This window comes from Heyndrickxia sp. FSL K6-6286 (genome assembly GCF_038630395.1).
GTDB classification, from domain to species: Bacteria; Bacillota; Bacilli; order Bacillales; family Bacillaceae_C; genus Heyndrickxia; species Heyndrickxia oleronia.
This window is the reverse complement of record NZ_CP152029.1, coordinates 4,211,427-4,442,112: the sequence shown is the minus strand read 5'-3', so window position 1 is coordinate 4,442,112 and position 230,686 is coordinate 4,211,427. Positions and strand designations below refer to the sequence as shown.

General features: G+C 34.0%; 239 protein-coding genes, 5 pseudogenes, 3 riboswitches and 2 other annotated features (2 of these 249 only partly in view). Of the genes and pseudogenes, 176 read left to right on the top strand and 68 right to left on the bottom strand.

Translation table 11 applies throughout. The features are described from left to right. The 7 genes from glpK to MHI39_RS22450 form a co-directional block, all read left to right on the top strand. Positions 1 to 1,361: the 3' portion of a glycerol kinase GlpK gene (glpK, locus tag MHI39_RS22480; protein WP_058003036.1), read on the top strand. It extends 133 nt beyond the left edge of the window; only the last 1,361 of its 1,494 coding nucleotides appear in the window; the start codon falls outside the window, past its left edge; the stop codon is at positions 1,359 to 1,361. Between the two features lie 301 nt (positions 1,362 to 1,662). Then, the gene (dhaK, locus tag MHI39_RS22475) at positions 1,663 to 2,658 is read left to right on the top strand and encodes a dihydroxyacetone kinase subunit DhaK (RefSeq protein ID WP_071975612.1); all 996 of its coding nucleotides are present in this window, start codon (positions 1,663 to 1,665) and stop codon (positions 2,656 to 2,658) included. A gap of 26 nt (positions 2,659 to 2,684) precedes the next feature. Then, positions 2,685 to 3,308 (top strand): dihydroxyacetone kinase subunit DhaL, encoded by a 624-nt coding sequence (gene dhaL, locus MHI39_RS22470; RefSeq protein WP_058003034.1) that lies wholly within the window; start codon positions 2,685 to 2,687, stop codon positions 3,306 to 3,308. Continuing rightward, positions 3,305 to 3,682, top strand: a complete 378-nt coding sequence (gene dhaM, locus MHI39_RS22465) for a dihydroxyacetone kinase phosphoryl donor subunit DhaM (RefSeq protein ID WP_310795827.1) — start codon at positions 3,305 to 3,307, stop codon at positions 3,680 to 3,682. The genes dhaL and dhaM overlap by 4 nt, the downstream gene beginning before the upstream one ends. A gap of 713 nt (positions 3,683 to 4,395) precedes the next feature. Then, the gene (locus MHI39_RS22460; RefSeq protein WP_259547891.1) at positions 4,396 to 4,923 is read left to right on the top strand and encodes an RNA polymerase sigma factor; all 528 of its coding nucleotides are present in this window, start codon (positions 4,396 to 4,398) and stop codon (positions 4,921 to 4,923) included. Continuing rightward, complete coding sequence (locus tag MHI39_RS22455) at positions 4,907 to 5,674, top strand: hypothetical protein (protein WP_058003032.1); 768 nt, start codon at positions 4,907 to 4,909, stop codon at positions 5,672 to 5,674. The genes MHI39_RS22460 and MHI39_RS22455 overlap by 17 nt, the downstream gene beginning before the upstream one ends. A gap of 46 nt (positions 5,675 to 5,720) precedes the next feature. Next, positions 5,721 to 5,882: a hypothetical protein gene (locus tag MHI39_RS22450; RefSeq protein WP_169792979.1), complete on the top strand. Its 162-nt coding sequence runs from the start codon at positions 5,721 to 5,723 to the stop codon at positions 5,880 to 5,882. Between the two features lie 193 nt (positions 5,883 to 6,075). Here MHI39_RS22450 and MHI39_RS22445 read toward each other — a convergent pair whose 3' ends face one another. The 3 genes from MHI39_RS22445 to MHI39_RS22435 form a co-directional block, all read right to left on the bottom strand. Further along, positions 6,076 to 6,333: an ATP-binding protein gene (locus tag MHI39_RS22445; protein ID WP_342540267.1), complete on the bottom strand. Its 258-nt coding sequence runs from the start codon at positions 6,331 to 6,333 to the stop codon at positions 6,076 to 6,078. A gap of 17 nt (positions 6,334 to 6,350) precedes the next feature. After that, positions 6,351 to 6,947, bottom strand: coding sequence for a PAS domain S-box protein (locus MHI39_RS22440; protein ID WP_342540266.1), 597 nt, complete (start codon positions 6,945 to 6,947; stop codon positions 6,351 to 6,353). 118 nt (positions 6,948 to 7,065) lie between these two features. After that, positions 7,066 to 7,263, bottom strand: a complete 198-nt coding sequence (locus MHI39_RS22435; protein ID WP_058003030.1) for a hypothetical protein — start codon at positions 7,261 to 7,263, stop codon at positions 7,066 to 7,068. Between the two features lie 419 nt (positions 7,264 to 7,682). Then, positions 7,683 to 7,770, top strand: a riboswitch (cyclic di-GMP riboswitch). A gap of 310 nt (positions 7,771 to 8,080) precedes the next feature. Between MHI39_RS22435 and MHI39_RS22430 the strand changes: the two genes are divergently transcribed. Continuing rightward, positions 8,081 to 8,377: a hypothetical protein gene (locus MHI39_RS22430; protein ID WP_139254846.1), complete on the top strand. Its 297-nt coding sequence runs from the start codon at positions 8,081 to 8,083 to the stop codon at positions 8,375 to 8,377. Between the two features lie 49 nt (positions 8,378 to 8,426). Here MHI39_RS22430 and MHI39_RS22425 read toward each other — a convergent pair whose 3' ends face one another. Next, positions 8,427 to 8,990 (bottom strand): carbonic anhydrase, encoded by a 564-nt coding sequence (locus MHI39_RS22425; protein ID WP_058003028.1) that lies wholly within the window; start codon positions 8,988 to 8,990, stop codon positions 8,427 to 8,429. Positions 8,991 to 9,168: 178 nt separating this feature from the next. Between MHI39_RS22425 and MHI39_RS22420 the strand changes: the two genes are divergently transcribed. The 8 genes from MHI39_RS22420 (at position 9,169) to MHI39_RS22385 (ending at position 16,293) form a co-directional block, all read left to right on the top strand. Continuing rightward, positions 9,169 to 9,813: a class I SAM-dependent methyltransferase gene (locus tag MHI39_RS22420; protein WP_058003027.1), complete on the top strand. Its 645-nt coding sequence runs from the start codon at positions 9,169 to 9,171 to the stop codon at positions 9,811 to 9,813. Between the two features lie 48 nt (positions 9,814 to 9,861). Further along, positions 9,862 to 10,332 (top strand): S-ribosylhomocysteine lyase, encoded by a 471-nt coding sequence (locus MHI39_RS22415; protein ID WP_078111312.1) that lies wholly within the window; start codon positions 9,862 to 9,864, stop codon positions 10,330 to 10,332. A 79-nt stretch (positions 10,333 to 10,411) separates the two neighbouring features. Next, complete coding sequence (locus MHI39_RS22410) at positions 10,412 to 11,326, top strand: cysteine synthase family protein (protein ID WP_058003025.1); 915 nt, start codon at positions 10,412 to 10,414, stop codon at positions 11,324 to 11,326. 16 nt (positions 11,327 to 11,342) lie between these two features. After that, positions 11,343 to 12,479 (top strand): bifunctional cystathionine gamma-lyase/homocysteine desulfhydrase, encoded by a 1,137-nt coding sequence (locus MHI39_RS22405; RefSeq protein ID WP_259547878.1) that lies wholly within the window; start codon positions 11,343 to 11,345, stop codon positions 12,477 to 12,479. Positions 12,480 to 12,713: 234 nt separating this feature from the next. Beyond that, positions 12,714 to 13,214 carry a preQ(1) synthase gene (gene queF, locus MHI39_RS22400; RefSeq protein ID WP_216385073.1) on the top strand — a complete coding sequence of 167 codons (501 nt, stop codon included), beginning with the start codon at positions 12,714 to 12,716 and terminating at the stop codon, positions 13,212 to 13,214. A 17-nt stretch (positions 13,215 to 13,231) separates the two neighbouring features. Next, positions 13,232 to 13,873 (top strand): queuosine precursor transporter, encoded by a 642-nt coding sequence (locus tag MHI39_RS22395; RefSeq protein ID WP_342540265.1) that lies wholly within the window; start codon positions 13,232 to 13,234, stop codon positions 13,871 to 13,873. Positions 13,874 to 14,092: 219 nt separating this feature from the next. Beyond that, entirely contained in the window at positions 14,093 to 14,662 is a 570-nt protein-coding gene (locus tag MHI39_RS22390) for a hypothetical protein (RefSeq protein ID WP_058003022.1), read from the top strand. An 83-nt stretch (positions 14,663 to 14,745) separates the two neighbouring features. Beyond that, positions 14,746 to 16,293, top strand: a complete 1,548-nt coding sequence (locus MHI39_RS22385) for a flotillin family protein (protein ID WP_212943918.1) — start codon at positions 14,746 to 14,748, stop codon at positions 16,291 to 16,293. A gap of 81 nt (positions 16,294 to 16,374) precedes the next feature. On the opposite strand, the gene mreBH is transcribed toward MHI39_RS22385, so the two are convergent. The 5 genes from mreBH to MHI39_RS22360 form a co-directional block, all read right to left on the bottom strand. After that, positions 16,375 to 17,382, bottom strand: a complete 1,008-nt coding sequence (mreBH, locus tag MHI39_RS22380) for a rod-share determining protein MreBH (protein WP_251344879.1) — start codon at positions 17,380 to 17,382, stop codon at positions 16,375 to 16,377. A gap of 272 nt (positions 17,383 to 17,654) precedes the next feature. Then, on the bottom strand, positions 17,655 to 18,182 hold the full coding sequence (gene speG, locus MHI39_RS22375) for a spermidine N1-acetyltransferase (protein ID WP_278891630.1): 528 nt from the start codon (positions 18,180 to 18,182) through the stop codon (positions 17,655 to 17,657). 150 nt (positions 18,183 to 18,332) lie between these two features. Then, on the bottom strand, positions 18,333 to 19,169 hold the full coding sequence (locus MHI39_RS22370) for a TIGR03943 family protein (RefSeq protein ID WP_058003018.1): 837 nt from the start codon (positions 19,167 to 19,169) through the stop codon (positions 18,333 to 18,335). Between the two features lie 18 nt (positions 19,170 to 19,187). Next, a complete protein-coding gene (locus MHI39_RS22365; RefSeq protein ID WP_071975626.1) occupies positions 19,188 to 20,045 on the bottom strand; it encodes a permease in 858 nt (285 codons plus the stop codon). 223 nt (positions 20,046 to 20,268) lie between these two features. Then, positions 20,269 to 20,775, bottom strand: a complete 507-nt coding sequence (locus MHI39_RS22360) for an acyl-CoA thioesterase (protein ID WP_058003017.1) — start codon at positions 20,773 to 20,775, stop codon at positions 20,269 to 20,271. Positions 20,776 to 21,123: 348 nt separating this feature from the next. Between MHI39_RS22360 and hutH the strand changes: the two genes are divergently transcribed. Next, positions 21,124 to 22,608 carry a histidine ammonia-lyase gene (gene hutH, locus MHI39_RS22355; RefSeq protein WP_071975607.1) on the top strand — a complete coding sequence of 495 codons (1,485 nt, stop codon included), beginning with the start codon at positions 21,124 to 21,126 and terminating at the stop codon, positions 22,606 to 22,608. Positions 22,609 to 22,648: 40 nt separating this feature from the next. Here the strand turns inward: hutH and MHI39_RS22350 are convergent, their stop codons facing one another. Together MHI39_RS22350 and MHI39_RS22345 are read right to left on the bottom strand one after the other, a co-directional pair. Further along, positions 22,649 to 23,407, bottom strand: a complete 759-nt coding sequence (locus tag MHI39_RS22350; protein WP_058003015.1) for a TraR/DksA C4-type zinc finger protein — start codon at positions 23,405 to 23,407, stop codon at positions 22,649 to 22,651. A 130-nt stretch (positions 23,408 to 23,537) separates the two neighbouring features. After that, a complete protein-coding gene (locus MHI39_RS22345; protein ID WP_058003014.1) occupies positions 23,538 to 24,770 on the bottom strand; it encodes an aminopeptidase in 1,233 nt (410 codons plus the stop codon). A 148-nt stretch (positions 24,771 to 24,918) separates the two neighbouring features. Here MHI39_RS22345 and MHI39_RS22340 point away from each other — a divergent pair, with 148 nt between their 5' ends. Further along, positions 24,919 to 25,272, top strand: a complete 354-nt coding sequence (locus tag MHI39_RS22340; protein WP_180211477.1) for a DUF488 domain-containing protein — start codon at positions 24,919 to 24,921, stop codon at positions 25,270 to 25,272. 98 nt (positions 25,273 to 25,370) lie between these two features. On the opposite strand, the gene MHI39_RS22335 is transcribed toward MHI39_RS22340, so the two are convergent. Beyond that, positions 25,371 to 25,826 carry an Rrf2 family transcriptional regulator gene (locus MHI39_RS22335; RefSeq protein WP_078110219.1) on the bottom strand — a complete coding sequence of 152 codons (456 nt, stop codon included), beginning with the start codon at positions 25,824 to 25,826 and terminating at the stop codon, positions 25,371 to 25,373. A gap of 169 nt (positions 25,827 to 25,995) precedes the next feature. Between MHI39_RS22335 and hmpA (MHI39_RS22330) the strand changes: the two genes are divergently transcribed. Beyond that, positions 25,996 to 27,222, top strand: a complete 1,227-nt coding sequence (gene hmpA, locus MHI39_RS22330; protein WP_180211478.1) for an NO-inducible flavohemoprotein — start codon at positions 25,996 to 25,998, stop codon at positions 27,220 to 27,222. 72 nt (positions 27,223 to 27,294) lie between these two features. On the opposite strand, the gene MHI39_RS22325 is transcribed toward hmpA (MHI39_RS22330), so the two are convergent. Next, positions 27,295 to 27,459, bottom strand: coding sequence for a hypothetical protein (locus MHI39_RS22325; protein WP_169792978.1), 165 nt, complete (start codon positions 27,457 to 27,459; stop codon positions 27,295 to 27,297). A gap of 237 nt (positions 27,460 to 27,696) precedes the next feature. On the opposite strand from MHI39_RS22325, the gene MHI39_RS22320 reads away from it, so the two are divergent. The 5 genes from MHI39_RS22320 (at position 27,697) to MHI39_RS22300 (ending at position 32,156) form a co-directional block, all read left to right on the top strand. After that, a complete protein-coding gene (locus MHI39_RS22320; RefSeq protein WP_058003011.1) occupies positions 27,697 to 28,071 on the top strand; it encodes a DUF1992 domain-containing protein in 375 nt (124 codons plus the stop codon). Positions 28,072 to 28,189: 118 nt separating this feature from the next. Beyond that, the gene (motA, locus tag MHI39_RS22315) at positions 28,190 to 28,981 is read left to right on the top strand and encodes a flagellar motor stator protein MotA (RefSeq protein ID WP_058003010.1); all 792 of its coding nucleotides are present in this window, start codon (positions 28,190 to 28,192) and stop codon (positions 28,979 to 28,981) included. After that, positions 28,974 to 29,798 carry a flagellar motor protein MotB gene (gene motB / locus MHI39_RS22310; RefSeq protein ID WP_058003009.1) on the top strand — a complete coding sequence of 275 codons (825 nt, stop codon included), beginning with the start codon at positions 28,974 to 28,976 and terminating at the stop codon, positions 29,796 to 29,798. The genes motA and motB overlap by 8 nt, the downstream gene beginning before the upstream one ends. Before the next feature lie 419 nt (positions 29,799 to 30,217). Continuing rightward, a complete protein-coding gene (gene map, locus MHI39_RS22305) occupies positions 30,218 to 30,967 on the top strand; it encodes a type I methionyl aminopeptidase (RefSeq protein ID WP_058003008.1) in 750 nt (249 codons plus the stop codon). A gap of 121 nt (positions 30,968 to 31,088) precedes the next feature. Beyond that, positions 31,089 to 32,156, top strand: a complete 1,068-nt coding sequence (locus MHI39_RS22300; RefSeq protein ID WP_342540264.1) for a PQQ-dependent sugar dehydrogenase — start codon at positions 31,089 to 31,091, stop codon at positions 32,154 to 32,156. A gap of 56 nt (positions 32,157 to 32,212) precedes the next feature. On the opposite strand, the gene MHI39_RS22295 is transcribed toward MHI39_RS22300, so the two are convergent. Continuing rightward, positions 32,213 to 32,437 (bottom strand): DUF1128 domain-containing protein, encoded by a 225-nt coding sequence (locus MHI39_RS22295; protein ID WP_058003240.1) that lies wholly within the window; start codon positions 32,435 to 32,437, stop codon positions 32,213 to 32,215. 182 nt (positions 32,438 to 32,619) lie between these two features. Between MHI39_RS22295 and MHI39_RS22290 the strand changes: the two genes are divergently transcribed. After that, on the top strand, positions 32,620 to 33,456 hold the full coding sequence (locus MHI39_RS22290; RefSeq protein WP_058003006.1) for a YihY/virulence factor BrkB family protein: 837 nt from the start codon (positions 32,620 to 32,622) through the stop codon (positions 33,454 to 33,456). 52 nt (positions 33,457 to 33,508) lie between these two features. Beyond that, positions 33,509 to 33,649 carry a hypothetical protein gene (locus tag MHI39_RS22285; RefSeq protein WP_158022189.1) on the top strand — a complete coding sequence of 47 codons (141 nt, stop codon included), beginning with the start codon at positions 33,509 to 33,511 and terminating at the stop codon, positions 33,647 to 33,649. A 71-nt stretch (positions 33,650 to 33,720) separates the two neighbouring features. On the opposite strand, the gene MHI39_RS22280 is transcribed toward MHI39_RS22285, so the two are convergent. Then, positions 33,721 to 35,658 carry a heavy metal translocating P-type ATPase gene (locus MHI39_RS22280; RefSeq protein WP_083498520.1) on the bottom strand — a complete coding sequence of 646 codons (1,938 nt, stop codon included), beginning with the start codon at positions 35,656 to 35,658 and terminating at the stop codon, positions 33,721 to 33,723. Positions 35,659 to 35,811: 153 nt separating this feature from the next. Further along, positions 35,812 to 36,993, bottom strand: a complete 1,182-nt coding sequence (locus MHI39_RS22275) for an MFS transporter (RefSeq protein WP_071975601.1) — start codon at positions 36,991 to 36,993, stop codon at positions 35,812 to 35,814. A 420-nt stretch (positions 36,994 to 37,413) separates the two neighbouring features. Between MHI39_RS22275 and cax the strand changes: the two genes are divergently transcribed. The 6 genes from cax (at position 37,414) to MHI39_RS22245 (ending at position 43,740) form a co-directional block, all read left to right on the top strand. After that, complete coding sequence (cax, locus tag MHI39_RS22270) at positions 37,414 to 38,469, top strand: calcium/proton exchanger (RefSeq protein ID WP_058006813.1); 1,056 nt, start codon at positions 37,414 to 37,416, stop codon at positions 38,467 to 38,469. 444 nt (positions 38,470 to 38,913) lie between these two features. Further along, positions 38,914 to 39,717, top strand: coding sequence for a YfkD family protein (locus MHI39_RS22265; RefSeq protein ID WP_342540263.1), 804 nt, complete (start codon positions 38,914 to 38,916; stop codon positions 39,715 to 39,717). 124 nt (positions 39,718 to 39,841) lie between these two features. Further along, a complete protein-coding gene (locus MHI39_RS22260) occupies positions 39,842 to 40,540 on the top strand; it encodes a response regulator transcription factor (protein ID WP_342540262.1) in 699 nt (232 codons plus the stop codon). After that, positions 40,537 to 41,886, top strand: coding sequence for a HAMP domain-containing sensor histidine kinase (locus MHI39_RS22255; protein ID WP_071975599.1), 1,350 nt, complete (start codon positions 40,537 to 40,539; stop codon positions 41,884 to 41,886). The genes MHI39_RS22260 and MHI39_RS22255 overlap by 4 nt, the downstream gene beginning before the upstream one ends. 142 nt (positions 41,887 to 42,028) lie before the next feature. Beyond that, the gene (locus MHI39_RS22250) at positions 42,029 to 42,727 is read left to right on the top strand and encodes a PepSY domain-containing protein (protein WP_071975598.1); all 699 of its coding nucleotides are present in this window, start codon (positions 42,029 to 42,031) and stop codon (positions 42,725 to 42,727) included. Positions 42,728 to 43,233: 506 nt separating this feature from the next. Further along, positions 43,234 to 43,740: a PepSY domain-containing protein gene (locus MHI39_RS22245; RefSeq protein WP_342540261.1), complete on the top strand. Its 507-nt coding sequence runs from the start codon at positions 43,234 to 43,236 to the stop codon at positions 43,738 to 43,740. Between the two features lie 114 nt (positions 43,741 to 43,854). Here the strand turns inward: MHI39_RS22245 and yfkAB are convergent, their stop codons facing one another. Beyond that, entirely contained in the window at positions 43,855 to 44,982 is a 1,128-nt protein-coding gene (gene yfkAB, locus MHI39_RS22240; RefSeq protein ID WP_342540260.1) for a radical SAM/CxCxxxxC motif protein YfkAB, read from the bottom strand. 138 nt (positions 44,983 to 45,120) lie between these two features. Here yfkAB and MHI39_RS22235 point away from each other — a divergent pair, with 138 nt between their 5' ends. After that, complete coding sequence (locus MHI39_RS22235) at positions 45,121 to 45,297, top strand: SE1561 family protein (RefSeq protein WP_169793010.1); 177 nt, start codon at positions 45,121 to 45,123, stop codon at positions 45,295 to 45,297. Positions 45,298 to 45,518: 221 nt separating this feature from the next. Here MHI39_RS22235 and MHI39_RS22230 read toward each other — a convergent pair whose 3' ends face one another. Then, positions 45,519 to 46,373, bottom strand: coding sequence for an IS3 family transposase (locus tag MHI39_RS22230; RefSeq protein WP_139254916.1), 855 nt, complete (start codon positions 46,371 to 46,373; stop codon positions 45,519 to 45,521). A gap of 32 nt (positions 46,374 to 46,405) precedes the next feature. Beyond that, entirely contained in the window at positions 46,406 to 47,083 is a 678-nt protein-coding gene (locus MHI39_RS22225) for a helix-turn-helix domain-containing protein (protein WP_058006963.1), read from the bottom strand. 194 nt (positions 47,084 to 47,277) lie between these two features. On the opposite strand from MHI39_RS22225, the gene MHI39_RS22220 reads away from it, so the two are divergent. The 12 genes from MHI39_RS22220 (at position 47,278) to MHI39_RS22165 (ending at position 58,267) form a co-directional block, all read left to right on the top strand. Beyond that, positions 47,278 to 48,822: a fumarate hydratase gene (locus MHI39_RS22220; RefSeq protein ID WP_342540259.1), complete on the top strand. Its 1,545-nt coding sequence runs from the start codon at positions 47,278 to 47,280 to the stop codon at positions 48,820 to 48,822. Between the two features lie 117 nt (positions 48,823 to 48,939). After that, entirely contained in the window at positions 48,940 to 49,350 is a 411-nt protein-coding gene (locus MHI39_RS22215) for a DUF1259 domain-containing protein (RefSeq protein ID WP_342540258.1), read from the top strand. A 372-nt stretch (positions 49,351 to 49,722) separates the two neighbouring features. After that, positions 49,723 to 50,307, top strand: coding sequence for an Ada metal-binding domain-containing protein (locus MHI39_RS22210; protein ID WP_058006360.1), 585 nt, complete (start codon positions 49,723 to 49,725; stop codon positions 50,305 to 50,307). Next, positions 50,288 to 51,196 (top strand): DNA-3-methyladenine glycosylase, encoded by a 909-nt coding sequence (locus MHI39_RS22205; RefSeq protein ID WP_342540257.1) that lies wholly within the window; start codon positions 50,288 to 50,290, stop codon positions 51,194 to 51,196. The genes MHI39_RS22210 and MHI39_RS22205 overlap by 20 nt, the downstream gene beginning before the upstream one ends. Next, positions 51,189 to 51,668, top strand: a complete 480-nt coding sequence (locus MHI39_RS22200) for a methylated-DNA--[protein]-cysteine S-methyltransferase (protein ID WP_180211484.1) — start codon at positions 51,189 to 51,191, stop codon at positions 51,666 to 51,668. Before MHI39_RS22205 ends, MHI39_RS22200 begins: the two co-directional genes overlap by 8 nt. A gap of 57 nt (positions 51,669 to 51,725) precedes the next feature. Then, positions 51,726 to 52,262, top strand: coding sequence for a DinB family protein (locus MHI39_RS22195; protein WP_058006363.1), 537 nt, complete (start codon positions 51,726 to 51,728; stop codon positions 52,260 to 52,262). 29 nt (positions 52,263 to 52,291) lie between these two features. Then, complete coding sequence (locus MHI39_RS22190) at positions 52,292 to 52,894, top strand: GNAT family protein (protein WP_058006364.1); 603 nt, start codon at positions 52,292 to 52,294, stop codon at positions 52,892 to 52,894. A gap of 68 nt (positions 52,895 to 52,962) precedes the next feature. After that, complete coding sequence (locus MHI39_RS22185; RefSeq protein WP_058006365.1) at positions 52,963 to 53,451, top strand: GNAT family N-acetyltransferase; 489 nt, start codon at positions 52,963 to 52,965, stop codon at positions 53,449 to 53,451. 37 nt (positions 53,452 to 53,488) lie between these two features. Then, positions 53,489 to 54,256, top strand: a complete 768-nt coding sequence (locus tag MHI39_RS22180; RefSeq protein WP_259547830.1) for a GNAT family N-acetyltransferase — start codon at positions 53,489 to 53,491, stop codon at positions 54,254 to 54,256. A gap of 365 nt (positions 54,257 to 54,621) precedes the next feature. Continuing rightward, positions 54,622 to 55,395, top strand: coding sequence for a delta-lactam-biosynthetic de-N-acetylase (gene pdaA, locus MHI39_RS22175; RefSeq protein WP_259549428.1), 774 nt, complete (start codon positions 54,622 to 54,624; stop codon positions 55,393 to 55,395). A gap of 136 nt (positions 55,396 to 55,531) precedes the next feature. Continuing rightward, entirely contained in the window at positions 55,532 to 56,914 is a 1,383-nt protein-coding gene (gene rlmD / locus MHI39_RS22170; protein ID WP_058006367.1) for a 23S rRNA (uracil(1939)-C(5))-methyltransferase RlmD, read from the top strand. Between the two features lie 330 nt (positions 56,915 to 57,244). Beyond that, positions 57,245 to 58,267, top strand: coding sequence for a serine hydrolase (locus MHI39_RS22165; RefSeq protein ID WP_342540256.1), 1,023 nt, complete (start codon positions 57,245 to 57,247; stop codon positions 58,265 to 58,267). A gap of 193 nt (positions 58,268 to 58,460) precedes the next feature. On the opposite strand, the gene MHI39_RS22160 is transcribed toward MHI39_RS22165, so the two are convergent. From MHI39_RS22160 to MHI39_RS22150, 3 genes are all read right to left on the bottom strand, one after another. Beyond that, positions 58,461 to 58,748, bottom strand: coding sequence for a hypothetical protein (locus MHI39_RS22160; RefSeq protein ID WP_058006369.1), 288 nt, complete (start codon positions 58,746 to 58,748; stop codon positions 58,461 to 58,463). Positions 58,749 to 58,895: 147 nt separating this feature from the next. Further along, positions 58,896 to 60,143 (bottom strand): ATP-binding protein, encoded by a 1,248-nt coding sequence (locus MHI39_RS22155; RefSeq protein WP_342540255.1) that lies wholly within the window; start codon positions 60,141 to 60,143, stop codon positions 58,896 to 58,898. A 314-nt stretch (positions 60,144 to 60,457) separates the two neighbouring features. Then, positions 60,458 to 60,793, bottom strand: a complete 336-nt coding sequence (locus MHI39_RS22150; RefSeq protein ID WP_342540254.1) for a DUF3899 domain-containing protein — start codon at positions 60,791 to 60,793, stop codon at positions 60,458 to 60,460. A 634-nt stretch (positions 60,794 to 61,427) separates the two neighbouring features. Between MHI39_RS22150 and MHI39_RS22145 the strand changes: the two genes are divergently transcribed. The 10 genes from MHI39_RS22145 to MHI39_RS22100 all read left to right on the top strand — a co-directional run bounded on the left by MHI39_RS22145 (position 61,428) and on the right by MHI39_RS22100 (position 71,803). Next, complete coding sequence (locus tag MHI39_RS22145; RefSeq protein ID WP_342540253.1) at positions 61,428 to 63,098, top strand: peptide ABC transporter substrate-binding protein; 1,671 nt, start codon at positions 61,428 to 61,430, stop codon at positions 63,096 to 63,098. Positions 63,099 to 63,224: 126 nt separating this feature from the next. Then, on the top strand, positions 63,225 to 64,154 hold the full coding sequence (opp3b, locus tag MHI39_RS22140) for an oligopeptide ABC transporter permease (RefSeq protein ID WP_058006373.1): 930 nt from the start codon (positions 63,225 to 63,227) through the stop codon (positions 64,152 to 64,154). Next, positions 64,154 to 65,173: an oligopeptide ABC transporter permease gene (gene opp3C / locus MHI39_RS22135; protein ID WP_216385094.1), complete on the top strand. Its 1,020-nt coding sequence runs from the start codon at positions 64,154 to 64,156 to the stop codon at positions 65,171 to 65,173. Before opp3b ends, opp3C begins: the two co-directional genes overlap by 1 nt. Positions 65,174 to 65,189: 16 nt before the next feature. Beyond that, complete coding sequence (locus MHI39_RS22130) at positions 65,190 to 66,251, top strand: ABC transporter ATP-binding protein (protein WP_058006375.1); 1,062 nt, start codon at positions 65,190 to 65,192, stop codon at positions 66,249 to 66,251. A gap of 2 nt (positions 66,252 to 66,253) precedes the next feature. Then, entirely contained in the window at positions 66,254 to 67,186 is a 933-nt protein-coding gene (locus tag MHI39_RS22125; protein ID WP_212943979.1) for an ABC transporter ATP-binding protein, read from the top strand. Positions 67,187 to 67,437: 251 nt separating this feature from the next. Further along, positions 67,438 to 67,866 (top strand): MarR family transcriptional regulator, encoded by a 429-nt coding sequence (locus tag MHI39_RS22120; protein WP_342540252.1) that lies wholly within the window; start codon positions 67,438 to 67,440, stop codon positions 67,864 to 67,866. A gap of 234 nt (positions 67,867 to 68,100) precedes the next feature. Then, the gene (locus MHI39_RS22115; protein WP_342540251.1) at positions 68,101 to 69,711 is read left to right on the top strand and encodes an MFS transporter; all 1,611 of its coding nucleotides are present in this window, start codon (positions 68,101 to 68,103) and stop codon (positions 69,709 to 69,711) included. A 14-nt stretch (positions 69,712 to 69,725) separates the two neighbouring features. Continuing rightward, positions 69,726 to 70,355, top strand: coding sequence for an efflux RND transporter periplasmic adaptor subunit (locus MHI39_RS22110; RefSeq protein ID WP_071977668.1), 630 nt, complete (start codon positions 69,726 to 69,728; stop codon positions 70,353 to 70,355). Between the two features lie 170 nt (positions 70,356 to 70,525). Then, positions 70,526 to 70,834 carry a CotD family spore coat protein gene (locus tag MHI39_RS22105; protein WP_058006380.1) on the top strand — a complete coding sequence of 103 codons (309 nt, stop codon included), beginning with the start codon at positions 70,526 to 70,528 and terminating at the stop codon, positions 70,832 to 70,834. A gap of 369 nt (positions 70,835 to 71,203) precedes the next feature. Then, positions 71,204 to 71,803, top strand: coding sequence for a YdcF family protein (locus MHI39_RS22100; protein ID WP_180211488.1), 600 nt, complete (start codon positions 71,204 to 71,206; stop codon positions 71,801 to 71,803). A gap of 150 nt (positions 71,804 to 71,953) precedes the next feature. On the opposite strand, the gene MHI39_RS22095 is transcribed toward MHI39_RS22100, so the two are convergent. Next, entirely contained in the window at positions 71,954 to 72,544 is a 591-nt protein-coding gene (locus MHI39_RS22095) for an NADPH-dependent FMN reductase (RefSeq protein WP_058006382.1), read from the bottom strand. 454 nt (positions 72,545 to 72,998) lie between these two features. Here MHI39_RS22095 and MHI39_RS22090 point away from each other — a divergent pair, with 454 nt between their 5' ends. The 3 genes from MHI39_RS22090 to MHI39_RS22080 all read left to right on the top strand — a co-directional run bounded on the left by MHI39_RS22090 (position 72,999) and on the right by MHI39_RS22080 (position 77,146). Then, on the top strand, positions 72,999 to 73,613 hold the full coding sequence (locus MHI39_RS22090) for a CPBP family intramembrane glutamic endopeptidase (protein WP_342540250.1): 615 nt from the start codon (positions 72,999 to 73,001) through the stop codon (positions 73,611 to 73,613). A 473-nt stretch (positions 73,614 to 74,086) separates the two neighbouring features. Further along, entirely contained in the window at positions 74,087 to 76,117 is a 2,031-nt protein-coding gene (locus MHI39_RS22085) for a methyl-accepting chemotaxis protein (RefSeq protein ID WP_342540249.1), read from the top strand. A 402-nt stretch (positions 76,118 to 76,519) separates the two neighbouring features. Beyond that, on the top strand, positions 76,520 to 77,146 hold the full coding sequence (locus MHI39_RS22080) for a hypothetical protein (RefSeq protein WP_342540248.1): 627 nt from the start codon (positions 76,520 to 76,522) through the stop codon (positions 77,144 to 77,146). 61 nt (positions 77,147 to 77,207) lie between these two features. Here MHI39_RS22080 and MHI39_RS22075 read toward each other — a convergent pair whose 3' ends face one another. After that, positions 77,208 to 77,912, bottom strand: coding sequence for a hypothetical protein (locus MHI39_RS22075; protein ID WP_342540247.1), 705 nt, complete (start codon positions 77,910 to 77,912; stop codon positions 77,208 to 77,210). Positions 77,913 to 78,195: 283 nt separating this feature from the next. Here MHI39_RS22075 and MHI39_RS22070 point away from each other — a divergent pair, with 283 nt between their 5' ends. From MHI39_RS22070 to MHI39_RS22045, 6 genes are all read left to right on the top strand, one after another. Beyond that, complete coding sequence (locus MHI39_RS22070; RefSeq protein WP_342540246.1) at positions 78,196 to 78,561, top strand: hypothetical protein; 366 nt, start codon at positions 78,196 to 78,198, stop codon at positions 78,559 to 78,561. Positions 78,562 to 78,606: 45 nt separating this feature from the next. After that, positions 78,607 to 79,605 carry a 3-oxoacyl-[acyl-carrier-protein] synthase III C-terminal domain-containing protein gene (locus tag MHI39_RS22065; RefSeq protein ID WP_342540245.1) on the top strand — a complete coding sequence of 333 codons (999 nt, stop codon included), beginning with the start codon at positions 78,607 to 78,609 and terminating at the stop codon, positions 79,603 to 79,605. Positions 79,606 to 79,652: 47 nt separating this feature from the next. After that, the gene (locus MHI39_RS22060) at positions 79,653 to 80,912 is read left to right on the top strand and encodes a methyl-accepting chemotaxis protein (protein ID WP_342540244.1); all 1,260 of its coding nucleotides are present in this window, start codon (positions 79,653 to 79,655) and stop codon (positions 80,910 to 80,912) included. A gap of 228 nt (positions 80,913 to 81,140) precedes the next feature. Then, positions 81,141 to 81,225, top strand: a riboswitch (cyclic di-GMP riboswitch). 87 nt (positions 81,226 to 81,312) lie between these two features. Next, positions 81,313 to 82,503, top strand: a complete 1,191-nt coding sequence (locus MHI39_RS22055) for a sensor domain-containing diguanylate cyclase (RefSeq protein WP_342540243.1) — start codon at positions 81,313 to 81,315, stop codon at positions 82,501 to 82,503. A gap of 216 nt (positions 82,504 to 82,719) precedes the next feature. Continuing rightward, on the top strand, positions 82,720 to 83,112 hold the full coding sequence (locus MHI39_RS22050; RefSeq protein WP_180211492.1) for a globin: 393 nt from the start codon (positions 82,720 to 82,722) through the stop codon (positions 83,110 to 83,112). A 107-nt stretch (positions 83,113 to 83,219) separates the two neighbouring features. Continuing rightward, positions 83,220 to 83,675, top strand: a complete 456-nt coding sequence (locus MHI39_RS22045) for a DUF2269 family protein (RefSeq protein ID WP_083498503.1) — start codon at positions 83,220 to 83,222, stop codon at positions 83,673 to 83,675. 103 nt (positions 83,676 to 83,778) lie between these two features. Here MHI39_RS22045 and MHI39_RS22040 read toward each other — a convergent pair whose 3' ends face one another. Further along, a complete protein-coding gene (locus MHI39_RS22040) occupies positions 83,779 to 84,246 on the bottom strand; it encodes a CBS domain-containing protein (protein ID WP_058006392.1) in 468 nt (155 codons plus the stop codon). A 151-nt stretch (positions 84,247 to 84,397) separates the two neighbouring features. Here MHI39_RS22040 and MHI39_RS22035 point away from each other — a divergent pair, with 151 nt between their 5' ends. Continuing rightward, positions 84,398 to 84,796: a hypothetical protein gene (locus MHI39_RS22035; RefSeq protein ID WP_342540242.1), complete on the top strand. Its 399-nt coding sequence runs from the start codon at positions 84,398 to 84,400 to the stop codon at positions 84,794 to 84,796. A 168-nt stretch (positions 84,797 to 84,964) separates the two neighbouring features. Continuing rightward, on the top strand, positions 84,965 to 86,386 hold the full coding sequence (locus tag MHI39_RS22030) for an alanine/glycine:cation symporter family protein (RefSeq protein WP_342540241.1): 1,422 nt from the start codon (positions 84,965 to 84,967) through the stop codon (positions 86,384 to 86,386). Positions 86,387 to 86,650: 264 nt separating this feature from the next. Here the strand turns inward: MHI39_RS22030 and MHI39_RS22025 are convergent, their stop codons facing one another. Next, a complete protein-coding gene (locus MHI39_RS22025) occupies positions 86,651 to 87,010 on the bottom strand; it encodes a helix-turn-helix domain-containing protein (RefSeq protein WP_342540240.1) in 360 nt (119 codons plus the stop codon). A 129-nt stretch (positions 87,011 to 87,139) separates the two neighbouring features. Here MHI39_RS22025 and MHI39_RS22020 point away from each other — a divergent pair, with 129 nt between their 5' ends. After that, positions 87,140 to 87,769, top strand: a complete 630-nt coding sequence (locus MHI39_RS22020) for a nitroreductase family protein (RefSeq protein WP_342540239.1) — start codon at positions 87,140 to 87,142, stop codon at positions 87,767 to 87,769. A gap of 82 nt (positions 87,770 to 87,851) precedes the next feature. Here the strand turns inward: MHI39_RS22020 and MHI39_RS22015 are convergent, their stop codons facing one another. Continuing rightward, positions 87,852 to 89,204, bottom strand: a complete 1,353-nt coding sequence (locus tag MHI39_RS22015; protein ID WP_342540238.1) for an amino acid permease — start codon at positions 89,202 to 89,204, stop codon at positions 87,852 to 87,854. 318 nt (positions 89,205 to 89,522) lie between these two features. On the opposite strand from MHI39_RS22015, the gene MHI39_RS22010 reads away from it, so the two are divergent. Continuing rightward, complete coding sequence (locus MHI39_RS22010; protein ID WP_342540237.1) at positions 89,523 to 90,761, top strand: helix-turn-helix domain-containing protein; 1,239 nt, start codon at positions 89,523 to 89,525, stop codon at positions 90,759 to 90,761. 117 nt (positions 90,762 to 90,878) lie between these two features. Then, the gene (gene ald / locus MHI39_RS22005) at positions 90,879 to 92,012 is read left to right on the top strand and encodes an alanine dehydrogenase (RefSeq protein ID WP_342540236.1); all 1,134 of its coding nucleotides are present in this window, start codon (positions 90,879 to 90,881) and stop codon (positions 92,010 to 92,012) included. Between the two features lie 32 nt (positions 92,013 to 92,044). Here the strand turns inward: ald and MHI39_RS22000 are convergent, their stop codons facing one another. The 7 genes from MHI39_RS22000 to MHI39_RS21970 form a co-directional block, all read right to left on the bottom strand. Beyond that, positions 92,045 to 92,431, bottom strand: a complete 387-nt coding sequence (locus tag MHI39_RS22000) for a VOC family protein (protein ID WP_342540235.1) — start codon at positions 92,429 to 92,431, stop codon at positions 92,045 to 92,047. Between the two features lie 82 nt (positions 92,432 to 92,513). Further along, positions 92,514 to 93,101: a TlpA disulfide reductase family protein gene (locus tag MHI39_RS21995; RefSeq protein ID WP_342540234.1), complete on the bottom strand. Its 588-nt coding sequence runs from the start codon at positions 93,099 to 93,101 to the stop codon at positions 92,514 to 92,516. 617 nt (positions 93,102 to 93,718) lie between these two features. Further along, positions 93,719 to 94,111: an OsmC family protein gene (locus MHI39_RS21990; protein ID WP_342540233.1), complete on the bottom strand. Its 393-nt coding sequence runs from the start codon at positions 94,109 to 94,111 to the stop codon at positions 93,719 to 93,721. A 50-nt stretch (positions 94,112 to 94,161) separates the two neighbouring features. Further along, positions 94,162 to 95,226: a HAMP domain-containing sensor histidine kinase gene (locus MHI39_RS21985; protein WP_342540232.1), complete on the bottom strand. Its 1,065-nt coding sequence runs from the start codon at positions 95,224 to 95,226 to the stop codon at positions 94,162 to 94,164. After that, positions 95,213 to 95,908 carry a response regulator transcription factor gene (locus MHI39_RS21980; RefSeq protein ID WP_342540231.1) on the bottom strand — a complete coding sequence of 232 codons (696 nt, stop codon included), beginning with the start codon at positions 95,906 to 95,908 and terminating at the stop codon, positions 95,213 to 95,215. The genes MHI39_RS21985 and MHI39_RS21980 overlap by 14 nt, the downstream gene beginning before the upstream one ends. A gap of 18 nt (positions 95,909 to 95,926) precedes the next feature. Next, a complete protein-coding gene (locus MHI39_RS21975) occupies positions 95,927 to 96,640 on the bottom strand; it encodes a cytochrome c biogenesis protein CcdA (protein WP_342540230.1) in 714 nt (237 codons plus the stop codon). A 107-nt stretch (positions 96,641 to 96,747) separates the two neighbouring features. Beyond that, positions 96,748 to 97,815, bottom strand: a complete 1,068-nt coding sequence (locus tag MHI39_RS21970) for an undecaprenyldiphospho-muramoylpentapeptide beta-N-acetylglucosaminyltransferase (protein ID WP_342540229.1) — start codon at positions 97,813 to 97,815, stop codon at positions 96,748 to 96,750. Positions 97,816 to 97,934: 119 nt separating this feature from the next. Here MHI39_RS21970 and MHI39_RS21965 point away from each other — a divergent pair, with 119 nt between their 5' ends. Beyond that, a complete protein-coding gene (locus MHI39_RS21965; RefSeq protein ID WP_342540228.1) occupies positions 97,935 to 98,513 on the top strand; it encodes a sigma-70 family RNA polymerase sigma factor in 579 nt (192 codons plus the stop codon). Next, positions 98,503 to 99,483 (top strand): hypothetical protein, encoded by a 981-nt coding sequence (locus MHI39_RS21960; protein ID WP_342540227.1) that lies wholly within the window; start codon positions 98,503 to 98,505, stop codon positions 99,481 to 99,483. Before MHI39_RS21965 ends, MHI39_RS21960 begins: the two co-directional genes overlap by 11 nt. A gap of 69 nt (positions 99,484 to 99,552) precedes the next feature. Here MHI39_RS21960 and MHI39_RS21955 read toward each other — a convergent pair whose 3' ends face one another. Together MHI39_RS21955 and MHI39_RS21950 are read right to left on the bottom strand one after the other, a co-directional pair. Next, positions 99,553 to 101,088: an MDR family MFS transporter gene (locus MHI39_RS21955; protein ID WP_342540226.1), complete on the bottom strand. Its 1,536-nt coding sequence runs from the start codon at positions 101,086 to 101,088 to the stop codon at positions 99,553 to 99,555. 206 nt (positions 101,089 to 101,294) lie between these two features. Then, the gene (locus MHI39_RS21950; RefSeq protein WP_342540225.1) at positions 101,295 to 101,516 is read right to left on the bottom strand and encodes a spore germination protein; all 222 of its coding nucleotides are present in this window, start codon (positions 101,514 to 101,516) and stop codon (positions 101,295 to 101,297) included. Positions 101,517 to 101,665: 149 nt separating this feature from the next. Here MHI39_RS21950 and MHI39_RS21945 point away from each other — a divergent pair, with 149 nt between their 5' ends. Further along, positions 101,666 to 102,403: a metallophosphoesterase family protein gene (locus MHI39_RS21945; protein WP_342540224.1), complete on the top strand. Its 738-nt coding sequence runs from the start codon at positions 101,666 to 101,668 to the stop codon at positions 102,401 to 102,403. A gap of 27 nt (positions 102,404 to 102,430) precedes the next feature. Next, positions 102,431 to 102,892, top strand: a complete 462-nt coding sequence (locus MHI39_RS21940; RefSeq protein WP_342540223.1) for a GNAT family N-acetyltransferase — start codon at positions 102,431 to 102,433, stop codon at positions 102,890 to 102,892. A gap of 84 nt (positions 102,893 to 102,976) precedes the next feature. Here MHI39_RS21940 and MHI39_RS21935 read toward each other — a convergent pair whose 3' ends face one another. The 9 genes from MHI39_RS21935 to MHI39_RS21895 all read right to left on the bottom strand — a co-directional run bounded on the left by MHI39_RS21935 (position 102,977) and on the right by MHI39_RS21895 (position 109,707). Beyond that, a complete protein-coding gene (locus tag MHI39_RS21935; RefSeq protein WP_342540222.1) occupies positions 102,977 to 104,206 on the bottom strand; it encodes a HAMP domain-containing sensor histidine kinase in 1,230 nt (409 codons plus the stop codon). Continuing rightward, on the bottom strand, positions 104,206 to 104,886 hold the full coding sequence (locus MHI39_RS21930) for a response regulator transcription factor (RefSeq protein WP_342540221.1): 681 nt from the start codon (positions 104,884 to 104,886) through the stop codon (positions 104,206 to 104,208). The genes MHI39_RS21935 and MHI39_RS21930 overlap by 1 nt, the downstream gene beginning before the upstream one ends. 406 nt (positions 104,887 to 105,292) lie before the next feature. Next, on the bottom strand, positions 105,293 to 106,342 hold the full coding sequence (locus tag MHI39_RS21925) for an alpha/beta fold hydrolase (protein WP_071977683.1): 1,050 nt from the start codon (positions 106,340 to 106,342) through the stop codon (positions 105,293 to 105,295). Further along, positions 106,335 to 106,688, bottom strand: coding sequence for a hypothetical protein (locus tag MHI39_RS21920; protein WP_342540220.1), 354 nt, complete (start codon positions 106,686 to 106,688; stop codon positions 106,335 to 106,337). The genes MHI39_RS21925 and MHI39_RS21920 overlap by 8 nt, the downstream gene beginning before the upstream one ends. Positions 106,689 to 106,710: 22 nt before the next feature. Beyond that, positions 106,711 to 107,484, bottom strand: coding sequence for an SDR family oxidoreductase (locus MHI39_RS21915; RefSeq protein ID WP_071977685.1), 774 nt, complete (start codon positions 107,482 to 107,484; stop codon positions 106,711 to 106,713). A gap of 378 nt (positions 107,485 to 107,862) precedes the next feature. Further along, positions 107,863 to 108,066: a YwbE family protein gene (locus MHI39_RS21910; protein ID WP_058006204.1), complete on the bottom strand. Its 204-nt coding sequence runs from the start codon at positions 108,064 to 108,066 to the stop codon at positions 107,863 to 107,865. Continuing rightward, positions 108,067 to 108,270 carry a hypothetical protein gene (locus MHI39_RS21905; RefSeq protein WP_058006203.1) on the bottom strand — a complete coding sequence of 68 codons (204 nt, stop codon included), beginning with the start codon at positions 108,268 to 108,270 and terminating at the stop codon, positions 108,067 to 108,069. It abuts the gene before it with no gap. A gap of 166 nt (positions 108,271 to 108,436) precedes the next feature. Then, positions 108,437 to 109,201: a hypothetical protein gene (locus MHI39_RS21900; RefSeq protein ID WP_342540219.1), complete on the bottom strand. Its 765-nt coding sequence runs from the start codon at positions 109,199 to 109,201 to the stop codon at positions 108,437 to 108,439. Between the two features lie 41 nt (positions 109,202 to 109,242). Beyond that, a complete protein-coding gene (locus MHI39_RS21895) occupies positions 109,243 to 109,707 on the bottom strand; it encodes an Hsp20/alpha crystallin family protein (RefSeq protein ID WP_058006201.1) in 465 nt (154 codons plus the stop codon). A 256-nt stretch (positions 109,708 to 109,963) separates the two neighbouring features. Between MHI39_RS21895 and MHI39_RS21890 the strand changes: the two genes are divergently transcribed. Then, positions 109,964 to 110,179 carry a hypothetical protein gene (locus MHI39_RS21890; protein ID WP_058006214.1) on the top strand — a complete coding sequence of 72 codons (216 nt, stop codon included), beginning with the start codon at positions 109,964 to 109,966 and terminating at the stop codon, positions 110,177 to 110,179. Positions 110,180 to 110,286: 107 nt separating this feature from the next. Further along, complete coding sequence (locus MHI39_RS21885) at positions 110,287 to 110,766, top strand: hypothetical protein (protein ID WP_342541479.1); 480 nt, start codon at positions 110,287 to 110,289, stop codon at positions 110,764 to 110,766. A 131-nt stretch (positions 110,767 to 110,897) separates the two neighbouring features. Here the strand turns inward: MHI39_RS21885 and MHI39_RS21880 are convergent, their stop codons facing one another. The 3 genes from MHI39_RS21880 to MHI39_RS21870 all read right to left on the bottom strand — a co-directional run bounded on the left by MHI39_RS21880 (position 110,898) and on the right by MHI39_RS21870 (position 112,906). After that, a complete protein-coding gene (locus tag MHI39_RS21880; protein ID WP_342540218.1) occupies positions 110,898 to 111,269 on the bottom strand; it encodes a hypothetical protein in 372 nt (123 codons plus the stop codon). Between the two features lie 15 nt (positions 111,270 to 111,284). After that, on the bottom strand, positions 111,285 to 111,803 hold the full coding sequence (locus MHI39_RS21875) for an acyl-CoA thioesterase (protein WP_058006198.1): 519 nt from the start codon (positions 111,801 to 111,803) through the stop codon (positions 111,285 to 111,287). Between the two features lie 224 nt (positions 111,804 to 112,027). After that, positions 112,028 to 112,906 (bottom strand): LysR family transcriptional regulator, encoded by an 879-nt coding sequence (locus MHI39_RS21870; RefSeq protein ID WP_058006197.1) that lies wholly within the window; start codon positions 112,904 to 112,906, stop codon positions 112,028 to 112,030. Positions 112,907 to 113,109: 203 nt separating this feature from the next. Between MHI39_RS21870 and MHI39_RS21865 the strand changes: the two genes are divergently transcribed. From MHI39_RS21865 to MHI39_RS21850, 4 genes are all read left to right on the top strand, one after another. Next, entirely contained in the window at positions 113,110 to 113,952 is an 843-nt protein-coding gene (locus MHI39_RS21865) for a DegV family protein (RefSeq protein WP_058006196.1), read from the top strand. A 186-nt stretch (positions 113,953 to 114,138) separates the two neighbouring features. Beyond that, the gene (locus MHI39_RS21860) at positions 114,139 to 115,419 is read left to right on the top strand and encodes a S41 family peptidase (protein ID WP_342540217.1); all 1,281 of its coding nucleotides are present in this window, start codon (positions 114,139 to 114,141) and stop codon (positions 115,417 to 115,419) included. 331 nt (positions 115,420 to 115,750) lie between these two features. Further along, positions 115,751 to 116,620, top strand: a complete 870-nt coding sequence (locus MHI39_RS21855; RefSeq protein WP_342541478.1) for a YitT family protein — start codon at positions 115,751 to 115,753, stop codon at positions 116,618 to 116,620. Positions 116,621 to 116,783: 163 nt separating this feature from the next. Beyond that, entirely contained in the window at positions 116,784 to 117,275 is a 492-nt protein-coding gene (locus MHI39_RS21850; protein WP_180211497.1) for an 8-oxo-dGTP diphosphatase, read from the top strand. Between the two features lie 589 nt (positions 117,276 to 117,864). On the opposite strand, the pseudogene MHI39_RS21845 reads toward MHI39_RS21850, so the two are convergent. Then, a pseudogene (locus tag MHI39_RS21845) lies at positions 117,865 to 119,007 on the bottom strand (ATP-binding protein). A gap of 781 nt (positions 119,008 to 119,788) precedes the next feature. Between MHI39_RS21845 and MHI39_RS21840 the strand changes: the two are divergent. The 18 genes from MHI39_RS21840 to MHI39_RS21755 all read left to right on the top strand — a co-directional run bounded on the left by MHI39_RS21840 (position 119,789) and on the right by MHI39_RS21755 (position 138,227). Beyond that, positions 119,789 to 120,922: an IS110 family transposase gene (locus MHI39_RS21840; RefSeq protein ID WP_259544588.1), complete on the top strand. Its 1,134-nt coding sequence runs from the start codon at positions 119,789 to 119,791 to the stop codon at positions 120,920 to 120,922. A gap of 466 nt (positions 120,923 to 121,388) precedes the next feature. After that, entirely contained in the window at positions 121,389 to 122,210 is an 822-nt protein-coding gene (locus tag MHI39_RS21835) for a lipoate--protein ligase family protein (protein WP_139254994.1), read from the top strand. 12 nt (positions 122,211 to 122,222) lie between these two features. Continuing rightward, on the top strand, positions 122,223 to 123,191 hold the full coding sequence (lipA, locus tag MHI39_RS21830; RefSeq protein WP_342540216.1) for a lipoyl synthase: 969 nt from the start codon (positions 122,223 to 122,225) through the stop codon (positions 123,189 to 123,191). Between the two features lie 91 nt (positions 123,192 to 123,282). Further along, positions 123,283 to 123,514: a binding site (T-box leader), on the top strand. Positions 123,515 to 123,565: 51 nt separating this feature from the next. Then, positions 123,566 to 123,801, top strand: a binding site (T-box leader). A 98-nt stretch (positions 123,802 to 123,899) separates the two neighbouring features. Continuing rightward, positions 123,900 to 124,976, top strand: a complete 1,077-nt coding sequence (locus tag MHI39_RS21825; protein WP_058006190.1) for a bifunctional 3-deoxy-7-phosphoheptulonate synthase/chorismate mutase — start codon at positions 123,900 to 123,902, stop codon at positions 124,974 to 124,976. A 95-nt stretch (positions 124,977 to 125,071) separates the two neighbouring features. Next, on the top strand, positions 125,072 to 126,421 hold the full coding sequence (locus tag MHI39_RS21820) for a sodium-dependent transporter (RefSeq protein WP_083498488.1): 1,350 nt from the start codon (positions 125,072 to 125,074) through the stop codon (positions 126,419 to 126,421). A gap of 87 nt (positions 126,422 to 126,508) precedes the next feature. After that, a riboswitch (cobalamin riboswitch) is annotated at positions 126,509 to 126,697 on the top strand. 238 nt (positions 126,698 to 126,935) lie between these two features. Further along, positions 126,936 to 127,904, top strand: coding sequence for an ABC transporter substrate-binding protein (locus tag MHI39_RS21815; protein ID WP_251346142.1), 969 nt, complete (start codon positions 126,936 to 126,938; stop codon positions 127,902 to 127,904). A 28-nt stretch (positions 127,905 to 127,932) separates the two neighbouring features. Beyond that, complete coding sequence (locus tag MHI39_RS21810; protein WP_058006187.1) at positions 127,933 to 128,529, top strand: cob(I)yrinic acid a,c-diamide adenosyltransferase; 597 nt, start codon at positions 127,933 to 127,935, stop codon at positions 128,527 to 128,529. A 103-nt stretch (positions 128,530 to 128,632) separates the two neighbouring features. After that, entirely contained in the window at positions 128,633 to 129,682 is a 1,050-nt protein-coding gene (locus tag MHI39_RS21805; RefSeq protein WP_058006186.1) for an iron ABC transporter permease, read from the top strand. 3 nt (positions 129,683 to 129,685) lie between these two features. After that, complete coding sequence (locus MHI39_RS21800; RefSeq protein WP_058006185.1) at positions 129,686 to 131,152, top strand: adenosylcobinamide amidohydrolase; 1,467 nt, start codon at positions 129,686 to 129,688, stop codon at positions 131,150 to 131,152. After that, on the top strand, positions 131,149 to 132,114 hold the full coding sequence (cbiB, locus tag MHI39_RS21795) for an adenosylcobinamide-phosphate synthase CbiB (RefSeq protein ID WP_342540215.1): 966 nt from the start codon (positions 131,149 to 131,151) through the stop codon (positions 132,112 to 132,114). The genes MHI39_RS21800 and cbiB overlap by 4 nt, the downstream gene beginning before the upstream one ends. Next, entirely contained in the window at positions 132,089 to 133,165 is a 1,077-nt protein-coding gene (cobD, locus tag MHI39_RS21790; protein WP_342540214.1) for a threonine-phosphate decarboxylase CobD, read from the top strand. The genes cbiB and cobD overlap by 26 nt, the downstream gene beginning before the upstream one ends. Next, complete coding sequence (locus MHI39_RS21785; RefSeq protein WP_058006182.1) at positions 133,147 to 133,731, top strand: bifunctional adenosylcobinamide kinase/adenosylcobinamide-phosphate guanylyltransferase; 585 nt, start codon at positions 133,147 to 133,149, stop codon at positions 133,729 to 133,731. The genes cobD and MHI39_RS21785 overlap by 19 nt, the downstream gene beginning before the upstream one ends. A gap of 8 nt (positions 133,732 to 133,739) precedes the next feature. Continuing rightward, positions 133,740 to 135,227, top strand: a complete 1,488-nt coding sequence (locus tag MHI39_RS21780) for a cobyric acid synthase (protein ID WP_342541477.1) — start codon at positions 133,740 to 133,742, stop codon at positions 135,225 to 135,227. After that, positions 135,224 to 136,048, top strand: a complete 825-nt coding sequence (cobS, locus tag MHI39_RS21775) for an adenosylcobinamide-GDP ribazoletransferase (RefSeq protein WP_235849702.1) — start codon at positions 135,224 to 135,226, stop codon at positions 136,046 to 136,048. Before MHI39_RS21780 ends, cobS begins: the two co-directional genes overlap by 4 nt. Next, positions 136,006 to 136,629, top strand: a complete 624-nt coding sequence (locus MHI39_RS21770; protein WP_058006181.1) for a histidine phosphatase family protein — start codon at positions 136,006 to 136,008, stop codon at positions 136,627 to 136,629. The genes cobS and MHI39_RS21770 overlap by 43 nt, the downstream gene beginning before the upstream one ends. Further along, positions 136,581 to 137,024 carry a bifunctional adenosylcobinamide kinase/adenosylcobinamide-phosphate guanylyltransferase gene (locus tag MHI39_RS21765; protein WP_058006180.1) on the top strand — a complete coding sequence of 148 codons (444 nt, stop codon included), beginning with the start codon at positions 136,581 to 136,583 and terminating at the stop codon, positions 137,022 to 137,024. The genes MHI39_RS21770 and MHI39_RS21765 overlap by 49 nt, the downstream gene beginning before the upstream one ends. A 14-nt stretch (positions 137,025 to 137,038) precedes the next feature. Then, positions 137,039 to 137,524, top strand: a complete 486-nt coding sequence (locus tag MHI39_RS21760) for an ECF transporter S component (RefSeq protein ID WP_058006179.1) — start codon at positions 137,039 to 137,041, stop codon at positions 137,522 to 137,524. Between the two features lies 1 nt (position 137,525). Continuing rightward, the gene (locus MHI39_RS21755) at positions 137,526 to 138,227 is read left to right on the top strand and encodes a hypothetical protein (RefSeq protein WP_058006178.1); all 702 of its coding nucleotides are present in this window, start codon (positions 137,526 to 137,528) and stop codon (positions 138,225 to 138,227) included. A gap of 13 nt (positions 138,228 to 138,240) precedes the next feature. Here the strand turns inward: MHI39_RS21755 and MHI39_RS21750 are convergent, their stop codons facing one another. Then, on the bottom strand, positions 138,241 to 139,635 hold the full coding sequence (locus MHI39_RS21750) for a protoporphyrinogen oxidase (RefSeq protein WP_342540213.1): 1,395 nt from the start codon (positions 139,633 to 139,635) through the stop codon (positions 138,241 to 138,243). A 260-nt stretch (positions 139,636 to 139,895) separates the two neighbouring features. On the opposite strand from MHI39_RS21750, the gene gdhA reads away from it, so the two are divergent. After that, a complete protein-coding gene (gene gdhA / locus MHI39_RS21745; protein WP_278891889.1) occupies positions 139,896 to 141,281 on the top strand; it encodes an NADP-specific glutamate dehydrogenase in 1,386 nt (461 codons plus the stop codon). 191 nt (positions 141,282 to 141,472) lie between these two features. On the opposite strand, the gene MHI39_RS21740 is transcribed toward gdhA, so the two are convergent. After that, positions 141,473 to 141,916: a MerR family transcriptional regulator gene (locus MHI39_RS21740; protein WP_058006176.1), complete on the bottom strand. Its 444-nt coding sequence runs from the start codon at positions 141,914 to 141,916 to the stop codon at positions 141,473 to 141,475. A 391-nt stretch (positions 141,917 to 142,307) separates the two neighbouring features. Between MHI39_RS21740 and MHI39_RS21735 the strand changes: the two genes are divergently transcribed. From MHI39_RS21735 to MHI39_RS21720, 4 genes are all read left to right on the top strand, one after another. Continuing rightward, on the top strand, positions 142,308 to 143,498 hold the full coding sequence (locus MHI39_RS21735) for an MFS transporter (RefSeq protein WP_058006175.1): 1,191 nt from the start codon (positions 142,308 to 142,310) through the stop codon (positions 143,496 to 143,498). A 37-nt stretch (positions 143,499 to 143,535) separates the two neighbouring features. Next, entirely contained in the window at positions 143,536 to 143,955 is a 420-nt protein-coding gene (locus tag MHI39_RS21730) for a universal stress protein (RefSeq protein ID WP_058006174.1), read from the top strand. 222 nt (positions 143,956 to 144,177) lie between these two features. Beyond that, positions 144,178 to 144,768: a hypothetical protein gene (locus MHI39_RS21725; RefSeq protein ID WP_058006173.1), complete on the top strand. Its 591-nt coding sequence runs from the start codon at positions 144,178 to 144,180 to the stop codon at positions 144,766 to 144,768. A gap of 305 nt (positions 144,769 to 145,073) precedes the next feature. Beyond that, entirely contained in the window at positions 145,074 to 148,577 is a 3,504-nt protein-coding gene (locus tag MHI39_RS21720; RefSeq protein WP_342540209.1) for a S8 family serine peptidase, read from the top strand. Positions 148,578 to 148,736: 159 nt separating this feature from the next. Here the strand turns inward: MHI39_RS21720 and MHI39_RS21715 are convergent, their stop codons facing one another. Together MHI39_RS21715 and MHI39_RS21710 are read right to left on the bottom strand one after the other, a co-directional pair. After that, a complete protein-coding gene (locus MHI39_RS21715; protein WP_078111279.1) occupies positions 148,737 to 149,150 on the bottom strand; it encodes a GNAT family N-acetyltransferase in 414 nt (137 codons plus the stop codon). A 26-nt stretch (positions 149,151 to 149,176) separates the two neighbouring features. Further along, a complete protein-coding gene (locus MHI39_RS21710) occupies positions 149,177 to 150,214 on the bottom strand; it encodes a serine hydrolase domain-containing protein (protein WP_216385131.1) in 1,038 nt (345 codons plus the stop codon). Between the two features lie 232 nt (positions 150,215 to 150,446). On the opposite strand from MHI39_RS21710, the gene MHI39_RS21705 reads away from it, so the two are divergent. The 6 genes from MHI39_RS21705 (at position 150,447) to MHI39_RS21680 (ending at position 155,212) form a co-directional block, all read left to right on the top strand. Further along, positions 150,447 to 150,929 carry a DUF2975 domain-containing protein gene (locus MHI39_RS21705; protein ID WP_342540206.1) on the top strand — a complete coding sequence of 161 codons (483 nt, stop codon included), beginning with the start codon at positions 150,447 to 150,449 and terminating at the stop codon, positions 150,927 to 150,929. A gap of 10 nt (positions 150,930 to 150,939) precedes the next feature. Then, positions 150,940 to 151,167 (top strand): helix-turn-helix transcriptional regulator, encoded by a 228-nt coding sequence (locus MHI39_RS21700; RefSeq protein ID WP_058006168.1) that lies wholly within the window; start codon positions 150,940 to 150,942, stop codon positions 151,165 to 151,167. A gap of 53 nt (positions 151,168 to 151,220) precedes the next feature. Then, on the top strand, positions 151,221 to 152,048 hold the full coding sequence (locus tag MHI39_RS21695) for a DUF817 domain-containing protein (protein WP_342540203.1): 828 nt from the start codon (positions 151,221 to 151,223) through the stop codon (positions 152,046 to 152,048). A gap of 338 nt (positions 152,049 to 152,386) precedes the next feature. Next, the gene (locus tag MHI39_RS21690; protein ID WP_058006166.1) at positions 152,387 to 153,580 is read left to right on the top strand and encodes an ABC transporter permease; all 1,194 of its coding nucleotides are present in this window, start codon (positions 152,387 to 152,389) and stop codon (positions 153,578 to 153,580) included. Positions 153,581 to 153,625: 45 nt separating this feature from the next. After that, positions 153,626 to 154,165, top strand: coding sequence for a helix-turn-helix transcriptional regulator (locus MHI39_RS21685; protein ID WP_342540201.1), 540 nt, complete (start codon positions 153,626 to 153,628; stop codon positions 154,163 to 154,165). A 552-nt stretch (positions 154,166 to 154,717) separates the two neighbouring features. Then, complete coding sequence (locus MHI39_RS21680; RefSeq protein WP_342540199.1) at positions 154,718 to 155,212, top strand: DinB family protein; 495 nt, start codon at positions 154,718 to 154,720, stop codon at positions 155,210 to 155,212. Between the two features lie 24 nt (positions 155,213 to 155,236). Here the strand turns inward: MHI39_RS21680 and MHI39_RS21675 are convergent, their stop codons facing one another. From MHI39_RS21675 to istA, 3 genes are all read right to left on the bottom strand, one after another. After that, on the bottom strand, positions 155,237 to 156,133 hold the full coding sequence (locus MHI39_RS21675) for a LysR family transcriptional regulator (protein ID WP_280616369.1): 897 nt from the start codon (positions 156,131 to 156,133) through the stop codon (positions 155,237 to 155,239). A gap of 249 nt (positions 156,134 to 156,382) precedes the next feature. Next, positions 156,383 to 157,135, bottom strand: a complete 753-nt coding sequence (istB, locus tag MHI39_RS21670) for an IS21-like element helper ATPase IstB (RefSeq protein WP_342541475.1) — start codon at positions 157,133 to 157,135, stop codon at positions 156,383 to 156,385. An 8-nt stretch (positions 157,136 to 157,143) separates the two neighbouring features. Continuing rightward, positions 157,144 to 158,427, bottom strand: coding sequence for an IS21 family transposase (gene istA, locus MHI39_RS21665; RefSeq protein ID WP_342540197.1), 1,284 nt, complete (start codon positions 158,425 to 158,427; stop codon positions 157,144 to 157,146). Positions 158,428 to 158,952: 525 nt separating this feature from the next. Here istA and MHI39_RS21660 point away from each other — a divergent pair. The 4 genes from MHI39_RS21660 (at position 158,953) to MHI39_RS21645 (ending at position 162,100) form a co-directional block, all read left to right on the top strand. Continuing rightward, on the top strand, positions 158,953 to 159,696 hold the full coding sequence (locus MHI39_RS21660; RefSeq protein ID WP_342540195.1) for a DUF5694 domain-containing protein: 744 nt from the start codon (positions 158,953 to 158,955) through the stop codon (positions 159,694 to 159,696). A 79-nt stretch (positions 159,697 to 159,775) separates the two neighbouring features. Further along, positions 159,776 to 160,474 (top strand): isoprenyl transferase, encoded by a 699-nt coding sequence (locus MHI39_RS21655; protein ID WP_342540193.1) that lies wholly within the window; start codon positions 159,776 to 159,778, stop codon positions 160,472 to 160,474. Between the two features lie 366 nt (positions 160,475 to 160,840). Beyond that, positions 160,841 to 161,422 (top strand): histidine phosphatase family protein, encoded by a 582-nt coding sequence (locus MHI39_RS21650; protein ID WP_342540191.1) that lies wholly within the window; start codon positions 160,841 to 160,843, stop codon positions 161,420 to 161,422. A gap of 114 nt (positions 161,423 to 161,536) precedes the next feature. Next, complete coding sequence (locus MHI39_RS21645; RefSeq protein WP_342540190.1) at positions 161,537 to 162,100, top strand: GNAT family N-acetyltransferase; 564 nt, start codon at positions 161,537 to 161,539, stop codon at positions 162,098 to 162,100. A 56-nt stretch (positions 162,101 to 162,156) separates the two neighbouring features. Here the strand turns inward: MHI39_RS21645 and MHI39_RS21640 are convergent, their stop codons facing one another. Then, entirely contained in the window at positions 162,157 to 162,681 is a 525-nt protein-coding gene (locus MHI39_RS21640) for a hypothetical protein (RefSeq protein WP_342540189.1), read from the bottom strand. A 301-nt stretch (positions 162,682 to 162,982) separates the two neighbouring features. Here MHI39_RS21640 and MHI39_RS21635 point away from each other — a divergent pair, with 301 nt between their 5' ends. The 16 genes and pseudogenes from MHI39_RS21635 (at position 162,983) to MHI39_RS21560 (ending at position 175,418) form a co-directional block, all read left to right on the top strand. Further along, complete coding sequence (locus MHI39_RS21635) at positions 162,983 to 163,384, top strand: NUDIX domain-containing protein (protein WP_342541474.1); 402 nt, start codon at positions 162,983 to 162,985, stop codon at positions 163,382 to 163,384. A gap of 1,056 nt (positions 163,385 to 164,440) precedes the next feature. Then, the gene (locus tag MHI39_RS21630) at positions 164,441 to 165,052 is read left to right on the top strand and encodes a YdcF family protein (protein ID WP_342540188.1); all 612 of its coding nucleotides are present in this window, start codon (positions 164,441 to 164,443) and stop codon (positions 165,050 to 165,052) included. A gap of 98 nt (positions 165,053 to 165,150) precedes the next feature. After that, positions 165,151 to 165,357, top strand: a complete 207-nt coding sequence (locus tag MHI39_RS21625) for a serine kinase (RefSeq protein ID WP_342540186.1) — start codon at positions 165,151 to 165,153, stop codon at positions 165,355 to 165,357. Positions 165,358 to 165,367: 10 nt separating this feature from the next. Further along, entirely contained in the window at positions 165,368 to 165,988 is a 621-nt protein-coding gene (locus tag MHI39_RS21620; protein WP_342540185.1) for a DJ-1/PfpI family protein, read from the top strand. 232 nt (positions 165,989 to 166,220) lie between these two features. Then, positions 166,221 to 166,490, top strand: a complete 270-nt coding sequence (locus MHI39_RS21615; RefSeq protein WP_342540183.1) for a CD3324 family protein — start codon at positions 166,221 to 166,223, stop codon at positions 166,488 to 166,490. A 149-nt stretch (positions 166,491 to 166,639) separates the two neighbouring features. Further along, the gene (locus tag MHI39_RS21610) at positions 166,640 to 167,149 is read left to right on the top strand and encodes a GNAT family protein (protein ID WP_342540182.1); all 510 of its coding nucleotides are present in this window, start codon (positions 166,640 to 166,642) and stop codon (positions 167,147 to 167,149) included. 56 nt (positions 167,150 to 167,205) lie between these two features. Continuing rightward, positions 167,206 to 167,748, top strand: a complete 543-nt coding sequence (locus MHI39_RS21605; protein ID WP_259547721.1) for an ATP-binding protein — start codon at positions 167,206 to 167,208, stop codon at positions 167,746 to 167,748. A gap of 115 nt (positions 167,749 to 167,863) precedes the next feature. Beyond that, positions 167,864 to 168,679 carry a type II CAAX endopeptidase family protein gene (locus MHI39_RS21600; protein ID WP_342540180.1) on the top strand — a complete coding sequence of 272 codons (816 nt, stop codon included), beginning with the start codon at positions 167,864 to 167,866 and terminating at the stop codon, positions 168,677 to 168,679. Positions 168,680 to 169,052: 373 nt separating this feature from the next. Continuing rightward, positions 169,053 to 169,946 (top strand): putative RNA methyltransferase, encoded by an 894-nt coding sequence (locus MHI39_RS21595; RefSeq protein ID WP_257233897.1) that lies wholly within the window; start codon positions 169,053 to 169,055, stop codon positions 169,944 to 169,946. A 122-nt stretch (positions 169,947 to 170,068) separates the two neighbouring features. Further along, a pseudogene (locus MHI39_RS21590) lies at positions 170,069 to 170,419 on the top strand (AraC family transcriptional regulator); the annotation flags it as partial. A gap of 263 nt (positions 170,420 to 170,682) precedes the next feature. Beyond that, positions 170,683 to 171,054 carry a hypothetical protein gene (locus MHI39_RS21585; RefSeq protein WP_342540178.1) on the top strand — a complete coding sequence of 124 codons (372 nt, stop codon included), beginning with the start codon at positions 170,683 to 170,685 and terminating at the stop codon, positions 171,052 to 171,054. 191 nt (positions 171,055 to 171,245) lie between these two features. Then, positions 171,246 to 171,602 (top strand): hypothetical protein, encoded by a 357-nt coding sequence (locus tag MHI39_RS21580; protein ID WP_342540176.1) that lies wholly within the window; start codon positions 171,246 to 171,248, stop codon positions 171,600 to 171,602. A 231-nt stretch (positions 171,603 to 171,833) separates the two neighbouring features. Then, positions 171,834 to 172,781, top strand: coding sequence for a YafY family protein (locus tag MHI39_RS21575; RefSeq protein WP_342540175.1), 948 nt, complete (start codon positions 171,834 to 171,836; stop codon positions 172,779 to 172,781). A 339-nt stretch (positions 172,782 to 173,120) separates the two neighbouring features. Beyond that, on the top strand, positions 173,121 to 173,531 hold the full coding sequence (locus MHI39_RS21570) for a VOC family protein (protein WP_058006316.1): 411 nt from the start codon (positions 173,121 to 173,123) through the stop codon (positions 173,529 to 173,531). A 443-nt stretch (positions 173,532 to 173,974) separates the two neighbouring features. Next, the gene (locus MHI39_RS21565; RefSeq protein ID WP_058006317.1) at positions 173,975 to 174,424 is read left to right on the top strand and encodes a DUF1569 domain-containing protein; all 450 of its coding nucleotides are present in this window, start codon (positions 173,975 to 173,977) and stop codon (positions 174,422 to 174,424) included. A 277-nt stretch (positions 174,425 to 174,701) separates the two neighbouring features. Beyond that, on the top strand, positions 174,702 to 175,418 hold the full coding sequence (locus tag MHI39_RS21560; RefSeq protein ID WP_058006318.1) for a hypothetical protein: 717 nt from the start codon (positions 174,702 to 174,704) through the stop codon (positions 175,416 to 175,418). A 190-nt stretch (positions 175,419 to 175,608) separates the two neighbouring features. On the opposite strand, the gene MHI39_RS21555 is transcribed toward MHI39_RS21560, so the two are convergent. The 3 genes from MHI39_RS21555 to MHI39_RS21545 form a co-directional block, all read right to left on the bottom strand. Continuing rightward, positions 175,609 to 175,929, bottom strand: coding sequence for a hypothetical protein (locus MHI39_RS21555; protein ID WP_342540174.1), 321 nt, complete (start codon positions 175,927 to 175,929; stop codon positions 175,609 to 175,611). 487 nt (positions 175,930 to 176,416) lie between these two features. Continuing rightward, positions 176,417 to 176,785: a hypothetical protein gene (locus MHI39_RS21550; protein WP_058006319.1), complete on the bottom strand. Its 369-nt coding sequence runs from the start codon at positions 176,783 to 176,785 to the stop codon at positions 176,417 to 176,419. Between the two features lie 514 nt (positions 176,786 to 177,299). Next, complete coding sequence (locus MHI39_RS21545) at positions 177,300 to 178,139, bottom strand: manganese catalase family protein (RefSeq protein WP_342540173.1); 840 nt, start codon at positions 178,137 to 178,139, stop codon at positions 177,300 to 177,302. Positions 178,140 to 179,122: 983 nt separating this feature from the next. Here MHI39_RS21545 and MHI39_RS21540 point away from each other — a divergent pair. The 7 genes from MHI39_RS21540 to MHI39_RS21510 all read left to right on the top strand — a co-directional run bounded on the left by MHI39_RS21540 (position 179,123) and on the right by MHI39_RS21510 (position 186,752). Further along, the gene (locus MHI39_RS21540; RefSeq protein ID WP_071975476.1) at positions 179,123 to 179,746 is read left to right on the top strand and encodes a class I SAM-dependent methyltransferase; all 624 of its coding nucleotides are present in this window, start codon (positions 179,123 to 179,125) and stop codon (positions 179,744 to 179,746) included. 380 nt (positions 179,747 to 180,126) lie between these two features. Continuing rightward, positions 180,127 to 182,745, top strand: a complete 2,619-nt coding sequence (ppsA, locus tag MHI39_RS21535) for a phosphoenolpyruvate synthase (protein WP_342540172.1) — start codon at positions 180,127 to 180,129, stop codon at positions 182,743 to 182,745. A 368-nt stretch (positions 182,746 to 183,113) separates the two neighbouring features. Continuing rightward, positions 183,114 to 183,431 carry a helix-turn-helix transcriptional regulator gene (locus MHI39_RS21530; RefSeq protein ID WP_139254835.1) on the top strand — a complete coding sequence of 106 codons (318 nt, stop codon included), beginning with the start codon at positions 183,114 to 183,116 and terminating at the stop codon, positions 183,429 to 183,431. Beyond that, on the top strand, positions 183,428 to 184,144 hold the full coding sequence (locus MHI39_RS21525) for a DUF2812 domain-containing protein (protein WP_342540171.1): 717 nt from the start codon (positions 183,428 to 183,430) through the stop codon (positions 184,142 to 184,144). Before MHI39_RS21530 ends, MHI39_RS21525 begins: the two co-directional genes overlap by 4 nt. Positions 184,145 to 184,539: 395 nt before the next feature. Continuing rightward, on the top strand, positions 184,540 to 184,887 hold the full coding sequence (locus MHI39_RS21520) for a PadR family transcriptional regulator (RefSeq protein WP_071975473.1): 348 nt from the start codon (positions 184,540 to 184,542) through the stop codon (positions 184,885 to 184,887). Continuing rightward, positions 184,874 to 185,872 carry a hypothetical protein gene (locus MHI39_RS21515; protein WP_180211623.1) on the top strand — a complete coding sequence of 333 codons (999 nt, stop codon included), beginning with the start codon at positions 184,874 to 184,876 and terminating at the stop codon, positions 185,870 to 185,872. The genes MHI39_RS21520 and MHI39_RS21515 overlap by 14 nt, the downstream gene beginning before the upstream one ends. Positions 185,873 to 186,215: 343 nt before the next feature. Beyond that, entirely contained in the window at positions 186,216 to 186,752 is a 537-nt protein-coding gene (locus MHI39_RS21510; RefSeq protein WP_071975472.1) for a hypothetical protein, read from the top strand. A gap of 414 nt (positions 186,753 to 187,166) precedes the next feature. Here MHI39_RS21510 and MHI39_RS21505 read toward each other — a convergent pair whose 3' ends face one another. From MHI39_RS21505 to MHI39_RS21495, 3 genes are read right to left on the bottom strand one after another with little or no spacing between them, the layout of a single operon-like run. After that, entirely contained in the window at positions 187,167 to 187,604 is a 438-nt protein-coding gene (locus tag MHI39_RS21505) for a DoxX family protein (protein WP_216385183.1), read from the bottom strand. A 23-nt stretch (positions 187,605 to 187,627) separates the two neighbouring features. Beyond that, positions 187,628 to 188,089, bottom strand: a complete 462-nt coding sequence (locus MHI39_RS21500; protein ID WP_342540168.1) for a DUF2269 domain-containing protein — start codon at positions 188,087 to 188,089, stop codon at positions 187,628 to 187,630. A 20-nt stretch (positions 188,090 to 188,109) separates the two neighbouring features. Further along, positions 188,110 to 188,709: a TetR/AcrR family transcriptional regulator gene (locus MHI39_RS21495; protein ID WP_342540167.1), complete on the bottom strand. Its 600-nt coding sequence runs from the start codon at positions 188,707 to 188,709 to the stop codon at positions 188,110 to 188,112. A gap of 622 nt (positions 188,710 to 189,331) precedes the next feature. On the opposite strand from MHI39_RS21495, the gene MHI39_RS21490 reads away from it, so the two are divergent. The 9 genes from MHI39_RS21490 to MHI39_RS21450 all read left to right on the top strand — a co-directional run bounded on the left by MHI39_RS21490 (position 189,332) and on the right by MHI39_RS21450 (position 197,348). Beyond that, on the top strand, positions 189,332 to 190,129 hold the full coding sequence (locus MHI39_RS21490; RefSeq protein WP_342540166.1) for an aminoglycoside phosphotransferase family protein: 798 nt from the start codon (positions 189,332 to 189,334) through the stop codon (positions 190,127 to 190,129). Between the two features lie 490 nt (positions 190,130 to 190,619). Further along, complete coding sequence (locus tag MHI39_RS21485) at positions 190,620 to 191,564, top strand: aldo/keto reductase family protein (protein WP_342540164.1); 945 nt, start codon at positions 190,620 to 190,622, stop codon at positions 191,562 to 191,564. Between the two features lie 271 nt (positions 191,565 to 191,835). After that, on the top strand, positions 191,836 to 192,306 hold the full coding sequence (locus MHI39_RS21480) for a DinB family protein (RefSeq protein WP_342540163.1): 471 nt from the start codon (positions 191,836 to 191,838) through the stop codon (positions 192,304 to 192,306). Positions 192,307 to 192,486: 180 nt separating this feature from the next. Then, on the top strand, positions 192,487 to 192,927 hold the full coding sequence (locus tag MHI39_RS21475) for a GNAT family N-acetyltransferase (protein ID WP_342540162.1): 441 nt from the start codon (positions 192,487 to 192,489) through the stop codon (positions 192,925 to 192,927). Positions 192,928 to 193,124: 197 nt separating this feature from the next. Next, positions 193,125 to 193,271, top strand: coding sequence for a hypothetical protein (locus MHI39_RS21470; protein WP_169846859.1), 147 nt, complete (start codon positions 193,125 to 193,127; stop codon positions 193,269 to 193,271). A 165-nt stretch (positions 193,272 to 193,436) separates the two neighbouring features. After that, on the top strand, positions 193,437 to 194,492 hold the full coding sequence (locus tag MHI39_RS21465) for a Cfr family 23S rRNA (adenine(2503)-C(8))-methyltransferase (RefSeq protein WP_216385193.1): 1,056 nt from the start codon (positions 193,437 to 193,439) through the stop codon (positions 194,490 to 194,492). Positions 194,493 to 194,964: 472 nt separating this feature from the next. Continuing rightward, positions 194,965 to 196,443: an Lsa family ABC-F type ribosomal protection protein gene (locus MHI39_RS21460; protein ID WP_342540161.1), complete on the top strand. Its 1,479-nt coding sequence runs from the start codon at positions 194,965 to 194,967 to the stop codon at positions 196,441 to 196,443. A gap of 135 nt (positions 196,444 to 196,578) precedes the next feature. Beyond that, the gene (locus MHI39_RS21455) at positions 196,579 to 196,872 is read left to right on the top strand and encodes a hypothetical protein (RefSeq protein WP_342540160.1); all 294 of its coding nucleotides are present in this window, start codon (positions 196,579 to 196,581) and stop codon (positions 196,870 to 196,872) included. Positions 196,873 to 196,925: 53 nt separating this feature from the next. Next, on the top strand, positions 196,926 to 197,348 hold the full coding sequence (locus tag MHI39_RS21450) for a hypothetical protein (RefSeq protein WP_342540159.1): 423 nt from the start codon (positions 196,926 to 196,928) through the stop codon (positions 197,346 to 197,348). Positions 197,349 to 197,431: 83 nt separating this feature from the next. On the opposite strand, the gene MHI39_RS21445 is transcribed toward MHI39_RS21450, so the two are convergent. Then, positions 197,432 to 197,845 carry a VOC family protein gene (locus tag MHI39_RS21445; RefSeq protein WP_342540158.1) on the bottom strand — a complete coding sequence of 138 codons (414 nt, stop codon included), beginning with the start codon at positions 197,843 to 197,845 and terminating at the stop codon, positions 197,432 to 197,434. An 88-nt stretch (positions 197,846 to 197,933) separates the two neighbouring features. Here MHI39_RS21445 and MHI39_RS21440 point away from each other — a divergent pair, with 88 nt between their 5' ends. The 10 genes from MHI39_RS21440 (at position 197,934) to MHI39_RS21395 (ending at position 206,324) form a co-directional block, all read left to right on the top strand. Next, the gene (locus MHI39_RS21440) at positions 197,934 to 198,602 is read left to right on the top strand and encodes an RNA polymerase sigma factor (protein ID WP_251346110.1); all 669 of its coding nucleotides are present in this window, start codon (positions 197,934 to 197,936) and stop codon (positions 198,600 to 198,602) included. A gap of 167 nt (positions 198,603 to 198,769) precedes the next feature. Next, positions 198,770 to 199,273, top strand: coding sequence for a DinB family protein (locus MHI39_RS21435; RefSeq protein WP_342540156.1), 504 nt, complete (start codon positions 198,770 to 198,772; stop codon positions 199,271 to 199,273). A 215-nt stretch (positions 199,274 to 199,488) separates the two neighbouring features. Then, positions 199,489 to 200,079, top strand: a complete 591-nt coding sequence (locus MHI39_RS21430) for a hypothetical protein (RefSeq protein ID WP_342540155.1) — start codon at positions 199,489 to 199,491, stop codon at positions 200,077 to 200,079. A 259-nt stretch (positions 200,080 to 200,338) separates the two neighbouring features. Next, positions 200,339 to 201,298 carry a phosphotransferase gene (locus tag MHI39_RS21425; protein WP_342540154.1) on the top strand — a complete coding sequence of 320 codons (960 nt, stop codon included), beginning with the start codon at positions 200,339 to 200,341 and terminating at the stop codon, positions 201,296 to 201,298. Positions 201,299 to 201,371: 73 nt separating this feature from the next. Continuing rightward, on the top strand, positions 201,372 to 202,118 hold the full coding sequence (locus MHI39_RS21420; protein ID WP_342540153.1) for a class I SAM-dependent methyltransferase: 747 nt from the start codon (positions 201,372 to 201,374) through the stop codon (positions 202,116 to 202,118). 401 nt (positions 202,119 to 202,519) lie between these two features. Further along, positions 202,520 to 202,867 carry a hypothetical protein gene (locus tag MHI39_RS21415; protein WP_342540152.1) on the top strand — a complete coding sequence of 116 codons (348 nt, stop codon included), beginning with the start codon at positions 202,520 to 202,522 and terminating at the stop codon, positions 202,865 to 202,867. An 83-nt stretch (positions 202,868 to 202,950) separates the two neighbouring features. Beyond that, positions 202,951 to 203,547, top strand: a complete 597-nt coding sequence (locus MHI39_RS21410) for a DUF2441 domain-containing protein (protein WP_071977730.1) — start codon at positions 202,951 to 202,953, stop codon at positions 203,545 to 203,547. Between the two features lie 1,052 nt (positions 203,548 to 204,599). Then, positions 204,600 to 205,088: a DinB family protein gene (locus tag MHI39_RS21405; RefSeq protein WP_180211536.1), complete on the top strand. Its 489-nt coding sequence runs from the start codon at positions 204,600 to 204,602 to the stop codon at positions 205,086 to 205,088. Between the two features lie 240 nt (positions 205,089 to 205,328). Then, positions 205,329 to 205,781: a MarR family transcriptional regulator gene (locus MHI39_RS21400; protein WP_071977772.1), complete on the top strand. Its 453-nt coding sequence runs from the start codon at positions 205,329 to 205,331 to the stop codon at positions 205,779 to 205,781. Between the two features lie 24 nt (positions 205,782 to 205,805). Continuing rightward, positions 205,806 to 206,324 carry a GNAT family N-acetyltransferase gene (locus tag MHI39_RS21395; protein ID WP_071977733.1) on the top strand — a complete coding sequence of 173 codons (519 nt, stop codon included), beginning with the start codon at positions 205,806 to 205,808 and terminating at the stop codon, positions 206,322 to 206,324. A 708-nt stretch (positions 206,325 to 207,032) separates the two neighbouring features. Here the strand turns inward: MHI39_RS21395 and MHI39_RS21390 are convergent. Next, the gene (locus MHI39_RS21390; RefSeq protein ID WP_058006349.1) at positions 207,033 to 207,233 is read right to left on the bottom strand and encodes a cold-shock protein; all 201 of its coding nucleotides are present in this window, start codon (positions 207,231 to 207,233) and stop codon (positions 207,033 to 207,035) included. A 551-nt stretch (positions 207,234 to 207,784) separates the two neighbouring features. On the opposite strand from MHI39_RS21390, the gene MHI39_RS21385 reads away from it, so the two are divergent. Continuing rightward, positions 207,785 to 207,943, top strand: a complete 159-nt coding sequence (locus MHI39_RS21385) for a DUF3934 domain-containing protein (protein ID WP_071977734.1) — start codon at positions 207,785 to 207,787, stop codon at positions 207,941 to 207,943. A 158-nt stretch (positions 207,944 to 208,101) separates the two neighbouring features. On the opposite strand, the gene MHI39_RS21380 is transcribed toward MHI39_RS21385, so the two are convergent. After that, positions 208,102 to 208,593 carry an Rrf2 family transcriptional regulator gene (locus tag MHI39_RS21380; RefSeq protein WP_071977735.1) on the bottom strand — a complete coding sequence of 164 codons (492 nt, stop codon included), beginning with the start codon at positions 208,591 to 208,593 and terminating at the stop codon, positions 208,102 to 208,104. A 257-nt stretch (positions 208,594 to 208,850) separates the two neighbouring features. Between MHI39_RS21380 and MHI39_RS21375 the strand changes: the two genes are divergently transcribed. From MHI39_RS21375 to MHI39_RS21320, 12 genes and pseudogenes are all read left to right on the top strand, one after another. Continuing rightward, entirely contained in the window at positions 208,851 to 209,306 is a 456-nt protein-coding gene (locus MHI39_RS21375) for a carboxymuconolactone decarboxylase family protein (protein WP_180211537.1), read from the top strand. A gap of 382 nt (positions 209,307 to 209,688) precedes the next feature. After that, on the top strand, positions 209,689 to 210,309 hold the full coding sequence (locus tag MHI39_RS21370; protein WP_342540151.1) for an SDR family oxidoreductase: 621 nt from the start codon (positions 209,689 to 209,691) through the stop codon (positions 210,307 to 210,309). 352 nt (positions 210,310 to 210,661) lie between these two features. Next, positions 210,662 to 210,856 carry a hypothetical protein gene (locus tag MHI39_RS21365; RefSeq protein WP_071977738.1) on the top strand — a complete coding sequence of 65 codons (195 nt, stop codon included), beginning with the start codon at positions 210,662 to 210,664 and terminating at the stop codon, positions 210,854 to 210,856. 326 nt (positions 210,857 to 211,182) lie between these two features. Then, positions 211,183 to 211,461, top strand: a pseudogene (locus MHI39_RS21360) (metalloregulator ArsR/SmtB family transcription factor). A gap of 106 nt (positions 211,462 to 211,567) precedes the next feature. Continuing rightward, complete coding sequence (locus MHI39_RS21355) at positions 211,568 to 211,951, top strand: VOC family protein (protein WP_071977740.1); 384 nt, start codon at positions 211,568 to 211,570, stop codon at positions 211,949 to 211,951. Positions 211,952 to 212,215: 264 nt separating this feature from the next. Then, a complete protein-coding gene (tnpA, locus tag MHI39_RS21350; RefSeq protein ID WP_058006971.1) occupies positions 212,216 to 212,677 on the top strand; it encodes an IS200/IS605 family transposase in 462 nt (153 codons plus the stop codon). Between the two features lie 296 nt (positions 212,678 to 212,973). Continuing rightward, positions 212,974 to 213,282, top strand: a complete 309-nt coding sequence (locus tag MHI39_RS21345) for a hypothetical protein (protein ID WP_342540150.1) — start codon at positions 212,974 to 212,976, stop codon at positions 213,280 to 213,282. 33 nt (positions 213,283 to 213,315) lie between these two features. Next, a complete protein-coding gene (locus MHI39_RS21340; protein WP_078111207.1) occupies positions 213,316 to 214,263 on the top strand; it encodes a LacI family DNA-binding transcriptional regulator in 948 nt (315 codons plus the stop codon). Positions 214,264 to 214,420: 157 nt separating this feature from the next. Continuing rightward, entirely contained in the window at positions 214,421 to 215,191 is a 771-nt protein-coding gene (locus MHI39_RS21335; protein ID WP_071977743.1) for a Cof-type HAD-IIB family hydrolase, read from the top strand. Between the two features lie 385 nt (positions 215,192 to 215,576). Continuing rightward, positions 215,577 to 216,056 (top strand): hypothetical protein, encoded by a 480-nt coding sequence (locus tag MHI39_RS21330; protein WP_218958262.1) that lies wholly within the window; start codon positions 215,577 to 215,579, stop codon positions 216,054 to 216,056. Between the two features lie 232 nt (positions 216,057 to 216,288). Beyond that, positions 216,289 to 217,339: pseudogene (locus MHI39_RS21325) on the top strand (NAD(P)/FAD-dependent oxidoreductase). A gap of 349 nt (positions 217,340 to 217,688) precedes the next feature. Beyond that, positions 217,689 to 218,234, top strand: a complete 546-nt coding sequence (locus MHI39_RS21320; protein WP_058006565.1) for a GNAT family protein — start codon at positions 217,689 to 217,691, stop codon at positions 218,232 to 218,234. A gap of 169 nt (positions 218,235 to 218,403) precedes the next feature. Here MHI39_RS21320 and MHI39_RS21315 read toward each other — a convergent pair. Both MHI39_RS21315 and MHI39_RS21310 read right to left on the bottom strand, forming a co-directional pair. Then, positions 218,404 to 218,538, bottom strand: a pseudogene (locus MHI39_RS21315) (MFS transporter); the annotation flags it as partial. Between the two features lie 77 nt (positions 218,539 to 218,615). After that, positions 218,616 to 219,524, bottom strand: a complete 909-nt coding sequence (locus MHI39_RS21310; RefSeq protein ID WP_078110558.1) for a LysR family transcriptional regulator — start codon at positions 219,522 to 219,524, stop codon at positions 218,616 to 218,618. Positions 219,525 to 219,666: 142 nt separating this feature from the next. Here MHI39_RS21310 and MHI39_RS21305 point away from each other — a divergent pair, with 142 nt between their 5' ends. From MHI39_RS21305 to hmpA (MHI39_RS21265), 9 genes are all read left to right on the top strand, one after another. After that, a complete protein-coding gene (locus MHI39_RS21305) occupies positions 219,667 to 220,686 on the top strand; it encodes an alpha/beta fold hydrolase (RefSeq protein ID WP_342540149.1) in 1,020 nt (339 codons plus the stop codon). A gap of 1,941 nt (positions 220,687 to 222,627) precedes the next feature. Then, complete coding sequence (locus MHI39_RS21300) at positions 222,628 to 223,545, top strand: hypothetical protein (protein ID WP_342540148.1); 918 nt, start codon at positions 222,628 to 222,630, stop codon at positions 223,543 to 223,545. Between the two features lie 15 nt (positions 223,546 to 223,560). Further along, entirely contained in the window at positions 223,561 to 224,844 is a 1,284-nt protein-coding gene (locus tag MHI39_RS21295; protein ID WP_342540146.1) for a YcaO-like family protein, read from the top strand. Positions 224,845 to 224,853: 9 nt separating this feature from the next. Beyond that, entirely contained in the window at positions 224,854 to 225,654 is an 801-nt protein-coding gene (locus MHI39_RS21290; protein ID WP_342540145.1) for a SagB/ThcOx family dehydrogenase, read from the top strand. Positions 225,655 to 225,720: 66 nt separating this feature from the next. Next, on the top strand, positions 225,721 to 225,855 hold the full coding sequence (locus MHI39_RS21285) for a hypothetical protein (RefSeq protein ID WP_342540144.1): 135 nt from the start codon (positions 225,721 to 225,723) through the stop codon (positions 225,853 to 225,855). A gap of 79 nt (positions 225,856 to 225,934) precedes the next feature. Beyond that, positions 225,935 to 227,536 carry an ABC transporter ATP-binding protein gene (locus tag MHI39_RS21280; protein WP_342540143.1) on the top strand — a complete coding sequence of 534 codons (1,602 nt, stop codon included), beginning with the start codon at positions 225,935 to 225,937 and terminating at the stop codon, positions 227,534 to 227,536. Between the two features lie 36 nt (positions 227,537 to 227,572). Continuing rightward, entirely contained in the window at positions 227,573 to 228,589 is a 1,017-nt protein-coding gene (locus MHI39_RS21275) for a DUF4872 domain-containing protein (RefSeq protein ID WP_342540142.1), read from the top strand. Next, complete coding sequence (locus tag MHI39_RS21270; protein WP_342540139.1) at positions 228,586 to 229,041, top strand: site-2 protease family protein; 456 nt, start codon at positions 228,586 to 228,588, stop codon at positions 229,039 to 229,041. The genes MHI39_RS21275 and MHI39_RS21270 overlap by 4 nt, the downstream gene beginning before the upstream one ends. A gap of 1,097 nt (positions 229,042 to 230,138) precedes the next feature. Beyond that, a protein-coding gene (gene hmpA / locus MHI39_RS21265) for an NO-inducible flavohemoprotein (RefSeq protein WP_342540137.1) crosses the window boundary here: on the top strand, positions 230,139 to 230,686 show its 5' portion. 673 nt of this gene lie beyond the right edge of the window; 548 of the gene's 1,221 nt are visible here — the first part of the coding sequence; it begins with the start codon at positions 230,139 to 230,141; its stop codon lies beyond the right edge, outside the window.

Genomic DNA, 230,686 nt, shown 5'->3' with positions numbered 1-230,686 from the left:
AACATGATGCAAACGAGATTTGGACATCCATTTTGGCGTGTATGGCTGAAGTCATAAGAAAAGCAGATATTGAACCAGATCAAGTGGCTGGTATTGGGATTACGAATCAACGCGAAACGGCGGTTGTATGGGATAAGAATACTGGCAAACCAATTTATAAAGCTATTGTTTGGCAATCCAGGCAAACAGATGACATTTGTAAAGATCTCCGTGAAAAGGGTTACAATGATTTGTTTAGAGAGAAAACAGGATTACTCATTGATGCTTATTTTTCAGGGACAAAGGTTAAATGGATTCTTGATCATGTTGAGGGAGCAAGAGAAAAGGCAGAAAAAGGTGAATTATTATTTGGAACGATTGACACATGGTTGGTTTACAAGCTATCGGGCGGGAAAAGGCATGTTACTGACTATTCAAATGCCTCTCGAACACTAATGTATAATATCTATGATTTAAAATGGGACGATGAATTATTAGACATTCTTAATGTGCCAAAAAGTATGCTGCCAGAGGTGAGACCATCTTCGGAAATATATGCAAATACCGTTTCTTATCATTTCTTTGGTCATGAAATACCGATAGCTGGAATTGCGGGTGATCAGCAAGCAGCATTATTCGGGCAAGCATGTTTTGAAAAAGGCATGGCAAAAAATACTTATGGAACCGGATGCTTCATGCTAATGAATACGGGAGAAAAAGGAGTAAAATCTGATCATGGGCTACTAACTACTCTTGCATGGGGTGTTGATGGGAAAGTTGAGTATGCCCTTGAAGGAAGTATCTTTGTCGCTGGCTCAGCGATTCAATGGTTAAGAGATGGATTGAAAATGTTTGAGCATGCTCCTGACAGTGAAGCGTATGCAACAAAAGTGGAATCAACAGACGGAGTTTATATGGTACCTGCTTTTGTTGGGCTCGGAACTCCTTATTGGGATAGTGATGCGCGTGGTGCAGTATTTGGTTTAACGCGAGGAACAACAAAGGAACATTTTATTCGAGCGACATTAGAATCCCTTGCATACCAAACGAAAGATGTGTTAGATGCAATGATCTCTGATTCAGGGATTGAGCTGAAAACACTACGTGTCGATGGTGGTGCGGTGAAAAATAATTTCCTCATGCAGTTCCAGAGTGATATTCTCGGTACACCTGTTGATCGCCCAATAGTCAGTGAGACAACTGCATTAGGTGCTGCCTATCTAGCAGGCTTAGCTGTTGGCTATTGGAAGGATAGAGAAGAAATTTCAAAGCAATGGAAAATAGAAACTACGTTTACTAATAAATTAGATCGAGAAATAAGTAAGAAGCTGTATGAGGGATGGCAAAGGGCAGTAGCTGCTACACGGGCATTTAAAGCGTAATTTAATAATTATTACTCGTATAAGTTAATAGAATGGCAAGGACATAGAGACCGCAAGCATCAAAAGATATTGTCTTGGATGGATTGTGGTCTTTTTTTATAGGCCTTTTTTCACGCCTTGTTGCTATTAAGTAAAGATTACTAATTAACTATCGCCTGAAGACCGCTACATCTTTCACATTTAACGGAGAAAAGCATCCTTTATTAGGTATAAAAAGTTGGTAGTTTGGGCTTTTACAAAAACAACAAACGATACGAAAACAGCCTTTTTATATTAATCATTATTTAGGAGTGGGGTTATCATGAAAAAAATTATCAATGATCCTAATCAAGTAGTCCAAGATATGTTAAAAGGAGTACTTGCTGCGTTTCCAAATGAATTGAAGGTTATTGAAGGAACGACAGTTATTGTTAGAAAGGATTCTCCAGTTCCGAATAAAGTTGGAATTATTAGTGGAGGTGGTAGTGGTCATGAACCAGCACATGCAGGATATGTTGGGAAAGGGATGCTTGATGCAGCAGTAGCTGGTGAAGTGTTTACTTCCCCAACACCTGATCAAGTCTATGAAGCAATTAAAGCTGTAGATAGTGGGGCTGGTGTCTTAATGGTGATCAAAAATTATACGGGTGATGTAATGAATTTTGAAATGGCTGCAGAACTTGCTATAGCAGATGGAATTCATGTAGAAAAAGTCATTGTAAATGATGATGTTGCTGTTGAGGATAGTTCGTTTACAACGGGGCGAAGAGGGATAGCTGGGACGGTCTTTGTCCATAAAATTGTGGGTGCTAAAGCGGAAACGGGTGCTGAATTACATGAAGTAAAAGCTATAGCTGATAAAGTAGTACAAAATGTTCGTTCCATGGGAATGGCCATTAGTCCATGTACAGTCCCTGCAGCTGGAAAGCCTAGCTTTGTTCTTGATGAAACGGAAATGGAAATAGGGATGGGGATTCATGGAGAGCCTGGAATTGAGAAGAAAGGGATAGCTACTGCAAACGAAATTGCAGAAGAGCTTACAGGAAAGATTTTAGACGATATGGTTTTACAAAAAGGTGATGAGGTTGCTGTAATGATCAATGGATTAGGATCTACTCCGGAAATGGAACTTTATATAGTAAATGGAAAGGTTCATGACATCTTATCCAATCAAGGGATAAGCGTATATAGAACCTATGTAGGTGAGTTTATGACCTCATTAGAAATGGCTGGATGTTCGGTGACATTACTAAAGCTTGATAGTGAATTGAAACAATTATTAGATGCTGAATCCTTTGCCCCTGCATTTCGAAAATAATTGATTATATGAAGGATGGGAAGGAAATGAATTTAACAGTAAATGCTACTTTAAAATGGATGGAAAAAATGAATGAAAAAGTTCAAGCAAACAAAGAGTATTTGACTGAACTTGATCAGGCAATAGGTGATGGTGATCACGGTATTAATATGTCTAGAGGCTTTCAAGAAGTAGTGAATAAAATTTCTGTAACAAGCTATGAAACGGTATCAGATTGTTTGAAGGATGTTGCCATGACGCTAATGACTAAGGTTGGCGGAGCGTCTGGCCCCTTATATGGCACTGCTTTTTTGAAAATGTCCATCTCCCTGAGAGGAAAAGATAAAGTGGACGGGATGGCTCTTATATTAGCCATTGATGAAGCGGTAAAGGGAATGATACAACGAGGAAAAGCGGCAGTTGGTAATAAAACAATGCTTGATGTTTGGATTCCCATTCTTAACCTGTTCCAAGAAAAACAAAGTATTGATTGGAATGATGTTGAAAGGACTGCAAAAAATTCTATGGAGAAAACAAGAGAAATGCTAGCCATAAAAGGAAGAGCTGCTTATTTAAAAGAACGATCAATTGGCCATATCGATGCAGGTTCAGCTTCCTCTTTTTATCTATTCCAATCACTTGCTGAAGTTGCGAGGGAGTGTGAAATATGATGGAAACTGTGGGAATTGTTCTAATTTCTCATAGTATAAAGGTTGTCGAGGGAATTAAAGAGATCATTTCCCAAGTAGTTGACAATGTGTCGATACAATTAGCAGGTGGAACAGATCATCAAATGATCGGAACAAGTGTGGAGAAAATCCTGTCAGCGATAGAACGAGCACATAGTTCAAAAGGTATCATTCTCCTTTATGATTTGGGAAGTGCATTGATGAATGCAGAGCTAGCAATTGAAATGTCACAATATGAGAATATAAAAATCGCTGCGGATATTCCTTTAGTAGAAGGAGCATATATTGCGGCGGTAGAGGCTGGAATGGGTAAAGAGATTGATCAAATTCTTGAGAGCTTGGAAAAATGTTTTTGAAAGACTCCTTTCTCAAATATAGTTACTAATTAAGGAAAGTTTTAATGAATCACTATCGGTTGAAGAGTGCTGTATTTTATTTCTGAGAAAATATCATAATGTCGCTGAATTCTTTATTGGGTGTAAAAACCCGCAGTTTGGCTTTTACAAAAGCAACAAACCATACCAAAACAGCCTCTTCTAAAAAGAGAGTCCGAAGAAATGAAAATCCCGACCAAAATTAGGTCGGGTATATATAAAATAAAAAGGAGGTTCACTAGACTGAAATTAGGGGGAGTCTAGTATTAGGAAAGCCTTGCTTGTCCTTGTGAATAAAATATTAAACTAAAAATCCTAAAAAAATATGAAAGAAAGATGATAATTAGATGAGAAACAATTTTGACACAAATTATATAAGTGCTTAAAAAATGCACTTCAATGAAATTAAAATAATTCGTCTGACAAAAACAAATGAATTTACTAACATCATAATGCGAACCACCAATGGAAAACAGATAAAGTAGACTGTGTTTTTTGCATTTTATTAATAAACCTATTGTCGGATAATACATCTATATTTTTTACTAACCATTTGGTAGGGACCCGTTTAAACGGGTCCCTTTTTACTATAATGAAGGTATAGTGGTACAAAAAAATAATTTTATTAATTTTAAAACTTTTTATAATTATTTCCGTCTAAATATAGAATTTCTAACAGAATAGGAGGGGGAAAGTTGAGGAAAGGGAGGAAACATGATATCGAGGAATGGTATTTGGAGTATGGGGATGCAATTTTTAAATACATTTTATTGATGGTAAAGGATTATCAGTTAGCAGAAGATTTAACACATGAAACCTTTATGAAAGCATATATGAATTATCATGCATTTAAAGGGGAATCTAGCCCAAAAACTTGGCTATTTAGTATTGGTCATAATGTTACAGTAGATGAATTGAGAAAGAGGAAACCTCTTATGATTTTTAAAGAAATCTTACATTTCAATAAGGATAAGAGTCCTCTGCCTGAAGAGATTGTCCAAATAAAAGAAACATCAAAAGAGATTTATCGAGCATTAGGGGAACTCAAAAGTTCATATAGGGAAGTTATTATTTTGCGCAAAATTAAAAGGTTTTCAATTGAGGAAACATCTAAGATTTTGAATTGGTCTGAGAGCAGGGTGAAATCTACACTTTTCCGAGCCATTCCTGCATTAGAGGAAAAAATGTTAAAGGAGGCTTTTCTGAATGAAAAAACAGTATGAAGAAAGTATCTATGATGGATACTTAGAAAGATTAGATTCAGAAATTATTTGGGACGAGAACAGAAGTAGACATTTGCATAAAAAAGTAATGCAGGATATGAAAAGGTTGAATGTTCGAACGAGAATGAAAAAGTTGTTTGTTTATACTTCAACTGCTATGGCCCTTCTAATACTAACAATTTTTAGCTATGACTTGGTAGATAAAAATAAGGAGTTACAAATGGCAGATCCAAAAACAAATGAGGAGTTACATATGCAACAAGTCGCTAATGAGAATAAAAAATATCGAACAGCATTCAAAAAAATACAGATTGGGGATCCTATAACATTTAATGGGAAAACATCGATGATAATTTCTAAAGAAGCAACTATTCCAATTGATTTGAAAGAAGTAATTCCTAATATCACAGATTTAAGTTCAATTTCTTATTCTACTGCATTGACCAATGTAGAAGTGTTTTATTCCTATGGTAATGATGGGAATTATCTCATGATTAAGCCAAAACCCACTATATCCTCCATTGATGAAGTAATTAAGGAAAAGCTAGCATATAAAAAGGCGAATACAAAGGAATTGAATATATCCGGAAAAAAAGCAGTACTATGGGAAAATAAGGAGGGATTAGCACCAGAATTATTTTTAGTGACAGCAAATTATATTTATAGTGTGGAATATGGATATATACACCAACCGGATTCTAAAGTGGAGCCGTTAATCCAGCTAGCCGAACAAATTCAATTTCATGAATAAATTTCTTCTATTCTAATGGATACTAATAGAAGATAGGAGGGATTGTATGGAAATAAAGGTTGGACAAATATATAAACAAAAGGAAAAGGATACGATGGCAATGGTCACTGGGATTAAAAATGAGAGAATATTTCTAGGAAATGGCGTTTCTACATCGAAGGGAACTTTGCATAATCATTATATATTAATAAAAGATGTTGAGAGTTGAAGGAAATAATTAGAAAGGAGCTGTCTATTTAGGGAATCCCCGATAATGGTTAGCTCCTCTCTTACTTTTAAATAATAAAATTGCTTCAAAACCTAGCCTTAAGGCTTAATGACCTCTTCACAATAAAAGAACGGACTTAAGTATCATCCACTTATTAATTTTCTCTATTATGCTCGCAAGAGGCTTTCGATTTTTAAGAACTTAGTGTACTGAAAAAGGGTTGAAAACTTATTGGTAATAGTATTTCGATTGTCGTCCCTATACCTTCTTCACTTTCAATTATTAATTCTCCATGATGACTTTCAATAATTTTGAAGCAGGTCATTAGACCAAGACCCGTTCCCTTTTCCTTAGTTGTATAAAAAGGTTCACCAAGTGTAGGAATCCGTTCTTTAGGGATTCCTACTCCATGGTCATTTACAGAGATGGAGATTTGGTTTGGACTTTTCATTTGAGCATTTATTTTAATTAATCCTCCATTTGACCTACGAGCGCTAGTTTTTCAGACTTCAGTAGTAGGGAATCTGTTTGTTTTTTATCATCTGTGACATCTTTTCCAATCGAAAGGATAATTTCTTTTCCTTCATATTGGGATAATTCGGAGGTTACTTCAAAAAAGATGATTTTACCATCGAGTCTTTTTAATCTCACAACAATACTTGATGTTGCTACATTTTTCTGTAGTCCTTTTCTAATTTCTTTTATATTGTTGTTAGAATCAAATATTAGAAAATCATAAATAGATCTACCGATAAGTTCATTTTTGTTATGAGCAGCGATCATTTTTTCTGCAGCTTTATTTACAAATAGAATGATACTATCTTGATGAATAATTACAGGCTTGGGGAGCCACTCTATTAATTTTTTATAATTTTGCTCGCTTTTTTTTCTTTCCTTAGCAAATAATCTTAATTTATCATATTGCCATCCCACAATCCAAGCGATGAGAGTCGCGACTAAACATTCAGTAATATCTAGAAAATGATACTCTCCGAAAAAAATCGCCTGAACCAAAGAAAATAAAATGGAGATAGAAACTAGTATTATTTGAGCATTTCTTTTCATATTCAAATCCTCTTTCGAAAAGGTAATGTTGGAATATGGGTAACGAGTTCATCAATATCAACCATTATGTACGACTATTATACCACTATTGGTTAGAATTTTATAAATTTTATAAAAATTAGTACAGCATAATATAAATAATAAAAATCAAGCCTAACATTTCAATACCTAATGTACGTAATTTTTTACTACTTGTTCTACATACTTCGGTAATGATCCAATCAAACACATATAAAATAAGGACAAATACTATTAATTTTAGATACATATGAATGGTTAATGATTGAAAGATTTGGGCGAGACTGTCTTTATTCATAGAAGAACACTCCTTTTAAATTTTTCCATAACTATTTAAGAGGATTGACTAAAATAGATGTTAATATATGTTTTTTCCACATTCATTGTTGCTACTTAGATAAAGTTTTAACGAATAAAATAGGTTGAAAACATATCTCGCTTCATTCTTACACAAACTCTGAAGTCTTTATTAGGGGGGGAAATCTGACAGTCGGGCTATTACAAAAGCAATACACTATAAGAAAGCATCCTAGTATATTGGTTGAAGATATTTTTGAATAGATTATTATTCCAAAAATGGATGATTAATACAATAAAAAAGAGAAAAGTTACAAAAAAAGGTATTTAATAAAGGTATATGTGAACATTCATTGAAATTGAACAAAAGAATGTTGATAATGATTAATGTTCATTATAAAATGTTAGGTAGCAAAAATTCTAACGAAATGGCAAACCTTGCGAAAGTGAGGGACGCAAAGCTACGGGTCTAAGGTTCATTTTGAATGATGATCGCCGGGCTGCCGAATAGTCATAATGAGCTTATTAAAATTGACTATTTCTATATGGGAATAGTTTTTTTGCTGTTTACCACTTTTCGTTAATAAGGTTTCATGCAAAAGTTTTTTGGGAAAGATTATGATTCCTTTTAAATACTTTTGAATGATGAAAAGGGGACGGAGCGTCGCTAACTTGAATAGTATAAAGATTTATACTTAAATAGCAAAAGATTTTGATCTGCTTGGCTCTGCTCACACCGCCTTATCAGAAGAAATCAAATGATTTCATGATAAATGGTGGAGACGAGAATTGCCCCATACTAGTTTTCTAGGAGGATTATGATGGGAAATGAAATTGTACTTGAATCAACTATAGAATATTCAAGTGTTCGCATTAGTTTAAATCAAATGAAGGATTTGTTATATAAATATATTCTTCCATTAAACGAATTGAATATTAGATTAAGTGATGGTGAACAGATTCAAATTAGTAGTGAGACATTAATTAATTTATTACTGACAAAACTTAGCCGTAATCAATTACTAGAATTAATTCATATGTTTCAAATTATTAATAGCCGTAAATCAAATATTAAGCACTATTTAGAATATATTTTACATGGAATTTCTATGTAATTAGACAAATAAGTTAAGCGAAAAAATCCCTGCATTTGGCAGGGAGAGCTTAATTTTCATATCCATTAACAACTAAATCCAATTTTCCTGTCTCAGGGTCGATAACTAAACCATGGACTGGAATATCTTTTGACATTAACGGATGATGTTTGACCATATCTACACTATGCTTTACACTATCTTCAACACGATCAAAGCCTTGGAACCATTCATGTAAATCGATACCGGAGTATTTAATTGTTTCTAGTGTTTGTTCCTCTATCCCTCTTTGCTTTAACTTTTCCAATACAGAATCACTGTTAATCGCACTCATTCCACAATCATGATGACCAATAACTAAAACTTCATCTGCATGTAATTCATAAACAGCGATTAATAAGCTTCTCATAATACTGCCAAATGGGTGAGAAACAATCGCACCTGCATTTTTTATTATTTTTACATCACCGTTTTTGGTATTGGTTGCTTTATGTAGCAGCTCAACAAGTCTAGTGTCCATACATGTTAGAATTACTAAACGTTTATCGGGATATTTCGTTGTTGTAAAATCCTCATATTTTTTTTGGGATACAAATTCCTCATTGTAGCTGAGAATATCATTTAATAATGTCATTCTATCACCTCAAATTAATAGCTTTTCAATTAATGAACCACTTTTAATTTTAACTCAATTTTTAACACTTGAAAAACAAATTAGGCGAATGGACTATTTTCATTTGCTCGATTGCACATTTCTTTATTTCATGCTACATTAAATTCATAGTTTTTTTATAGGAAATGAGGGGATTAAAGTGGGCAGAGAGTTTAATGAACTATTTGATCAGTGGTCCCATACTTATGATGACACAGTAACTGGAAATGATCCTGAATATGAAGAAGTTTTTACTCATTATGATGTGATTCTTTCAGAAGTTGCAAAGAATGCTTCCGGTACCGTTGTAGAATTCGGGGTAGGTACGGGGAATTTAACTAAGAAATTATTGAATAGAGGATTAAATGTATATGGATTGGAACCATCAAGTGAAATGAGAAAAATTGCAAAGGATAAATTACCAGAGGTTCCAATTTGGGATGGAGACTTTCTTGAATTTCCAAATATATCAGTGCCAATTCATACTTTTGTCAGCACATATGCCTTTCATCATTTAACAGATGAGGAAAAGGGTAAAGCGATTAAAAAATATAGCCAGCTTTTAACTGCGGATGGGAGAATTCTTTTTGCAGACACCGTTTTTGCTACGGAGGATGAAAAAAAGAAAATGATTGAATGGGCTAAACGAAAAGGATTTAACCGGTTAGCTACGGATATAGAGACAGAGTATTATACTACGATTCCAGTTCTGCAAACTATTTTCAATCAAAATGGTTTTTCCGTTGAATTCAAAAAATTAAACCGATTTGTATGGTTAATTGATGCGAAGAGACAAAATTGTTAGATTATTATATAAAGAAATATATTTAAGAGGAGAAGGGAGAAAGTAGACATGACAGTAGAAAAGAAAATGAATGTAGAAAGTTTTAATTTAGATCATACAAAAGTAAAAGCTCCTTATGTGCGTTTAGCAGGGGTGAAAGAAGGGTTTAATGGAGATATCATTCATAAATATGATATTCGCTTTTGCCAACCGAATAAAGAGCATATGGAGATGCCAGCACTCCATTCCTTAGAGCATATGATGGCAGAATTCAGTAGAAATTATTCCAACAATATTGTTGATATTAGTCCGATGGGCTGTCAAACAGGTTTTTACCTTTCTCTAATTAATCACAATGATTATGATGATGTACTTACTATTCTTGAAAAAACATTGAATGATGTCTTAACAGCTACAGAGGTGCCCGCATGTAATGAAGTCCAATGCGGTTGGGCAGCAAGTCATAGTTTAGAAGGGGCGCAAGCGATCGCTAAAACGATGTTAGAAAAGAAAAATGAATGGTCTAAGGTATTTGCTTAAGAAAGGATTGTTCATTGATTGTTAGTTATTACCGCTATCCAATTTTTAGATTGCTAGTTTCATTAGAGAGGGATATTTAATGAAATATGTAAAACATGTGAGTGAATTAATTGGCCATACACCATTGATAGAAATCACATCATATTCACTTCCAAAAGGTGTACGAATTTTTGCTAAGCTTGAATATTTTAATCCTGGTGGAAGTATCAAGGATCGCTTAGGCCAATTTTTATTAAAAAGAGCTTTTGATGAAGGGAAATTAAAAGAGGGTTGGACGATTGTTGAGCCAACTGCCGGAAATACGGGAGTTGGCTTGGCATTGGCAGCAATTCAGTTTAAGGTTAATGCTATTTTTGTGACACCTGAAAAGTTTAGTCTTGAAAAACAAACATTGATGAGGGCACTCGGAGCTACTGTAGTGAATACACCGACTGCATTTGGTATGCAAGGGGCAATTGAAAAGGCAAAGGAATTGTTGGAGGAAATTCCTCATTCTTTTTATCCAGGTCAGTTTCAAAATTTCGCCAATCCAGATACGTACTATGAGAGCTTAGGACCAGAGCTATACGAGGAACTTGATGGGAAGATTGACATTTTTGTTGCAGGGGCAGGGTCAGGGGGCACATTTATGGGGACCTCACGTTTTTTAAAAGAAAAGCTGCCTCACATAAAAACCGTAATTGTTGAACCTGAAGGCTCTATTCTTAATGGTGGTGAGGCTGGCTCTCATCGTACAGAAGGAATAGGGATGGAATTCCTTCCTCCATTTATCGATCGTGATTATTTTGATTTCATCCATACTATTTCAGATAAGGACGCTTTTTTTCGCTTAGCAGAAATAGGTAGAAATGAAGGTCTTCTCATCGGAAGTTCATCGGGGGCGGCATTAGAAGCATGTCTCCGTGAAGCGAAACAGGCAGAACCTGGAACGAATATTGTAACGATTTTTCCAGATAGCAGTGAAAGATATATTAGTAGTGGGATTTATGAATGAAAGGTGTTGATGCAAAATGAAGAAAAAAACAAAATTTATTCATGGTGGCATAAGTGTTGATCCATATACAGGTGCAGTTTCTACCCCTATATACCAGGTGAGTACGTATAAACAAGATGGTGTCGGAAATTTCACATATGAGTATTCAAGAACGGGAAATCCAACGCGTGAATCATTAGAAAAGCTAATTGCAGATATTGAAAATGGTACACGTGGGTTTGCTTTTGGTTCTGGCATGGCAGCAATAACCGCAGTGATGCAGTTATTTTCCGCTGGAGACCATATAATAGTAACGGATGATGTGTATGGTGGTACCTTTCGTGTCATGTCAAAAGTGCTAAACCGTTTCAACCTTGAAGTATCATTTGTTGATACATCTGATTTAAATGCGATCAAAAATGCTATTCAGACGAATACAAAGGCAATTTTTGTGGAGACGCCAACTAATCCATTGCTAAAAATTACTGATATAAAAGCAGTAAGTGATCTTGCAAAGGAAAACAAACTAAAATTTATTGTTGATAATACATTTAGTACTCCTTATTGGCAAAACCCATTAGATTTAGGAGCAGATATCGTTGTGCATAGCGGTACAAAATATCTAGGTGGGCATAGTGATGTAGTAGCTGGTGTAGCCGTTGTAAATGATGAACAATTAGGTGAGCAATTGCATTTTATTCAAAACTCAACTGGAGGAATTCTTGGACCACAGGATAGCTGGTTACTTATTCGTGGACTAAAAACTTTAGGCATTCGGATGGAGGAAATTGAAAAGAACACAGTAGAAGTCGTTAAATTTCTTCAAGATCATCCTAAGGTGGGAAAAGTGTTTTACCCAGGACTTACGGATCATCCTGGTCACCAAGTACATGTTTCACAAGCAACTGGCTTTGGAGGGATGATTTCGTTCACAGTTGAAAATCAAGAGAAAGCTTTATCTGTTTTAAAGAATGTTAAATATTTTACACTTGCAGAAAGTTTAGGTGCGGTAGAAAGTCTTATTTCCATCCCTTCATTAATGACTCATGCATCCATCCCACGTGAACGTCGTCTCGAACTTGGAATAGAAGATGGTTTAATTAGAATTTCTGTGGGAATCGAAGATATAGAAGATTTACTTACCGACTTGGAGCAGGCATTGGATGTTAAGTAGTTTTTTCTATTGACGATTTCAATTATTTTATATAAGCTAAGAGCTGTACAATTTTATACTCGTGCATACGGGAGAGGTTCATAGCTGATACCCTCTATAAAAAACTATGGATTTATGACAATCTGCCATGTCCATATTAGGACATGGCTTTTTATTTTGTCTATTCATCTATTTAGTGGCTGTTGAGATGTGAACCTCTATTAAATGTACGAAATCATTTAAGGAGGTTTTTTTATGTCTGGAAGAAAAGAAAATGAAGGGTTAGCAGATTTGACTCTGTTAGGGAATCAAGGAACAAAATACTCATTCGAATATACGCCTCAAGTATTAGAATCAGTAGACAATATGCATATGAATCGAGATTACTTTGTAAAGTTTAACTGTCCGGAGTTTACTAGTTTGTGTCCCATCACAAATCAACCCGACTTTGCAACGATGTATATTAGTTATATCCCTGATAAAAAAATCGTAGAAAGTAAGTCTTTGAAACTTTATTTATTTAGTTTTCGTAATCATGGGGATTTTCATGAGGATTGCGTAAATATCATTATGAATGACCTAATTAAATTATTAGATCCGCGCTATATTGAGGTGTGGGGTAAATTTACTCCAAGAGGTGGAATTTCAATTGATCCTTATTGTAACTACGGTAAACCAGGTACCAAGTATGAAGAAATGGCCAATTACCGTATGATGAATCATGATTTGTATCCTGAAAAGGTGGATAACCGTTAAGAAAGGATTAATTGATTATGTTGTTATATCTAAATGGAATATTTGTAGGTTTGTTAATTTTGGCAAATATAGTGGCAGTTAAATTATTTAGTATCGGTGAGTGGGCCGTTTTACCTGCTGCAGCAATTATATATATTTGCACGTATCCTATTGTCGATACAATTGTTGAGGTTTACGGGAAGGAAGCTGGCCAAAGAACAGTTAGAGCAGGCTTAGTTACTCAATTATTGGCTATCCTTGTTATCACCATTGCTATTTATTTGCCTCCAGCACCATTCTTTGAACACCAAGATGCATTCAAGACGATATTAGGCGGAAGCTTCCGGGTCATTTTAGCAAGTTTAATTTCATATATGATCAGTCAGAATCTTGATGTTTATGTATTTAATAAGCTAAAACAAAGGCATGGGTTAAAAAAACTATGGCTTAGAAATAATGCGTCCACAATGCTTAGCCAATTAGTGGATACATTCATTTTCATCATTATTGCATTTTATGGAACTATGCCAATCGCAGCCTTATTCACATTGGTATGTACACAATATATATTTAAATTTATTGCTTCAATCATAGCCACCCCGTTTGTTTATGTACTTGTCGGTATGATCCGAAGAAAAAAAGCAATTACCACTCAAAAGGAAATGGAATATTTGTCCTAATCTGAATTATGGTATAATTGGATTATCTGATGCAGAGAGAAAAAACTCTTTCTGCATCCCCCTACATTTCAACTCTTTTAGAACTTCACTCAGTTTTTAAAACTTTTGTCACATTTTTTGAAACTAAATCACATTTTATTCGTAAATAAGGTAGTAAGGAAAATTGAGAGGTGTGATGTACATAGTCTTTAAAAATATATAGTAAAGGAATTGGTGAAAATGACCATTTTCGGAACACCTATTGAAACAATTTATTTAGTACTATTGATTGTTGCAGGTAGTTTAACGATCCTTTATATTCTGTTTGGCGATCTATTACATGGGATCGGTGAAGCCCTTGGTTTTCTACATCCAGTTTTAGTGCTTTCATTTATTACTTTTTTCTCTGCTTCAGGGTACATCTTTGAAAAAGTCACTCCTTTATCAAGCTTACTCATCATGGCTATTTCTGCAATTATTTCGATTATTCTAGTCATATTGTTAAATGTATTTGTACTTATTCCATTATCCTCAGCAGAAGAGTCACTTAGTTATACAGAGGATTCTTTAAAAGGAAGAGTGGGAAAACTAATCATTTCTATTCCGGAAAACGGTTTTGGTGAAGTAGTAATTGATAGTAAAAGTGGGATGATTTCCAAACCATCAGCAAGCTATGACAATATTGCTATTGAAGAAGGAAAACAGGTACTTATTATTGAAGTGAAAGATGGCGTTCTATATGTTGTCCCTTATGAAAATAATCGTTTATATAATGAAGAGTTAGGATCGACAACAAATACAACTCCATAAAAAGGTTAAGTATTTGGACACCATTTTATTCAACATCAAGTGTCCATATTAAATATAAAGAAAACATGTAAGGGGGAGAAACAATGTTTGAAAATGTAGGATTATTAGTCATCATTGGGATTGTAGCATTTCTTATTATAGCTTTAATCGCTGTATTTATTTCGAAATATCGTACGGCAGGCCCTGATGAAGCATTAATTGTAACAGGAAGTTACTTAGGTGGTCGTAATGTTCATACAGATGAATCTGGTAATAAGATAAAGATCATTCGTGGTGGAGGTACATTCGTACTGCCTGTATTCCAACAAGCACAGCCACTGAGCTTGCTATCAAGTAAACTCGAGGTAACAACACCAGAAGTGTATACGGAGCAAGGAGTTCCGGTCATGGCTGATGGTACGGCGATTATTAAAATCGGTGGATCTATTGGTGAAATAGCTACAGCAGCTGAACAATTCTTGGGGAAAACAAAGGAAGATCGCGAAAATGAAGCGAAAGAAGTATTAGAAGGACATCTTCGTTCTATTCTTGGATCGATGACTGTTGAAGAAATCTATAAAAATCGTGACAAATTCTCACAAGAAGTTCAACGTGTGGCATCACAAGATTTAGCGAAAATGGGTTTAATCATTGTATCATTTACTATTAAAGAAGTACGTGACAAAAACGGCTATTTAGATTCACTGGGTAAACCGCGTATTGCCCAAGTAAAACGAGATGCAGATATTGCAACAGCTGAAGCGGATAAAGAGACAAGAATTAAACGTGCAGAAGCTGCTAAGGATGCAAAAAAAGCTGAATTAGAGCGTGCCACTGAGATCGCGGAGGCAGAAAAAGTAAACCAATTAAAAATTGCTGAGTATCGCCGTGAGCAAGATATTGCTAGAGCGAAAGCCGACCAAGCCTATGATTTGGAAACAGCTCGTGCGAAGCAGGATGTAACAGAACAAGAAATGCAAATTAAAATTATTGAACGTCAAAAGCAAATTGAATTAGAAGAAAAAGAAATTTTACGTCGTGAGCGTCAATATGACTCTGAAGTGAAGAAAAAAGCGGATGCTGATCGTTATGCAGTAGAACAGGCTGCTGTTGCGAATAAGGCGAAGGAATTTGCTGAAGCAGATGCAAATAAATACCGTATTGAAGCAATGGCAAAAGCTGAAGCTGAAAGAGTTCGTGTAGATGGTTTAGCGAAAGCAGAGGCTCAAAGGGCACAAGGGGAAACTGAAGCTGACATTATTCGCCTTAAAGGTCTGGCTGAAGCGGAAGCTAAGAGAAAAATTGCTGAAGCCTTTGAACAGTTTGGTCAGGCTGCTGTACTCGATATGGTTATGAAAATGCTTCCTGAATATGCAAAACAAGTGGCTAGCCCATTAGCAAATATTGATAAGATTACAATTGTTGATACAGGAAGTAGTGGAAGTGAAGGCGGCGCTAATAAGGTGACAGGCTATGCAACTAACTTGATGTCTACATTACAAGAATCATTAAAAGCATCGTCAGGCATCGATGTAAAGGAATTACTTGAAAATCTCTCAGGTAAAGGGAATATCCGTAGTAGTATCGATCAACTCACTTACGAAATGAAAGAATCTAATAATCAGCTTGCTGCTGGTAAGAAAGAGGAATAAAAGAAAAAGAGCAATTTCGTAAGTTACTTACGAAATTGCCCTTTTTTCATGTAAATGATAGACATGGAAATTAATACTTTATTATTTAGCTACAGTTTGTAGCTTATTAATAAATTGTAATGATCGGCCTGTTCCGATTGCAACTGATTCCAATGGACTTGGTGCAAGGTGTACAGGTACGATGATTTCTTGACTTAGCCATTCCTGCATTCCATTTAGCAAAGCACCACCACCAGATAAAATAACACCACGATCAACTATATCACCACTTAATTCAGCAGGACAGTTTTCTAAAGTAGCTCGAATACTTTCAAGTACACTTAATAAGGAATCACTGATAGCATGTTGAATTTCCTTGGAATGAAGTGTGATGGTTTTTGGTAGTCCTGACACTAAGTCACGTCCTCTGACATCCATTGTCAGTCCTTCGTGACTTACAGGTGCATACCCGATTTCCATCTTTAACTGTTCAGCGGTCCTCTCACCAATTAGGAGATTATAATTCTTACGAATATATTGGATGATATCCTCGTCCATTTTGTCTCCTCCAATACGAAGGGTATTACATGTAACCACTCCTCCGTAAGAAATGATAGCCACTTCTGTTGTACCACCACCAATATCCACTACAACATTTGCGACTGGCTCGTCCACTGGTAAATCTGCTCCCATTGCTGCTGCAACTGGTTCCTCGATTAAATGGACATTTTTTGCACCAGCATTTTTAACCGCATCCTGTATCGCACGACGTTCGACAGAAGTGGCACCTGATGGGGTGCATACGATAACATTTGGCTTGCGGACTGCGAATCCTAGTTGTTTACTGATTTTTCTCATGATTAATTTTAACATTTCAGTTGTAATATCGTAGTCTGCGATGACACCATCTCGCAAAGGACGGATGGCAACTATTTTACCTGGGGTTTTTCCTATCATGTTTTTAGCATCCATACCAAATGCAAGCACCCGTTTAGTATCAGTGTTAATGGCAACAACGGATGGTTCATTTAATATTACACCTTTATTTTTACTATAGACTAATATATTTGCAGTACCTAAATCGATCCCTATTTCTGTACCTGAAAACATATGGATTCACCTTACCTTCAAATTAAATCGTTTCTTTAATATATATACTACTTCAATAAAGTATAGGACATTTATGTCGGTAAAGATGAATACATTTTATTCCATAAATGATTGTTACATTTTAAGGTATCAGGATATTTATTAGAAACGTTGATATACAAGGGATTTATGCATGCTTTTTTAAATACGTTAATTTGTATGTTAACAAAATTTAAAAATTGTAATCTATTTCATTTTATGTAATAGTCATATAATTGTAAGAACCAGTATCATTAATGGGAGATACTGGTTCTACCTAAGTATTCATCCTGAAAAATACACATTCTTAGAGCATCATGATATTCTCCATCAACAAAAAACTCATCCTTTAGTTTCCCTTCTAATTTAAATCCAACTTTTTTATAAATATGAATAGCTTTTGCATTGTTTTTATCTACAATTAAATAGAGCTTATGCATATTTAAAACGGAAAAGGCATATTTCATTGCCAATTGAGATGCAATAGTCGCATACCCATGTCCTTGATGCTTGGGGTCAATAATGATCTGGAATTCAGCTCTTCGGTGGATATAATCAATTTCAACAATTTCAACTAAACCTAGCATTTCTTTATTGTTTTTAATTATAAATCTCCGTTCTCCCTGATCATGTATATGCTTGTCATATAAATCCTGTAATTCAACAAATGCTTCATATGGCTCTTCAAACCAATAGGACATAATGTTTGCATTTATATTTAGAGCGTGAACAAATTCTAAATCGGCTCTTTCTAAAGGACGTAACTTAATTTCATCACTCAAAGAAAACCATTCCTCCCTTAACATGTTCATTTTATTTTATCCAAGAAGGAATCAATTGATTACTAATTCAATACGAAAAAACCCATGATTAAAAGTCATGGGTTTTAATAAGGCTCTGTTTAATAACTTGAAACTCCGATAGAACCTTTTTTAATAAGTGCGATATACATAAGGATCTTCTGGTTTTGGAATAGTTTTCCATCCGGTTACTTCTAAGATCGGAATTGTTTTCTTAAACGGCTGGTAATATTCATTGCTTAGTTTACCTTCTACCTGAATCCATTCATCATTTTTAAATTTAATATCATCAGGAAACTGTACTAACATCCCAAATACTCCTGAGTCGGCAACACAATGGATAATCCCAAATCGAAATAAGAAGATTTGATTTGATTCAAGCTCTTTTTCATTATAGGTAAAGCCTTGTACTTGGATGGTTTTATCATCGAAATAACCAGGAAACTTATAAATGGTTTCCATTCCAATGAGATAATCTTTATCATTTAAAATCACGCGATTATTGTTATTTACAAACTTTTTCTTAGCCTTATCCATATATTCATCATAGCCTTCTTGCCCATAATAGATACTAGAATCCGGCTGTAAAAACTGATGGATAGCTGAGGCGTCTTTATCATTATACACGTCAAAATTAAACCCTTTTGCCTTCACTATATTTGAATCAAGTGTAGCAATGGGAATAAAAAAGACAGAGATAATCGGGAATATGAGAACTGGATAAAAGATATACTCTTTCCAGCTATTCCTTTCATGATGATGATCGCACCCATATTCACAATCTTCCTCTTTATGTTTATCTCCTTTTATATAAAAGAAAAGCTGAACAAAAGTAAGGAAAAACATAACAAAGATGGTGATATAGGAAATATATGAATACTTCATATTTATATATTTCGAGATCGATCCTGTCACATGCAAATGCATAAAAAGAAATGAAAAGCCAAGTAAAATCAAAAATCGTAGCATCTGTAGCCCCTCCTTACTTTATAGAAAGCCTATAACAATCGAACCTAAAAATACAAATATACTTACGTAAATAAATAAGTAAAAAACAAATTTTGCTTTAAACGCACTTAGCATCATTAGGGTATTTTTGATGTCGAACATCGCTCCGAAAACAAGGAAGGCAACGAGTGAGTTTAAAGAGAATGTACTTTGGAATGATGCAGCAATAAATGCATCAGCTTCGGAGCATAATGAAAGGATATAGGCTAATCCCATCATTACGATAGAAGATGAATACTCACCATGTCCGATTGCAGTTAAGGTAGATGTTTTTAAAAAGGTTTGCATAGCAGCTGCAATAAACGCACCTAATATTAAAAATTTCCCAACAGAGAAGAATTCATCAATTGAGTGCTGAATCGTTCCTTTTATTTTTGCGAAAATTCCATGTCCATGATCATGAGTATGAATATGTGCCTCTTGTCTTAATTGTGAATCCTTAAATTGATAGGATAAAATAAATCCTATGATTAATGCGACTACAAAGGATAAGCCGCCACGATAAAGTACCATTCTCCAACTATTCCCAAATGCGATATAGGTTGAAAATAGTACAATTGGATTAATAATTGGTCCTGTAAGCATGAAACCAATCGCAGCATGAAGAGGAACACCTTTTGCCATCAATCGCCTTGTAATTGGAACAATTCCACATTCACATGCAGGGAATAGAGCGCCGATTACAGTTGCTGATAAAACAGCTAAGAATCGATTTTTTGGAATCACCTTAGCAATCATTTCCTCTGTAATAAACATTTGAATGACACCAGAAATGATGACACCTAATAAAACAAATGGCAATGATTCTATTAGTATACTAATAAAAATAGTATTCATTTGTAAAAAAGACTGAGAAAACAAAAAAACACCTCCGATATAAATTGGAAGTCTAATATATTTAATGACTTTTTCAACCCACTGTCTAAAATAGACTATCCCAGTATAACATAATTCGTTTGAATGAAAATCCTTCTTTAAAGAAAAATACTCAACATCCGAAAATGTAAAAAGACTATCTCTCTATAGATAATGGTAGAGGATAGTCTATGTAGCCAAAAACTTATTCTGAAAAGAAGTGTGCGAGCTCTTCACTTTCTTTTTTGCGAATTTTACGATGCTCAGCACGTCTAGTTGCCGTTTCATTTAACCACTTTTCTTGATCGGTTTCCGGAACTACCATTGGAATTTCAGTAGGTTTTCCATCTGGCCCAAGAGCAACAAAGGTTAAAAACGATAAAGCCGCAATGGATTTTTCACCTGTTAATAGATTTTCCGCGGTGATTTTTACAAACACCTCCATTGAGCTTCGTCCTGTATAAGTAACCATTGCCTCTAATGTAACTGCATCGCCAACACGTATCGGTTTAATAAAGTCTACGGAATCCGTTGAAGCAGTTACAACCGGATTTCTTGCAAATTTAGTCGCAGCAATAGACGCAGTGTCATCTATGTAAGCCATTAATTTACCACCAAATAAAGTACCGTGATGATTCGTATCTGGTGGGAGAACATGACTTGTTTTAATTGTTAAGGTTTCTCTCATAAATTTAGTCGGTCGATTACTCATTGTATTCACCTCATTTTAATTTTACTTTGTCCAAGTTAGTTATAATTTATATCTTGTTTATAATACCATATTTTTCATTCGCAATATTATATCGGAATAGTCTTTATTTTGTTAATAATGTGCATAAATACTATGATAACTTGTTGAAATCTATTGACATCAATAGATAAAATCGAATAATCTGAATTTATAGTGTTCTTACTTGGAGGAAATTGCAATGGAATTGGTAATATATAAAAATATATATGATTCCTATTTTAAAAAAGGCTTTATCACATTTATTTAGTGATAAAGCCTTTTTCTTTAGTTCACTAATGCAGTAGTTAATCAATCAAAGGGGGACAAAAAATGATACAGTTAACCGGAAATACATTAACCATTCATGAGGCTAAAAGAGTATTGTTTGATAATGAAACAGTTGAAATTTCTGCAAAAAGTATGGAAAAGGTAATTGCAAGTCGCCAAGCAGTCGAAAGAATTGTAAAAGATGAAAGGGTTGTTTATGGAATAACAACAGGATTTGGAAAATTTAGTGATGTTTATATAAATTCAGAGAATGTTGAAGAATTGCAATTAAATTTAATCCATTCTCATGCGTGTGGAGTTGGAGATCCTTTCCCTGAAGTTGTCTCAAGAGCAATGCTTTTATTACGTGCTAATGCTTTGTCAAAAGGATATTCAGGTGTCAGACCGGTGATCATTGATACGTTAATTCAATTTCTAAATGCCCAAATCCATCCGGTCATTCCTCAACAAGGCTCATTAGGTGCTAGTGGAGATTTAGCTCCATTATCTCACCTAGCCTTAGCACTGATGGGAGAAGGAGAAGTATTTTATCAAGGAGAAAAAGTGGATGCGTCTAAGGCATTAGCTGACGCAAATATTCAGCCTGTTACATTACAGGCAAAAGAAGGCTTAGCGCTCATAAATGGTACACAAGCAATGACAGCAATGGGAGTCGTAGCCTATATTGAAGCAGAGGCGTTGGCAAAGCAAAGTGAGCTTATTGCTTCAATGACAATCGAGGCTCTTCGCGGGATTATAGATGCCTTTGACGAAGATGTTCATATTGCTAGAGGATATCAGCAACAAGTTGATGTAGCAAATAGAATACGTCAATATTTATCAGATAGTCAGCTTGTTACTAAACAAGGGGAGCTCCGTGTTCAAGATGCTTATTCCTTGCGTTGTATTCCCCAGGTTCATGGTGCATCCTGGCAAGCTCTAGATTATGTAAAAGAAAAGCTCGAAATAGAAATGAATGCAGCAACTGACAATCCACTAATTTTTAATGATGGGGAGAAAGTTATATCTGGAGGGAATTTTCATGGCCAACCCATTGCATTAGCTATGGACTTTATGAAAATTGCCATAGCCGAATTAGCAAATATTTCTGAGCGAAGAATAGAAAGACTTGTTAACCCTAGTCTAAATGACCTTCCAGGATTTTTGAGTCCGGAACCGGGGCTACAATCTGGAGCAATGATTATGCAATATGCAGCTGCATCCTTAGTCTCAGAAAACAAAACATTGGCCCATCCAGCAAGTGTGGATTCAATACCATCGTCTGCAAACCAAGAGGATCATGTAAGCATGGGGACAATCGCCTCCCGACATGCTTATCAAATCTTGCTAAATTCAAGAAGGGTTCTTGCGATTGAAATGATTTGTGCGATGCAAGGCGTAGAATTTCGTGGGGTGGAGAACATGGCATCCTTAACGAAGGAGTTTTATCATCAGGGAAGAAGAATTGTCTCAAGTATAGTAAAGGACCGAGTTTTTTCAAAGGATATTGAGGCTTTAAGTGCTTGGTTATGCGCAAAGAGAGAGTAAAAAGGTACGGGCTGTTTAAAGACAGCCCGTCACTTTATGATTATTCACGATCCTCAACATAAGGATCATGTTCATATGCGGGTAAATCCCCAAAGGTAGTCATGATTCCTTCTTCGTCTAATGACTCACTATACTCATCATATTTTGTATTTGGATAAAAACGTGTATTCTTTCCATACATATCATTTCCTACAAAGTTTTCAAAATCTTCAACATAGCCGATGTTTTCGTCAGATTCTATATACATATCATTATAATGGTCTGGCGGATTCATGAAATCAGAAGGAGATTCGGATGTTCCCCATTCTGCAACTGCTTGCCATGAATCCTCTGCATCAAATTCAACATGTTCATTCCGTTCATCATTAAAATCAAAATTTCCTAATGATGATAAGAGAACACGTTCTTCTGCTGGACGGTCATGAGAGATGGATTGATCTGGACTATGTTCCTTGCAATACAATGTCGTTGGAATTGCTTCTAAACGTTCAACGGAAATTTCCTTTCCACATTTGGTACATTTCCCATAGGTCCCATTTGACATTGCATGTAGTGCATGATTAATGTTTGTTAATTCATACTCACTATGCTCATTTAATGCTATATCTTTTTCTCGTTCATATAGCTCAGTACCCTCATCACCAGGGTGATTATCATAGCTCGATAGTTCTCCAACTGACTCATGAGCATGTCCCTTATTTAAATCATAATGGTTATTTTGCTTTAAGCGATTCTCTATTTCATTTTTATTTTGTAATAATTGTGCACGTAGTTCTGAAAGCTGCTTATTTGTAAGCATACATAAACCACTTCTTTCATTATAAAATCATTGTCTATAACTAGTATGAAACGAATAAGGTGGAATCATTACTGTAAAAAAGTACAAAAAAACAGCAACTTTTTTTAGAAGTTGCTGTTTTGAACGGTATTTAGAACGCCCAACTTCCGTTACGGAAGATAGGTTCAGTTGTACCATCTTCTTTAATTCCATCAATATTCATCTCAGCTGACCCAACCATAAAGTCAACATGAGTAATACTTTGATTTAATCCGTTTTTTAATAATTCTTCACGTGACATTTTCTTTCCGCCTTCAATACAAAATGCATAAGCACTACCGATTGCAAAGTGGTTAGAAGCATTTTCATCAAATAAGGTATTGAGGAAAAGAATATTGGATTGAGAAATTGGCGATTGATGAGGGACAAGGGCGACCTCTCCAAGATAATGTGAGCCTTCATCTGTTTCCACTAGATGTTTTAAGATTTCCTCACCTTCTTTTGCCTTGAAGTCAATTATCCGGCCATTTTTAAAATAAATGGTAAATTCATCAATAATGTTTCCTCCATAGCTTAATGGCTTTGTACTAGAAATATGACCATTTACACCATCCTTATGTGGAACAGTAAATACTTCCTCCGTTGGCATATTTGCCATAAATTCAATGTTTTGCTCATTCTTGCTGCCAGCGCCAACCCATAAATGTCCATTAGGCAATTCAACTGTTAGATCAGTTCCTGGAGCTATATAGTGTAATTTTTTATATTTTTTTTCATTTAAATAATGAACTTTCTCATGCAAGATGGCGTCATGATCCTTCCATGCTTGAATCGGGTCCTCAAGATCTGCTCTTGTTGCTTTGAAAATAGCATCCCATAATTTTTCTACTGCTAATTCAGGTGTATCATCAGGAAAGACCTTTGTTGCCCATGCTTCGGAAGGAACCCCAACCACCGTCCAGCTTACTTTATCAGATTGAATATACTGACGATATTTTTCAAGTGCTTGTCCAGCAACCTTTTGGTAGTTAGAGATACGTTCGGTTTTTACACCCTTCATTAAATCTGGACTAGAAGAGACAATGGACATAAAAGCGGCGCCATTTTCAGCTAGTTCGATCATTTCATTTGCTCGATGTATGGGGTATTCATTAAATGCTTCGTCAGGTGCTAAATCATATTTCAAACGGGATACCACATCATCTCCCCAATTGACTATGACATTTTTTGCTCCTGCTTCATACGCCTTTTTAGTAACAAGTCGAACAAATTCTACAGCATCGATGGATGCATTTACAGCAAGAGTTTGTCCTTTTTGAATATTAACTCCAACCTTAACAACTAATTCAGCATATTTTTCAAGTTTTTCCTGAAATGTACTCATAATGTAATCTCCTCTTTTTCAGAATCTTTATTTCTATTTTAACAATCAAATAACAGAAAGCAATAGTATCAATAATATAGGATGGCTTGACAATAGTGGGACAGTATTCAAAACTTTTAATAATAGCAGGAACTTTCAGGAGGAAAAGATGATTAACATAAAAAGAATATATGAGCCAACAAGCCCAGAAGATGGAAAACGAATTCTAATAGACCGATTATGGCCTCGGGGAAAGTCAAAAAAAGAGGCAGACATTGACGAATGGATGAAACAAATCGCTCCAAGCAATGAATTGCGGAAATGGTTTGCCCATGATCCTCAGAAATTTAATGAATTTTCGAAAAGGTATAGGAGAGAGTTAGAGGATTCTGCATTTCAAGAGGAATTAAGTTTATTAGTTCAAATGCATAAGGAAGGAACGATTACACTACTTTATTCAGCAAAAGACGAAGAGTTTAATCAGGCAATTGTTCTCAAGGAATATTTACTAGGAAAATCTTGAAAATAGTCGTCTGAAAAGATTTTCATTACTAGCATCTAAATAAGGTATTGAGCTTTATTTAGGTTTAAGTGAAAAAGCTTTTCAAACGACAATAATCTTTAGGTTGATGATTGATTAATCGCAGAATTTAAAATAGAACGGTATTTTAACGGATTATGAACAATATCCGCTAATGTATATTGATCTAGAACATCTAAATAGGCAGATAATGCATTTTTTAGTAAATGCTTTAAACCACACACAGGGGAAAGGATGCATGCTCCCCCTTCACCATTAAAGCATTCTACGATTTGGAAATCGTCCTCAGTTTTTCGGATTATTGCTCCGATATTAATTTCTTCAGGAGGGAGAGCAAGGCGAATGCCACCATTTCTCCCGCGCACAGTATCGATTACACCCATTTTTCCGAGTTCATGGGTCACTTTCATGAGATGATTTTTGGAAATGCCATAGGCTTCAGCAATTTCCTTTATGTTAGATAACTTCGCTGGCTCTTGCGAAGCTAAGTATATTAAAACTCTAAGTGAATAATCAGTATAATTGGTTAATCTCATTAATCTCACCCTTTACAATCGTCATTCTTATTATACGTTTTTGGACAATGCCTGTCTAAATTGTGACAGCTTTTCTAAAGATGTATTTCAAATATTGCTTTTATGTTTTGGTGGGTGTATTTTAAACATGTATTTAAAATACTTCTTTAAAAAAGAGGAGCGAATCGAAATGTTATCACAAAAAACAATTGATATTATTAAATCAACTGCACCAATATTAGAAACAGAAGGTAAAAAAATTACTACATGTTTTTATAAAATGATGTTCGAAGCACATCCTGAATTATTAAATATTTTTAATCATGTAAATCAAAAGCAAGGTAGACAGCAAACTGCACTAGCGAATACAGTTTATGCTGCAGCTAAATATATTGACCAGCTAGAAGTAATTGTACCAACAGTAACCCAAATTGCTCATAAGCATCGGGGTTTAGGAATTAAACCGGAACATTATCCTATTGTAGGTGAATTTTTATTAAAAGCAATCAAAGAAGTTCTTGGTGATGCTGCAACTGATGAAATTATTGGTGCATGGGGTGAAGCATATGGAGTGATTGCTCAAGCATTTATTGATGTTGAAAAAGGAATGTACAATGCCGCAGCAAATCAAGAAAATGGATGGATGGATTTCAAAGACTTCACAGTTGTAAAAAAAGAACAAGAAAGTAATGTAATTACATCTTTCTATTTAAAACCAGCTGATGGTTCGGGTGTGACAACATTTGTGCCTGGGCAATATTTAACAGTTAGAGTAAATATTCCAGGTGAAGAATATTTGTTAAATCGCCAATATAGTTTATCTTGTGCACCTGGTCATGATTATTATCGTATATCTGTAAAAAAAGAAAAGGATTTCGAACCAAATGGTAAAGTTTCAAACTACCTTCATGATCATGTGCAGGTTGGAGATACGATTGAAATTAGTGCTCCATCAGGTAATTTTACATTAAATATGGAAGAAACTGCACCTGTTGCACTGATTTCAGGAGGTGTTGGCTTAACTCCAATGATGAGTATGCTTGAAACATTAGCCAATAATGAATCAAAACGTGAAGTGTACTTTGTACATGCAGCAAGAAATGAAGAGTTTCATGCATTTAAGGAAACAGTAAGGGATCTTACTGATAAACTAGAAAATGGTCACGCTTATTATGGTTATGAAAAACCTTTAAATTCAGATGGAAATCATCATTTTGAGGGCTATCTTTCAAAGGTATTTCTACAAAATTTAGTTACTAAAGAAACAATTACTTATATTTGTGGACCAGTCCCATTTTTGAAAAACACGGTTCAAATATTAACTGATCTAGGTGTAAAAAAAGAGAATATTCGTTATGAATTCTTTGGACCTGCGATGGATTTAACGGCTGAAGAAAAAAGTGAAGTTACTGCATAATAGAGGCTATACAGGAAATGCCCTTATGGCTTAATACAAACGAGGATGATCATTGATCATCCTCATTTGGTTTTATTCAACTTCCTCTTCCTCAATTCTATTTTTAAAAGCCTCTTGAGTAACAATAAATTCCTCATCACCAATTGCTTCTTTTGTTTGCTTTTCCGTTATACTATTTTTAGGAAAATTCCCAGGATGCCCTTTTTTCTTATGATTGAATTGATTTCCTCTTGCCACAATCTCACTCCTTTTCAAGCAATACCTAACTTCATAATCAGTTTTTCCAAAGAAACTGGATATTATCACAGAAGATCATCCATCTTACAAATAAGGAGAAATAGTGACTTAAAGATCAAACTGAAAAAATGGGTTACCAGTAGTCGGAATATTGTCAATTTTACTCAACTATCATCATGAACTTTTTAAGAAAACTTCGATATAATCTAAGTAAGATCATAAAAATGGGGTGGTAGTATGGATTTTATGAAACTTGTTGAAGACCGAATTCGTGAAGCACAGAAGAATGGTGAATTCGAAAACCTTCCTGGCTTTGGAAAGCCCTTACCAGATGATGAATTAGCTAATATTCCTGAGGATCTGAGAATGGCTTATCGCTTGATGAGAAATGCAGGATTCTCCCCTGAAGAAGCATCAATTAAAAAAGAACTTATGACGATTGAGGATTTAATTAGAAAGGGAAAAAGTGAACTTAATCAGGATGAATTAAAAAATCAACTAAATGAAAGCATGTTAAGATATAATCAACTACTTTCAAAGAAGCGAGTAAAAACTAATTCCTCTGTTTTTAAAAACTATGAACAAAAAATTGAAAGAAAATTTTTAAAATAGGTAATTAGTCTGTATTAAGTATACTTTGTCGAAGTTTTGTTCTAATTCTCTAAAAGAATCATCTTTTTTGTCGATATAAAGGACAAGAAAACGACTTTTATTAATTAGGGTGAAGCAAATGGACAAAACATCGATTTTTGGAGTTATTTTAGGGATTATTGCCGTCGGAGTTGGGATGGTATTAAAGGGTGTTCCAATATCTGCGCTAGCAAATCCTGCAGCATTTTTAATCATTATTGTCGGTACTGTTGCAGCAGTTGCTATCGCTTTTCCGACTAGTGAAATTAAAAGAGTTCCTAAATTATTTGGCGTACTTTTTAAGGAAAAAAAGCAAATTAGTGAGAAAGAAATCATTGGTCTTTTTTCTGAATGGGCACAGGTAGCTAGAAAAGAAGGATTACTTGCTTTAGAGGCAAAATTAACAGAAGTAGACGATCCTTTTCTTAAAAATGGACTAAGTCTAGCGGTTGATGGACAAAGTGCTGATTATATTCGAGATGTGTTAAGTGAAGAAATTGAAGCTATGGAAAGTAGACATCAAGCTGGGGCTGCAATCTTTTCCCAAGCAGGTACATATGCTCCTTCACTAGGTGTTCTTGGAGCCGTTTTGGGACTCATAGCAGCATTAGGTAATATGGGTGATACTGAAAAATTGGGACATGCAATATCCGCGGCTTTCGTTGCTACAATGCTAGGGATATTTAGTGGATATGTCCTTTGGCATCCTTTTGCGAATAAACTTAAGCGAAAATCTAAACAAGAAGTAAAGATGAAAGAAATTATGCTTGAAGGAGTACTATCTATTTTAGCAGGTGAGGCTCCAAGAGTAATTGAGCAAAAGTTAGCTTCCTATCTACCTTCTGGAGAACGTAAAAAGTTTTTAGAAGAAAGTAGTGAAACAAATGAGTAAGCGTAGAAAAAAAGGTCACGAAGACGAACATGTCGATGAATCCTGGTTGCTCCCTTACGCCGATTTATTAACCTTATTATTAGCCTTATTTATTGTATTATTTGCATCTAGTACGGTTAACGCTCAAAAGTTTCAACAGCTCTCAAAAGTATTTAATGGGATTTTTGCGAGCGGTGAGGGGGTAATGGAGTATTCAAAGCCCCAGCCGGCAGATGAATACTACTCAGGTAAAATAAAAGCAGATCAAAATAAAGAAAAAGAAAATAAAAGTGAGAGCACTGAAGAAAAAGATAAAGAACAAGAATTGAAAGACCATTTACAAAAGCTAAAACTAGAGGATCACGAAGAGCTTGTGCAAGTACAGGAGAAAGTAAATGCATACATTCAGACCAATCATTTGAACGGAAAGTTTGCAACTTCTCTTACAACCGAAGGTTTATTATTAACCATTCGAGATAATGTGCTTTTTGAATCGGGTAAGGCAGATATTAGTGAAAATAATTTGAAAACTGCGCGTGAACTTTCTGATTTACTTGTAATGGATCCACCAAGAAATATTATTATTAGTGGTCATACAGATAATGTACCTATTCATAATTCGAATTTCAGCTCGAATTTCGAGTTAAGTGTTATGCGGGCGTTAAATTTTATGAAGATTATATTAGAAAATAATCAGTTGAACCCTCGTAACTTTAGTGTAAAAGGTTTTGGAGAATACAAACCAATTGCATCAAATGATACATCTGAAGGCAAAGCAAAAAATAGACGGGTTGAAGTACTTATTCAACCAAGGGTATTGCCATCAGATTCAAATTAAAAAAGTTGTCCCAAAGTATTTTGGGACAACTTTTTTAGATAACATAGGAATAATATGTAGCTCTCCAATTGCATCCTTTTACGGATTCTTAGCGATATAACGCGATTTTTGTGGAAATGAGTATAAGTGAATTCGACAATAACTAATTGAATAGATAACGATACAATCCCTTTTATTTCTTGGGAAATAGATTGTTTTTATACTTCTAAATTATATTATTTTATTTAGTAATATTATTCTAATGTCAAAAAATATTGTAGAAAAATGTATATAATGATTATTCCTATTAAAACATGTGTAATAAAGATGGAATTTTAATTTTTTTGCCATTATATCCATTTAGCGATATGATAAAGACATGTTGATTATCATACAATATTTTCATATATATAGATAGTTTTATTGAAAGGAAGAGGCAAATGATTACGTATAAATCCCAACGTGAAATAGATATGATGAAAAAGGCAGGGGAATTACTGGCAAAAGCACATAAAGAAATTGCAAAAAGGATTAAACCCGGAGTAACAACTTGGGAAATTGAAGAGTTTGTTGATCAGTTTCTTAAAAAACATGGGGCAACTCCAGAACAAAAAGGATATAAAGGATATGAATTTGCTACATGTGCTAGTATAAACGATGAAATTTGTCATGGATTTCCAAGAAAGGAACCACTTCAAGAAGGAGATATCGTTACCATCGATATGGTGGTTAATTTAAATGGTGCACTAGCAGATTCAGCTTGGAGTTATCCTGTTGGAAAAATTAATAAAAAAACAAAAGAATTATTGGATGTAACAAAAGAGGCACTTTATAAAGGGATTGAACAAGTGAAAATTGGAAACCGAATAGGTGATATTGGCCACGCAATCCAAACATATGTAGAGGCACAGGGATTTTCTGTTGTAAGAAACTTCATTGGTCATGGGATCGGACCAACCATTCACGAAAAACCTGAGGTTCCACATTTCGGTTTACCAGGTAAAGGTGTAAGAATTAAGGAAGGCATGGTATTCACTATTGAGCCTATGGTGAATATAGGTACATTTGAAACTAAAATGGATAATAACGGATGGACTGCACGTACTCGTGATGGCTCTCTATCTGCACAATATGAGCATACAGTTGCAGTGACAAAGGATGGAATTATCATAATAACTGATCAGGAATAAGCTCCAATTAGGGAGCTTTTTCTAATGGCAAAAATCTAATTAACAACTTAAGATTTTTAATAAAGGATATCTCTCTCCATATAAAGAAGTAATTATTATTAATTACTTTGGAGGGGTTGTCTTGCTACGTTTTTTTTTGTTAATCATTGTTAGTCTATTGTTAGCAGCCTGTTCAGCTCAGGATAGCAATATAAAGGAAGCAAAAAAAACAATGACTAGGGACAATGCAGTATCAATGATCAAAAACCTAGAAGTTCCTTGGTCAATAACAAAGATGAAAAACACCTTCTACATTAGTGAGCGCAAAGGAACAATTGTGTCATTTAATGAAACCAATCGTAAAATGGAACGTTTAATAGTAAAAACTAATCAACCTATCCATCAAGAGGGAGAATCGGGCTTGCTAGGGATTGAATTAACACCTAATTTTTCTGAGTCACAACAAGCCTATGCTTACCATACCTATTATGAAAATGATAAGATATTAAATCGTGTGATCGTTATTCAAAAAAATAAAGATTCGTGGAACGAAGTAAAAGTTCTGTTAGAGGAAATACCTGGTTCAGCCATTCATAATGGTGGACGAGTAAAAATAGGGTCTGATCAGAAACTATATGTAACAATAGGGGATGCTGCTGTACCAGAAAATGCACAGAAATTAAACTCCTTGTCAGGAAAGATCATCCGCATGGAGTTGGATGGTAGTATTCCAAAGGATAATCCATTTAGAGATAGTTATGTTTTCTCATTTGGTCATCGAAACGTTCAAGGATTAACATGGAATGAGAAAGGTGATATGTATGGTACCGAGCATGGGCAAAGTGCACATGATGAAGTTAACCACATCATTGCCGGACATAATTATGGATGGCCTATCATTGAAGGGGATGAAACCAGAGAAGGTCTAGAATCCCCATTTTTTCAAACTGGTAACATAACATGGGCTCCATCTGGTATTGATTATAAAAATGGGAAAATATATATTGCCACCCTCCGAGGAGAAGCAATAAGGGAATTGAACCTTGATACTAGTAGGGTAACTACCATTGCAGAGGATTATGGAAGATTAAGGGATGTGTTGATCGATGGTGAAAATGTATATTTTATTTCAAATAATTTAGATGGAAGAGGATCACCTTCGAAACATGATGACCAGTTGTGGAAAATCGATTTAAGTGCTCTGCAATAAAAAAATAATGGTTGTGAAATGAAGGGTCTTTCTCCCATATTTCACAACCATTATTTTTATTGATTTCTTAAATTACCTAATTCTTCTACTATTGCTTGCATTTCATTTGGACTAAATGTGTTTTTTTTCATAACCATTTCATAAATTTCTTTTAAATCCTCATATATCTCTTCAGTGTAATTGGAAGGCTTTATTGCATCAACATTTACCATTTTTAATTTGGAAGTTATTTCTGTAATCATAAATTGTATATTTTCATTAGACTTAATTGAAAGATCCACCACTAACATCCTCTCATAATTCAGTTTATTTCTATCTTTCCATGAAACAAATGAGGTGTCAATTATATAACAGGTTTTATTCAAAAAGCTAGGGGGAATATATAAAGAAGAGTGGTTAACCTTGAATAGGTTACCAATGGTTGATCCTAAAAGAGACCCTGCACGTTTAATGAGGTGAGAGAATGGGGAAATCAAAGATTATTAGAGATAAAAATTTTATCATCTCCTTAATCAAACATACGATGTACAACGATATTACAGGTTTAGCTGCACAATTAGCATACTTTTTTTTATTGTCATTATTTCCACTGCTTCTTTTTATAGTCACACTTCTCCCATATTTGCCAATTAATACAAACGATATTTTAAATGTAATAAGGAACTTTGCTCCAGAGCAAACATTAAACATGATTGAGTCAAACCTATACGATATTCTAAATCATAGGAGTACAAGCTTACTCTCTGTCGGGATAATAGCAACATTATGGTCAGCATCAAAAGGAATGAATGCGATTGTAAAGGCATTAAATCGTGCTTATGAAGTGAAAGAGACGCGCTCATTTATTGTGGCAAGAGCAATGTCTGTTCTTTTAACCTTGGCTATGATATTTGTTTTTTTAATCGCTCTAGTATTACCGGTCTTTGGGAAGTATGTAGGTTATTATTTATTTGCATTTTTCGGTATTTCAGAACAATTCTCTCGTGTCTGGACCGCAATTCGATGGATCATTAGTCCATTGATTTTATTCATTGTATTCGTTGGAATTTATTACTTTGCTCCGAATAAGAAAATTAAATGCTTAACTGTTTTTCCAGGAGCCATCATTGCATCGATTGGATGGGCAATTGTCTCCCTAGGCTTTTCCTATTATGTCAGTAATTTTGGACACTACTCAACGACATACGGAAGTTTAGGGGGAATTATCATTCTCATGCTTTGGTTTTACATTAGTGGAATTATCTTAATTATTGGTGGAGAAATTAATGCCCTTTTGACAGCAGTTGATAAGGATTGTTGACTACCAATTCACAAATCTATTGTAAAAACATTACATGAAAGGTTTTTGAGTAATGAAACAAACTAAGAATGAAAGTAAATCTCATCTTGCGAGAGGAGGAGTAAGAATGGGTAAAAAGACGAAGCAAAATAGTAAGCAGAAACCTAAAGGGAAAACTTCTAGTTCATCTAATGGTCAAAACGGTTACCATTAAATATAATGTATTCATTAATAAAAAAAGTGGCCCACTCATAGGCCACTTTCTTATTATCCAAAAGGTAGATATTAATCTATGGAACGGAGACATCTTAAACTGTTTAAAATCACCAATATCGTACTGCCTTCATGACCAATTACACCTAAAGGAAGGTTTAAAAATTGTAAAAAATTTGATGCGATTAATAACATAATTACAGAAAGTGAAAAGATGATATTTTGTTTTATAATCCGATTCATTTTTTTTGATAGTCGGATGGCTTCTGCAATTCTAGATAAATCATTTTTCATTAAAACAACATCAGCAGTTTCCATTGCAACATCACTACCTTCACCCATCGCAATTCCTACATGTGCTGTTGCAAGTGCAGGAGCATCATTCACACCATCTCCAACCATTGCAACAATCCCATAATGTTCTTTGATTTTCTTTATTGTTTCAACTTTTGTCTCTGGCATGCACTCAGCAATGTATTCATTAATATTGGCTTGAGCGGCAATATTTTTTGCAGTATTTTTACTATCACCAGTTATCATAACGGTATGAATTCCTTCATTTTGTAATACCATTAATGATTTCTTAGTTTCTGGACGGACGATATCTTGTAGACCAATAGCCGCAACGATTCCTTCTGAACCTTTTACATAGACAACTGTTTTACCGCAAGATTCTAAGCTTAATGAAACACCATTTTCAAATTGTTCGGCTTCTTGTTGTCCAACAAATTCCTTATTACCAATTAACCATTCTTTATTATGAAACCATGCTTTTATCCCTTTTCCTGGAATATCCTCTATTTTATCAGGATGGATGAGATTATCTTGATAATTAGATTTCCAATAATTTACGATAGCAATTGCAAGTGGATGATTTGATCGATTTTCAATGGAAGCAATTGTTCGTAGCAACTCACTTTTATTTAGATTAGGTTGAACGATCATGTCTGTAACTTCTGGTTTTCCCTTGGTTAATGTACCTGTTTTATCAAAAGCAATGGCTTTAACATGGCTTAAGCTTTCAAGATGCACACCACCTTTGAAGAGAATACCACGCCTCGCACCATTTGAAATAGCAGATAGAGTTGCAGGCATAATGGATGCTACTAATGCACAGGGGGATGCAACAACTAATAAGATCATTGCCCGATAAAAAGTGACATTCCAACTCCAATCCAATAAAAAATGAGGAAGAAACATCATAATTAATACAACGAGAAGGACTATTTTAACGTATGCACCTTCAAAACGTTCAATGAAAAGCTGGGATGGTGATTTTTCACTTTGAGCAGTTTGAACGAGTTCAATGATTTTTTGAAAGACTGTTTCATTTGAAGGCTTTGTCACTTGAGCTGTTATAGCACCATTTAAATTAATGGTACCAGCAAAAATTTCTTCTGCCTCTCCTTTAGTAATAGGTAGAGATTCACCGGATATCGTTGATTCATCAATTGTTGTACTGCCTTGGATAATGACTCCATCTGAAGGAATGCGTTCACCGGGTTTAATTAAAATTTGATCACCAACCTTCAATTCAGAGACAGGAATCGTTGTTTCCTGCCCATTTACTATACGTACAGCTGTCTCAGGTTGAATACTCAGTAAAGTAGAAATCTCCTTTTGACTTTTATTGTTCGTATAGGTTTCAAGTGCACCACTAACAGCAAATATAAATATTAGCATAGCACCTTCTGCCCAATAGCCGATTATTGCTGAACCGATTGCAGCAAAAACCATCAACATTTCGACATTTAGATCTTTGTTTTTTATTGTTTCTTCTATACCCTCTTTTGTTTTAGCAAACCCACCGATAATAAAAGCTAAAAGATAAAATGTAATGGAATATGTGTGGTTATCCCATTTTGAAAATAACCATCCTATAAGTATGAAAAGTCCACTAACTAAGGCAGCGATTAATTCAAGATGAAGAAAAAACTGTTCAAATCGATTGGATGGTTGTATGTTCACTTGTTCATTGGTTGAAGCTGTTGCTAATTGACCTTGCGACATATTTATACCCCCTTAATTGAGAAATAGAATCAAAGTCATTTGCCCTATAAAATGACGAAAGCTGTCATCAATTTGATGACAGCAGGACTTGCTTTTTGAAAAGTATTAATTTTGTATATCTTATCATATTCATGATGGTGTGAAAAGACATAACTAATGAGAAATACTTGAATAGTTATTCTTTTTAGATGTCCGAAATGAACAGAGCGATAGAAAAATAATAAAGAGCATCGTACTAATTAAGTAAAAGAAACTTGCTCCTTCTATTTTTTCGATGATCATCCCTGCAAAGAAAGGTCCCACCATACTGCCTAAACTAAAAAGTATTCCACACATTATATTCCCTGCAGGGAATAAGGTTTTTGGCAGTAAATCTGCCATATAACTAATTCCAAGTGAGAACGTTGAACCTACTGCCATTCCAGCAATCAAGAAGCATATGACTAAGCCAATCACAGATTGATAAACCAATCCTGCAGAAATAAATGATAATAGGCCAATAATTAGGACAACGATTAATGTGTTTTTTCTACCAAATTTATCACTAAGCATGCCTAAAGGAAGCTGTGTAATAATACTTCCAATGGAAAAGGCGGGAATGATAAAAGAAACCGATTCAACATTGATCCCATTTCTTAATGCGAAAACAGGAAAACTCCCATTTAATGATGCTTCCATAAATCCGTAGCCGAAGGGAGGTAACAAAGCAACCCATGCATATTTCCATACCTTACCGAAACGTTTAAACGTACCTAGAAATGAAACTGAATCCTTATCTTTTTCAGGAAAGTCGTTTCGTAAAGTAAAAACTGTGATCCATAAAATAAAACTTACTGCGGATGTGAGCATAAAGGGTAACGCTTCATTTATTTTTACTAAACTAGTTAATGAAGGTCCAAAGGCAAATCCTAGACTAAAAAACAACCCATATAATGATATATTTCTACCCAATTTTTCCTTCGAAGAAGTCGAAGTAATCCAAGTTTGAGTAGCAAAATGAAGGGTATGATCGCCGATACCTATTAATAGTCTCAAGGCAAACCAAAACCAAAAAGATTTCCAAAGAGGAAACAGAAATAATGTCAATGCAACGGTAAACCCTCCAATTAGTATTAAAGGCTTGTACCCCATTTTTCTAAGTGGTGCTTCCATTAATGGAGAAGCAATAAGAACACCAAGATAAAGTGCCGTAGCATTCAATCCGTTTAGTGAGGAGGCCATTCCATCCTTTTCAAAAATAACTGCAATAATTGGCAGTAACATTCCTTGTGAAAAGCCAGATATCGCGACAATGCTAACTAAAATCCAAAAGCGGTATTTTTCTGTCCTAATCATAGTTGACTCCTTATTGAATGGTAATTTTTGCTCTTTTCTTCTATTAAAAAATAGTACTGGTATATGAAAGAATTAGCAAGATAATTCTGGAAAAAATAATAGTGGGAATATTTGTTTTTCATTTGATGTGTTTTATAAATTGTTTTTGGTTAAAATACTGACCAATGAAAAAAATCTTTTATAAATTGGGATTTTGTGCTATAAATTTTAGGGTAATAAATGAAGTAAGCTCTTCTTTCTAACATTGTTGCTATTTTGAGTAAAGTTTTAACGAACTCAGAAAGGAGTTCCAAACTTCATAAGAATAGCTGAATCCTCTATTGGATGTAAAAACCGGCAGTTGGGCTTTCACAAAAGCGACAATCTTTACGAAAACAGCTATGAAGAAAGAAAAAAAACTCCATTTAAAGGAGGAGAAAGATGAATAAAATTTTTGCAATCATGGTTTTTATTGGGGTACCAATTTCAGTAATCGGTTCCTTAATGCATTGGCCAAGCGTTATTATGTTCATTATATATTGTGTAACTATTATTGCATTAGCAAGCTTTATGGGGCGAGCTACAGAAAGCTTAGCTATTGTTGCAGGTCCACGGATTGGTGGACTTTTAAATGCAACTTTTGGAAACGCAGTCGAACTAATTATTTCAATTTTTTCTCTACAGGCAGGATTAACAGGAGTAGTATTGGCTTCATTAACAGGCTCTGTTTTAGGAAATTTACTTCTAGTAGCAGGAATGGCATTTTTTATCGGCGGTGTAAAATACAAGAGACAAAAATTTAATGTATATGATGCACGACATAATTCTGGCTTGTTGATATTTGCAGTCTTAGTTGCTTTTGTCATCCCAGAAGTTTTCTCAGTTAATTTATCAAAAACAGAAACGATGAATCTAAGTGTAGGGATATCTATCACTTTAATTATTTTATATTTGGCTGCATTATTTTTTAAATTAGTCACCCATCGTGGAATATATCAAGACCCGGAAGTAAAACAAGTTGAAGATGAGGAAGAACCGGAATGGGGCAAGTGGAAAGCGATCATTGTTTTAGCGCTTGCTACATTAGCAGTAGCATATGTTTCTGAAAAATTAGTACATACATTCGAGGCAGTTGGCGAAAGCTTTGGATGGAGTGAATTATTTATTGGTATTGTTATCGTTGCCATTGTAGGTAATGCTGCAGAGCATGCATCAGCCATCTTAATGGCCTATAAGAACAAGATGGATATTGCAGTTGAGATTGCCTTTGGTTCAACACTTCAGGTAGCAATGTTTGTAGCACCGGTATTAGTAATTATCTCACTGCTTTTCAGTCAAAATATGCCACTGGTATTTACACTTCCAGAGTTAGTGGCAATGGCTACTGCCGTGTTATTAACCATTGTTCTTGCTAATGATGGAGAAACAAATTGGTTTGAAGGAGCTACATTATTAGCTGCTTATGTCATTATGGGGATAGGTTTCTATTTATTATAATCGCACATTCCTATTTGTTTAAAGTTAATGTTAGATCTATAGAAACGAGTAGGAATTAATAAAAAGCTTTAGTAAATGAAATTGGATGAAATAAAAAAGCCTCTAAGTATGATTCATGAGCTTAGAGGCTTTAACTTTTTATATTCATAAAAATAATTCAGCACGTTCAAAAGGCTATATTGCTTATTTAAATAGTATTAACTAGCAACAAATTTAAGAAAATAAAGACTTGAGAATAACCTCTCATCCATTCCCCCTTTATGAGTTGTGTGCTGCCCTTCAACCCTCCTCTTAAAAAAGTTAATTACAGTATAATGTATTATTTAAAATTTGTAAATATTCAGATTTAATTTTAAAAGAAATCTTCTGATTGATGGATAAATATTTTATTAAGGAAAAAAATAAAAACAAAACCCAATAGAAGTAATGAAAGGAGTCAACAATATGAAATGGCATCGAATTCTTCTAGTGTTTTTATTTGTTCTTTTATTGGCATCACCACAAGCATCAGCTAATAAGAAAAATCTTGTCAATGTAAAAGTAAAAATTCCACCTTCGGTATTAAATATTGCAAAGGAAAATACGTATCCAAATCCAACGCAAGATTTGCCTTATTTACAACCTAGTGATTTTACGAAAAAAATTATAAAAACATCGAAAGAGAAAATTGAGAATCCCAATTTGATTCGAATGCTCAATGAGTCCGCCATAAATAATTCGCCGCTTTCCATTGGTTTTCGTGCGACGATTTATCTTGGGGAATGGCCACTTAATTATGAATCCATTGAAACTGCACCTAACTGGCGATATCAAAAAATAAATACTAATTATTTTGATAATCGTGGGGGAAAAGGAAATTATCAAATTCATTATGTTCAAGAAGCACAAAAAGTAGTTAGGGGTGGCTTAACTGCAAAGGTTGATAAAGCCGAAGATGTAAAAAAAATGATGCTTCTAAAAGCAATGGAAAAATCAAATTTACCACTTTCCTTTGATACGATCATTGGTGGAGGAACAAAAAAAGATCAAGTATATAATATTCCTGCCAAACGTTTAGGGTATCTTTATGGTTATGCACCTGCAATAAATGAAAAAGGCAAGGTCACATATGGTGAGGTGTATTTGGTTATTAAAGGGACAAAAAAGAAAATTGTTGTTAAAAATGTTACTTCACAAGGAATTGGTGCATGGATTCCTATTCAGGATCATGTCTCATTTGGCTTTACTGCAACCGATCATCCTAGATAATTGTTAATGGCTGTCATTTAGACAGTCATTTTATTTTTAGAAATAATTATACCTAACGTATTGCTATAGATTTAAAAAAATATGATAAAATTTAGAAAGGATTTTTATTAGGAGGTAAGTAAGGATGGGGAATCAATCAATCTTAGTTGTTGAGGATGAACAGAAAATTCTACGTTTATTAGAGATCGAATTAGAATTTGAAGGGTATCAAGTAACAAAAGCAGCAGATGGCTTAGATGCATTTGAAAGATATCGTTCACAAAAATGGGACCTAATTTTGTTAGACGTAATGCTTCCCGGAATTAGTGGCATTGAATTATTACGAAGAATCCGTGCGCATGATCAACAAACCCCTGTCCTTTTACTTACGGCAAAAAATTCAGTCGAAGATAAGGTCTCAGGTCTAGATCTTGGGGCTAATGATTATATAACGAAACCCTTTCAAATCGAAGAATTATTAGCAAGAATTCGTGCGGCACTTAGAATACATAATAGAGACATGGGACAAGAGGAGAATAGTGAATGGATCATAGTAGATGATCTAAAATTGAATGAAAAGTCCAGAGAGATCTATCGAGGAGAAGAATCTATTGAGTTAACTCCTAGAGAGTTTGATCTTTTACTTTATTTGTTAAAAAATAAACACCAAGTATTAAATAGAGAGCAAATATTAGAAGGCGTTTGGGGCTTTGATTTTTATGGAGATACAAATGTGGTGGACGTATATATCCGCTATGTTCGTAAGAAAATTGACCTTCCTAACAAGTCTCCACTTATCCATACGATACGTGGTGTAGGATATGTATTAAGGGAATCAAAATGAGACTACAAAATAAAATTAATTTATATACAACGGTCTTATTTGTCATTTTACTTATTATGATGAATCTTTTTGTGTATTTTGTATCTAGTTATATGATTATTGATAGTGAAATGCAAAGGATTCGAGCTGAAACAGAGAAAATGGTAGAAAGCATGAATGAATCTCTTAACATCATCCCTACAGAAGAATTGTTAAGAGCCTATGTTCCTGTTGACGGAATGGTTAGGGTAGTGACACAAGATAAAAAGGCACTCTCACCAGTCACATCCTCAACAGAAAAGGAATTAAGTAAACTGAAGAAAACTTTCTATTTAGGTGAAAAAAGTGAAAAAATCACATTTCATAATAAAACGTATGCTTTTATTTCCATTCCGATCATATGGACCGATGAGCATGTAGTCAATCTACAAGTTGTTAGAAGTATTCAACCATCAATAGCTATTTTACATGTTTTGAGAATGGTGCTAATTATCATTACAATCATTGCTATGGTTCCAGTTATTCTTTCTAGCAGATTCCTTAGCCGTTTTATTACCAGACCGGTTACCTCAATGATTGAAACAATGACGGAAATTCGTAAAAGTGGACAATTTAAAAGAATTCAAGTGAATCATAAATCAAAAGATGAGTTAGTTGAGATGGGAGATACCTTTAATCACATGATTGATCTGCTTGAAGCGAATTTTGTTAAGCAGGAGCAATTTGTCTCCAATGCATCACATGAACTAAATACACCTTTAACAATTATTGAAAGTTATGCCAGTTTATTAAAAAGACGAGGTCAAGTAGAACCCGATATATTTCGTGAATCCGTGGAAGCCATTCATTCTGAAGCGGTACAGATGAAGGAATTAATCGAGCAGCTTCTATTGCTAGCTAAGCATAATGAAAAATGGAATATTAAAAAGAGTAAAGTAAATGTGGCTGAACTTGTACAGCATTCCGTACAATCTTTTAAAAAAGCCTATCATCGGGAAATCAAAGTCATTCAAGAGGGAGAATATTTAATACATACGGATGAACAAAAGCTTCGTCAGCTGTTATTTATCATTTTAGATAATGCAAGAAAATATAGTGATCAGATGATAAAAGTCTATATAGGAAGTAAGCAACAGAAATGTGTCATTCAAATCAGTGATCAAGGCGTAGGGATATCTAAAGAGGATTTAACGAAAGTATTTGATCGATTTTATCGAGTGGACAAAGCAAGAACAAGAAGTCAGGGTGGAACAGGACTAGGACTTTCAATAGCAAAGGAAATTGCGAATGTCTTAGGAGCAACGCTTGATTTGGAAAGCGAAGAGAAGAAAGGGACGACAGTGACGATTGCACTCCCAATGAACTAGAATTTGCACTCGAAATAAATAATGGCTCTGATTGTATAAATTGCTAACAGATTTTCACGGTATACGGATAGAAGAATGTATACAGTAACTACCATCTTTAGCAAAGAAATAAAATCGTAGGAATAATTAATGAGGTGCTATTATGAAATTTAAGAAATGGTACTTTATTGTGGGAGTAGTCATAGTACTTACTATTTCTGTCATTATGTTTTATGGGATTCCTTCATATCGTGCATCCCAAATTTTATCAAAGAAAGATGCGATGGCGAGGATCATGAAAAAGTATCCTGGTGAAATTACTCATATCCAACTAGAAGATCATCGATACTTCATAACTTTGGAGAAGGGTTCAAGTACATATAAGATAAAAATGGATGCATACAATGGGAATATCACATCCCTCATTCAAACTAAGCAAATAGTGAAAGAGGATGATCATACGCCTAACTGGACAGAGGAACAGGTTAGAAAGAAGATTTCTAGTATTTCTAAGGGAGACATTGAGTCTTTGACCCATTCGATGATCAATCATCAATTGATATATACAGCCATTGTTATGGAAGAGGATCAACGAAGAACAATACAAATAGATTCTAAAACTGGTGAAATACTTATAAATAAGCTTGATAAAGAAACCATCCCAAACAAAAGGCTATCTGAGCAAGAAGCGATAAAAATAGCTTTGAAGCAAGTACAAGGTGAAGTGGATGATGTAGATTTTGACACTATTGATTCCATGCCTTATTATTTTGTACAAATTGAAACCGCCGATAATTATGAAGCAGAGATACAAATCCATGCAATAACTGGAGAAGTAAAATCTGTTACTTGGGATGATTAAATAAGACTCTTTTCTCAAACATTGTTGCTATTTAAGTAAATTATAAGTAATAAATATCGACTGAGGATCACTACACGTTTCATTTTACTGAGAAAAAGAGCTGCAATCTACATTAGAACCGTTAGTATCCTTTATTGGGAGTAAAAGCCAGTAGTTAGTCTTTTATAAAAGCAACAATCTGTACGAAAACAGCCTTAAATAAATAAAGATAATAACATAAAAAGGCTGATGATCAGCCTTTTTTATGTTATGTATGGCTCGTGCTACTTAAACATTGCCGTCTCATTAGCTAATGTTCATGTTAAGTACAGGTTGCTTGAGGGGGAAGGTCATGGACAATTCTTCGCTCATTGATAAATCATCTTCTTAAATTTGTATAGAGAAGTAAAGGCGTAGGTAATTGGTTGATGAAATTCTTCTCAGTGATTTCTAATGTTTGTATATCTATCCTCTAATTTTCAATGGATACAATTAGTACATAGCATTAGAACAAGGAGGAAATAAAGATGAAAAAGAAAATTTGGATTGGCGTACTTTCAGCAGGGATTGCTTTGGGCGGTGCATTATCAGTTAGTGCGATGAGTAAAGGGACTATCAATAGTAGCGAATCTTCTGCGAATCAAGAATATATTTCAATGGATAAAGCGAAGGAAATAGCTCTTAAAAAAATAAATGGAACGGTTAAGAGTATTGAACTCGATCATAAATTCAATCATGCCTACTATGAGGTTGAAATCAAAAAGAACCATATCGATTTTGATGTCTATGTTGACGCCGTTACGGGAAACATACGCGGTGTTCATAAAGATGTGAGCAATAAAAAATATATAAACCAGGGTCAACATAAGGATCAACAAATCAGTGTAACAAAGACGGCTATTACTGCAGAACAGGCCATATCAATTGCAAAGAAAGAGATTGACGGAACCGTAACAAAGGTTGAAAAAGATGAAGATGGTGGAATCATTAAATATGAAATGAACTTCAATCAAACCAAGGAGAAGTTGATATAGATATTAATGCGAGTATAGGAAAAATAATCGAAATTGATTATGAAGATTAATAGGATACTAAAAATGAGGCAGAGATTCTTCTGCCTCATTTTTAGTAACTAGAATCGATGCATTTTATTTACTAATATTCGCTGATCTTGATTGAAAATCAATGTCTTTATAATATGCATCCTTCACTAACACATTCGGTCCCACACATTGAACTGCTGGACAATGACAATTAAGTGATTGAGCAAGAGGGGACTCCATCCATTTATCATAAAGAGCTGGAAGCGTATCGTATTGAATATTACCTAGCGAAGGTGTATCACCGAAATCAGTAACGATAACATCACCAGTGAAAATATTAACATTTAAACGAGAACGACCATCAGGATCATTACGAACCGTTACATTTTTGCTGCTATACAGTCTTTTTAATAATGTTAAATCCTCTTCTTTTGGGCTACAAGGATAAAACGGAAGCGTTCCAAAAAGCATCCATGTATTTTCGTCCCGAATGTCTAATAAATGATGAATCGCTTCACGTGTTTCCGCTAAAGATAACACCTCTAAATTTGCAGCAAAATCACTAGGATACATAGGATGAACTTCATGACGGGCGCATTTCATATCTTCAACAATTTGCTTATGAATATGTTCTAAATGTGGAAGTGTCCGTTTATTCAACATCGTTTCGGCTGAAACGGTCACGCCCTGCTCAGACAGCAGACGGCTATTTTCAATCATGCGATCAAATAATTTTTTTCGTTGTTCACGTGTAGGTTTACGTGGCATATTGGCAAAACCACCGTCAATAAAATCATCGACAGTACCCCAGTTATGTGAGATGTGAAGAACATCTAAATAAGGGGCGATTAATAGGTAGCGATCTGGATCAAGTGTTAAATTGGAATTAATTTGTGTACGTATCCCGTTATTATGTGCATACTTAAGTAATGGAAGGACATAATTTTCAACGGATTTTTTCGATAGCATTGGTTCTCCACCTGTGATACTTAATGCACGTAAATGTGGAATCTCTTCCAAACGTTGAAGTAATAGATCAAGGGGTAAGGCATTAGGATCCTTTGGTTGCAATGTGTAGCCTACCGCGCAATGCTCACAGCGCATATTACAAAGGGTAGTGGTCGTAAATTCAATATTAGATAGAACAAGACTCCCGTGATCTTTCACATCTAAATAAGCTTCCCATGGGTCATTGGTTGGCGTGATCAATGGAAGTTGTGAAACATTTTGCATAATAAAAGACTCCTCTTATAAAAAATAAAGATACCTTAGTCATTATCAAAAACGAATGACTAAATGTCAATGCTTCAGCCCCTTTTCATAATATTGGATGTTTGATATGATAATAAAACGATGAAAGGAGAGACAGCCTTGGGAAACGCAGTACATGACAAAGACTCACAAGTATTATATTTAAAGAAAAGACTAAATATGTTTTTAGAAGTATTAGAATCCATTGATCCTGAAGATGCCGATTTAGAAGATATCGATCGTCTAATCGAAATGATTGATGATCTTGAATTGAAATGCGAACAATTTAAGAAATAATAATGCTTTCACCTCAAATACTACTTAGATAAAGTTCTAATTAAATATAGGTTGAAGATCGCAACACCCTTCTTTTTATTGGGAAAGAACGGATGTGGAAGCCTGCAGTTAGGTTTTTACAAAAGTAATATACGATGCGAAACTAGCCAATTAAACAGAAATAGCCAAACTTCATTAAAATGAACTGCACCCTGTCAAGTAGACAGTATAAAAAAATAAAATTAGGCAATGGCCTTAGTTCGATATTCTATCGGGCTAAGGCCATTAAATTTGGCTTGTAAACGGTCTTGATTATAAAACTTTATATAATCTTTGATATCCTTTTGAAGCTCCTCAAAGGATTGATAATGATGAAGATAATATCTTTCTACTTTCAAAGTCCCCCAGAATGATTCCATGCATCCATTATCAATACATTTTCCTACTCTAGACATACTGTGGATAAGATGGTTTTTTTCGATTATCCTTTTAAATCCATTTGATGTATATTGAAAGCCACGGTCACTATGAATTAAACGTTGCTCATCATGTAAAGGATTCTTCGTTAAGGCACCTTTGATGGTTTTAAAGACTAAATTATTATCATTTCGATGTCCCAATACAAAGGATACGATAGAATTGTCATACAGGTCTAAAATAGCGCTTAGATAGGCCTTTTGACCATTCCCATATTTTAATTCTGTTATATCAGTTACCCATTTTACATTTGGGTGTACTGCCGTAAATTCTCGGTTCAAGATATTCTCTTCCACGTTATTATCAGATGGGCGATGATCCCATTTCTTTTTCCGTCGTATCTTTGATTGTAGGCCAACTAATCGCATTAAACGATGAATTCGTTTTGTGTTATAATGCTTATTCATTTTCCGATTGAGATTCATGGTAATACGTCGATAACCGTATATTCCATCCACCTTTTGATAAATCGCTTTAATTTCTTTAAGTAATCCGCGATTTTCGCGTTCCTGATCCGTTTCCTTTCGATTGACCCATTTATAGTATGAAGACCGATTGGTATGACTTATTGTACAAAGGAGCTGAATAGGGTAATTCATTCTTTCATTTAATTCCCGTATTGCACAATAAGCGACTTCATTCCGAACCTTGCTTAGTACCGCCTTCTTTCGATTTCCTCCAACTTTTTTAAAAAAGCATTTTCAGCTTCCAATCGATAATTTTTTGCTTCTAATTCCTTAATCTTTATCCTTAATTTCTCTTGTTCTGACATTTCTTCTTGAGGTTTCTTTCTTCCACGGTGATCCCGTAGGGACTCTGGTCCATCTGCTTCATATTTTTTTGTCCAACTGTATATTTGCTGGTAGCTAATTTGGAATTTCTTCATGACAGCTGAATAGTCATGGCCATTCTTTATACAAAAATGAACTGCCTCCACTTTCTCCTGGAAAGACAATTTTCTAGAATGAATCATAAGGGATTCCCCCTGACTTGTTTGTCTCGTTTCCTTATGATTATTATAGTTCTTTATCCAACCCCTGAGGGCGCCACGGCTCACTTTATGCCTTCTACATATTTCCAACATGGAATAATCACCAGATATATAGTCTTGAATTGCCCTTAATCTTATTTCATCCGAGTATTGTTTCCATCTGCGTGATTCCTTTAAACCATCAATACCATATAATTCATATTTATCTTTCCAGCTATGGAGTGTGGATTTAGATATTTTATATTCTTTTATCAAACTGCTGGGGCTCATTTCCCCCTCTATGTATTTCATTAAAATTTGATATTTCTCCTCGGTAGAATATTTACTTCTTTTTGACATAAAAAATCCCCCTAGAGTAACGACAGATTTTTGTTTTTTCATCTGTCCACTTTAAGGGGAGCATATCATGAAAATGTTGTTTGGCTATTTTTCATGTCAATCTCACTTTAAAACAATTATTATTAGGAGTATAATGGGAGTTGAAATTATACATATATAATATTCGGATATGAAGGGATAAAGGAGAGGGAAAAATGAATTTGGAAAAGTTTCAAGAGAGCATGTATCAATTAATTGTCGAAACATCTACGAATCTACCAAAAGATGTTCGCAGAGCTGTTAAAAAGGCCAAACAAAGTGAAAGTGCTGGTACACGCGCAGCAATGAGCTTAGGTACGATTACAAATAATATTCAAATGGCAGATGAGAATATTTCACCGATTTGTCAAGATACCGGACTTCCTACCTTTAAAATTAAAACTCCTGTTGGGGTTAACCAAATTAAAATCAAAGAAGCAATCTATAATGCAATTGCACTGGCAACTAAAGATGCGAAACTTCGTCCAAATTCAGTAGACTCATTGACTGGCAAAAACAGTGGTGATAACCTTGGCGGAGGAACACCAGTTATTAAATTTGATCAATGGGAAAACGATTACATTGATGTACGTTTAATACTAAAAGGTGGCGGATGTGAGAACAAAAATATCCAATACAGTCTACCATGTGAATTAGAAGGCCTTGGTCGTGCTGGACGTGATCTCGACGGAATTCGTAAATGTATTCTACACTCCGTATACCAAGCACAAGGTCAAGGCTGTAGTGCTGGATTTATCGGTGTTGGTATCGGTGGCGACCGTTCATCTGGTTATGATTTAGCAAAGGAACAACTATTCCGTTCTGTAGAAGATGTAAATCCTCATGAGGATTTACGCAAACTTGAAGATTATATAATGGAAAATGCAAATAAGCTTGGAATCGGTACCATGGGATTTGGTGGGGAAACAACGCTTTTAGGTTGTAAAATTGGTGTTATGAATCGAATCCCTGCTAGTTTCTTTGTATCTGTAGCATATAATTGCTGGGCATTCCGTCGTTTAGGAGTGAAAGTAAATCCTGAAACAGGTGATATCAAGGAATGGCTATATCAAGACGGTGAAAAAATTGAATTTGCAAATGAAGCAGAAAATGAAGTAGCAGCAACAAAAGAGGAAACCAATATTATCACATTAAAGGCACCTATCACAGAAGAACAAATCCGCGAACTAAAAGTGGGAGATGTTGTTCGAATTGATGGAAGAATGTATACAGGTCGCGATGCCATTCATAAATACCTAATGGACAATGATGCACCTGTAGATTTAAATGGTCAAGTGATTTACCATTGTGGGCCAGTAATGGCTAAAGATGAGGAAGGTAATTGGACAGTTAAAGCGGCTGGTCCAACAACTTCAATCCGTGAGGAGCCTTATCAAGGTGACATTATGAAGAAATTCGGAATTCGTGCAGTAATCGGAAAAGGCGGAATGGGACCAAAAACTCTTGCAGCTCTTCAAGAACATGGCGGTGTGTACTTAAATGCAATTGGTGGGGCAGCACAATACTATGCTGACTGTATTAAAAAAGTTGATGGTGTGGATCTTACTGAGTTCGGTATTCCGGAAGCAATGTGGCATTTAAATGTTGAAGGCTTCACTGCCGTTGTAACAATGGATTCACATGGAAATAGTCTACATGCAGATGTTGATAAGTCTTCATTAGAAAAATTAGCGCAATTTAAAGAGCCTGTGTTTAAATAATAGGTAAATAAAGGTTGTGTGTGAAAGGGTATCCTTTTAACACACAACCTTTTTTCATATAACGTTATTATCCTTCATACGTTTGCTATAGATAGTATTTAATAAGGAGGAGTTGGAATGAACCAAATAGATACAATTTGTCATCAGTTTGGAACAATTCTTCGCGGAAAGGGTAAAGCGAGTGAAGAAGGGTGTACTGTTGAATTACATCGTCAATTTCATGTTACTGTCCAAGGGAAATCAAGTAAATCTGTTGTTCCCGCAGGCTTTACCTTTGAATCACTTGATCAATATGGAAATGCTCTTAATTTAGGAGAAATCGCTATATTAGAAGAGGAGATACCCGCTTTTACCCATTCCATAGTCCAACAAGGAATTACAATTAGTGCTCTACATAATCACTGGATCTTCATGAAACCCAATCTCTTATATCTTCATATTCAATCTGTCGAGCCCCCATTAAACTTTGCAAGAAAGGTTGCCCATTCCTTTCAATTTTTGCGTAGATATCCCATTTCAAAAGACTAGTACTTGAAGAAGTGGTCTTCAGCTAATAGTTAATAGTCAAACTTTACTTAAATAGCAACAATGTTTGTGAAAAGAGCCTAATTCAAAATTTTGATTGCGAAGTATCTCTCCATACTCGTGCGTACAGACTATTTTTTCGGAGTATGGAGTTTTTTAATCAAATACAGAGGTAGAGACACTTATAAAAATTGGACATGCTTTCTATCATTAAGATTCATCTTTCGACCATAAGAGCAAGAATAAGGACGAAATAAGTAAACTGACTTTGATAAAATGGTACAACAATAAACTAAATGGTTAAAATTATTGCTTTTATAATAATAAATACGACACAATTAAATGAAGTATGATAAAAGGAGGAAATAGCACTCTATGGCTGATCTCAATCTTTCTTTTGATGAAATGTGGGAAAAAATAATGGCTTGTGATCAAACCTATGATGGGTTATTTTATACAGCTGTTAAAACGACAAAGATCTACTGTCGTCCTTCATGTAGATCAAGAAAACCCAAAAAAATAAATGTTGAGTTTTATCATGATATTGAAATGGTTGAAAAGGCAGGCTATCGAGCGTGTAAAAGATGCCAGCCAGAGGTTGAGCAATCCCCGAATACTGCAATCGTTAAAGCGGTAATAAGCTTTCTAATCAATCATTATAAACAAAGGCTTGTTTTAAACGATATTGCAGAGAATGTTGGGATAAGTCCGTTTTATCTAGAAAGACTTTTTAAACAAGAAACCAATGAGACTCCAAGAGCTTATTTAGAAAGAATTAGGATTGATAAAGCAGCCCATCTTCTTAAAAACACTCAACTTTCAAATCTAGACATTTGTTATGGTGTGGGATTCCATAGTCCTTCTAATTTTTATCGAGCATTTCGGCGAGTGAAAAATTGTTCTCCAAGTGAATTTAGAAATAAGGAAGGGAGTGATGAGAATGGAATGGGTGGATCATGAGACATTTCTTGAAATTTCACTTCCTGAGGAATTCAATTTTTATGAATTGCTCGTTTTTCTTGGGAGATCCGAGTATGAGCTACTGCATCGTATTGTGGAAAATGAACTTTACAAGCTGTTAAAAATAGATCAAAAAATGATTTTAATCAGGATCAGTAATCGCAATTCTACACTCAAAGTTGAATTTTTATCAGGGGAGCCAGGTTCTAATGAACGTGAACAAATTGTTGCTTATATCTATGAATGGTTTGATCTAGAAAAAGATTTAACAAGTTTTTATAGTATGGCAAATGAAGATCACATTTTATCCCCACTCGTGAAAAAATATGCTGGACTGCGGATGATCGGTATACCAGATTTATTTGAAGCATTAACTTGGGCAATTATCGGCCAGCAAATTAATCTTACTTTTGCCTATACATTAAAAAGTCGGCTTGTTACACAATTTGGAGAAAAACTAGTATGGAATGGGGAAACCTACTGGCTTCATCCTTCTGCTCAAAGAATTGCTTTATTAGAAGTTGAGGATTTAAAAAAACTCCAATTTACAACGCGGAAGTCAGAATATATTCTTGATATTGCAAAGTTAATTACAGAAGGAGTTTTAACGAAGACAAGTTTAAAAAATTTACAGGATAATCATGCGGTACATGAAACATTAATGGCTATTAGAGGGGTTGGAGCTTGGACAGCCAATTATGTGATGATGAAATGTCTTAATGACCCAAGTGCATTTCCAATTGCTGATGTGGGACTGCATAATGCATTAAAAATTCAGCTTGAATTGGAACGAAAGCCAACCATCGAAGAAATAAAAGAAATCGCAACAAACTGGAGCGGGTGGCAAGCCTATGCTACATTTTATTTATGGAGGTCTTTGTATGAATAAAGTAGAAAAAATCTATTATGAATCCCCAATTGGAATCGTGGAAATTGCAGGGGACAATAAAGCAATCCATTCGATTCTGTTTATAGACCAAGATGTATCGTTTCGCTCTATTTCAGCAAAAACTCCTAAGGTTCTAATAGATTGCTATGAGGAGCTAGATGAATATTTTAAAGGAGAACGACAAAGCTTTACTTTTCCATTAGCATATGACGGGACAGATTTTCAGAAAAGCGTCTGGAATGCGTTGACCAAAATTAACTATGCTGAAACCTGTTCGTATAGGGATATTGCAGTCTCGATAGGGAATGAAAAGGCCGTAAGAGCTGTAGGAACTGCAAATGGTAAAAATAAATTAAGCATCGTGATTCCTTGTCATCGAATTATTGGAGCAAATGGAACGTTAACTGGATATGCTGGTGGACTGTGGAGAAAAGAATGGTTGCTAAACCATGAGAAGGTTAATAAAAAATAAATAACCATCATCGTATTCAGAATCTTGTGTTAAAATAAATAATAAAGGAGTGATCGCATGCAAAATCGTCCTAATCCCGGTGAATACGATCCTTTTTATACAGGATATATTGAATTAGTACCAGAGGGCAATATTGTTCAGATACTTAGTGAACAAATACGTGAAACCATCCATATGTTAAATGGGCTTTCAGAGGATCAAAGCCAGTTTAGCTATGAGTGTGGAAAATGGACCATCAAGGAAGTGTTAGGCCATATGGCGGATACTGAGCGAATTATGGCATATCGGCTTCTTTGTATTGCTCGAGGAGAAACGATTTCACTTCCAGGATTTGAAGAAAATTTATATGTACAAAATGCCGCATTTAACGAGCAATCTCTGCAAGAGCTTCTAGAAAATTTATATGTAATTCGCCAATCGACGACTAACTTACTTAAAGGTTTAAAGGAAGTGGCATGGGTCCGGAAAGGGAATGCCAATCATTCGGAGGTAACAGTTCGTGCAATTGCATACATAATTGCTGGACATGAAAAGCATCATCGTAACATCTTAAAAGATCGATATATGGGTTCAAAAGATTATCCATTATCCTAACATCAAAATGATTCAAGGAGAGATGTTATTTGACAGATTTATTTTTCCAAACTCCACCGAGATTAGAAAATGAGAACATTAAATTAATCCCTATGGAGTTCGATCATGCCAAACCTCTATTTGCAATAAACAGCTCAAACCATTGGGCATATATGTTAACCGTAGTTGAAACGGAGAAAGAAATGCAGGAATGGGTCATGAATGCGATTAAAGAACGGGAACAAAATATCTCGTTACCCTTTGTCGTTATTCTGAAAGATAGCAATCAAGTAGCTGGAACGACAAAAATGAGCTTAATTAATTTTGCCCAAAAATCATGTGAGATTGGATCAACCTGGTATGGAGCCGATTTCCAAAGAACATTTGTCAACACAGATTGCAAACTACTTCTTCTATCCTATTGTTTTGAAGAATTGCAGATGATTCGAGTGCAATTAAAAACAGATGAACGAAACCTCCGTTCTCAGAAAGCGATTGAACGATTAGGTGCTGTTAAGGAAGGAGTCTTAAGAAATGAAAGGATTCTCGCTAACGGTTATATTCGGAACGCCGTTTTGTATTCCATCACCAATCAAGAATGGTCAAATGTAAAAAGAAAATTAATTGAAAAAAGGAATTCATATTCGAATTAATTTCTCAAAATAAATGTAGCGAAATAACCTTTTAGCATTGTAATTTGGAGATTTAAGGAGAAATCAGAATGTCAGTACAGCTCAAAGCAGTAACTAGAGATAACTGGGAAGAGGCTTTAGCTTTAAAGGTTTCGGATCATCAACAAGTATTTGTTCCATCAGTTGCCGTCTCTTTGGCAAAAGTATTCATTAAACCTGATGGAAAAAATGTAGAATATCTACCATTTGCGATCTATGACAACGAGACAATGGTAGGATTTATCATGCATGCTTATGAAGAATCGACGAGTAATATGTATTGGATTAATGGATTTTTTATTGATCATATCCATCAAAATAAGGGATATGGAAAGCAATCAATGATTGAGATGATTCGCTGGATTCTTCAACGTTTTCCCCAATGTCAGGAAATTCGCTTGACTGTTCACAAAGAGAATGAAATTGCCCGCCGATTGTATAAGGATTTAGGTTTCTTTCCTTTAGGACAGTCAGTTGGGGATGAAGAAATCATGAAATTGGAAATAAGTAAAAGTAGTTTGTTTGGTAGAAAAATCTGAGATTTAATTACAATGTTTACTCGAAAGAAGGAATGCTATGATTTATGAGGTTAAGGGAGAGCAAAGAAAAAATCTAAGTTCATTGTTTGCTAGCATGGATAGTACGATCATACTTTCTGCTCTTCAAGGTCATATGGGTACAGTATGGGTAGATGATTTAGAAAATCCAACTGCTGCACAAGTGACGGTAGGAATATTTGTTTTTTATGCAGGGAATCCTTCTTCAAAGGGAGCAGAAGAACTTCTATACAACTTGCCTGATTTTACACTTGCTATTGTAGAAACGGATGAATGGAAAAGCCTTATTGAAGAAGTACATAATGGAAGATTTGAGAAGTTTCAAAGATATCAATTCATAAAAAATCTAGAACATCTTGACATAAGATATATAGAGGAATTATCAAATGCAGTACCAAAGGGATATGAGCTAGTTAAAATCGATGCTACTATAGCAAAATACTCATCACTTCATAAGTTGTCGGAGGATTTTATTAGTCAATTTGATTCACTTGCTGATTTTATAGATCGTGGTATAGGTTTTGCTGTATTAAAAAATGGCAAAGTAGTTTGTGGGGCAACATCTTTCAGCATTTATGATGAAGGAATTGAGATTGAAATTGCTACTCATCCTGAGTATAGAAGAAAAGGTTTAGCTACGATAACAGCAGCTGCATTGATAAAGGAATGTCTGGAGCGAGGATTATATCCAAGCTGGGATGGTGCTAATATTGAATCCGTTAAATTAGCCCAGAAGTTAGGATACCGATTAAAAGGATCGTATGATACTTATTTTATAGATAAATAAAGGTATTCATATTGTATAAGACTGCACCTTCATGCTTGAAAAAATAATTGGACGTGCAGTTATAGAGTTATAATGAGCATAGTCGTATTCCAAATAAATTGACTTATCCACAAAAAAAGTCAGATAGAAAATTAGTTTCCTCAAATATATGTGTAAAAATTCTATTTATTTTCAATATTGTCCACAATATCAACAGTTTCATCCACAAAAACCATAATCATCCACAGGAAAAAGAACGTGTAATAAGAAAACGAATTATTTATCCACAATAGCAAAGGACTGGAAGATTTTATCTAGCATATCTAAGTTACCTACGAAAAAAATAAGAGTAAAAAGTAGGTGACAGAATGAAAAAATGGTTAATAATGATAAACGTAATTCTCCTAGCAGGAATACTTTCAAATCCAGTATCTGCTGCTTCCAATTTTCCTGTTCATTGGGGATTTAATAAAGGAAAAAATGAACAGCAAGCTGAGGCAGGAGCAAAATATGATGAACTTTTAAAAAAATATCATGCATTTTATAAAGGAAATCCAAATGATAAGGTTCTCTATTTAACCTTTGATAATGGATATGAAAATGGCTATACACCAAAAGTTTTAGATGTCCTAAAGAAGGAAAAAGTACCTGCTATCTTTTTTGTAACAGGGCATTACCTAAAATCAAAGCCTGATCTAGTAAAGAGAATGGTAGCTGAAGGACATATTGTTGGTAATCACTCATGGAGCCATCCGGATTTAACCCAAGTTTCAAATGAAAAATTAAAAGAAGAACTACGAAAAGTCAAAGATGAAACAGCTCGAATTACTAAACAAAAAGAAATGCTGTATTTACGCCCTCCTAGAGGAATCTTAAGTGAGCGAACCATGCAATTAGCAAATGAAGAAGGATATACCCATGTTCTTTGGTCCCTTGCCTTTAGAGATTGGAATGTCGACCAACAACAAGGGTGGAAATACTCCTATGATAATATTATGGCTCAAGTTCATCCAGGAGCGGTAATGCTTCTCCACACTGTTTCAAAAGATAATGCAGATGCATTAGAAAAAGTGATTAAAGATTTAAAAGCAAAGGGTTATCAATTTAAAAGTCTGGATGACTATATGGTAAAAGAGAGAGGAAAAAAGTCAAATAAATAAGTTAACCGATGTTAAGTTTCGGACATCATGTTCGAGACTTTTCTTTTTTACACAATGTCCCTCTGAATTCTTGCCCATCCTACTTTATGATATAATACAGAAAAAACGTAGCCATGTAATAGCGGAGTGATAATTTTTGAAAAATGATAAAGATCTTTTAATAAAAGTAAAGCAACAGTTTCCATTAACAATTAAACGTTTAGGAATAAATGGTGAGGGTGTCGGCTATTTCAAAAAGAAGGTAGTATTTGTCCCAGGTGCTTTACCTGGTGAAGAAGTAGTTGTAGAAGTAACAAAAGCCCATCCTAAATTTGCAGAAGCCATCGTAAAAAAGGTACGAAAACGTTCAGAACATCGAGTAAAAGCTCCGTGTATTGTTTATGAACAATGTGGTGGTTGCCAGCTTCAGCATTTAGAATATTCCCAGCAGTTGAAAGAAAAACGAGATATCCTCATTCAAGCATTGGAGCGTCATACTCGATTTAATATAGAAGAAATGGACATTCGACCAACCATTGGAATGGACAACCCGTGGCATTATCGGAATAAAAGCCAATTCCAATTGGGAGAGGATCATGGGAAAGTTATCGCTGGTATGTATAGTATTGACTCCCATCGATTGATTAATATACCAGAATGCATCGTTCAACAGCCAGTTACAAATAAAGTAACAAATATCGTCAAACAGATTTTAGCAGATTTTAGCGTGCCAATTTATAATGAAAAAACTCGAAAAGGCATTGTACGAACTATTGTCACTCGAGTCGGTGTTCAAACAGGTCAAGTTCAGGTCATGCTAGTAACAGCAAGAAAAGAACTGCCTCGTAAAGAAGCCATTTTATCAGAAATAAAAAAACGATTACCTGAAGTTGTATCAGTCATGCAAAATGTTAATCCAAAACGAACCTCTATTATTCTTGGGGATGAAACCATCCATTTAGCAGGTGATAAAATTGTTGAGGAACGTTTAGAGGAATTTACCTATGAGCTGTCTGCACGAGCATTTTTTCAATTAAACCCTGCACAAACCATCGGCCTTTACAATGAAGTCAAAGAGGCTGCAGCATTAACAGGAAATGAAAAAATTGTTGATGCCTACTGTGGAGTAGGAACTATTGGGCTTTGGCTTGCAGATAAAGCAGGTGAAATACGAGGAATGGATGTAATACCAGAAGGAATTGAAGATGCCAAGAAAAATGCAAGGAAGCACGAAAGAAAAAATGCATCTTATTTCACTGGAAAAGCAGAAGATCTCATGCCCAAATGGGTAAAAGAAGGCTGGAGACCAGATGTGGTAGTAGTTGATCCCCCGAGAACTGGGTGTGATGAAAAGTTTCTTGACACAATCTTGAAAGTAAAGCCGAAAAAGTTTATTTATGTATCATGTAATCCATCAACCCTTGCGAAGGATTTGCAGATGTTGGGAAAGAAGTATGAGGTTGAATATTTGCAGCCAGTAGATATGTTTCCACAAACAGCACATGTAGAAGTAGTTGGAAAACTCGTATTGAAAAACTAAGAAGCTGCCAGTTGCCGCCTGCACGAAATCGTCAGGTGGTAACTTGGCAGCTTTAAAACTTTACAATAAAAAAAACTTCTTCATCAAAATAGGTGAATATATTTACGAGTTTTACATAATGTTCTTGAAAACCTTACTCGAAAATAGATTGGTATTGATAGATAGAACAAGTAGAAGTTCTTTGATGAAATGAATTTTTTCAGGTTGGAAGCTTCTAGAAATATGTTATCCTTGATAAAAGGAGTGGGTTATATGGAAATTCGTGAAAAGAGATAGCTCTGAATTTAAAATTCGAAATATTTAGATTACAATAACTAAACATTTAGGAGGATGACTATGAATGTGAATAGTAAAGATAGAATAAATAAAATAGAGGAAGTCCAAGCAAAAGAGCAATTTTCAGGAACATTTTATGCAATTTCAAATGGGGATAAGTTAACGGGGAGTTATGGTTATGCAAATCGTGCTGAAAAAATTAAAAATCAAATAAACACGAGATTCGGGATAGCTTCAGGCTGTAAAATTTTTACCTCCATAGCCATTTGTCAACTAATTGAAAAGGGGAAAATAAATTTTGATACTAAGCTTAAAGAATGCTTGAGTTTTGAATTTCCTTATTTTGATGAAGAAATAACCATTCATCATCTATTAACCCATACATCAGGTATACCAGATTATTTCGATGAAGATGTGATGGATGACTTCGAGGAGTTATGGGAATCGATGCCTATGTATAATCTACGAAGGTTACAAGACTTTTTACCATTGTTTCAAAATGAAAAAATGACAACTGAGCTAGGTACCTTTCATTATAATAATTCTGGTTATATATTATTGGGTCTGATTGTAGAAGAAGTTAGTGGCCTTGTTTTTAGTGATTACATTCAGCAATTTATCTTTAAAAAAGCAAGTATGACGGATTCCGGATATTTTGAAATGGATGATTTGCCTGGCCGAGTGGCTCTTGGTTATATAAAAAAGCCTGATGGTGGATGGCGAACAAATATTTATTCATTGCCAGTTAAAAGTTCTTCTGATGGGGGTGCTTATGTAACAGCTGAAGATATGATCTCTTTTTGGGATGCTCTAATGAATGCTCGACTGTTAACGAAAGAAATGACTCAAACTTTGTTAACTCCACGTGTGCAGGTAAAAGATGATATTTATTATGGTTATGGGGGATATATGCAAACCAAGTCGGAACATGTCGAAAAATACATTTTAATGGGCTATGACCCTGGTGTGAATTTTCGCTCTGTTCATTACCCTAATAGAAACCTTACGATTGTCGTTTGTTCGAATAAATCTGATGGTGCTTATGAAATGATAAAAACTATTGAAGCTAGTTATTAAAAAATAATTAACTAAAAAAATCTGTATACAATTAAAAAACATGGGCTTGGTATAAACTTACCGAACCCATGTACAAAAGTTGTTTAATATCTCAGTAGGGCATAACCTAATTATAAAGATTTTAATCACAACAAATCATCTTTGTTAATAAATATAGAATGTAGAGACAAAATAAGCTTTCTTTGATTTTAGGTTAGTTAACCATCATACCAGGCATCATGTGAAGTGACATGTTTTGCGATTGAACCTGGGTATTTATTGGATACCCATGATAATGGTGAGCATGATGAGCATGATGATGAATTGGATGTTCATGGTGATGCATCATTCCACCACAACAAGGATATCCCATCATTTGATGCCCTGCTCCATAAGCAGGATGCCCCATTAACCATTCATGACCAACTCCATATGCAGGAGATCCATATCCCATCATATAGGGATTATAACCCATTCCATAACTTCCGAATACTGGATTCATTTTTTTCACCCTTTTCATTGTAGTAAACTTATAACCAATTACATGCTATGCTATTAACCTAGGAAAGGAGCTTACTTTTATTAAAATGGGTGAATACCTAAAAATAAAGGGATGGTTCCTTACTTTTTTGAAGCAGGAGAACCGTCCCTATGCTTCCAGAACAGGAATGGTTATAAGAAATGTTGTGCCTTTACCTTTTCGACTTTCAATATCAATGCTTCCTTTTAGTTTATTAATGGTGCTGTATACCATGAGCATGCCGAGGCCGGTGCCTTTTTCTTTTGTTGAGTAATAGGGTTGACCTAGGTGGGAGATTTGATCTCTTGTCATTCCGATTCCGGTATCTTGAATTTTGATCAGGATCTTTTGTTTTTTTTCTGAGATGTCGATCGTTAACGTTCCTCCGCCTGTCTCTTTCATTGCTTCAATTCCGTTTTTATATAAATTAATTAAACACTGTTGAATTTGATTCCGATCATATCGGGTAAATAAAGTATTTGTAAAATGAAATTGAACCTCTACTTGATGCATGGTAGCAAAGGGAATAATCAAATCTTTTGTATACTCAGTTTCTGTGAAGAGATTGGAATAAACCATATTTTCAGATTGAGGTTTCGCGAACGAAAGATAATCACTCACAATTTTTTCGGCTCGATGCAATTCTTGTAAAGAGAGATCTATATATCTTTTATCTTCATTTGAGATGGTGGTTGACTGTTTTAATAATTGTAAAAACCCACTAGTCACCGTAAGCGGATTTCTTATTTCATGGGAAACGCTAGCAGATAATTCACTTACAACATTTAATCGTTCCGAATGGACAAACTGCTCGCGATTTTTAATATTGGCGATAATTTGTTCAATTAAGATCATAATAATAAGAATCGCTCCCACATTTGTCATAAATGTGAGCAGGGCTACATACCAGAATTCACTATTTAAGCTGTTAAAGAAAGTACTTAATGAGGTTAAGTAAATACAAGCTATAAGTGAGCAAACAAAACCTGCAAATAATACCCGTTTTTTTGAAGATAGCTTAATAAACTTACGATTAAACAACGGGATTAAGGTAAAAATGATGGTTGAAAATAGAAAGGAATGGAATGTTCCCTCTCCTCCAACATAAAAGCGATAGAGATTTAATAATATATAAAGTGGCCAAACAGCTTTATATCCACCATATAGGGCCACGATGATAAATGGGATATACCGAAGGTCAATAATAAATCCTAGTTTTATTTTGATAGGCATTGTTATGCAAAGAATCATCGTCACTGCCGAAAGCAAAACAAGTACGAACTTATTATTAGAATGTGGCCTATGTTCAAAAAAAATAAGAAAGATTAATACTGGAATTAATAGAAATAAAAAGTTTAATAATAATGTTTCTAACAATGTTGAGCTTCCTTTCGGATATATTCATGTCCTTCTTAATTGATGAGTCTTTGTATTAATATATCTATATTATATTAGCAAATATGGATCATTACATTATATTATAAATCGTAGAAAGCAAAAAAAGCGATTGGACATTCTATCCAGTCGCTTTCTTCATTCCAAATAAGTAGGTTAAAGCAGGAATCGTCTTTTGCTAAGTCCTATTGCTGGCGTCTTTACACCTGATTAAGGTTTTAGCGTTCTTATGAAGTTTGTAGCTCATTGAAGTGAAAATGAAAAGACTTGTCTTCATTTAAACAGAAAAGAGAGCCTTATTTATAATATATAACTAAAGCACAAAGCATAATGATGAGTGTAATGCTTCCAGTGACAAACAAATAGTTATACCTGAAAGTAATTAATTTTGATAAAGGTCTTCGATCTTTATCGGTCATCCGACTAAAAACATGCTGAAAACTTGCAAAGACAACATCAAAGAAACCTTTATTAACGACGAAAACAGTTAATGATAATAATAGGTAAAGAAAGCCTACAATAAAGGAAACATTAATATATGTCAGAAGATTAATGGAATGGTATGTAATAAGAGAAAGTATAAAAATTAATAGTTGTGTTGCAATTACCCAAATGGAATATTTCCTAAACATGTCATCACCTCTTTCTAGTCCATACAAATTTATAACAAGGCAGTTTTCGTATAGTTTGTTACTTTTGTAAAAGCCCTACTGCCGGCTTTTACACTTAATAAAGGTTGAGCGTTCTTATATAGTTTGCCGCTCTTTTCACAGTGGAGTGAGGGACATGTCGCTTTTTAACCTATATTTATTGGTTAAAAGATGATCTAAATAGCAACATTGTTTAAGAAAAGAGCATTTTAACATAGATGTTTTTCAGTTAATTTGTAAAATGAACATCTACTCCTTAATTTATTCCCAAAAATTAAGTATTAAAAAATTATAATGTAGTTTTAATTTAAAATAAACTGATAAACAGAAACTTAAATATTAGGACTAAAGACATTATTCTATAAATATTAAATTATCTAAATATATTATATTGTCAGAAATGTAACTATGCTAAAATAGCATGTAAAAAGCATATATTGAGCATAAAATAGAAAAAATATGTAAATTTCCCTAAAAATATAACATAAAAAAGTTAAAAATGTTTTGTTAAAATAATGTACAAATAAAAAGAAAATTATTATAATGTTAATAGAAAAGCTTTTTAGAATCTTTTTTAAAATCTTTTTAAAAAAAATGGGGAAAAGGTGGAAAGTAAATGAAAAAGTCAAAATTTTATCTATTTACTGTACTTACTCTAGTACTTGCTCTAGTATTATCTGCTTGTGGTACAGGCGATAAAAAAGAAAGTGCAAGTAAAGGCAGCTCATCTGCTGAGCAAGTACTTAATATGATTGAACCAACAGAAATTCCAACAGGAGACCCGACATTAGCAACGGACTCTGCTAGTTTTATTGTAATTGGACAAACAATGGAAGGTCTTTATACATTAAATGATAAAGATTTACCTGTTCCTGCAATTGCTGATGGGAAACCAGAAGTAAGTAAAGATGGTACAGTTTATACATTTAAATTACGTAAAGATGCAAAATGGGCAAATGGTGAACCAGTTACAGCAAATGATTTCGTATTCTCTTGGAGAAGAGCTGTAGATCCTAATACAGGTGCACAATATGCATACATGTTTGCAGATGTTGTTAAAAATGCAAGCGCAATTATGGAAGGTAAAGCAAAACCTGAAGATTTAGGCGTAAAAGCAATTGATGATAACACATTAGAAGTAACATTAGAACAACCAGTTCCATATTTAGATTCTTTATTAGCTTTCGGCACATTCGTTCCTTTAAATGAAAAATTCGTTAAAGAAAAAGGCGACAAATTTGGTACTAACAGCGACAATATGTTAGCAAATGGTCCATTCAAATTAGCAAAATGGGATGGAACAGGATTAACTTGGAAATATGAAAAAAATGATAAATATTATGATAAAGACGCTGTGAAATTAAAAGAAATTAATGTTCAAGTTTCAAAAACTCCAAACACTGCGGTTAACTTATATAACACTGGTAAAGTAGATCGTACAGGTGCATTAAGCGCAGAATATGCAAAACAATATGCAAACAATAAAGATGCAGTAAAAATGGTTGAATCAAGCTCTTGGTACTTAAAATTCAACCAATTACGTAATGGCAAGGAAACACCTTTAGCAAATGTAAATATTCGTAAAGGTTTAGCTATGGCTTTTGATAAAAAAGCCTATACAGAAACAGTACTTTCAAATGGATCATTCCCAAGTAATGGATTAGTTCCTAAAGGTGTAGCAAAAGATCCAAGTGGTGAAAAGGACTTCCGTGATGAAAGTGGAGATCTATCAACTTATGATCCGAAACAAGCAAAAGAATATTGGGAAAAAGGCTTAAAAGAATTAGGTGTAAAAAGCTTAGAACTTGAATTATTAAGTGATGATACTGAAAATGCGAAGAAAACAAGTGAATTCTTCCAAGATCAATTACAAAAGAATTTACCAGGCTTAAAGCTTAAATTAACAAATGTACCATTCAAAATCCGCCTTCAAAAACAAGATCAGCAAGATTATGATATCCAAATGGCTGGTTGGGGTGCAGACTATTTAGATGCAATGACATATCTTGATTTATTTGTAACAAATGGTGGTAATAACAAAGCTGGTTACTCTAATAAGAAATATGATCAGTTAATCAATGATGCAAAAGTAAAATATGCAAATGATCCTGAGAAGCGTTGGGAAGTATTGTTAGAAGCTGAAAAGATTTTAATTCAGGATGACGCTGCAATTGCACCAATCTATCAAAGAGGTCACTTAACACTAACACAGCCTTATGTGAAAAACTTTGAAGAGCATTTATTTGGCCCTGACTATACAATGAAAAATACTTATATTGAAAAATAAGTCGATTTTCAATTGAATTAATGGGACCAAAGAAAAGAGAGTATTTTTAATTAAGAATACTCTCTTTCTCCTTTTAATCGTTCTGGTTGAAAATTTTAAATAATTCGTGATTAGGAGGCGAATTGAATGGCGAAATATATTTCGAAACGTATCATTTATATGATCATTACGTTGTTCATCATTTCATCATTTACGTTTTTCTTGATGAAATTATTGCCTGGTACGCCGTTTCGAGCGGAAGAGAAGCTATCGGATGAACAAAAAATCATCTTACAAGAAAAATACGGATTGAATGACCCAATTCCTGTGCAATATGGGCGTTATATGTTGAATATTGCGAAAGGTGATTTAGGGGTATCATTCCAATTTGATAATCAACCGGTTACAAAACTATTAATCAACCGAATGGGACCATCACTTCAATTAGGTTTCCAAGCCATGTTTATAGGAACATTAGTAGGGATATTATTAGGTGTTTTAGCTGCGATGTTTCAAAATACGTGGATCGATTATGGAAGTACATTTTTAGCAGTATTAGGTAAATCGATTCCTTCTTTCGTTTTTGCTGCTCTTTTACAATATATTATAGGTGTAAAATTACAATGGCTTCCAGTTGCCTCGTGGGATAGTTTTGCTTCATCAATCATGCCTACCATCGCACTGGCTATTTTCCCAATTGCAACAGCAGCTCGTTTCATGAGGACAGAGCTAATTGAAGTACTAAGCTCAGATTATATTACTCTAGCAAAAGCAAAAGGAAATTCAAGAATGGAAATTTCATTTAAACATGCTGTCCGTAATGCATTGATTCCATTAATTACTGTATTAGGACCTATGGCAGTTGGTTTAATGACAGGTTCCATGGTAGTAGAACAAATCTTTGCCATTCCAGGGATTGGGGAGCAATTTGTTAAATCGATACAAACAAATGATTACCCTATCATCATGGGAACAACAATTTTCTTTGCATTCTTATTAACGGTAATTATCTTAATTGTTGATATTCTTTATGGAATCATAGATCCAAGAATTCGTGTAGCGGGAGGGAAAAAATAATGGCTGAAATGTTAGAAAAAATACCAAAAGAATTGCTCGAACCCGCTCCAATGAACCATGGAGAAAGTGAAGTAATAGCGAAACCGCAACTTTCCTTTGCTAAGGATGCATGGCTAAGGGTTAGAAAGAATAAAGGGGCAATTATTAGTCTAGTATTATTAGTACTAATTATTCTTATGGCGATTATTGGTCCACATCTTTCTCCTTTTAATCCAAATGCACAGGATCTTTCACGGGCCAATCTTCCTCCAAGAATCCCTGTTTTAGAAAATATGGGTATTTTTGATGGAAGTCAAAAAATTGGTGGCGTTGAAACGAATGTTTATAAAGAACAGCATATAAAAGATTATTATTGGTTTGGAACAGATGGACTTGGCCGTGATCTCTTTTCTAGAGTATGGCTAGGGACGAGGGTTTCATTATATATCGCTTTTCTAGCAGCGATCATTGATATGGTCATTGGTGTAACCTATGGATTAATTTCTGGTTTTAAAGGCGGACAGGTTGACAATGTGATGCAACGTATATTAGAGGTCATCTCTGGTGTACCGAATTTAATTGTTGTTATTCTCATGCTATTAATCATGAAACCTGGGATATTATCAATTACAATTGCGATGGTTATCACCGGATGGATAGGAATGGCACGTGTTGTACGTGGACAAGTACTAAAACTAAAAGGTCAAGAATATGTCATGGCTTCAAGAACATTAGGAGCTTCTAATGGCAGGATCTTATTAAAACATTTATTACCAAATTTATCAGGTGTTATTATTATCAATACAATGTTTACAATCCCAAGTGCGATCTTTTTTGAAGCATTTTTAAGTTTTATCGGTATTGGTTTACAAGCACCAGATGCATCGTTAGGAACATTAATTGAAGATGGATATAAAACATTCCAATTCTTACCTCATTTAATGATTATTCCTTGTTTAGTTATTTGTATTATTTTAGTTGCATGTAATTTAATTGGTGACGGACTTCGTGATGCATTTGATCCGAAAATGAGAGATTAAAAGTGAGGTGAAAAAGATGAAGAAAATGCTAGAAGTGAAAGATTTGAATATTTCGTTTCATACATTCGCTGGAGAGGTAAAAGCGATCCGCGGTGTAAACTTTGAATTATTTGAGGGAGAAACACTTGCAATTGTTGGAGAATCTGGTTCCGGAAAATCAGTTACCACTAAATCAATTATGAGGTTGCTACCCCCAGGAAATTCTGAAATTAAGAACGGGCAAATTCTATTTAATGGAACAGACATAGCGAAAGCTTCTGAAAAGGAAATGCAAAAAATCCGTGGTAAAGATATTTCAATGATCTTCCAGGATCCAATGACATCCTTAAACCCAACAATGACGATTGGTAAGCAAATTATGGAACCACTTTTAAAGCACCAAAAGTTAGGGAAAGAGGAAGCGAGAAATCGTGCTATTAACTTATTAAAGCTAGTAGGGATTCCGAAGCCTGAATCTCGTATGAAACAATATCCACATCAATTCTCTGGTGGGATGAGACAGCGTGTTGTTATTGCCATTGCATTAGCTTGTAATCCGAAAGTGCTTATTGCCGATGAACCAACAACTGCTTTGGACGTAACGATCCAAGGTCAAATATTAGATTTAATGAAAGAATTACAAAAGAAAGTTGATACGTCTATTATTTTTATTACACATGATTTAGGTGTTGTTGCTAACGTAGCTGACCGTGTGGCGGTTATGTATGGCGGGAAAATTGTTGAAGTTGGAACAGTTGATGAAATTTTCTATAATCCAAAGCACCCATACACATGGGGACTGATTAGTTCTATGCCAAGCCTTGATGCCACAGAGGAAGAATTATATGCAATTCCAGGAACACCACCGGACTTGTTAAACCCGCCTAAGGGGGATGCATTTGCTCCACGTAACCCTTATGCGTTGAAAATAGATTATGAAAAAGAACCACCAATGTTCAAAATTTCCGATACACATTATGCGGCAACATGGCTGCTTCATCCAGATGCACCGAAAGTAGAACCACCAGAGGCAGTGAAGAAGAGAATGCATAAATTTAATGCTAAGAACAATGCTACTCCGAATAAGGAGGCAAACTAACCATGGCAGAAAAATTATTAGAAATTAAAAACTTAAAGCAATACTTCAATAAAGGAACATCAAATGAAGTACGTGCGATTGATGATATTTCCTTTGATATATATAAAGGTGAAACATTAGGTCTAGTTGGCGAATCAGGTTGTGGAAAGTCAACAACAGGACGTACGATCATTCGGTTATACAATGCAACTGATGGAAAAGTCCTTTTTAATGGAGAAAATGTACATGCGAAAAAGTCCAAAAAGGAATTAAAAAAATTCCACCAAAAAATGCAGATGATCTTCCAGGATCCTTATGCCTCACTGAATCCACGATCAAAAGTTGCTGATATAATCGCTGAAGGCATTGATATTCACGGTTTAGCGAAATCGCCACAAGAAAGAATGGAAATGGTAGAACAACTCCTTGAAACAGTTGGCTTAAATCGTGAGCATGCGAATCGTTATCCACATGAATTTTCAGGTGGGCAAAGACAGCGTATCGGAATAGCTCGTGCACTTGCAGTAAATCCAGAGTTTATCATTGCCGATGAACCAATTTCAGCATTGGATGTTTCAATCCAAGCACAAGTGGTAAATTTAATGAAAAAGCTTCAAAAGGAAAAAGGATTGACCTATTTATTTATTGCCCATGATTTATCTATGGTTAAATATATAAGTGATCGTATTGGGGTAATGTATTTTGGTAAATTAGTGGAATTAGCACCTGCAGATGATTTATATAATCATCCACTACATCCTTACACACAATCGCTGCTTTCAGCTATTCCACTTCCAGATCCAGATTATGAACGTACACGTGTTAGAAAAACTTACGATCCGTCTGTTCATCAATATGAACAAGGTGAAGAAGTGAAAATGCGTGAAGTAGTACCTGGACATTTTGTTTATTGCTCTGAGAAAGAATTAAAGCAATATCAAGCTGAATATAAATAATAGGAAGGGTTGTCATTTGGCAACCCTTTTTCTATGCCATTATCAACAATAACTTTGGCTCTTATCTCACTTAGGTAAAGTCAGAACCCTTCATTCCACAAACTCCGTAGAAGAATTGAATCCTATAGTAGATTTTAAATTGTATTATGACTTTTACAAAAGCAATAAACCTATACGAAAGCATTCATAGCTTTTAGTATGCTATACTAAATTTAACGGTTGTATGTACGTATGAGGAAGGGGAAAGAAGGATGAATGACAAAACTGTCCAGTTGATTGAATATGAAATTGCTTTACTTGTTCGATTGACAACAGCCCATAGTCCCCGGCTTGGTAGTCTAGACAGGGCAGAGTATCTATTATTAAGTCAACTTCAAAAATCTAGTCCCATTGCAATAAATGCATTAGCAGAACAATTATTGCTTAATCTTTCTACTGCGAGTAGACAAATTGCTGTCTTGGAGAAGAAAGGGTATATTAAGCGCTTTCCTGACCCAATCAATGGAAGAATTAGTCTTATCGAGTTAACGGAGAAGGGAACGAATATTCTTAAAAAAGTACAAGATGCACGCTCTTCTGCTTATACTGAAATGCTAAATGAATGGTCACCAGATGAATTAATCCAGTTAAAAGATAGTCTAACGCGTCTTAATCAAGATTTTAAAAAGTGGAGAAAGTAATCTGTAGAGGGATATAGTCTATCATCCCTCTTATTTGGGGTAAAGGAATGCATGTAAAAAAATTCTATTGACCTTTTTTATATAAGTTGTATAATACATATTGTATTATGAAACTTATTGAGTTTAAAGGAATTTCCCTTTGTGGAGATTCTTTTTGTGTTTTAAAGAGCAATTTAATGATGTTGTTCATTCATATGATTCATACTTTGAAGTCAAATGAAAGGAGGAAGATAGATGAATCAAGAGACCCCAAAGGGATTCATGGGAATTCCACAATATATAATTATATCCTTTTTGACTATTTTTGCTATAGGACCCCAGTATTTTATAAATTTATCTTATTCAATGAATCAGGAAATTGTTCAAAATAGTCTACATTTCGATTCAGAAGGATTAATGATTCCGTCTATTTTAGCAAATATAGCTTTTGCTCTTGGTATTCCATTTGGACCTGTTTTAACAAGAGTATTAGGATTTAAGAGAAATTACTTAATAATGGTATGTATCTTTTTACTTGGCTCGATCATTGGGGTAATATCACCTGATTTATTACTACTAATAATAGGGAGAGTCATACAAGGGGTTAGTGCAGGTATTTTGTTTTTAACCATTTTACCTGTCAGCTTAAGATCGTTTCCAAATAAAGTTCGAAATACCTTTTTGTTTATGGTAATTACCGGATTGTTTGGTGCAACTGCAATGGGAGCACTCTTCGGATCATTATCCCTAAGCGTTAATGCATGGCGTTGGCTATTTATATTAAATATACTATCTGCTTTGCTATGCTTAATTGTAGGATACTTTGGTCTTCCGAGAGATGAAGTACATGATCAACAAAAAGCAATGGATAAGACAGGGGTCTTTTTATATTGTCTTATGATGATTATATTGGCCTTTCCTTTGTGTAATTTAATGGAAAAAGGGTTTGCTTCACTATATGTGTGGCCATTCTTTGTTTTAGCCTTCATTTTGGCTGTTTTATTTATCTTTATTGATTTAAAAGCGGAAAATCCATTAATTCCCTTTCGAACTTTAAAAGCGGCAAAGCCTATTTCAGGAACGGTGATGGCGGTTGCCTCCCATGTATTGCTAGTACTCTCGATTGCAGGGATAAATGGCTTTGTCCGTCATAATATGGATCTTCCATTTCATTATTTACTGCACTTTTATTTTTGGTTTTTTATTGGAATAGTAGTTACCGCAATTCTTCATACATTGCTTTATAGTGCTTTAGGTGCAGGTAAGTTAGGAATTGTTGGGTCATTAATTGTAATATATGTAAGCTTTCAATGGAGAACGATGAGTCCTGAAATTTCTTTGACTACCCTTTATTTTCAAATTGCATGTTTAGGTGCAGGGGTAAGTATGGTATTAGTTGGGGGGGCATTAGGAACAGCATTTGCAGGTGATTTACATTTTGCGCCGATGCGTTCTGCTACCTTGCATTCTATTCGTAACTTTGTTGGGGCGATCATTACACCAATTGTAGGTTGGTTTATATCCATGCAAAATGCGATCCAATATGAAAATATCAGAGGGAATCTAGGACAATTTGGAGCGGAAGCGAAATCTGAAATGGCTCAGACCATTCATCGATTAGTAGAGACAGGAATGTCAGCAAGTGAGGCAAAAACCTTAGCATCATATGAACTAATAGCCAATTCCAAAAAGGCAGCAATTCTAGGAGCCTACCATCATTTATTTACCATCATGCTAGGAGTGGCTGTTATTATGCTCATTGGATCAATTGGTAAAATGGCAACTGGAAAGGGGATTGGTCTAGTAAAAAAGGAAAAAAAAAGTCCGATTTCAAATGTAAAAGTAAACCCAAATCATATAAAATGAGAGGAGAAAATTGAATGAGTAAACGTTTAATATTAGCTAATATTATAGGGGTATTGATTATCTTTGTTTTGATAGCAACTGGTGCCTATTTTTATTTTCAAAATGAAAACTATGTAAAGACAAATGACGCTGTAGTATCAGCTGATATGCTTCCGGTTGTGTCACCAATGACAGGTGTATTAACGAATTGGAAAGCAGATCAAGGAAAAGATGTAAAAGAAAATGAAACAATTGGTAAAGTATCCGATGGAGTAAAGGAAATTCCAGTTACATCAAAGATGAGTGGGAAAATAATCAAAAATGAAGCAAGAAAAAATCAAATGGTTCAAGCTGGTCAATCACTTGGAGAAGAGGCAGACATGGATCATTTATATATTATTGCAAATATTAAAGAAACCGATTTAAAAGATATAGAGATTGGTGAAAGTGTCGATATTGAAGTTGATGGAGATAAAGATTCGGTGTTTGCAGGAACCGTTAGTGAAATTGGCTATGCAACGAACTCAGTATTCTCTGTATTGCCACAAAGCTCTAATGGAAACTATACTAAAGTAACTCAAAAAGTAGCCGTAAAAATTGAAATAAATCAGCCATCTTCAAAAGTCCTACCCGGAATGAACGCTAGTGTGAAAATATCCATATAACATATTATGATCAGGTACTACTTAGACAAAAGAAGTTAAATCATTAGGTGGTGCCTGATATTTTTCTCAATTTTTTTGTTAAAATATAGGTATTCGTTTAGTACAACTGTCTTCCATGAACATAGTCTATACTGTATAGAAAAATATGAGGATGGAAGGAGTATTGTCCAATGAGTTACTATCATCACCAGCATCTACAGGGGTGTGGAATCAAACATTGCCCACCTTCAGTATTACCAACACAATATGATCCGGGTTTAACAGATCCACCGCAGAACGCAGTCAGAACAACAGTTATCCCACATGTAATAAGACATGTTCATCCTTCACATACAACGAATGTGAATAAACATGTTTTTACACATCAACATTATTTTCCACATACGGAATCAGTTGTAAATGTATGCTGTGAGAATCATGTATTCTGTGGATGCCCAGTTGATCCATGCTGCCCACCAAGACATTTTGGATTTTATTAATGATAATATAAAGTAGTTAGAATAAAAAACATCTACCATTTTGTGTAGATGTTTTTTTTAGGTTCTTTTCTCAAACATTTTACGAAAAACATTATAAGAATAGATGAGTCTTTTATTGGGTGTAAAAAGCCAGTTAGTTGAGCTTTTACAAAGAAATATTCTGTAATACAACAGACTTTTTGTAAATAAACTTTATTCATTTTTTATTAAAGAATACTTGTCATAAAAAGGGCACTGAGCTTATTTAAATAAGTTAAAGAAGAATATACTATACTGATGATAAATTTTGGGATTATTTTAGTTTTCCTCTACGTAAGACCACTTTCATAGAAAATCTTTAAAAGGCTTTTTATTTTGGGAGGTGGGATCATGAAGATATCGGAATTAAATCCAGATCAATTAACAGATAAGCAAATGGCAGACTTATTATACAATCATGTTCATGATGATATGGAGAAAGGGGACTGCATACTTGTATTCGGTAGCCGTCTGGCTACCAAGTCCCGATTGCCAAAGGCTATCCAATTATATCGAGAGGGTCGGGCGAAAAAGATTCTTTTTTCAGGTGGGACGATTTGGGGAGTAGGTAATGATTCTGAGGCAATTTTATTGAAGAAGAAAGCTTTGGAGCTTGGCATTCCAGAGACAGATATTTTGGTGGAGACGGAGTCACAAAATACAAAGGAAAATATTATCGCTTCATTACTAATTTTAGATCGATATTTTGAATTACACAAAATAAAAAGATTGCTTATTGTAACATCCAACTATCATATGAAAAGAGCCTATCTAACTTTAAAAACCTATATGCCTAGCTGGATTGAATATTCTCTATGTAAAGCAGAAAACCAATATACGCATGAAAACAATTGGTTTCTAACCGAAGAGGGGAGAAAAAGAGTAAAGGAGGAGTCTAAAAAAATTATAAAATATGTAAAATGGGGAGCAATCATTGACGATGAGATATAAATAATTGGAGGGAAGTAACCACATCAGGTGGCTTCATTTTTAGTGAAAATAGTATAACTATACCCACTTGTAGGAATAAAAATAACTCCCCGTAAATAATGGACAATTAGCCAAATTTACGGGGAGATTTTTATTTTTTATCCTTCTGCATTAGCGAATTGTTTTTAAGGCACGGCTCCAAGTATTAACTTGGTCAAGCATTAAATTAATATTGTCAAGATGAAGATCTTGTGGTTTAAATACAGTACCATTTTCAAAATCTGTAAATAATGACAATGTAGGATGAGTACGAACATCAGCAATCATCAATTCACCTAGGATACCACGTAAGTGTTCAGCTGCACGAGCACCACCAGTTGAACCATAGCTAACAATCCCTGCTGCTTTGTTATTCCATGCTTCACGAGCTAAATCAAGGGCATTTTTTAAAGCTCCTGTAATACTGTGATTATATTCTTGAACAATGAATACGAATCCATCTAATTCAGCAAGTTTTTCATTCCATGCTGCAATTCCTGGTGCATCTGCTTCACCTAAAAATGGTAATTTGAAATCTGCAATATCAACGATTTCATAATTAGCATCTCCACGTTGATCTGCAATTCCTTTTACCCATTCACCGACTTGAGGACTTAAACGTCCTTGGCGTGTACTACCTAAAATAATTCCAATGTTTAATTTTTCTGTCATGATTTCTTCCTCCTTCGTTGTTTTACCAAATAGTTTGTTGAGAAAACTCATTTTTACACCACCTTAGTTGTTGATAGATCTATGCTATTGTGTAAAATGTATAAGCATTGAATTAATTTCACTCATCGAGTTACTTTATGTAAGTTAGTATAGTTTAATAATTTAATTTCGTCAAGTTATTAATTAGATATCATTTTGATGTTCCAAAAAATGAAGTATGAATGATTCATTTGAAAGTTAGTTTAACTAAATTAAGACATTCATATTATTATAAGAAAAAAGTTGAAATGCTCAAACCAAGAGATATCCACTTGCCCCGCTGTTGTATGATTGAATGGAGAATAGCATGGAGGAAAATGGTGAAAATTGAATATTCTATAAATTGATGATACCTTTTAAAAAAGCTCACCTTTTTATAGGTGTAAAAGCCGGGAGTAGGGCGTTTACAAAAGCACAATAGATATGAAGACAGTTTAAGTAAATAATTACAAGGAAGGGGAAATGAATGAAAAAGATTAGAAATTACCTCATTCTGACATTCTTATTGACCTATGTGTCATGGGGAATCATGATAATGTATACTCAAGTAAATAATGTTCCTTTTGGTTCTTCAATCTTCATGTTAATTTTATATGTGATTGGAGTAGTAGGTCCTGCAATAGGGGCTATAGTGGTTAATAAACAAATGGATTCTAATGTACAATATAAAAGTTTCTTGAAAAATATATATTATCCATCAAAAAGAATAGGATGGTACTTATTTATTGTATGTATCGTTATCATTTTTCATATGGGTCCATACATTCTTATTGGTGGAAATAAAATTGCCCCGTTTTCCCTTTTATTCTTGCAATTTCCTTTGTTTATCGTTATTGGAGGGTTTGAGGAAATTGGGTGGAGGGGACTTTTGCTTCCAGAGTTAGAAAAGAAAATATCTCCGTTTCTTAGTACCCATATCTTAGGTATCATTTGGAGTGTTTGGCATTTACCATTGCTTTTTATACAAGGAACATACCAATATCAATTTTTAAACTTTTTTACATTTACGATTAGTACGATCGCTTTTTCATTCATATTAGCGATTGTTTATTTAAAACGAGAAGTATTTTCATGTGTATAATGACACATGCATTTTTAAATAGTATTGCAGGAGTGTTTGTTATTAACGAATCGCTACTAGCGGAAATGCTCCCTTTATTATTTGCGTGTATTATATTCTTCATTTTTTTAAATAAAAATAGAGCTTTAGTAATCAATAAAGATTCTAATCTATCAAAAAGAAACATGGAGTGATATTAAGAATATCGACCTTGAAAAGTAAGTAGAAAGAACTATTTATCATACAAATTTTTCAATTGACTCCCGGTATAATTCTAAAAAATGCTTCATTTATGAATTTCATTTTATTCAAGAATATTGAATAAATCAATGAAATTCGTACTTGTATGGCCAATAAAATCCATTAATGATCAAAAATTATATGAGAAGATGAAGGATCATTTATTGTAACTTACCTTAATGACTATAAATATCCTACTATGTTACAATAGCTCCGAAGTAATAGGTAGTTTTTACCGATATCGGAGGGATAAGATGAAACGTCATAGTAGCATTTCTACAAAAGTATCCCTTGTTTTATTTATAGTTATTGCAATTGTTCTTTCTGCAACTGCTGTTATTGTAAACGTTTATACAAAAGATATAATGGCTGAAAGTATAGAAAAGGAAGTAAACGTTGAAAGCAAATCGGTTGCAGATAAGGTAAATAATTTTTTTGAAGGGAAAGGGCAGCTGGTTGATCAGATTACTAGTAATCAAACTTTGCTCCACTACCTAAAGACAGCAAAAACACGTGACGATGCATTGACAAATAAATATTACAAGGATATGAATCAATCATTAGAAGATATTAAAAGTATGAACCCAGATATAGCTATGGTTTGGGTCGCAAGTGAAAAAGGAAATTTTTTAACTGGAACCGGAAATGTTCTTTCAGATACCGACTTTGATCTATCAGAAAGACCATGGTATAAACCAGTAACGAGTACTGAAGGTGTATATTACACGGAACCATATATGGATCAAGTATTCGGTAAAGTAATTATGAGTGTAATGAAGGAAGTAAAGGTAGATAATGAGCCAGCAGGAATTGTGGCGGTTGACCTTTTCCTTGATTCCATTCCATCAATAATGGAGCAATATAAAATTGGTAAAACTGGTTACAGTATTTTACTAGCTCCTGATGGCAATGTGATTTATCATCCAAATAAGGATCTTATTATGAGCAAGCCGTTGACAACTCAAAAGGGAGATATCGGAGCGATTGCGAAGAAAATGATTGCTGGGAAAACTGGCCTTGAAACAGCAAAGCTTGATGATAAAGATTATTACATTGGCTATAAACCAGTAGAATCCACTGGTTGGTCCGTTGCAACAACTGTTACGCAAGATGAGGTTTTTAAACCATTAAAAAGTATGGGTACCAAACTCATCATCTTTTTCATTATTGCTATAGTGATCCTGATTACTATTGCTTATATTCTTTTAAAGTATATGTTGAAAAATCTTTCGGGAATGTCTGATATCATTAAAAAGATTGCTGCTGGGGATATGACCCATCGTATAGATATACGGTCAAAAGATGAATTAGGTCAAGTATCTAGTGATTTAAACGGAATGCTCGATAATTTAAATGGACTTATTCGAACTGTTCAAGTTAATGCATCACAAGTAGCTGCATCATCTGAACAATTAAATGTAAGTACAGATCAAACGGCACAGGCCGCTCAAGTTGTAGCAGGAACTGTTGATTCAGTGACAGCTGGAACATTGCAGCAAATTGATAGTACAAAAAAAGCCGCAGAAACTGTTGTTAGAATGTCTAATACCTTCCAAGAAATTTCTTCTGATTCAGATGAGGTAGCGAAACGTTCCGAAGACGCTGTTCAAAAAGCAAAGCTTGGAGAAGAATCGGTTCATTCTGCGATGACTCAGATGGAAACCATTAAAGAAACGGTAAATAATGCAGCGACTATCATTGCAAAACTAGGTGAACGCTCAAATGAGATTGGCCAGATTGTAGATGCCATTTCTGAAATATCCAACCAAACCAACTTACTGGCTCTAAATGCTTCAATAGAAGCGGCGCGAGCAGGAGAGCATGGAAAAGGCTTCTCTGTTGTTGCAAATGAAGTCAAAAAGCTTGCTGAACAATCTAACCAAGCAGCAGGTCAAATTGGGGAATTAATCAAGGAAATTCAGATAGATACAGATACAGCTGTAAACTCAATTAATAAGGGAACTCATGAGGTGAATAAAGGATCAGAGGTTGTTCAAACTACAGGGGAAACCTTTAACGAAATAACTTCTATCGTATCTCGTGTCTCTCAACAAATGATAGCTATTTCTTCATCAATTCAGCAGTTATCATCAGAAACAAAACAAGTAGTCGACATTATTCAAGATGTAGATGCGGTTGCCCATTCAACTCAAGAAAGCTTTGAAAATGTAGCTGCTGCTGCGGAAGAGCAGACTGCTACTCTTGAAGAAATTGCTTCCTCAAGTCAAGAGTTATCTTCTATGGCTATGGAACTTGAAAATGCTGTGTCTAGTTTTAAAATTTAATTTTCAAGGGACAGTTCTTTCGCTTATTCAAAGCTAGAGGACTGTCCTGTCTTTATTTTTAATATACTTTTTTATATGAAAGAATGCTCCAACGATATTGATGATTCTCTTTTGATAGAAGTAATTATTGAGGATATTGCTTAGTCATCATACTTTACCACATTTAGGACTTTCCTTATTTTCGATTCAATCTCTGGATATACCTTATAATTATTTCCAATTTTTTGTTTAAACTTATTGTCTAAAGGAATAATACGAATATAAACAATGGAGAATGCAGCTATTTTCTCAATAAAATGAAACGTTAGTGATCCTCAGTCGATATTTATTCGTTATAATTTTACTTAAATAGCAACAATGTTTGAGAATAGAGCCTAAACAATTGATAAGGGAGATAAGATAATGAGAATAAAGATGATAGTGCTTATTTGTTTATTATCATTTGGTTTATTCGCCTGTTCAACTGAAAAAAGTCGAAAGGATAATAGTGATTCTAGTGATCACACTCATAAGCAAGCCCAGCAGGATTTAAAACAATACTCACAAGATCCAGATAAAGATTCTAATCAAGACTTTGATTTAGTAGGTAGATTAATTGAAGAAAGCGATGACCAAATTAACATAAATATTAACGGAAAAGAGGTCTTGATTCCAAAAAGTAAGTCCTTTGCGGTTAAAGGCTCACATAATAATTTGAAAAATCAGCTTGTAAAAGTAGAGATAGGAAATCAAAATCAACAAGCAGAAGAGATGGAGCTAACAGCGTTGGCAAAAGCAGATCGTGATGGGGTATATGAGAAAAATGTTGATGAAACAAAAATCATTGGGAATTACATTTCAGAAACAGATAAGGACTTAACAATACAAGTGAAAAATGGAGATAAGACTTATTTGAAATCCCGAGACTATAAGATAAAGGGAAAGCTTCCGTCTAAACAAATAAAAGGTAAAATCGTAAGACTAGAATTACAGAAGAACAATAAAGTAAAAAGCTTAGAATATAAACAGGAAGACCAGAATGTAAAATAAGTAAGGGGGTGTTTATTAGAATAGACACCCTTTCCTTTATTAAATATTTATTTGAAAGTATTCACTTGGTTCGTTTTCTCAGTCGATTTAGCCCAATAAGTAGAACGATAATCATACAATCAAAAGCAAGAATCAGAGTCATTTTATCTACATTTATGATGTTAATAACTTGAAAGAAGTGATTCAGGATTTTCTGTAAAAGGGCATCTTTTGCTATTGCAAGAATACTTATGTGCACTAAAAGTGCACCTGCGATAATTTGAATCCAATAAAATGTGTTAATCATTCGGGTTAGTAGTGGGAGTAATGAGAATGCGATGACTAAACTAATGAATAGACCTAGTAATGCTTGGAAAATATTATTCGTCATTTCGGCCATAATAAAAACAGTGTCAAAGGAGATAACAAAATCAGTTAATAAAATGATAAATAACATTTTATGAATAGGAATTAAAGGAGCACTAGCACCAAAAGAAAACCAGCGATTATCCTCATCTTGTCCTACATTCATCACTAAGCGAAAACCGATCCAAAGAATAATTAATCCCGTAAGTAAATGGAGTCCAGGTAGTTCACTAAGAGTTTGAATAATAGATACATAAAATGTTCTACTAAGAGTCAACATACAAACTGCTAATACTTTAACAATAAAAAGTGCTCTTGGATGTTGTTCATATAAATTTTTTCTTAATAATGCAGCAATAATTAAAATATTATCAATATCATTTATTACATTTAGCAAAGCTAATTGAAAAATTTTTTCCACATTTAACCCTCCAACACTGTAGGTGAAATGGAGCAATTTTGTCCAATCATTAAATACTATGCTAGTAAATGATGAGACATGCTTTATATATAGTAGGGGTACTAAACGTATCATGTTTTTCATGCAGAACAACCAAATGATCATGCTTTTTTGTTTAGAATAGGCTAAAAGTCTAATAAACTATAAAAAAATTGGAAATTATACCGATAATAAGGTAGATAAATATAATATTTTGTTATATGAAAATTAAAATACTTTTAATTTCAAAAAGGAGTTTAAACAGATGCCATTGTTTCAAACAGATTCAAGAAATAAAGCTTTTGTCATTACAATAGAAGGCTTTGCTGAAGTTGATAGAGCGGCGGATTTTGTTGGAAAGTTAAAAAATGAGGTATCAACCATTGATGTGAACAATTATACGCTTATCGCGGATGGGACCCATCTAAAAACATTTAAACCAGAAATATTACCTCTATTGGAAAAAAGCTATGCTCTTTACATGAGCCTTGGTTTTAAAAAAGTGTTAGTTGTAAATCCACAAAGAGTAACACCACGTTTACAAGTAAAAAGAGTGGCAAAAAATGTTCAATTTACTGGAGAATTTATTCCAAGTTTACAAGAAGCACTACATATATCAGCCAATCTATAAATCTTATAAAAAATACTAGATGTTTTTGATAATAAGGAGAAAAAAATGACAACCAGTATTACTCTAAAAGATGTAGCTATTTATCATCCAAATAATGCAATAAATAATGATTTCTATATTAATCACTTTCAGGAACAAGGAAAGGATATACATAATTTACTTCAAGCACTTGGAAGAGAAAATAGATATGTAGCGGATTATTCGAAAGAAAACACTTTAACAATGGCAATCGAGGCTTCAAAAAATGTGTTAAATAAAGCTAAGTACACTGGTCAAGATTTGGACATGATTGTTTTTGTATCTAGTACACCTGAGTATTTTGCGCCACCCAGTGCAGTTGCTATACATCGTGCATTAGAGGGAAAAGAAGAAGCAATTGTTTATGATATGAATGCAGCCTGTGTTGGAATGATTGTCGCAGTTGAACAAGTAAGTAGAAGTATGCTAGCTAATCCACATATTCATCGAGCATTGGTTGTAGCCTCTGAGCAACTCCTTCGATATGCATGGGAGGAGGAAGCGGTTACTTATTCAAGCTTTGGAGATGGGGCATCAGCTGTATTGCTTGAAAAACAAGAAGAAACCAATCAAGGATTTATCGATTCTGCATATAAAGTGAATACTGAATCAATTGACAAAATCATACTTCCAGCATGTGGAGTTTCCAATCTGAAAGATCAGAACATTTCTGATTATGAAAAAAGAGTGAAATGGGAAAACGTTAATAATGATAATGCCTTTAAGTCCACTGTTGAGCTTATAGAAAAGCTATTAAATAGAAATAACCTAACGACCAGTGATATACAAGCTTTTTGTTTTTCACAAATTTCGAGAAAGAATATCTATAAAATACAGGAAATGTTTAATGAAGATCGTAAGAAGTTTCCTGTGGTAGGGACGAAATATGGTTACACGGGTTCGGCAAGTCCCTTTATGGCTTTTGAATATGCTGTACGGACTGAACAGGTGAAAAAAGGTGATTATGTTGTGTTTTGGTCGGTAGGTGCGGGATCCTCTGCTTCAGCAATGTTATTTAAATATTGAGTCATAGATCAATCAATTAATCATCATATTACATTAGGAGAATTAGGATGAGTAAAAATAAGGAAAAAGTAAATATTATTCCAAGCTTAGTAATGACATCTATACTTCCATCTGTATTAATTGGTTTAATCATCATTGGAAGCTTTTTTACAAAAAATCAAATGCTACAAATTAGTGCAGTAATTATCGGGGTTATCCTTTTAATAGGGGTTACAATATTATCCTCTCTTCGCTTAAAGAAAAAGTGGATTGTTATGGGTGAACTGTCGCAAAGACTAGTTTTAGGAGATCTAACCTCGTTGGAGAAAAAGAAGAATAAAGAAAGCTTAGACCATATCTCCCATAATTTATACACGGCTACAAACAATATGAGAAAGCTTGTTGTAAATATGAAAAATGGCATTTCTGATGTAGACAGTCATTCAGATGAATTATTAGCAACAGCTACAGAGCTTACTTATATTATTCAAGATGTAAAAGATACGATCGATGAAATGACTCAGGGAGCATTGGAGCTAAGTGCAACCAATCAACAAGTAAGTGCATCAATTGAGGATATCGAAACTTCGACGAATAAATTGGCAGATAAAGCAAAGGACGCAGGGAAGTTAGCTGAGGAAATTCAGGTTCGTGCGGCTAAAGTGAGAGAGGATGCGACTCATTCAGTACAAACTTCAGAAAAGATATTTATCGAAAAAGAAGAAAAAATAATGAAAGCTATGGAAGAATCAAAAGTAGTAGAAGAAATTACAATACTAGCGGATACAATTGGTGGTATTGCAGAGCAAACCAATTTATTAGCATTAAATGCTTCTATAGAAGCAGCACGAGCTGGAGAGGCTGGTAAAGGATTTTCAGTTGTTGCTGAGGAAATACGAAAATTAGCTGAGCAATCTTCCAAGTCAGTAGAAAATATCCGTAATGTTACTAGTAAAGTTCAACAAGCTTTTGTTAATTTAACAGATAATTCAAAGGATGTTTTGCACTATATGGATAGCGAGGTTTTACCTGATTACGAGAAATTTATACAAATTGGTATACAATACGAAAAAGATGCTGAATTTATTAAGCAAATGTCTGTTGATATTGCTAGTTCATCAGGTGAAATGGCATCTGCAATAACAGAGGTAAATAAAGCCATTCATAATATTTCTGCCACAACTCAACAATCAGCATCTGGTGCAGAAGAAGTTCTAGAGAATGTTTCTGAAGTTTCCTTAGCCATTAAAGAGGTAGAGGAAGGTGTTCAGAAACAGCATGAATTGACAGTGAATGTAAAACTGTTATTGGATCATATTACAGTATAAATTGTTCGGGCTGGACAGGCTTAATGAAGGATTATATTTCATTCTTTATAGGCTGTATTTGTAGTTAGAAAAAAGAGTCTTATAATAGAAGGTATAGAGATTAAAATCTAATCGATACCTTCTTTTTTTTATTTTCAATTCAATTCTGAAAATATTGACCATAGTAAAAAAGAACTATATAATATGAATGAAATAGTTTTACTTTAAGTATTTTGGTGATGGTATATGAGAATTAAAAGGCAAATTCATTGAAAAATGAAGACGCAAAGCTATAGGGGCTAACATCATAGGATTATGCCAGCCAGTTATTGAAAATGTATGATTAAATGATTAATCGATAGATGATTAATTTTTTTTTACCATTAAAAAATACCTTTATGATAGTTTGGAAGTGTTCTAAGTGAAAACGGAAAAACAAAATAATGAAGATCAACAAATTTTGGACATGATTAGTAAGTTACTGAATGTATTCATTTCAAATGAAGGCAATTTATTAGAAGATATAAAAGAATTAACGGCTAAGCCTCAATATCAAACGCCAATGGTTCAAACGATCTTCAACCAGTTACAAACCATCCATGGACAAATAGAAAATATGCACTGGATGAATAAGAATTATAAAATCCTCCACGAATTTGCACAAATATGCAGTAAGACTTTGGACGTTACTGTTCTCCTTAAAAAGGCGTATGAAATGGTATCGCAAGTTATGCCGACGGATTCTTTTTATATTGCTTTATATAATGAAGGGGAAACAAATATTCAATTTACTTTTGTTGTTGATGGCGGTGAGATTGCCCCTTCATTCCAAACTGAATATGGAGAAAATTTTACTTCTAAAGTGATTCGAACGAGAGAAATTATTCACCTAAAGGGAAGTAATCAATCGTTAGAATTTGAAACCAGATATGGAGAGGTAGAAAAAGACACCAATTCTTGTCTTTTTGTTCCCCTTATCATTGATGATCACGTAAAAGGAGTCATTTCAGCACAATCCTATGCAGATTTTGCTTATCGAAAAGAGCATGAAGAACTTCTACAAATTATTGGTACACAGGTTATTAATTCAATTGAAACAGCTAATCTATATGAAAAAATTTATACCATTTCTCAAACGGATGAACTAACTGGATTAAAAAACCATCGGGCTTTTCATAATGACTTATCGAATCTAATTAGTAAGGGAACGCAAGAAATTACTTTAGTAATGCTAGATTCAGATAATTTGAAACAGGTTAATGACCAATATGGGCATGATATTGGTGATCAGTATTTGAAATCACTTGCCAATGGTATCAAAAGCATTAGTGGAGAAGGAATCGAAGGCTATCGATATGCTGGCGATGAGTTCATGGTGATAATTCATTCCAATGATCGAGATGATTTAGAAGATATGTTTGATAGACTTAAGGAGTATCTCTCTCTTCATGCGATTTATATTGGACAGGTAGAAATAACTGTGTCCATAAGTTCTGGTGTTGCTACATATCCTTTACACGGTTTAACCGTTGATTCTTTAAAAAAATCTGCTGATCAAGCATTATATACAGCTAAACAAGGCGGAAAAAACTTAATCGTTTTAGCTAATTAAATAATTTCAATAAATTATGACACCGATATTACGGTGCCTTTTTTTATGAATAGTGAATTGAATGAATTTAATCGAAACAACGTTAAAGCTACAAAGCGTAATATGCTGTTTATATAGGTTAATTGATAAATTCTACGGATTGATGTGATGAATATTACAGATTCTAATAAAATCTAAGGGTATAATAGATTAAGCAATTAATGGGAGGGAAGCAAAATGCCTGATCCACGATTACAAAATTTATATGATCAAATTGGCGGAGAAAAGATTGAAGAACTTGTTAATGCATTTTATCCAAAAGTTTATGCCGATCCTGATTTAAGTCCATTGTTTCAAGGCGATATGAATGAAATTATGCGGAAACAGCGGATGTTTTTGACGCAATTTCTTGGTGGACCTGCTCTTTACAGTCAGGAATTTGGACCTCCAGCAATGAGACAGCGCCATCACCCATTTGAAATTACGCCAAGAAGAGCGGAATGCTGGCTTCGATGTATGAAAGAGGCATTTGAAGAGGTTGGCTTAGATTCATATCCAGTTGGTGAATTTTTTTATAATCGCTTGAAACAAGTAGCTGCTATTATGATCAATTCTCCAGATCAAAAATAAGGGAAAGGGGCATACCAAATATTTTTTTGTTCAAAGTAGCATGTTTTCAATAGTACTTTTAGAATTGATATATAATAGGATTTACAGCTAAACGGAGGGGAACCAGATTGTTTACTTTTTATTCCATCCTCGTTTTTATACATATTTTTTCTGCAATACTTGGAATGGGACCTGGATTTATTTTAACTAGAATCGCAAAATTGGCGAATTCGATGACTGAAATAAGGCAAGCTTTTAGAATTAGAAGAGATTTGCATATTTTCGTCATGATCGGTGGAACACTACTTTTAATCACTGGATTATTAATGGGGTTCATTCATCCTTATTTGTTTAAAATGGGGTGGTATGTAACAAGCTTGGTATTATTTCTCACTGGACTTGCGATGGGTCCCTTTGTCTTATCACCAAAATCTAAGCCAATTAAGGAATTATTGCAATCGCATAAAGGGGAAGATGTTCCTAAGGAATACGAAACTTTATCTAGGGAACTATTTCGTTATGAAAGAATTTTAAATATCATTTTTCTTATTATCATAGTACTGATGATTTTGAAGCCGTTTTAGCAAGGTTTTTAAAAGTGAGATGGAGGATGCCTATAATAGACGTCCTCCATTTTTTTATCTAATAAATAATAAGCTATTCGAATGTATAATGTGTACAAAAGAATTATAGAGATTGGAGAATATTTTTTTGAATGGTACGAATAATATCTCCGCGACTGATGACTCCGACAACTTTTTGGTTCTGATCAACAACCGGAATTTTTTTGAAATGGTGTTTAGCTAACAGTTTCAATGCCTTATCCATATCATCGTCTTCTTTAACAGTAATAAGGCCATGCTTTTTGGCAATTTTAATTAAAGGTTGATCTTTTAACTGTGATAATACTTTTTCAAGATTTCCTTTTTGATATGTGTAAGCCATTAAATTAAAATAATCATATACCACCATATCCTTTGGTTGTATATTTCTTAACACATCACCATCACTAATCATTCCGACAAGCTTCCCATTACCGTTTACAACTGGTACTCCACCAATTTTATTTTCGACAAGAGTATTTAGTAAATGTTTAATGCTGTCGTCTTCTTTAACAGAAATTACATCTTGAATCATGAAGTCTTTTACCTTCATACCAAGTGCCTTCTTTCTCCAAAGTATTTTTTGTACCTACCATTATTTTACCATTAAAATCAGTTAATATAAATGAATACTTAAAGTTGGAATATCTCACCTGATCCTAAAATAAGTATGAATACTGACAATAGGAATGGAGGGATAGCTGTTGAATCATGATATGGATTATTTAATTACTAGGGACATGCTTGTGCACTATGACGAATTGAACCGAAAGAAAAAAGAAGTTGAGACGCAATTAGAAAAGTTGAAAAAAGCATTCAATCAGTATTTTGATACTTCCGTTGGTGAAAATGTAAAAGGAGAAATAAAAATAGGCGATTACCACTTACTAAGACAAATTAGAATATCTGAGAAGTTTGATCAGGACATAACAGTCAAAAGGCTAGAAGAGCTTAATATGCAGGGTCTTATTAAGAAAAAACCGGATGAAGTGAAAATAAGGTCAGCATTAAATTTAGGATTAATTAAGGAACAGGATTTAGAAGGCTGCATACAAAAAAATGCCTCACAGGCAATATATGTAAGGCAACTTAAAGTGAAATAAATTGATCTTTTAATGACAAAGCCAATAATTATATTGGCTTTTTTCAAATCCATGGGAGATTGTAGCACTACCATCACTTTTAGGTAATTGTAAATTGTATTGTCCTGGTAATAAATCTTTGGTAGATTAGAATTTAGTGAGCATCTTAGAAAAGAAGGTGATGGAAAGTTGAAAATTTTAGAAAGCATGGTTGGGGGAGTAAATACGATCCTGTGGTCCTATATCCTCATTATATTATTAATAGGACTTGGACTATATTTTACTTTTCGAACGAAATTTGTACAGTTTAGAATGATAGGAGAAATGTTCCGCCTACTAGGTGAGGGGGCAAAGGACGATAAAAAAGGGGTCTCATCCTTTCAAGCATTTTGTATTAGTACCGCCTCACGTGTAGGAACAGGTAACCTTGCAGGTGTTGCAATCGCCATTACAACTGGAGGTCCGGGTGCTGTTTTTTGGATGTGGCTGATTGCTTTGATCGGATCAGCATCAGCATTTGTGGAAAGTACCTTAGCTCAAATTTATAAAGTAAAAGATGGGGATACATTTCGTGGAGGTCCTGCCTATTATATGGAAAAAGCCCTAAATGCTCGATGGATGGGAATTTTCTTTGCGATATTAATTTCACTGACATTTGGACTAGCCTTTAATTCAGTTCAGGCCAATACAATAACTAGTGCATTTCACCAATCTTTTGGAATTAATAAGATTGTCATTGCGATTGTGTTAGCTCTCGTTACTGCTGTGATCATTTTTGGAGGAATTAAACGGATAGCAAGAGTTGCTGAATTAATGGTACCTGTAATGGCAGGAGCATATATTTTAATTGCACTATTTATAATGGTAACTAATATTACAGAAATACCTGGTATATTTAAATTAATTTTTGAAAGTGCTTTTGGAATAAAAGAAATTGCTGGTGGTGCTATAGGTGCTGCAATGATGGAAGGAATTAAGAGGGGATTATTTTCAAATGAAGCGGGTATGGGGAGTGCGCCGAATGCTGCTGCTACCGCTGATGTCAGTCACCCTGTTAAACAAGGGCTTATTCAGTCACTAGGTGTATTTGTGGATACATTAGTGATTTGTAGCAGTACGGCATTTATTATTTTATTATCAGGATTATATAATTCAAAGGAATCTGATGGTATTGTACTAACTCAAAAGGCGCTAGAAACTGGTCTAGGTACATGGGCTAGTATTTTCTTAGCTATTATTGTTTTATTGTTTGCGTTTAGTTCGGTTGTTGGAAATTATTATTATGGAGAATCGAACATTGAATTTATAAAGAATAGTAAACTATGGTTAAATATTTACCGAATTGCTGTTGTTGCAATGGTTGCCTTTGGTTCTTTAGCTTCGCTAGATTTTGTATGGAGTTTAGCTGATTTGTTTATGGCTCTGATGGCCATAACGAATTTAATTGCTATTGCATTATTAGGTAAAATCGCTTTCTCTGCATTAGCAGATTATAAAAAGCAGAAAGCACAAGGGAAAAATCCTGTATTCTATGCTTCAAGTATTAAAGGATTAAAAAATGTAGAATCATGGGAAGACGAACCTTCAAAAGGAAATGAAGAAATTTTATAGGAACTGACCTGAATAAATTTTGGATAAGTAGTGTAATTTTCCTGAAAGCATAATCGATACAATATGTACTGTTTTAACATGAGATATAAATGCTCTCTTTTGGGTGCTGAATCCTTTCATTTCTAGTAAGGATGAAAGGTGACAATTAGGCATTATCATGGCAATTCCTTTATGGGACATGCTTGTGGTAATGCCTTTTATTTATAATAACGATAATGAAATGGGGATGTCTAAAAAGGCATCCCCATAATTTTTGTGAGTATATTAACTTTTTAGCTTTTTATTGTCTTTTACCCATTTTAATAGTGAAAAAAGTACTGCTTCTAAGCTTTTCCCGGCTTCTGTTAACAAATATTCGACTTTTCTTGGAGAAGAGGTGAGAATTCTTTTTTCCACAAGTCCTTCATTTTCTAATTCTTTAAGACGTTCAGTAAGTAAACGATCAGAGATACCAGGAATTTCCTCAAGAAGTTCATAATAGCGCTTTGGTCCATTTAATAAGTTATAAATGATAAGTCCCATCCAACGTCTCCCAATAAATTCTATAGCCCCGTGGAAATTATCACAAATATGTTGAGATTTTAACTTATTTTGTAAGCAATTATCGTGATTTGATTCATTCATTAAGGACTCCTCCTTCCCTTCTTTTATTTTATCATAAGGAGTCATTATATTTGACTTTTGAGCTTACTAATAGTAAGCTAATTTCAACTTACTAAAAGTAAGCTGAAAAATGGATAGGAGGATGTAAGCATGTTAAAGACATCTGAGAAAAGTTTATCAACTGTTATAAAAGAACGAAAATCAGTCAGGATTTATGATCCAGAGTATAAAATTTCGAGAGAAGAAATAGAAGAGATTCTAAATGAAGCCATTCTTGCTCCTTCTTCAAGTAATCTTCAATCTTGGCGCTTCCTAGTTATTACTGATCAGAAAACAAAAAGAGAATTAAGACAAATTGCCAACAATCAGGAACAAGTAGAAACCTCTTCAGCAGTTATCGCAGTACTAGGTGATGTTGATGCATATAAAAATGTAGAAAAAATATATAAAAGCGGATTCGATGCAGGATTTATTGATGAAGAAAATATGAATCGAATTATTAATAATACCAATAATACGTATCCATATGCATCTGTTGAAGCTAGAAAAAATATTGCTTCATTCGATGCCGGGTTAGTATCTATGCAGTTAATGTTGATAGCAAAGTCAAAAGGATACGATACGGTTACAATGGGAGGATTCGATAAGGAGAAATTTATACAAAGATTTAATATTTCAGATCGCTATATTCCAATTGTTTTAATTTCCTTAGGCAAAGCAGCTGGACCTGCATTTAATACAACAAGAATGCCATTAGAAGAAGTAGCTAAATTTATATAAGCTATTATGTTGTCAGGCACCATTTACCCATTTTTAAATATTCATTTTACTATATTGTGTAATTGGTGCCTGATAATCTATATTATTGTTTGTTCATTCCTTTTCCGTAATAAACCGCGACTAATAGGAGTAACCATAATGGTCCAACAATTAGTGCTATTCGTGTATCAGGGAAGAATCCCATAAGTATGACAACCATAATAAGAAAGGCTAAGGCAATATAGGATCCGTACGGCCAAAACGGAGCTTTAAATTTTATCTTCGCTTTTTCTTCTGCAGATAAATTTTTTCTATACTTAAGCTGGGATAAGAGAATCATTGCCCATGTCCATATTGCTCCAAAGGTTGAGATACTTGTTACCCAGGTAAATACCTTTTCTGGTACTAAATAATTTAAAATAACCCCTATAAGCAATGCAGCCGCTGATAGAATAATAGCTAAGGATGGTACACCACTTTTACTTACTTTTTTCAATGAGGTAGGTGCCTGGTTTTGCTCTGCTAAATTAAATAACATACGGCCTGTACTAAAAATCCCACTATTACAGCTAGATAATGCAGCTGTTAAAACAACAAAATTAATAATTCCTGCTGCTTGGCGAATCCCAATTTTTTCAAATGTCATAACAAACGGGCTTCCGGATGTTCCAATTTCATTCCAAGGATAAATGGACATAATGACAAACAATGCCCCTACATAAAAGATTAGAATACGCCAAAATACGCTATTAACAGCTCGGGAAATTGTTTTTTCGGGGTTTTTCGCTTCCCCTGCAGTTACCCCAAGCATTTCAATGCCTAGATAGGCAAACATAACCATCTGCAAGGACATTAGAATTCCTTTAATCCCATTTGGAGCAAATCCTCCATGCCTCCAAAGATTACTAATTCCTGTCGCAATTCCACCATTCCCGAAACCAAATAAGATAATCATTAAACCAATAACGATCATCGCAATAATGGCAACAATCTTAATTAGAGCGAACCAAAATTCAAATTCTCCGTATGCTTTGACAGTAATTAAATTTACAAGAGTCATTATTACTAAGGCAGCCAATGCCCAGATCCATCTAGGGACATCTGGAAACCAAAGATCCATATATACACCAACAGCTGTAATTTCAGCCATACAAGTAACTACCCATAAAAACCAATAATTCCAACCTGTTAAAAATCCAGCTAATGGACCTAAATACTCCTGAGCGTAACGGCTGAAGGAACCTGCTACTGGATTTTGAATAGCCATTTCTCCAAGTGCTCTCATGATGATAAACATCATCGCACCTGCAATCACATATGCAATTAATATTGCAGGTCCTGCTAATTCAATAGTTTGAGCAGACCCAAGAAATAAACCTACCCCGATACATGCACCAAGTGACATTAAGGTAATATGTCTTTCTTCTAGCCCACGATGAAGTTCTTGATTGTCCATATTGTTCCACCCCTTAGTGTAGTCTTTGTTGTCAAAAAGTTTAGTCTGTTAATTCTGACATATTATCTCGATAGAGTAATATACAATTGTATATTTTTTGAAATAATATACTGGCATTCTACTATAATAATACTATTTTGAAAATACTTTTTTGTAATCGTTTACAACATTTGTATATTAAACTATTTTAAAATAGTATAAACTACTTTCGACTTTATTTGTAGTATTTATAAAAAATATATCTACATTTTTGTGTAAATGCACAAACGGGTGAAATTGTGATAAAATAAAGATTATATTTACGAAGGGGGAATCAGTATGAATCATTCTCCATTTCTTAACGATGACTTTGATTCTTTAGAGGGTTTGGCAGATAAAATTGGGGAAATGTTAAATTGCCCAATTACAATTGAAGATTCTAATCATCGAATCATTGCTTATAGTAAACATGAGGAAAATGTAGATGCTGCAAGAATAGCCACTATTATTAGAAGGAGAGTACCAGAAAATGTGATTAATACTCTTTGGAAGAATGGTGTTATGCCGAAGTTATTTGAAAGTGATGCACCGGTAGTTATACCAGCAATTGAGAAAGTAGGATTAGGTAATCGGATTGCTGTTTCTGTCCGCAAAAATAATGAAGTATTAGGGTTTATATGGGCACAAACAGATGATGAGAAATTTGGTGAAGAAAAATTACTCTTGCTTAAAGAAGCAGCGAAAATAGTGAAAAATCAATTGCTCCAACACCAGTTAAAAAGACGAAAAGTAGAGGAAGATAACCAAGACTTCTTTTGGAAGCTATTAACAGGCCATAACAATAAATTAAATGACATAAAGCGCGAGGCAGATCGATTTGGAATGAAGCTTGATGGTAGTTTGGCAGTTGTGATTATTGAATTTGATAAAGAAGTCAATCAAAAGATTGAAAAGCATTCTTATTATTTGACAGAAACTTTACAGAATGTTCAAGTTGTGTGTCGTGTTTTTGATGAGAATCAACTCATTCAATTGATCCGTCTTGATTCAAATGAAGCAACAATAAAGGATTTAAAACATTTTATCTATAACTTTATCGAGCGGATAAATGAAAGACTGCAAATTGGAAAGGTAAAAGGTTCCTGCGGACTAATTTATCAATCACCTCAGCAAATTAATAAGAGCTATCAAGAAGCGCTTAAAGTACTGGAGCTTAAGGAGCAATTTCCACAGGAATTACAGAATACTTATAGTTATCAAGAACTTGGTATTTATCAATTTTTAAATGATCTTTATCATATTAGGACGAAAGAACAATATAAAAATTCAGCAATTGAAAAGTTAAAAGAATATGACCATAAGCACCAATCAAATTTATTGAAAACGATGAAGGCCTATTTGGAATGTGATAATAATGTCCAGGAGGCAGCAAAGGTATTACATGTTCATACAAATACATTGAATTATCGCCTGAAAAGGATTACGGAAATTGCAGATATGGATTTAAAAGATCCCAACCAAAAGATTACTTTTTATTTAGATTTAAAAATTGAGGAAATGAAGAGTGGTCATTTGTGAAATTTCACAAATCATCGCTCTTATTTTTTTCATTCTAAATAAAGAAATTTTCACAAAAAAGACATATAATCGAACTGTAATTGGAAAGTGACTTATATCATTGAGGAGATGTTTTAAATGATTATCGGTGTTCCAAAGGAAATTAAAAATAATGAAAATCGTGTGGCAATGACCCCTGCAGGTGTTGTCCATTTATTAAATGCTGGACATAAAGTAATTATTGAAACCAATGCTGGATTAGGTAGCGGTTTTACAAATGAAGAATATAAACAAGCTGGTGCGGAAATAATTGAAAGCGCTTCAGATGTTTGGGCGAAATCTGATATGATCATGAAAGTAAAAGAACCACTTTCATCTGAATACAACTATTTCCGTAAAGGATTAATCTTATTCACATATCTCCATTTAGCGGCAGAGCCGGAGTTAACAAAAGCGTTAGTAGACAGTGAAGTAATTGCTATTGCATATGAAACTGTAACCGTTAATCGAACGCTTCCATTACTTTCACCAATGAGTGAGGTTGCAGGTCGTATGGCTTCTCAAATTGGTGCACAGTTCCTTGAAAAGACACAAGGTGGAAAAGGAATTCTATTAAGTGGTGTACCAGGTGTTAAACGTGGAAAAGTAACGATTATCGGTGGAGGTATGGTAGGTACAAATGCTGCAAAGATTGCAGTTGGATTAGGTGCCGATGTTACAATCATTGATTTAAATCCAGAGCGTTTACGTCAATTAGAGGATATTTTTGGTACAAGTGTTCAAACTCTAATGTCAAATCCATATAATATTGCAGAAGCTGTTAAGGAATCCGACCTAGTCATCGGTTCCGTATTAATTCCAGGTGCAAAAGCTCCAAAACTTGTAACAGAAGAAATGGTTAAATCTATGCAACCTGGTTCGGTTATCGTTGATGTAGCGATTGATCAAGGTGGAAACTTTGAAACAGTTGATCATATTACAACACATGATAATCCAACTTATGAAAAACACGGTGTTGTCCATTACGCAGTTGCAAATATGCCTGGTGCGGTTCCACGTACATCAACTATTGCGCTTACAAATGTAACCATTCCTTATGCAGTACAAATTGCAACAAAAGGTGTCTTAAAAGCAGTGAACGATAATCCTGCGATTAAATCTGGTGTCAATGTAGCGAATGGTCATGTAACGTATGAAGCTGTTGCTAAGGATCTTGGTTATGACTTTCTAACTGTAGAAGAAGCACTTTCAAAGGAATCCATTAATGCATAATATAAAAAAAGTGTCAGGCAATTGCCTGGCACTTATTTTTTTGCTGCTCCAAAACCAATGGAATAACCATCTGGGTCTTTAATAGAGAATTCCTTCCAAGCACCCCAATCAAACTCACTTACTTCAGGTTCCATGTTTACAATGGCTCCGTTTGATTTAAACTCGTCATACAAAGCATCGATGGAGGAGAAATCCTCAACATAAGCATATGTATTCCAAGTTCCCTTATTTGGCTTGACATCATGAATATCTTCTGCCTGAATTAATTTAAAACCTAATCCGAAATCATCTCGAACAGCCCAAAATTCGGTTACTTCACAACCAAGTGCATGTTGATAATAGTCCTTCGATTTTTTTAAATCTGATACGAGTAAAACCGTAAGAGAACTTTCTATTTTTGCTTTTATTTTTTCTTGCATATACCCACCCCTCAATATAAGAAATTAAATTATACTATTCGCTAGATTTAAGGAATTTCCTCCTATTTATATGATGTTTTATTTAAGTTTCATCGATTAATTTCTTTATCATTCCTTCATCCATAGGACCTACAATTTTTTTTCGTATGATTCCCTTAGAATCAACAATGTAACTTGTTGGAATACCAAAGGCTTGAAATTTAGAGCCAATTTCTCCTTTTTCATCAAGCAAGATAGGGAATGAGAGCTTATATTTATTTGAAAAATCCTTCACATCCTGAATCTTTTTCTCCATACTAGTTAAATTAACAGCCACAATCTCTATTCCGTTATCTTTGTTTTTTTCATAAAATTTTTGCATATGGGGCATTTCAGCGACACATGGGGGACACCATGATGCCCAGAAGTTCAAGATGATTTTTTTTCCTTTAAAATCGGATAGGTTGGCTTTTCTTCCTGTCAAAGTAGTTAATTCGAAATCAGGTGCAGAATCCCCTTCTTGAAGTGAAGATGAATTAGTCTTTTTAAGAGAACCTTCTAAAATGGATTCCTCTATGTTTGGCTTTGGATTTACTTTGTCACCACGGGTTTTTATTGGTTCCCATAGGTTGATGACGATTATTGAAATAGCTAAAAGGAGAATGACTATTGAAATGATATTTTTCTTCAAGGGTTTGTTACCTCCTCTTTCTTCGCTAGGATACTAATGAGAATAAATATCCAAGTGAAGGTTATTGTTTCTGTGGAAAAAAGTGGATGAAAAATGCTAATTAGACAAAACTCCAATAGAATGATAACTACATACATTTGGAATGGAATCTGCTTATTTCTGTTTACACTCATAGCATAGTAAACTATAATTCCCGCTAATAGAAATAGTTGAATTAGAAAAGCAAGTATACCGTTTATGAAATATTGAATACATGTTTCATATAGAATAAAAAACAATAAGATTTCTAAAGGTGCATTGTTACTAAAAGTTGAGGTTTCTCTTTTTGAAACAATGACTAAATATAGGCATAATACGGTAATGGCGAAGATATGTCCTAATGATCCACCTCCAAAAAATAAGAGGGACAACGGGCTTTTAAGGAAAATCTTGAAATTGAAAAGAATATAGCTAAGCTTCCAAGTGACCAAATAGATAAAAAAACCGTTCCAGTACCACGAGTGGATGCTTGTCTTCCTAACGATACGATAAATTAAAGCGGTTAGAAAACAAGCTAATAGAATAGCAATCCATATAACTGGAATGGAACGGTGTCCAATTTCAATATACATCACTGCTTAAATTTCCGTTGAGAAAGTAATTTCTAAAGTAATATCGATACTACCGAGGACTGATTGAATCATGCCACAATTTCCAATTACAAGTTCAGATAATTTATTTGATTGTTGCTCTGTTAACCCTTTATTAGAAAAAACATTTGCTTTGATCGATATTTGTTCAATTCGATTGGCTTTAGCAGGATTTCTTACAGAATCAACTTTTATCTCAATACTTTTAGTTGCAATTCGTTTTTTTTGAAGGATATTGCTAAGTAATGTCCCACTACATCCAACCAATGAAGAGATGAACAATTCATATGGTCGAAAGCCTTGCTCGTCATTTGGTGATATAGGTATATTTCCAAACTTTAATAATCCAGTTATTTTTTCGTTTTCAATCGTGAAATTCATATGATCAGCTCCTTTTAGAGATAGTATGCTTATCATTTGTTAAGATTTAATTAAGATGATTGAAAAGGTAAACGAAGATAAAATGTATGTCTGTTTCCGTTCGTTTTTAGCCAGATTTCACCATTATGTGCTTCAACAATCCTTTTAGTAATAGTGAGTCCAAGCCCAGCCCCCTCTGCTTTCCTACTTCTAGACTCTTCCATGCGATAAAATCGATCAAAGATGAATTCTTGTTTATCAGGTGCAATATATTCACCTGTATGGGTGAATGAAATGACATAATCCTTGTCTATAAGCTTACCTTCAATCCAAAGATCATTTCCGATATTGTAATCAATAATATTTTGAAGAATATTTGTGAATGCCTGTCTTAGTCCATCTTGATTTGCATTCAAAAAAATGGGATCAATATCAATCTGCCTCTTGTGAAATTGTTCTTCCAGTTTTAATTGAAAGGCAATAAGCGTTTCTTTTAAAGTGTTTGAAACATTGACTGTAGTAAAAGGCTTCTCTAAAAAATAGATACCTTTTTCCCATGAATTTAATTCTGAAATCAATTCTACGATTCTAGTAATGCGTTGGGATTCTTCAAGTAGAGAACCAAAAATTTTTGGATTTCCATCAATTACACCATTCTGTAATGCCTCTAAATAACCGTTTATATTTGTAAGCGGTGTCCGAAGCTCGTGAGCAATATCCTTTAACATATTTTCTCGTTGATATTGTATCGTCGATAATGTTTCAACCATATTATTAAAATTTGTTGTTAGCTCTTTAAGTTCCCCTGATGCAGGTATTTCAATTAACGGAGGAATATGTCCTTCTTTGATTTCCTTTGTAGCAAAGGATATATCCTTAATTGGTTTAACCATTTTTTTTACTGATAGAAAGTGGATCATCCCTGCGGTAAATAGGGATATAACGCTTGTAATGACTAAGAAAATATTCAGTGAAGAAACTAGCTCAGCACCTGTAATATTTTTTCCATTTACTAAATAACAAGCATAGTCCTTGAGTGTAAGGGCGGCCAATAGGATAACAAGGATGATTATTAAGGTATTGATAGCAATTAACTTGGATATAAGTAAAGAAGTATACTTTTTAAGATGTTGCAAATTTATACCCCATTCCTCTTACTGTTTGTATATAATCCTTTGGCGTGTTTTCTTTTATTTTGTCACGTAAATTCTTAATATGAACATCAATGGTTCTTTCAGTGACTGCCTTTTCCTGGTGCTCATATATATAATTCAGTATTTGTTCTCTTGATAAAATTTGATCTGGATGCTGCATGAACATATGGAGGAGCTTGAATTCAAAATTTGTTAGTTCTAATTTTTTACCATTGATTAATGCTTCACCTTTTACGGGCTTCACGGTCAGTCCTGTAAAGCTTAATTTGCCGCATCGACTGGCGGTTCTTCTCAACACTGCCTCAACACGAACCATTAATTCAGCGGGGCTAAAAGGTTTTACAACATAATCATCGGCACCTAATTTAAAACCAGCTATTCTTTGTTTTTCTGAAGCTTTTGCAGTGAGCATGATTATAGGCATCAAACTCTCATATTCCTCTCTAATCCAATGACAGATTGCTTCACCACTCATCTCAGGTAGCATAAGATCCAGAATAACAAGGCACGGATCATATTGTTCAATCATTTTTTTACCGACATTTCCATTGGCTGCTTCTAGTACTTCATATCCCTCCTTTTGGAGATAGATTTTAACAAGGTTACGAATTTTGTCATCATCCTCAATGATAAGGACACTTTTACCAATTAAATGGGTAATCATCTTCCTTTGCCTCCTTTACTAAACTGAAAATAGACTAAAAGATGATAGCCATGCACTAATTTTTTGCATTTGGCCTGTTAATACTAGGAGTCCTAGTACGATCATAATCATTCCATTTGCAAAAGCAAGCTTTGATACATACTTATTGATTCGTTTCATTGCTTTTAGGGAGAAGGAAATAATGAATGAAATAAGAATAAAAGGAACAGCCATTCCAATAGAATACGCGCTTAATAAATAGATTCCTTCATATAAAGTATCAGACGAACTAGCTAATAGCAAAATCGATGATAGGGCAAGTCCGATACATGGGGACCAACCACTTGCAAATGCCATCCCAAGAAAAATAGAGCTGAAGATCCCATCTATTTTGCGTTCAGAATGGACACTCTTTATTTTCATTAAATGTTTAATCTTTAATAGACCCGCCATTTGTAGCCCAAACACGATGATGAGAAGTCCACCTACTTGCATAATAATGAAGCGATAATTCATAAAGATTTTCCCCAAAAAGCTTGCTGATGCGCCCATAATAATAAAAATTAAACTAAATCCAATAATGAATCCAAGCGAACGTATGAATAGTTTTACTCGCTCAACTTCCATCTTTGCATCTTTAATCTTACCACCGGTTAGATGGGTGATATATGCTGGTAAAAGCGGAAATACACAGGGGGAGAAAAAGGAAAGAATCCCCGCAACTAATGCAAACCATATACCAATCTCCGTCATACTGATCACTCCTTTTTTTCATCATGCAAAAGGTATGTTAAGAATTGATTAAAAATAAAAAAATAATAGAGAGCAGAACTTGTCTGCTCCCAGTCTAAAAAATATCATCAACTCTGATTTTTTATTTCATTAATAATGACTTGTAACGTATCTCCATGTCCACTCACATTCATGTTCTTAATAAAGTGATCACGATTATGTTTTAGTTTATCTAATGACTGAAGAAGGGTACTACTTGTAAGATTTTCCTCCAATAGCGTGATTGAATAACCTTTTTTTTCAAATGACTTGGCATTTAATATTTGATCACCACGACTTTGCTCCTTTGTTAAAGGAATAATAATCATTGGAATCTTTAAAGCTAAAAATTCAAAGATCGCATTTGAGCCGCCTCTAGTAATAACAAAATCTGTTGCGGCTAATATATCCGGCAATTCTTCATTAATATATTCATATTGTCTATATCCGGGAATATCGAGCAACCCGTTATCGATATTTCCTTTTCCGCAAAGATGAACAATTTGATAGGCTTTGTTAAGTTTCCCTAGAGATTCCCTTATTGCATCATTGATTCTTTTTGCCCCTAGGCTTCCCCCCATTATTATTAAGATTGGGAGTTGTTTGTTGAAGTTCAGGAATGCTCTGCCTTTTTCAGCAGATCCCATGAAAATTTCTTTTCGTATCGGTGATCCGATGACCTTCGTTTTTCTTTCTGGAAAGAATTTTTTCGTCTCTGCAAAGGATGTAAATATTTTAGTTGCAAATCGTTGGGATATTTTATTGGCAAGTCCGGGTGTCATATCACTTTCATGAATAAAAATAGGAATTTTTAGTGATTTAGCTGCAATTATTACTGGTACAGAAACGAAGCCACCTTTAGAAAAAACTAAATTTGGCTTTAATTTCTTTAATACCCGCCTTGCCTGAAAGCATCCTTTAACAACTCTGAATACATCTTTTACGTTTTCAAAATCAATATATCTTCTTAATTTCCCGCTAGAAATTCCATAGTAAGGAAGATGGAAATGATGGATTATATCTTTTTCGATTCCTTGCTTAGAACCTATATAGTGTATATCCCATTGTGATGTATCCATTTCTTTTATAATGGCGATATTTGGTGTAACATGACCAGCTGATCCTCCACCTGTAAATACAATTGATTTTTTTTTCATATTTCCTCCATAATGATTTTTATCAATTATATCCTAATTATATGGCCTAGAAATAAAAATCGAACCTTTTGTTTATTCAGGACCAATATATAATGAAAACAATAAAGGGGGGATGAATAGTGAATGAACAAGAGATTCATTCTTTGATAAAGAAATTTATTCAGGGGGATAGACGAGCATTTGAAATCATTTATGACCAGATACATCAAAAAGTTTATCGGACGGTCTATTTTTTAGCTACGAATAAAGATGACGTAAATGATTTAGTAAGTGAAGTGTATATTGAGCTGTTTAAATCGATTGAACGGTATAATTTTGAATCACCATTTCATTCATGGCTTAATGGGTTAATTATAAGACAAGTAAATAATTGGAATCGCCAAATTTGGAGGAAGTTGAGGCTTTTCCATCGATATCAGGAGCTTGAAATTCAACCACCCAATCAGCATTTAGATGAAATGCTTCTTGCAAATGAAGAGAATGAGGAGTTACTTCAATGGGTTGAACATCTTTCCTTTAAACTTAAGTCTGTTATCGTATTAAGATACTATCATGATTATACATATGATGAGATTGCAGGTATTCTTTGTATTCCTATTGGTACTGTAAAATCAAGACACAACCAGGCGATACGTAAATTGAGACAGTATGTTGAACGTTTATCAAAGGTGAAGGGGGAAACTTTTCATGTTTCTTGAGGATCGACTAAAAAATGAGTTTAGAAAAAAAGCAGATACAATTAAAAGCCCAAAACAATTGGATCAACATATCGCATCATTATATCACTCTCATCACAATAAAAGTCAAAGAAAAGATCATTCTTTTTCACTGAAAGTTCCAAGATATGCTCTATTTGCCCTCGTATTTGTTGTTTTAGCAGGATTTGGTTATGCAACCTCCAAGCTTTTATTTGAAACAAAAAGCAACACATTAAATCTTGAAGTGAGACAGGATACCACTATTAAGATGAAAACCATCTCAAAGGACCAGGTTAGAAGCAATATTGCGAAGGTGAAGGAAAACCTTGTCCCTGGAGAAGCTGCCCTTATTTATTTTGCTGATTTTGAAAATGAAGCCCATCCATTCTTTAAAGAAATGCCAGGCATGATCGTTTCAAAGCCTATCAAGGTTCATGCATATGAACAAGGACTGAAAATGCTAGATTCAATGTTTCATTCATATAAGAAACCAATAATGAAAATAGGCAATTATTCTTTCACAAATGCATTTGCGGGCTATCCATTAGATGGTGGTCTTACACCTGATATGATTAATCGTTTAGATAAATTAAAGCAGGAAGCAAAAGACACTGGAAAAAATGTGATTTGGGAAAAGTTAGACGAGATTCCGCAGATTCTTCCGGCTATTACATTAACTTATAAGAATGACAAAGAAAATAAGATTTATCTTACGTTGAAAAAAATTAATGAAAACACAAAGCTTGAAACAACGATTGACGAGGACAGTAGCTTTGAAAAGCTAATGGTGCAAAATAAGAAAGCATATTTCATAAAGAATACCAATCAATTTCTAAGTTCAACAGGTGAATATGAGGAGATTCTGTGGATTGAGCAGAGTGAAAAAGAAACAATCATTTATAGCATTTCTTCGGATTCTTTAGAAGTAACGAAAGAAGATTTATTGATGATGGCAAATAATATGAATTAACGATAAAAAATTGGGTTATCTATTAAGGGATATAGCCCTTTAATAGATAACCCTACTTTCAATTAGTAATTATGAGGCTTGTGATTCCTCTTTAGATGAAAGAACTTCTTTTTTCAAAAACCAACATAAAACAAATGCAATAATGGCAATGACAAATGAATATAAATAGATATGCTGGAATGATTCAACAAATAAGGTTTTAATTTTTGTGAAAAGTTCTGGAGAAAGTCCATCTGGAATTCCGCCGGCAGCTAGGCTATTCATATGCTCAGACATATTCTTAGGCAGACTATTGCCTAGTGTACCAAGTTTTGATGTTAGAGTTGAAGACAATAGTGTACCGAAAATACTTACTCCTACTGTAGCACCGATCGATTGAAATAATGGAACGGTTGCTAAAGCAATTCCCTTATGTTCCTTGTCAACAGATTCCTGAACAATTAAATTATCCCCACCGAACATGACCCCTAGTCCAAGTCCGGTAATTAAAAAGAAGATAATGATTTGTACAATGGTTGTGTGAATATTCATATGTGAAAATAAATAGAAACCAATAATCGGCATAATAAATGCAATTCCAAATAATTCACGATAGCGAACTTTAGTAAGTAAGAATCCTGAGATCATTGCCGAAAGAATAGCTCCGACCATCATAGGAAGGGTTAAATAACCTGCCTCTGTTGGAGTAAGACCCAGTACATTTTGTGCAAAATATGGGAAGGATGCGAATGATCCCATAAGACCAATACCAACAGCAAATACAATCATAGACAGCACTAGAATATTACGGTTTTTGAATAAATGGAGTGGGACGATGGGTTCCTTTACTTTCGATTCAACCCATATGAAAAGACCGATTAATACAGTTCCTAAGCATAGTAGACTAATAATAGTCGGTGACCCCCATGTTAATCCTTCATTTTCAATTAAAACGGGTGTGATGAGCAAAGAAATTATCGCTGAAATTAACAGAACAGCCCCGGCCCAGTCAATAATGACTTTTCTCTTCTCTGTTGTTTCTTTTAACCCACTTGCCAATAGAATCGCTGCAAGAACTCCTACAGGAATATTAACAAAGAAAATCCAATGCCAACTTACTTGATCAACAAAAAATCCTCCCATTAACGGGCCTAACAGCATGGGGATGAACATTATAGGACCCATAAAACCTTGAACCTTCGCCCGTTGTTCTACTGGAAATAAGTCGCTGGAAATAGTCATTGCAAGTGGCATCAATCCTCCGGCACCAATTCCTTGAATTCCTCGTCCTATCAAAAGCATTGTCATGGATTGGGAAAGTCCACAAACAATAGATCCGCCAATAAAAAAGGCCATTGAGATTAAATAGATTTTTTTTCTGCCAAATAAATCAGCCAGCTTACCAAGTATCGGCATAAAGGCAGATAAAGCTAACATATATACGCCTGCAACCCAGCCATACATGGAGAGTCCGCCCAAATCTCGAATAATTGTTGGCATAGCCGTATTAACAACTGTTTCATCTAATTCTGAGAAGATTAATCCAATAATAAGACCTACCATTACTAAAACCTTATTACTTTTATTTGTTAAAAGTGACTTATCACTTTGAACGATGTTTTCCATCTTATCAATCCCTTTCTGAAATAATATGGGTATTATATAAAGAATTTGTGAACTGAATATGAACTTATTGAGATTGATTTAAGATGGAGAGAAGATGTAATTAAAAAGTGAACGTTGAGGCGCAACTAAATTACATAGGGCAATGAGTTTGTCAGAAATTCATCATACATATGTAGTAAAAGCAGGAGGGAAGGCTGCCTGCTTTGTTAATTGTTTCCAGTATTAGGTTGCTCAACAATACTAGTATCCAATGAATTGGTGATACTATATAAGCTTATGCTATTAAAAAGGACACCTTCTAATCCACTTCCTGCACCATGTGTTGCTTTTGATGTTGATTTTGGTGAAATAAAGGCAGTATCCCCATACTGAATAGTTGCTGATCCGCCTACATTAATAATTTGAGAGTTCCCTACAAAAGAAGGCATAGACACCATTCCTTTTCAAACATTTATTTTATTATATTTATAACATGAAAAAATGTATAGGCAGGTAAATGTAAACAGATGTGTAGAATATCCCTCGGTAAAGTTGTACTATTGAAGTAGAAGCATAAAGCATAAGAAGGGGTATTTTAATGAGACAGAACAGAATACTTGCGATTAGTGATATTCATGGATGCTATGATGAATTTATTGAATTATTAGATTTAGTAGAATATAACTCTAGTGAAGATCAATTGATTTTACTAGGTGATTATATGGATCGAGGCAAGAATAGTAGGGAGGTCATCTACTATGTAAAAGAATTAGTCGAGGTTCACCATGCAATAGCGTTAAAAGGGAATCATGATAAAATGTTTTGTGACTGGTTGGATGATCCGATTGGTCAAAAAGAGCGGTATTTTAGAAATGGTGCTCAGGAAACCATTACTTCCTTTTTAGGGCAGGTTCAGCTAGATGACATTTCCGATTCCACTTATAAAGCTTGGGCAAAGGAAATTATAGAATCAAATGAGGAACTCATATCTTTTATGAAAGAACTTCCGTTATTCTATGAAATAAACGATATTATTTTTGTTCACGCAGGTATTAATCCAGAGCATAATGATTGGAAAATGACGAATGAGCATGAAATGGTTTGGATTCGTGATCCATTTCTTCAAGCGGATCATCCATTCGATCAAACCTTTATTCATGGACATACACCAGCAATCAATTTACATGATAAAGCGGATGTTTTTTATGGAAATAAGAAAATCGGCATCGATGGTGCTTGTGTTTATGGTCATCAGCTGAATTGCTTGGAAATCAAAAATGATCAATATAGAGAGTATTTTGTAAAAAGTAAGGAAAGTGATTGGAAGGATGAATAGAAATTATTTGGAAAGTGAGATGGAATTATGGACCTCCGAATTCGAGAGGTGACAGCTGAGAATTGGCTTTCTACAGCCCTTTTATCAGTAGAAGAAGACCAGAAGGAATTTATTGAAAGTAATTCATTTTCACTGGCTCAGTCGATGTTTGAGCCTGAATGGCACTCTATAAGTCTATATGATGAAGAAACAATTATTGGCTATGCTATGTATGGAGGGAATATATCAGACGAAGGGATATGGCTTGATCGTTTCATGATAGATAAACATTATCAAGGGAAAGGCTATGCGAAACGATTCTTACCTTTAGTGATTGAACATATAAAGAGCATCTATCAATGTGATACTTTGTATTTGAGTGTATCTCCAGAGAATAAAGCGGCACAAGCATTATACGAAAAATTTGGTTTTTATCTTAATGGTGAAATAGATAATAGTGGAATAGTAGCGGGGTTGGTTATGGAATTAAAAATAAGCAACCGTAGCTAATAGAAACTGTTTAATGACAGGGCATGACTCTAGCAAAATTGCTAAAATAAGGTCAAGCCCTTTTCTATTTGAGTATCATTCTTCTTAGACATGTTTCTTTTTTGAAAATTGTAGTTCAAACCGGCTTCCTTCACCGAATGTACTATCTACTTTTATCTTTCCTCCATGTTTATCGACTATCCATTGTGCAATAGAAAGACCTAATCCTAGGCTATTCGTTTTGGTACGGGACGAATCTATTTGGTAAAAGCGATCGAAAATCTTCGTGAGCTCCTCATTTTTCATTCCAATCCCATTATCTTCAACAATTATGCCGACTACATTTTTATTTTCATAAGATGTTAACTGAATGATTCCTTTTTCATTAGTATATTTCATCGCATTATCTAAAAGGATAACGATCAATTGGTGTATCCGATCTTTATCTCCAAAGAAAGTAATCGGAGGATTGGATGTAAGAATAATCTCTTTTCCCTGGAATGAAGCTAGTTCTGAATAATGTTCTACAATATCATTTAGTAATTGATCGAGAGGAAATTCCTTTCTCTCTATTTCAATTTCATTGGAGTCTGACCTAGCTAATGTAAGTAAACTGGTTACGAGCTTTGTTAGCCTGCGACATTCTTTTAAAACAATTGATATATCTAATGCCTTTTCTTGGATAGTAGCATTGGGTTCCTGCAACAATAATTCACTTCTTGATTGGATGACTGCGAGTGGAGTTCTTATCTCATGAGATGCATCAGATACAAACTTTTGTTGTTTATCCCAGGCATGCTTAATTGGCTTTAATGCTTTTTCTGCAAGAAAAAATCCAGCTACTATAGCTAATATACTTCCGACGACACAACCAATAATCATAATTATTAAAAGACGATTCATTACTTGATGTTCGACTTGAGTACTGCGTATAAACTCAAGAACAACAGGTTTGTTATCGATATGGGCTTTGACTGAAATAACACGATAGGTCGTATTTTGTACCTTAATATCTTCCAATATATTTAATCTCTTTTGTATGAATTTTGTATAGTTCGCCTGTATGAATTCACTATTAAATAGATCATTTGCATTCAATAGCTGATTGTTTTCGTCCCAAATAAGCACAGAAATAATTTGCTGTGGCTCGCCTCTAGGACCAGGGAGAGGTCTCCCTTTTTCAAGACTTTTAATAGAAGTTTGTAAAGAATGATCAACATCTTTATAAATATAGGAATTAACAAAGGAATAAATGATCGTTCCTAATATTGCAATAAGAATAATAAAAACAAAAGAGTTTAAGAGTGTTAGTTGTAAACGGGTTTTTTTAAACATTAGCTCTCCTTAGGTGCTTTTAATATATATCCTATGCCGCGAACATTTTGGATATCTTTATGATATCCGTAGCCTTCGAGCTTCTTCCTAAGATGATGGATGTAAACCTCGACAACAGCATCCGTTGTATCAGAATCGAATCCCCATATCCGATCAAAGATTTGCTCCCTCGTAACAATTTTACCGCTATTTTGAATGAGATATTCAAGTAACTCGTATTGAGTATTGGTTAATTTTACAAGATTACTATCAATTTTTATTTCTTGCTCCTTGCCAAACAGCTCTATGCCTCTATATTTTATTGTATGATCAATGGTGAGATTTCCACTTCTTCTTAATAATGCTCGAATTCTAGCAACCAGTTCAGGCGCTTGAAAAGGCTTGACTAAATAATCATCACCACCCATATCTAGACCAGATACGCGATCTTCAAGTGCATCACGAGCAGTTACGAAAAGGATGGGGGTCATAATATGTTCATTACGTAACTTTTTAAGAATTTCAAATCCATTGATCTCAGGCAACATCACATCAAGTAAAATGACATCATATATATTTTGCATAGCTAGGAATAATCCATCTTCACCATCTGTTGCAGTTTCAACTGTAAACTCATTTTGGAGAATCATTTTCATTGAATCCAGTAAATCTACATTATCTTCTACAATTAAAATACGCATATAAATCCTCCTCGCTTTTATCATATCAAGGTATTAAAAAATTGGAAATGGAATGAGAGCTTGTCCATTGTAAAAATCGAATGAACTCATTTTATAAGTCAATTGTTAATTGAATAGGATTAAATTAGTATATATAGGTATTCTTAATATTTCCTTAACGCTAGAATAAAAAAAATGTCAGAATTAGCATCTGACAATATTTTAAAGAGGAGTTTGGATATTAATTATGTGAAATAATTTTATCAAAGGCATTCATGTTTGAGAAATGAGCCTTAACAAAAGACGTTGAAGATTAAACCAGCAAAACCTAAGTATCCAATAAGTTCACAATGATTTTTAAGTGGCTTATAATCTTCTAAGTTGTAAAACATAGAACAACCTCCTTTTTAGTAACAAATAATTCGAATTATGAAACTGAGCGAGCAGGAAGCCAATTCGCTAAATAGGAAGGAATGGCACCATTCTCTGGTAAGCTAGCATGACCAGAGTTTAGAAGATGAATTGTTTTATCTGTACTTGAAACTAAATCCATAATAGGGGTAATCTGATCTCGTGTAACTAATTGGTCAAAATTTGAACCAATTACAAGTAAATTAGCTGATATGTTTGACAAAGAAGCGGGACATCCATCTATTTCAAATTGGCCCTCAATAAGTTTATTATCAATGATTAAATCATTAACGATTTGCTTCATTGCAGCACCTGTCATTGGGATATGTCCATTTGTCCATTTGTTTAATTGACCCCATTTTTCCCTATACTGACTGTCAGCGCCACGATTAAGAAGTGATAGATAATGAGAATAATAAACTGGAGAGGTTATTAATCTCATTCCACCTTTTACAAAAGAGGCGGGAACGAGTCCCATAGCGTCTAATATCGGATCAACCTCAATTTGTTTATTCACAAGAGAATTTTGCCATTGATCGAACTTAGGAAAACTTCTGAAATCAATTGGTGTTAAGGAAAGAATGATATTTTTTATAGGCTCCTTAGCTATACTTGCATACATTGTTAGAAGTGTTCCACCTAGGCAGAAACCCATCAAGCTAATTTCCTTAGCTCCTGAGTGGGCTAATGCGCGACGAACTCCCCTTTGAATATATTTTGTCACGTAATCATCGAGGGATGAATCTTTGTCCTCATATCCTGGAACGCCGAAATCGAGAAGGTAGACTTCAAAACCCTCATCCATTAACGTCTGTATTAAACTATTTTCAGGTCCTAAATCGAGAATAGATGGTTGATTAATGAGTGAGTAAATAAGCAATAGCGGGACATTATATTTTCTTTCTTTAGGTTCGTAATACCATAAAGTTGTTTTATTTAATTTCCAAATAGCTTCACGATTCCGTTCATAATCGACTGGAGGATTCACTAATGCTTTCGTAAAGCCCGCCCATCTTTGAAGCTCCTTTGTCGTTTGGGTACTTATTTTCTTTTGTAAATTACCCATTTTCGGACATACCTTCCGATGTTAATTGTTTAAGCTCCTCTAAGGTTAGTAATATTTCATTTACTTTTTCGTTTAGAAGATCAACCTTCTCTTCCGTTTGTATATTGATTTTAGTTGCATTAGCAACATCTTTTTTTGTAGGAAAGTTTAATGGAATTGAAATGGTTTCAATAGAATTTTGCAGTTTCCGAATAACTGCAGCTGCTACTTGATTATGTGAACCGAAAGTCTGGATAAAGAATTTTTGATTCAGTTGTGACTGTATAGATTGGTTTAACATATTTTCAAACTTTAATCCATTCAATTTTAATATTCGGTAGACATCTAATGCTTGTTTATTCGACATAAATAAACTCCTTTCTAAAGTTTTACAGGTTTACTGTTAGTCCACCATCAACTATTAGGCATTGGCCAGTAAGATAATCGGATGCGTGGGATGCTAGAAATAGGGCGGTTCCTTTTAAATCTGTATCGTTTCCAAAGCGTTGTGCAGGAATTTTGCTTAGAATAATTTTGTTTATCTTATCAAGTGCCTGTGTAATTTTTGTTGGAAAAAAACCTGGAGCAATGGCATTTACTTGGATATTACTATTTGCAAGCTTTACTGCTAGCTCCTTCGTTAAGGTGATAACAGCCCCTTTACTTGTGTTATACGCGATAGAATCAAGGAATGCAGGATTGGTCCCATATAGACCTGTGACAGAGGAGATATTGATAATTTTTCCACTTTGCTGATTTTTCATTACTTTAGCTGCTGCTTGAGAGAAGAAAAACATGCCCTTAAGATTGACATCCATGACTTTGTCCCATTTCTCAGCGGGTAAATCAAGTACAGGAGCGATCCATGATGTTCCGCTATTATTAATTAAAATATCAATACTTCCAAATTGATTTACTGTTTGTTCAATTACATGGTCAATATCCTCTTGTTTCGTTACGTCGCATTGGAGCGCAATAGAGTGGTATCCTTGTTGGTTCAGAGCATTACTAGTTGCTTTACAGACTTCGAGATTACGAGAGCAAATAACAATATTGGCCCCAGCCTCTGCTAGAGCCTCAGCCATTTGCTGACCGAGTCCACTTCCACCACCAGTAACAATGGCTGTTTTGTTACTGAGGTCAAATAACTCCTTTACACCCAATTGAGTTCATCCCTTCCTATATATAATGTTCAATAAAACTCAATAATTGATTTCTATTTATTATAGGTTCGACCCTCATAAAAGGTGTTAAAATTGATATATTCGCCGCCGCCTTATTTAGCCTCATTCCTATATATTGCTGTTCCTTATAGGCTGTTTTTGGTAGTTGTTGCTTTTGTAAAAGCCCTACTACCGGATTTTACTCATAATAAAGGATTCTAGCGGTTTTTATGGAGATTGCAGCTCTTTTATCAGTAAAATGAACCATGTAGCGATCCTCAGTCGATATTTATTAGTTATAACTTTACTTAAATAGCAACAATGTTTGATAAAAAGAGGCTTCTTTAAAAAAATAAGGGTAAGACCACCATCAATTTGTTAATGGGGTCTTACCCTTATTTCTTTGACTCTTCCAACTTGACCATCAGTTAATCTTACCTTAATTCCATGAGGATGGTAGCTTGAATTGGTCAATATGTCTTTGACGACTCCACACGTTGTTTTTCCAGTCCTTTGATCCTTTTTAAGGACAATTTCTACTGTCATTCCAGCATTAATGTCGTTACGGTTTTTTCCGTTCATTTATACTCCAGTTCTTCTCCTTTGATTATTCGTTTTCTTCGTTTGTTGACTTTTCATTTTTTTAGTCGTTGGAAGTGTATTTGTATTTGTTTTACTAGAATTTGACTGATTTTTTTTATTTTCGAGTTTTTGTTTCATTGCTTCTTGTAGGCTAATTTTCTTTTTGGGAGTTTGATTTGGTTCTAATTGATTGGACTCGGTCATAAAACATTTTCCTCCTTGTCGTTTATTATAGACAGTATAATCTATTTTTTATTATAATGGAAAACAATATTAATAAAGTATAACCATTACCATCCAGTTTAGAGATTATTTTGAAAAGTAATTTTTTCAAAATAATAAAGGGAATAATGGCTACCTCCCTTTGATCTTACTTATTAGGAATATCTTCAAAGTTTCCATAATCTGTGCTTTCCTCTTCGGATGATTCATCGACACTTTCGCTGCTAGATTCATCTGATGTATGTATATTGTCCATATTTTTATTTTCATTAAGATTTTCCATTAAATTTTCCACCAATTCTGCTGGTATCACACCTTTTCCATAGGTTGCTCCAATATTTAATTGCCCACTAATATTTTTAATATCAAGTTGTCCAAAATTATTTGTTTGTTCATACTTATCTAATAAAATTTTTTCAATATTTACTTTTTGTATCACAATTTGTTGTTCATTTTCAGGCCTTTGTGGGGGATCGGGGGGACGATTTTCAAGTATGTGTATGGCTTGTGACAAGTGCTCGGTTATTGATTGCAGGGATTCGTAATTTTCTTCCATTCTATTAAATAGGTTTTCTAGATGATTGATTTGAGTTTTAAGTGGCATCAACTCTTGGTCAATATATTTTTTCATTTTCGAGAAAATTTTATTTTCTAATGTCTGTATAGAACGTTGAGTATCAACTTGATTTTGTTGGGGGACGTGGTCAGCCTTAGGTTGAGGTGTTTTCTTATCAGTTTGTTTATAAGAATATATTTGCTTTTGTAACTCAGGTTCTAATTTGATAAATCTCTTTATTTGAACCTCTAATGTGTTGATTTTTTTTATTTTCTCTTCTAAACGCTTAATTTTTTCTTTAAGTATATCGATGTCTTCATTTTTTTCACTGTGATTGAATAATCCTTTTATAGCCATATTTTTCCCCACACTTTTTTTTAGACTTATATAGAAACTTTTTAAGAAATTGGAATTTGTTCCTCGCTTGAGTATTTTCTCATATAAGTTACTATCAGGAGACCACTTTCGAACTTTGCATATAATTCTGAGGCTTTTGTTGGTTCAGGAAGTTCTATTTTCCTCTCAAAAGCACCATATTTTCTTTCATTTTGTATAACAATAGGGTTCAGTAACGGTAATCGACTTGTTCCTTTTACTACTAGAATATTTCCTGCTAGTGATAAGGAAACATCCTCTCGTTTATAGCCAGGTAGTTCAATGATCACAATGATTTGTGTATCAGTAAGATAGATATCCACTAATGGATAGGTACTAGTAGAGCGAGCATTTGGTGTAGGAGGTTTACTGTTTGCTTCATTTTGAGAAGGATCTTTAGAAATTTGGTCGAAAATCATATCCCAAAAGTTCCCGTTTTGATATTTTTGTGAAATATCCATCCATTGCTTTAATTTATCTATGTCCACAGGTATACCTCCTTGCTTATATGATATTGAACAGGAACTGATGAATGATCCTAAATCATTTCTAATCTCATCTATATATCTTATTAATCAATCATTTTCTTCATGCACCTTTAATTCTTCATTATAAATAACTAACTTCATAAATGTTGAGGAAGAGTAATATATTTGGAAGGAAATCTTTCTCTTACCAAAGTAATAATTATCATAATAAGGAGGGAACAATGTGAAAGGAGCATCTGTAAATATCAATATTTTTATGTTAAAGATTAATTCCTTTGAGAATGCTTCAGCGGTTAATATAGGGCAAAATCTATTAGCAGACTGGAATAATTCAGATAAAAAATCACAGGGATATGGCCAAAATTTTGGTGATGAAAGCACTTTTGTTAGCCCACAAAGCTTTGTAGATGATAGGGACCAAATAGACTCTCCGGCTTCCTTTAGCTCGAACCCGATACTAAAAAGAGATTAAAAAATTATCGCTTTAGAAGAGGAAAAACTCACCTCGAAAAAATGAGACTTATATGGAATCACATCAAAGCTTAGGAAGAATATGCTGGAGATAGGGGTGTGAAGATAATGATGACTGGTGAGAGTAAAGAGAAACAAGTAATTCGTACTATTCAACGAGATATTAATATTGCAACAGCGGCTTTATTACTCACCGGACAAATTACTATTAGGGGAGTGTTTGTTACACCTCAGGCCTTTCGTTTATCATTAGGTGGTCCTATTACTGGTACTCAAAGGATAGAAGGAGTAAATAAAAATAAGACAGCAACTATTTTCGTTGACGTCATCGATATTTTTATTTCCATTTTACTGATTAAATCATCTTTAGCAGTTGAGGGAGTTTTTATAGGATCTAGAGAATTCTCACTGGTTGTAGGAGGTCCAATCACGGGATTGCCATTACCAGAACCTTCACTTTCTGAAATAAAAGAGGATTATCATTTATATAAAAAAGTAATTTCCGATCGATTCCATCTGAATAAGGATTTAATAAACACCTTGAAAAGGAATGATAAGTATGGCTTTAACGGATCTACCAACGGTTAAACTTTCTAAAGGCGGGACGTTTCTAATAGCACTTCCTATTATCTTATTTATCTTTTTCTTTACTCAACCAAAGGAAAGTGATAAATAAATATAAAAAAGGCATAAAAGGGAATAACCTTTTATGCCTTAAATTATTTAATAATGGGTGCTCCAGTTAATGATTCAGGAACGATGCCGAGAGCAAGAAGGCTTAATTTTGCATAGCCATTGCCTTTGAACTCAGTAAAAAATTGTTTTAGTTTATCAAAATCTATATCATTTTTTAATAATTGAACTTCTTTTTTGTATAAACGCAGCACAGATGCTTGAACAAAATTAGGAGAAGAAGTGCCTGGATCTTCATCCATTAATAAGCATCCCATATATTGATATTTAAAATTTAGTGCTCGTGTTAAATTTGTCACATGTACTAAGCGATCAAAAAGGGCAGGAAAGGATTGTTGTAAGTTTGCAAGGCGCTCTTTTGCAGTTTGCAGTTCATCAAGACTTGACAGTGTCAACATAGCAAATTTCCCTCCTTAATTATCCCACGGTTTATTTACATTAAGATAACCAGCGAGCTCTTTACTCTTTTGTCTTCTGAGTCTACGTATTTCTGCTCTTTCTTTCCCTGTATTGTATAAAAACTTTTCTTCTTCTGTTTCTGGAATGACTTCTGGAACGGGAACAGGACGTTTATTTTCATCTAATGCAACAAAGGTTAAAAATGCCGTTGCAGCAATTCTACGTTCGCCAGTCATGATATCCTCTGCAATTACTTTACAGAATATTTCCATTGACGTACGACCTGTATAAGTGACGAAAGATTCAACACAAACAGAATCAGTTTGGTGAATCGGGTATAAAAAATCAATTGAGTCAGTGGATGCCGTTACACATTCTTTTACCCTTGAATGTCTACGGGCAGACAATGTTGCAGCATCATCTAATTTTTTCATCAAAATTCCACCGAATAATGTATTATAATTATTTAAATCGCAAGATAATACTTGCGCAGTATTTACGATACGACTTTCTTTTACTTTTTTTGCATTCATATTACTGCTTCCTTTCATAAAGAAAATCCTATGAAACTTATGGGAGTTCTCCTAGCATTAATAAGTGTACGCCCCAAATAACGAGAAGTAAAATGGTTAAATTTCATTGGAAATATAGCTTTTATCAATGAAACCGCTTCTCCCTTTGCCTACCTAAATGTCAGCGAAAGAAGGATACAATATAAAAGGAAGAAAAAAGTATATTCAGTCAAATACTTGATTATTTATGATAAGTGTTTTTTTGTAAATTGCAGCCATTCTTTCGCTGCATAGGAAAGATATTGATTTTTATTCCAAATGATTGCTAATTCCCAGCGGATGGAAGGGTTTTTTATCGAAATCGCCTTTACATTTTTACTTAAATGTCGACAAATACTTTCAGGTAAAAGTGATACTCCTAAATTCCAAGAAACCATCTCTTCAATGAAAGACCATTGTGAACTTTTTGAGATGACATGGGGATTGAATCCTACACTGTTACAAGAAGAAATGATACGGTCATGTAATGCAAAATCTTTATTAAATAAAATAAATGGTTCAGAAGCTAGTTCAACTAGGTGAACCTCCGTTTTCTGAGCTAATGGATGTGATGGATGAATAATTAATTTTAAATCCTCCTCCATTAAAGGGAAATGTAAAAATAGCTCATTATTCGTTGGAAGTACGATAACACCGACATCTAAATGATTATTGTGAACATCCTCTTCAATTTTTTTTGAACCGTCTTCTCCAAATTCAAAAGTAATTCCAGGATACTTTTCATGAAATCGTCCGATTAGTTGAAGTAGAAATTGTGCGTCAAAAATAGGTGGGATTCCAATTCGAATATGTCCTTTTTTTAACTCTAAAAGATTATCTAATTCCGTTTCTAAATTGTGAAAGGCAAGGTCAATTAACTTTGCTTGTTCCAAAATGATTTGCCCAGCATCTGTTAATGTTAGCTTCTTTTTAGAACGATCAAACAGAGAAACTCCTAGCTCTTTTTCGAGGTTTTTAATCATTTTACTAATAGTTGGTTGGGTGATATATAAATGTTCAGCAGCTAATGAAAAACTATTGTATTTTGCAACCTCTAAAAAATATTGTAAATGTTTAATATCCACGCGTAATCACCACTCAAACTTATATTGTAATTTGGATATTATATCGTATTCTACCCAAAGAAGTACAACTTATCGATTTTATTAATAAATTGTGATGAAATCTCCTTAATTGGATGCAATAATCCATTTAGTTTTCATTAATGTCTGATATATAATAAAATTAGTGAAATTTTTATTAAATTTATTTTTTAAGGAGTCATGAAATGCCCAAAATTAAAATAGTAACCGATTCAACGGTTGATATGTCTAACGAAATGATAAAAAAATATGGAATTGAAGTTGTTCCCTTATCCTTATCCATTGATGGGGAAAACTTTCTTGATCGTGTAGACATAACTCCTTCTGAATTTATTCGGAAAATGAACGCTGCACAAGAACTTCCTAAGAGTTCTCAACCTCCAGTTGGTGTATTTCTTGAGCTATATGACAAATTAGGGGAAGGCGGGTACGATATATTATCGATTCATATGTCAAATGGTTTAAGTGGCACTGTAAACTCTGCAGAAAATGCGGCTGCCTTATCAAAGGCAAATGTAACAGTGATTGATTCTCGTTTCATTTCGAAAGCGTTATCATTCCAAGTCATTGAAGCTTCTCAAATGGCGGAAGATGGAAAGACTATAGAGGAAATTCTAGACAGATTGGAGACCATTCGATCAAAAACTAAGCTATTTGTAGTAGTTGAAAAGCTTGATAATTTAGTAAAAGGTGGAAGAATAGGAAAAGGAAAAGCGCTAATTGGTTCCTTGCTTCATATTAAACCCATTGCATCATTAGAAAATGGGGTCTACCATCCTTTAGCAAATGTTAGAAGTCATGCACAGGTTGTTAAATATTTGGTGAAAAACCTCGCTGAGGATGCAATGGGAAAGACGATTAAGAAAATCGGAATAGCCCATGCTGAAGCATCCGAATTAGTTGCCAAATTGAAAACGGCAATTTTCACAACAACTGGTTACGAAAATATAGATATTGAGTTTACGACTCCAATTATTAGTACCCATACAGGTGCGGGAGCAATTGGTTTTATGTATTATGTAGAATAAATGAGACTGTCTTTTTAGGGAGGGTATGAATTTACCTTTCCTTTTTTGATTTTAAGTTTTAATACTATTGAAAATACATTTTTCCCATTCTACCTGAAATGCAAAAAGTAATTACGATCTTACTTGAATAAAAGGAATTTCCACAGTTGTAGAGAAAATCTATAATTAAGGATGGGGGGGTTAGCGATGTATAGTGAAATGTTTAAAGAAATCGTTTCGATTTGTCGCCATGATTATTCCGGATGTCAAGATAAAAAAGGTTGGGATTATCCAGAAAAATATGTTGATGAAATATGTATTTTAGAGGAAAAACAGGAATTAACTCCTGAAAAATTTGTAGAAATTGTACAAGATTATTTACTTGATTTTAAGGAACAGCATATGTTTTTTAAAACATCTAAAAAAAGTGCAGAAAACCGTTATGATGTTGGCTTTAAAGTTAGAAGATTCGAGAATCAATTATTTATTACAGATGTCGGAAAGGAAATGAGAGTAAAGAAAGGCCATGCAATTGTGTCATTAGGGAATGTTCCGGTTATCGATTTAGTCGAAAAGCACCGCAGAGAGTTGATAGAGGACCATCAGGAAAGGGAAAACTGGAATTCTATAATTGGAAAATATCAATTTTGCGAAATAATGGATGGAAATGGGCATACCTATCAGATGGAGTTAAAAAAATATGAGAAGGATGAATACACACCTCAATATACGATTGAGGAGCTGGAAAAAGGAATCCTTCTTATGACTTTAACAGACTTTGCTAATGCTGATGCAATTACACAGTTAGTGCACCAGCATCAAGAAGCATTAGAAAATTGTAGAAAATTAATTATTGATGTGAGAGTCAATTATGGGGGAAATGACTCCTCTTATTTTCAATTGCTTCCCTACATATTTGAGAATCGAGAAGTGAATATAAATACTGAAGACGATGAATATATGCTCATCAACTGTACAGAACGATCCTGTGAACTTGAAATAGCCGAAATGAAAAATGCTATCGCTTCAACGGAAGATGAGTATACAAAAAAAGTATTAAAAATCTTTTTAAGGGAGTGGAAAAAAAATAAAGGAAAGGGCTTTGTTCAATTTGATTTGTCTGATTTAGAGGATACTATTATACAAGGAAGAAAAAACCCTGAACAAATTATTGTAATGACTGATGTCACTTGCGGTAGCTCAGGAGATTCCTTTGTAGAAATTTGCAAAAGATCTTCTAAGGTAACAGTTATTGGACGATCTACAGCAGGTTTAAATGACTACGCTAATCTTGCCGTAATGAAATGGCATGATGAATTTGAATTATGGTACCCAACATCAAGGTTATCAAGAATTGATAGTGGAAAAGGAATGACTGGAGTAGGTATTAAACCACATATACATATCCCATGGACCCCTAAACATCTTTTCGACGATGTAGATATTCAGACGGCATTGAAGTTATTAGAAGAAAAAGCAAAAGCTTAATGTTTTAGTGAGCAGGTAGTCAATATATCTGCTCTATTTTTATCGATGAAAATTCTAAAATATTTGTATGGATAACTGTAGTGTACAAAGTGTGTTAGGTCAACAGTTTGAGAGCAAAAATCAGCAAGTGGTTTAGGGTAGGACCTTCGGAGAAATCCGTCATTTGAACTCTCTACTTGTAGGGGCACCTGCACATTATTACGATAAAGTAGTATAAAAAGTAAAATTGACAGACCACTTATATAAAAATTAATATATAATAGATAAGTTATATAAAAAATAGAAATTATATCTATATTATAAAATTTGGCTACATAGAAAGGACATAATGATGAAAGAAATGCATAAGTCGAAACATGTGTTAAAAGAATATTTTTTCGTTATTATCGGTGCGGTACTAGTCGGTTTAGCCTATAACATGTTCCTCTTACCTTCAAAGCTTGCTGCAGGGGGAATATCAGGTGTTAGTACAATTTTGCATGAAGTATATGGGATTGAACCAGCCTATACACAATTTTTAATCAATATCCCATTATTTATTATTGGTTGGATTACGATGGGAAAAGATTTTAGTGGGAAAACATTAGTTGGTACATTTTGTGTCCCATTTGTTATATGGCTTAGTACAGATATCCCGATCACTGTAACGAATCCTTTTTTAGGTTCACTTTATGGTGGGATAGTTCTTGGGATTGGTCTAGGAATTGTATATAAAGGAAATGGATCAACGGGTGGAACTGCGGCAATTGCACAGATCGTTAAAAAATTCACGGGATTATCAAGCGGCTATTCTCAATTAATTGTAGACGGTCTTGTTGTAGCAGCATCCTTAATTGTATTTAATCTAGAGCTGACTTTATTTGCTTTAATGTGTATATATGTTTCAAGTAAAGTAATCGATTTTGTACAACTACGAACATCAGCAACGAAATTAATCTTAATTATTACAGAAGAAGAAGAAAAAGTTCAATCAATGATTCGTGATGAAATCGATCGTGGTTTAACAAAGATTCGTTCAGTAGGTGGATATTCAAATCAAAATAAAACAATGATTCTTTGTGTTACAGAACAGGTGGAAGCGATTTACCTTAAGAAAAAACTCCAACAAGAAATTCCAACGGCCTTTGTTGTATTTATTAATGCATCTGAAATTCTTGGACGAGGCTTCACGATTGATAAATATTATGGTCAACAATTATAGGATGTTATAATAATAAGGAGCTTGTTCCTATATGGACAGGCTTCTGTTTTTTAGAGGGAAGTAATGGGTTAGACGAACAGCAATGATTAAAACAAAAAAGCATTGAATCTTATTCCTTAAATAGTAGGTCAATCATATATTCTGACGAAAGGAAGGAAAGTTTATGCAATATAAGTACACGATTTGCTTTATTAAAAGAGGTCATCAGCTCCTCATGCTTAATCGTGAAAAGCCCGAATGGATGGGAGTGTGGAATGGTGTTGGTGGTAAAATAGAGAAGGGTGAAACGCCGGAAGCAGCAATTATTCGTGAAATTAAGGAAGAGACTGGAATTGATATCGGTCATGTAGCATATAAAGGAACGGTTACCTGGTCGGTGAATGAAAGTTATATTGGTGGCATGTATGCTTTTGTCGCTGAATTGCCAGAAACCTATGAATATCACACTCCTATTAAGACTCAAGAAGGGATCTTGGACTGGAAGGATCTATCTTGGATTCTTCATCCGGAGAATGTTGGAATGGCAAATGTGAAGTTTTTCTTACATAAAATGTTGGATGATTATCGTATTTATGATCATCAGTTTATATATATTGATGGTGAAGTGGTTGACTTTCATTCAGAACGTCTAGATACGTCGACAGTTCTTCATTAAAGCTCTTTTCTCAAAAAATTGATGCTAATGAGGAAATGTTTTAACGATAAAAAAAGGTTGAAAATCGACAAGTCCATCATACCGCAGAGAAAAGAGCTACAATCTAAAAAAGACCGCGCTCTCTTTACTAGGTGTAAAAGCCGGCAGTAGGGCTTTTACAAATACACCAACAATTTTTTCTATATATTAAAGCTCTTTTCTCAAAAAATTGATGCTAATGAGGAAATGTTTTAACGATAAAAAAAGGTTGAAAATCGACAAGTCCATCATACTGCAGAGAAAAGAGCTACAATATAAAAAAGACCGCGATCTCTTTACTAGGTGTAAAAGCCGGCAGTAGGGCTTTTACAAATACACAAACAATTTTTTCTATATATTAAAGCTCTTTTCTTAAAATTGTGCATTTTAGGTAATGTTTAATTAAAAAAAGTGAAGATCGACAAGTCATCATAACACAAAGAAAAGAGCTGCAAACTATAAAAAGACCGCGATCTCATTTTTTTAGCAACAAACTATACTAAAATAGCTTTTATTAAAAATTAGTTGTCCTAATAAGGGGGAGCTCCCCTTATTGGACAATCTAATTCAACTATATTCCGAAACCAACACTTGAACGTTCTTCCCAATGGTTTCGCAGTGCTTTTCTATTATTTGTCTGTAAATCCCTCAGTATTTTTTCAATGTTTACCTGCTGCTCATAATGCCATTGAAGGGCAATAGACATATATAATTCATTTAATTGTGCAATGGATAGACCATTCGTTTCTTTAACTAAGTGATCTAGCTCATCTTCAGCTACAAATTGATGGATATTCTTTTTTATCAAATATTGTCTTCGAGTGTGCTGATCTGGAAGTGTAATTTCGTATGCACGATCAAATCGTCCGGCCCGATTAATTAATGCAGGATCAATTTTTTCTGGATAATTCGTTGTTCCAATTAGGAAAATTCCTTCTTTCGAAGAAGCACCATCAAGTGCGTTTAAAAATACAGATCGAGACTCTTCAGGCATGGAGTCTATATCCTCGATAACTAAGGTCATGGGTGCCATTTTAGTAACCGTATTAAACACCTCTTTAATGGATTAACTATTCGTATATTCTGTTATTTGCCAATAAACGACTGGTGCAGATATACTTCCAGCAATCGACTTTACTAGAGTCGTTTTTCCATTCCCTGGACTTCCATACAAAAGAATCCCACGTTTATATGGAATATCATATTTCTTGAAAAACTCACCCCCATGTATAAAGAACTCATCGATTGACCGGAAAATTTCAGTTTTTATTTCTTCATCCAATATCACATCTTCCCGCATTACTTGATGAGTAATTCGTTCCTTTACTCTTTCAATTCCATCATCAGTATCTGTGAAAATAGTAATGGCATCCTTCATATATTCTTTTTGTTTTTTATAAATATAATCAAAGAACCCTAGTAAACTTTCATCATTATTAGCAAAAATAAAATCCTCTTCATAATCTTCATGACTTTGAAAGATTGGTAGCTTTGCAAAGGCTACTTGATACATTGGAAAATAATAGACCGAATTATTTAAGGAGGGGATGATGTTGAATTGGTGCTCCTGATTAAAATTCGAGTATTTAATCGTTGCAGTTTCTAAACAGTCAAAGACATGTCCAATGATTTGAATGTCATTTGGATCTGATTGTATGACATATTCAATCGTATCCCATATTTCCTCTTCAATTCCTTCTTTTGAAGTATACATGTTAAAATCGATTCCTGTTTCATTTGCTAAAAGTTCCTTAATCCGATAAATAGCAGCAGCAAAGTCAAAATAGTGAGGCATCATTTCCTTCGTGATATCTTTAAAATTTATAATAGATGGGATATCTTTCATTATGATTTCCTTTCTTTTATTGAATTAGCTATAACTGTAAATCATTAAAAATAGGATAGCAAGAAAAACATAGATTCGTTTATTAACTTGATAGATCGGTTACATCGACATTACTTGGTCTTATTATGGATGGTTTAGAGGACCGAGAAATTATTTCAAACAATGTGAAGGGAGCTGAACAAGTCTGTCATAAGTTAGGCAATCTGTTTTTGTAAAAGGCTGTTTTCGTATAGTTTGTTGCTTTTGTAAAAGCCCAACTGCCGGCTTTTACTCTCAATAAAAGATTCTAGCGGTTCTTGAGGAATGCAGCTCTTTCTCAGTAAAATGAAACGTGTAGCAATTCTCAGACTATATTTATTCGTTATAACTTTACTTCAATAGCAACAATGTTTGAGAAAACTTTCATGATCTTTCGCTCTCAACCCAGAATGAAAATGGGTTCACTGCCCCATAATGTAGATACCACAAACAGTGAGTATATGACGTAGCTCTTATTGGTGGTTTTACCCTGTTGAGAAAACTGTTGGAATGAATTTGGTGCACAACCCATTGTTAGCTCTCTCATTTCGAGAGATGACTACGAACAGAAAAATGTTTAATTTCAAATTCATTCCACTGTTTGTGGAATATTTTCAGAAGGTGGAGTGAAATGGAAACATTGCACAAACGATGTGCAGGCCTAGATGTTCATTCGGAAACAATAGTTGCCTGTGTCATTCTTGGAGAATCAGAAACTGACTTGATTAAGGAGACCGAAACATTTCCTACTTTGACGAAGGATCTGTTTCATCTTCTTAAATGGCTTGAGGAGAAGGAAGTAACCCACATCGCAATGGAAAGTACAGGCGTCTACTGGAAACCTGTATACAATATCTTGGAGGATTTCTTTGATATTACTTTGGCAAATGCTCAAAGGATTAAAAATGTCCCTGGAAGGAAAACAGATGTTTCGGATGCTGAATGGATTGCTAAATTATTAAGACATGGCTTAATAGAGAAAAGTTTTGTCCCTTCTGAAGACTTTCGAAATTTAAGAGATTTGACTCGCCTCAGAAAAAAATGGATTGGACACATGACATCCGAAAAAAACCGAATCCAAAAGGTACTAGAGTCCTCAAATATCAAATTAAGCACAGTTATTTCAGATGTATTTGGAGTATCAGGACGAAAACTGTTGGAACAACTCATGAATGAAGGTTATATCGACCAAGAAGATGTCGAACAAAAAATACATGGAAGAATGGCCCATAAAAAGCAATTGATTACCGACTCACTATTTGGAACATTAAATGATCACCAGCTATTTCTTATTAAGCAATCTTGGATGCACATTGTTAATTTAGAAGAATTAATATCAGATATCGAGAAAAGAATCGACGTCATTTTATCCAACTATCAGGAGGAAGTACAGCTTCTGATTACAATGCCGGGAATTAAGAAAGACACGGCAGCTGTTATCATTGCGGAAATAGGAGTAGATATGGGACAATTTCCAACCTCTAAACATCTTGCATCATGGGCAGGATTGTCGCCCGGAAATCACGAAAGTGCCGGAAGGAAAAAAAACACTAAAACGGTTAAAGGAAATCCTCATATTAAATCTGCATTGTGTGAGGCTGCGTGGGCTGTTTCAAGAAGTCGGAAACAAAGATTAGGAATCAAATATTGGTCACTAGCTGCAAGAAGGGGAAAGAAAAAAGCACTCGTTGCCATCGGACATCGAATGCTAACTATTGTCTATCATATGCTTCAGAATAAGGAACCCTACCACGAGTCAACTTAAATTAGCATTATAGACAAACAACAGAAAAGTTAAACGAGAAACCGAAAAACTCGGTAGCTCTGCTTTCCTATTGCCCAAATTAAATTATTTATAGCTTGCACAATTTTAATCAAGTTTAAACTCAATAAATTATTCTTAAAGGCGGAGTTTTATTTTCACAGAAAAGAGCCTTGTAAAAAACATTACTAGACTGGATTTTTTGTCATGGATATTATCTGGAGAATTTAGATGGGCAAAAGGATAAAAACTAGTACATTAGTAAGTTGAGTGAGGGGGATCTATTTAGGTTTCTAACCCGATAATTGAAAGAAAATTAGAATTATATTCATAATAGAGTAATTAGTTAGGAAGTTGTTGACAATCTTCTTCTGAATGCTATCATAAAATTGATTGAAAACGATGAATATTATTCCAATATAGTAAATTAGGTAATTGTTTTATCTAACTATGCTGAGGCGGTGAAAGCATCATGAGTGAACAGTGGTATTTTATTGATTCAGGTGAAAATAGTCCATCCTTTAATATGGCGATGGATGAGGTCCTTCTTGATTGGCATTCCCGGGGGTTACTTCCTCCTATTCTGCGATTTTATAGTTGGAAGCCTGCAGCATTGTCTCTAGGACATTTTCAAAAAACGGTAGGTAGAATCGATGTTGATAAGGCGAAAGCAATTGGGGTTGAAATTGTGCGAAGGCCAACTGGTGGACTAGCCGTTTTACATGACAAAGAACTAACTTATAGTGTAGTGCTAAGCGAGAAGCATGATAAAATGTCGCCATCAATCATTGAGGCTTACCGAGTACTATCACAAGGTATACTTGAAGGATATCGCTATCTTGGAATTCAAGCTGATTTAGCTATTCCTAATGCACCTATTGGAAAGACCGGTACTGCCGTTTGTTTTGAAGAATCTTCGTGGTATGAATTGGAGATCGAAGGAAAAAAGGCAGCTGGAAGTGCACAAACCCGACAAAAGGGAGTTATTTTACAACACGGCTCGATTCCAATGGAAATGGATATTGAACAATTATATGATTTATTTACATTTCCGAATGAGAAGGTGAAGAATAAAGCAAAACACCTTTTTGAACAAAAAGCTGTTACGATTAACCAGATTCTTGGACGTCAAACGTCACTCGAAGAGGTAAAAGATGCCTTTAAAAAAGGCTTCGAAAAAGGATTAGATATTGAATTTACAAGCTATCAACCGAATGAGCAGATGTTAGAAGAAATAAAAGAACTTATGCGGACAAAGTATGAAAGTGAGAAATATACTTTTCAAAGATAGGGGTTAATATCAATGGCGAGAAATGAAGAGTACATAAGAAAACCTGAATGGTTGAAAATTAAACTGAATACGAATCAAAGCTATACTGGTTTGAAAAAAATGATGCGTGAAGAAAGATTGCATACTGTTTGTGAGGAAGCAAAATGTCCTAACATTCATGAATGCTGGGCCATTCGAAAAACAGCTACGTTTATGATATTAGGGGATACTTGTACACGTGGCTGTCGTTTTTGTGCGGTAAAAACAGGATTGCCAACTGAATTAGATTGGGATGAGCCGGAGAGAGTGGCGAGATCAGTAGAAGTGATGGGACTTCGTCATTGTGTCGTTACTGCAGTTGCTCGTGATGATTTGGCTGATGGAGGTGCAGCAGTTTTTGCTGAAACGATCCGTGCGATTCGACGTCGTGTTCCATCTTGTACGGTTGAGGTTTTACCTTCTGATATGAAGGGGGATTATGAAAGCTTACATACACTTATGGATGCAGGACCAGATATCTTTAATCATAATATTGAAACAGTTAGACGGTTAACAAAACGTGTTCGTTCAAAGGCGACTTATGACCGTTCTTTAGAATTGTTGAAAAGGGTTAAAGAAATAAGCCCAAACACTCCGACTAAATCAAGTCTTATGGTTGGTTTAGGAGAAACTCATGAGGAAGTACTTGAAGCGATGGATGATTTACTTGCGCATGGAGTAGATATTATGACGATCGGACAGTATCTTCAACCAACGAAAAAACATTTGCGCGTAGAACGATATGTACATCCTGATGAATTCGCTAAGTGGAAAGAAATTGCGCTTCAAAAAGGCTTTAAACACTGTGAAGCAGGTCCTATGGTTCGGTCTAGCTATCATGCAGATGAACAAGTAAACAAGGCTGCGCGTCTAAGACAATTAGAGGGAGAGAATTCTGATCCAGACCATTTAATTAGCCAATATAAAACAAAGGTAACAGGGACAGAACATCCGAAACTATAATCCTTTACAAGAAAAGAATTCTACACTGAAACTTAAAAAAGGTATTGACAGTTTTGAAAATTTCGCTATATAATACTAACCATACTTAAATATTCATGCATTGAAGGGAATATAGTATTGTTTATCTCCCTGTTTTATAGAGAGCTGATGGTCGGTGCAAGTCAGTACAAAGATAAACATGAATTTCACTCCTAGAGCACTTTTTCATAATAAAGTTGTCATGCTTTATGAAGGAAAAGGCGGTCAATTGATCGTTAACAATGAAGAGTGGTAGATAATTGGATCTACAACTAGGGTGGTACCGCGATAATATCGTCCCTACTGATTTATTCAGTAGGGACTTTTTGTATTAAAAAAATAATAATAAGCAAATAATATAAGCGAAGATAGGATGTAAAGTAGTGTTTATCTCCCTGTTTTATAGAGAGCTGATGATTGGTGGAAATCAGTACAAAGATAAACATGAATTTCAATTCTGGAGCTTTCTTTTCTAAAAAAGATGAAACATCTTCTAAAAGAAAAGACGGTCAAATAGATCGTTAACAATGAAGAGTGGTAGATAGTCATATCTACAACTAGGGTGGTACCGCGATAATTGATCGTCCCTACTGGATATCCAGTAGGGACTTTTTGTGTAGTTAGTTGGTGCTGTCTATAAAGCAAAGACAGTTCCTTTAAATACATTTTGAAAAATAGGAGGAATGAAGAATGGGAAACAATGAAATGGTTCAATTACGTCAAAAGGTGGATGAAATTAATACACAGCTACTGCACCTACTAAATGAACGTGCAAAGGTAGTCCAAGAAATAGGTCAGTTGAAAAAAATACAAGGTACAAAGCGATTTGATCCGGTACGTGAACGAGAGGTTCTTGATATGATTGCAGAACAGAATGAAGGACCGTTTGAAACAACGACTCTACAGCATATTTTTAAGACGATTTTTAAAGCGAGTCTTGAATTACAGGAGGATGATAATCGAAAAGCTTTACTTGTTTCCCGGAAAAAGAAGCAAGAAAATACGATTGTTGATATTAAAGGAGAAAAATTAGGAAGTGGCTTACAAACATTTATTATGGGGCCCTGTGCAGTAGAAAGTAAGGAACAAGTAAGACAAGTTGCAGAAGCTATGAAGGAGCAAGGCATAAAATTAATGCGTGGAGGAGCCTTTAAACCAAGAACATCTCCATATGATTTTCAAGGCTTAGGGGTTGAGGGTCTGCAAATATTACGTGAAGTTGCGGATGAATATGATTTAGCCGTTATTAGTGAAATACTCAATCCGAATGATGTGGAAATCTCTCTTGAATATGTTGATGTGATCCAAATTGGAGCGAGGAATATGCAGAATTTTGATTTATTACGTGCAGTTGGAAGAGTAAATAAGCCTGTTTTATTAAAAAGGGGATTGGCTGCAACCATTGATGAATTTGTTCATGCGGCTGAATACATTATTTCACAAGGAAATGACCAAATTATTTTATGTGAGCGGGGAATTCGTACGTACGAAAAAGCAACTCGGAATACCCTTGATATTTCAGCTGTTCCGATTTTGAAGAAGGAAACTCATTTACCAGTAGTGGTAGACGTTACCCATTCAACAGGACGAAAAGACTTGCTTCTTCCAACGGCAAAAGCAGCATTAGCAATTGGGGCAGACGCAGTCATGGCTGAGGTTCACCCTGATCCTGCTGTTGCTTTATCGGATTCCGCCCAGCAAATGGATATTCCGCAATTCCATACATTTATGGATGAATTAAAGGGGTTTAAAAACAAACTTGCTTAAAGCAAAATCGTAGCTGTCTATTAAGGGGTCTGACCCCTTAATGACAACTGCAAACGAGAATATAGGAAACATAGTTGTTTACATCTGAGAGGAGAATGAGAGTGAGTCAGCAAGAACAGTGGTCATCAAAGCTTGGCTTTATATTAGCTGCAGCAGGGTCAGCAATAGGTTTAGGAGCAATTTGGAAATTCCCTTATATCGCAGGTCAAAATGGGGGAGGAGCTTTCTTTCTAATTTTTATTCTATTTACATTATTACTAGGACTTCCATTGCTTTTAGCGGAATTCTCCATTGGTCGATTAACACAAGAAAATGCAGTGGATTCGTATCGAAAAATAGCACCAAAAGCGAAATGGCACTGGATAGGAATTTTAGGTATGATTGCGTGTTTTATTTTACTTTCTTTCTATAGTGTCATTGGTGGTTGGATCATTATTTATTTATACAAGGCGATTACCGGTCAGTTAAACGGTCTTTCATCTGATCAATATACACAAGTATTTGGGGACACAATTTCTGATCCAATTATTAGTTTAATCGTGCAATTATTATTTATTCTAATGACGATTGTTGTTGTTGCAAGAGGGGTTCAAAAAGGGATTGAACAAGCAAGTAAGATTATGATGCCTGCATTATTTATACTATTTATATTATTAGTTATTCGTTCAATTACCTTAGATGGAGCAATGGCTGGTATATCCTTTTTACTGCAACCGGACTTTTCAAAATTAACTTCAAAAACGATCTTGGAAGCCATGGGGCAATCATTCTTTACGTTAAGTGTAGGTGTTTCAGTAATGGTGACGTATAGTTCGTATTTACCGAAAAATCAAAGCTTACCCCGTTCAGCTTTTTCTATTGTAGTAATGAATTTAGTCATTGTACTTTTAGCTGGTTTAGCAATCTTTCCAGCAGTATTTGCTTTAGGATTGGAGCCGGGTGCAGGACCTGTACTGTTATTTAATGTACTTCCAACAGTCTTCAGTCAGTTACCGCTTGGAATGCTTTTCTTTATAGCATTTTTAATTTTATTCCTTTTTGCGGCATTAACATCAGCTTTTTCTATGCTTGAAATTATTGTGTCTGTGATCACTAAAAAGGATATAAAAGGACGTAAAAAATGGTCATGGATCATCGGAATTGCCATCTTTATTTTTGGTATTCCATCTGCCCTTTCATACGGAGCGTTAGGTGATGTTACTCTTTTAGGTAAAACATTTTTCGATTTAATGGATTATACCGTTAGTAATATTTTAATGCCGCTTGGTGCCCTTCTTATCGCTATTTTTGTACCACTTAAAGTGAAGAAATCCGTTCTTTACGAGGAATTAAAACAAGGGAGCGGTCTTAAAAGAGGACTGTTCGAAGCTTGGTATTTCCTCATACGTTTTGTTGCACCAATTTTAATTTTTGTTGTCATGTTAGATGTGCTGGGAGTTTGGTAGTGCTGTAAATCATTTATTAGCATAAAATTTTTCAGGATAGTCATCCATATATCTTTCCTGTATAATTGTTAATGGTTGAAAATTTAATATATTGCAACGAAAACAGGTACTTTCTTTGTGAAGGTTTAAAAGGGAAGTTTGGTGTAATTCCAACGCGGTCCCGCCACTGTAAATGGGAGCAAACTGTAATATCCACTTTATCCATTAAAGGATAAGGGAAGGTACAGGGAGCAATGATCATGAGCCAGGAGACCTGCCTGTTTTTTGAGTGCACCAGTTTGCCTACGAGGATAGGGGGGTGTTGACGAAAACGTTTTTTAGCGTGCATGATTTGCTATTATACCGTTTTACATATGACATCTCTTTTATTAGAGATGTTTTTTTTAGGTCTTTTTCATAAAAGATATGAACAAATGTATTGTTTTTTTCCTTCTACATTAATTATGGAGGATAAAGGATCTTTGTGAAAACGGCCATCTTTATGACTATTTTAAATGTAAAAAGGAGTTTACAAATGAAAAAGCTATTAAGATTTATACCTATTTTTTTACTAATTTTTATATTGGCTGCATGTGGTACACAGCAGGATAGTGAAAAGAAAGTAAGTGATAATAAGCAGGAGACTAAGCAACAAGACCAAGCTTTTCCCGTAACAATTACGGATGGAACCGATAAAGAAATTACTATTGATAAGAAGCCAGAGAAAATTGTTTCCCTTCTTCCAAGTAATACAGAAACAGCCTTTGCCCTTGGGTTAGATAAAGAAATTGTTGGTGTCTCGGATTTTGACAATTATCCCGAACAGGCGCAGTCAAAGGAAAAAGTTGGTGGACAAGAATTCAATGTTGAAAAAATAATTTCTTTAAAACCTGATATTGTTTTAGCTGATGCTTCACAGGCTCATAATTCTAAGGATGGATTAAAGCAATTAGAGGATTCAGGAATTAAGGTTATTGCCGTCAATAATGCAAGCTCATTTGCAGATACGTATAAAACGATTGAAATGATTGGTGCAGCAACTGGGACAAAGGAAAAAGCGGATGAAATTGTCGATGGAATGAAAGCAAAAGTTGAAGAAATTAAAGAAAAGGCGGCAGGAATTTCCAAGGAGGAGCAACCAAATGTATGGATGGAAATCTCTGCTCCACCAGATATTTATACAGCAGGTTCAGGTACCTTCATGAATGAAATGCTAGAAATGCTTGGCGCCAAAAATATTGCAGCTGCTGAAGAAGGATGGCCGAAATATTCGGAAGAAGCAGCAGTTAAAGCAAATCCGGATGTAATGATCATAACATATGGTTATTATGTAAAGGACGCAGTAGAACAAGCTTATAGCCGTAAAGGGTGGGAAGAAGTATCCGCCATTAAAAATAAACGAGTATATAGTGTCGATTCTGACAAAGTGTCAAGACCAGGTCCACGTCTTGTGGAAGGTTTAGAGGAAATGGCAAAGGCAATATATCCCGATACATTTAAATAAGTGGAGATAAGAGTGAGGAGGAAATGTTATGAGAATCTATACTAGAACAGGTGACAAGGGGCAAACAAGTATCATCGGTGGTAGAGTAGATAAAGATGATTTAAGGGTACAAGCTTATGGAACAGTGGATGAAGTGAATTGTTTTGTTGGACAAGCGATGGCTGAATTGGATCCCGATCTTTTTTCTGACGTACTTGATGATCTTGAAAAAATTCAACATGAATTATTTGATTGCGGAGGGGATCTAGCGACAAAATCAACTAAACGTCCTTATAAGCTTCAACAAGACATGATTGATTACCTTGAAGAGAAGATTGATGAGTATATCGCCAGTACACCTGAATTGGAACGCTTTATTTTACCTGGTGGGACAAAAGCGGCTGCTTCTATTCATATAGCAAGAACAGTTACAAGACGTGCTGAGCGTCTAGTTGTTAGTTTCTCAAAAGCTGAAGAAATTGTTCCTCCACTCGCTCAAATGTATTTGAATCGTTTGTCGGACTATTTTTTTGCTCTTGCAAGAGTAATTAATCACCGATCAGGAAAAAAAGATGTAGAATATATTCGAAGTGCCAAGGTTTTTCGTGACGGCAAAAGAAAAGAGAACAAAACAGAAGAAAATTGATTGATAGAAATAGGGGCTGTCTAAAGGCATAGGGGTCTGTCTCCTTTTTAGACAGTCCTTTTTCAAATGTACTAAAAGGAGTTGAAAGAGACTGCAGAAGCCAATTACTATTCGGTATCTACGGAAGAATAATTATTTTCCTTATCTATTTGGAGTGGTTTTTTTAAGTTTTTCTATTTTAATAGGCATTTCCATTGGTTCAGTAACGGTGCCAATGAAGGATATCATCCAAATCATCGGAGCGGCTATTTTCCACTTTCCATTAAGTGATAAAATAGATGCGATGAATACGAATATTGTTTTAGATATTCGACTGCCTCGTGTAATATTGGCTGGGCTAGTTGGTGCTTCATTATCGATTGCAGGTGCGGCATTTCAAGGGTTGCTTCGAAATCCTTTAGCAGACCCATATACTTTAGGGGTGTCGTCTGGAGCCTCTGTTGGAGCAGTTGCAACATTATTCTTTCATTTATCTATACCATTCATCGGAATACTTACATTGCCATTAATGAGCATAATTGGTTCATTTATTACGATATTTAGTGTTTTATTTTTTGCAAAAAAAATTGAGAGATCAATGAAAGTAGAAACAATTATATTAACTGGCATTATATTTAGTTCATTTTTTAGTTCGTTTATTTCCCTAATCATTGCTTTAACAGGCGATGAGTTAAGACAAATCATTGGTTGGCTACTTGGAAGTGTATCTATGCGAGGGTGGAGTTATGTATATATTATTATTCCATTCTTTCTCATAGGTTCAATATTATTATTAATGAATGTGAAAGAGCTTAATGCGATGTCATTAGGTGAAGAACGTGCCCAACATCTGGGGGTAAATGTTGAAAAGCGAAAGCTTCTTATTCTAATTGCTGGATCAATATTAACTGGTGCTGCCGTTTCAGTTTCAGGTGCGATTGGTTTTGTTGGATTAGTGATTCCTCATTTAATACGGATTATTCGTGGACCTAATCATAAAGGATTACTACCATTATCGCTACTCTTTGGAGCAGGGTTTTTAATTATAGCAGACTTAGTGTCACGAACGATTATTCAGCCATCAGAACTTCCAATTGGTGTGATTACCGCATTAATTGGTGCTCCTGTCTTTGCATGGATTTTAATGAATAGTAAACGAAGAAGAAGAGGGTAGAGTATGTTAACGATACGAAATGTAGCCGGAGGATATAATGGGCATAAAATAGTTAAGGACCTTAGTTTTCAGGTACATGAAGGTGAATTTTTTGGAATCCTAGGTCCGAATGGCAGTGGAAAAACAACGTTACTAAAAATGATTAGCGGGATATTACCTTTGATAGAAGGCTCGATACACTTAAAAGATCAGCTGCTTTCGACGTATCCTCCTAAAGAATTGGCAACCATAATCGCTGTTCTTCCTCAGCTCACAGGTGAATCCTTTTCTTATACTGTAGAAGAAGTTGTTGTTCTCGGACGTTACGCGCATCAAAAAGGTTTGTTTCAATCAATGAGTTCAGAAGATGAGAGAATCATTGAAGAGGCGATGGCTCAGACTGGCATTCTTTCATTTCGTCATAAATCTTTGATGGAGCTATCGGGTGGGGAGCAGCAGCGGGTTTTTCTTGCTCAAGCACTTGCCCAGCAGCCAAAAGTTTTATTATTAGATGAACCAACGAACCATCTCGATTTAACCTATCAAAAGGAATTACTCGATTTGATTAAAAAGATGACGAAACAAAATAGGTTGACTGTCATTTCTGTTTTTCACGATATAAATTTGACAGCGCTATACTGTGATCGCTTGCTTCTTCTTGATCAAGGTGAATTAGATCGAATGGGTTTACCTAATGAAGTCATTAAGGAAGAAATGATTCAACGCGTATATTCTACAAAGGTAAATAAACATTATCATCCATCTATACCAAAACCACAAATTGCCTTAATACCAGAAAGTATACCAGAGAATGCTTTAATGATTTTAAATGAAAATTATTTAAGACAGGAAGGGGAATTTCTCGTCTATGAATCTCCTATTCCATTAAAAACAATGTCTTCAGCTGTCATAAATCCTGGAGTTGGCTGGTTCCAATCCTTTGTTAATCGTCACGTTGATAAGAATTATAATTGTGAGAATCATTATGAGGAAATGTCCCAATATCTAGTAGAAAAAGGGTTTCTTCTAGAGTCTACAGTAGGCATGATGACAGCCGTAAAAATGGAGGATGCTATTTGGAAATTTGTCGAGGGAACGGGCTTCTCATTATTCATCGTTGTTACAGCAGGAGTGGGGAATGCGGTAGATGTCTCTAGAGGAACCGATCATTCATCTAATTACATACCAGGTACCATTAACATATGGATATTTATAAATGGAGATTTGTCAGAGGAAGCTTATATTCAAGCGATTGCAACAGCGACTGAAGCGAAGGTAAAGAGTTTGCATGATATGAAAATAATGGACCCTTTAACAGGAACGATTGCAACGGGCACCTCTACAGATAGTATCCTTATCGCAGCAACTCAAAACGGTGAAAAACTGCAATACGCAGGTTCAATAGCACCTTTAGGTCAGTTAATTGGTACATATGTTTATCAATGTACGAAAAAAGCCATTGAAAAATCTATCGAAAGGAAAAGCAAATGATTTTACATCATCTCTGTGCACTAACCATCGCAATTATCATTGATTGGTTTATTGGAGATCCACCGAAATGGCCACACCCAGTAAAATGGATGGGTTCATTGATTTCCTTTTTCACTAAGCATTTAAATAAGGGAAATCATCGTAAGGGTAGAGGAGTCTTCATGCTTAGTTTAATTGTGTTATTAACAGGTTTAATTGCACTAACTATTACGATTCTATTACATCAATGGCATACATTAGCGGGAGTAATTGGTGAAGCGTTAATGATTGCCACTACCATTGCCCAAAAAGGATTGAAAGATGCTGGATTAGAAGTGTATGAGCCATTAATGAATAAGGATTTACCATTAGCAAGAACTAAATTGTCCTATATTGTAGGAAGAGATACGGAGCAGTTGGATGAATCAGAGATTGTAAGGGGAACGGTCGAAACAATTGCAGAAAATACAAGTGATGGGATAACTGCTCCATTATTTTGGGCACTAATAGGTGGTGCTCCATTAGCTATGATTTATCGAGCAATAAATACCTGTGATTCAATGGTTGGCTATCGGAATCAAAAATACGAACAATTTGGTTGGGCATCAGCCCGTTTAGATGATTGGGTCAATTGGATTCCTAGCCGGTTAACAGGATGTATAATTCTCCTTTTTTGTAAACCTGTGTATTTGAATCTAAAACCAGCTTGGAAACTATTTTTGACAGATGCTAAAAAACATCCGAGTCCTAATAGTGGCTGGTGTGAAGCAGCTGTTGCCGTTATTTTAGGCATTCAGTTAGGAGGCGTGAATTATTATAAAGGGATTGTATCGGATCGTGCACGGATGGGACAGCCATTTGAAGCGTTAAAGGCAGTACATATAAAAAAGACGATAGTGATTATGAGTAGTGCCGTACTTCTCTTTACACTATTTTTATGGATAGGAGGGATTACTATTGACATTGCCACCTCATGGTTCTAACCCAAAATATGTTTATCAGGCAACAAAGCTCCCAACTCCACAACAACTAATAGATTTTAGTGTGAATGTAAATCCATTTGGTTCTCCCCCTATTTTAAGAGAAAAGTGGCATGAATGGTTTCCTCTATTGGAAGATTATCCTGATCCACATGCCTCCATTTTGAAGCGAGAAATTTCAATAAAAGAAGGGATCGGAGAAGAGTATATTTTAATTGGAAATGGTGGTGCTGAGATCATTGCTTTGGTGGCTCAGCTTTTTCAAGGGAAAAGAATCTTAATTATTCAACCTGCTTTTAGTGAGTATGAACAAGCTTGTCTTGCACAGAAATGTATAGTTGAACATCATGTTTTAGAAGAAGGCATTTGGAAACTAAAAATGGAGGAACTATTGCCGAAAGTTAAATATTATGATGCGATCTTTTTATGTACGCCAAATAATCCAACAGGTGTTGTATATGATCGGCAATCGATCATTGAACTAGTGGAAGAGGGATATCGCTCGCAATGCTCGATTATTATTGATGAAGCATTCTATGATTTTACTGTTGATAGTGAAACGTATATTTCTTTAGTAAAGCAATATCCTAATTTGATTGTATTACGTTCATTGACTAAGATGTTTGCGATAGCTGGTCTAAGATTGGGCTTCGGCGTAGCCCAACCTCAGGTTATTCAACAACTTGCAGCTTTAAAACCGCATTGGAGTGTGAATGCGATTGCAATAAAGGCAGGGCTTGAATGTATATCTCAAGAATCATATATTCGTCATACGAAGCAATTAATTCATGTGGAACGCAATAGATTAAAAGACTTTTATAAAGAGAATGGATTCTGTATGTCCGAATCGGCTGTGAACTTTTATCTCGTAAAAGATCCAACAATAACAGAGGCAGCACCATTATACGAGTATTTGTTAAAAAAGGGACTTGTACCAAGACATACGATGAATTTCCCTGGACTAGATGGACGTTGGTTAAGATTTGCGATCAGAAAGCAAAACGAAAATAACCAGCTAATGGAGGCACTTTCGGAATGGAAGAATCAAAACTAATTTTTATAAGTGGAGGAGTTCGAAGTGGAAAGAGCAGCTTTGCTGAGAGTATAGCAATAAATCATGCAAAAATGATTAATGGCAATCTACATTATTTGGCTTGTGGCAAGGCAACAGATCCCGAAATGCTCGATCGAATTGCCCATCATAAGGAAACCCGAAATTCTAGTGAGCTTCCTTGGACGAATTGGGAGTGTCCAACAAATATAGGGAAGTTAAGCCCGAATTTTAAGCAAGGCGACGTTATCTTATTAGATTGTTTAACGACTCTATTGAATAATGAATTATTCATAGATGAAAGGGCCTGGGAAAAGGAAAGTTACCAAGAACAGATTTATCACGCTATTCTTGAAGATATTAAAAACATAAGAGATCAATGTAGTATATTGATCATTGTTTCAAATGAAGTGTTCAATGAGGTGTTACCAAAAAGTGAGATTGTTTTTGCGTATGAAAGACTATTGGGATATTTACATCAAAGCATAACCAAGCAATCGTCTTCTGCATATTTAATTGAATCTGGGCTTCCTCATGTCATGAAGGGAGAGGTGAATGAACTGTGTTAAAGGGTTTGATGATTGTTGGTACGGCATCTGATGTTGGAAAAAGTTTACTTGTTACTGCCTTGTGCCGGCTATTTACTCATGAGGGTTGGCGTGTGGCACCATTTAAATCCCAGAATATGTCCAATAATTCCTATGTAACAAAGGATGGAAAGGAAATTGGACGTGCCCAAGGAATTCAAGCAGAAGCTTCAAAGACTGAGGCAACCGTCTTCATGAATCCGATTCTCTTAAAGCCAAAGTCGGACCAGCAATCTGAGGTTATCCTTTTCGGAAAGAGTGAGCAAGTACTATCTGGCAAAGGTTATCGACAATCTTTCTATGAAAAAGGAATCGAAGCAATAGAAAAATCCTTAGAAAAATTATCTACTGATTTTGATTTAGTTATCATGGAGGGGGCAGGTAGTCCTGTTGAGATTAACCTGAAGGATCGGGAGCTCGTGAACATGAAGGTAGCTGAAATGGCTGATGTACCAGTTATACTTGTTGCTGACATTGATCGTGGTGGCGTATTTGCGAGTATTATTGGGACGATTGAGCTATTAACTGGGAATGAACGAAATCGAGTAAAAGGGATAATCATAAATAAATTTCGTGGAGACATTAATTTATTTTATGATGGGAAAGTATGGATTGAAGAAAGAACCGGTATCCCAGTTTTGGGAATTATTCCTTATATCCCTCAGCACATGATTGAAGGGGAAGATTCTCTGTCACTACAAGATCGATTTGCTTCCGTAGGACATGGTGCGATTGATATTGCTGTCATTAAACTCCCTTATATTTCAAACTATACAGATATGGAACCTTTTTTGTATGAGGAGGATGTAACCATTCGCTGGGTTGAAAATATAAACCAGCTAGGTCAACCTGATGCGATCATCATCCCTGGTACGAAAAGTACAATATCTGATTTGCAGTTTCTTAAGAAAAACGGTCTTTATGAATCAATCCGTGTGCAGTTGGAACAAGATAAGTATGTGGTTGGTATTTGTGGAGGATATCAAATGATGGGAGAATACTTAATTGATGAAGCAGGAACAGACACTGGTACTGTAAATTATACGGAAAAAGGTTTTGGAATCATTCCGGCTTCCACTAAATTTCACGCTGAAAAACGGACAACTCAGGTAAAAGGAAAAAGTCATCAAAATACAAGATTACCAGTTGAGCTTACGTTTGAAGGATATGAAATACATTTAGGACAAACATCCATACATGATCATCCATTTCTTATCTTAGACGATGGTCGTCTCGATGGATATTACCATCTTGATGGTAAAATTATTGGTACGTATATGCATTCATTATTTCATAATGATGAATGGCGAACCTACTGGTTAAATCGCATTCGTGAAGAAAAAGGGCTCCCTGTAAGATCTGTTATTCCACTCCGCCAATTAAAGGATCAAAAATATGATCAACTAGCTACTCATGTGAAAAATTATCTTGATTGGGAGAGGGTAAAAGAGATGGTTAATAAGTGGGGACAAGCATGATAAATAAAATGAAAAAGATTATTGATTGGTGTGGACCTATAAAGGGAATGTTGATAAATCTTCAGTTTTTTACAATCGTTCCAATACCCTATGAACTCCCTATGGATAAAAAGCATATGACCTATGCGGTTAAATTTTTTCCACTATTAGGTTTATTACAAGGTGCCATATTTGTCGGGGCTTTATATTTGTTGACCAACTATACACCATTTTCGACATTAGCTACTGCATTTATCCTTTGGCTGCTAACCATTATTGTTACAGGTGGCTTACATATTGATGGTTGGATGGATGCAAGTGATGCTTTTTTTTCATATCAACAAATTGATAAGCGCTTAGAAATTATGAAGGACCCTCGAACTGGCGCATTTGGTGTTATATCGGTGATTATCTTATTAAGTGGACGTTTTCTTTTTATATATGAAATTATCGATATGTTATCTACTAGTAGTTTTATTTTTATTTTAACATTGCCATTTTTAAGCAAAAGCTTGATGGGGTATCTTCTATTAAATGTTCCAGCAGCAAAACAAGAGGGGTTAGGTCATTTTTTTCAAAAATCTGTTCCCAAAAATGCACTATTTATTTATCCATTTTACATATTGCTATATTTAGTGTTTGTTATACTTTTCTATCATCAAGTAATAGAATTTGTGCTTATATTGATTTTGATCACTTTGCTCGCTGGCTTTTTCTTTAAGCGGAAAATTATTAAATGGTTTAGTGGGATTACTGGGGATGTTTTAGGAGCAAGCGTTGAAGGGGTGGAATGGATCTTATGGATGAGCATCTGGTTGTTACATTACTTCGCCACGGTTTGACAAAGCAAAATGAAAAGCATCAATATTTGGGCTGGACCGATGCTTCTTTAAGTGAAAAGGGAATACAACAGGTAGGCAGCTATCAGCTTTTGTCGAAGGCTGACTTATATTTTAGTAGTGATTTGAAGAGATGTGTCGAAACAGCGGGAATTTTATTTCCCGATAAAGAAATCTTAACCTGTTCACTTTTTCGAGAAATGAATTTTGGAGATTGGGAAGAAAGAACGTATGAAGAGTTGAAAAATAATGATGTATACCAAAATTGGTTGCAGCAACCTTTCACCATATGTCCACCAAATGGTGAATGTTTTCATCAATTTACTGCTAGAGTGGATAAAGGGTGGAAGCAGCTTCTCTTGCAACTTTTTCAAAAAGGGAAAACGAAAGCGATCCTTATTACCCATGGGGGAGTCATTCGCTATTTGTTAAGTCGCTTTTCACCAAAGGAAACAAATTTTTGGGATTGGAGAGTTCCACATGAAACAGCGTTTGAATTGTGCTGGACGAAACAAAAAGGGAGGGGAGAGAGCCGATGCACTTTATTACGGGAGGTTATTTTAACGGAAAAGCAAAATGGGTGAGGGATCATTTTGGACTGAAGGAACGAAGTGATTATCTGTGGCTTTCTGCTTATCAATCAAATAAATTAGAACTGCCGTTTCAAAATAAAGAAAAACAATTGCTTATTATTGAAGGGGTAGAGCAATACATAAAAAAATGGATTGATTTAGATATTGATATACAAATAATTAGAGCCCAAGCAAAAGATCTCGTAGAAAAAGCGGTAAACTGGGAGCAGGCTGATGAAAATAATGAATTGATCTTGATTGGAACAGATATTTCAAAGGGGATTGTTCCAATTGAAAAAAAGGATCGACAGTGGAGAGATATTACGGGATGGGTGTATCAGGATATTGTTGCAACTTCTGATTCAGTTTATATGGTTTGGTATGGTATTTCAAAACGAATAAAATAAATGTAGGGGGAAATATGACTAGTAAAAAAATCGTTTGGTTTGCCTTAGGTTTTGCATTCACTGTCATTGGGTCATTAATAAAAATCCCTGCAATTGTTGGAAGTGTAGGATTAGATGCATTTCCATCCTTAGTGATTGCGAGTTTGTTTAGTGTAGGAATGGGAGGAATTGTTGCAGGAGTTGGTCATCTTCTTTCTGCCTTGTTAACAGGATTTCCATTAGGTCCGTTCCATCTATTAATAGCGTTTGAAATGACTTTTTGTGTTCTCATCTATGGATATTTATATCAAACAGGAAAGAAAAAGTTAGCTGCAGTTATGTTTTGGATTGGGAATGCACTCATTAGTCCTATTCCATTTATATTTTTATTAAATTGGTCATTTTTTATAGCTATGATTCCATCGCTAATGATTGGTGCAGCAATAAATATTGTTGTAGCCCTTCTCTTTGTACGAGTATTTCAAGAAAGATTATCTAGAGTGATTAAAAGAGGGGATTAAGATGAGAGATGTGCTGATTGTACCATTTAATGATACGGAAAATATCGTTATATCAACTGATAATAGTGGAGCCATTGGGTTAAAAGCTGAGGATGTAGTGAAAGTACCTTATGAAACGGTAGCTTATTTTTCATTTCGAGTTGCAGTAATGGAATGTATGGCAGCAGGTGCTATCCCTTTCAGTGTTGTGATTCATAATTTCTGTCAAGAGGAATCATGGGAAGCGATGAAATTGGGAATTGAGAAGGGAATAGAAGAACTCGGTTTGGATGAAATATCAATGATCGGAAGCACGGAAAGTAATTTTCAATTAACTCAATCTGCGTTAGGAGTAACTATTTTAGGGAAAATGAATAAGTCAGAAATGAAGGAAGTACCTATTCAGCCTACAACAAAATTTGCTTTAATTGGTATGCCATTAGTAGGCAGTGAGGTCATTGAACAGAAAGACCAAGTAGCACCACTTTCTTTATTTAAATGGATGTGTAGTCAAGAGGAAGTTACACATATTTTACCCGTTGGATCAAAAGGAGTCTTATATAAGTTAAAAAAATTAAATTCGTCTTTAGATAGAATTTCAAAAGAAAGTACGATCGATCTTTTAAAATCCTCTGGTCCTGCTACATGCTTCTTGATTGCCTATCAACGAAAAAGCGAAAATAAATTAATAAAAAAAGCAGGCACTCTTTTCCACCACTTATGAGTGCCCGCCTTCTTTATGCATTTAATTGATTAAAAATAATTTCAGCGGTTTGTTTTCCATTCGAAATGCAGTCCGCAATACCTACACCGTAGTAGGAGCAGCCAGCAATTAGAATATTAGGGAATAAGTCATTTAGTTTTTTGTTTAGTGATTCGATCGTTGAACGATGGGTAAGATGGTATTTGGGCATGTTTTTCGTCCACTTTGTTACCTCTGAGCATACTGGTTCCCCTGTTATCCCCAAGCTTTTTTCCACATCTTTTAAAGCCACTTGCAGCAGTTCATCTTTTCCTAAGCTGTTTAAATAGGTAAACGTATCCGGATTCGTGTTCTTATAAAAAAGTCTCAATAAAAGCCGATGGTTCTTTGAAGTATGTGTCCACTTTCTACTTGTCCACGTACAAGCATTACAAGTTAGCTCACTATTTTCTGGAACGATAAAGCCAGTTCCATCTGCAGGAAGCTTTTCATCTGGGATATCAAAACCAATATATACACTAATCAGTGAAGAGTTTACTAGCTTATTGAAATCGGTATCTAAGTTGTCATTCTGTAGGAGCGATTGTGCCACAGTATGAGGGGTGCTTAGAATAATTTGATCCGCTTCAATCCTTTCATCATTTTCAAGCGAAATCATATATCGACTATTATCACGTTCAATCTTAGTTGCTCGTATCCCTTTTAATATATTCACATTCGTTAATTGCTCTTCCATCCGTTTTATTAATGTGGAGAGACCATTTCTAAATGAAACGAATTTTTTGTTATCAGCGGATTGGAATTTCTCTTTATTCTCTGAAAGACCTTGAATAATACTGCCATATTGATTTTTATATTCTAAAAGATAGGGAAGTGTAGTAGCTAAGGTAAGTTCATTTAGTTTGCCTGAATATACCCCGGAAAGTACAGGAGCAATTTGATTATTGACAATTTCTTTACCAAGAAAGTTTTCTAGAAATGAACCAATAGAGCTATCTTTGGTAAAGGTAGTATTTGGTGTTGTAAAATCCTTTAAAGCCTCATTTTTGGCTTCTTCAGATATTAATTCACTATTAAATAAAGCTTCTTTGCTCATAGGAATTCCGAAAATAGTATCATCAGGAATCGGCTTTAGCTGATTGTGATGATAAATATAAGATTTTCCAGTAGCATTATGAACAATTTCGTCATCTAATTCGAGCTCATCTAATAAAGCAGCAACACCAGATTTACGTGCTACAATGGAGTCAGCTCCTGTTTCCATAATAAATTCATTATTATCTATTGATTTGATTTTTCCACCTAATTCATGATCTGCTTCAATTAAAATTAATTTTACTTCTTTATCTGAGGTAGTTAATTGTTGATTTAAATAATACATGGTTGAAAGTCCTGTAATACCTCCACCAATGACTACGATCGTTTTCAAATTGTTCACCCCTATATGTTAAGACAATTTCTGTAATCTATTTATTATTATAAATCATTATTGAATTTGTGAATATGTAAACAATGTGACAGCTTTCATGTAGGATTTCCCACAATTATCAATATCATAAGTATAAAGTGTGAAAAGGATTGTTAATTGTTCTCATTTCGGCATGATTTCTATCTCTTTTTAATATTGGTTTAATAATTGTAAATAGTGGAAAATTGAACTATCAATGTAAACGCAAAGGAGCTGACAGTATGAAAATGCGTGAATTAGAGAAGCAAACAGAGCTGGAACGGACAGCGATTGAATATATGGACGAAGTTTACGAAAGTATACAAGAAAGAAATCCTTTCGAAGTAGAGTTTCTACAAGCAGTCAAGGAGATATTTGATTCTCTCTTGCCTGTGTTTATAAAAAATCCACAATACATGGAAAATGGAATATTGGAGAGAATTGTGGAACCAGAAAGATTATTGATCTTTCGTGTGCCTTGGGTGGACGATACTGGTAAAGTAAGGGTAAATCGTGGATTCCGCGTACAGTTCAATAGTAGTATTGGCCCTTATAAAGGTGGACTCCGATTCCATCCTACCGTGAATGCAAGTATTATTAAATTTTTAGGATTTGAACAAATTTTTAAAAATGCTTTAACTGGCCTACCAATCGGTGGTGGCAAGGGAGGCGCAGATTTTGACCCGAAAGGAAAATCTGATCAGGAAATTATGAGGTTTTGTCAAAGTTTTATGACAGAACTATATAAATATATTGGGCCAGACAAAGATGTTCCAGCCGGCGATATAGGTGTTGGTGCCCGTGAGATTGGTTATTTATTTGGTCAATATAAAAGACTTGAAGGAGATTTTCATGCTGGAGTCCTAACCGGAAAAGGACTCGGATACGGTGGAAGCTTGGCAAGGAAGGAAGCCACAGGTTATGGGACCGTGTACTTTGTCGAGGAAATGCTTAAGGCAAATGGGATGTCGTTTAGTGGAAGTACAGTAGTTGTATCAGGTTCAGGAAATGTTTCTATTTATGCGATGGAGAAAGCAACACAATTAGGTGCTAAAGTTGTCGCATGCAGTGATTCGGATGGATATATTTATGATCCATTTGGAATTAATCTTTCAACTGTTAAACGTTTGAAGGAAGTTGAGAGAAAACGAATCGAAGAATATGTAAATGAGCATCCACATGCACAATATTCACCAGATTGTTCAAGCATTTGGTCTATTCCTTGTGATATTGCTTTGCCATGTGCTACACAAAATGAAATTAATGCAGATTCAGCCCTTCTTTTGATTGAAAACGGAGTAAAGGCAGTCGGTGAAGGGGCCAATATGCCATCCACATTAGATGCAATTGAACTTTTTCATAAGCATCATGTACTATTTGGTCCAGGAAAAGCAGTAAATGCAGGTGGTGTAGCCGTTTCTGCTCTTGAAATGGCGCAAAATAGTATGAGGTTGTCTTGGAGTTTTGAAGAGGTTGATGTGAAGTTGCAAGAAATTATGAAAAATATCTATCAAAAAAGTATGAAGTGTGCAGAAGAATATGGTCAACCGAATAATCTCGTTGTCGGTGCTAATATTGCCGGATTTTTAACGGTTGCAGATGCAATGATCGCACAAGGAGTGATTTAATTGTAAAATAGGAGGCTACACAATTTTGTGGCCTTTCCTTCCTTCATTAAGAAATATAAATTGTCGTCCACATTCTGTCTTTAGACCCTCGCTCTCAACCATGTCGGTAATCAAACTTTGGTGTTTGTTTTCCAGTCATCATTATTGAACCTAAAAAAGAAGCATCATGTGCCCTGATGCTTCATTGTTCATTAATTCTTTTCTGACTCTTCCTTTTCAAACCTGATTAAAGCAGCTTTTGCACGATCCCTAAGTGAAACTAAATCAGCTTCTACCTTCAAAATTTTTTTCTTTTTTTGCTCGATAAGATTTAATTGTTCAACTACGGTTTGATAAACCTTCTCTAATTTTTCCTTCTGTTTATTGGTTCCCTTAAACTGTCGATAATCCATGCGTTGAACTTCTAATTCGTCATTCAGTTTAATGAATTCCTGTAATTCTTGTAAGGAAAAGCCCATCACTTCCTTTGCATTGGTGATTTTCTTCAAAAATTCCACATGTTCTTGAGAATACAGTCTAAAGCCACCGTCGCTTCTCGGAGGGGAGGGAAGGATTCCAAGTTGTTCATAGTAGCGTATTGTACGTTTTGTGAGCCCACTTTGTTTAGCCACATCATCTATTTTTAATTCATCCATTGATACTCTCCTATGAAAAATATTTTTATATAAAATAATCATGTTGATTAATAATAGGTATATGCATTTAAAAAAAATCCATCGTATATTTTATAGGTCGCTAGTTAAATGCGAAAGAGCTTATAAAAAATATACTTAATATCATTATACATCATGATTTCTCTTTATCCCTAAATCCCTGCATGTTAAAAATATCATATTCATCATCATTTTTACAAAGTTGACGTTGACGTAAACGTTATAAAGTTATATACTGAGTTAGGAAGATTAATAGGAATTTTATTCTTTATTTTGTGTGAAAATATGTATTGGTTGCTTAAAAGATTTTCCGACCATTACTGTTTTCATTTTTTATTTTCATTTTAAAAATTATATAAAGGAGTTTTGAGGTATGTCAGAAGAAGCGCTGAAAGCTCATAATCAGTCGGCGAAACAGCCACTTGTCATATGGGTAATCTTTTTTGCAACGATTATTTCTTTCATGGGATTAGGTTTAGTTGATCCGATATTACCTGCCATTGCAGAAAAGCTTCATGCTACCCCTAGTCAGGTATCATTGTTATTTACTAGTTATAATTTGATTACTGGTATTGCGATGTTAATTACTGGAGTAGTTTCTAGTAGAATTGGTATTAAGTGGACATTATTAATAGGAATTTTATTTATTATTATTTTCTCCGCTCTTGCAGGCTCATCCAATGGAATATGGGGTGTTGTAGGCTTCCGTGGTGGTTGGGGTCTTGGAAATGCATTATTTATTGCTACGGCCCTATCTGCTATTGTTGGATTATCAGTCGGTGGAACGGCAAAAGCAATTATCCTTTATGAAGCGGCAATTGGACTGGGGATCTCAGTTGGTCCATTGCTTGGTGGTGAATTAGGATCCATTTCTTGGCGTGGTCCATTTTATGGTGTAAGTGTACTTATGATTATTGCCTTTTTAGCATTATTATTAAAAATGCCTAAAGTAGCTAAATCAAAAACAAAAAGTTCTGTCTTGGATCCAATTAAAGCGTTAAAATTTCCAGGATTATTTAGACTTGGATTAACAGCATTCCTTTACAATATTGGATTTTTTACATTGATGGCATACGCACCATTTGTTATGGGATTAGATGAACATGGTTTAGGCTATGTTTTCCTTGGTTGGGGACTTTGTTTAGCATTTACTTCCGTGTTTGTTGCTCCGAAAATTCAAGCAAAATTTGGAACCATCAAATCTATGTGTACGATGCTAACGCTCTTTGCATTAACACTTTTAGCTATGGGAATATGGACAGATTCAAGCACGGCAATTATTGTAGCCGTAATAATAGCTGGATTATTCCTTGGTACGAATAACACATTGATTACAACAGCCGTAATGGAGGTAGCTCCGGTTGAACGTTCAATTGCATCTGCTGCATATAGCTTTGTTCGTTTTCTAGGCGGTGGTGTTGGACCGTGGTTAGCAAACAAGCTTGCTGAAACCTATACTCCACACATTCCTTTTATTACTGGTGCTATCTTTGTCTTGTTAGCAATGCTAGTCGTAGCTACTGGACGTAAACACCTTGCACATGTCGACAAAGTGACTCATTAAGAAGTATGGTGATAGATGATTGAAGGGAAGCGATCATATGTATAAAAAAATATTAGTAGCAATGGATGGCTCTACGCCTTCTGTAAATGCTTTACAACATTCTGCAGAATTAGCGAAAGCACTAGGATCTGAAAAGGTAACTATTTTGCATATTAATAAAGATTTACCATTGCAGGAACCTCTTTATAACATTAATTTGTCTGAGTTAATGGATGAAGAAAATCGTGAAATTTTAACTCCAGCTGTTCAATTCCTGACAGATGCTAATATTCCTTTTGAAACACATACTTTTCATGGCGACCCAGCAAACCTGATTACATCCTATGCGAAGGAGCATAAGTATGATGTGATTGTAATGGGGAACAAAGGAAAAGGGTTTATTCAAGAAGCGTTGCTAGGGAGCGTAAGCCATAAGGTAGCTCATTCGGCTCCTTGCCCGGTTATTATAGTAAAGTAAATCAAATATGATGTAGGTGGTTTATAAGTTATATTTCTTATAAACCACTTTTTTTTTTGCCATTTTTCTGTTCATGAAAAATAAAGTTGGTGCATTTACAAAAAAGTCATTTAAAAAGATGGTGTGGAATTTTTTTTATCCCTTCTTTATTTGTTTCTTTGTATAGTAAGAGAAAGAAGATTTCTATATTCAAATATGAAGAAAAGGAGAGGTGTTTCATCTATGTTTTCAAATGAACAGTTGCAAAACTTAATTGAAGGAAAAATTATTGGGAGCAAGTTTCCTTATGACACAAAAAATGAGCAAGAAATTGAAGCGCATATCAGACGATTGTACTATCGAATAAACCGTATTCCAAATTTAGTATGTGAGGTAGAGTGGGATCATTTTGGTAGTGGCTACGCATCATTTGTTGAATTTTTTTGTTATCAAAAAGAAGATGCCGTAATCGTTGAAGAGAAATATGGTCGGCGAGAGATAAAGACAGAGGGGATTATAATTGATATTTGTCGTTTAGCACCTGTAGCCATCATGGGGCAAGATGACCGATATAAGACAATTCGTATTGAAACAAACGAAATAGTGGGTGGGGCACACGGTTCTTTACTGGGGGGTACAAATCAATTAAAGGTAAGTAAGAAATTCCGAACCATCGAAGAAAAATTGAAACAAGCTTTAAACGAATTTGATTATGAACTGTTAGAAGCTGAAAAGATGAATCAACCTTTGTCTTTTAAAACGAAAATTCCCACGATCTATAGGGAACCTGGAGAGTATTCAATCATGGATGCTATTTTTTATTGGGAGGATTAGTTTATGATTTTATTCAGTCTAAAACGGGAGAAGTTGGATATTAGTGTGAGGAAGATAAATAATAATAATTTAGTATTCTGAAAAACAACTTTCATAGATAGTGTAAACAAAATCTTAAAAAGCCTCCTAAATTAGAAAGGAGGTTATTACATTTCTATGAACTAACTTTAAACAACTTTATCATATATAAATATTTTACGGGAAAAACTTGCTATTTTACTAGATTCATTCCATAATAATTTGGTAAAATTTGAAACTTTTACTAGGCTTGAACGTATATAAAGGTGTAAAAGGGAGGTAAAGGAATGAAAAGGATGTTAAGAACCTCATTAGCGATTGCTGCTTCTGTAATGTTGGTCATTCCATCAGTGGCACAGGCAGTAGAAAATGATGAAGTGTATCAGAGTGCAAGTATGAAGAAATCAGCATTGACTGAACAATTATTGAAATCTGAAAAGGAACAAAAGCTTGATGCCTACAAAAGTAGTCAGAAGGAAAATTTAGATATTGATACTTTAGTTGTAAGGTATAGTCATACAATATCTAAGGAAATACATAAAAGAGCTGGTGTCCAAGTGGTCCGTTCGATTCCAGCATTGGGATATGATATTGTTTATATTCCTAAAGGAAAGAAACTTAGTGAAGTACTAAAGGTATATAAGAATGATAAAGCAATTACTGAAATTACTCCAAGTGTAAAATTTAAAAAGCTTGGGGATGTTGATCCGAAAAAGAGTAAAATGTATCAACTGCAAATGCTGAAAATTGAAAAAGCCTTAAAATATGCAGGAAATCATAAAGTGGTTGTGGCTGTAATTGACGGGGGTGTCGATTATCGTCATCCAGAATTAAGCTCACAGGTATTACCACCATACAATGCTGCAGCACCAGCTAAAACTCCTGTTCCAGATATGCATGGAACCCATGTAGCAGGAATTATTGCAGCCGCGGCCAATAATGGATTAGGTGGTCATGGAATTAACCCTAAAGCCAAAATATTGCCGATTGATGTATTTAATGGTGGTCAATCAGCAAATGACTATACAATCGCTCAAGGAATTATGTATGCAATAGAGAAAAAGGCAGATATCATTAATATGAGTCTAGGAAGTTATAATAATTCACCAATTCTAGCAGATGCAATTCAGAGAGCAATTGATGCAGGAATTACAGTGATTGCAGCCGCTGGGAATGAAGCAACAGATGATTATTCTTATCCAGCTGCATACCCGGGAGTTATTAGTGTAGGAAACATCAATAAAAATAAGCAACTATCAGAATCATCCAATTATGGCTCAAGTGTTGATCTTGTGGCTCCTGGCGAGGAAATTTATAGTACTGCCTATTCAACCGAGAAGAATCACACATTTATGAAATTAACTGGAACATCAATGGCATCGCCAGTAGTAGCAGGTGTAGCATCCCTATTAAAATCAAAATATCCGAATCTTAAACCAAATGAAATAGAGTATATACTAGAAAATACTGCAATCGATATAGGTGAGCATGGATATGATCTTACCTTTGCAAATGGTTTGGTTAATCCAGTTGCAGCATTGAAGTTTGATCTAAAACAACTTCCAAAATTTAAAAATGTACAAGGCTCTGAATTATTGAAAGCAGCACAACCTTTAAAACAAGAAGGCAAAAATAGTATTAATGGAAAAATTACATTACAGCAGGAAGTACAACTATTTAAAATGGAGCTTAAAGCAGGAGAACATGTGCAAACTGTCTTAGATGCAGCAAAAAGCTTCGATTATGGGATGGACTTTTACTTTTTTCCAGAGGGCTCGCAAAAAATAAATGGACAACCTTTAGAAATAAATAAAACAAGAGCTGGTGGTCAGGAAGCCTATTTATATAGTGCAGATATGGATGGAACACTAGTCATTGGGATTAAGGACGTAAATGGAAGCTATAGTAAAACTGGAAAATCGACTTTTACGTTTACAGCTGAAAAATTTACGTCATTAATACCAAATACTAATTCTATGGAACAGCCAATTAAGATTGATTCTTTTCCATATAACTCTGCCGAGCAAAAGGGTGAACCATTAACACTTTTTAATACGGAGGGAATGCCAGATAGTGATTATTTTACTTTTGAAGTGAATGAACCAAAAGTATTATCTTTCACATTAGATGGACTTCCAGGGGTTAATTCAACACTTTCCGTATCAGTATTGAATAATGAAAATAAACAGGAATTAGAGTATCTTCCAATCATATACTCTGATGATAATGGAATTGGAATAGGTGAACGACTCTCCTTTGAAGCAATGCCAGGAATGAAGTATATGCTTACTGTTTCCAATGAAAGCATGCCTGATTTTTCAATCACCGCTCTACTTGCTGGACTTTTAGGAACTGGTGGTGGGATTAATCAAGAGATATCCTTTGATTATTCCGCATATCCTTACAATCTAAAAGTAGAACAAGCGATGTTGCCGAAGGATGAGGACGGACTTCCTTTAGTTGATAATCTTGAATCTCAGTTTATTAATGACCAAATGACGATTTCTGAGTATGCTGATAAGAAATCAACAGAGACAAATAGTGGATTGGACGCTTTATTAGATGATGATGGCAACGAATTTAGTGAGAAAGAAATCGAAGCAATATTGACCCAATCTATACCAATTACTCAAAATCATCATAAAGGCTATTTTCAAATTACAGGAGATCAGGACTACTATACAATTTCTCCTAACGAGGATGCAATTTACGATATTTCAGTTGAAAATGGTCCGGGACAGCTGATAAATTCAAGTATTTATGAATATGATCCAGATCTAAATATGTTAATGCCATATAGTAATTTATCTGGAGGACTAGGTGATATTTTATCCCTCTTATTAGGTATCGGTAGCTCATCTTCCTATGTTCCTTTGAAAAAGGATACCCAATACATTATTAAACTGGAAAATGATATGGGGAATATTTCTGCTGATCCATATTTATTAACGGTAGATAAAGTAGCAACATCACCTGAAAAAGATGAAGATTTAAATAGTTTTGAGACTGCTGTAGATATGATCCAAGGAAAGACCTATCAAAATTATTTTATTTATCCTGGAGATACCGATTATTACTACTATCAACACCATGGTGCAAATCAAATCATGGATTTGAAAATTCAGGAGAAACAACGTACAGCAATGGAAAAGGGGAATCTTCCAACTGATTTATTTCCATCTACTATTTTTTCAGGAATGTTAATTGAAGATACAAATGGGAATAAACAAATTGATAATGATGAAATGTTAAAATCAATTCCGATTGGTGCAAGTCTATTTGATCTATCCTTAGGAGATATTGACGTATCATTCAAGGCCCAAAATGGTGTAGGGTATTTTGTAGTCCTAAATCCTTTAATCCCTCAGGTTAATTTAAATCCATACGAGGTCAAGATGATCGCATTAAAAGATCAAAAGACTGATGAAGATGGTGAGGTAACCAATCATATACCAAAGAAACCATTGGTATTAAAGAAGCAACAGGGGAAATTGATTGGACAAGGGTATATGAATGCAGGTGTTCCTTTTGGGGATATTGATCATTTTAGATTAGATTTGAAAAAAACAACGAATGTCTCTATGATGCTTGAAATGGAAAAATCATTAGACGGAGTAATCGAAATATATAATTCTAAAGGTAAACTGATTAAACGGTTTGATGATTATGGTGAAAGTGATGAAGAGCTAGCTAAGCTAAAGCTAAATAAAGGAACCTACTATATTGAAATAAGTGAAGCTACTGGTAAGGCAGGAACGGAAAAATATAAGCTGACTATTTCATTGAATTAATTGAAGGGAGCTGTGTCTGTTTAGTCTGGGGACTGAATTGGCCAGCTCCTTAGTTTTTTATTAGAAAAGGCATATCTTTGTAGTGTAACTTGTTCGGTTCTGTAAGAGAAAAGCTGAAATAAAAAATCAAATAAAAGTGTGTTTTAGCAAATGCTTTGATCAAACATTATAAACCCAAACATTAAACATTTCACTTTGTTGTTGTAGTTCCCAATCCGTCTTGTGAAAATAGTCATTGAATTCCGAAACAGTTGGGCAAAAAGCAATGATAGGTAAATCATTTATCGTTTTTAACATCCTTTTTAATAACCCCTGACCACGATACTCCTTACTTATTGCAAATTGATATAAAGATATCGTATTTTGTGTCTTTTTTCGGTAAAACCGAAAGGCTCCCACTACTTGACCTTCCACTGTTGCTACGATCATTTGCTTTCTTTTTATAGCTGCTTTAATTCCAAGAGGACATAAAAACTCTTCAGAATAAACTGCGTTGTTATTGCAGTCTAAATTTTTGTTAAAAAAAGTTACAACCTCAGATATATGCATTGGATTCGCTAAAGCTATCTGCATATTTCTTCCCCCTAAAGCAACATTTTTTATGGTAGAAGAGATTTATATATCTCCCCAATAATCCCTTCCAATTGATGAACGCCTAATTCTGTATTCGTCATAATAACGGCAGCTTTTTCTAAGTATGGATATGCCACCATCATACACTGAAAACCTACTCCCCAACCCATAGATGTAATTTCTAATTCTTTTTCGGAACCCTCTAGAAATACACCTAATCCAGCCCAGCTTCTTCCTCTTTGAGAAGTTATCATTTCTTTAGCTAAACTTTTTAAAATTCCAATTTTACTTTTTCCTTTTAAAGCATTCATTAGCTCAAGGACTAATGCAGCTAAATCTAATGAAGTCGTCCATAATCCTGAAGCTGTTGGATAAGGGTAAATAGGATATTTTCCATCTACCAATTCACCATTTTTATTATGACCACAAGAAAATTTCTTTTTTACTATCTCTAACATCGTTGGATTTAAATAGCTACTTTCCATACCCAATGGCTTAAATATGAACTCATTAACCACTTGATAAAACGGTTTTTTCGTTACATCTTCTATTAGTTGCTGAATAATACAATAGCCTGCATCAGAGTACTGGAATTCACTCTCTGGCTCGTACTGTACTTCAATTGGAACCTTACAATATGGTGTTTTTCCCTCTAGCAATTCAACCATTGAAGGAGTGCCTATATCTGAAATTCGTTCAAAAAAACTACCTTCAGGGTCCTTGATTCCAGCTTGATGACTAAGCAGGTTTCTTAATGTAACAAGTTTATTTTTTGTAAATTCATTATCGGGCACTTTCCACGTTTCAAGTCTTTCATTTACATCTTCATCTAAATCAAGAAGGCCTTCCTCAATTAGCTTTAATATCATCATTCCGGTTAAAAATTTACTAATCGAACAAGCACTAAAAATAGAATTCTCATTTACCTTCCTATCGGTATTTGCCTCAAGAAAACCATAATTTTCTACTCCGTTAATTTGACAGTTTTCAATTAACACAATACTTAAACCTTGCACCTTATAATGTTTCATTCTTTCTTCAATATTAATATTCTTTAACTTCATATTATCCTCCTAGTTAAAGCTTTAATAATATTGTATCACGAATATATGTTCTGTTGGATGAATTTGGAAATAATATTAGCGTAAATTTTCAAACCAGTGAAGAATGCTTTTTGTTTAAAGATAAAGTGATAATTATCAATAAAAATATTATAAAAAACAATATTAATTTATTGTAAAACGATAAATACTGTGATAAATTAATTAAACAATATATAGGTGAGGTGCTTTTTATATGAAACAAGTGTCAACGCTCTTTTTAAAGATAGCAGTTATTCTTATAGGAATTCCTATTCTTGTTATGTGCATCTTTTTGGTTCCTGAGATTGGAAATATTGCAGAGCAATTGTTACCGAAGTTTGCTTTTATAAAATATCTCGTTTTTATTATTTTCTATGGTTCAACGATACCTTTTTATTTTGCTCTTTATCAGGCATTTAAGCTTTTAATCTATATTGACAAGAATAAGGCTTTCGCTGAAATTTCTGTAACAGCCTTAAAGAAAATCAAGTACTGTGCCATCATCATTAGTTGCTTGCATGTGTTCGCCTTACCGCTTTTCTATCTTTTTGCGGATAAAGATGACGCACCAGGTGTTGTTTTTATTGGTTTGGTAGTTCCTTTTGCTTCGATGGTTATTGCCATCTTTGCCGCTGTTCTTCAAAGGCTCTTGAAAGAGGCAATTGATATAAAAACAGAAAATGATTTAACGGTCTGAGGTGAATAACATGGCGATTATAATCAATATTGATGTGATGCTGGCAAAACGTAAAATGAGCGTAACAGAACTTTCAGAGAAGGTAGGAATCACAATGGCCAACCTTTCTATATTAAAAAATGGAAAGGCAAAAGCGATTCGACTATCTACATTAGAGGGCATTTGTAAAGCTTTAGAATGCCAACCTGGGGATATTTTAGAATATCGCAGTGATGATGATACAAAGGACAATAAGTAGTAAATTTCTTTTTTTGTATGACAATCGAACAAATTTATAAAGGGGATATATTCATGAATTTAATCATGGAATCATGGAGGAGCAAAAATTTTAGAGCTTTAAAACAGCTTATTCATTTTGGGTGGGAGCAGGCCTTATCATGTTTGTTTCCCGTTGTTATCTTTGCCTCATTGGCTGTTACAAAAATGATCCCACTTCCCTTCTTACCACGGTATGACTGGTTGCTTCTCATCTGTCTGTTGATGCAATGGTTGATGGTGCGTTCTAGACTTGAAACACGAGATGAATTAAAGGTCATTACCTTATTTCATCTCATTGGTCTAGCGCTTGAATTGTTCAAGGTACATATGGGCTCTTGGTCTTATCCAGAGGAAGGGTATTCTAAAATATTTGGAGTGCCTTTGTATAGTGGATTTATGTATGCGAGTGTAGCGAGTTATCTATGCCAAGCGTGGAGAAGACTAAAGGTTGAATTGATTAAGTGGCCACCATTTTTAGTGGTTGTGCCTCTTGCTGCTGCGATTTATTTGAATTTCTATATTCACCATTATTGGATTGATGTTCGTTGGTGGTTATCAGGACTTGTGATTATCGTCTTTTGGCGATCATGGGTCATATATGAGGTAAATGGAACTCGTTACCGTATGCCACTCGCACTTTCCTTTGTGCTTATCGGATTTTTTATTTGGGTAGCCGAAAATATTGCAACATTCTTTGGTGCTTGGGAATATCCCAACCAAACCGATGCATGGAGTCTTGTCCATCTTGGCAAAGTGAGTTCATGGCTCTTATTAGTCATTGTTAGCTTTCTAATAGTAGCGACATTAAAACGGGTGAAGGGACAATCATCTACTAAGGTAGGTACTAGTCAAACTTTATAATAGAACTAGCTTTCTAAAAAGTCGTTACCTTAATGGAATGAAAATCTACTTTGATTGATGTTAACCTTTGTACAATAGTTAAAATTGTATGTTCGTGTGAAAAGAATTACGTAATCGGTGAGGGCATTAATCATAAGATGGATTAATGCTTTTTTTTTGCAGAGATTTTAATAGGTATTTTCGCCTTTTGCAAAAAAGCGGAAAGTTGTTTATTATTGTTGACTTTATTAAAAGAGTGGAATAGAATGAGTAAATACTCTAATTAAAGTACTTTTATAAAAGTAATAAATTTAAAGTATCTTAATTGTACACATATCTTTTAGAAAGGATGCAAAAATATGAAATTTACTCAGTTTTTAAAAACAAGAGGTGCGATTGCTGCCATATTTATGGGGATTTTCTATGCCGTTGCAATGCTGGGCATCTTTTTACCTGGATATGCAGCAATTCCCGGAAATGTTGATAAATTACCGATTGCTATTGTCAATGATGATGCAGGTGAATATGGGGCAAAGATTGCTGACCAGCTAGAAAAGAATTTACCGTTTAAGAATATTGAGACGGATGTAGCGAATAAACAGGCATTAAAGGATTTAGAAAAAAATGAGTTAGCACTAGTTGTACACATTCCAAAAACATTCTCAGAGGATATGCAAAAAGGAGAAACATCATCAAGTATTGACTTTACAATTAACGAAGCTGGTGCAACAACGATTTCCAGTACGATGAAATCAGTCGTCACGGAAATTAATAACCAGTTAAGTACTCAGTTTTCGCAACAAACAGCTCAAGGGGTATTAATGAATTTTAATGTACCAAAAGAGCAAGCAAGCGAATTAGCAAAAAAGATTGAAACAGCTTATGTCGGTAATGTAGTTTCAATTAATGAAGTGCCAAATGGTATGAATAATAATATGCTACCAATGTTTTTAACAATGGCTGGATATACAGGTGCAATGATTGGAGCAATGCAGCTAGTAGGAGCATTTAAAGAGAACCGTAGAAAGGCAAGTAAAACACGATTATTCATTTATGTCCAATTGACAGCATTACTCATTGCAGTTGTTGCATCACTTGCCGCTACGGGAATAGCCTATATAATTAATGATCCAAGTGCTAGCAAGTTCTTAAGTATAGTAGGACAACAAATATTAAATTATATGGTATGCTTCAATTTCACCGCCATTTTAATTTTCTTAGTTGGTGAAGGTGGTATGATTTTAAATTTACCAATTTTATTGATTCAAACACTTGCAAATGGTGCAACGATGTCACGTGAAATGATGTATAAACCTTATGAATGGATGAGCCACATCTCACCAATGTATTATTCAGTACAGGCTTACTTTGCTAAACTATATGGAAGCATTAGTCCGAGTCATTTTATTTGGCCATTGATTGCTGTTGGCGGGGTTGCCATTCTAATTAATATCGCGATAGTTGCTTTTATCCATAAACCAGTACCAGTAGAGAACTCGGTATCAGAGGATAAAATGGAAAGTGTAAAGAATGAAACTGAAGTTACCGCTTAGATTTGCTACAATAAGAATGTAATTCTTCTTAAAGGAGATAAGAGAATGTCCATTCAAATTTTTATATTGAGTAAACTAATGGAGGATAATAATTATCCTTATAAATTAAAAAAACAGATTTCAGAGCCTATACCATTGGATAGATTAGCTGGATTAACAGAAAGTAAACTGTACTACCATTTTGATTCCTTAGCAAAAAAAGGATTAATTGAATCGATCGAAATCATCAAAGAAGAGAATCGCCCTGATAAACAAGTATTTGCGATTACGGCTAAAGGTCAGGAAGAACTACCGAAAATGATTTACAAGTTGTTTGAAAATGCGGATTCAATTAGTGATATGGTGGTAGGTTTAGCTAACATCAAATATGTGGAACGTCAGAAGGCAGTAGAAATATTAGAAAAAAAATTAACAAATATAAAGCAACGTTGGGAAGAAGTTAGTGGGTACGAAGAGAAAGTAGAGGTAGACAAAGCTCAAGAAAAGTTTTCAGAATTTATGTTGGGCTATGTTTCGACTAAAGCAGAGCATACGATTTATTGGCTTGATGAGTTAATTAAACGGGTTAAACAAGGGGAAATATAATGAAATGATACCTTGTATCATAAGTTGATTTTTACTTCTTAAATTGTTTCATACTTTCCTATTGATTAAGAGAATGAATTGTTTGTAGCAAGGGCTTTACTTCATAACGGAGTAGAGCCTTTTTTGTTTTTCACTAATAGCCTATTTTGTAGGGAAGGATTTCTAATCCAAACTGTTAAGTGTGAAAGGATCATAATTGGAGGTGTTATTTATTCTTTGAAGGAATGGTAGGTTATTATAATTGTGAAATTTATGTATAGCAAGGCTATTTTTTTAGAGAGAGGGCATATATTAATTTTATGCTTACTAGCTAAGAAGATTGGAATAGTTTAATGGATAGCAAGGTTTTAGTGGTACTCAGCAAATAGAATCGAAATTTCTTCTAAAGACCAGTTGTGGATGGAAAATTTTTAATTTACTATAAAATCATTAGAGGGATGGATTGATTTAGGAAAGGAGGTTAAATCTATTGTTAAACAACGAATGGTTCAGAAACAATGTTTACTGATGAAAGATATGAATGTGCATAACAGTGATAAAGGGGAGATAGAAATGAGTAATCTAAGAGTGATTGATGAATACAAAAGCGATCTTCAAAACTATTCATTGGAACAATTAAGATATAAATCGGCTGAAGATGTTTGGTCTATAGGTCAGATGTATGATCATATAATCCTTGTTGCACATGAATACCTTGACAATGTGGAGACTTGTACTAGAGAAAAAGAAGAGCAGAAACTTGGGAAAACGGAATTTGGTGAGCAATTATATAAAATGGGTGGGTTCCCAAAAATTAAAATCAAGTTACCTGACGAATTAAATACTCCACCAAGCAATTCTGATAGTCAAGAAAGTCTTATGTGGCGACTAGATCAGGTAAAGCAGAGATTAAAACTATGGGAACCACAAGTAGATAGTATCAATTCAAATTTTAAAGTTAAACATGGGGGTTTTGGTTGGCTAAACGCAAGGGAGTGGTATGATCTTGTATTCATGCATTTCCATCATCACTTGGGTCAGAAACGTGAGTTAGAACAAAAACTCTAGGAATATACTGATTGTTGTTAGAAATTAATTTAAACCAAAGGTATTGCAAGTTAATTGAATAAAAGATTGTAAAGTTAGAGACATATATTTATCTTTATGCCAAACCATTTGTGTATGAACAGGTGTCGTAACCTGATGACAAACTAATTCTTTTAATATCCCTTTCTCAATCTCTGCTTTTACTACCATCTCAGGTAATACTGCAATACCTAAGTCTAAAATGATACATTGTTTAATTGCTTCTACACTTACAAATTCAAATTTATTCGATGCACAGATTCCAGATTGTCGAAACAAATTTTCTAGTATCACTCTATATGAACACCCTGATTCAGTTAATAAAAGAGTCTCATGCTCAAGATCTTCTAAATGAATTTCAGGTTTATTAGCTAAATGGTGCTGGGGAGAAGCAACAATTGTTAATTTTTCTTCAACCAGACTTTGTGCTTTTAAGTTTGAATCTTGATGTTGAATAGGCTCCATTGTAAATGCAATATCCAGAGTACCATCAAGTAATTGAGCCTTCGTTTGCTCTTGTAAGTAAATCGGTTTAAAGATAATTTTTACCTTTGGAAATTGCTCCTTAAATTCCTTCAATATTGGAGGCAGTCTATATGTACATTGGCTCTCAGAAGCTCCAATGATAAGTGTACCTGCCGGTTCCTCAACTCCGCTTATAGCGTTTTTCGCCTCATTCGTCAGTTGAATCATTTTATCTGCATATATTTTAAACTCTTTACCTTGCTCTGTAAGGACTAAGCGCTTCCCTAAGCGCTCAAATAAAGGAGTTTCAAGTTCATTTTCAAGCGCTTTTATTTGAGCAGTAACGCTTGATTGAGCAAAGTTTAAGATTTTAGCTGTATAGGTAAAATTTAAATTTTCCGCAGCCGTTTTAAATGTGATAAGCTGTTTAATTTCTATTTTTCTCACTCCAATATAATCGATAATTACGATTGATCTGATCGTAATGTTCAGCTGTATTGATTTGTAAGTTAATTATAAAATAGAAAAAATCAAACAACAACATATAAAACTACCTAGAAAGGAAAAGGGGTGTAGTAATGAGTAGCAATAAAGTGGATAAGAATGAACAAAAAAATCTAGACCAAAAGAACAATATAAATGTCAACACAAATATGTACACTTTCGCTTGTATAAGAATGTACAAAATTACTCATTTTCTTTCGCTAAATGATTCTTTAAACGATAAGATTCTCCCACGATTGTAACGACAGTCGCGTGGTGTAAAATTCGATCTAGAATCGCGTTTGCTAACTTCGGCTCTTGAAAGATTTCATCCCATGATTTAAAGTTCACATTCGTTGTCAATATGGTACTTCGTTTTTCATAACGCATGTCTATGAGCTGGAAAAAGAGCTTCGCATCTTCGGCATCAATAGGTAAATAACCTATTTCATCAATTATAAGCAGCTTGTATTTTGTATAATGCTTTAAACGGGCTTCTAATCGATTTTCTAGGCGTGCTCTCTTTAGATTTTGAATGAGGTCATGACACTTTATAAAATATGTACTAGTTCGTTTCTTTGCTGCCGTAATTCCGATGGAAGTGGCCAAATGGGTTTTCCCCACGCCACTTGGACCTAGAAAAACGATATTCTCATTCTTTTCAATAAAGCGAAGCGTTAAAAAGTCTAAAATCTGTTGCTGATTGACTGACGTTTGAAAACTAAAATCAAAATCCTTTATTTCTTTAAAATGCGGAAATGCCCCCACTTTGACCATCGATTGAATCATATTTTGCTCACGTACATCAATCTCATAATTCGTTAATTTGATAAGTGTATCAATAAACGACATTTGATTATTTACGCTGAAATCGATGACCTCGTTTAAATGTAAAGTCATTTGCTTCATCTTTAAATACTCTAAATTTTGTACGAGTTGCTGGTAATTTGTTGTCATTGGATTCATTATTTATACACCTCTCCAATCGCCGCTAAATTTCGTTTGGCCAAATCATCTATATCTGGAAAACGTGGCATTGATACACCCAGTGCTTCTTGATAATGAGCTTCCTGATAATTTAACTTCTTGTTGCTAATAGGGTGTTGGGCGATCAGCTCTGTGTTATAATAAATCCATAATTGATCATCATACACTTGTAAGCCTACTTTTTTTCCTCGGTACTTTGCCGGTACCGAGTATTGATTGGATTTGTAGGAAATCATGTTTGAGGCATTGATTTTGACAAGCGTATGTTTGATGCGATAAGAATCTCTTACTTTCTCAGTTGGTAGCTGGTGTAAGAGGTTCTTTTCTTTTCTAAATTCAAAAATAGGAATCTTCCCCGTACCTTGATGCATTTCATGGTTTATCCGATTACATAAATCTTGCACAAACTGATGTAACTCTTCGAGGGTTAGTTGTCCCTGATAAGCATGGATTTCGTCCAGTAGCTTCATCGTTGTTTCTACTTTTCCTTTTGTTCGTGGTCGACCTGCTATACATGGTCTCACCTTAAAGCCAAAATCCTTCGCAAATTGATCGAACTTAGGGTTTACTTTTCCAGCAGAATACTCTGTTCGTGCTTCATCCATTACGGTTTTCATGTTATCCGTCACAATTTCATCTGGTACTCCCCCAAATGCTTCAAATGCCTCCGTTAGAAAGGATAGAAGCACACGTTGAGATTTTGAGACACTTAAATGAAAAGCACGGAATCGTGAATAGGAGAGAAGAAGAACTGCTACATTCACCTCTACTTGTTCCCCATCCTTTGTTTCAAATAGGATACTTTCTTTCCAATCCAACTGGGCTTGTTTTCCTGGTGGTGTTTCATATCGAACCACTCCTTTAGGAGAGGCAATCCGTTTATCTTCCTCAAAATAAGCTTTAAATTCTGGAGTACGTGCAATATAAGCACGAAATGCAGAGTCTGAACATTGTAACCCATGATTATCTTTTAAATACTGCCATAGTACGCGTCGGTAATAGAAAACTTGTTTAGAATCCTCGGATAGGAGAGCTGCAATAATCTCATAATATTCATCTATTTTGGATGGTTTTTCTCGTTTTCGTTTCGGCACAAAACCCTTTAGGTATTTGTCAATCGTCCTACGATCTACACCTAACTCTTCGGCTAATTTACTCTTATTGATTTTCATTTTTAAATGCTCCATTAGTTGTTTAAATTTTGGTAAGTCTGAAAGACTAGTAATCTCAAAATTGGTTTCAACATTTAGCGCCATGTACATACTAATCACCCCAAGATTAGTATGTAATGAGCAATCAATTTTGTACATCTTTATTCAAGCACGATTGTACATATTTAAATTAGCATTTCTAGAACAAAGACAAAAAGGATTTTAAGCACTATTGGAATGAAATTATTCGTGCTCTTATCATAATTAAATAACTCAGATTAACTAATTATCTTCCAATCTATTTTTGTTTCGATAGCATACTTATTTTCATAGTTATATTCTATTTATTAATACAGATTACATAACGATTTAAGAATGGTGAAAAAAACTTAATCATGCTTTGTGAAAAATGGTTCTTATTTATTGGGATATATTAGAGTATGTTTTGTTAAATTAACTTTAATGAATAATGAGATGAATCTGTTAGACAAGCAAAAACCCCTTCAAAATAAGTTGAAGGGATTTTTTTATACGGTCGTATTCTGGAAGAATTGGTTAGATATAGGAGAGCAATAAAAGGGTAAATGTGGAATTATGTCGAATCTCTTATTTAATGAGTGAAGTGGAGGGGAAAATATGAGAAAGCCAAGTATTCTTGTTCTTGGAACTGCCCATTTAAGTAATCCCGACAATAATGGAGATTTGGTTAAAATAAATACGGGAGATATTTTCAGCGAAAAAAGGCAGATAGAAATAAAAGGAGTGGTAGACTCCTTAAGGAAGTTCGAGCCAACAAAGGTTGCGCTAGAAATCCTATCAGAAGATAGTGATCATATAAACGAAACTTATAAAAACTTTCTAATGGGGAAGTACGAATTAACGAGGAATGAATGTCATCAAATCGGTTTTCGATTGGCTAAGGAAATGAATCACAAGGAAGTATTTTGTGTTGATTGGAATGGTTCTGTTCCTGAAGTACCTGACTTAGATATATGGACTAAGGAACATAAATCGGAAAAATACAATCAAGCTGTAAGAAGAATGCAAGACTTAGCAATAAATATGGAGGAATTTTTAAAAAGCCATACAATTAGAGATTACTTATTATATTTTAATCATGATGATTTTATTAGAGAAAACCAAAGATTTTATATGAATCTTGCTCTAGTAGGAGATAAAAGTAATCCAGTAGGTGCGATGTGGACAGCTAAATATTGGTATTATAGAAATTTGCTCATATATAAAAACATAGTTGAACTAGTTGAGTCTGATGCTGATAGAATTTTTGTTTTATACGGAGCAGGACATCTTCATTTACTTAATCAATTTTTAAATGAAAGTGGACTTTTTAAAGTGGAAAAAGCGGAAGATTATATATAAATATATTATTTTTTAGTAGTTATATGATTAATTGTATATGACTTTTTTGACATAACATGAACGAAAAGGAGCGTCAATTATGCAAAATGTTCCAACACATATTGCAATTATGATGGATGGGAATGGTAGATGGGGAGAAAAAAGAGGTTTGACAAGAAGTCAGGGGCATTTTGCTGGCTCTAAAACAATGGAAAATATTATTAATGCCTCATTAGAATTAGGGGTAAAAATCTTAACCTTATATGCATTTTCTTCTGAAAATTGGACAAGACCAGAAGAAGAAGTAAAGTATCTAATGGACTTACCCGTAATTTATTTAAATGAAAAATTGCCTAAGTTTATACAGAATGATATAAGAATCTGTGTTTTAGGTGATATAAATGGCTTACCCACACATACTAGAGAAGCAGTAAAAAAAGCTGTTGACCAAACATCAAATAATAGTAAATTAATTGTTAATTTCGCTTTAAATTATGGCGGAAGAAGTGAAATTTTATCTGCTATCAAGTCCTTGATAAATGATATAAACAATTCTAAAATAACGGATAATGACATTACTGGAGACTTAATTGAAAATTACTTATATACAAAAGGGCAGCCAGAGCCAGATATAGTGATTCGTACTGGAGGGGAAAAGAGAATGAGCAATTTTTTATTATGGCAATCATCCAAATCTGAATGGTGGTTTACAGATACACTCTTTCCTGATTTTGATAATAAATTGCTCCTTCAAGCAATTAATGAAGTCAATCAAAGAAAGGAAATCAATATTAGTTAATTTTAATTATTAGCATGATTAATCATTTAGGCTTTTGCCAGTGCTAAGGAAAAACATGAAAAAGCTAATTAGTTGATAAAAATTGAGGTGTATCATGGGCTTTTATTATATATTATTACTCCTTATAGGTGTTGTATTTCTGATAGTTGGAGCGCTTAACAAAAATGTTTCTCGTCCAATAAAAATAGTTATCTTCTTCGTTGTTTTTGGCACCCTATTTATTGTTACTTCGCTAATATTATTAATGCCGGGAAGCTCTGAAATAATATCAGATTTAATTAAGAGTTAGAACTAGGTTTTTATTGAATAGAAGTAAAGATTTATGAGGAATGAATACATTTTCAAAATATATCGGAGGGATCCTATTTGAGAACTTTCATTTATATGGTGAGACACGGGGATTCGCCAAAAGAAGGAAATGAAAGAACGAGGGCCTTAACTGAAAAAGGGAAATTAGACGCGCAAAGAATAGCCGAAGTTTTAAAGGATGAAGGGATTAACACTGTTATCTCCAGTCCATACTCTCGATCAATTTTAACGGTTGAGCCGTTAGCTAAACAAATAGGACAAGAAGTTATAATAATTGAAGATTTAAAGGAACGAATTTTTACAGCTGAAAACGAGCGAATCTCTGATAGTGAACTCTTTCCTTTATTGGAAAAATCATATGTGGATCCGAATTTCTCTTTAAAGGGAGGAGAAACGAATGCCGAGTGTCAAAAAAGAGTTGTAAAAGTTTTAAAAGAAATATTAAATACTTATATAGGAAAAAAAGTAGTAATTTGCACTCACGGATTAGTCATGACATTAATGATGGGAGACTATGATTTAAGCTATGATTTGACCTTTTTACATAATACATCTAAACCTGATATTTACAGGATGGAGTTTAATGGACAGGAATTAGTTAAGGTTAATAGACTATGGGAAAGTCATCGTTTCAAGTAAATCATTATCTATTTAGATTTTATGCTATAACTCACTCTCGTCCTCAAGAATGTTTTCTTGGAGGTAAGATTTTTTTATTAGCTATTAAATGAAAAATTCTAAGAGGTGAATCAAGTGATTCCAATATTATTGGATGTTCCGTTACAATTAAAAACTGAAAGACTAATTCTCCGTGCACCCTATCAAACTGGAGACGGGCACATTGTAAACGAAGCAATTAGAGATTCCATTCATGAATTGAGAGCTTGGTTACCATTTGCCCAAGAGCTTCCTAGTGTTGAGGAAACAGAGATTAACTTGAGAAATGCTCATATAAATTTCCTTAAAAGAGACAGCTTTCGGTATCTTATCTTTCATAAAGATAGCAATGACTTTATTGGAACAACGAGCCTTCAGAGTATTGAATGGAAGATTCCTAAATGTGAAATAGGATATTGGATTAATACCAGGTTTAGTGGAAATGGATACATGACAGAAGCAGTGAAGGAATTAACTAACCTTGGTTTAAATTACATCAAATTTAAAAGAATTGAAATAAGATGTGAATCTACCAATTTTAAAAGTCGTTCTATCCCAGAAAACCTTGGTTTTGTGTTAGAAGGTACTTTAAGGAATGATGATTTGTCCGCAGATGGTAGTAAGCTGACTGACACATGTTTTTATTCGAAAATAAAATAAGGTCATTAACGATTATACCTATATGAATAGATGTAAATCACCTTAGTGGCTTTCATCTATTTCAAGGGTATAAGAAAACCCTTAAAGGTTAGATAATTACCATCCTTGTTAACTACATAATTTAATTTCCAAAAATCAGAGTATGTTTCACTTTTAGTTGAAACAATTTTATGATATCTTCCTTGATTTACATAAACCAAAGGGAGAATTTCTTTATAAACAAAAACAACTAATTCCGTTTTATCGTTACCTAAATTGCTATCATGTCTTTCGATAATATAATCATGATTAAGATGATGATCTTTTATTTCATAAAATGTAGAGCCTGCTAATAATCTGGGGAAAATAAGAAATAGGGATAAAACAAAGATCCCATATAAAGTTAATGTATATGCTTGTTTCTTAAAGTATATTGTTGATAGTACTCCTGCAGAAATTAATAAAATATAATCTAGATATAATGTCCCTATTGTAAAATCAGTTTGTAGGAAAGTTGAATATACAACTAGTTTTCTTGTGAAAAGTCCTCCTAACCAAATAATACGAACAATACAATAAACGATCGTTAAACCAACTGTCAAAATGTAAAGGCGTTTTTTTTAATTTGGCTGATTTTGTACTGATAATTTTTCACCCCATTTTTATTTTAATCTATTTTACCTAATAAATAATATAATTACTTCTTTTTTTAATAACAGATTCTTTCTCTTAAAAAAAGGCAGCTATAGCAAATGAGAGTGTTTTAGATGAAGCAGATTAGGATGTTTTTTCTTTATAACCGAGATCATCTTCGATAGGATTATAAAAATAAAATAACGGAGGCATTAATTTATATTGTTTAAGTATACAGTATGTTTTATAAAAAATAATAATGATATATTAATGCTTAACCGAGAAAAACCTCCAATTATGGGTGTTTGGAATGGGGTAGGAGGAAAAATTGAGAAAGATGAATCTCCAGATGAAGGTGCATTACGTGAAGTATTTGAGGAAACAGGCATTATAGTAGATAACTATTTTTCCAAAGGTACTGTAAGTTGGAAATCTTCTAATGGTGAACTTGATGGAATATATGTTTATCTTTATGAGGTGAATAATAATCTAAAGTTTGAAACTTCTAAAAAAACAAGAGAAGGTATATTAGATTGGAAATCAATTGATTGGGTATTAGACCCTGATAACTTTGGAATTGCGGATAAAGTTTCTCAATATTTACCAGTTCTTTTGAAGGGAGAAGGGATCTATTCGCTTCACTATAATAATGGTAAGATGATAATTGTATAGGACTTTTTTTCTTGAATACGGTTGATGTTTAGGTGGAATAATGAATATCTGGAATGCTAATCCCCTTCATCAATAAACGGGAAAAATAGAAGTTCTTGCTGCCATTTTGGCGGCTTTTTTTATTGAAGTAAGAATCATTTAGTAAGAAGGATTTTATTATATTATCAGAAGTTAGTAATGGTGATTGCTGAAGATAATTACAGACACAAAGAGATATGAATAAGATTACATAATAAGCGAAGAGCATCTGAGCATAATCAGTCAATTCTCCCATTTTATTAATATTTATGTTTAAAAGAATGAAAGTTTGGAAATTATAGAAATAAAGATGTTAATAGGAGGAAATGATTATGTCGAGAGAAAATCAATTAAAGTTGTCTGATTTTATTATAAAAGATCAATTTGAACTAAGCTCTTACTTAACATATTTATTTCATCAGTTTTATGATGCTTATCCAAGCGATATGTAGATAAATAATAAATAATATGGTTAAACTTAAATATAGGTGTGAACGTGGAAAAAGTAAGCGACGATATTATTCAAATCGGAATAATATCGTCGCTTATTGTGTTTGATCTTAATCTTATTAAAAAAAGGTGTTATACATAACAAAAAAATATTTCCTTTGTATAGGACAAGTTTAGAGTTGGGAAGGATGAAAACTAAGGAGGCGATATATAAGTGAATACTTTTGAAGTGTTATCTCTGATGATCAGCTTTGGAATGTTTGTAATCGCCGTTTTGGGTTTTAAAAATAATGATAAAAATTCTTAAACACGCTGAGAAAGCGTGTTGTTTTTTGGGGGGCTGAAAAGCAAATACAAAAACAAAAAAATAATCCACTTATCTATCTTATTGTTCGGTTCTTTTCTAAAACATTGTTGCTATTAGGGAGTAAAGTTTTAACAAATAACTATCAGCTGAAGAGCGCTACACCTCCATTGCCTTTTGTTATTTATATAACGAATTAGTTTAATGGGAGGAGGAATGTAGCTAAACAGTGGAGAATATTGTTAGGAAATGGTAAAACCCTTGACTGAAATGGAGGACGTCAATTGATTTCGAAGGAGCCAGAAACACCTCAATTTACAGCTGAACAAATTAGGGAACTAACAAATATTGTTTTTCTTGAGGAAAAACAACCATCTCCTTGTGATATTCTATTTGTTTTTGCGGGGACACATTCAGGACATTGGGAAAAAGCAATTCAAGCATATAACAAAGGCTTAGGAAACAAGCTTATCGTAACTGGTGGCTATAATTCAAAGATGAATTTATATGAGTCAAGAGAAATAATAAGCCATCTGGTTGAGGCAGGAATCTCAGAAAGGGATATTATTTTTGAAGATAAATCCTCTAATACTTTAGAGAATGTTCTTTTTGCGAAAGAAGTCTTTAACTTCGAAACAATAAATAAGGTCCTCTTTATTTGTAAGAGCTATGCTGCAGGAAGTCAGTATCGAACCTTGGTACAACACCTACCTAGACATCTTGAATTTATTAAATATTCATTTGATGCAAAATTTAGCGATATCACAGTAGCGAGGGATAATTGGTATAGTTCTGAAATAGGGCGTAAACGTGTTTGGGGGCAATACTTAAGAATTATAGAATATGGTCGTAAGGGGGATCTTCAACCTTTAAAAAGACGTATTGAAGGATTATGAAAATAGTTAATAACCAAAAAAATTTATGTTTCTTGCGATTTGATTAAGAGTAGAAGGTTGTTAGTTTATTAATAATATATAAGGAAGGCTTGAACAATTTGAGGTTTTTCTTTGTTATTCCATTTATTTTTATTGGTGCTTTTTTAATTGGGCTAACGATTAATAACTTTGGTGATAGAGGTAATTTCATGATAGATACTATAGGGTATGGATTTATTTTAGTGGCTATTTTAATCGGAAGAAAAAAGAAAGAAAACAACAGCCTTCCTAAAATAGTATTAACAAATAAAGACGATGTACGGTAAGGGGATAAAAATGAAAAAAAGAAAAGTAGGGATTTTCCTCTATGATTATGTTGATATTCTAGACTTTTCTGGTCCGGCAGAAGTTTTGTCATTAACTTCGAATAGTAAGCCTGAGCAACTATTAACCTTATACAAAAAAGAGTTGTTACCTACAAGACCATTTCACGTTTGTACAATAACAGAAAATGAATTACCAATTAAAACTCATTCAGGAATAAAAATAGAGTCTGATTATAGGATTGATAACCACCCGGAATTAGATATCCTAATTATTCCTGGTGGACCTGTAAGGGCTATACAATCTATGGTTAAGAATAAAAAAGTCCAAGAATGGATATTTAAACATAAAAACATTGAATACATCTGCTCGGTTTGTACAGGAGCGATAATCCTAGGTGCAACAGGATTATTAAATGGCAAGAATGCAACAACCCATCATCTAGCATTAAAAATTCTACAAGATAGCTACCCCGATATTCGTGTGGTGAAGGAATCTAAAGTTGTACAAGATGGTAATATCATAACTTCTGCTGGAGTTACTTCAGGTATAAATATGGCAATATATCTTGTAGAAAACATTATTGGAAAATCGGCAGCGGAAAGAATAGCTAATACTATTGAATTTTATTAATATTAGTGAACAATTATTTTTAATATAAGTAAGATGATGGATGGATTAAATAATGAAAATTTTGAAAATGTTATTATCAAATGAGATTACTATATTTGGAGGGGTTTGTAATGGGAAAATACACTAGCTTTAAAATATTCTCTTGCTAGCAGCAAAGGCTGCTATTAGTGAGTATAATGATTTGGCGGTCTTTGCTTTTTTTATCTATAACTATAAGAAAGCAGGGACAGAGATGGGATATAAAAAGGCTGATGATTTTTTACCAAAAGAATTAGTATTATTAATTCAAAACTATGTTGATGGAGATTATATCTATATACCTAGGAAAAAAGGAAATGAGCTTTCTTGGGGAGAAAAAAATGGTGCAAGAAAAGCCATCAAAAATAGGAATCATGATATTTATATTAAATACAATTATGGGGCTACCAAGGAACAATTGGCTAAGGAATATCACCTTTCGATCAAAAGTATAGAACGAATTATATATAAACATAGAGAATAGTTTTCTTTAAAAATGCCTTATGTAAGATTACACATAAGGCATTTTTTTCCGCCTCAAGTTTAATATATAACCATTTTAAAGGAAGATCATTTTTATATATGGATATAGAATAAATATAAGTACATAGACAGATTAGGGGATGAAGAAGGATGAGTTTTATTATTAGAAAAAGAACGGAAGAAGATGTTAATCAGTTTCTTACTTGGACTTATGAGGGGATATATTCTTTTTATGATAACAATATACAAGAAGAGAAGGTTGATGGATTTAAACAAAGTATTGATTCGGATAAGGCATTTTCTGTGGTAAATGAAGATAATGAATTAGTAGGGAATTGCGAGTTCTTTGATGTGGGTGATGAAGGAGAAGAAATCATTGCAGTTAGTGTACAAATGAAACCAAATTTGACGGGAAATGGTCATGGAATTAGTTTTGTGAATGCGATAATTGAACAGGGTAGAGGATTATTTAAATTTAACCATTTAGAGTTAATAGTGGTTGATTTTAATATACGAGCAATAAAGGTCTATAAGAAAGTAGGGTTTAGAAAGATAGGAGAAATTGAAAACGAAATAAGAGGCAGAAAATATAATTTTATAATAATGGCTAAAGATTGGGAATTTGATGCGTCCAATATGTTAGTTACTAATGATCAATAAGGTAATAAAGATATGAACTATTATTAAATTCTTATCTGAAAGTACTGGAGGGATCGTTGTCACATGTTATTTTGATTAGGGGAAAAGCAGGAACTGGGAAAACTACATTGGCGAATGCATTAGGCAAAAAGTTAAACATAATAGTTTTACACAAGGACTATATATATGATACGGTTTCAAAATACATAAAAAACAACGAAGATAGGAATAATATCTGTTTTGAAATCTTATACAAATTACTCAAATCTTCAATAGTATCCGATGTTGATATTGTAATAGATTTTGGATTTAACCACCTGGATGACGTAGAACAATTAAAAAGTTGGATTCATCAAAATAAGGGTAGTCTAAAATCGGTCTTATGTACTTGCGAAGATTTCATTTGGGCTGAAAGGCTGAATAAGAGAAAATTAAGTCCGTTACCTAATCAATTAATTACTAATATTGAAGATCTCAAGAAGCATTATGCAAAAATGCGTACAGGTGTCCTAGAGGGAGAGCTTGTAGTTGATACTGCTTTAGAATTAGATTATTTGGTTGAATTGGTAGCTAATTATATTACTTATTCAAATGGAATACCAACTAAGATTTTAAACTAATGGGGCAGTTGTTTGAATTAGTGCAAAGGATGTAGTAGAGTTTCAGCCCCTAGTCTGAAGTATTTGAGTTTAAATACACATATAATTTAGCCACTACTAAAAAGGAGTGGTTATTATGAAAAAGATATCAAAAAGTCCATTGTTCAGTTTTGTTGTCTTAACTTATGTAATCTTTTTATTGTTTTTTATGGTCATTGGTATAAGCATAATGTTAGATGCACCAGAGAGCGTAATAAACATTTTACAAACCATTGCTGCATGGTCATCTACCTTTGCATTTATTATTTTATTTAAAAAAATTTATCCGGGATTAAGGTTAAAGGATTTTATAAAACAGCAATTTGCTCAAAAACTTAGGTTTTCCGTTCTTGGCACCGTTGTATGCATTCAAGTTATTATCATCGCTGTGACAATATTTCTGTTATCAAAAACAACTGATACTCAGGTTTTAGCTCTATCATTTACAGGTCTGGGTATAATGTTTCTCACTTTTTTAGATAAATTAGTTCAGGGGCCTTTGGGTGAAGAGTTAGGTTGGAGAGGATATGCTCTAAATGAATTACAAAAGAAGTACTCTCCTTTGCATTCAGCACTAATCGTAGGTTTTTTATGGGGGGGTTGGCACACTCCACTATGGTTTACCTCAGGTTATACTGATATGAAATTAATCAAGTACATCGTTCTTTTTATGATTGGAATTATATCTTTCTCAATTATTGTGACATTCTTCTACAAAATAAATAAGAACCTAATGATACCTATTGTTATGCACCAAATTTTTAATTTTTCTCTCGTTTTGGTAAAAGGAGATTTATTAGACATTTTAGTATATGTTATGCTTTCTTATTTTGCTGTAGCAGTAATACTAATTGTTATAAATCCTAAAGAAATTCTATACAAAAAAAGCATTGGAAAAGATGTTAACATATAGTCAATTTGTAACCGGATCTTATATCAGGAACTTTAAAAAATATATAGAAACTTTTTTATTCAAATAACGGGGGCAAGAGTGGAGATCAGAAGAAGGTCAGAAGCTCTTTTTTTATTTAACAACAGGGGCAAGTAAGTTGTCGAATAAAAAGTTTTTGCAAATAGGATAAAGACTCGTTATTATGTATCTGTAGGTTTCATCCTATCTATGTAAAAAGGAGTTAGGTCCATGATTATTCAATTCATTCGTTACAGATAGAAATGGGTATAGACTACTTTCAAATCCAACTCATATTTTTTTTTTTAAATATGATGAGGGTTTATTTGTCTATGCCTTTTTCATTATCTAAAAACGAATGAATGAGGTGACTTCTTTGTTACAAGAGAATAAAAAAATAAAGAGTGCAAAATATGTGAGCGATGTTGAAACCATTTTTGCTTGTCCAATTTGTCATTCCTCTATGAAGGTTATGGAGTTTAAAAGTTTAATTTGCTCAAATCATCATACGTTTGATTTTGCCAAGCAAGGATATATGAACTTGACAACTCGCTCAGTAAATACCAAGTACAGCAAAGGTCTTTTTGAAGCACGAAGAAAACTTATTACTGAAGGTGCCTTTTATAAACCATTAAGCCATGCTATTGCAAAAATAATAAATGAACATGCTGGTAAGAAAAAAGAATTTATATCTATACTTGATACGGGGTGTGGCGAGGGTTCACATCTCACTAGTATTTGCGATATTGTTAAGTCTGACTTTTTCAAAGGTGTAGTAGGAGTAGGAATAGATATTTCTAAAGAAGGTATTCTAGTAGCTTCTAAGAACTACTCTAATAAGATTTGGGCTGTGGCTGACCTTGCTAACACGCCATTTAAGAATAAACAGTTCGATGTTATTCTAAATATCTTATCTCCGTCAAATTATGCCGAATTTAATAGATTGTTGAAATCAGATGGTTTAGTCATTAAGATTGTGCCTAAAAGTGGTTATTTAAAAGAGTTAAGGGAGCATCTTTTTCATCAACCTGAAAAACAAAATTACTCTAATTCAGAGACTGTGGAAAGATTTAAAGAGAGCTTTCAATTTGTAGAAAGTTCAAGATTAAGTTATACCATGAACCTTAATAAATCTTCACTTGAATGGTTAGTTCAAATGACTCCATTAACTTGGTCCACAACAGAGGAAAGAGTAACATCTTTTTTAAATAAGAATGTGACTCACATAACGGTTGATTTGGATATATTAGTCGGTAAAAACACAATTTAGAAAAACACCTAATAGTATTTTCTTCAATAACAAGTATGCAAGAGCAAAGAAGATGAGGTCGCTGCGGCGATCTTTTTTTGTTCCACTAACGGAGTAGTACTGGAATAACATTTTGTGAGTAAATGATAAAGTTTTTAGAAAAAACAAGTTATGAGGGTAAAGTGTTCTTAAATAGTTTTAGAGAGGATGAATTTAAAGTTCATCAAGCCGAACTTAAATTAGGCCATTATTATTCGGTATATAAAGAAGTGTTGGTTAATCATACTAAACCAACTAAGGAATTAATCCCGGTTATGTATCAAGCAATTAACATCTATTTAGATCTCCTAAAAGAAGATAATGCAGTGGTAAAATATATTAATAAAAATAAAGATTTAGCTACAAAAGAATTAATCAAGAGGTTGTTTGATCTTTTCCCAACAGTAGGCTACGGAGATACACAATATAAAGAGCTCATTAATAAAATTAGATGAGTATAAGGAGCAACATCAAAAGAAAAATACTGTAAAATGCTTAAACACTCAGGGACTTTCTTTCGTAAAAGGAAGTCCTTTTTTAAGCAACGTTCGTGGTAACATTCCTGTAAGTGATTTACTTAAAGTAATGAGTACGTTATTCAAAAAGGATTAACGCCTTTTTTGTTGAATTTCTGACTGTGTAAAAGGGGAATTTTAGTTGAAGCAAATATGTTATATTTGTAGCGAAAAAATGCGTTTTTCAGATCGGGAGGTGAGGATTGTTGAAAACAAAAATTGGAATAGCAGTGTTAGTTCTCATTTTCTTAGGAGTAATGTATAAGTTTTTAGTCGATCAAGAAGGTGTTGACCAAACCTATTTATTGCCTTCGGGTTTTGAAGGTTGTGTTGTTATTCACTACAATGTGGATGGTGCAAAACCACTAAAAATAGAAAATAATGAAATTGTTTACAAAGTTCCAGAGAGTGGAATTCTATATACTTCTTCGCCCTCGCATTTTGGATGGGTTAATGAAAAACATTCAGGAGCATATCAATTACGTGCGTTTTATGTTGATGAAAAAGGAGAAAAAATAGAAGAATTACCTCAAGAAAAAATAAGATTTGGAGCGAACGGAGCTAGTCAAGAGTAAGGAAAACCGGAAAAACATTACTTCTATCAGATTTTTGGTTCAGAAGAAATTGAAAACAGAGGTTGTCCAGGACTTAGTCTATAAAAAAACTTTGTGAAATAACCGGGGCAAGAGTTGAAGAGCAGTATTTAATTTGTATACAGTAATAGGAGAAATTCTATATAAGATAATCTGTGAAATGAGGGGTTTTTATGGAAAATAATCACTCTAAGCAAATAGAAAAAATGATTAAAGCGTTAGCTAAATCTTGGTCATCAGAATCAAGTTCAAAATGGAGTAAAGATAACCCTGCAAATGGACAATGTGGTGTAACTGCATTAGTAGTAAATGATATATTAGGTGGGGAAATAAGGAAAACTAATCTATCAGGTGGATGGCATTTTTATAATTTTATTAATGGAAACTTATACGATTTTACAGCTAGTCAATTTGGAGAAGACATAGTGTATATGGATATTCCTTCAAATAGAGACGAAGCATTTTTGGATACCAATGATAAACAATATAATTATTTAAAACAAAGCGTTCTAATCAATCTAAAACTTTAATTAAAAGTGTTTGATCTAATATGAATTTAATACTCTATTATGTTGAACTTATGTTCAACATTCGGACCAGTTAACGGCGCAACTCCAACAGAAGCCTTGCCCTTATTTTGTAGAGATTCCGTCATAGATGCGTTTACACAGCCATGTCTGGCAACTCCAGAGTCACTGAATAATCTTCTCCATTAGGATGTGGTATATTATTTTGTAATAAACATTCAAGGGGGGCAACCAATGAACAAAACAGACCGATTGTTAGCCGTCGTGCTGGAGTTGCAGCGTAAAGAAGTTGTACGTGCTGAAGATCTGGCAACCCTGTTTGAAACGAGCGTGCGAACCATCTACCGCGACATTCAGGCGCTGAGTGAAGCTGGCGTGCCAATCATAGGAGCCCCTGGAACAGGATATTCCTTAATGAAAGGCTATTTCCTGCCTCCTATCAGTTTTACGGTACCTGAAGCCGTGAGCCTTCTGATTGGAACAGACTTTATCGAACAACAATTTGATGATGATTATCGTGTCAGAGCTCAAGCAGCTCGTAGCAAAATCGAGGCCATTCTTCCGACGAGCGTTCGCAATGAAACTTCTCATGTACTCAAGGCTATGCGTTTGCTCATTTCTGATAAACAGGTTACGCCTTCAAAAGAAAAGAAATATCTAGAAAAGATCCGTCGCGCAATATTAGACGAGCGAAAGATAAACTTTCATTATGCAAAAAGACTTGCAGATTCCGAAGGGAATTACCATAGTGTTCGTACCGTTGCTCCCTATGGATTGGTGCTTATTCAAGGATCGTGGATGCTCGTAGCTCGATGTGATCTTCGTCAAGACATTCGCCACTTCCGCTTGTCCCGAATGACGGAACTTATCAACCTGGAAGAACGATTCGAACTGCCGGCGCATTTTAACTTAAGGGAGTATACCCCTCCGGATGATAGGAACTTGCGAGTTCGCCTTCGATTTAACCATGACATCGTGGATAAAGTGAGGGAGTCGAACTATCATTATATAGAGTATATGGAAGAGCATCAAGATGGATTGCATGTGGTTTTACGCGTTCGTCACCTAGAAGAATTGCTACAATGGGTGCTTGGCTGGGGAGCGGGAGTGATTGTATTGGAGCCTGAATCATTCCGAAATCGGATTCATGAGGAAGCAAAAAAAATGTTAAAACACTACTGACATACTGTTGTCAGTAGTGTTTTTTTATAATCGGAGTAAGTAAACATAAAGGAGTGGGATGCGAAGTATGTTTTGCAAAGGATAATTCATATCACTATAGACCAATTGCACAGTAGCCAGACATGGAAAAATGGTCGTTAAACCAAAAATGGAATAATTATAGATACAATCAAGCCCTTACAGAGAGCCAACGAAAGTTGGTTAACCCGCAAATTAGGCTACTTAAAATGGAAAAAACAGGCCTCGTAACCCTTTGCAATTTATGATAGCATTGCTGGTTCTGGCCAAAAATGAAATGATACGATATTTTATCAGTTATTATAGGAAGGATGATATCTCGTGAATTTTGCTTCTGTACGCATTATTACTGACGATTTGGATCGTCTTGTCAAGTTCTATGAAAAAGTCTTGGGGGTTTCGGCAGAACGTCCCGCGCCTGTCTTTGCGGAACTTGTTTTGACATCGTGCACCCTGGCAATCGGCCATTCGCAGACGGTGCCACTGTTCGGTACTGGTTCCGCAATAGCAGCCAGCAATAAAACTGTCATTATCGAATTCCGTGTCCATAATGTCGATGCTGAATACGAACGTTTAAAACCGTTTATTGACGAGTGGGTAAAGGAACCGACCACGATGCCGTGGGGGAACCGTTCCATGTTGTTCCGTGATCCCGACGGCAACCTCGTTAACCTCTTCGAGCCGGTGACCGAGGAAGCAATCAAACGGTTCAGCAATAGAATTGACGGATAGTTGAAACGAGTGAGGCCACAATTTTGAGAGTGGAAACGATTGGTAAAATATATAGCTATTTTTGGCCAAATGTGCCGATATCATTTCTCTGGTGACAACCTCGTCTTTCCCGGTTTGACAATGAACCATTTTGAACTATAATCGTGTGGTTTAAAATAGCACGATAAAACAGGAATAATTGTCGTACCCCTCTAGATATATTAAAATGATTTTGAAATCACGTCTTCCATAAAAGGGCACAATTCTAGCGCCTTTTTACGATGGTCAAGATATCAAAACAATAGATTGAAAGTTTCTATTTAAACTATAGGGCATTCCTTTAATAAGGGATGCCTTTTCTTAATGAAGGAAATTTATTACAACTTAGAGAACCTTTTAATTAACAGAATAAAAGGATTTTTTTGTGGTGATATAGAGCTAGATTGGTAAAGGGAGATGCACAAATGAAAAATATTTTTAATCAATTGCATTCAAAGGAAATTTTAAAGCGTATTGACAAATTAAACCCAAATTCAAAACCCCAATGGGGTAAAATGGATGTTGCCCAAATGCTAGCACATTGTTCATCCTTTCAAGACATTGCAATGGGATATTCTTTTCCACCAAGAGGTTGGTTAGGAATATTAATAGGAAACTTTGTAAAACCAATGTTTTATAACGACAGGACTTTAGCCAAAAATATGTCCACCATTCCGACCATTTTGATTGTAGATGAAAAAGAATTTGAAACAGAGAAGGAAAAACTGAAACAAAAAATTATAACTTTCCAAAATAATGGTCCAGAAAAGTGTACGATTCATCCACATCCCTTTTTCGGTAAACTTACTTCCGAGCAATGGGGAAAAGGTATATACAAGCACCTTGACCATCATTTAAAACAATTTGGAGTTTAGTTAGTTTTCTAGAAAAAAAATAAAAGTTGACCAAAGAGACAAGTAACGAAATGCCTTAATCTTTTCTTATTGAAGTAAAGGGACAGCTTAACGGAAGAGTCCAGCTTTTTCTTAGTTCAGTAATAGAACCATTATCTAGAAAAATACTGTATGAATTAACGGTAAATTTAAATCACATAAATTATCTGAAATAATCAATCAAATTAATTGAGAATCGTTATCATTTGTGATATATTAAATAATAACAATACATGTAATTGAGTGAGGAGAATATACATTGCAAATATACTGGACTAAAATAAATAAGATTATAGAGGAAACGCCTGAGGTTAAAACGTACTTGCTCGACTGTCCGGAAGACTTTACATGGGAAGAAGGCTCCCACACACACTTCGCATTGGAAGGTTTCAATGCTGGAGATAAACCAAACCGCAGCCTAATTCGCCATATGTCAATTTCTACTTTACCGCACGAAAATGCAATAGGTATCACAACACGCATTAGAGAGCAATGTTCTGAGTTTAAGTCGATTTTAAGAAATCTTGAAGTCGGCAATGAAGTGGCGATATTTAAAACTCATTCGAATGTACCGCTTAAAAGAGAAGACAAAAATGTTTACCTGCTGTCATCAGGTGTCGGTCTTGCAACTTTCAGACCACTTGTACTTGAATATTTCGAACGTGCAGACAATGTCAATAAAATTCATTCTCTGAATATTGATTCAACAAAGAATTTCTTATTCACTAATATTTTTAAATCTGAACCTGACAAGAAATTTACGGCACAGTTCGTCGATAACCGTAAAGACTACTATGAAGAAGTGAAAAATCTTGCTGCAGACAAGGATGCAATCTTCTATGTTGTTGGCAGCGACGAGTTCCTTGAGCAGAACATTGAAGTACTGCGTGAGCAGGGGATTAAGCCAGAACAAATTATGCTCGATAAGCGTGAAAATGAACTGCCTAAGTTTTTATCATTTGATATGTCAATTTAAGAGTGACAAAATATTTTCGTAGATAAAACTAAATAGATGTTCCATACAAGAGTGCGATTCTTCAATATCGAAGGATCGTTTTTTTATTGTAAAAACGGAGTTACTTATTTGATAAAAAAGTTTTAATAATGAAGTATAACAAAAACAATCCTGGAATCTTAAATTTGTATCCCAGGATTTGATAGAGAAATTAAAGGAAATAATTCCTGTAGTAAATAATCAAGGCTATCATTGATATTAACGTATAAATAAAAGAGGTATAAAAGGCAATTGAAGGTTTATATGTAGATTTTTCGGTTTCCATTTTTTGATTAGTATTGGACAATACTAAAAAATCAACGCTTTTAGTAGTAAATCCACCTTTGGTGGTGAAGAACCAAATTATCAGAGTTACAGCAAGCCCTATGAAAAATGAGTATTCGAATAAGTTTGCATCTAATAAATATGATACTCCATAATTAAGACCAAGTAAGACAGATAAAGTTATTATTATAGATAAAAATTTCTTCATGGAATTCCCCCTTATGAAGAGATACGTATAAAAAAGAAGGAAGTTTCATTATTTTAGGAAAATATTGTTATTGATATTCTTGTGAATAATGTGTTGGTTTGTATTGTAGAATAAAGGAAGAAGAATACTTGAACAAGCATGTAATTTTAAACCAAAACGTATGCGGAATAATGTAAAAGTACATAGATAAATAATGAAGACGGGGAACTGAAATGGATTTTATAATTTGAGTAGCTATTGTACTTATTGTGTTGTTCTCTTCAAGCATTTAAAAGAGATAAAATCTATTGAAAGACAAAATAATCGTGTACTTAAAATACTGGAAGAAATAAGAGAATAAAATTGTTATTCCACTAGCGGGGGCGTTAATCCATAAAGACTATGCCCCTCTACGTAGAACTAATGATTTGTTATTTTGTGAATCAAAGCAAATTTTCCCCTCTTAACTAAACCCGTTACAGGTTAACTGTTGACATTGAAAATATTATTAATCTTGGATGCTGTAAGCTTCTTCAATGGAATCTACAAATATTCCAGGAAAGATAATTTTTCTTACACAATTTATAACCTGCATTCTTGAAGTGGGAGAGGAAGGAATAATAACTATTATCTTTTTAAAATTAGCCATCGAATATAATTTTAAAACGAATATGATATCATCCACCACTTGATCAGCCACTTCTTCTTGTCCACTTGCATCTATAATTAATTTATACCTCGAAGGGTTAATGGTATTTACGATGGTTTGAAACTCGCTTAAATATATTTTTGCATCTTCCTCTTTAAAAAAGCCGCCCACTTTTACAAAGAAAATGCCTTTTTCTTCATCCAATTTAAAGGAATATAGTTTTCCCATTGTTTTTCCCCCAAAGCGTCAAAAATAACTATTGGTACCATAATACATAAAACGACCCATTTCGACAAACTTAGATTTTCTCATTTTTAATTATAATCGTACCATATGAAATATTTTACTTAAACTACCATGAAAGAACATAATTATCTTCCAATCTCTGTGGTAAATTGTCATTCATGGATGGATAACGGAGTCGTAATTGAAAAAGGGTTAATGCTTTTTTGTTGAGTTAACTAAAAAACGAAAGGGCAGTTATCAGTGTGGAAGATGAAGAAACTATTAAGAATAATAATTAAATAATAAACCGTTAATCTAGTGTTTAAACGCTTTTATTGTTGAAATTCCAAACTTACGGAGCGGTTTACTTCTATAAGAAGAGCAATTATTCCTTAGTAAGGCCTTATTTAGGAAAAATGCTATTCAACTTTTGTATGCTGAAATTATGATTAAAATAGCATTAACATCAAAACAGCGCGTCTCCAAAATGAAGACAGCGCTGTTTTGTAGAAATAGATTATTTATTAGTAGCTTGGCCATCAAGGTCATGATGTAGTTCTGGTGCTGGGACTATAGGGTCTGGAATGTTACCTTGTGGTGCTGGGTCAGGTAGATAAACGAAATCTCCAGTACCGTCTGGAGCACTTCCGGTAGCCCATAGACCTGTAGATGATTCTTCGCCTTGTGAAAGGTCCCAGAATTCTAACGCATACGGCTGGGATTCCTTTTCAGCTTCTGGTGGGAAGGATGCTGGTACGACTACTCCGTTTTTCTCTTCGAGTTCACTGATGGCAGCCATCCATTGATATTGATGATAGCGGTCACGGGCAAGCATTTTTCGGAATGTTGCACGAACGCCTTCGTCTTTTGTCATATGGTAGATTCGAGCAACCTGAAGACGTCCTTGACTTTCTGCATTTAGGTTTGCACGCATATCAGCAAGCAAGTTGCCACTAGCTACAATATAGCCAGCATTCCATGGAATACCTTGGGAATCCTTAGGAGTTGCTCCAAGTCCACTAACGATTAAGTGTTGAGGATTTACTCCGCCCATGATAGCAGCCAATGTTGGATCTTTGGCAGCTTCTGCCTGCTGCTCGGGGGAAGCACCGTCCAGCAATTGGCAAATTAAAGAACAAAGCATTTCAACGTGACCGATTTCTTCTGTGCCGATATCCATCAACATGTCTTTATATTTTTCATTTCCGCGACAGTTCCAACCTTGGAATAAATACTGCATCATAACGGACATTTCACCGAATTGGCCGCCTAGTAATTCCTGAATATGCTTCGCAAGTTGCGGATCGGGACGCTCTACTTTTACTTCAAATTGCAATTCCTTTTGATGACGAAACATGTATATCCTCCTTTAAAATTAAGAAGCTTTTTTAGCATAAGAATTAGTAACATGATGCTTACACATATGTAGAATGGAAACCCATTTATTCTTACTAGTAAAAAAGCGCCTTTATGGATTGTGGATCTCAACTCCACAGTACTTTTTTACCCATCTTTAAGCCTATAAAACTTAAAAATAACTTTTAAAAAGGCTCTTTTCTCAAACATTGTTGCTATTTTAGTAAAGTTATAAATAATAAATATCGACTGAGGATAGCTACACGTTTCATTTTACTGAGTAAAGAGCTGCAATCTTCTTAAGAAAGGCTAGAATCCTTTATTGGGAATAAAAGCTGGCAGTTGGGCTTGTACAAATGCAACAAACGATACAAAAAGCCTTTAAAAAAGAAAACAAAAATTCAAGGGTTTAACCTGATTTTTAGGGAAAAAATGATAAAAAAGGTGCAGTAAAACCATGGCAGATCCAAGAAGGGTTCATATTTTTTATGAAGCTATTGTGTGAAAGGGATAGATTAACAGAATACAGTAAAAGAGATAAATTAAATCTTTTAGAAAAAATATAAATCCCGAACTTTGTATAATAGGTAGTCTTGTTGAGTTGCCGTTTTTTTTTAGATTGGGAGTTAAATTCTCTTACCAATATAATAATCTAGCATTTTAAAGAATAAGGGTTTACCTCCTTAAAAAGTAAAGCCTTTTTTTGTTATTCCACAATAGGAGCAGATTAGCTAAATAAGTATTAACATGTAAATAAAGGAATACATTCCGTTCATTTTTAAGGAATGGCTATTTACAAAAAGAAGATGTCTGATTATAGTTATTAGAGAGTTATCATATCTATAATAGGAATAATAGTGTTAAGCAACATAGTTTCCAATTAAAATATAGGCTTTTTTCACAATGGTTGCTAATTGGGTAAAGTTTTAGTAATTAGTATGATACAAAAAAGCCAAATTATAACTTGAAGGAGATAGAGATATAATGGAATTTTGGGAATCAAGTTTTATAGACAAACAGACAATGTGGGGATTCGAGCCTACAGACTCCGCAATTTTAATAAAAGACTTTTTCCTTGAAAAAAACGTTAAGGACATACTAATACCAGGTATTGGATATGGAAGAAATGCGAAGGTATTCATTGAAAACGGAATAAATGTTACAGGGATTGAGATTTCAAAAACAGCAATTGGTTTGGCGAGGGAAAATGGAATTGATAGTGAAATTTTTCATGGTTCTGTTACTGATATGCCTTTTGATAACAAGCTTTACGATGGCATATTCTCTCACGCACTTATACATTTATTGAATGGGCAGGAGAGAAAGAAGTTTATTAAAGATTGCTACGATCAGTTAAAACCGAATGGATATATGATTTTTACAACTGTTTCAAAAAAGGCACCAATGTTTGGTAAAGGCAAACAATTGGATAGAGACTATTTTGAGATAATGGAAGGCGTAAAAATGTTTTTTTATGATTCTGACTCTATAAAACAAGAATTTGGAGACTATGGTTTGGTAGAGTTTTCGGAAATTAATGAGCCAAATAAGGACATGAAAAATAAACCTTCAATAAATTTTATATTGGTGAAATGTAAGAAAAAATGATAAAGATTAGAATGGGCTTTTTGCTTCTTTTTACCGGAAAATATTGTGATGCGGGAGTGCCAGCAAAAGTTATAAAAAAATTAATAATAATTTAGAGTAATTTTGTGGATTGAATCTATAGGCTTAATAGCCTTTCCTCTTCATATAAAAAAAAGTGGTGCAACGCTAGCACCACTTTTTTTGAAGTCTGTATTGGGATTATCAATTTTGTAATCTTTCCAAATAAGGAAAGGTTATTTACTGAAAAAGATTGTACTTCAGACATTAATGTCCTCTTCCTACTTTAATTATAGCATATAAAAAAAGTACATTATAGACTATTTCTTTCTATATAGTGCTGGTAAAATCTATAGAACATTAACGGTTAGGAGAGATGTTGAATGAGTTCTTTGGTTCTCGATTTTCAGGAGATTGAAAAAACACAGCTTTCGCTCGTTGGAGGAAAAGGGTTAAATTTAGGAGAATTATCAAAAATTCAAGGAATACAAGTACCAGAAGGATTTTGTATTACAACAGTGGGATTTCAAAAGGCCATCGAACAAAACGATGCGTATCACGCTTTAATGGACCAACTAAAAAGGCTACAGGTTGAAGATCGAGATCAGATTGGTGAAATCAGTCGTAACATTCGACAAATTCTTCTGGAAGTTGAAATTCCTTCCGATGTTGTGAAAGCAGTTACTCACTATCTCTCCCAATTTGGCGAGGAACATGCTTATGCAGTGCGTTCTAGTGCGACTGCAGAAGATTTACCACATGCGTCTTTTGCGGGTCAGCAAGACACCTATTTAAATATCATCGGCAAAGAAGCAATAATGCAGCATATTAGTAAATGCTGGGCTTCCCTATTTACAGATCGTGCGGTCATCTACCGTATGCAAAATGGATTTGATCACAGTCAAGTATATTTATCCGTTATCGTTCAAAAGATGGTTTTTCCACAGGCTTCAGGGATTTTATTTACTGCTGATCCAATAACCTCCAACCGAAAGCTCCTATCAATCGACGCCAGTTTTGGACTTGGAGAAGCATTAGTTTCTGGTATTGTAACGGCCGACTGTTATAAAGTGAGAGAAGGGGAAATCGTCGATAAGAGGATAGCAACAAAAAAATTGGCCATCTATGCACGAGAAGAAGGCGGAACAAAGACTGAGCAGATTGCTCCTGATCAGCAAAAGTCCCAAACACTTACTAACGAACAAATTTTACAATTAGCTCACATTGGAAGACAGATTGAAGCTTATTTTGGTTGCCCGCAGGACATCGAATGGTGTTTAGTTGATGATACATTTTATATAGTCCAGAGTCGTCCTATTACTACTTTATACCCCATCCCTGAAGCGAATGATGAAGAAAATCACGTTTATATTTCTGTCGGCCATCAACAAATGATGACTGACCCAATGAAACCATTGGGATTATCTTTTTGGTTGTTAACAACTCCTGCCCCTATGCGTAAAGCTGGTGGTAGGTTGTTTGTTGATGTTACACAAAATCTAGCTTCACCTGTTAGTAGAGAAATTTTATTAAATGGCATGGAAAAACACGATCAACTCTTAAAAGATGCATTAATGACCATACTAGAGCGAAAGGATTTCATAACACCGTCCTCAAATGATAAGAAAGAACAGAGTCGTCCGAGTATAAGTAATAAAGGTAATTCGATGGTGGATTTTCAGACACTAATCGAAAACAATCCAACAATTGTTTCTGATTTGATTAAGAGTAGCGAAACATCGATAGCAATGTTAAGACAAAACATCCAAATGAAATCGGGATTGGATTTATTTGATTTTATTTTAGAGGATATCCAGGAATTAAAGAGGATATTATTTAACCCACAAAGTTCGATTGTGTTTAGGACTGCTATGGATGCATCATCATGGATCAATGAAAAAATGAATAAGTGGTTAGGTGAAAAGAACGCAGCAGATACGCTTTCTCAATCTGTACCAAACAATATTACATCGGAAATGGGTCTAGCCTTAATGGATGTTGCAGATGTGATTCGACCTTATTCGAAGATCATAGAGTATTTACAACATGTCAAAGATGATCACTTTTTGGATGAGCTGGTTGAGTTTGATGGTGGACAGGAGACCCGAGACGCGATTAATGCTTATCTTAACAAATATGGGATGCGATGTGCAGGCGAAATCGATATAACTAGAACTCGTTGGAGCGAAAAACCTACTACACTTATCCCTTTGATATTAAGTAACATCAGGAATTTTGAGCCGAATGAAAGCAAGAGAAGATTTGAGCAAGGTCGCCAGGAGGCCTTGCAAAAAGAACAAGAGTTAGTAGATAGATTGAAACGATTACCGGATGGTAAACAAAAAGCCAAAGAGACAAAACGAATGATTAGCATCATCCGGAATTTTATTGGTTATCGTGAATATCCAAAATACGGCATGATCAATCGCTACTTTGTTTATAAGCAAGCTTTACTGAAAGAAGCGGAAAAACTTGTTCAAGCGGGAATTATTCATGAAAAAGAAGATATATACTATCTCACTTTTGAGGAACTTACCGAAGTAGTACGCACAAATAAATTGGATTACCAGATTATTAACAAACGAAAAGACGAGTACAAATTATATGAAAAACTAACTCCACCACGTGTGATTACATCAGATGGTGAAATCATAGCAGGTAAGTACAAACGAGACAATCTACCAGCCGAAGCCATTGTTGGTTTACCTGTTTCCTCTGGTGTTATCGAGGGAAGAGCACGTGTCATCTTAAACATGGAAGATGCCAATGTAGAAGATGGAGATATATTAGTCACCGCCTATACTGATCCTAGCTGGACACCATTGTTTGTATCCATAAAAGGCCTAGTCACCGAAGTTGGTGGATTAATGACCCATGGAGCAGTTATCGCACGTGAATATGGCTTACCAGCAGTGGTCGGAGTAGAGAATGCAACCAAACTGATAAAAGATGGACAAAAAATTCGCGTGCATGGAACAGAAGGATATATTGAAATATTGTAATGACTAAAATACATCCAGATTTCATTAGTTAGCGCCGCTCCAATGGTTACCAGTGCGGTGTCTTTCACCTTAAACTATCTAGAAATGATACCAGGGGTCGTAATAAGATTCCCATAAAACGTCTACATTTAAATTGAATTATTCTATGAGCGACGCAAAAATAATCATTTGCGTCGCTTTTTACATTGGCAACAGATTGGTTAATGTAGTCCATTGTCATAGTTCTTTATTTGCTATAAAAAAATATCATAAATTGATATATCAAATTATGATATAAATCTGGACATATATATCACATCATGATATATTATTTATAGATACATATATCGTTTTGTGATATATCTTATGATGATATAGAGGGTGATGAATTGAATAAAGCGGAGCAATTAACAGATTCAATGTTTTATATTATGGCTGCTTTAACTAAACCAAGGCATGGTTACGCAATTATGAGCTTAATTGAAGAAACAACAAAAGGTGCAATTACAATAGGTCCTGCTTCAATGTACACGATTATTAAAAAGTTATTAAAACAAGAGTGGATTTATTTATATGATGGTTCGGATTCAAGACGTAAAACCTATCTGCTCACTGAAAAGGGTAGAGACGTGTTAGAAGAAGATGTAAAGCTAAGAAAACAGATGATTCAATTAGCGGAAACTGGATTGAAGGAGGTGGAAGAATGAAACAAACAAAGTATATTATGTCAGGTGGGTTAGCTTTTTCTGAGGATAAGGACATGGAAAAATTACGCCAATTTTCTTTGAAGGGTTGGCATGTCAGTGATTTTAAGTTTATGGGATATACGCTTAAAAAAGGAGAAAGCTCTGATTATATCTACAGTGTAGATTATCGTTCGTTAAACGAGGATGAAGTAGAGGAATACCTTGACTTTTTTTCATCTGCTGGATGGTCGCATATTGCCTCAGAAGGTGATATTCATTTATTCCGAGCAGATCCTGGTACAATACCAATCTATAGTGACCGTGACACATCGGCTGAAAAGTATGCGAATTTAGCCCTTTCTATGAATTACTTTGCCATTCCGCTCGTTTTAATAACAGTGATCGCATGGATTGGAGCAATGATCAGTTCAGGTACCTTTCAATCATTACTTTATGTGATAGCTATTATTTTAACTGTATTTGCCATTCCGACAGCTTGGACTGTAATCACGACATACAATAACAAATGGAAGGCAAAAGAAAAAAAAGGATTCGTCTATTTATCAAAAACGATACTAATTCTTTTCTTCTTAATGGCTATTATGATTTTGTTTTTAGTCAATGGTAGTGCAGTTCAACTCATAGCATCTATGATCATTGGAGCAATCTTACTTCCAACTGCAATTTGGGTCATCATGTCTATTTATCATAAAATAGGTGGGAAGAAAGCTTAGGATAAGAGACGTATAGTAAATTTTTTTGACATTGTTATGGAGTTATCAAGTACAAGACTTGAGGAAAATTAGGTCGCTACGGCGATCTTTTTTTATTCCACTATGGGGGACTGTTAGTTCAACAAGTTTTAAATAACTTCAATTAGATATTGATGTTAATTTAAAAGGAGATTGTGATAAATGTACTTAAAATAAAGAACAGACTTGTGGACGAAAAAATAAAAAAGGAAACCGAATTTTAGATATTCTTAATTTGAGGTTTCTTGTGTGTTTTTTTATTGGTAATTTTCATTCTTTTCTTTAAATTTCTATTGTTTGAGTATCAACAATAGTGTATGATACATAGTATAGAACAAATACTGTATGACATATAGTAAAAAGAATGGGGTGGGTGAATGAGTAATTTATTGATTTCATTAACGACAGAGCTTAGGAGAGGAACGTTGACATTAGCAGTTTTAAGTCAATTACAAACCCCCCAGTACGGTTATTCATTAGTCCAGCTATTGGAGGAATCAGGTATTGCCATTGATCAAAGTACCTTATATCCATTGCTTCGCCGATTAGAAAAACAGGAGTTGGTGTCGAGTAGTTGGGATACATCGGAAAGTAGACCACGTAAGTACTATGTTTTAAGTGAATATGGGGTAGAAATTTTTTTGCAGTTAAAAAAGGAATGGTTAAAGAGTTCAAAAGAGCTTTATAGCCTATTAAAGGGGGAGGAAGATGATGGAGTTGATTGACATCTACATTCAGGAAATTACTCGAAGGCTACCTGAAAAAAATCGTGAGGATATTGCACTTGAGTTACGGTCAACAATAGAGGATATGCTACCTGATGATTATAATGAAGAGGATGTAAAGGCAGTTCTTGAAAAATTAGGAAGTCCAATCACATTAGCTAGTGGATATCGAGACCGGCCAATGCACCTTATTGGCCCACGTTATTTTGATATCTATGTAACGTTGCTAAAAATGATTTTGCCAATTGCCGCTATCTGTGCGTTAATCACAGTCATTGCCGAATATTTTATTGGATATAGCGAAGAAGAAGCGTTAATCAATGTGTTTTTAAATGTAATTGGATTTGGCATATGGAGAATCATTGAAGTAGAGATTCATGTATTCTTTTGGCTCACACTTATATTTGCTATTTTAGAAAGAACAGATAAAGGAAAAGAACAGTTCCCACTAACAGTAAGCTTTAAAAAATGGACGCCAGATGACTTGAAAGATATTCCTTATATCCCTAAGAAAAAGGCTATTTCAAAGTTCGAAGTATTTGGAGGTCTAATGTGGACTGCGATCTGGGCAACACTTTATTTTTATGCAAATCAGATTGTAGGTATATATGATGGCGGTGGAGGTAGACTTGAATTTGTTGTTCCATCTTTAAATCAGGAAGTTTTACTTCGGTATTGGCCGATTGTTGTTATTATGGTTGGTTTAGAAATAGCATTGGCTCTTTATAAATTAATCAAGGGTCAATGGACAAAAGGAATGGCACTATTTAATACTGCCATCCATGTTATTGGAACCATTGTATTCATTGTTATATTAATAAATCCAAATTTAATGAATAAAGAGTTCATTATGTATATAACGGATTTATTTGCTATTTCCGCGGATCAATTAAAAGATTGGATTATTGGCGGGGGAATCTTTTTCTACTTGTTATCTGTAACGATTATTATATATGATGGCTTTCTCAAAGCTAGAATTCGCTAAACTGTATTTGCTTATTAAGCACTAATGAAAATTGCATGCTACCCATATAGGATGAATAGACCGAATAATCAATTTTATTTTGTGTGGAGCAGCGCTAATATTGCGATGCAGGGGCAACTATCAAGTATTTATCTTGAATAAGATTAAACATTAATCTTCAACAATCGGGCGCTTTTCTTTAGCAATAGGCGTCTTTATTATTTGCTCCTATACAAGGTAAAATAAGATTTTCCTTTGGCTTAATATGAAATAATTCCTTTTTGTGGAATTTTTAATTGAACCAAAGATGCAGGATAGTTGAAGAATATTTGGAGATTATACATCTAAAAAAGGGTGTAAAACTATGAAAAGAATAAACCTTATTGTTTTACTTTTGTTAAATGTTATTGGTTCTAACGAAAAGGCATATGCCAATACAAATAATTTTCCAAGACCATTTGAAGAGATATTTCCTGAAGTTGGTTATAAATCTGTAGAAGAGGCAATAAAAGAATTTGAGGATTATTTCAAACAAGATTTGAAGCTACCCCTCCGACAACCCCCCATTACTTTTACACATCAGTTCGGAAGGTTTAGTAACTTAGAAGGAGATAGTAACGATTCGTTTGAAGTAAAGTTTATAAGTGATAAATCACCTGAAAACCATTATAAGATTAATGTTCACCCGATTAAGCATAAAATCTCAATCCCAGATAAGCATGTTCTAAAACTTGTTAAGCTAAAAAACGGTAATGATGCAACATATATGAACGTATCAGGATTTAATATATTAGTTTTCGAAAGAGATAATTGGCAATATTTCTTAAGTATTGATAAAAGGCTGTCTAGAAAGGTGACTCTCGAAATGTTAATTGATATTGCTGATTCAATTGATTATTAACTAAAATAAAAAATTAGGTATTAAATGAACATGTACATTCTTATTATAAAAGACATTTTAAAAAAAATCATGGTGAAGTCTAGTTGAATAATAAAAAGTCAAGGAACTCTATATAGAGAGGTGTTCTTATGAAAACCTCTTTTGGAATATTATTAATAGTACTTCTTATTAATTCACTTATTATTGTAGGTAAGTAATTGTTAGTAAGAACCCCAAGATTAATTTCAAAGGTGAAAATCACTCAAGCCCTTTTGGAATAAGAGAAATTAACTCTATCTATGCTCCTCAAATTATCTATAAACACAATAAATAAAGACCAAGATAAAGAGTTATTCATCATTTTTACAAAAGGGCCAGATTGTTGAAAATAGTAGGAACTTGATTGTAAGATTTGAAACTACATTTTTTGAACATTTAATACCATCCGGCTAAAATTACAGCTGTTACAAAAATTATTTGCAGGATGGTTCTAAGAAACAAAGGCGTAACGGGTTTTTCACCAATCCTGACACTTACCTTTGCGGCATGGATATTAGCTGGAAACATAACAATTAGTAAAATGACCAAGCATATCGAAGCAATTTTTGAAGTGATCGGTATCAGTAGACCTAAAGCACCAATAATCTCTAATATCCCCGTAATTGTTACGATGAAATGGGGATATGGCAACGAAGAAGGTACCATTTTAATAAGACCTTGACGTCTCTTTCCCCAATGAGCCATTGCAGTAAATAAAAACATGAGAGCGACAGCAAGGCGCAATGATGTTTGCCATTCATTCAAAGGTAATTCAAAATAACCAATTACACTAAACATCAGAAATCCAACAATTAGAACAATAAAAGGAGCCATTTAATTCATCCTTTCTAGTTAATTTAAAATGCTTTTGTAACCATAAGATACAAAATGACCACAGGTAATAGGGTAGCTGCTATTCCAACAATTGCCCAATAACGAGATACATTCTGATATTTATTCGAAATGATGCCGTCGTCTATTGATCGGGCACTGGAACGGATCATGCTTCGCTGTATGGGTATAAGTACTGCTAACCAAAGAATACCGGTTAATACAAACAAGAATAATGACAATGTAAGCCAATTGAAAGTGTCCATTGAATATCCTGATTGAACGGCCATTAAAATGCCTGGAACAATAATTAGTATTAATCCTGGCAATGTAAAGATGAAATCAGCCAACATAACGTTTTTCACAGTGTGATGAATAAACTTAGGATCCCTTTTTATATCAGCTCTAATTTTCCAAAAGGCGGCAGTGACAATATTCCCAAGAAAAATAACTGCTCCAAGAATGTGCAAAAACAACAAAACGTTCATTGAGGTTAGCACCCTTTCTTTTATTTTGGTTTTGATTGCAGTAAATCCACCATAAGTAATGAAAAATCATCTGCACTGAAATCGTGAGAATCATTAAAGATGGAACTGCGCACACGGAAGCCGTAGGAGATCAATATAAATAACTCAGCTGTCTTATCTGCATTAACCGATAAGGGAATGACCCCAGCATGTTGACCGGCAGTAATCCACTGTTTGGATAATTGAAGGGACTGATCGTAAAATTTATTAATTATTGTACTGATAGCAGGCTGATCGTTTTTCGATAACAAATAAAGAAAGATTTGATTTGTTGCATCGTGGGGGTCTTGCAGTGATGGCAAATTTTTAACAATTTCTTTCAAAGGGCCTTCAAACTCTTTTTTACCTTGGTTTACTTCGGCAAAAAATCGATCATTGGTTTCTTCTATCCTCTCCTGTAAAACTAAAGCTAATAGTTCATCCTTGCTTTTCACATAATGGTATATAGCTCCTTTGGAAAGTCCAGTACGTTTGATAATGTCGTTCAGAGTCATTTTGTGACATCCTCTTTCCTGTACTAAAGCTCTTGTTACATCCAATAGTAACTTTTTTGTGTTTTTTCGTTTTGATTCTCGGTCCATTCCTCTTCATCCTTTAACGTTAGATTTATTGTTAAGGTTATCATAACATACCGACGGTCGGTTTGTAAACATTTTCTTATTCCATTACTCTGTTTAGCAATATTAGCTACTATTATTAATGTGTTATTCCATTAAAGGACGCTTTTCTTTAATAAGTTCGTGTCTTTTTGTTGACAACACATTTAAGGATTAAGTTTATTAGGTGAAAAAAGAATTGTTAAGTATTGTACTTAAGTAAAGGGGGTAAGAGTTGAAATCTTAGAGGTAGTAATGTATTTATCGAATTGTTGCAAAGGACCGTAAAATTCAATAAATACATAAAATCCTCTTTATTGATTTGGTAACATTTAGTAATGTTTAAATAGAGATGTAAAGAAAGGGGAATCTATACTACATGTGTGGAATACTTTGAAATGATTAGTTAATTGAATAGAGAGATAATGGCGATTCTTGATTGTTAAGGATGCGTTTATTTGTCAATCTATAATCATTCAAGGGATTCCATGGTGTGGACAATTAAATTTCCATTACTAAGCAGATACCTTTGTATATCTGTTTTTTTATGGGGAGAATTACATCTCTATTGGCACTATCATAGCGTTCCTATATCGGGGGAAAATTAATGACAAGTCAGTACGAAAATGAAGAAATGCTAACAGGAGGAAATGTCTCTAACGTTTATCGTTCGAGAGATACTGTTAGGCGAGAATTAAAACCAGAAAGTCCCAAAATTCATAAGTTATTAAAGCACTTAGAAAACAAGGGGTTTAGTTATGCACCAAAGTTCTTAGGTATTGATGAAAAAGGGAGAGAGATTTTATCATTTATTGAAGGAGAAGCTGGTAATTATCCTTTAAAAGAATATATGTGGTCAAATGAAGGATTAAAAGATATAGCTAAAATGCTACGTCATTATCATGATGCAGTAAGTGACTTTCCCTTATCAGATGATTGGAATCCAATAGATAATACTCCAAACAAGATGGAGGTTATATGTCACAATGATTTTGCTATATATAACATCATTTTTAATCACCAAAAACCAGCAGGCATAATTGATTTTGATATTGCTGCTCCTGGTCCAAGACTTTGGGATATAGCTTATACTCTATATACTTGCGTTCCTTTAAGTCGACTTTATCACACTGAAACAGGTGAGGCAGTTTATTATGATTCATTAAAGGATGCCAAACGAATAAAAGAAAGAGTCAAATTGTTTTTTGAATCTTACGGTATTGAGGGATTAATAGAAGATTTTGTAGAGATGGTATTGTTACGATTAGAAGGATTATGTAAATTTATGATAAGAAAGGCTAGTGAAGGTGACATTGCCTTTCAAAAGATGATGAATAAAGGGGAACTTAAACATTATCAAAACGATATAAAATTCATTCGTGAACATGGAAAAGAGTGGATTTGAAGAATAAGTAAAAAAAGAAGTAGCGTTAAGCCTAGAAGGTTTGACGCTGTTTTTGTTAATATCATTCTCTTCAAGAGGCAGGTTAATAAAATAAAGCAGGACTTTTAGATGGGGTGTCGTATTCTATTTGTATACAATAGTCATAGAGTGATTGAAATGTGTTTAAAGGCTACAAATTGAAGAAAGCTGTTTTCCTCATTTTAGTTTTACTTATTATTTGTTTCGCATATACATACCAAAAACCAGTATAAACAACTGGGAAAAGTGCAGATTATGGAGCTTGTTTTTTGCAATCTCCACCAAAAATTGAGGATGAAAGCTGTGGATATTAGAAAATTTCTATTGATAAAATGAATGTTTTTTTTCAAAACTACCAATCAATGTGAGTACACTAAAAATGGTAATGATCTAGCCGTTAGGATAGATTTACATAAGAGAAAACAAATAGTATTTTTATTTTGTGTCACGAAATTAATGGGGAGGGATAAACATGGAATACCGTCGTTTAGGAAATACAGGACTAAAAGTGAGTGAAATAAGTTTAGGGAGCTGGCTTACGTATGGTGGGTATGTAGAGGAACAAAATGCTACAGCATCTATTGATAAGGCATATGACCTTGGGATAAATTTTTTTGATACTGCCAATGTTTATATGCAAGGGGGAGCAGAAATTGTAGTCGGAAAAGCCTTAAAGAAGTACGTACGTGACTCCTATGTTTTAGCCACGAAGGTATTCTGGCCAATGGGTGATGGGCCGAATGATCGTGGGTTATCCCGAAAACATATAATGGAACAATGTCATGCGAGTTTAAAACGTCTCGACACCGATTATGTGGATATTTATTATTGTCACCGTTTTGATCAGGAAACCCCGATCGATGAAACATTGCGGGCCTTAGATGACCTTGTACGCCAAGGAAAAGTATTATATATCGGGGTTAGTGAATGGACAGCTGAGCAAATTACAGAAGCTGTACATCTTGCAGACAAAAAGCTCCTTGACCGAATTGTTGTCAGTCAGCCACAATACAGTATGCTTCAACGGTATATTGAAAAGGACATCATCCCAGTATGTGAAAAACATGGTATTGGCCAAGTCGTTTGGTCTCCTCTTGCCCAGGGTGTTTTAACTGGTAAATATCAGAAAGGTTCTCAGGCACCTGCAGGAAGCCGTGCATCACAAGAAAAATACAGTAATCTTTTTGGATTACTAACTGATGAGAATCTCGATAAAGTGGAACTGCTAAAAGAGGTCGCCAAAGACAATGATTTGTCACTTGCCACACTCGCACTATCGTGGATTTTACGACAACAAAATGTCTCCAGTGCTCTTGTTGGGGCCAGTCGACCTGAACAAATGGAGGAAAATGTAAAAGCATCAGGTGTAAAGTTAAATGATGAAACTCTTAATCGAATTGAGGATATTTTAAGATAAGGCACTGTGAAAAAACTGGAAGTAATACTGTGGAAATGGTGTTTTTTCCTATTCGAATATCAATTAAATACATTTTCACTTTGAGTTCCTGTTAGACTCAAGGGTGCAAAAATTCAAGAATCAGGTTTGCTGGGGCAATCCTTTTTTGTAGATAGCTAACGGGCCAGTTTGATGGGAGGGAATCGGCTGGTTCATATCGAAATTATAAGTTATGAAGAGAACAACATACCAAATGAAGTTTTGATGAAATGGATTAATTGGAGGGAATAGAATGGATGTACGGACACTATTGTTACAGCAATGGGCAAGCTGCTTAGATGAAGAAGATTGGTTTCCACCACTTGAAAAAGTGCTAGAGAATATTACTCTTGAACAGGCAATTTGGAAGCCAGTTGAGGGGAAAATGAATTCCATTTGGGAATTGGTTAGTCATTTACTTTTTTATGAGAAGAGACTTCTGATGCGATTTCTTGGTGAAACAGAAAATGAACCCCAGGCAGAAAATAATGAAGCTACATTTCGATTACCAACTGCGACGTTGCAAAACTGGATGGAAACAAAACAAGAATACTTTAATGTTCATCGGGAACTTGAAAAAATACTAGCACAATCAGAACACGAAGACTTGTATAGACAAATCCCTGGAGAAAGATCATTAGTGCTTGAACTGAAAAGCTTAGCCTTGCATAACGCATATCATATTGGGCAAATTGTATTCTTAAGTAAAATGCAAGGAGCTTAGGCATTAGCTTTTAAAGAGCTATATTAGCTTTACAGTTATTCCATATAGAAGGGTTTTGTTAAAGAAGAATATTAATTTATTGTAATGGAATTCCTACAATTCAACTTAATTCACGTAGTACTCTTTATTCACCTGAAACAACTTATTGATTAAGTACAAATATTCTATTGGGGGAGCCCTATGACTGATATAGCTTTAGACAATATTAGGATTACAGTGGACTCAAATGAAACGGACTACAACCAGGTATGTAATAATTTATATGAGTACAATGTTCGTGTGACAAATGGGTTGCTCAAAAAGCCAGGCAAGGACATTAATTTATATCTAAAAGATGATTCAGGCAAAGTTGTGGGCGGTTTGTTTTGTGAAACCTGGTCTTATGGTCTGTATATTGATGTATTTTGGATAGCTGATGAATACAGAAACAAAGGATATGGAAAAATCATGATAGCAGAAGCTGAAAGGCTCGGGAAAGAACTTGGTTGTATATTTTCTCATACTTGCACATTTTCGTACCAATCGCCGGAATTTTATAAGCGTATGGGCTATGAGGTTTTTGCTGTTAATGATGAATATCCAGAAGATATAAAACAATTTTTCTTAAAGAAGAAATTATAGTATAAATATTTACTATTACACTAACAGAAATCGTAAATTGAAGAAGAAAGAACATAACATAATAATTATATAAAATATATTATGTCCTTTAACTATAGGCGCAGTTGATTTTACAATAATTCTCAAATTCAGTTTACATATACTAATGTATATGATAAATTACTCAATAATAAATTTGGCAAAGGGAGGTGTAAGCAATGTTAACTGTTTTTAGAATTCTCTTCGGTAAAAATGTAAAACTTGGAAATGGTTTAGCAGACAAAGGGAGTAGTCTGTCCTTTTTTATGCTATACAACCATAGAAAAACAGTTATCGGAGCTTTGCCTCTATGGCAAATAAATTAGAGGGTAATGACTTATAGTCCTTATTTATTTGACCATATTTTATTCTAATTTCGGCACCGATAATTCTATCGGTGCTTTTTTGTGTGTATTTTTAATTTAAGCGATAGACACTTCCTTTCTAATTACTCCTATAAAACTAGAGAGTCTTGTGGAAGGATGAGAAAGATGCAATTAAAACAAAATAATAAGTACGGAAGAATAAAAGAATTCTTAAGGAAATATAATTACCCCAACTTTAGAATGAATCAAATATTGAATGCGATTTTCAAAGAAAGAATAAGTAAATTCTGCGAAATGAGTGTACTTCCAAAATCGTTAAGAGAAATTTTAGTAAAGGAATTTGGAGAGTCTATTTTAGGAATTGTTCCTTTAAAGGAACAACATTCTGAGCAGGTCACTAAAGTCTTATTTGGAATTTCAGGAAATGAAAAAATAGAAACGGTAAATATGAAATATAAGGCTGGATGGGAATCATTTTGTATATCATCTCAGTGCGGATGTAATTTTGGGTGTAAATTTTGTGCAACAGGTGACATTGGATTAAAAAGAAATTTGACTTCAGATGAAATAACCGACCAAATCCTTTACTTTTACTTAAAAGGTCATTCCATTGATAGTATTTCTTTTATGGGTATGGGAGAAGCGTTAGCCAATGTACAACTTTTCGATGCTTTAGATGTACTCACCGATCCTACGATGTTTGCTTTAAGCCCGCGTAGGTTAACTATTTCAACTATTGGTATTATACCTAGTATAAAAAAAATGACTCTGAATTATCCGCAGGTTAATTTAACGTTTTCGTTACATTCTCCTTTTCATGAACAACGAAGTAAGTTGATGCCGATTAATGATAGGTATCCATTATTAGATGTACTGGACACATTAGATGAGCATATACGAATAACATCAAGAAAAGTATATATCGCATATATTTTGTTACCTGGGGTGAACGATTCTATTGACCATGCGCAGGAAGTAGTACGTCTATTGAAAGGTCGATATAAAGAAGGTCGTTTATATCATGTAAATTTAATCAGATATAACCCAACCGTCAGTTCTCCTTTAAAGTTCGGTGAAGTTAATGAAGATGATGTTACTAATTTTTACAAAAAATTAAAATCATCAGGTATTAATGTGACCATTAGAAGTCAATTTGGAATTGATATAGATGCTGCATGTGGTCAATTGTATGGAAATTATCAAAAGAGCAACAAGCAGTAGTCTGAGGTGAGGATGGTGCTAATATTGTAATTCATAAAAAAAATTGTTAATATAAACATACAATTATGAGAGGACTGATGGATGAACAATGATTAACTAATCTATATTTTTATTTGAAATGAATAACTTCAAACTACAAAATATAGGATTAGTCTGTCCATTTTAAATCAATCAGTTTATACTTTATTTGTCATTATTCGAATGGCAAAAAAGAGCTTTTAAGTTAAGTAAACGACTAATCCTTCCAATGAAAAATTGGGAGGATTTTTTATTCTCTCATAGATTTTTAACTTTAACCTATAAATAAAGGAGGGAGAGAAATGAGTAATTTAGACACAATTGTTACACATGTAAAACTCCGTATAAGTCGATAATATCCATCAAACTTATACGGAGAAATTGTGAATAGATGATGGATATACCGACTTTGTATAAAAAGTAAAAAGTATTGGTATACAAAGGAGGAATTATCATGTCAATGATACAAGTTCAAAACTTAACTTTTTCTTATCCAGGAAGCTTTGACAATATTTTTGAAGGTGTGAACTTTCAAATAGATACGGATTGGAAACTTGGATTTATCGGTAGAAATGGAAGAGGTAAAACAACATTCTTTAATTTATTATTAGGAAATTATGAGTATAGTGGAAAGATCATATCTTCGGTAGAATTTAATTATTTCCCTTATCCAGTTTCGGATAAAAATAAATATACTTATGAAATCATTGAAGAGATTTGCCCTCAAGCAGAGGATTGGGAATTTCTTCGTGAAATATCCTATCTAAATGTTGATGCCGAGGTCATGTACCGCCCATTTAAAACATTATCAAATGGAGAACAAACAAAGGTGTTGCTTGCTGCCCTTTTTTTGACTGAGGGTCAATTTCTATTAATCGATGAGCCAACCAATCATCTTGACACTGATGCACGAAAGATGGTCTCTAATTATTTAAGGAAGAAAAAAGGGTTCATATTAATTTCACATGACAGGATCTTTTTAGATGGATGCGTTGACCACATCTTATCGATAAATAGAGCAAATATTGAAGTTCAAAGTGGTAACTATTCTTCTTGGAAGTTAAATTTTGATAGACAGCAGGAACACGAAGAGGCAACCAATCAGCGTCTACAAAAAGACATAGGGAGATTAAAACAGGCTTCAAAGCGATCAGCAGGTTGGTCTAATCAAGTGGAAGCTTCCAAAAATGGGACAACAAATTCGGGTTCTAAGTTGGATAAGGGTTTTGTAGGACATAAAGCGGCTAAGATGATGAAGAGAGCAAAGAACCTTGAATCAAGGCAACAAAAAGCGATAGAGGAAAAGTCAAAACTGCTAAAAAACGTCGAAAAAACTGAGTCATTAAAATTGGAACCAATGGAATTTCAGACAAAAGAATTAATTGTTTTGGATGAAGTGTCTATTAAGTACGATGACCAAATAGTGAATCAGCCAATTAGCTTTAAAGTTGAACAAGGGGACCGAATTGTACTTGATGGAAAGAATGGAAGCGGAAAAAGCAGTATCCTAAAACTAATTCTAGGAAATCCGATACAACATACAGGATCAATGAAGTTAAGTTCAGGCCTCCTCATTTCCTATGTCCAACAAGATACTTCTCACCTAAAGGGACAGTTATCGGACTTTATTGAAGAGCATGCGATTGATGAAACGTTATTTAAATCTATCCTCCGTAAGATGGATTTTGACCAAATTCAATTTGAGAAAGATATATCTCATTATTCTGGTGGGCAAAAGAAAAAGCTGCTCATAGCCAAAAGTTTATGTGAAAAAGCTCATTTATATATTTGGGATGAACCGTTAAATTTTATTGATATTTATTCACGTATGCAGATTGAAGAGCTTATTCAAAGCTTTAATCCCACAATGGTTATTGTTGAACATGATTTGGCATTTCAACAAACAGTTGCAACAAAAACTATATCTATGTAGGTTTCGTATGAATAATTGAAGGTTATCAGTAAATCCGGTTAGGGGCATTCCTTTAATAAGGGATGCTCTTTTTTAAGTAAAGGGGAGTTTAGTACAATAAGGTAAAGGACTTTCCAAAAAGAATAGAGGTTGAGTATGAATCAATTATATTTGTCTTTAAATGAAGCAGGTTTGATGTTTAAGGGGGATACAGATCAGGGAGAGGCTGATTTCATTCTTCTTGAAACTTATCCCAATGGAACAATACAATCAGTAGATGTGAATACATTCGAAACGCTTTTCGCCGATGTAAAAGGGAAACTGACCTATGAAGCATTGTCAGGGTCGCATACTTTTAAATTGGGAGATACGCAATACACCATGACTGCTGAAGAAATGGGTTATCAAATATATTTCGATCAATGGAAAGAACAAGGATTGTTTAACTGAAGGGTAGTTTAGTCCAACAAGAATAAATACATTATAATGTCGGAGGTGTTTTAATGATTACGGTTAATAATGCTGAAAGTTACCTTAAAAATAAGATTAGTGAAGATACCGATGATATAAAAAAGGTTTGGGAAACATTTAAGGCTTTTTGTAAAGAGCCAGTTGAGGAGGAAGAAGATAAAGAAATCCTATTTCAATGTGGTGTATATGATTATACTGGGGAAGAATTATTTTACCTTGATTTTGTACGTCAGTTTACTGTTTATGAAGAAGATGGATATTCACATATGGAACAACTTCACTGTGAATTTTTATTTAAACCAACAGATGAATTGAGGAGGTTAGAAATCGAAGAATGGTCAATGGATTATAATGATATAGATCATTTTTTTTATAAGATAGAAAACCTTAAGGAGTTTAAAATACCATTGAATCAAAAGCCGATAAAAACAGAAATATATCAGGAAGAAATTTAAATCTAATTCGACTAAAGAGTTGATCAGTTGAATAGGGTAAACAAAGGTGGAAGCAATCCTTAACTGCTTCCACTAATTTTTGATCATTTTAAGTTGTCTTTGTGATAAGGCGAATGAATCTCTTCACTTACTACACTAAACGTATTTCCATCAGGGTCGAAGAAATCAAATCCTTTCATAACACCATAATCATGAATTTCTGTTGTTTTAACTCCATTTTGTTTCAGAAGACCGTAAGCTGGTTCAATATCCTCAACAACAAAATTATAATAGACATTTTTGCTTTTTCCTTTAATAGTAAATTCTGTGGGTTGAGGCTTTTCAACCTTTATTAATGCAAGACCTGTCGAGTCATCTTTAAAAACATATCCCACACCATGATCTAAACCGTTTTCCTGCCATTCATCGACTTTTGTTACACCAAGGTTTAATTCATACCATCTTTTAGATCGTTCCAAGTCTGTAACAGGAATAAAAATACCGCCTACTTTAAACATTATAAAATCACTCTCCTTATTTTTTTCCTTATATAAACGATTATAATGAAATAAAAGTTACATAATAAAAAAATATTTTGGAGGCAATATGGTTACTGAAGCTATAAATATTGAAGAGATTTCATTGAAGTTATATAAATATTGTTTATCTTTAACAACCTCCGAATGGCTAGCAGAGGACTTAGTCCAGGAAACACTGATTAGATTTATCAAGTTAAAACAAAGAGAACCCAATAGGGAGATCAATATTACTTTTCTATACACCATCGCAAGAAACATTTTTATTGATGAAAAACGTAAGAAAATTGATATTCCGACTTCTCCCGACGAGTTATATAAGAGTAGTTGGGATTCTACTGAGTGGGATAGCTTATTAGAAATCTTATATGGAACTCTTCCACTTCGTCAGGCAATGCTAATAACCTTAAAAGATGTCTTTCAATATACTTCAGAAGAAATCGCTGAAATGCTGAGAGTTAGTAATGAATCTATTAAAACTGCCCTTCATCGAGCTAGAATTTCGTTAAGGGCAAATGCTATAACGGATACAATTAAACAGAAAAACAACTTTAATATAATAAAAGAATTGTCACTAGCAGTTAAAAATCAACAACCGTTGAAGATATTTTACTATTATCGTCTACTCCAAGCAGAAAACTTCAAAGTATTTACTAATAGAGAAAAGGAGCTTTACACAATTTTTGTATCGGACCCTGATGGGAATATTCTTCAAGTTTATTCAGGAAAGAGATACTGAAAAAATGTACTTAAGCTAACAGAGGTATTCTTTTAACAAGGGATGCTCTTATCTTGAAGTAGTTGCAAAATAAATATTATATAATACACACGTGTTTTTTTGATAATTGGAAGGGAAATTGAAATATTTAGCGAAGTGGTTATATAAAAAAACATGGAGGGATCTTTATGTTCTTAAAATTAGACCATTTTTTAAAATCTTGGGAATATGAATCCGGGGTTACCCATAAATTACTAAGTGCTTTAACTGATGACTCACTTAAACAGGATATTACTTCACAGAATTGGACTTTAGGACGTGTAGCTTGGCACACCGTTTGTTCCATTCGCATCATTGCCTCAAATACAAATTTAACATTTGACGCTCCAGCAAAAGATTGGCCAGTTCCTGATTCGGTCCAGTTTATAGCAGACAGCTACAAGCAAGCCAGCAATTCATTTATACAGTCATTAAGAAATCAATGGAGCGATAAAGACTTAGAAGAACGGATAAACTTTTTTGGGCAAGAAATTCCTAATGGGTCACTTTTATTGTTTTTGATTCAGCATCAAAACCACCATCGCGGACAAATGACGGTTCTAATGCGTCAGGCGGGATTAAACGTTCCAGGTATTTATGGCCCGTCAAAAGAAGAATGGGCAACTTTTGGTATGGAAGCTCCAAAAATGTAATCTATCAATAGAAAGGGAAGGCTCTTTAATATCAAATAATAGATAGATTGTTATATAGTGCACTTAAACCATTGGAGGCGTTAATCGAAGAAGGATTAATGCTTTTTTTGTTGAAGTGATTAAGCCAAAGGGACAGGTTTGTTTATTTAGGAACTGTTGGACTGGAACTATTTTAAGGTTATTTCGTCTATGATTCCTTAAGGGAGGAGATTTATATGAGCTTAAAGGGTAAAAGAATTATTGGAGGAATAGGGGGATTATCCGTACTAATCCTACTTTTTATTTTTATAATGACTTTGTGTTACCCTTATTCCCCTTTCAGTGTGAAAAAAAATTACGTTTATCAGCCCAATAATGTTTTGCATAATGGTAAAACCTTTGAGGAGATTTTTAACGATTTCAAGGGTTCCTATGAAAACGATTTAAAGGCGGATTTGAATAATAAAGTTCCAAATCTTACTATAGACCGAACACAATATGTCCTGCCTATTTTTGAACAGGATTGGTTAGTTAGTAAAGATTCTATCCCTATTGATAAAATGAAGTTGGATACAATGCTTTTCGAGGTCAAGCAAGTTAGAGAAATTTTTCTAAGCCTTCTTGTTCAAGTGGATTATACAAGTGAACAAAGAGGATATTTAGTTAACAATATAAAGGATCTATTATTGTTGGAGGAAAACATTATTCAATTAAAAAATGGGAGCTACTTATCTAGAGGTGAGTTAAAACGTGGATTTAGAAATCTTTCCACGGAGTTTACAAAAAACTTTGATTCATTCGTTACCTTTTATGAAAGGTCACACTAATGGGGGGATTTTTTAATACATGAGGGCAATTGTTTCAGCAAGGGCAGTTGCTACTTGTGCTTTCATATGGTATTCCAATAATAAATGAAATTAGTTCTAAAAATTTGTAAAGGAATGTACTTACCCTATAAGGGGCATTAATCGAAGAAGGATTAATGCTTTTTTTGTTGAAGTTATTCAAGTAAGGGGGAAAAGCGGAGTTGAATATGAAACTCTTGAACTTAAAAAAGTAGGGTCTTTATAGAGAAGGGGAGATAATATGGTAGATAAAATTCTTGAATTACTTAATGAAATATACCCAGTGGATATTATAGAGGTTAAAGCAGTAACAAATGAGATGTTTCGGTGTATTACTAAACAAGGTGATTGCTTCGCAAGAATCACAAACTATAAAAATTATGATGAACAATTAGAAGAAGTTAATTACACAAACTTCCTGTATAAAGAAGGATTAGGTGTATCACCAACAATATCTTCACTAAATGGCAAGGTAGTAGAGAAGATAACTCTAAACAATAATGAAAGATTAACTGTTCTTTATCAATCGGCGCCTGGTGTACATTTACCAAGAAACCAATGGAATGCCAATATATTAAAAGAATTAGGTCGGCAAATAGGTAGATTACATCGTTTCTCCAAAAAATTTGAAGAGATGCATCCAATTAAATATATCAACGATTGGCATGATAATGAGGAATATGCTTTTCTCAAATACATTCCTAAAGAAGAAACTGCTATTAGAGAAATTGCGGAAGAGGTTTTATTAACAATAAAAGAAATGCCAAAAAATCATTCGAATTATGGATTATTACATGGTGATTTATGGTTAGAGAATATATTAGTTGATCATGATTCAAAATTGACTATGGTTGATTTTCAAGATTGCGAGAAACATTTTTATGTTTTTGATTTAGCAGTTCCAATCTATAGTGCGATGGAGTATTCGTATGTAGGTGGAGGTAGCATTGTTGAATATGGAAGGGCTATCACAAAAGCAATTATCGAAGGATACCAGGAGGAAAATGAAATATCCTCAGAAATGCTAGATAAACTGCCCTTATTTATTAAATTAAAAGAAGTATTTGAATACAGCTTAATGCACATGTACTGGAATAAAGAAAAGTTAACTGAGGAGCAAATAAGGATAATGAACCATTTTAGGTTGAGAATTGAACAAAATCATTGTCTTCTTACTAGCACAAACGGTGTATTGTTGTAGGAGGTAGTTTAATAAATAAGATGTTTTACATTTTTGTTATGTAGGTAGGCGAATAATGTTTGGAGGTTTTGATTTGGATAGAAATAAGTTTTCAGCAATAGCCCATAAAAATCATTCTTTTTATAGCCCAGTTAACCCAGCAAAAATTGATAAAGTTGTTGAAATCCTTTCTTTAACTGCTAATGATAAGGTAATTGACATAGGTGCGGGCAAAGGTGAAATTCTTCTTCGAATAATTGAAAAGTACAGTTCTAATTGTATTGCAATTGAACAATATAGTAATTTCGTTGAACAATTAAAGGTAAATGCTAAAAACAGAGGTGCTCTAAATAACATTGAGATTCTTAATCAAGACGCTAATCTAACAATAAAAACATTGAATCAAGAATTTAAAGTAGGAATTTGTATTGGGTCTTCACATGTTTTAGGTGGCTATCAAAATACTATAGAATCCTTGAAAAACATAGTAGTAAAAGGCGGATATATACTTATAGGAGAGCTTTATTGGAGAAAAAAACCCGATAAGGAATATCTACATTTATTTGGTGTAAAGGAAGAGGAAATTTTGTATCATACCCAGAATATATTTACAGCGGAGGATTATGGTTTAATACCGCTATGGTCTACTGTTGCAAATGAAGATGATTTTGATGCATATGAATGGTTGTATTCAAAATCGATTGAGGATTATTGCTATATGACACCTGAGGATCCTGATTGTCCTGCGATGTTGGAGAAAATTAGAAGTTGGAGAGAAATGTATCTAAAATGGGGAAGAGATACCCTTGGATTTGGTTTATATCTTTTTAGGAATGTTTAGGCTTCGATGAGATATGCGAAAAGTGAAACAACAAGGGATTATGCCTAATTAAGTGGCCATTTAAGACGAAAACTGTATAAAAAGTATTTTTGAAGGTTGCTATATATAAGTAGCAGCCTTTTTAGTACGAGGCAACTTAGTTTAAGAGAAAAATGTATGAATCCGAATCTTAAATGCATTCCAAACGTATTACCTGAAAGAGGGGGAGTGTAGTAATGACAAAAAATAATAATAAGGCAAAACCCATTATTTTTTAAGTTTAATGTTGATCATGTCAGGTTTTTTAATAGCTGCTTGCTCAAAGGTTGATGCAGAAGACATAAATAAAGAAACAATTAAAAAAGTTCTTGAGCATTAGTTTACTGGTCCAGATGAGCAATTTGTGGAGCTATTTAATAAAGATGACTTTTACAGAGTTAGAGAAGTATTACACAGAGGTATACGGACCTTATTTTATAGAATCTGCGTTTGATTCCTTCATATCTGCTCTTGGTGGACAATACCCAACGTTAGCTACCCATAATGACTATAAGTTAAGTCTTAAGAATATCATAATTGAGCAAAGTGAGAAGAATTCATATCTTTATAACTTCATTGCAAAGGTTGGCTGTCAGAAAAATGGAGTTGAAGAAAAAACTGCAAGCGTAGAAGGGATAGTTCTTTTTTCTGAAGAGGAAAAAGGGAAAATTGAGGGGTTTCGATACATGAATGACAATGGCTTATCGGAAATTTTGAGAACGAGCAATTGAACAATTTAAAATGTAAATACAAAATTGATATAACATCAATATTATAGACAACTTGCTGAGATTAACAGGAGGCAGGCAGAATCATGAAAAGGAATGATTTTAATGCTTATCACATTGTTACTAATAAAGAAATGAGTCTTGGGCAGATTATTAACTTTGATAATAACCAAAAAAATAACTTATATCGCTTCTTTTTTGAAAGAGAACGATTTAATTCTAAAGGCGAAGACTTTATACAGATATTATATAATCATTTTACCAGTGAAGGCCTGAACTTGAATAAAGAGAATGCCAAGGTAGTTGTAGATTATGCGGATCAAACAACTAGAGCTATCAGAGAAGTAATAACAGAAATGGTTAGATTACAAGAATATCCAGATTATCCTTCAAGATTATCTTGCTTATACGCTGCGAAAAGCTATGATGAAGCTCTGAAATGGAAAGAATTATTTGATTCTTATAATCGAAAAGTTATGCAGATTGTTAAACTACGAGTTGTAGGGAATTATTTTGAGGGAGATGGAGAACTTTTGCCGAAGGCAGATGGGGTTCCTTTCTCGCAGAAAATTGAACAAGCTAGAGAATATTGGAGAGGTAATGTAAAAAACGAGCTTCCTGAACTATTGATTAACGGAGAAATTGAAGTTGTAGAAATAATTCACGATTACACAATAGAGTAAATTTAGTTATAAGGGTTCATAAAAAAACGAGCTTTTTTATACCTGTAACACCTCTAAAATGTTTACTTCTCAATATGTCAAAAAATGTACTTAAATTAAGAGTGGCGTTAATTACAGTATTATTAACGCTTCTTTTGTGCAAGAAAGGCTTATTAAGATAATAAAAAAACTATGTAAGGAAAAAGCTATGTTTGATTGCTATATTTTGCAATCTAATAATTGATTATAATTATAATTTATTTGTTGTTTCTGGAATCGTTTTTTTTGGGGGGGGGGATCTTTCACCTAGTGTAATAGTGATAACTGTAGTATTAATTTATGTAACAAGAAGCAATTTACATAAGGAGAATTGAAGTTATGAAAAGACATTGTTGTGAGAATATGACTTATCATGCGAATTTTGAATGTAAAATACATGAGAATCATTTTGAATGCCCTGATAAAATAATAATTTTCGATAGAAAAAATAATGACTATGGTTTGATAATTCATGATGGTGGCACATCGAGTATTAGTATTTCTTTTTGTCCTTGGTGTGGTTCGAAACTTTGAATATTAAACACTTCACATTCGCTAACGAATTTGGTGGATAGTAGGAACCACTGTTTGGGGAGTAGTGAGTATCAATCTTTGGGTGTGGTGGTTTACTGAAATTTAGTAAGCTTTTGGCAATGTTTTTGTGAAGATATCTACTTGAACAAATGGGTGAAATAAAGAGAACATCAAATAGATAATCCTTTCTTGTTTGAATATTCTGAATATTAAGTTAAATATCTAAGCCATAAACAAATTTTGAAAACGGTAAATGTCTCTAATGATAGTGGAAAAGGCGCAGAAATATAGTTAAGTCTCGAACTACTTTACAAGTAGCTTTTATAACTTAAGAAAGTATAGTTTAATAGTTGACTTAACCTATTTTCAACAATTGGGCCATATTGAGGAGGAGCTTATCTTTTCTATTTTTGTGATTTTTATTTAAGAGAAATTTATTAATTGGCCGCTTGAATTATTGCTATTAAATCAGATGAATATATGAAGGAGTGGGGAAAAGTATGGTTCATGCTAAAGATGTATTATCCGATCAGTTGTTAGCAAATGCTAATGACCCTAGTTGGTATCTTCCATTTTCGGACTCAGTAGAAAATTTGTCAGAAGAAGATGCATTATGGAAGCCTAATGAAAATAGTAATAGCATCGCTGAAATAGTGCAGCACCTACTCTATTGGAATGAAACTTGGCAAACTAGATATCAAAAATCTCATTTAAATGCTGTACCTTCCATAGGAAATAATAATAATAGCTTTATCATTCCAGAAAATAAAACATTTAATGATTTAAAAGAAGAATTATTAAAGGTTTTATTACAATGGCAAGATCTACTTACAGAAGAAAAAATAGAAAGCAATGTAAATGGTTTCCCTGTACCTGCCCAATGGTGGGCGATACTTGGAAATGTAGTAACCCATAACGCTTATCATATTGGACAGATCATTTATATTCGGAAGCTGCAAAAAAGTTGGAAAGTAAATGATAGAGAATAGGAATTCCATCATAACCTTGGATATAAATGCTGTTTACAACCCCAAAACCTGGGGTCTTTTTTATTTCCTAAGCTCCTAAATAAACTCACATCTATGGATAGTCCAATCAAAAAGTGAAGTTCCAACAATAAAACATATTCTATTTTCTTCCTATTTTATTGCAAATGCAATAAAAATGAGTTATATTAAATGAATATGATTATTATTGCATTTGCAACAAAATAGATTAAGGAGTCAATGATAATGGAAGTTCTTCGTGAAATCGGAATGATAGCAAGGGCATTAGATTCTATTAGTAATATAGAATTTAAAGAATATGATCTTACAAAAGGCCAGTATTTGTACCTTGTGCGAATATGTGAAAATCCAGGCATTATTCAAGAAAAGGTAGCTGAGATGATCAAAGTAGATCGAACAACAGCTTCTCGTGCTATAAAAAAACTTGAAATAAATGGATTTATTGAAAAGAAAGAAGATGAACAGAACAAAAAAATAAAAAAGCTCTTTCCAACAGAGAAAGGGAAAAATGTTTATCCATTTATAAAAAGAGAAAATGATTATTCGAATAGCGTTGCATTAGAGGGATTTTCCGAAAGTGAAATAGAAATCATTTTTAATCTTATTCAAAGAGTAAGAAAAAATATAGAAAAAGACTGGGAATTTGTAAAAAAGGGAAACAGGAGAAATTATTAATTATTAAAGGAGAGACATTTTATAATGACTATAAATATCAAACAGTGCACCCTTCAAGACTTACAAGAACTTCAAGAGATTAGTTACGAAACATTTAATGAGACATTTAAACATCAGAATTCTCCCGAAAATATGGATGCTTATTTGAAAAAGGCTTTTACTTTAAAACAATTAGAGAAAGAATTATCGAACAGTTCTTCTCAATTCTTTTTTGTTTATTTTCAAAATGAAGTCGCCGGATATTTAAAGGTCAATATCAATGATGCTCAGTCTGAAGATATGGGCGATGAATCACTTGAAATCGAGAGAATTTATATAAAGAAAAAATTTCAAAAACATGGGCTTGGTAAATATCTGCTAAATATAGCGATTGAAAGTGCGATGAAATGTAATAAAAAGAAAATCTGGCTAGGTGTATGGGAAAAAAATGAAAATGCTATCGCTTTTTATAAGAAAATGGGGTTTGTTCAAAGTGGATCCCACTCTTTTTATATGGGTGATGAAGAACAAACGGACATGATTATGACCAAAACAATCATGTGATTTTTTGTGCATGTTGATTACCGATCAGTTGAAGAAACCATTGAATACGGTTAGGACAGTAAAGCAGCTGTGATTCGTGAGGTCAAAGAAAAAATAAATCAAGATACTATTGAACCAACTTTGCAAGGTATCACTGATCCTTGGTATGGAAAAGTGGGGTATGAATTTGATATTATATATGTATCCAAGTATCTCTATAACAAAGCTTATGAATAGGAAATCATTCAAGGGATTGAAGGGGATACAGAATATTTAGATGTTTGGAAAAGATTATCCGATTTTAAGGATAACCTTAACATTAACCTTGTAACAGACGGGTTATATGAGATGTTAATAAACGAGGGACAATCAGGTTATAAATAATATAAAACACATAAATACCAAAGATATATTAATAACACTTACGAGTGCAAGTAATTAAAATCTAGCTGACAATTTGGTGACATTTTTTATTTGATTACGATGTAGGTTAGCTCGTTAGAAATACATACTTTCAAATTAATTTTTGAATGGTCGATGAAAGCTCTGTATGTTGTTAATAAATATGTTATACTGTAGTGAACCTTTTATAGCTTAAAATCATTTTACGGTACCTGTTTTAGATTCCTACTCGAACGTTGAGTAGGTTTTTTTATTTAAGAATAATCTAGAAATACATAAAAAAACAGGCTCTATGAAATAGGGCCTGTTTGTACAATTTTATTTAGATTAAGCTTTTTGAACGTTAGCTGCTTGATCTCCACGAGGTCCTTGCTCAACGTCAAATGTTACCTTTTGACCTTCGTCTAAAGATTTGAAACCTTCACTTTGGATAGCTGAGAAGTGTACGAATACGTCGCCTCCATTAGCACGCTCGATAAAACCAAAACCTTTGTCTGAATTAAACCATTTAACTGTACCTTGTTCCATTTATGTTGCCTCCTAGTGTGTAACCACACAATGTGTTACTATCCTTGCCCAAAGTGATCATCAAGACGAAAAGTCGACACTTATACTATCCTTTACACCGAACAAAAATAATTCTTTATTATCATAACAGAAAATGAAAAAGCTTGCAAACTCTTTCGGCCTCGTTGATTTCTTTTAATCATTAAGTTCTTGCACTTAGAAGAAATTTGGGCAGGTTAGCGAAAATTGTGGTTGGAAACTATACTCTTCGAAGCTTGTGGGAATAGAGAAAATGGTTTACCCTTTTTAAGGAGTGAAAATAATGTTTGAAAATACTTGAGATATTACATACAAGGAAGTAGTCGAGTTTGCATTAGACCATTGATTTTTTCATACATAAATAAAAATCAATTATATCAATGGAGTAGCAGGAGCGTATAATCATCCCGGCATTCATTCTATAGTAGCAATTGTCAATTCAGAATTACCAAGATGTATGGTTAATAGCCTAGTAAAATGACTAATACTAACTCGATAGGTATACCAACTTAGAAAAATAATGGAGTGATTTTATGAGTAAAGCTAAAGGAAAAGGCGGTACAGGGAGAGGAACAGACAAGAAGGGGTGGAATCGTTGGCAAGCTAGTAAAAACAGAAAAAAGAGTGCAAAACCATATATCAGTAAAGGTACAAAAAAAGTTTTAAAAAATGACCCCACGAGCAATAGCTAAAGTCACTTATCAATATTTAGATAGTGTGGAACAAATACAGTATACAAGCAATCTAAGAGTGGATTATCCAGTTGACAATGGAAAGATACTTTTCCTTTGAACTAAGAAAAAACCTCTCTAAATTCCTCTTAATTAAGAAATTACATGAGAGGTTTGTTTTATATTCTACTTTTCGAAAAATATTTCCGAGTATCTTCACGCATTTGTTTGGGTAAGACACGATCAAGCTCTTCACTTAACCAAGAAAGAGTTTTACTACGTAAATAATCACGCATTTTTTCCTCCGCGGAAAGCATAACTAAATTGATGGTGCAAAAGGAGGGAGCTGAACAGCAGCTTTCTCTATACAAATAACCATTATCTTTAATATTTTTACATTGAAAAATAGGCTTAGGACCTTCAACTGCTTCAACTACATCCCAAAAGGAAATTTCTTCTGGAGACTTAGATAACCTATAACCTCCCTTTACACCTGAAACAGAACTTACAATACCAGCCTTAGATAATTTACCGAAAACTTTTGAAAGAAATGTCTCAGAAAGTCCTTGAAATTCTGCCAAATCTTTAATTCCAACACTTTCATTGGAAGGAACATCAATTAAATAAACCAGGCAATGTAAAGCATATTCAACTCCGACACTATATTGCATAAAATTTACCTACCTTTGTTTGGATTATCAAATTGTATCTTAGGTGCATTTAGGGTTTTAGTCAAATAAAAGATATCCTTTTTGGAAGATTTTATTCATTTGACAAAAATAATTATTGCATATATCATTGACAATATTAATCGGCGATTAACTTGATCTTTAATTATCGTCTTATAAAGAAGCTGAAATGGCTGCTTCAAGATTAGCATCTAAATTAATACAATCTTAAATGAAAAGAAATAAAAGGAGGAATAAAATTGGAACAACGAATTGATTATTACAACGTAGCGCCAGAAGCACTTAAAATAATGATGGAAATGGAGAAGTATACGAAAACTACAGGTATAGACCGTAAACTACGTGAACTGATAAAAATTCGGGCTTCACAAATAAATGGTTGTGCGTACTGTTTGAATATGCACACGGCAGATGCTAGAAAAATGGGAGAAACGGAACAACGTTTATATTGTATTAGTGCTTGGAGAGAGTGTACATTTTACACAGATGCAGAAAAAGTAGCTCTTGAGTTGACAGAGTACGTGACTTTAATCCCGACAAAACGCGTGCCAGATGAGCTTTATCAACGAGTACGTGAATATTATGACGAGAAGCAATATGTTGACCTAGTTCTTATAATCAATCAAATCAATAATTGGAATAGAATTTCTATTGCAATGGGGAACACAGCAACTGAAAATAATAACTCTCAGTAACACATCTTATGGTGTTCGTTTCGGATACATTTAATAATATTTATAATCAGCAATCGGGCGCTTTTCTTTAGTGATAAGGCGTCTTTTTTGTATGATCCTACACAAAAGATTGTGAAGGTATTCTTATTAAACTATAAGGGGACCTTAGTTGAATAATTATTAAACAACTTTAAGGAGCCTTACTACAATAAAATGTAGAAGGGTTCGTATCTTTTAAAACTTAAATTCAATAATTTTATTATCACTAAACAGAACTAGATCCCTTACCTAAATTTAAAGTGATTGTGAAATTATATACTTAAAAAGAAATCCTAACTTATTTAAAATAGAAGATATACTAGTTTAGTGTAATATGTTGATTCTTAAAAGGAGATTCGTTTTAATGAATATATTAATTTTAGGTGGAACTGGACGAGTTGGGGGCCAAATAGTTACTTATGCTCTTGATGACGGACATCATGTAACTGTATTAGTCCGGACTCCAGAAAAGATTCAGTTAAATCATGACAATTTAACTATCCTTCAAGGAAATGTTTTAAATAAAGACGATATTGTACGCGCATTGCATGGAATTGATGTGGTTATTAGTGCACTCAATACAGATGGGACAACCACTTTATCAAACAGTATGCCGTTTATTATCAAAGCAATGGAACATGAAGATATACTAAGAATTATTACTATAGGAACTGCTGGAATTTTGCAAAGTAGGATTAGCCCATATTTACTACGTTATCAGTCAAGTGAATCTAAGCAAAAATCAACCCGTGCAGCCGAAGAACATCATAAAGTCTACGATATGCTTAAACAATCAAAACTCGACTGGACGATTGTTTGTCCTACATATTTACCTGATGGGGAAAGGTTAGGCAAATATCGAACAGTTAGTCATTTTTTGCCGGAGGGTGGTATTAAAATTTCAGTGTCGGATACTGCTGAATTTGCATTTAGTCAAATAAAAAGTAGCGATTATATAAAAATGCGTGTAGGGATTGCCTACTAATAATAATTTCATGCACTATCTATTTTTAGAAATGCACTTTTAGTTGAATAAATAAAGGAGTTGCTGCTTCATTTCCACGAAAGGGGAGTTTAATTGAAGAAGGGTATACGATTCCATAGCTATTATTAATGGTATAATTCCGTATATAAAAAAGCTGTACTGGCAATGGTTGTTTTTTACACCTTTATTTAATAATAGTCTTTTTATGCTAAAGGGATCTGATTCGGACTCGATTACCTAGATTCGCTCTACATGTCCGAATTCACACAAATAATACAGAGCGCAACAAAGTTTACGAAGAGATCCAAAAAACACAAACAAAAATCATATTAACTTACCATAGAGGTTATCAATGAAGTTATATACACTTAAAAGGCAATTTAATGGGTATAAAAAAGGAACACAATTCTATTTGATTGCCGAATCAGAATTTATTGGAGTAAAAGAGTTTGTATTGAGAACGAAGGATTTAAAGTATAGTATATCGGTAAATGAAAGTGAACTTCTTAAGAATTTTTTTCATAAAGGGAATTTTTTTATGGAATAAATGCGAAGGAAATAGGAGGAATATCATAGGAGTAAAAATTGTAAAAGAGAGGTACTAACTCACATAGTACAAACATTTTTTGCAATAAGGAACTGTTTTTTTACCATAAGGAGCGATTTTCAGTCTTTGTGCTAAAGGAGGAGAATAGTTGGAGAAGAACATGTTAAAAATATAAAAACATTTAACCTACTTTTTGTATCAATTTAACTGTTGAGATTGCATGATACGTTTTTTTATCAAGGAACTATAGAATTGCTTATATATAATAGGTAACCAAAAAGTTACTTAATATTTACAGCAACCAAAAAGTTGCATATACTGAAAATATGAAATGGGATAAAGATACTATATTCAAAGCTCTTAGCGACTCAACTCGCCGACTTATATTAGACGAATTATCCTAACGCAACGAGATGACATTGTATGAACTTACGGCACGTCTTATTATGAATCATAACCTTTCCGTTTCGAGACAGGCGATAGCTAAACATCTTTCTACATTGGAAGGTGCAGGACTCGTAAAATCAAAACGAAAGGGAAAATATCGAGTAATTATTTTCAACAACGAACCACTTAAAAATTTGCTGGAAGGATGGATAGAGTAGTTTTATAAATCGGAACAGGAATTCTGACAGATGTGTAGTCGTTTTACTTGAAGCCAGTTAGTTAGCATAGTACCTTGCGTCATAATATCAAAGGAGGAAAAACATCATGAAAATCATTGTTACCAGTTTATTTGTACAAGATCAAGAGAAGGCATTAAAGTTTTATACAGAAAAGTTGGGTTTTGAAAAAAAGCATGACGTTCCCGTCGGAGAATTTAGGTGGATAGCTCTTGTTTCTCCAGAAGATCAATATGGAACCGAGCTTATACTCGAACCGAACAATCATCCTGCTGCCCAGGAGTATCAAAAGAAAATATATGCCGATGGTATCCCGGCAACAATGTTTGGTGTTGAAGATATTCATAAAGAGTACGAACGATTATCGGAAAACGGCGTGAGGTTTACTATGGAGCCGAAAAAAATTGGAGAAGACATAATAGCTGTCTTCGACGATACTTGTGGAAACTTAATTCAGATAATCCAGCAGTAATATGTTTTCCCTGTTCTAAATGTTAGAAATGGATAACATTGGTATTATACAATAAAATGTAACATTCTGAGTATTGTCAGGGGCTAGAGCTGATTAACAAGAGTTAATCAGCTCTTTTTTTATGGTTTAGAAAACCCCTGGCTATGCCGGGGGTTCCAGAGAGCTTATAGCGTGGTAATAAAAAAACCTCACTTCAGGGTAAGATAAAGTTGGTTTCCCGACCACTTCATCTCACCATAGAAGGAGGTATGCCCTGTGAAGGACATGAATAGTTTAGCACACACAACATGGAATTGTAAGTATCACATAGTTTTTGCCCCAAAGTACAGAAGGCAGATTATTTATGGAAAATATAAAAAGAGCATTGGGCAAATCATACGAGATTTATGTGAACGGAAAGGTGTAATAATTCATGAAGCAAATGCCTGTCCAGATCACATTCATATGTTAGTCAGTATTCCACCTAAATTAAGTGTATCTCAATTCATGGGTTATTTAAAAGGAAAAAGTAGCCTCATGATATTTGATCGACATGCCAATTTGAAGTATCGATACGGAAATCGGAAATTCTGGTGTAGGGGCTTCTATGTTGATACAGTAGGCAGAAATAAGAAACAAATACAAGAATACATTAGAAATCAGCTAAAGGAAGACTATATGGGTGATCAATTAACATTATTCGAGGAATATGACCCATTTACAGGAGAGAAAAATAAGAAGAAATAAAGAAATTCTTTAGAATTAGTGAGTGAATGTGGTGCAGGCGGGAAACCCTCTCAGTGGGCCTTTTAGGCCAAGGCCGGTAACATAGGCTTTCAGCCGCAGAGCAAACCACCAGTTCACACTGGTGGTTTTGATTATTGCTCCACAAACGGTGTATGTTAATTTAATAATAGATAGCATGACTCCTTTTTCCAGATTAATTGGATCCTGTAAAAATTAAGTTTGCTTTTTATCTTGACTTGAAATGCATTTCATAAATTAGATTGAAAGTAAGCTTTTTTTAAGAAGGGAGAAGAAAGATGAATAGAAAATTTATCCTTCAGCGAGAGGAATATGTACTATCTACCCTTACAGGATTATTGGAAATCTTTGATGGAATACAAAATATATACTTTGGAGATTTGGTATTAACCAATAAAAGGTTACATGTAATAAGCCCCAAATTATTAAATATCGAAATGTCTTTCTGGTTTGAAGGAGAAACAGGAGATATTGAAGAACATTCTACACTTATCTTAGGAGACCACAGAATTGCGGTAAGATGGGTTTTTAATGGAAATCTCCAAAACTTTATAAAAAGTTTTCAGAATTTGAAAGTAAACGCGTAAGTTTCCTTGGCGATATATGTTGGAGGTAATGTAATGACAAATATTAACGATATTGCTAGATTAGCGGGTGTATCAGTCTCTACTGTTTCTAGAGTTCTTAACAATTATAAGTATGTTGCTAAAGAGAAAAGAGAGTCTGTTCTTAAGGTTATTGAAGAAATGAACTATACACCTAATAAAAATGCCATTGATTTAATTCGAGGAGAAACAAGAACAATAGGAGTTATTTTGCCATATAACAATAATCCAGCATTTGATCAAATATTAAACGGTGTACTAAACAAGGCATTAGAGAATGATTATTCGATTACGGTGCTTCCTTCAAATTATAGTAAAGCAAAAGAAGTAGAGTATTTGCAAAAATTAAAAAGCAAACTGTATGATGGCATCATTATTACTTCAAGAGCAAATGATTGGGAAACGATCATTCCATATAGCGATTATGGTACAATCGTATCTTGTGAATATACGCAGCACAATGAAATTGGATGTTCCTATATGGATCGCTATTCTTCTTATCTAGAGGCATTTCAATTATTAAAAAGTAAAGGACATTATGCGGTAGCTTTCACAACAGCTAGGCTTGAAAGCAATAGCACAAAGCAAATGATTGATGCTTATAATGAAATTTTTGGTGAACTTCGCCCTGAATATCATATCTCAGGGTGTCACTGCTTAGAAGACGGATATAAAGCAGCTGAGCAATTCCTGCATTTAATTGAAAGACCAACAGCAATCTATGCGAATGGTGATGAAGTGGCTGGTGGTATATATTTATATGCGAAGTCTAAACAATTGAAAATCCCTGCTGATTTAGCAATCATTGGTCAAGAAAATCAACCAATTGGTATCGGTATGGGGATTTCTACAGTAGATCACCAGTTAACGAAAATCGGTGAACAAGCTTGTAGCCTAGTGATAAAAAAATCGAAAGAAAAAGTAAAAATACCTTATCGCATTGTAGAAAGAGAATCTGTTTAACAATATAGAAGTGGAAAGACAATTTATAGCACTTAAGGATTAATGAGCATTTCATTGTGTAGAAGTCTATGAGATGTTAGGTGAAAAAAACGGCAAATTCAATGTAAATTGATGTAGTAAGATCAAAAAAAATGTAGCATAATGTGGTGAAAGAAAAATGCATAAGAAATTTATTGTCTTTGACATTGATGGAACATTATTAACGACAGAAATGAAGATTCTCGACAGTACTAAACAAGCTTTGATTTCTCTTAAAGAAAAAGGACATGATATCGGCATCGCTACAGGAAGGGACTATACAACAGCAAAATCGATTGTTGACGAACTTGAAATTGATACATATGTTTTATGTAATGGATCGGTCGGCTATGTCGGTCATGAATTAGCACATGAGGAAATATTCTCAAAAGAATCTATGGTGAAACTAATTGAAATTGCGACGGAAAACAATGATCAGATTGTGTTCCAAACAGTGAACGGATTAAAAAGACATTTCGAAGAACCTGGGGAGTCGTTAATTAAAGCTTACGAAGGTTTAGGATGGTCCCTCCCTGATTATGATGGAATGTTTTGGAGTAATAACCCAATTATTCAAGCTATGCTTTTCTGCAAGCCAGAGGATCTTCAGATTTACACTATCAATGAATTCAGATATGTGAGTTGGCACAAATTTGGTGTAGATGTTATACCTAGAGAGGGATCGAAGGCAACTACAGTTTTGAAAATCGCAAAAGAAAATGGATGTAAGCCTGAAGATATTGTCTTTTTCGGAGATGGCATGAATGACATTGAATTAATAGAATTTTCGGGAATTGGGGTGGCAATGGGAAATGCGGAAACTAAAGTTAAAGAGAAAGCCAATTTAATCACTGATAGTTGTGATGAACATGGAATTTACAATGCTCTTAAGAGTTTGTCATTAATATAACAAGAGAAATACATAAAAATTTATATACACATCGAAAAAATTCTCGAGGACTCTTCGACGTATTCACCTCCTTCTTTAAGTACTTTTCTATTTTTATTAGATAACGATTAATTACGTATTAAATCTATTAGATTGATCAGGTAAGGTAGGAATATTAAGCAAAACTGCGAAAATAAGAGCTTGTTATTTCTCTATTGAGGCAGATTTGTAAAACCAATTTACTGTTCATTCGTAAATAGATTACGAACGAAAAAATAGAGATTCAATCATGAGAAAGGTACTTACATAGGGATTTGCTTTTATTGTAATTTGTACTTTAGGTACTGGATGCGTTCGTATATTAAGGAGTATGCCTTTTTCTGTTGCTCGACTAAAGAAGGAGGTAATGGGGATTTTACTATTTGCCATTTTTTATATCTTAATTATTCCAATGTGTGTATTATTGCACGAAGTAGGTCACGGTCTTGGTGTCGTTTTATCGTCAGGTGCTCGAGCTTCTATTTATTTAGGTAAATTTAATGAAAAAGAAAATAAGAAGAATTTCCATATTGGAAGACTTGATTTTCATATCCAATGGTCCTATTTTGGCTGTTGTTATTCAGCAGGAGACTTAAAGAAAAATCAAGAGTTGGCGTTTTTTATTGGAGGACCTTTGATGTCGTTAATCCTCTCGCTTATCTCTTTTTGGCTATGGTCCACAACTTCGGATGGTGTTTTTCATTCTCTTTTTCAAGGAATAACTATGTTTAGTATAACCCAATTTTTAATAACAGCAATTCCAATTAAATATCCCAAATGGATGGGTTCCTATAGCGGTTTCTCGTCAGATGGATTGCAACTTTTAAAAATATTGAAAAGTAAATAAAATTTTATTCTGCAAATTGTAATCGGTACTTTAAGGAAGGGGCACCGTTTCTTTTTCAGCTAGCGATGGGGCATTCCTTTAATAAGGGATGCTTTAGTCTTATAAAGGAATGTGCATACTAGAGGAATAAGTCCAAAGGGAAAATTGTTAATTTTTAGTTGAATTATTATCTTTTTACACATAATATGAATATATGAACGTATATTCATATTATATCGAGGTGTTTTTAACAATGTATGAAACTATCATTATAGGTGCTGGTCAGGCAGGTATTTCTATTGGATATTATTTAAAAAACATCAAAAAAATTTCTTATTCTTGATAAAAGCTCGGAGATTGGAGAGAGCTGGAAGGAGAGATATGACTCCTTAGTATTATTTACACCACGTATGTATAGCTCTTTACCTGGTATGGAAATGGCGGGAGACAAACATGGTTTTCCGAATAAAAATGAAATTGCCTTGTATTTAAAGACGTATGTACAAAAGTATGAGTTACCAATTAAATTAAATACTGAAGTTACAAGTGTTTCTAAGAAAAGTAATTATTATCAAGTTGGAACTAATAAAGAGGAATTTTTGACCAAAAATCTTATTATTGCTACAGGACCTTTTCAGACACCAAACATTCCGACCTTTTCTAAAAAAATATCAGATAAAATCTTCCAAATACACTCTTCTGAGTATAAAAACCCTTCACAGCTTGCAGATGGAAATGTTTTAGTGGTAGGTGGTGGAAATAGTGGTGCTCAGATTGCCGTTGAGTTATCTAAGCAAAGAAAGACCTTTTTATCTCATAGTAAAAATTTCAAGTTCCTACCACTAATTTTTAATAAAAAAAGCATCTTTTGGTGGTTTGATAGGTTTGGTATTTTAAAAACAAATCATTCATCTTTAATCGGAAAGATTATGCAAAAGAATGGTGACCCTATATTCGGGTATGAATTAAAACATGAAATAAAGAAGAATAATGTGGTGTTAAAAGAAAGGGCAATAGATGTTCAAGACGATAAAATAATTTTTAATGATTTTTCAGCTTTAACTTTTAATAACATTATTTGGGCTACTGGCTTTAAGTATCAATTACCCTGGCTGAATATACAGGAACTTTTCGACAAGGATGGAAAACTCATACATGATCGAGGGAAAACGTCAATAGATGGTCTTTACTTTATTGGCCTACCTTGGCAATATCGACGTGGTTCCGCCTTACTTCAAAGAGTTGGCTACGATGCAGAATATATTGTAAACAATTTAATGAGTAATAAGAATGCAAAGAATTGAAGTATGTAAAAGGAAACTTGCTCGCTTAGGAAAAATACTTACTGAAATAAGGAGGAATTAAACTCTTATCAGATGTTCAGTGTTCTTTAGAAAAAGTAATAATTACACTTAAATGAATCATGGCGTTGATCTAGATAGATTAACGCTTTTTAATTTTTATTTTTAGATTGATAGTTTATAAATAAAGACACTTAAACGAATGTGGGGAGAACTGACTAACAAGAGTTAAAATCAGCTTTTCTTTTTGTGCTAAAAGAGCACAATAAAAATTTACATGAAGATAATAATATACATCATACTCTTTAATAACTAGAATAAAATGGTAGTAAAAAGATGTTGGAGGGGTTCTATGAAGCTAGTAGGGGATCAAATTTATCTTCGACTTTACAAAATTTCTGACGCCAGCGAGTTGGCTAGCTTACAAACTAGAAATCGCGAATTTTTTCAAAGAGTTAGCCCATTACTCCCAGAAGCCTTTTATACAGAGGAATATCAAAAAATACGCCTTCAACAGGCATTAAAAAAGACAGATGAAGGGCAATTATATCCCTTTGGAATCTTTTTAAAAGCCAATGATAAACTTATCGGAGACATTTCATTAACTCAAATTACTAGGGGAGACCTCCAAAGCTGTTATACAGGATTTACCTTAGATAAGGAGTATAATGGAAAAGGCTATACAACGGAAGCTCTTCAACTTGTTGTAGACTTTGCTTTTAGAGAATTAAAGTTACATAGAATTGAAGCAGGAGCAATGCCTGACAATATAGCATCTATTCGTGTATTAGAAAAAGTAGGGTTTAAAAAAGAAGGTATAGCTAAAGAGAATCTAAGGATTAATGGCAAATGGACAGATCATCAAATATTAGCTATCATCAACAGCTTGGATGTGTAAGCCTATAAATGGATGTTGGTACTTATCTAAAGAGTTACTGGGTATCACTCTTTTTTATAGAAGATAGAGTATTTGCTATTTGGAAGTTAAGTCCAAAAGGTTCCTGATGTCGAAATAATGCTACCCCAAAAGTTAGATTTTTGTCCTAACTTTTGGGGTACATTCATTATTAGTTCAAGTATTTACTTTTGGTTTTTGATCCCTTTAATGTAGTATTATTTATGAAATGAACGATTAAAGCGATTAACGGCAGAGCTGTTCCAATAAGTAAAGTTAATTCACTATTAAATTTATAGTAAGTATGCCTTACTACTAAATGTAAATATTAAATTTCTACAAATAACCTACGCAACAGAAGTGAGAAAAATATCAATGATTAGGCTAAACGGTTTTTTTCGCAGCCTCTATAGCTATAACCTCCCTTGCTGCTTCTATGAAGGATAATATGATCGGAGAAAGCCACTTGTCTTTATGCCATGCCATATGAGTATATACGTGCAAGTCCGGAATATGCCATGGAAGAGTAACAAGTTCCCCCCGTTCAACTTCGGCTTCGGCTGTTATTTCAGGAAGAAAAGCAATACCGATTCCCGCAATGGCACATTGTTTAATGGCTTCGGCATTTTGAAACTCTAAATAAGTAATATTATCAATGCCCTTTTGCTCAAATGACCGGTCAAACATGGTTCGGTAGGTACAACCCTTTTCATTAACTAGGAATACCTCTTCTTGAAAATCATCCTGCTGTAAAACAGCTAGTTTCGCAAGACGATGGTCGGGAGCGACGAAAAAGCGGAAAGTTTCTTCCAGCAACGGTTCCACTGTTAGTCCAGTTGAGAGAATGGGTTCGTCCAGCATAAATACTACATCTGCGGTTCCCTCAAAGAGCGTTTGCTTGAGTTGCTGATTTGGAACAGAGCGGAAGATGAGACGAACTCCAGGATAACGTGAACGAAAACGCTGAAAGACTGCTGGAAGTCGATAGGCGCAAAGAACCTCGTTGGCACTTATCGTTAGGGTGCCGCTTATATTTTCATTGTTATGAATGATACTGCGGGCTTCGTCCAACTTGTCCAGAACACTTTGAATATGAGTTAAAAAGCGCTTACCAGCAGTTGTGAGAACGAGTTGCTTGCCCAAACGGTCAAATAGACGAACACCAAGCTCTTCCTCCAATGCTTTGATTTGCATCGTGACGTTGGAGGGGACGTAGTTTAGCACTTCCGCTGCCCGACTGAAATTTAAAGTGGATGCAACCGTACGGAACGTATTCAATTGACGTAATTCCATCATACTACCCCCATATACTTTCAATATTTTTGAATACTACTTTGAATTTTGTTCACTTTTATTGAGGTTACCACGGCTTTATACTAACAACAAGAAATACATTTTAAATATTTGTATTTCATTTTGAAGGGAGAGACAATACATGGATTATGAGATTTTTGAGTTGGGTGACGTAACCTTGCAATCAGGAGTGACGTTACCGAACGCTTTTCTTGCTTATAAAACTTATGGGAAATTGAATAAAAAGAAAGATAATGTGATCATCTATCCAACTGCTTTTGGAGACCAGCATGTTCAGAATGAATGGTTAATTGGAAAAGGAATGGCACTAGACCCACAGAAATATTTCATTATTGTTCCAAATCTGCTGGGAAACGGATTATCTTCGTCACCTAGTAACACACCTCCTCCGTTCGATCGGGCTAATTTTCCACAGGTAACCATCTATGACAACGTTAAATTACAATATCGGTTGGTGACTGAAAAATTCGGCATTCAAAAGATTGCTCTCGTAGTTGGATGGTCGATGGGAGGCATTCAATCATTCCAATGGGGGGCAAGTTATCCAGACATGGTAGAACGAATAGCACCTTTCTGCGGAGGGGCAAAGACTTGGCCGCAAACGTATGTAGTACTTGATGGAATGAAAGCAGCGCTCATGGCAGCAGTTGGATTTGATTCAAGTAAAATTAATAAATTGACCTCTGCAGAAATGCGCGCCGTAGGTCGTGTTTATGCTGGCTGGGGCTTATCGCAGGCGTTTTACAGAGAGGAACTTTATCGGGAGATGGGATATGACTCATTGGAAGGTTTTGTGGCTGGTGTCTGGGAAGATAGCTTTATGAAGATGGATCCGCACAATGTCCTTGCCATGTTATGGACAGGACAATTTGCAGATATTGGTGCAGACCCTGCCTATAATGGAGATTTCGATGAGGCGCTCAAAAGCATTAAAGCGCTTTCCTGCATCATGCCAGGGAGCACGGATTTATTCTGTACAGCGGACGAGAACAAATACGAGGCTAAGCTTATACCTAACGCTGTTTTTAATCCTATTGAGTCAATCTGGGGCCATTTTGCCGGTCGTGGAATCAACAACGTCGATAATAAATTTATTGATGACAATCTAAAACGCTTATTGGCACTAAGTACAAATGAATAGATTATCATGAATCATTGTTGCGGTGGGAAAATGTCATAGAGAACAACAAAAATTGTAAAGCTACATTTCAAAAAAGAGCTAAAATTGATTCCTAGTGAGTTAGTGGAGAAATACATTGGATATAGATTAGATGGCGTTATCCCGTTTACGATCAAGTCTTACGTTGCAAAATATATGGTTGATTATTTTTAGGTATAATGATGTAGAATAGCAGGGTGCTGGAAATGAACAAAGAAGAATTTTCTATGGAGGAATTATAGAGCTACTTAGCTTTTCAAAATTGGTAGATGTCTGAAAGGAATAGTAGAGATTTTTCTCTTGCAAATTCAAATTTTTGTAGTTGAGTAGCAGTATATTGATATTAACGAGTAGATGAAAAGTAATGTTAACCAGCTGTTGTTCTATTCGCTTGAATTAGTAAAGGTAAGTAGATAAAAAAATCTATATATCAGAACAGGGATTAATCATGATATTGATTTGAAGATTTGTCCAAAAGGATACTAATCTATGGAGATAAAAAAAGCTAACATCATGTTAGCTTTTTTTTGGTAATAAATAATTTTTAGAGTATCAGTCCTTGAGCTTAAGACAGTAACCAGGTAATGGTGATGCACCAATTTCAGTAGCAGAAGATGCTGAGCTAAAGTCCACTTATTTGCAGTTGATGATTGTTATCGGATTTGCCTGGCAAAAAGAATATCTTTATTTTTTTCTTTTAGAATATCTAAGATTGCATTGCTTAGTATATCAATATTTTCACCAGTCTTTGAGGAAATCGGACAAACTTTATAATCGTACTTTGTTTTATCTTGTATGTATTTAACAAGACTAGGAATGTCTTCAGCAGCATAATTAACCAGATAATTAGGGGAAATGTTGCATCCGTAGGGTGCTGAAACCAGGATAAATAATAATAGATAAATATAAATACAAGGACAAAATAATATTTGCTGATACACCAAGTTTAGATGATATTAAACATTAAAAATTCAGAGGAAACATTAAAATTCTATAAAAATGCAGATGTGTTCTTCCTTGGTAGAGGATTTCCTAGCGTTTAACATCACAAATCATCGCAAATACTCTCTCTTTTTCTAGTTCCTCATTTAATCAATTTATTTCATCTTCATATGTTTTTTCAAAATTACTTTCATTGAACTTGAATTCAACCATTTGATTAATCCTTTTAACAAATTAAACAAAATTTATATTTCCTGTATGAGGGGGTTAATAATGTTTAACAAATTAGAAATTCTAAAGATTGCATTGCTGAATGTAATAGGAAATTATAAAGTTTACGTGACTTCGGTATTCTAACGGAGTCATCTTTTTTAAATTCTATTGTCTCCTTGATGATTATAGAAAATCATATATTGGTTAACTAATTGTTTTAGTACTTCAAATTTATGTACTTCTTTATAGTCCATTTTATCTTTCATATGTCCAAATAAGGATTCCATTTGAGCATTATCGATGCAGTTGCCTCTACGTGACAATTAATTATGTTTAGTATAACGGGCTTTACTTATAAAAAAAACCCCGAATAGGGCACTTTTATTAAAAGTGTCTACTATTCGGGGTTCCGTTCAAACATAAATTACATGAACTTCTAATTTCATTTTTTTCTAAATTATAAATGCCTCTTAAAGAGATTTTGTTAACTAAAAATACAATTATTTGAAAATTTTATTTAACAAATAGTTGACAATTATGTAAATAATGTAATAATATCAATATAGTAATAAATTTTGAATATATTGAATCTGTGATTTAAAGTAATAATATTTTCATTTAAATCACTTAAGATAAACCTTGTAACGCATGCCTTTAAGCAAGGAGTTATTTGATATCAATATAATTTATTCGAAGAGTATTTAAAATTGACTGAAAAATATAATAATGCCAAAATAATAATTAAAGTAACGGATTGGTAGGTATATTATGGATATTAAAAAAAATTACAAAATAAATAGTAAATGCATCTATTATGAAATTGATTCCCAAATTGACCTTTTGAAAATTTATTCAAGAAAAAAAGAGTTTACACTCAATGGAAAGTCAATCTATGATGTTGTAAATATTTTAAAGTTAAGTGATGAAGATGTAACTCTAGAAGATATTGGGAATAAGTTAGATTTAGATTTCGAATATGTCTATGAAATTGTAAATATTTTAACGGAGTATAACTTAATTGAATTAATTCATGAAGAAAATAAAGTTCCTTTTATGGATAGGGATACTTATCAAAACTTACAAAGTTATTTTACTTCTAAAAATGTAAGTAATGTTAATAATGAAGTATCTGAAATTTATAAGAGGAAAATTGGGATTATAGGTAATTCGCAGTTAAGTAATATTCTTTTTACATACTTAAATAAAATATTTTCAGTAGAAATAATCGAAAATAGTTCAACACTAACCGATAAAGATTTATACATAGTTGTGGATGATCATGAAAACATTGACTTATTTAAACATGTAAGTAAAAAGTTATACAATAAAACGAATTTTTTAAGGATTGTAGTTGATGTAGAAAGCATCCATATAGGACCATTAATCATAGCAAATGAATCCGCTTGTTATAGTTGTTTTTTGAATAGATTAATTACAAATAATGATAATCCTGATCTTTTTGTTAAATACAATAAAAATTTTAGAAAAATAGACAGTTTACCTCAGGAGTATTTGGATATTTGTTTTAATTTAGTTAAATTAGAATTGATTAATTTTTTTAGTAATGCAATACCTTGTAATGTGGTTGGAAATGAATACGCTTTATTTTTTGAAAATATGGAAACGTACCTTTCCCCAGTTTTAAGAATACCAAATTGTACATTATGCTATAAAGAAAGCTTATGATTGGTAGGTTTTGTTATGGATAAGACATTAGTTAAAAAATTATTAGTTGATAATAGAACGGGGATTATTAATAAGGTTGAAAAATTATTCTTTTTACCAGGTTCTATTCCATTAAAAGCTTATCGTGCTCAAGGGAATTTTGTCATAAGAGAAGAAGATAACTTTAAAACGATTAAGCGAAATACATACAACGGTTTAGGATTTTCAGTGTTTTCTGATGAAAAAGCTGAAATTTCTGCTCTTGGAGAATTTGTAGAAAGATATTGTTCAACTTTTGTGACTCAGGAAATTTTAGAAAAATGTATATCTGAGGAATTCGGGAACAAATTAGATCTTACACAAGTAACAACAGTGAGTGAGGAACTTGCTAAAAAGTACAATATAAAAAAATTGACTATTGATCAAGATACTTCGTTCTATTGGGTTCAAGGGATGGATTTACATACAAATGAAAGCATTTGGATACCTACAGATCTTGTTTATCTTACTACCTATATTAAGAATGAGTCACCAATACGTGATATGGTTTCAACTGGAACTGCTACTGGCAATTCCATAAATGATGCTATTATAAGAGGATTATTAGAGTGTATTGAACGTGATGCTATTACAATTATGTGGTTAAATAAACTTTCAATGCCAATTGTCGACAATAATACAATAAATGATAAGGAAATTTCTGAAGTAATTAAAAGGATTGAGGATCAGGGGTTGAAGGTCACTATTCTAGATATTAGTAATAATATTAATATTCCTAGCTTTTTTACTGTAATTGAAAGTAATACTTCACCATATATCTCAACAGGTGCAAGTACAAAATTTAATCGTACAGAGGCACTAATGAGCTCTATTGAAGAAGCTATAGCTATCTACAATCTTTCTTTACTTAAGATAACAAATAATACAATTGATAATTTCGATCCAACCGACATTAAAAATCTAAACGATATGGATAAACACTCAGATTATTATGCAATAAATGACATGAGAAGCAAGATAAGTTTCTTATTTGCAGGAAAAAAAATAAAATGGCAAGAAGATGATAGTAATTATATACACAATTATGAACAATTAATAACTGAATTAAAGAAACTAAATATCGATGTGTATGCTGTAGATTTAACTACTAAAGATATTGAAAAAACTAATTTATATGTTGTAAAAACAATAGTCCCAAAATTTGCATTTTTAGAATGTTCTATTCCTATGGACCAATGCAATCGATTGAAAGAAGTACCTAGTGAGCTAGGGTATGATGTAAATGATGAATTGAATGATTTAATACATCCGTTCCCATAAGGAGGAAGCATGAAAAAGACTCAATTGATAAATCGTGATTATTTACTTGCTAAAGAGTTTCATATAAATACCAAACAATATGAAAAAACATCTAAGAATTATAAATATGGTAATTACGTAGAGGACTATGAATTAAAAAAGGTTGCTTCAAAAGAAAAAATTCCACTGATTAAAAGTGATGTTAATGAAAATGAATTATTTAAATCTATAATTCATCGTAAATCATACGATGAATTGGAAATACGTGTACCTGTAGATAAACAAGTTTTATCAGATCTATTAAACTATTCCTATGGATCTAAACCAAATAATTATCATTTTATTAATACTGTCCCATCTGCAGGAGGAAGATATCCAGTTAGTCTTTATCTTATTTCTTTTAATGTTCAAAATTTACGTAAAGGAATTTATTATTGGGATCCATTTGAACATAATCTTTGTTTAATTAAAGAAGGAAATTACAGAGGAAAATTAAAGGAATCAATTGCTATAAATAAATTAGATATAGAGTATTGTTCATTTGCAATAGTACTAACAGCTGATATCGATAAATCATGTGCTAAATATGGTAATAGAGGTTATAGGTTTGTATGTATGGATGTAGGTTTTGTTTCACAGAATCTTTATTTGCTTAGCAGTAATTTAGAAATTGGAACAAGAGCAATTGGAGGTTATTACGATGATGGAATTAAAAATTTACTTTCAGAGGAAAAAGAAGAGGTTATGTTAGTTCATATTTTTGGAAAAGAGTGTATTACTCCTAAAGAGCAATTAAAGGTTGACCTTTCAAATTATTTCCATCTCGATTAATCAGTCTTGGGTTTATTGGTTCTCCCGAAATAAAAAAACCAAAATAAATAAAAGGGGGAATACTTAATGTCAAGTATTTCAAAAGTAGACTTATCAGTAAAAGAAAGTGGTCAAATTACGCCTATGAAAGATATGCCTGATAACGGTGGCGGCGGTGCTTGCTGCTGTATAGCTTGTATTACTTGTACTAACAACGGGTAATTAATTCTTAAATTCTAAAAGAAACACTTAAGTTTAATTTCTTTAATCTTAAGTGTTTCTTTATTAAAGGCTGGTAATAATGAAAAAATTTCTATTTAAACATTATTTAAAACAAAAAAATAGTATAATAGCATATTTTATTATTCTACTCATTTTATCTTTATTCTCTTCTGTAATCCCTTTAATAATTAAATATATTATTGATTTGGCTTTCAAATCTAATCATAGTTATGCTATTGAGCAAAAATACATATTGATTATTGTGATTTTTATCATATTTATAGTACTTAATATATCTAAAGTCCTATTAAATAATAGGATAATAAATAATTCTAATGTTTTATTAAGAAAAAGTTTAATGAAAAGAATAATGGGGAGCAAATATAGGTATATAGTAGAAAAAAAAGGTGTGATCCTTCAAGTACTAGCTGATGATCTACCTTATTGTCAAAGTATATTAACCTCTGTAATTTTTGAATTAGTTGTCCAAATTTTTACATTTTCTGCGGTGTTGATTATATTATTCAATATGAATATTAATATTAGTATTTTTTTAGTTAGCGCTATTCCACTATATATATTAATTTCAATTTTTTGTGGGAAAAAAATTGAAATTATCAATGAGAATTATTTAAAATTTAGAGATAAAATGAATGAAAATATTAATAATGTAATTTCGAATATTAAAGTACTGAAAAATAATACTGATTCTCCAAATTATGTGGAAAATTTTTATTTAAGTATAAATAGAATTTTTACCTGGTATAAAAAGAAAGGAAAAACAGATTCCTTAATAACAGCACTTTATGTTTCATTACAATCAATTTTGATTATGATAGTTATTTTATATGGTAGTAATCTGGTTCTACATAATAAACTATCCCTTGGATCCTTTATTGCTTTTGTAATGTACTCATTTAGTTTTTTTGGCCCATTACAGGCAATAATTGATTTAATAATCGGGTATAGAACGGCTAAAGTCTCAGTAAAAAGAGTGTATACTTTATTTAATTTACCGTATGAAGAGGATATTCAAACTTCTAATATTAATACAACTACTTTTAGCAATGGGGATATTCTTATTAATGAACTTGACTTAGTAGTAGGAAAAAATCATAAAATTTATGAGAAATTATCGGGTCGGTTCAATAGAGGTTATTTAAATTTTATAAAGGGACATAATGGGGTTGGGAAAACAACTCTTATATATGATTTGTATAGATTATATGAGGTTCCTAATGACAAGATATTTATAGATGGTATTGATATTAATCATATAGATTTAAATACATTACGTAGAAATATAGAAGTAATATATCAGGATGAACAGTATACTAGCGATGTAATAAATATTCCAGATAAGAATATAATTAAAAAATCTAATAGTTTATTAGGAAAAGATATACAAGATTTTATTGAATATTATAGGGATAGCTTTATTAATAAGGAATTTATACAAGAATTATCAGGAGGGAAGCAACAACTTTATAGGTTTATTAATGCAATTGCAAAAGTACCTGAAATATTAATCATAGATGAAGGTTTCTCTAACATGGATGTAGAGACTAAGGAAAATTGTATTAGACTTTTAAAAAAGATACGTAATGAAATTACTATAATTATTATTACACATGATAATGTCAACTACGATGAGTCGGATTACGTATTACAAATTGGATAGCTTTAAATAAATTTATAATGAAGAGGATGAATAGTAGTGAAAATCATTGAAAATTATCCAATAATTATGGGAAAACACTGTGCGTCAACTTCTTTATCAGAAATTATGAAATTTAATGGATATAATTATATGACAGAATCACTAGTATTCGGTATTTCTGGTGGTTTAGACTTCCTTTATTTTAATCAACATTTTGAAGAATATTCAAGGCTGGTTTTTTTCAGAACTCCTATGTTGGAAGTTGACTTTTTTAATAATATTAATAATCCTTACAAGTGGAATTTCAGGAAAGACATTGATTGGAAGGAGATTGAAAACTACATAGATAATAATATACCTGTACTGTTTTTAACTGATCCATCTATGCTTAATCTATTTGATACGAAAATAAAAAGTGCAGCAGGACACACTTTGACTTTAATTGGTTATGATGAAAAAAATGTATATATATCAGATGGACTTAAAGATACTATATTAAAATGTACAAAGGAAAACTTAATTAATGCTATTGGTGAACCTAAACCTGTATTTTATGAAAAAAATATATGGGGACCGGTACATCCAGTTAAAATTAATGAATCAATTGAACAATTAATAGTAAAGGGAGTACAAAGAAATGCATATACTATGCTTTATTCAAAATCCTCATCCAAAGGTATAGCTGCAATTGATAAATTAAAAAATGAAATTGATCATTGGGTTGATTTACCAAATTTCCTTGGTTTATGTTCCCATGTTTATCATTCAATTGAACTTATAGGGACCGGAGGGAATGGTTTTAGAAAATTATATTTAAATTTCCTTATTGAAGCATCAAATTATGTTCGGGATATAGCTAATAGCAAACTAATTGTTATAATGGATAAAATCACTAGACAGTATAGGACCTTATCAAGGGGTTTTTATATGATTTCAAAAAATAAGCAAAGTACTAATACGGGAGATATAAAAGAAATTCTAAATAATATATCAATACTTGAAGAAAGTTTTTGGAGAGAAGTGGAAACTCTATTCCCAGTCTATGAATTTGCTAAGGAGGATATTGTACATTGAATGTATCTTTAGTTTATTTAATATCGGGTTTAATACTATATCCACTTTCAACATTTATACATGAGCTTGGACATGCTTTTTTTGTGAAACTAAATGGAGGAATAGTAAAAGGAATACAAATCGGCATCGGTCCTAAAGTATTTCAAATTGGTAAATTTTCAATAAATAGGCTTTTTTTTATAGGTGGATTATGTCGTTATGAATGGACAAATCAGCATGTTAATAATATTCAAAAATTCTCTGTGCATATTGGAGGGATCCTATTCAATGCATTATTTATTGGATTTCTATTTGTGATTAGAATATTCTTTAATGTAGAATCTGTTTATATAGGCTACTTAAATTTTATAAATTCTCTACTTATAATATTTTGTTTAATTCCAATGTATTATTCAGCAAATGTTCCAAGTGATGGAAAACAATTACTAGATTTATTCCGAAAAAATAAATAAATAGGTTGTAAGCTATTTTTTATTTGGTTAAGTTTTGCCTTTATATCATTTAATGCACATGTACATGTCTTATAATTATGTGAAGAGCCGAGTTTTAAATAGTATATATGTACTTAATCAATTTTCTGTTTTTTAAATAACTATAATCTATTAGGTTTTAGTAAGTTAGGAATACTATTATAAAGTAAAAATAAATGTAATTGTAAACAGTCCAATTTTTAAACATTAATAGTTTAGAAATTGGACTGTTTACATTAACCATTCTGCATACATCCGACTTTGTTATTATTAATTCCAATTACTAATAAGTTGTAAGTTTTAACCTCTTCAATAATAATCTCAGTTTAAGCAAAATATAAATTCTATTTTCAAAGACTTACATTATAAATGTCTTATATTTCTAAGTTGTTCAAAAAAAAACAACAGTTTCAAGTAAAAAAATAGGAATGAGAATCTCTTACTGTATTCTCAACAAGAAAAAATACTACTTCAATTTCTGATCATAAAATATACCTAATAAAGATTGATATCCGGTAGAAGCATTTCAAATTATTAATTATTATAAAAACCATTCTATCTAACTATCCATTGTTCACGACTTTAATGATTACATGACTAAGAATATCTGAAATTACAAAAGCAAAGTGGAAAGTTATTTGTTAAGAAGTTGCCACAGTAGAGTTTTGGCTAAAGGGGTATGGTAAAAGAAAAAAACTTTATTAAAGAGAATTCACCAAATTATTTTGAGAGAATTAAACAGTATAGAAAACGAAGAAAGTTAAGTACTGTAATTGATAAAAGTATGAAACTCCACTATTTTCTGACAGAAACCATAGACATTATATTCAACTCAAAAAATTAGCAACTTTATACAAGGGAATTGGTGAAAAAGTCTGTTTCTGCATACCTCATCGGACGGGGTCTCAATTTCACCCGTAAAAGTAAGTTTATAATAATTTCCTCCAGGATGGCATGAATAGTTAAAAGCACTGCTGAAAGCAACGAGTTATTTACTTATGAAAAGGATAAACTAATTGTGTTTCGTGATGAATGAAAGGAATATTTATACTAATATTTTTATTAAAAGGGTGACGATTATGCTTGATGAAAACACAATTAGTATTGTTCAAACCACTGCTCCTGTGTTAAAGCAACACAGTAAAGAAATCGGGAAAAGGTTCTATACATTATTATTTGATAAAGCCCCTGAATTAAATAACATTTTTAATCAAACGAACCAAAAAAGAGGGCTCCAACAAGAAGCTTTGGGATATGCTGTGTATGCAGCCGGAGAACATATAACAAATCTTGAGGCAATTAAACCTGTAATAGAGAGAATTTCTCAAAAACATCGGGCGATTGGTATAACACCTGATCAATATCCAGTGGTAGGTGAAACGTTATTGCAAGCAGTAAAGGATGTACTAGGTGAAGCTGCTACAGAAGAAATAATTGATGCATGGGGTAAGGCTTATGGATATATTGCGGATGCGTTTATTAGCATTGAAAAAAAGCTTTATGAAGAAACTGAGCATCAACCTGGAGGATGGGAAGGCTATAGAGATTTTTATGTAGATAAAAAAGTGAGAGAAAGCGAAGATGTTACATCCTTTTATTTAAAGCCCAAGGATGGTAAAGGAATTGC

Bases quoted from the DNA above. Each gene is read 5' to 3' on its own strand.
- MHI39_RS21770 (WP_058006181.1), top strand. From the start codon at position 136,006: ATGGATGAGCATCTGGTTGTTACATTACTTCGCCACGGTTTGACAAAG.
- MHI39_RS22090 (WP_342540250.1), top strand. From the start codon at position 72,999: ATGAAAAAGATTAGAAATTACCTCATTCTGACATTCTTATTGACCTAT.
- MHI39_RS21890 (WP_058006214.1), top strand. From the start codon at position 109,964: ATGTTAAAGATTAATTCCTTTGAGAATGCTTCAGCGGTTAATATAGGG.
- dhaK (WP_071975612.1), top strand. From the start codon at position 1,663: ATGAAAAAAATTATCAATGATCCTAATCAAGTAGTCCAAGATATGTTA.
- MHI39_RS21320 (WP_058006565.1), top strand. From the start codon at position 217,689: ATGAAGCTAGTAGGGGATCAAATTTATCTTCGACTTTACAAAATTTCT.
- MHI39_RS21920 (WP_342540220.1), bottom strand. From the start codon at position 106,688: ATGTCGAATAAACAAGCATTAGATGTCTACCGAATATTAAAATTGAAT.
- MHI39_RS22360 (WP_058003017.1), bottom strand. From the start codon at position 20,775: ATGAGTAATCGACCGACTAAATTTATGAGAGAAACCTTAACAATTAAA.
- MHI39_RS22390 (WP_058003022.1), top strand. From the start codon at position 14,093: ATGACCATTTTCGGAACACCTATTGAAACAATTTATTTAGTACTATTG.
- MHI39_RS22280 (WP_083498520.1), bottom strand. From the start codon at position 35,658: ATGTCGCAAGGTCAATTAGCAACAGCTTCAACCAATGAACAAGTGAAC.
- MHI39_RS21475 (WP_342540162.1), top strand. From the start codon at position 192,487: ATGACTGATATAGCTTTAGACAATATTAGGATTACAGTGGACTCAAAT.
- MHI39_RS22095 (WP_058006382.1), bottom strand. From the start codon at position 72,544: ATGAGTTTTCTCAACAAACTATTTGGTAAAACAACGAAGGAGGAAGAA.
- MHI39_RS21380 (WP_071977735.1), bottom strand. From the start codon at position 208,593: ATGCAATATAGTGTCGGAGTTGAATATGCTTTACATTGCCTGGTTTAT.
- MHI39_RS21300 (WP_342540148.1), top strand. From the start codon at position 222,628: ATGGATATTAAAAAAAATTACAAAATAAATAGTAAATGCATCTATTAT.
- MHI39_RS21980 (WP_342540231.1), bottom strand. From the start codon at position 95,908: ATGATTACCCATTTAATTGGTAAAAGTGTCCTTATCATTGAGGATGAT.
- MHI39_RS22085 (WP_342540249.1), top strand. From the start codon at position 74,087: ATGAAACGTCATAGTAGCATTTCTACAAAAGTATCCCTTGTTTTATTT.
- MHI39_RS21335 (WP_071977743.1), top strand. From the start codon at position 214,421: ATGCATAAGAAATTTATTGTCTTTGACATTGATGGAACATTATTAACG.
- MHI39_RS21435 (WP_342540156.1), top strand. From the start codon at position 198,770: ATGTTCTTAAAATTAGACCATTTTTTAAAATCTTGGGAATATGAATCC.
- MHI39_RS21950 (WP_342540225.1), bottom strand. From the start codon at position 101,516: ATGCCTTCTTTTGTAGGGAACTCTCAAATTATTAATGTAGGCGGATCA.
- MHI39_RS22115 (WP_342540251.1), top strand. From the start codon at position 68,101: ATGAATCAAGAGACCCCAAAGGGATTCATGGGAATTCCACAATATATA.
- MHI39_RS21430 (WP_342540155.1), top strand. From the start codon at position 199,489: ATGAGCTTAAAGGGTAAAAGAATTATTGGAGGAATAGGGGGATTATCC.
- MHI39_RS21390 (WP_058006349.1), bottom strand. From the start codon at position 207,233: ATGGAACAAGGTACAGTTAAATGGTTTAATTCAGACAAAGGTTTTGGT.
- MHI39_RS22150 (WP_342540254.1), bottom strand. From the start codon at position 60,793: ATGTTTAGGAAATATTCCATTTGGGTAATTGCAACACAACTATTAATT.
- MHI39_RS21395 (WP_071977733.1), top strand. From the start codon at position 205,806: ATGACTATAAATATCAAACAGTGCACCCTTCAAGACTTACAAGAACTT.
- MHI39_RS21280 (WP_342540143.1), top strand. From the start codon at position 225,935: ATGAAAAAATTTCTATTTAAACATTATTTAAAACAAAAAAATAGTATA.
- MHI39_RS22125 (WP_212943979.1), top strand. From the start codon at position 66,254: ATGGCAGAAAAATTATTAGAAATTAAAAACTTAAAGCAATACTTCAAT.
- MHI39_RS21290 (WP_342540145.1), top strand. From the start codon at position 224,854: ATGAAAAAGACTCAATTGATAAATCGTGATTATTTACTTGCTAAAGAG.
- MHI39_RS21840 (WP_259544588.1), top strand. From the start codon at position 119,789: ATGGAAACATTGCACAAACGATGTGCAGGCCTAGATGTTCATTCGGAA.
- MHI39_RS21680 (WP_342540199.1), top strand. From the start codon at position 154,718: ATGAGTAATCTAAGAGTGATTGATGAATACAAAAGCGATCTTCAAAAC.
- MHI39_RS21945 (WP_342540224.1), top strand. From the start codon at position 101,666: ATGAGACAGAACAGAATACTTGCGATTAGTGATATTCATGGATGCTAT.
- MHI39_RS21785 (WP_058006182.1), top strand. From the start codon at position 133,147: ATGGAAGAATCAAAACTAATTTTTATAAGTGGAGGAGTTCGAAGTGGA.
- MHI39_RS21295 (WP_342540146.1), top strand. From the start codon at position 223,561: ATGGATAAGACATTAGTTAAAAAATTATTAGTTGATAATAGAACGGGG.
- MHI39_RS21620 (WP_342540185.1), top strand. From the start codon at position 165,368: ATGAAAAAAAGAAAAGTAGGGATTTTCCTCTATGATTATGTTGATATT.
- MHI39_RS22010 (WP_342540237.1), top strand. From the start codon at position 89,523: ATGAATCATTCTCCATTTCTTAACGATGACTTTGATTCTTTAGAGGGT.
- MHI39_RS21615 (WP_342540183.1), top strand. From the start codon at position 166,221: ATGGGATATAAAAAGGCTGATGATTTTTTACCAAAAGAATTAGTATTA.
- MHI39_RS21940 (WP_342540223.1), top strand. From the start codon at position 102,431: ATGGACCTCCGAATTCGAGAGGTGACAGCTGAGAATTGGCTTTCTACA.
- MHI39_RS21415 (WP_342540152.1), top strand. From the start codon at position 202,520: ATGACTTTTACAGAGTTAGAGAAGTATTACACAGAGGTATACGGACCT.
- MHI39_RS22415 (WP_078111312.1), top strand. From the start codon at position 9,862: ATGACAGTAGAAAAGAAAATGAATGTAGAAAGTTTTAATTTAGATCAT.
- MHI39_RS21540 (WP_071975476.1), top strand. From the start codon at position 179,123: ATGGAATTTTGGGAATCAAGTTTTATAGACAAACAGACAATGTGGGGA.
- MHI39_RS22455 (WP_058003032.1), top strand. From the start codon at position 4,907: ATGAAAAAACAGTATGAAGAAAGTATCTATGATGGATACTTAGAAAGA.
- MHI39_RS22210 (WP_058006360.1), top strand. From the start codon at position 49,723: ATGGCTGATCTCAATCTTTCTTTTGATGAAATGTGGGAAAAAATAATG.
- MHI39_RS21465 (WP_216385193.1), top strand. From the start codon at position 193,437: ATGCAATTAAAACAAAATAATAAGTACGGAAGAATAAAAGAATTCTTA.
- MHI39_RS22445 (WP_342540267.1), bottom strand. From the start codon at position 6,333: ATGAAAAGTCCAAACCAAATCTCCATCTCTGTAAATGACCATGGAGTA.
- MHI39_RS21930 (WP_342540221.1), bottom strand. From the start codon at position 104,886: ATGCGTATTTTAATTGTAGAAGATAATGTAGATTTACTGGATTCAATG.
- MHI39_RS22120 (WP_342540252.1), top strand. From the start codon at position 67,438: ATGAATGACAAAACTGTCCAGTTGATTGAATATGAAATTGCTTTACTT.
- MHI39_RS21810 (WP_058006187.1), top strand. From the start codon at position 127,933: ATGAGAATCTATACTAGAACAGGTGACAAGGGGCAAACAAGTATCATC.
- MHI39_RS22290 (WP_058003006.1), top strand. From the start codon at position 32,620: ATGGGGAAATCAAAGATTATTAGAGATAAAAATTTTATCATCTCCTTA.
- MHI39_RS22365 (WP_071975626.1), bottom strand. From the start codon at position 20,045: ATGAATACTATTTTTATTAGTATACTAATAGAATCATTGCCATTTGTT.
- MHI39_RS22405 (WP_259547878.1), top strand. From the start codon at position 11,343: ATGAAGAAAAAAACAAAATTTATTCATGGTGGCATAAGTGTTGATCCA.
- MHI39_RS22060 (WP_342540244.1), top strand. From the start codon at position 79,653: ATGAGTAAAAATAAGGAAAAAGTAAATATTATTCCAAGCTTAGTAATG.
- MHI39_RS21935 (WP_342540222.1), bottom strand. From the start codon at position 104,206: ATGTTTAAAAAAACCCGTTTACAACTAACACTCTTAAACTCTTTTGTT.
- MHI39_RS22245 (WP_342540261.1), top strand. From the start codon at position 43,234: ATGAAAAAGAAAATTTGGATTGGCGTACTTTCAGCAGGGATTGCTTTG.
- MHI39_RS22370 (WP_058003018.1), bottom strand. From the start codon at position 19,169: ATGCTACGATTTTTGATTTTACTTGGCTTTTCATTTCTTTTTATGCAT.
- MHI39_RS22040 (WP_058006392.1), bottom strand. From the start codon at position 84,246: ATGAAGGTAAAAGACTTCATGATTCAAGATGTAATTTCTGTTAAAGAA.
- MHI39_RS21780 (WP_342541477.1), top strand. From the start codon at position 133,740: ATGATTGTTGGTACGGCATCTGATGTTGGAAAAAGTTTACTTGTTACT.
- MHI39_RS21455 (WP_342540160.1), top strand. From the start codon at position 196,579: ATGAATCAATTATATTTGTCTTTAAATGAAGCAGGTTTGATGTTTAAG.
- MHI39_RS21970 (WP_342540229.1), bottom strand. From the start codon at position 97,815: ATGAAAAAAAAATCAATTGTATTTACAGGTGGAGGATCAGCTGGTCAT.
- MHI39_RS22110 (WP_071977668.1), top strand. From the start codon at position 69,726: ATGAGTAAACGTTTAATATTAGCTAATATTATAGGGGTATTGATTATC.
- MHI39_RS21600 (WP_342540180.1), top strand. From the start codon at position 167,864: ATGAAAAAGATATCAAAAAGTCCATTGTTCAGTTTTGTTGTCTTAACT.
- MHI39_RS21410 (WP_071977730.1), top strand. From the start codon at position 202,951: ATGAAAAGGAATGATTTTAATGCTTATCACATTGTTACTAATAAAGAA.
- MHI39_RS22435 (WP_058003030.1), bottom strand. From the start codon at position 7,263: ATGAATAAAGACAGTCTCGCCCAAATCTTTCAATCATTAACCATTCAT.
- MHI39_RS22080 (WP_342540248.1), top strand. From the start codon at position 76,520: ATGAGAATAAAGATGATAGTGCTTATTTGTTTATTATCATTTGGTTTA.
- MHI39_RS21960 (WP_342540227.1), top strand. From the start codon at position 98,503: ATGTTTCTTGAGGATCGACTAAAAAATGAGTTTAGAAAAAAAGCAGAT.
- MHI39_RS21825 (WP_058006190.1), top strand. From the start codon at position 123,900: ATGGGAAACAATGAAATGGTTCAATTACGTCAAAAGGTGGATGAAATT.
- istB (WP_342541475.1), bottom strand. From the start codon at position 157,135: ATGACAACAAATTACCAGCAACTCGTACAAAATTTAGAGTATTTAAAG.
- MHI39_RS21340 (WP_078111207.1), top strand. From the start codon at position 213,316: ATGACAAATATTAACGATATTGCTAGATTAGCGGGTGTATCAGTCTCT.
- MHI39_RS22260 (WP_342540262.1), top strand. From the start codon at position 39,842: ATGGGGAATCAATCAATCTTAGTTGTTGAGGATGAACAGAAAATTCTA.
- istA (WP_342540197.1), bottom strand. From the start codon at position 158,427: ATGTACATGGCGCTAAATGTTGAAACCAATTTTGAGATTACTAGTCTT.
- MHI39_RS21575 (WP_342540175.1), top strand. From the start codon at position 171,834: ATGAACAAAACAGACCGATTGTTAGCCGTCGTGCTGGAGTTGCAGCGT.
- MHI39_RS21330 (WP_218958262.1), top strand. From the start codon at position 215,577: ATGGGGATTTTACTATTTGCCATTTTTTATATCTTAATTATTCCAATG.
- MHI39_RS22185 (WP_058006365.1), top strand. From the start codon at position 52,963: ATGTCAGTACAGCTCAAAGCAGTAACTAGAGATAACTGGGAAGAGGCT.
- MHI39_RS21515 (WP_180211623.1), top strand. From the start codon at position 184,874: ATGGAGTTGATTGACATCTACATTCAGGAAATTACTCGAAGGCTACCT.
- MHI39_RS22070 (WP_342540246.1), top strand. From the start codon at position 78,196: ATGCCATTGTTTCAAACAGATTCAAGAAATAAAGCTTTTGTCATTACA.
- MHI39_RS22225 (WP_058006963.1), bottom strand. From the start codon at position 47,083: ATGTCAAAAAGAAGTAAATATTCTACCGAGGAGAAATATCAAATTTTA.
- MHI39_RS21490 (WP_342540166.1), top strand. From the start codon at position 189,332: ATGACAAGTCAGTACGAAAATGAAGAAATGCTAACAGGAGGAAATGTC.
- MHI39_RS21865 (WP_058006196.1), top strand. From the start codon at position 113,110: ATGCCCAAAATTAAAATAGTAACCGATTCAACGGTTGATATGTCTAAC.
- MHI39_RS21500 (WP_342540168.1), bottom strand. From the start codon at position 188,089: ATGAACGTTTTGTTGTTTTTGCACATTCTTGGAGCAGTTATTTTTCTT.
- MHI39_RS21910 (WP_058006204.1), bottom strand. From the start codon at position 108,066: ATGAACGGAAAAAACCGTAACGACATTAATGCTGGAATGACAGTAGAA.
- MHI39_RS21525 (WP_342540171.1), top strand. From the start codon at position 183,428: ATGAAACAAACAAAGTATATTATGTCAGGTGGGTTAGCTTTTTCTGAG.
- MHI39_RS22205 (WP_342540257.1), top strand. From the start codon at position 50,288: ATGGAATGGGTGGATCATGAGACATTTCTTGAAATTTCACTTCCTGAG.
- MHI39_RS22105 (WP_058006380.1), top strand. From the start codon at position 70,526: ATGAGTTACTATCATCACCAGCATCTACAGGGGTGTGGAATCAAACAT.
- MHI39_RS21760 (WP_058006179.1), top strand. From the start codon at position 137,039: ATGACTAGTAAAAAAATCGTTTGGTTTGCCTTAGGTTTTGCATTCACT.
- MHI39_RS21635 (WP_342541474.1), top strand. From the start codon at position 162,983: ATGCTTAACCGAGAAAAACCTCCAATTATGGGTGTTTGGAATGGGGTA.
- MHI39_RS21345 (WP_342540150.1), top strand. From the start codon at position 212,974: ATGAATAGAAAATTTATCCTTCAGCGAGAGGAATATGTACTATCTACC.
- MHI39_RS21555 (WP_342540174.1), bottom strand. From the start codon at position 175,929: ATGAAGAAATTTTTATCTATAATAATAACTTTATCTGTCTTACTTGGT.
- dhaL (WP_058003034.1), top strand. From the start codon at position 2,685: ATGAATTTAACAGTAAATGCTACTTTAAAATGGATGGAAAAAATGAAT.
- map (WP_058003008.1), top strand. From the start codon at position 30,218: ATGATTACGTATAAATCCCAACGTGAAATAGATATGATGAAAAAGGCA.
- MHI39_RS21685 (WP_342540201.1), top strand. From the start codon at position 153,626: ATGTCCATTCAAATTTTTATATTGAGTAAACTAATGGAGGATAATAAT.
- hutH (WP_071975607.1), top strand. From the start codon at position 21,124: ATGATACAGTTAACCGGAAATACATTAACCATTCATGAGGCTAAAAGA.
- MHI39_RS21820 (WP_083498488.1), top strand. From the start codon at position 125,072: ATGAGAGTGAGTCAGCAAGAACAGTGGTCATCAAAGCTTGGCTTTATA.
- MHI39_RS22160 (WP_058006369.1), bottom strand. From the start codon at position 58,748: ATGAATCCAGTATTCGGAAGTTATGGAATGGGTTATAATCCCTATATG.
- MHI39_RS22000 (WP_342540235.1), bottom strand. From the start codon at position 92,431: ATGCAAGAAAAAATAAAAGCAAAAATAGAAAGTTCTCTTACGGTTTTA.
- ald (WP_342540236.1), top strand. From the start codon at position 90,879: ATGATTATCGGTGTTCCAAAGGAAATTAAAAATAATGAAAATCGTGTG.
- MHI39_RS21735 (WP_058006175.1), top strand. From the start codon at position 142,308: ATGTCAGAAGAAGCGCTGAAAGCTCATAATCAGTCGGCGAAACAGCCA.
- motB (WP_058003009.1), top strand. From the start codon at position 28,974: ATGAGTAAGCGTAGAAAAAAAGGTCACGAAGACGAACATGTCGATGAA.
- cobS (WP_235849702.1), top strand. From the start codon at position 135,224: ATGATAAATAAAATGAAAAAGATTATTGATTGGTGTGGACCTATAAAG.
- MHI39_RS22195 (WP_058006363.1), top strand. From the start codon at position 51,726: ATGCAAAATCGTCCTAATCCCGGTGAATACGATCCTTTTTATACAGGA.
- MHI39_RS21370 (WP_342540151.1), top strand. From the start codon at position 209,689: ATGAATATATTAATTTTAGGTGGAACTGGACGAGTTGGGGGCCAAATA.
- MHI39_RS21445 (WP_342540158.1), bottom strand. From the start codon at position 197,845: ATGTTTAAAGTAGGCGGTATTTTTATTCCTGTTACAGACTTGGAACGA.
- MHI39_RS21955 (WP_342540226.1), bottom strand. From the start codon at position 101,088: ATGGAAAACATCGTTCAAAGTGATAAGTCACTTTTAACAAATAAAAGT.
- MHI39_RS21385 (WP_071977734.1), top strand. From the start codon at position 207,785: ATGAGTAAAGCTAAAGGAAAAGGCGGTACAGGGAGAGGAACAGACAAG.
- MHI39_RS21495 (WP_342540167.1), bottom strand. From the start codon at position 188,709: ATGGACCGAGAATCAAAACGAAAAAACACAAAAAAGTTACTATTGGAT.
- MHI39_RS21690 (WP_058006166.1), top strand. From the start codon at position 152,387: ATGAAATTTACTCAGTTTTTAAAAACAAGAGGTGCGATTGCTGCCATA.
- MHI39_RS21855 (WP_342541478.1), top strand. From the start codon at position 115,751: ATGAAAGAAATGCATAAGTCGAAACATGTGTTAAAAGAATATTTTTTC.
- MHI39_RS21285 (WP_342540144.1), top strand. From the start codon at position 225,721: ATGTCAAGTATTTCAAAAGTAGACTTATCAGTAAAAGAAAGTGGTCAA.
- MHI39_RS22440 (WP_342540266.1), bottom strand. From the start codon at position 6,947: ATGAAAAGAAATGCTCAAATAATACTAGTTTCTATCTCCATTTTATTT.
- MHI39_RS22450 (WP_169792979.1), top strand. From the start codon at position 5,721: ATGGAAATAAAGGTTGGACAAATATATAAACAAAAGGAAAAGGATACG.
- MHI39_RS22255 (WP_071975599.1), top strand. From the start codon at position 40,537: ATGAGACTACAAAATAAAATTAATTTATATACAACGGTCTTATTTGTC.
- cbiB (WP_342540215.1), top strand. From the start codon at position 131,149: ATGATTTTACATCATCTCTGTGCACTAACCATCGCAATTATCATTGAT.
- cax (WP_058006813.1), top strand. From the start codon at position 37,414: ATGAATAAAATTTTTGCAATCATGGTTTTTATTGGGGTACCAATTTCA.
- opp3C (WP_216385094.1), top strand. From the start codon at position 64,154: ATGGCTGAAATGTTAGAAAAAATACCAAAAGAATTGCTCGAACCCGCT.
- MHI39_RS21355 (WP_071977740.1), top strand. From the start codon at position 211,568: ATGAAAATCATTGTTACCAGTTTATTTGTACAAGATCAAGAGAAGGCA.
- MHI39_RS21880 (WP_342540218.1), bottom strand. From the start codon at position 111,269: ATGTTGACACTGTCAAGTCTTGATGAACTGCAAACTGCAAAAGAGCGC.
- MHI39_RS21710 (WP_216385131.1), bottom strand. From the start codon at position 150,214: ATGAAGTTAAAGAATATTAATATTGAAGAAAGAATGAAACATTATAAG.
- MHI39_RS22250 (WP_071975598.1), top strand. From the start codon at position 42,029: ATGAAATTTAAGAAATGGTACTTTATTGTGGGAGTAGTCATAGTACTT.
- MHI39_RS21565 (WP_058006317.1), top strand. From the start codon at position 173,975: ATGAAAAATATTTTTAATCAATTGCATTCAAAGGAAATTTTAAAGCGT.
- MHI39_RS21885 (WP_342541479.1), top strand. From the start codon at position 110,287: ATGATGACTGGTGAGAGTAAAGAGAAACAAGTAATTCGTACTATTCAA.
- MHI39_RS22275 (WP_071975601.1), bottom strand. From the start codon at position 36,993: ATGATTAGGACAGAAAAATACCGCTTTTGGATTTTAGTTAGCATTGTC.
- MHI39_RS22145 (WP_342540253.1), top strand. From the start codon at position 61,428: ATGAAAAAGTCAAAATTTTATCTATTTACTGTACTTACTCTAGTACTT.
- MHI39_RS21815 (WP_251346142.1), top strand. From the start codon at position 126,936: ATGAAAAAGCTATTAAGATTTATACCTATTTTTTTACTAATTTTTATA.
- MHI39_RS21740 (WP_058006176.1), bottom strand. From the start codon at position 141,916: ATGGATGAATTAAAAATAGATGATGTGGCTAAACAAAGTGGGCTCACA.
- MHI39_RS21905 (WP_058006203.1), bottom strand. From the start codon at position 108,270: ATGACCGAGTCCAATCAATTAGAACCAAATCAAACTCCCAAAAAGAAA.
- MHI39_RS21875 (WP_058006198.1), bottom strand. From the start codon at position 111,803: ATGAATGCAAAAAAAGTAAAAGAAAGTCGTATCGTAAATACTGCGCAA.
- tnpA (WP_058006971.1), top strand. From the start codon at position 212,216: ATGAATAGTTTAGCACACACAACATGGAATTGTAAGTATCACATAGTT.
- MHI39_RS21725 (WP_058006173.1), top strand. From the start codon at position 144,178: ATGTTTTCAAATGAACAGTTGCAAAACTTAATTGAAGGAAAAATTATT.
- MHI39_RS21765 (WP_058006180.1), top strand. From the start codon at position 136,581: ATGCACTTTATTACGGGAGGTTATTTTAACGGAAAAGCAAAATGGGTG.
- MHI39_RS21990 (WP_342540233.1), bottom strand. From the start codon at position 94,111: ATGAATTTCACGATTGAAAACGAAAAAATAACTGGATTATTAAAGTTT.
- MHI39_RS21715 (WP_078111279.1), bottom strand. From the start codon at position 149,150: ATGCAGATAGCTTTAGCGAATCCAATGCATATATCTGAGGTTGTAACT.
- MHI39_RS21975 (WP_342540230.1), bottom strand. From the start codon at position 96,640: ATGACGGAGATTGGTATATGGTTTGCATTAGTTGCGGGGATTCTTTCC.
- MHI39_RS21610 (WP_342540182.1), top strand. From the start codon at position 166,640: ATGAGTTTTATTATTAGAAAAAGAACGGAAGAAGATGTTAATCAGTTT.
- MHI39_RS21660 (WP_342540195.1), top strand. From the start codon at position 158,953: ATGAGAAAGCCAAGTATTCTTGTTCTTGGAACTGCCCATTTAAGTAAT.
- MHI39_RS21755 (WP_058006178.1), top strand. From the start codon at position 137,526: ATGAGAGATGTGCTGATTGTACCATTTAATGATACGGAAAATATCGTT.
- MHI39_RS21450 (WP_342540159.1), top strand. From the start codon at position 196,926: ATGATTACGGTTAATAATGCTGAAAGTTACCTTAAAAATAAGATTAGT.
- MHI39_RS21480 (WP_342540163.1), top strand. From the start codon at position 191,836: ATGGATGTACGGACACTATTGTTACAGCAATGGGCAAGCTGCTTAGAT.
- MHI39_RS21700 (WP_058006168.1), top strand. From the start codon at position 150,940: ATGGCGATTATAATCAATATTGATGTGATGCTGGCAAAACGTAAAATG.
- MHI39_RS22020 (WP_342540239.1), top strand. From the start codon at position 87,140: ATGTTAAAGACATCTGAGAAAAGTTTATCAACTGTTATAAAAGAACGA.
- dhaM (WP_310795827.1), top strand. From the start codon at position 3,305: ATGATGGAAACTGTGGGAATTGTTCTAATTTCTCATAGTATAAAGGTT.
- MHI39_RS22350 (WP_058003015.1), bottom strand. From the start codon at position 23,407: ATGCTTACAAATAAGCAGCTTTCAGAACTACGTGCACAATTATTACAA.
- MHI39_RS21520 (WP_071975473.1), top strand. From the start codon at position 184,540: ATGAGTAATTTATTGATTTCATTAACGACAGAGCTTAGGAGAGGAACG.
- MHI39_RS22220 (WP_342540259.1), top strand. From the start codon at position 47,278: ATGAATTTGGAAAAGTTTCAAGAGAGCATGTATCAATTAATTGTCGAA.
- MHI39_RS21850 (WP_180211497.1), top strand. From the start codon at position 116,784: ATGCAATATAAGTACACGATTTGCTTTATTAAAAGAGGTCATCAGCTC.
- MHI39_RS22265 (WP_342540263.1), top strand. From the start codon at position 38,914: ATGAAATGGCATCGAATTCTTCTAGTGTTTTTATTTGTTCTTTTATTG.
- yfkAB (WP_342540260.1), bottom strand. From the start codon at position 44,982: ATGCAAAATGTTTCACAACTTCCATTGATCACGCCAACCAATGACCCA.
- opp3b (WP_058006373.1), top strand. From the start codon at position 63,225: ATGGCGAAATATATTTCGAAACGTATCATTTATATGATCATTACGTTG.
- MHI39_RS22425 (WP_058003028.1), bottom strand. From the start codon at position 8,990: ATGACATTATTAAATGATATTCTCAGCTACAATGAGGAATTTGTATCC.
- MHI39_RS21470 (WP_169846859.1), top strand. From the start codon at position 193,125: ATGTTAACTGTTTTTAGAATTCTCTTCGGTAAAAATGTAAAACTTGGA.
- MHI39_RS22025 (WP_342540240.1), bottom strand. From the start codon at position 87,010: ATGAATGAATCAAATCACGATAATTGCTTACAAAATAAGTTAAAATCT.
- MHI39_RS21705 (WP_342540206.1), top strand. From the start codon at position 150,447: ATGAAACAAGTGTCAACGCTCTTTTTAAAGATAGCAGTTATTCTTATA.
- MHI39_RS21425 (WP_342540154.1), top strand. From the start codon at position 200,339: ATGGTAGATAAAATTCTTGAATTACTTAATGAAATATACCCAGTGGAT.
- MHI39_RS21485 (WP_342540164.1), top strand. From the start codon at position 190,620: ATGGAATACCGTCGTTTAGGAAATACAGGACTAAAAGTGAGTGAAATA.
- MHI39_RS21695 (WP_342540203.1), top strand. From the start codon at position 151,221: ATGAATTTAATCATGGAATCATGGAGGAGCAAAAATTTTAGAGCTTTA.
- MHI39_RS21310 (WP_078110558.1), bottom strand. From the start codon at position 219,524: ATGGAATTACGTCAATTGAATACGTTCCGTACGGTTGCATCCACTTTA.
- MHI39_RS22395 (WP_342540265.1), top strand. From the start codon at position 13,232: ATGTTGTTATATCTAAATGGAATATTTGTAGGTTTGTTAATTTTGGCA.
- MHI39_RS21545 (WP_342540173.1), bottom strand. From the start codon at position 178,139: ATGTTTCGTCATCAAAAGGAATTGCAATTTGAAGTAAAAGTAGAGCGT.
- gdhA (WP_278891889.1), top strand. From the start codon at position 139,896: ATGAAAATGCGTGAATTAGAGAAGCAAACAGAGCTGGAACGGACAGCG.
- MHI39_RS22320 (WP_058003011.1), top strand. From the start codon at position 27,697: ATGGATTTTATGAAACTTGTTGAAGACCGAATTCGTGAAGCACAGAAG.
- MHI39_RS21720 (WP_342540209.1), top strand. From the start codon at position 145,074: ATGAAAAGGATGTTAAGAACCTCATTAGCGATTGCTGCTTCTGTAATG.
- MHI39_RS22065 (WP_342540245.1), top strand. From the start codon at position 78,607: ATGACAACCAGTATTACTCTAAAAGATGTAGCTATTTATCATCCAAAT.
- MHI39_RS22015 (WP_342540238.1), bottom strand. From the start codon at position 89,204: ATGGACAATCAAGAACTTCATCGTGGGCTAGAAGAAAGACATATTACC.
- MHI39_RS22340 (WP_180211477.1), top strand. From the start codon at position 24,919: ATGATTAACATAAAAAGAATATATGAGCCAACAAGCCCAGAAGATGGA.
- lipA (WP_342540216.1), top strand. From the start codon at position 122,223: ATGGCGAGAAATGAAGAGTACATAAGAAAACCTGAATGGTTGAAAATT.
- mreBH (WP_251344879.1), bottom strand. From the start codon at position 17,382: ATGTTTTCAGGTACAGAAATAGGGATCGATTTAGGTACTGCAAATATA.
- MHI39_RS21580 (WP_342540176.1), top strand. From the start codon at position 171,246: ATGGAAAATAATCACTCTAAGCAAATAGAAAAAATGATTAAAGCGTTA.
- MHI39_RS21550 (WP_058006319.1), bottom strand. From the start codon at position 176,785: ATGGGAAAACTATATTCCTTTAAATTGGATGAAGAAAAAGGCATTTTC.
- MHI39_RS21925 (WP_071977683.1), bottom strand. From the start codon at position 106,342: ATGGGTAATTTACAAAAGAAAATAAGTACCCAAACGACAAAGGAGCTT.
- ppsA (WP_342540172.1), top strand. From the start codon at position 180,127: ATGAGTTCTTTGGTTCTCGATTTTCAGGAGATTGAAAAAACACAGCTT.
- MHI39_RS22215 (WP_342540258.1), top strand. From the start codon at position 48,940: ATGAACCAAATAGATACAATTTGTCATCAGTTTGGAACAATTCTTCGC.
- MHI39_RS22410 (WP_058003025.1), top strand. From the start codon at position 10,412: ATGAAATATGTAAAACATGTGAGTGAATTAATTGGCCATACACCATTG.
- MHI39_RS21460 (WP_342540161.1), top strand. From the start codon at position 194,965: ATGTCAATGATACAAGTTCAAAACTTAACTTTTTCTTATCCAGGAAGC.
- motA (WP_058003010.1), top strand. From the start codon at position 28,190: ATGGACAAAACATCGATTTTTGGAGTTATTTTAGGGATTATTGCCGTC.
- MHI39_RS22165 (WP_342540256.1), top strand. From the start codon at position 57,245: ATGACTATGAATGTGAATAGTAAAGATAGAATAAATAAAATAGAGGAA.
- MHI39_RS22335 (WP_078110219.1), bottom strand. From the start codon at position 25,826: ATGAGATTAACCAATTATACTGATTATTCACTTAGAGTTTTAATATAC.
- MHI39_RS22050 (WP_180211492.1), top strand. From the start codon at position 82,720: ATGCCTGATCCACGATTACAAAATTTATATGATCAAATTGGCGGAGAA.
- hmpA (WP_180211478.1), top strand. From the start codon at position 25,996: ATGTTATCACAAAAAACAATTGATATTATTAAATCAACTGCACCAATA.
- MHI39_RS21655 (WP_342540193.1), top strand. From the start codon at position 159,776: ATGCAAAATGTTCCAACACATATTGCAATTATGATGGATGGGAATGGT.
- MHI39_RS21800 (WP_058006185.1), top strand. From the start codon at position 129,686: ATGTTAACGATACGAAATGTAGCCGGAGGATATAATGGGCATAAAATA.
- MHI39_RS22285 (WP_158022189.1), top strand. From the start codon at position 33,509: ATGAAACAAACTAAGAATGAAAGTAAATCTCATCTTGCGAGAGGAGGA.
- MHI39_RS21510 (WP_071975472.1), top strand. From the start codon at position 186,216: ATGAAAAGAATAAACCTTATTGTTTTACTTTTGTTAAATGTTATTGGT.
- MHI39_RS21730 (WP_058006174.1), top strand. From the start codon at position 143,536: ATGTATAAAAAAATATTAGTAGCAATGGATGGCTCTACGCCTTCTGTA.
- MHI39_RS21405 (WP_180211536.1), top strand. From the start codon at position 204,600: ATGGTTCATGCTAAAGATGTATTATCCGATCAGTTGTTAGCAAATGCT.
- MHI39_RS22430 (WP_139254846.1), top strand. From the start codon at position 8,081: ATGATGGGAAATGAAATTGTACTTGAATCAACTATAGAATATTCAAGT.
- MHI39_RS22385 (WP_212943918.1), top strand. From the start codon at position 14,746: ATGTTTGAAAATGTAGGATTATTAGTCATCATTGGGATTGTAGCATTT.
- pdaA (WP_259549428.1), top strand. From the start codon at position 54,622: ATGATAAACGTAATTCTCCTAGCAGGAATACTTTCAAATCCAGTATCT.
- MHI39_RS22100 (WP_180211488.1), top strand. From the start codon at position 71,204: ATGAAGATATCGGAATTAAATCCAGATCAATTAACAGATAAGCAAATG.
- MHI39_RS21305 (WP_342540149.1), top strand. From the start codon at position 219,667: ATGGATTATGAGATTTTTGAGTTGGGTGACGTAACCTTGCAATCAGGA.
- MHI39_RS21900 (WP_342540219.1), bottom strand. From the start codon at position 109,201: ATGGCTATAAAAGGATTATTCAATCACAGTGAAAAAAATGAAGACATC.
- MHI39_RS22180 (WP_259547830.1), top strand. From the start codon at position 53,489: ATGATTTATGAGGTTAAGGGAGAGCAAAGAAAAAATCTAAGTTCATTG.
- queF (WP_216385073.1), top strand. From the start codon at position 12,714: ATGTCTGGAAGAAAAGAAAATGAAGGGTTAGCAGATTTGACTCTGTTA.
- MHI39_RS21440 (WP_251346110.1), top strand. From the start codon at position 197,934: ATGGTTACTGAAGCTATAAATATTGAAGAGATTTCATTGAAGTTATAT.
- MHI39_RS21860 (WP_342540217.1), top strand. From the start codon at position 114,139: ATGTATAGTGAAATGTTTAAAGAAATCGTTTCGATTTGTCGCCATGAT.
- MHI39_RS22200 (WP_180211484.1), top strand. From the start codon at position 51,189: ATGAATAAAGTAGAAAAAATCTATTATGAATCCCCAATTGGAATCGTG.
- MHI39_RS21505 (WP_216385183.1), bottom strand. From the start codon at position 187,604: ATGGCTCCTTTTATTGTTCTAATTGTTGGATTTCTGATGTTTAGTGTA.
- MHI39_RS22345 (WP_058003014.1), bottom strand. From the start codon at position 24,770: ATGAGTACATTTCAGGAAAAACTTGAAAAATATGCTGAATTAGTTGTT.
- MHI39_RS21365 (WP_071977738.1), top strand. From the start codon at position 210,662: ATGAAGTTATATACACTTAAAAGGCAATTTAATGGGTATAAAAAAGGA.
- MHI39_RS22130 (WP_058006375.1), top strand. From the start codon at position 65,190: ATGAAGAAAATGCTAGAAGTGAAAGATTTGAATATTTCGTTTCATACA.